The following is a 228,021-nucleotide window of genomic DNA, read 5'->3' as shown; positions in this document are numbered from 1 at the left end:
GCTGCAAGGTCGTCAAGAACAAGGTCAGCCCGCCGTTCAAGCAGGCCGAGTTCGACATCCTCTACGGCCAGGGCATCTCCCGCGAGGGCGGCCTCATCGACATGGGCGTCGACCACGGCTTCGTCCGCAAGGCCGGTGCCTGGTACACGTACGACGGCGACCAGCTCGGCCAGGGCAAGGAGAACGCCCGCGCGTTCCTCAAGGACAACCCGGAGCTCGCCGACGAGCTCGAGCGCAAGATCAAGGAGAAGCTCGGGGTCGGGGTCAAGCCCGAGCTCGAGGCCGTGCCGGACGTGCCGGTCGACTTCTGAGGTCGACGCCGATGGCGTTCAGTGACGGTTCGGCCCCGCCGCCCGAGTGGGCGGTGGGGCCGACCCCGTCCCTCGACGACCTCCGCGCGGTGCTCGCCGGCGAGACACCCGGGGGCACGTCGTGGTCGGGGTCCGAGACCGAACCGGGGCCCGCCGACGACGGCTCGGCCGGTGGTGACGGCGCAGGCGGCGCCACCCGCCGCCGTCCCGGTGGGCGTTCGCGCGCCGGACGGGGCGAGGGGCGCGGGGGTCGCTCGGCCCGGGGCGCCGCCTCACGCGGCCGGCCGGCCGACCCCGAGGCCGACCCGCGGACGCGGGGGAGCGAGCCGGACCCGCACGAGTGGGCCCGGCAGATCGTGCTGCGCCAGCTGACGGCGGCGCCGCGCAGCCGGCGTCACCTCGAGGACGTGCTCCGGCGCAAGGAGTGCCCCGACGAGGTGGCCGCGGCCGTCCTCGACCGGATGGAGGAGGTCGGCCTCGTCGACGACGGCGTCTACGCGGGGATGCTCGTCCGCTCCCAGCAGGTCGGGCGCGGCCTGGCCCGCCGCGCCCTGCGTCAGGAGCTGCGCCGCAAGGGCGTCGACGACGACACCGCCGCCGAGGCCCTCGCGGAGGTGGACCCGCACGACGAGGAGGAGCGGGCGCGGGCGCTCGTCGCGAAGAAGATGCGCACGATGCACGGGCTCGAGCCGCACGTCCAGACCCGCCGCCTCGCCGGAATGCTCGCCCGCAAGGGCTACGACGCCGAGGTGACGATGCGCCTGGTGCGCGAGGCCGTCCGTGAGGCGCCGGAGCACCGGCGCGACTGACCCCTCGGCCCGAGGCGCCGGGTCAGAGCGAGTGCAGCGGACGCCGGCCGGGTGGCAGCGCGTCCGTGCGCACGATCTCCTTGCCGTAGGGCACGAGCGAGACCGGCAGCATCTTGAGGTTGGCGATCGCCAACGGGATGCCGATGATCGTCACGGCCTGCGCGACCGCCGTCGCCAGGTGCCCGAGGGCGAGCCACCATCCGGCGAGCACGATCCAGACGATGTTGAGCAGCACGGATCCCGTTCCGGCGCCGGGCTTCTCGACGACCGCCCGACCGAACGGCCACAGCGCGTAGCTGGCCATCCGCAGCGACGCCACCCCCAGCGGGAAGGTCACGACGAGGACGCAGAGCACGACCCCGGCGAGGGCGTAGCCGAGGGCGAGCCAGAAGCCCCCGAAGACGAACCAGATGATGTTGAGCAGCGTGCGCACGCGGGTCCTCTCGTCGGTACCGGTGCAACGGGTCCGGCGCCCGCAGCGTTCCGGCGGTCGGGGTCAGCCCGCGGCGGGACGGCGGGCGACGACCTCGTCGTCGTCGACCTCGCCGGTCTCGACGAAGCCGAGCGACCGGTACAGCCCGGCCGCCCGCGTGTTGGCCGGGTCGTAGGTCAGGGCGAAACCCGCACCGGCCGCCTGTGCGGCCCACCGGTCGAGCGCCGCGGTGACCATCGCCCGCCCGACACCCCGCCCCTGGTGCCGGGCGTCGACGAGGATGCCGCCGAGCCAGACGCTCCCGTCCTCGTCGTCGACGCCCTGCATGAGGAACCCGACCACCTCGTCCTCGACGCTCGCCGCCAGCGCCGACCACACCCCGCCGTACGCGCAGAGCGCGAGGTAGTGCAACGGCGCGGCCACGAAGGCCTCCTGCTCCGGGGCGACCCGGAGCGCGGCGACGGCTCGCCACGTGGTGGCGTCGACGGGGGAGAGGACGACGGGCGGCGGGTGGGTGCTCGGCACCCGGGCAGGCTAGGGCGCGGGGGGCCTGCGGGCCAGCGAGTTCCGGGTGCCTGCAGCCCCCCGGCCGTGGGGCATGAGCGCAGCTGGGCGCGCACCGGTCGCCGGCGCGGCCGACGCGTGTCCCGCGGGGATGGACACTTGGGCCGACCCCTAGGTAGAGGTAGACCATGGAACAGCGAGGTCCAAAGATGACCGGACCCACGCGGGCCGTCCTCGAGGTCTTCGTGGAGGACCCGGACGTCGCCCGCTACGGGCTCGAGATCGGCTCGCACGCGGGCCTGGCGAGCGGGACGGTCCACCCGATCCTCGCGCGCCTCGAGGGAGCCGGGTGGCTCGAGAGCGGGTGGGAGGACGTCGACCCCGCCGGCGTCGGTCGTCCCCGCCGGCGCTTCTACCGCCTCACCGCGTCCGGCGTCCGCGAGGCGGCCGCTGCCCTGGCGTCAGCCCAGGCTCGACGGGCCAGGCTGCGGGGCCGGATGGCCGGCCGTCCGGCGCTCGGGGGGACGTCGTGACGACGCGGGCGGCCCGCCTGCTGCTGGGCTGCGCGGTGCGGCTCCTCCCCGTCGCCTCCCGGTGGCGCTACGCCGACGAGCTCGACGCCGAGCTGTTCGCGATGCCCGCCCGGCGTCGGCTGGGCTACGCGGTGTCGGTGCTCGCGGGCGCGCCGAGGCTGCGCTGGGAGCTGGTCGCGGTGCGCTGCGGCGGTCGAGCCTCGGCGCGGTGCTGGGCCGGTGTGCACCACGACCGGACCCTGCACCCCAACCGTGAGGAGCCGATGATCATCGCGCTCGAGTGCGTGCGGTGCGGCCGGGTCCGTGACCCGCGGCAGTACCTGCCGCGCACGCAGCGGCTGGACAACGTCGTGTGGGGCTCGTACTACCTCGACGGCAACCGCTGAGCGTCGGGCTCAGACCCGCTCGACGCGGTCGGCCTGGGGTCCTCGGTCGCTCTGTCGCACCTGGTAGCGGACCCGGTCGCCCGGGTAGAGGGGGTCGCTGCCCCGGATGACCGAGACGTGGACGAAGAGGTCCGCGCCGCCGGCGTCGGGGGAGATGAAGCCGAAGCCGCGCTCCTCGTCGTAGCGGGCGACGACACCCTCGCCACCGCGCGCCGGCGCGGACGAGGGCTTCTGGCCACCGGAGCGTCCGCGGGACGGAGCCGCCGCCGGAGCGCGGCGCGGTGCACCGCCGCCGCCACCGCCGACCAGCCGCACGCCACGCGCCTGGGGTCCCTTCTCGCCCTGGGCGACGTCGAAGGTCACCCGGTCGCCCTCCTCCAGCTCGTCGAGGCCGCCGGCCAGCTCGCGGGCGTGGACGAAGACGTCCGCGCCGCCCGCCTCGGGGGTGATGAAGCCGAAGCCCTTGTCCCAGTCGTACCAGGTGACGGTGCCGTCAGCCCCGTCGGACGCCGCGGCGCCACCGGCGGGCCCGGCGGCCTCCGGCCCGAGGGGGATGAGGACGTCGGCCTGCGGGCCCTTCTCGCCGTCGACGACGAGCAGCGCGACGCGCTGGCCCTCCGTCAGGACGCCGCCGACGACGATGGCCGAGGCGTGCACGAAGACCTCGGCACCACCGGCGTCGGCCGTCACGAAGCCGTAGCCCTTCGAGGGCTCGTACCAGGCGACGGTGCCGAGCTCGCCCACGGGCGCGTCGGCGCTCACGTCGGAGATGACCCGGACGTGGCGGGCCAGCGGGCCCCGGTCGCCCTCGGCGACCTCGAACTCGACGACCTGACCCTCGCGCAGCTGCTTGGTGCGCTCGTCGCCGACGACGTCGGACGCGTGGACGTAGAGGTCCTCCTCGCCCTCGCCGAGCGCGATGAAGCCGAAGCCTCGGTCGGCGTCGAACCAGCGGACGGTTCCCTCGGACATGGCGGCTCCTCGTCGTCGCTCGGTCGGTGCACCGCTCATTGTGGCCGACGCCGGGGCGCGCGGGTGACCCGGTGCCCGCTCACGCCGTCACCGGACGCGGGGGCCGAGCTCAGGCGCCCAGGGCCACCAGCGCGGAGCGCCCATCGAGGGCGGCAGCCGTGACGGTCACGCCAGGGGTGCCGCCGCGACGCGACGAGGACACCGTCGACCCAACCGTGCCGAGAATGGCGCGGGACCGCGCGGCCCGCCGCGAAGGCGTGCGGAGGGACCTAGGGTCACGCCATGGGTGGGTGCGCAACGGTGTGGGCTCCGGCTGGTGCGAGCAGGGACCGAGCCGTCGACGGAGGACGTCAGTGACCGGGCTCGTGCTCCGGCACGTGTCCGAGGTCGGGGTTCGGCATGTCGTGGACGGGGAGCTCACGGTCGTCGAGAGCTCCTTCGAAGACTGTCAGTTCGTCGGTCTGACCGGTGAGGCGAAGTTCGGGTCCGGCGTGCAGCAGACGGTCTTTCGAGGCTGCCTCTTCGCTGACAGCGACATCCGGTCCGTGACCCCGGGCAACGTGCTCTTCGAGGACTGTCGCTTCGATGCGGTGCGCATCTCCCGGTTCATCTCGGGTGCGGCAGAGTTCGTGCGCTGCTCCTTCTCGGGGACGATCGAGGAGGCCGTGCTCAGTGCGCAGCCCTCGGCCTGGGAGGCGCAGGCGTTCGGTCGCTCACGCAACAGGGTCACGGGAAACGACCTCCGGGAGTGCAGGCTCTCCGGAGTGGGCTTCCGGCGCGGCGTCGACCTCTCCGACCAGCGGTTTCCCCCTCCGTCCCACTGCTTCGTGCTGGAGGTCGCGCAGGATCTGCCGCGGCTCCGGACCGAGCTCCCACGGCTTCTGGACGCGAGCCAGCGGCGAGAAGCAGAGATTCGTGTGGAGATGTGGGAGGAGGACGCGGCCAGTGGGCAGTCACAGGTGCTCGTCCAGGCGCGGGACTGGACCGAGCGAGGGATGCCCGAGGTGTACGCGCTCCTGCGACAGGTCGCCCAGAGACCCGGTGCTTAGACCGCCCTCGCGGTCGACCTGACGGCATCCGCGAACACCCCGGTCGCGACGGGGCGGGCGCACCGGGCCGAGGTCCGGCGCCCTCGCGGCGATGACGGGGAAGTCGGCGGAGGGCGGGGACGCATCCGCGCCCCTCGCCGGTTTCCCCGCCCGGCTCGCGCCGCCGCGCCCCCGCGCCCTCCGTCCGGAAACACGGCCGAGACACGTCCGTGATGACACGGTCACCGTTTCGTCCTAGGTTCGGCCCGTGACCGAGCCGACCAGCACCGAGGCCACGGGCAGCCTGTTCGACGGCTACCGGCTCGGCGGCGGACCGTGGGACGAGATGCTCGCGGCCCCGCACGAGCCGAGGACGCCGTACAAGGCCGTCTTCCACACCCTGCGCTCGACGACGGGGACGACGCTGCGCGAGCGGGCGGACATCCTCGCGCGCTCCTACCTCGACCAGGGCGTCACCTTCGACTACGCCGGGGAGGAACGTCCCTTCCCCCTCGACGCGGTGCCCCGGGTCATCAGCGCCCACGAGTGGCAGGTCATCGAGTCCGGTGTGCAGCAACGGGTCACGGCGCTGGAGTCGTTCCTCGACGACATCTACTCGCGCGAGGGCGAGATCCCGCGCGCGGTCCACGAGGGCATCCTCCCGTGGCGCCTCATCGCCAGCTCGAGCCACTACCACCGGGCGGTCATGGGCATCCGGCCCACCAACGGCGTGCGCGTGCACGTCTCCGGGGTCGACCTCATCCGCGACGAGCAGGGCACCTTCCGCGTCCTCGAGGACAACGTCCGCGTGCCGTCCGGGGTCAGCTACGTCATCGCCAACCGCCGCGCGATGGCCAACGTCTTCCCCGAGGCGTTCGCGACGATGCGCATCCGGCCGGTGCACGACTACCCGCGGATGCTCCTCGACGCCCTGCGCGCCGCGGCCCCCGACGGTGCCAGCGACCCGACCGTCGTGGTCCTCACCCCCGGCGTCTTCAACAGCGCGTACTTCGAGCACGCCCTCCTCGCCCGGATGATGGGCGTCGAGCTGGTCGAGGGGCGCGACCTCGTCTGTGTCGGAGGGCAGGTGCGGATGCGCACGACGACGGGCGACCGGCCGGTCGACGTCATCTACCGCCGCGTCGACGACGAGTTCATCGACCCCGTGCACTTCCGCGGCGACTCGGTCCTCGGGGCCGCCGGCCTCGTCTCGGCGATGCGCGCCGGCCGCGTCACGGTGGCCAACGCGATCGGCAACGGCGTCGCCGACGACAAGCTCATCTACAGCTACCTGCCCGAGCTCATCCGCTTCTACCTCGACGAGGACCCGATCCTGCCCAACGTCGACACCTACCGCTGCGCCGACGACGCCGGCCTCGAGCACGTGCTGGCCCACCTCGACGAGATGGTCGTCAAGCCCGTCGACGGCTCCGGCGGCAAGGGGCTCGTCGTCGGCCCGCGCGCCGACGGGGCGACGCTCGACCGGGTGCGCGAGGCCATCCGCCGCGACCCCCGCGGGTGGATCGCCCAGCCCGTCGTCCAGCTCTCGACCGTGCCGACGCTCATCGACGGCCGGCTCGCGCCGCGCCACGTCGACCTGCGCCCCTTCGCGGTCAACGACGGCGACCGCGTGCGCGTCCTGCCCGGCGGGCTCACCCGCGTCGCGCTGCCCGAGGGCGAGCTCGTCGTCAACTCCAGCCAGGGTGGCGGGTCGAAGGACACGTGGGTCCTCTCCGACCGCCGCGGAGTCCCGCCGGCGTCCGCCGCGCACCCCGACAACCGGGAGGTCGTCGTCATGAGCGCCCCGACCGCCTCGCTCGAGGACAGCATGCGCGCCCAGCAGCAACAGCAGCAGCAGGGCCGTCCGGACGACGGGGGAGCGACCCGATGCTGAGCCGGATCGCGGAGTCGCTGTTCTGGATCGGGCGCTACACCGAGCGCGCCGACGGCACCGCCCGCATCGTCGACGTCCTGCGGCTGCAGCTGCTGGAGGACCCCGTCGCGGTCGAGGCCGAGGCCGCGCGCACCGTCCTGTCGGTGATCATGGGCCTGCCGCACGAGGGCCCGGTCTCGTTCGACGACGTCGGCGCCTCGCTCGTGTTCGACCGCACCAACCCGAGCTCGATCAGCGGCGCGTGGTTCGCCGCCCGCGAGAACGCCCGGCGCGCCCGCGAGACCCTCTCGACGGAGCTGTGGGAGGGCATCAACACGACGTGGCACCGCTGGAACGGCTTCGGCCGCGCGGGGGTCACGGAGCGGCACCTGTCGTGGGTGCGCGAGCGGGCTGCGTTCGTCGCCGGCATCGCGGACTCGACGATGTCGCACGACGAGGCGTGGGACTTCCTCGTGCTCGGGCGCAGCATCGAGCGGGCCGACATGACGGCGCGCCTCGTGGCCACCGGCGGCCTGCCCGGCGGGGGAGCGCCGTGGTCGGTCGTGCTGTCGAGCTGCGGTGCGCAGCAGGCGTTCATGCGCAGCCAGCGCGGTCTCCTCAGCGACGACCGCGCCGCCGCGTTCCTCGTCCTCGACCGCGAGTTCCCCCGGTCGGTCTTCTTCTCGCTGCTCGAGGCCGAGCGCCGGCTCGAGGCGCTCTCGCCGCCGCAGGCCGAGCGCATCGGCGTCTCGGACGAGGCCCGTCGCCAGCTCGGGCGCGTGCGCACCTCGCTCGAGTACCGCTCGACGGCCGAGGTCATCGCCGACCTGCCGGCGCAGATGCTCCGTGTGCAGGCGGCCGTCACCGCGGCGTCGACGGCGATCGCCGCCCGCTACTTCCAGGCCGGCCCGCTGCCGACCTGGACGAGGGACGTGGTCTGACGTGCGCCGCTACCGCATCGTCCACACGACCTCGCTCGTCTACGACGGGCCGGTCCGCGCCGCGCACAACGAGGTGCGGATGACCCCGCCGAACGAGGCCGGGCAGACGACGCTCGAGAACCGCATCCGCATCCGGCCGATGACGTGGAGCCACGTCTACCGCGACCACTGGGGCGCGCACGTCATGGCGATGGAGAGCCTCGCGCAGCACGACCGGCTCGACATCGAGGCGATCTCGACGGTCGAGCGCTCCAGCACCCCGCCGCCGTCGGCGACCTGCACGTGGGCGACGGTCCGCGACCCCGCCGTCCAGGACCGCCTCTACGAGTGGCTCATGGTCTCCGACCGCACGCGCGTCGGGGACGGCATCGCCGAGCTCGTCGAGTCGGTGCGCGGGCTCGGCTCGCCCCGGGAGGCCGCCGACGCCGTGTGCGCCCGGGTCCGCGAGGCGATGGAGTACCGCCCCGGCGCGACCGCCGTCCACAGCACCGGCGAGGAGGCGTGGCGGGAGCGCGCCGGCGTCTGCCAGGACTTCGCCCACGTGACCGTCGGGGCGCTGCGGGCGCTCGGCATCCCGGCGCGGTACGTGTCCGGCTACCTCGTGCCCCGCCGCGACCTGGAGGTCGGCGAGAGCGCGACCGGCGAGAGCCACGCGTGGGTCGAGCTCTGGGACGACGCCTGGGTGCCGGCCGACCCGACGAACGGCACGGCCGTCGCCGACGACCACGTCGTCGTCGCGCGCGGCCGCGACTACGACGACGTGCCGCCCTTCAAGGGCATCTACTCGGGGCGGGCCACCGCCGCGCTCGGGGTGAAGGTCACGTTCACGCGTCTCGCCTGAGCGGGAGGGCCTCCCGCGCACCGGCCGTCGCGTGCCACGCTGGGCGCGTGCTGACCGACGTCCTCGGCTCGCTGCCCGCGTGGCCCCTCGCGGTGCTGCTCGCCGCGTCGGTGCTCGCCGAGTCCGGCACGGTGCTCGGGATGCTCCTGCCGGGCACGACGGCCGTCATCGGCCTCGGGGTGCTCGCCGGCGTCGGGGCGGTGCCGGCGCCGGTCGTCTACGTCCTCGCGGTGGGTGCGGCGGTCGCCGGCACCTCGCTCGGCTGGCGCGCGGGGCGTGACGGCGGGGCGGCCGTGCGGACCTCACGGCTCGGGCTGCGCGTCGGCGAGAGCCGGTGGGCCCTCGCCGACGACCTGCTCGCGCGGCGCGGCACCCAGGCCGTCGTCGTCGCCCAGTTCGTCGTCGTCGCCCGCACCCTCGTGCCGCGCATCATCGGGATGACGGGGACGCCGTGGCGGCGCTTCGCCCGGGCGAGCGTCCCCGCGGCCGCCGCGTGGGCGGTCTCGCTCACCCTCCTCGGCCACCTCGCCGGGTCGAGCTGGGACGCCGTGAGCGCCCTGCTCGGCCGCGCGATGGTCTCGGTCGGGGTGCTCGCCGGGCTCGTCCTGGCCCTCGCCTGGCTGGGGCGGTCGGTCGCGATGCACCCCGAGTGGCGCAGCGCCCCCTCGGCCCGGGCGGCGGCGGCCCTCGGGAGCGTCGCGCGCTGCCGGGTCGAGGAGCGGACCGGCGGGCTGACCGGTGGCCGGCGCGGGCAGGTGCTCTCGGCGCTCGTGTGGTCCGCGGCCGCCGTCCTCGTCGGGGTGCTGACCACCGTGGTCGCCGCCTTCGCCGTCGGCCGGACCGGGCTGCGCTCGCTCGACGGCCCGGTCGGGGCCTGGTTCGCCGGGCACTCCTCGTCCGCGGTGGCGGGCTGGGCCGACACCGTGGTCCAGGTGCTGCGCACCCCGTTCGTCGTCTCGGCGGCCGTCGTCGTCGCCCTGACCGTCGTGCTGCGCGCCTCCCCGGGTGCCGAGGCCCGGGTGCGCGCCGCCGTCGGCGTCGGCGGGCTCGTCGCCCTCGCGCTCGCGACGAAGTGGGTGGCCGGGGCGGTGCGCGGCCCGGCCGAGCTGGGGGCGGAGCGCTACCTCTTCCTCAACCAGCTGCCCGTCGTCCTCACCGCCCTCGCGCTCGCCGTCGTCCTCGCCGGCCCGGCCCTGCCGTGGGCCGGCCGGGTCGCCGCGTGGACGGGCGCCGGGGCCGTCGTGGTCGTCCTCGCGGCCTCGCGCCTGGTCCTCGGCTACTCGACGGTGAGCGAGGTCGTGCTCGCCCTCGGGGTGGGCCTCGGGTGGGCGGCGCTGCTCGCCTCCGCCGTGCGCCCGCCCGTCGCCGGCGTGACCGAGCCGGTGGGCGCGACGCGTACCCTTGACGGGCCATGACTGCTGCCAAGACCTACGACGTGCGCACCCACGGGTGCCAGATGAACGTCCACGACTCCGAGCGCCTCGCCGGCCTGCTCGAGACCGCCGGCTACGTCGACCTCGCGAGCGTCCCGGACGCCGAGCGTCCCGACGTCGCCGACGTCGTCGTCTTCAACACCTGCGCGGTGCGCGAGAACGCCGACAACAAGCTCTACGGCAACCTCGGGCAGCTGCGCCCGGCGAAGACCGCGAACCCCGACCTGCAGATCGCCGTCGGCGGCTGCATGGCGCAGAAGGACCGCGAGACCATCGTCAAGCGCGCCCCGTGGGTCGACGTCGTCTTCGGGACGCACAACATCGGCAGCCTCCCGGCGCTGCTCGCGCGCGCGCGACACAACAAGCGCGCCGAGGTCGAGATCCTCGAGTCGCTCGAGACCTTCCCCTCCACGCTCCCGACCCGGCGCGACTCCGCGTTCGCCGGCTGGGTGTCGATCTCGGTGGGCTGCAACAACACCTGCACGTTCTGCATCGTCCCGAGCCTGCGCGGCAAGGAGCAGGACCGCCGCCCCGGCGACGTCCTCGCCGAGATCGAGGCCCTCGTCGCGCAGGGCGTCGTCGAGGTGACGCTGCTCGGCCAGAACGTCAACACCTACGGCGTCGAGTTCGGCGACCGGCTCGCGTTCGGCAAGCTGCTGCGCGCCTGCGGCGAGATCGACGGTCTCGAGCGCGTGCGCTTCACCAGCCCCCACCCCGCGGCCTTCACCGACGACGTCATCGAGGCGATGGCGCAGACGCCCAACGTCATGCCGAGCCTGCACATGCCGCTGCAGTCCGGGTCGGACCGGGTGCTCAAGGCGATGCGCCGCAGCTACCGCAGCGAGAAGTTCCTCGGGATCATCGACCGCGTCCGCGCGGCCATCCCGGACGCCGCCATCACGACCGACCTCATCGTCGGCTTCCCCGGCGAGACCGAGGAGGACTTCGCCGAGACCCTCCGCGTCGTCGAGGCCTCGCGGTTCTCCAGCGCCTTCACCTTCCAGTACTCGATCCGCCCCGGCACCCCGGCCGCGACGATGGCGGACCAGGTGCCGAAGGCCGTCGTCCAGGAGCGCTTCGACCGGCTCATCGAGCTCCAGGAGCGCGTCTCGTGGGCGGAGAACCGGCGGGTCGAGGGTCGTGAGGTCGAGGTGCTCGTCTCCCCGGGCGAGGGGCGCAAGGACGGCGAGACGGCCCGGATGAGCGGGCGCGCGCGCGACAACCGGCTCGTGCACTTCGCCGTGCCGGACGGCGCCGAGCGCCCGCGGCCCGGTGACGTCGTGACCGTGGCGGTCACCTACGGGGCGCCGCACCACCTCGTCGCCGACAGCGGGGTGCAGGGCGGGACCTACGCCCTGCGCCGCACCTCGGGCGGCGACGCCTGGGCCGCGCTGCAGGACGCGCCGGTCCCCGGCAAGCCCGCCGTGTCCCTCGGGATGCCCGCCGTGGGTCGACCGGCCCCGGTGGCCGCCCCGGTCTGCTCGGCCTGAGCGTCGGGGGGCGTCCTGCGCCCTCGGCGCCACGCGGGTCGAGGTGGAACCCGACCACGAGGGGGTCCCATTTCACCTCGACCGCGACGAGGGTCGGCCGGGGGCTCGCCCTCAGAGCAGGGCGCTGACCGCCCAGCCGGCCGCGAGGCAGACCCCGAAGACGATCGTGAGCCCACCGACGACGCGCAGGGCCGACCGGCGCCGACGTGTCACGACGGCCTGCTCGGCCTGCGTGGACCTCACGGCGTCGTAGAGCGGCGTCGGGTCGAAGGGCTCGATGTCGAGCTTCGGCAGACCGGAGTGCCAGTGCGACACAGGAGGTCCTCTCGTCGGTCGGGGGGCGGGGGCCTGTCGACCATAGGGCCCGGGACGCGCTCAGGGCGGCCGATCCGGGCCCCCGACACGCGTTCCTGACCGAACCCCGACGACACCGTGACCGAACGGACGAGACCCCCGACCGGTCGTTCGGTCGGGGGTCTCGCGGCCTCGGGTCGGCTCAGTGCCCGCCGATGGCTCCGTCGGCCCGGGTCTGGGCGCTGTCGACCTGGTCGGCGTACTTGCCGCCGGTCAGCGAGTCGACGGCGTCGCCGCCGCGCTCGATGGCCTGGTCGCTCAGCGACTCGACCTGGTCCGGGTGCTGCTCGGCCAGCTCGGTGAGCTTCTCCTTGGCGCTGTCGAGGAATCCCATCGGCGACCTCCTTCCGTCTCGGGGGCAGGACGCGCCCGCGACGGGGCGCACCACCAGTGGACACCCGCGGGGGCCCGCCGCGCCAGCCCTTTCGGCGCCGGGTGCGGTGCGAGCGGGTCGGTGTCCTCTGGAAGAATCGCGCGCATGGCCATCCGACCCGTCGTCATCAGCGGCGATCCCGTCCTCCACCGTCGCGCCGAGCCCGTCGAGGTCATCGACGACGGCATCCGCGAGCTCGTCGCGGACATGTACGAGACGATGGACGCCGCGCGCGGCGTGGGGCTCGCGGCGCCGCAGGTCGGGGTGGGCCTGCGGATCTTCACGTGGCAGCTCGGCAACGAGGACGGCATCCCGGCGCGTGGCGTCGTCATCAACCCCTACCTCGTCCCCGCCAAGCCCGTCCCGGGCGACCCGGACCCCCACGACGAGTCGGAGGGCTGCCTGTCGGTGCCCGGCGAGGCGTACCCGCTGCGTCGCGGCGAGAGCGCCGTCCTCACCGGCCAGGACCTCGAGGGGAACGAGCTGCGCTACGAGGCGACCGGGTGGTTCGCCCGGATGCTCCAGCACGAGTACGACCACCTCAACGGCTTCCTCTACGTCGACCGGCTCCAGGGCAAGTGGGCCCGCCGCGCGAAGAAGGCCGTCAAGGCCAACGGCTGGGGCGTGCCCGGTCTGTCGTGGATGCCGGGGGAGGACCGCGACCCGTTCGGCCACGACGACGTCGACGAGGACGGGCTCGACGCCGAGGGCGGCGGGCACGACCACGAGCACCACGATCACGAGCACCACGACCACGGGGACGAGGCGCGCTGAGCACGCCGCCGCTCGTCGTCGCCGTCGTCGGGGCGACGGCCACGGGCAAGTCCGGCCTCGGGGTCGCGCTCGCCCACCGGCTCGGGGGCGAGGTCGTCTCCGCCGACGCCTCGCAGCTCTACCGCGGGATGGACGTCGGCACCGCCAAGCTGACCCTCGCCGAGCGCGAGGGCGTCGCGCACCACCAGCTCGACGTCCTCGACGTGACGCAGGAGGCGAGCGTCGCCGCCTACCAGCGCGAGGCCCGGGTGGACCTCGAGGCCGCCCTGGGTCGCGGGCGCGTGCCGCTCCTCGTCGGGGGCTCGGGCCTGTACGTGCGGGCCGCGCTCGACCGGCTCGAGATCCCGCCCACCGACGCGACGGTGCGCGCCGACCTGGAGGCCCGGGCCGCCGCCGAGGGCACGCCCGCCCTCTACGCGGAGCTGGCGGCGCTCGACCCGGCCGCCGCCGCGGCGATCGAGCCGAACAACACCCGGCGGGTCGTGCGCGCCCTCGAGGTCGTCCGGCTGACCGGTCGCCCCTTCAGCGCGACGATGCCCACCCGCGAGCACCTGCGGCCGACGCTCGTCCTCGGCCTGCGGCTGCCGCGCGAGGAGCTCGACGAGCGCATCGGGCGCCGCACCCGCGCGATGTTCGACGGCGGGCTCGTCGAGGAGACCAGGGAGCTCGTGGAGCACGGCCTGCGCGAGGGGCGGACGGCGAGCCGCGCCGTGGGCTACGCGCAGGCGCTCGCGGTCCTCGACGGCACGGCCACGGTCGAGGAGGCCGTCGACGACACCGCGCTGCGCACCCGGCGCCTCGTCCGTCGCCAGGAGTCGTGGTTCGGCGCCGACCCCCGCATCCACTGGCTCGACGCCGCCGACCCCGGCCTGCTCGAGGAGGCGCTCGCTGTCGTCGAGCGGGCGCAGGGCCCGGGCGCCGGGCCGGGATGCGACGATGGGCCGCATGGCTGACCCCCTGGCGTTCACGAAGGGCCACGGGACCGAGAACGACTTCGTCCTCGTCCCCGACCTCGACGGTGCCCTCGGGCTGAGCGCCGGGCGGGCCGCGTGGCTCGCCGACCGGCGGGCCGGCCTCGGCGGTGACGGCGTCATCCGCGTCGTGCCCACCGATGCCGCGAGCGAGCCCTCGGTGCGCGAGCAGGCCTCCGACGCCCGGTGGTTCATGGACTACCGCAATGCCGACGGCTCGGCCGCCGAGATGTGCGGCAACGGCACCCGGGTCTTCGCCGAGTACCTGCGCCGCGAAGGCCTGGAGACCGCCGACGAGTTCGTCATCGCCACGCGGGCCGGCGCCAAGGTCGTGCGCCGCGACGGCGACCACTGGGCCGTCGGCCTCGGGCCGTGGCGCCTCGCCGACCCGGCCGCGGCCGCGCGCGACGGCTTCGACTCGCTCGTGCACGTGGGGGAGGGCGACCCCTACTCGGCGCTCTCGGTCGACCTCGGCAACCCGCACACGGTCGTCGCCCTTCCCGAGGACGTCGACCTCGACGCGCTCGACCTCACCCGGGCGCCGGTCGTGCGCCCCGAGCCGGTCAACGGCACCAACGTCGAGCTCGTCCGGCCCGTCGGGCCCGGGCACGTCGTCCTGCGCGTCCACGAGCGCGGGGTGGGCGAGACCCGCTCCTGCGGCACGGGCGCCTGCGCGGCGGCCATCGCCACGAGCTTCTGGGCCGGCTCCCTCGACACCGGCGCCGCGTGGGTCGTCGACGTCCCCGGGGGGCGCCTCTCCGTCCGCCTGTCCGACGGCGGGGGCGTCGAGCTCGCCGGCCCCGCGGTGCTCGTCGCCGACGGCACGGTGCCGGTCGGCCTGCTGCCGGGCTGACCCGCGGGCCTCGCGGCGCTCTCCGCAGCGCTCGCCGCGACAGGCCGCCGACCCCGGTCTACGGTGCGGTGATGGGGACCACAGCCGCTGCCGCACCCGCCCAGCCCCGCCGCCGTGTCGCGGTCGTGGGCCTCGCCCTCGGCCTCGTGGCGGCGCTCGCCGTCACCGCGCCGTCGGCGCAGGCGCAGGGAGGCCCGGGCCGCGCGGGGCCGCCCCCGGTCGGGCACGAGCTGCCCAAGGTGGCCGTGATGACCGGCTCCGGCGGGGCCGTCGCCAGCGTCGACCCGGTGGCCAGCCAGGTCGGCATCGACGTCCTGCGGGCCGGCGGCAACGCGACGGACGCCGCCGTCGCGACGGCCGCGGCCCTCGGGGTCACCGAGCCGTACTCGACGGGCATCGGCGGGGGCGGCTTCTTCGTCCACTACGACGCCCGTAGGGGTCGCGTCCAGACGATCGACGGGCGCGAGGCCGCACCGGCCACCTACGACGCGAACCAGTTCCGCGCCGCCGACGGCTCGGCCCTCGACTTCGCCACCGTCGTGGGGTCCGGCCAGTCCGTCGGGGTGCCCGGGACGCCGGCGACCTGGCAGCGGGCCGTCGACCGATGGGGCACACGCACGCTCGGCACCCTCCTGCGCCCGGCCGAGGAGATCGCCCGCCGCGGCTTCGTCGTCGACCAGACCTTCCACGACCAGACCGCCGACAACGCCGCGCGCTTCTCGGTCTTCCCCGAGACCGCCCGGGTGTTCCTCCCCGGTGGTGAGGCGCCGGCCGTCGGGTCGGTCTTCCGCAACCCCGACCTCGCGCGCGCGTTCCGCGAGCTGCGCACCCACGGCGTCGACAGCCTCTACCGCGGTCGGCTCGGGGACGCGGTGCTCGCCGCCTCGCGCCGCCCGGCGACCGTCTCCGGGACCACGGTCGCCCGCGGCGAGCTGACCCGCTCCGACCTGCGCCGCTACCGCGCGCTCGACAAGGAGCCGGTGCACTCCACCTACAAGGGGCGCGACGTCTACGGGATGCCCGTCCCGAGCAGCGGCGGCATCGCGCTGGCCGAGATCCTCAACCTCGTCGAGGCGTACGACGCCCGGACGGGGAGGCCGACCTCCCGCGTCGACGACGTCCAGTACCTCCACCGGTTCTCCGAGGCGTCGGCCACCGCCTTCGCCGACCGCAACCGCTACGTCGGCGACGTCCGCGGCGTCCCGACCCGCGAGCTCGTCTCGCAGGCGTTCGCCGACGAGCGGGCCTGCCTCTTCTCCGGCTCGGCGGCGATGGCCCGCCCCGTGCCCTTCGGCAGTCCCGACGGCGCCTACGCCGGCTGCGCCGACGGCACGGCCTCCGGCGTCCTGCCCCACGACGGGATGTCGACGACGCACCTCTCGGTCGTCGACCGCTGGGGCAACGCGGTGTCCTACACCTCGACGATCGAGCAGACCGGCGGCTCGGGCATCACCGTGCCGGGATGGGGCTTCCTGCTCAACAACGAGCTGACCGACTTCGACTTCGTGCCCGTGACCCCCGGCGTCCCGGACCCCAACCTCCCCGGCCCCTCCAAGCGTCCGCGCTCGTCGATGACGCCGACGATCGTCCTGCACGACGGCCGGCTCGAGCTCGTGGCGGGCAGCCCGGGCGGCGCGACGATCATCACGACCGTCGCCCAGGTCCTCCTCGGCCACTACGAGCGGGGGATGACGGTCGGCGACGCGCTCCAGGCGCCGCGGCTCTCCAGCCGCAACGGGACGAGCGAGCAGGCCGAGCCGGCGATCACCGGCGGGGCCACCGGTGCGGGCCTGACCGGTCTCGGGCACCGGCTCTCGGAGACCGCCGAGATCGGCGCCGCGACGGCCATCAGCGTCCTCGGCCACGGTCGGTACACCGCCGTCGCGGAGAAGGTGCGGCGCGGTGGCGGCTCGGCCATGGTCGTGCGGCCGGAGCGGCGTCAGCCCTGACGGACCTCGAGCACCCGGAACCCCTTGCTCGACGTGCGCCGGGTGCAGGGCATCCCCAGCTCGTCCTCGACCCAGCGCTGGAGGCTGTCGGAGCCGAGGTTCTTCTGGACGACGAGCGAGGCGACGCCGTCCGGCGCCAGGCGCGGCAGCCACGTGCGCATCAGGTCGTGGAGGACGGCCTTGCCGACCCGGATCGGGGGGTTGGACCAGATGACGTCGAAGCGCACGTCGGCGGGCACCGCGTCGGCCGTGGCCGCGCGCACCCCGTCGAGGCCGAGGGCGGCGGCGTTGCGCCGGGTGAGGTCCAGGGCGCGCTCGTTGACGTCGAGCGCCCAGACCGTCGCGGCCGGCGCGCGCAGCGCGAGGGTCAGGGCGATCGGCCCCCAGCCGCACCCGAGGTCGAGGAAGGTCCCCGAGGGCGGAGGCGGCGCGACCTCGTCGAGGAGGACCGCCGTGCCCTTGTCGAGCCCGCCCGGCGAGAAGATGCCCCCCGCGACCTCGACCTCGACGGCGCGACCGGCGAGGTGCACCCGCAGCGGGCGGCGCTCGGCGGCGCTCGCGGGCTGCGCGGTGAAGTAGTGCTCGTGCTCGCTCATCGGGTCGAGAGGCTAGCGTCGCGGGCGCCGGCGGCGTGAACCGGAAGAATGCGGTCGCCTCCGGGCGTTGGACGGTGAGACCCTAGGGAGAACATGACTGGACGACACACCATCACCGGGCGGGCCGCGGCGCTCGCCGACTCCACCCGCCACGACGACGCCGGCATCGTCCTGGACGACGAGGCCTTCGGCTACGACGGCGACCAGCTCGACCGTGAGGAGCGCGCGGCCCTGCGCCGCGTCAGCGGCCTCTCGACCGAGCTCGAGGACGTCACCGAGGTCGAGTACCGGCAGCTGCGGCTCGAGCGGGTCGTGCTCGCCGCCGTCTGGTGCGACGGCACGCTGCTCGACGCCGAGAACTCGCTGCGCGAGCTGTCGGCGCTCGCCGAGACCGCCGGCTCCGAGGTGCTCGCCGGCGTCATCCAGCGCCGGACCAACCCCGATCCCGCGACCTATCTCGGCAAGGGCAAGGCCGCCGAGCTGCGCGACGTCGTCATCGCCGAGGGCGCCGACACCGTCATCTGCGACACCGAGCTCGCGCCGAGCCAGCGCCGCGCCCTCGAGGACGTCGTCAAGGTCAAGGTCATCGACCGCACCGCGCTCATCCTCGACATCTTCGCGCAGCACGCGAAGAGCCGGGAGGGCAAGGCGCAGGTCGAGCTCGCGCAGCTGCAGTACCTCCTGCCCCGCCTGCGCGGCTGGGGCGAGTCGATGTCGCGGCAGGCCGGTGGCCAGGCCGCCGGCGGCCAGGGCATGGGCTCGCGCGGCCCGGGTGAGACGAAGATCGAGCTCGACCGCCGACGCATCAACACCCGGATGGCCAAGCTGCGCCGCGAGATCAAGGACATGAAGACCGTCCGCGACACCAAGCGCGGCGGGCGTCGGGCCAACCAGGTGCCCAGCGTGGCCATCGCCGGCTACACCAACGCCGGCAAGTCGAGCCTGCTCAACCGGCTGACCGGCGCCGGCGTGCTCGTCGAGGACGCGCTCTTCGCCACCCTCGACCCGACCGTGCGCCGCGCCGAGACCCCGGACGGCCGTCTCTACACGCTGACCGACACCGTCGGGTTCGTGCGCCAGCTGCCGCACCAGCTCGTCGAGGCGTTCCGCTCGACGCTCGAGGAGGTCGCCGAGGCCGACCTGCTGCTCCACGTCGTCGACGGCTCGCACCCCGACCCCGAGGGGCAGATCTCCGCGGTGCGCTCGGTCCTCTCCGACGTCGACGCCACGGACGTCAAGGAGGTCATCGTCGTCAACAAGGCCGACCTGGCCGACCCCGAGGTGCTCGACCGGCTGCGCCGCCACGAGAAGCACTCGATCATCGTCTCGGCCCGCACGGGCGAGGGCATGGAGGAGCTGCGGGCGCTGGTCGCCGACGAGCTCCCGCGGCCCGACGTCGACGTCGACGTCCTCGTGCCCTACGACCGCGGCGACCTCGTGAGCCGGGTGCACGAGACGGGGGAGGTGCTCGCGAGCGAGCACGTCGCCGACGGCACGCGCCTCACCGCCCGCGTCGACCCCGAGCTCGCGGAGGACCTGTCGGCCTACGCGGTCTGACCGGCGGTCGGCTCCTCCGGGGGCCGGTCCGCCCGGGACCCGACAGGCGCTGGCACCCGCGCCCGCGCCCGAGGTACCCCGTCATCACGGTGATGACGGGGAACCTTGCCCGGGACGCGGATGCCTCCCCGTCCCGGGTGACCTTCCGCGTCGTCCCGGTGACGACCCGGTTCTTCGGTGACGTCGCCGGCAGCGACCGCCCTCCACCCCACTGTTGCGAATGATGTGCAATAGGGTGCGCGGGTGACGACCCCCCGCACCCTGCTGACCGACCGCCTGCGGCTGCGTCCGCTCACCCCGGACGACCGCGACCTCTGGGTACGGCTGCACACCGACCCCGCGCAGTACCCGTTCGCGCCGTGGGCCGTCGCGCGCGACGCCGACGCCGCGGGCGAGAAGCTCGACCTGGCCCTCGCGCACTGGGCCGAGCACGGCTTCGGGTACGGCGTCGCCGAGGACCGCGGGTCGGGTGAGGCGCTCGGCGTGGCCGGGGTCATCCACGGCCGGGAAGGGCGCCACCTCAACCTCTACTACCGCTTCGACCGGCCCCACCACGGGCGCGGGCTCGGCCCTGAGGTCGCCCGTGCCGTCGTCGCGGACGCCGTCGAGCACGGCCCGGCGCTGCCGCTCGTCGCCACCGCGCGCCCCGACCACCTCGCCTCGACGCGCACCGCGGAGCGGGCCGGGCTGACCCACGTCGGCGCCGCGGACGAGGGTGCGCGCCTGCCGGGGGTGCCCCCGGAGGTCGTGGCCCGGGCCCGGGCGGCCGACCCCGCGGACGTGCCCGCGCCGGTGGTGCTCGTCGCCCCGTCGGTGCACACGCACCGCTCGCCCTTCGACGCCACGACGCGCGCGGAGGTGCTCGACCTCTGGTGCGCCGTCAACGACGCCGGGGGAGCGGTCGGCTTCCTGCCCGGGGCGGCGCGCGGCCGGGTGGCCGAGGCGCTGGCGGCGCACGAGGACTCGATGGCCGATGATCGGGCCGTCGCCGTCCTGCTGCGCGACCCGGCCGGTGCGCTCGTCGCCCTCGGCTGGTGGGTCGAGGGGCCGAACCCGCTGCTCGCTCACCGTCGCACGGCCTACCGCGTGATGTCGCACCCGGAGCGCCGCGGCCGCAACCTCGGCCGCCTGCTCATGGCGGCGCTGCACCGGGTCGCCCGCGCGGACGGGGTCGAGGTCGTCGAGCTCGGCGTCCGCGGCGGCACCGGGGTCGATGCCTTCTACGCCGGCCTCGGGTACGCGGAGGTCGGCCGGCTGCCCGGCGGCATCCGGGTGGCACCGGGCGACGACCGCGACGACGTGTGGATGGCCCGTCGGCTCGACGGGCGGGCGATCAGCTGAGGCCGACGATCCGCCCGTCGTCGTCGACGTCGATGTGCTCGCTCGCCGGGACCCGGGGCAGGCCGGGCATCGTCATGATCTCGCCGGTCACGAGGACGACGAACCCCGCGCCGGCGGCCAGGCGCACCTCGCGCACCGAGACCGTGTGGCCCTCCGGGGCGCCGCGCAACGTCGGGTCGGTCGAGAACGAGCTCTGCGTCTTGGCCATGCAGATCGGCAGGTGCCCGTAGCCCTCGGCCTCGATGGCCGCGAGCCGCTTGGCCGCCTTCGGCTCGAAGACGACGTCGGCCGCGCCGTAGACCTGCGTCGCGACGGCGCGGGCCTTCTCGGCGAGCGGCGCGTCGTCGGGGTAGACCAGCCGCATGTCGGCGGTGCCGGCCTCGACCACCTCGAGGACGCCCCGGGCCAGGGCCTGCGCGCCGGCCGAGCCGTCGGCGTAGTGGGTCGCCTCGTACGCCCGGAACCCCTCGGCCTCGACGAGCCGCAGCACCTCGGCGACCTCGGCGTCGGTGTCGGTGGGGAAGCGGTTGAGGGCGACGACGGCGGGCAGCCCGTAGACGTCGCGGACGTTGCGCAGGTGGCGGCGCAGGTTGGCCATCCCGGCGTTCACGGCCTCGACCGACTCCGGCCCGAGGTCGGCGACCGCGACGCCCCCGTGGTACTTGAGCGCACGGACGGTGGCGACGACGACGACCGCCGAGGGGCGCAGGCCGGAGGTCCGGCACTTGATGTCGACGAACTTCTCGGCGCCGAGGTCTGCCCCGAAGCCGGCCTCGGTCACGACGTAGTCGGCCAGCTTCAGCGCGGTGCGCGTGGCCATCACCGAGTTGCAGCCGTGGGCGATGTTGGCGAACGGGCCGCCGTGGATCATCGCCGGGGTGTGCTCGAGGGTCTGGACGAGGTTGGGCGCCAACGCATCCCGCAGGATGACGGTCATCGCACCATGCACCTTGAGGTCGCGCGCGTGGACTGGCTGCTTGTCGCGGGTGTAGCCGACGACGATGCGCCCGAGCCGCTCGCGCAGGTCGGCGACGGAGGTGGCCAGGCAGAGGATGGCCATCACCTCGGAGGCGACGACGATGTCGAACCCGTCCTCGCGCGGGATGCCGTTCGCCACCCCGCCGAGGCCGACGACGACGTCGCGCAGGGCGCGGTCGTTGAGGTCGACGACGCGCTTCCAGGTGACGGTGCGCGGGTCGATCCCGAGGGCGTTGCCGTGGTGGAGGTGGTTGTCGAGCACCGCCGAGAGCAGGTTGTTCGCCGCCGCGATGGCCGCGAAGTCACCGGTGAAGTTGAGGTTGATGTCGGTCATGGGGACGACCTGGGCGTAGCCGCCGCCGGCCGCGCCGCCCTTGATGCCGAAGACCGGGCCCATCGAGGGCTCGCGCAGCGCCACCATCGCGTTCTCGCCGAGCGAGGCGAGCGCGTCGGCGAGGCCGACCGACGTCGTCGTCTTGCCCTCGCCCGCGGGCGTCGGCGAGATGGCGGTGACGAGGACGAGCCGGCCCTCGGGGCGGTCGGCGAGCGAGTTGACGTACGCGAGCGAGATCTTCGCCTTCGTGTGGCCGTAGGGGACGAGGTGCTCGGCGTCGATGCCGAGCTTCTCGCGCGCGAGCTCCGCGATCAGGGTGAGCTCGGCCGCCTCGGCGATCTCGATGTCGGGCGGGACGGGGCGGGTCTGCGCACTCGTGGTCACGCTCGCCATCGTGGCACCCGTCGAGGCCGTGCGACAAGGGAAACGACGCGCTGTTCGCAACGCGACGCACGATACGCAACAGACGTCGTGGCGCCACGCTTGGCTCACGCTACCGGGAGACGACGGGTCGGGCCCGCCGGAGCGACCGCCTAGGCTGCTCGGGTGCCCGACCTCGACGACCTCCTCCACGCCGCCGTCGGAGGCGTCGGTGGCACCGAGCGCCCCGGCCAGGTCGAGATGGCGCACGCGGTCGCGCGGGCGGTCGAGACGGGCGAGCACCTCCTCGTCCAGGCCGGCACGGGCACCGGCAAGTCCCTCGCCTACCTCGTGCCGGCGGTCCAGCACGCGATGGCCACCGGGAAGACGGCCGTCGTCGCGACGGCGACTCTCGCCCTCCAGGCCCAGATCGTCGACCGCGACATGCCGCGCCTGGCCGAGTCGCTCACCCCGGTCCTCGGCCGGCGCCCCACCTACGCGCTCGTCAAGGGCCGGCGCAACTACGTCTGCCTGCACAAGCTCGAGGGCGGCTTCCCCGACGACGACGCCGACAGCCTGCTCGCGGTGGGGGACGTCGACCGCGCCGCCTCTCGCCTCGGCGCCGAGGTCGTCCGCCTGCGCGACTGGGCCGAGGTCACCGAGTCCGGCGACCGCGACGAGCTCGTGCCCGGCGTCTCCGAGCGGGCCTGGCGGCAGGTGTCGGTCAGCGCCGAGGAGTGCCTCGGGTCGCGCTGCCCGATGGTCGGCGAGTGCTTCGTCGAGCGCTCCCGCGAGGCCGCCCGCGACGTCGACGTCATCGTCACCAACCACTCGTTCATGGCCATCGACGCGTTCGAGGGCCGGCAGATGCTGCCCGAGCACGACGTGCTCGTCGTCGACGAGGGTCACGAGCTCGTCGACCGCGTCACCTCGACGATCACCGACGAGCTGACGCCCGGCTCGGTGCGCGCCGCCTCGAAGCGCGCCGGCCGCCAGGCCGACTCCGCCGAGGCCCTCGACGATGCCGCCACGCTCCTGGAGTCGGTCCTCGAGCCGATGCCCGAGGGGCGGCTCACGTCCGTCCCCGACTCCTTGGCGCTGGCGCTCGCGCGCATCCGCGACGTCGCCCGCCAGGCGCAGAGCGAGCTCAAGCCGCAGCAGGGCGAGGAGGTCGACGGCGCAAAGCAGGTCGCGCGCGCGGCCGTCGAGGACCTCTTCGAGACCGCGGCCCGGATGCTCGAGGAGCGCGAGCTCGACGTCGTCTGGCTCTCGAAGGACCCCCGCCGCGGCCCGGTGCTGCGCGTCGCGCCGATGAGCGTGGCGATGATGGTGCGCGACAAGGTGTTCGACGACCGCACGGTCGTCATCACCTCGGCCACGCTCGAGCTCGGCGGCACCTTCGACGCCGTCGCCGGGACCATCGGGCTGCGCGGCGAGGGCGCCCCCCGCTGGCGCGGCCTCGACGTCGGCAGCCCCTTCGACTACCCGAAGCAGGGCATCGCCTACGTCGCGAAGCACCTGCCGCCGCCGGGGCGTGACGGCACGGCGCCGCAGACCTTCGACGAGATCGAGGCGCTCGTGCGCGCCGCCAACGGCCGCACGCTCGGCCTCTTCTCGTCGATGCGGGCCGCCCGCGAGGCCACCGAGGAGATGCGGACCCGGCTGGAGGACACCGACATCGTCGTCCTCTGCCAGGGCGAGGACCAGATCTCCACGCTCGTGCGCGAGTTCGCGCGCGACGTGCGCACCTGCCTCTTCGGCACGCTGTCGCTGTGGCAGGGCGTCGACGTCCCGGGCTCCTCGTGCCAGCTCGTCATCATCGACCGCGTGCCGTTCCCGCGCCCCGACGACCCGCTGGCCTCGGCGCGCTCGCAGGCCATCGCGCGGATGGGCGGCAACGGCTTCATGGCGGTCTCGGCGACGCACGCCGCGCTGCGGCTCGCGCAGGGCGCCGGCCGGCTCATCCGCCGCGGCGACGACCGCGGCGTCGTCGCGTTCCTCGACTCCCGGATGATGACCGCGCGCTACGCCGGCTTCCTCCAGCGCTCCCTGCCGCCGTTCTGGCCGACCGCCGACCGCGAGATGGTCCTCGGGGCGCTCAAGCGCCTCGACGAGATCGCGCCCCCGCCGCTCCCCGTCCTCGAGCCGACCCGCCGAGGCCTGACCGGCGCCGTCGCCGGCACCTCGATGGCGGCGGCCGCGCCGGTGGCGGGGGTCACCGAGGCCGACGAGCGCCCGGTGGCCGACGCGCCGCCGCCCCCGCCGTCCTCGCGCACCGCCGTCACCGAAGGCCACGCGTGGACCGCGCAGGAGGACGAGGAGCTGCGCGACGGCGTCGAGCTCGGCCTCTCGCTCACCGAGCTCGCCGAGTCGATGGAGCTGCCGCCGTCGGCCGTCGAGGCGCGCCTGGCCGGGCTCGGCCTCGAGGCCGGGTCGGGCCCGACCCTCACCTTCGACTGACCGGCGGGGCGCGGCATCCACCCGCGGGCGCCCCCGCCGACGTGTCATGGTGCGGAGGTGGTCATGAGGCGTTCCGTGCCCGACGCGTCGTACGAGGAGTTCGTGCGCGCCAGCACCGTCCCGCTGCTGCGGGTCGCGTGGCTGCTGACCGGCGACCACCACGCCGCCCAGGACCTCGTGCAGGAGACCCACGTGCGGATGGCCGCCCGCTGGGCCTCCGTCACCCGCGACGACGCCGACCCGATGCCCTACGCCCGCACCGTCCTGCACCGCCTGCACGTCGACCGGTGGCGCTGGCGCTCACGGCGGCCCGAGCGGCTCGTCGACGTGGTCCCCGAGGGGGCCGGCCGCGCGGGTGACCCCGACCTGCGGATGACGCTGCAGGCGGCGCTGGCCACCCTGACGCCGCGTCAGCGCGCCGTGCTCGTCCTGCGCTTCCTCGAGGACCGCACCGAGGTGCAGTCCGCCGAGGTCCTCGGCTGCTCGCCGAACACGGTCAAGAGCCAGACCCGGCACGCGCTCGCCCGGCTGCGCGAGCTCAACCCGCACCTCGTCGCCGAGCTCGCGCCGGCGCGGACGGAGGCCTGATGGACGCCCTCACGGAGACGATGCGACGGGCGGCCGAGGACGCCCCGGTCGACCTCGGGGCGCGGGGCGCGGCCGACGTCACGTGGCGGCGCGGCCGTCGTCGCCGGCTCGGCTCGCGCGCGGCCGCCGCCGGCACCCTCCTCGCCCTCGTCCTGGTCGTCGCCGGCGTGGTGCTGGCGCCGACCGGGCTGCCCCGCGCGGCGCTCCCCGCGGCGGAGGGCCGGCCCGGCGGGGTCGGGTCCTACCCACAGCGCATCGGCCCGCAGTGGTGGGTACGCGACCTGCCCGCCGCCGGGACGCCGGTCGCCCTCCTCGTGCGCTCCGGCGACCCGGGGTCCGGCGGGTGGCAGGCGGTGGATGCCTCCGGCACCCGCTACCGCCTGCCGGGGGTCGGCGCGGAGATGTGGCCGAGCCTCTCGCCCGACGGCACCCGGGTGGGCTTCGTGGGGGCGGGGGACCGCGGCCTCTACCGGGTGCTCGACCTGCGGACCGGTGGGCACACGGACTATCCCGACGTCGGGTCCGGGGTGCAGGGGCGCGACGGCCTCCTCGTGAGCGGCCGTCGGTACGGGGTCGCGTTCCAGAGCCCGGGGACCTTCTCGCCCGACGGCTCGCGGGTGGCCGTGCCGGTGTCCACGGCGACCGGTGCGTCGCGCGTCCTCGTGCTCGGCAGCGGTGGCGACGTCAGCGTCGTCACGGGGATGGACCAGCCGGCCGGCTGGCTCGACGCCGACCGGCTGCTGGGGCGGCTGGTGGGGCAGACCGACACCGTGGCGAGCGGACCCACGGTCGACCTCGTGGTCTGGGACCGCCGGACCGGTCGCACCACTGCCTTCGGCACGGTGCGGCTGCACGAGGTCGCGGCCGGGTCTGAGCAGGTCCCCTTCGGGCAGTGGTGGGGGAGCATCCGGGGGGACGGGACGCTCTGGCTGCGGGGCTCCGACGACCGGGACGGCGGCGACGGCTCCCTCAGCAGCACCTGGTGGGTGGAGGGGTTCGCCCTGCCGGGGCTCGAGCCCGTCGACCTGGGCGGTCGGCCGGTGGAGCGGCCGACGCCCGTCGAGGTGCCGGACCAGATGGTGCAGGGCACGGGATGGGCCCGCGACCGGCTCTTCGGCGGCACGGACGTCACGGGCCTGACCGTGATGGCGGGCGAGGGGAGCGGCAGCCGCCCCGTCGTCGACGTGGGCGGGCTGGACTGGACCACCGCGGTGTGGGCGCAGGACGCGCTCGACGGTGGACCGACGTGGTCGCCCTTCGGGACCTCCACGTCGTGGGTCGCCTGGCGGTGGAAGGAGCTCGCCCTCGCCGTCCTGGCCCTCGCCCTGTGGCGGTTCGGGTGGCGACGCCGCCGGCGGGGGAGGCGCTGAGGCCTCGAGAGGAGGGAACACGCGCGGGATCGCGCCGGATCGCCTGCGTGTCGCCTGCCCTCGCGACCGGGCTCAGGTGACCGGCTGCTCCACGGCGCGCAGCCACGCCTCCGTCGCGCGAGGGTCGGTGAAGCGCAGCACGGGCGGACCGTCGGGGTCCGCGACCATCGCCGCGACCTGCTCCTGCCGACGCCGGAACGAGCGCTGGTGCCACAAGATGATGGAGTCGCGCGAGAACGTCTGGCGCCACGACTCGACGTTGCCGCCGCAGATCTCCTCGCGGTCGAGGAGCCGGCGCAGGGTCCGCACGAGCAGCCGGCGCAGCGACACCCGGCGCGGGTGGTCGAGGGCCACGAGGAGGTCGGTCCGGGCGAGGACGAGGTCGCGCGGGGCGCTCCACAGGGCGTCCATCACCCACGCCGGGCCCTCGGCGTGCGGGCGCACCGCCTCGACCTGCGCGGCAGGGCCGAGCTGCACCCATCCCGGCCGCCACATGAGGTCGTCCGTCGCCACGAGGGGCGTGCCGGTCGCGGCGGCGAGGCGGGCCGCGAACGTCGTCTTGCCGGCGCCGGTGACCCCGACGACGACCACGCGGCGGTGCCGGGCGGGGTCGTACGGGACGTCGAGCAGCACCGGGGGATCGTAGGCCGCCCGGGCCGCGCGCGGGGCGTCGGCGGTGGGTGGCAGAGTGACCACCATGACCGAGGACGTCGTCGCCGTCGCGCAGCGCGTGCCGCCGCTGGTCCTCGTCACGGGGCCGGAGGGCATCCTCGCCGAGCGCGCCCTGGCGCACACCCTCGAGGAGCTGCGCGTCGGGAGCCCCGACCTCGAGGTCATCCGGGTGTACGCGGCCTCCTACCAGCCGGGCGAGCTCGTGCTCCACACCAGCCCCTCGCTCTTCGGCGGCGACAAGTGCGTCGTCGTCCACGACCTCGACGAGGCCTCGGACGAGCTGCAGGGCGACCTCCTCGGCCTGCTCGCCGGCCCGCCCGAGCCGGACCTCACCCTCGTCGTGCTCCACAAGAGCGGCCAGCGCGGCAAGAAGGTCCTCGACGCCCTGCGCGGCGCGAGGGCGCGGGTCCTCGAGGCCCCGGCGGTCAAGACCGACCGCGACAAGACCGACTTCGCGACCCACGAGTTCCGGCGCGCCCGCCGCAAGGCGACGCCCGAGGCGGTGCACGCGCTCGTCGAGGCCGTCGGCAAGGACGTCCGCGAGCTCGCGGCCGCCTGCCAGCAGCTCGTCGACGACACGACCGGCGTCATCGACGAGCAGGTCGTGCTCACCTACCACGGCGGCAAGGTCGAGGCGACGGGCTTCCGGGTCGCCGACGCCACCCTCGCCGGCGACCCCGGTGAGGCGCTGCGCCTGCTCCGGCACGCCATCGCCGTCGGGGTCGACCCCGTGCCGATCGTCGCCGTCCTCGCCCAGCAGGTGCGCCAGCTCATCAAGGTCGGGTCCGCCGGCCGCGGGCGCCCCGCCGACGTCGCCCGGGACGTCGGGATGGCCCCGTGGCAGGTCGACCGGGCCCGGCGCACGCTCTCGGGCTGGAACGCCGAGGGCCTCGCGACCTCGCTCCAGGCGCTCGCCGCCGCGGACGCCGAGGTCAAGGGCGGCGGCCGCGACCCGGTCTACGCCGTCGAGCGGGCGGTGCTGACGATCACCGCCCAGCACGGTCGGCACCGCGACGAGTGACCCGCCCAGCGCCCCACGTCACCCGTTTTGGCGGGGGTGCGCGCCGCTGGTACCTTTGTCGACTGCGTGCGCGTGTGGTCGCGCGCGCACGAGCTTCATCCAGCGCGAGTCAACCACGGGTGCCCCACGCCCGGTCCCGACCCGCGACTGCCGCCCTCTAACGGCAACCGATTCCTCGACCGAAGGCACGAATACACAGTGGCGAACATCAAGTCCCAGCTCAAGCGCATCAAGACGAACCGTCTCGCGACCGAGCGCAACAAGGCCGTCAAGAGCGAGTTCAAGACGGCCATCCGTCGCTTCCGCGAGGCGGCCGACACCGGCAACGCCGAGCAGGCCGCCGAGGCGCTCAAGGTCGCGTCGACCAAGCTCGACAAGGCCGTGAGCAAGGGCGTCATCCACAAGAACCAGGCCGCGAACAAGAAGTCCGCGATGGCCAAGCGGGCCGCCTCGCTCTGAGCGGAGCAGCCCACGCACGAGGGCCCGTCACCGATCCGGTGACGGGCCCTCGTGCGTTCGCGGGACGACGGGTCAGCCGAGCGCGAGCCGCCGTAGCCCGGCGAGGTCGCCGTTGAAGCGGTCCTGGTCCAGCGGGCTGTCGGTCCACTGCCAGAACGTGTAGTAACCCCAGCCGGCCGGGAGCGTCCCGACGCTCGTGCTGTACCGGGCCACCCACAGCGGGTTGGTCGTGGAGAACGCGGTGCTGCCCCCGGTGCACTGCGTCCACCAGCTCGTCGCCGTGTAGATGACGGCGTCACGGCCGGTGCGGGCCTTGTAGCGGCTCGTGAAGTCGCGGATCCACGAGACCATCCCGCTCTGGCTCTTGCCGTAGCAGGTCGCACCGTAGGGGTTGAACTCGATGTCGAGGACCCCGGGCAGCGTGCGGCCGTCGGCGCTCCAGCCGCCCCCGTGGTCGACGAACCAGTCGGCCTGCGCGGCGCCGGAGGAGGAGTCGGGCAGGGCGAAGTGGTAGGAGCCCCGGATCATCCCGACGTCGTAGGAGCCGGTGTACTGCGCGCTGAACGTGGGGCTGCGGTAGGTCGTCCCCTCGGTCGCCTTGACGTAGGCGAACTTCGTGCCCTTGGCCCACCAGGAGGCCCAGTCGACGGTGCCCTGCCACTTCGAGACGTCGATGCCGGGGGTCTGCGTGACCGCCGCGAGCGACGAGGACGCGGTCGGACGGTCGGTCGGGGCCGCGGCGCCCGGGCCGGCGGACCAGCCCATGAACGCGTCCCCCGTCCGGTCGATGCCGACCGCGCGGGCCTGCGCCGTGGGGTGGGGCGCCGGCGTCGCCTGTGCGGGGAGGGCGGCGACGAGGCCCGCGAGGGCGGTGGCCCCGGCGGCGAGGGCCGCGAGGCCGCTGCGTCGGGTCGTGCGGAGTGGTCGCATGGGGTCGGTCTCCTGGGTCGGGGCGGGGGAGCGCCTCGACGGTAGGACCGCCGGGGTCCGGCCCGGGTCTCGCTCAGGTAAGAAGTTCCGCCCATTGGGTCAAGAACGTGGAAATCCTCCAGACGGCACGACGGCGACCGGAGCCGGTGTCCCGACGAGGTGGTCCGGGCGAGGTGGGTCAGCGGCCGGCGCGGACCGCCGCGGCGACCTCGAGGAAGCGGTCGCGGTCGAGGACGGCCCCCTCGCGGCGGACGGCGTCGGGGTCGACCCGCAGCACCCGGTTGACGCGCACCTCGCTCGGACGGCCCTGCCGGTCCCAGGCGCCGGTGCCGATGTCGACCCAGCGCCGCCCGGCCCGCCGCTCCTGCTCGGCGTCGCGGTCGTGGTCCTTGCTCGTCAGCTGCAGCCCGAGCAGCCAGGGGCCGTCGTGCCCGACGAGCAGCACCGGCCGGTCCTTGCCCTGCGCGTGGTCCTCCTCGTAGGGCACCCACGTCCAGACGATCTCGCCGGGGTCGGGGCGTCCGTCGGGCCGCGGGGCGTACACGGGGTCGAGCGCCCCGGTGTAGTCGCCCGGGTAGCCGCCGGCCGGACGCGGGGCGGGCGCCGGCGCGGAGGGCCGGGAGCGCGGCGCCGGGGTGGCCGGGCGCGACCCGCGGCGCGAGCCGCCGCGCAGCAGCTCGCGCAGGGCGCCGTCGAGGACCGGGCGGAGGATGCGCTGCCACTGCATGCGCCGACCCTAGCCGGGCCGTGACGTGGCGGCCGGGGTCTCCTAGGCTCGGGTGGGGCCGGCCACCGGGACGTCGGCCCGGGACACCGAGGAGGACCCGTGGCCGATCACCGCGTCTTCGCCACGCCGTTCGCGAGCATCTACCCGCACTACGTCGCCAAGGCCGAGCGCAAGGGCCACTCGCGTGCGGAGGTCGACGAGGTCATCCACTGGCTGACCGGTTACGACGAGGCCGGGCTGCGCGAGGCCCTCGACGACGAGCGCGACCTCGAGACGTTCTTCGAGCGCGCCCCTGCCTTCACGCCGCACGCCGGGCTCATCACCGGCACGATCTGCGGCCACCGCGTCCAGGAGATCGAGGACCCGCTCATGCAGCGCATCCGCTACCTCGACCTCCTCGTCGACGAGGTCGCGCGCGGCAAGAAGATGACCTCGATCAAGCGCGGGAGCGCCTGAGCCGTCCTGCGTCGCTGTCCGTTCAGCGCGTCAGGGACCAGCCGCGGCGGTGCGCGAGCAGCCGGGTCGTGGTGTCGGAGAAGAAGAGCGCGTGCGCCCGCAGCGCCTCCGTGCACCCCGGCGGCGGGGGTGCGTCGAGGTCCTCGAGCATGAAGCCGACGAGGAAGGCCAGCACCGCGTCGACGTCGTCGTCGGTGGCGCCGTCGAGCAGCGGGGAGCGCTCGAGGGCGGTCAGGTCGATGCCGTGGTGGTGCATCAGCGGCCAGAGCGTGACGAGGTCGAACCACGCGGGCCCGACGGCGGCCTGGTTCCAGTCGACGACGCGCATCCGGCCGTCCGGCTCGCGCAGGAGATTGTCCGGCCGCAGGTCGAGGTGCGCCAGCGCGTCGCCGTGGACGGCGTCGAGGACGCGCGAGGCCAGGTGGACGAGCTCGGCGGCGGCGGCCCGCTCGGGGACGACGTGACCGGCCGGCCAGGGCTGCGAGCCCTCCGCGAGCCGGCGCAGCGCGGGCACCGACGCGGTGGCGCCGGCCAGCTCGTCGCGGACCGTCGCGAGCCCGAGGCCCTGCACGACGGGCGCGGGCGTGGCCGCGATCTCGCGGCAGGCGTCGTGGACCGCGTCGACGTCCCGCGGTGTCCACGGGGCGCCCGGTCGGGTGCCGTCGACGTGGTCGAGGACGAGGACGCGCCATCCGCCGCCCGCCTCGACGTCGCGCAGGCCCAGCATCCGAGGGGTGCAGGCGAGCCCGGCGAGCCCCGGCAGCAGCTGCGACTCGCGGCGCAGGGCGCGCAGCACGTGCGGGGTCGAGGCGCCCGCCGCCTTGACGAACACCGTCCGGCCGTCGGCGAGGGCGACGGAGCCGGCGAAGGCGCCGCCGAAGCCCGAGCCCACCGGGGCGTGCGCCCCGACGACGGGGCTGCCGGCCACCGCGGCCACCGCGTCGGAGACTGCGGCCGGCAGGGTGTCGAAGGCGGGCCGGCGGCTCGTGCGGCCGTAGTCGACCTCGGGCACCGGGGGAGTCATCCGCCCACCGTGCCATGCGCCGCGTCCGGGTACGACCGGGTTCCCCGCGCGCCGGGGTGATCTCGTCGTGCCGGGGTGCCGTGGCGGGTCGGCCGGGCGAGGTCGGGGCGGCGGGGCGGTGTCGGGGTGTACTCGCTGTGACGGGGTGATCTCGTCGTGCCGGGGTGACGTCGCCGTGCCGGGGTGCCGTGGCGGGTCGGCCGGGCGAGGTCGGGGCGGCGGGGCGGTGACGGGGTGTACTTACTGTGACGGGGTGTACTCGCTGTGACGGGGTGATCTCGTCGTGCCGGGGTGACGTCGCCGTGTCGGGGTGCCGTGGCGGGTCGGCCGGGCGAGGTCGGGGCGGCGGGGCGGTGTCGGGGTGGACGGACGCGGCGGTGACACCCGGGGCCGTGAGCCGTGGGAGACTGGTCCTTCACCGCCCGCCAGCCCCCGACCGCAAGGAACCGCGCACCCGTGTCACCCCGCGCCCGCACCGTGCTGCAGCCGCACGCGACACCGCCGGAGGCGATCCGCAACTTCTGCATCATCGCCCACATCGACCACGGCAAGTCGACCCTCGCCGACCGGATGCTCCAGATCACCGGGGTCGTCGACGACCGCGCGATGCGCGCGCAGTACCTCGACCGGATGGACATCGAGCGCGAGCGCGGCATCACGATCAAGAGCCAGGCCGTCCGGATGCCGTGGGAGGTCGACGGCACGAGCCACGTCCTCAACATGATCGACACCCCGGGCCACGTCGACTTCACCTACGAGGTCTCCCGCAGCCTCGCCGCGTGCGAGGGCGCCGTGCTGCTCGTCGACGCCGCGCAGGGCATCGAGGCGCAGACCCTCGCGAACCTCTACCTCGCGATGGAGAACGACCTCACGATCATCCCGGTGCTCAACAAGATCGACCTGCCGGCGGCCCAGCCCGAGAAGTACGCCGAGGAGCTCGCCGGCCTCATCGGCTGCGAGCCCGAGGACTGCTTCCAGGTCTCCGGCAAGACCGGTGTCGGCGTGGAGCCGCTGCTCGACTCGATCGTCGCCCAGATCCCCTCGCCGCAGGGCGACGCCGACGCCCCGGCGCGCGCGATGATCTTCGACTCGGTCTACGACACCTACCGCGGCGTCGTCACGTACGTCCGCGTCATCGACGGCAACCTCAACCCGCGCGAGCGCATCGTCATGATGTCGACCAAGGCGCACCACGAGCTGCTCGAGATCGGCGTCATCAGCCCGGAGCCGGTGCCCGGCAAGGGACTCGGCGTCGGCGAGGTCGGCTACCTCATCACCGGCGTCAAGGACGTGCGCCAGTCGAAGGTCGGCGACACCGTGACCAACGCGGCCAAGCCGGCCACCGACGCGCTCGGCGGCTACCGCGACCCCAAGCCGATGGTCTTCTCCGGCCTCTTCCCGCTCGACGGCTCCGACTACCCGGACCTGCGCGAGGCGCTCGACAAGCTCAAGCTCAACGACGCCGCCCTGGTCTACGAGCCCGAGACCTCCGTCGCGCTGGGCTTCGGGTTCCGCTGCGGCTTCCTCGGCCTGCTCCACCTCGAGATCGTCCGCGAGCGGCTCGAGCGCGAGTTCGACCTCGAGCTCATCTCGACCCAGCCGAACGTCGTCTACGACGTGACGATGGACGACGGCACCGAGGTCGTCGTGACCAACCCCAGCGAGTTCCCCGGCGGCAAGATCGCCGAGGTCCGCGAGCCCAAGGTCCGCACGACCGTCCTCGCGCCGAGCGAGTTCATCGGCGCGATCATGGAGCTGTGCCAGGGCAAGCGCGGCACCCTGCTCGGGATGGACTACCTCTCCGAGGACCGCGTCGAGATGCGGTACACGCTGCCGCTCGCCGAGGTCGTCTTCGACTTCTTCGACCAGCTGAAGTCGCGCACGCGCGGCTACGCGAGCCTCGACTACGAGCCCGACGGCGACCAGGCCGCCGACCTCGTCAAGGTCGACATCCTCCTCCAGGGCGAGACCGTCGACGCCTTCTCGGCGATCGTGCACAAGGACAAGGCCTACGGCTACGGCCTGATGATGGCCGGCAAGCTCAAGGAGCTCATCCCGCGTCAGCAGTTCGAGGTGCCGATCCAGGCCGCCATCGGCGCCCGGGTCATCGCCCGCGAGAACATCCGCGCGATCCGCAAGGACGTCCTCGCCAAGTGCTACGGCGGTGACATCAGCCGCAAGCGCAAGCTGCTCGAGAAGCAGAAGGCCGGCAAGAAGCGGATGAAGAACATCGGGTCGGTCGAGGTGCCGCCGGAGGCCTTCATCGCCGCGCTGACCTCCGACGGCGCCGGGGCGCAGGCCACCAAGAAGTGACCCCGGTCGCGAGGTCCGGCTTCCTCGCCGGGCACCGTCGTTCGTTGCTCGTCCCCTCCGCGGCCCTGCTGTGGGGGACGCAGTTCGCCTTCCTCAACCCGGCGATCGGCATCATCCTCGTGTCGCTCTACGGGGCGTCCGCGGGCGAGGTCGGCCTGGCCCTGGCGGCGTACAACGTGAGCGGCTTCGTCTCGACGCTCGTCGTGCCGACGCGGGCCGACCGGCGGGGCGACTACCTGCGGCCGCTGCTCTGGTGCGGCGGCTTCACGATCGCGCTGACCACCGCCCTGGCCCTCGCGACGACCCTGCCGCTGGCGGTGCTCGCCCTCGTGGCGCTCGGCGGCCCCGCCGGCATCGCCATCGGGCTGCTCTTCGCGTACCAGCGGCACACGGGCGCGAGCGTCCAGCAGATCATGCGCACGCGGGCGGTCTTCTCCTTCGCGTGGGTCGGTGGGCCGCCGTTCGCGGCGTTCCTCATGGGGGTGCTCGGGCAGCGCTCGGTGCTCTGGGTCGTCGCGGCGCTCGGCGTCCTCGGCCTGGCCCTCACCCGCGTGATGATGCACGCACACGCCACCTCGCCCCACGCGAAGGCGCCTCCGCCGCAAGGGGAGCCGATGAGCGTCGCGCTGCGCCGGCCCGAGGTGCTGGTCCTGCTCGCGACCTTCGTCGCGCTCGGCGCCGCGCTCAACGCCGCCGTCTCGTCGCTGCCGCTGCTCGTCACCGACGAGCTGGGGCTCGACCTCGAGTGGAGCGGCATCGCCCTCGGCGCGTGCGCGGCCCTCGAGATCCCCATCCTCGTCCTGCTCGGACGGATCACCGCCCGGTTCGGCCCCCGTCGGGTCGTGGCGGTCGGATGCCTCGCCGGGCTCGGCTACTACGCCGCGATGACCCTCGCCGCCTCCCCGCTCGTGCTCCTCCTCGGGCAGCTGCCCAACGCGGTCTTCATCGCGACGATGTCGGGGGTCGGGCTGACGCTCTTCCAGGACGTCGTCGGGCGGCCGGGGCTCGCGTCGTCGCTCTTCATGAACACGACGCGCGTCGGCGCCATCGTCGCCGGCCCGGTCATCGCCCTCGGCGGCACGAGCGCGCTCGGCTACTCGGGCGTCTTCCTCGGCTGCGGGGTGCTCGTCCTCGTCGGTCTGCTCGTCCTCGTGACGCCGCGCCTGACGCGGGCGGCCGCCGTCCGCCGCGCGGCCTGACGCGTCCGGGGTCAGGCGGCGCGCTCGCCGACGCCGGTGCCGCGCACCGGGTCCGCCCAGTCCAGCGGCAGGTCGCCGAACCACTCGGGGGCGAAGGCGTCGGGCCGGGTGACGAGGACGAGGAGCAGGACGACGCCGAGGACGACGAGCACCCCGGCGGCCCAGCGTCGCTCGCCCCGCTCGCGCAGGAGGGCGGCGGGCATCCCGGCGAGCACCGCGCCGGCGACGAGGGCCGTGCCGACCGAATCCCGCGCGAGCGAGACCGTGAGCAGCGGGCTGCCGAGGACCACGCCGACGAGGAGCGCGACGGGCAGCACGGCGTCGACGGGGCTGCGGGAGCCGCGGGGGAGGGCGCCGGGCACGAGGTGGTGCGCCGCGAGGACGAGCAGAGGCGGCACGAGCAGGGCCGCCGCGACGAGCCGCAGGCCGTGGACCGCGAGGAGCGCGCTGCCGTAGGCCCCCGGCCCGCCGAGCAGCAGCCAGCCGAGGACCGCCGCGGCCCCGAGACCGGCGGCGAGCCCCCGCACCACCGCGCGGGGCGCCAGGCCCGGGCGGCCGGCCGCGAGGCCGACGACGAGGACGAGGAGGGCGAGGGCGACCACGCCGGTGGCGGACCCGCGCGGCTCGAGGAGGAGGCGCCACGGGGTGGGCGCCGGCAGCGCGCGGTCCACGGTCGTCACGCCACCGTGGGGGAGGGCGACGACGTCGGGACGGGTGGGGGTCGGGGTGCGCCCGAGGGCGACGGCCGCACCGAGCGCCGCCCCCATGAGGGCGGTCTCGACCCCGGCGAGCCGCCACCACACCCGGCTGGACCCCCGGCGCAGCGCCGGGAGGCTCGCCCGGCGGTGGGCCGCCCCGAGCGCGAGCAGGAGGACGAGCAGCACGACCTTGGCCAGCACGAGGGCGCCGTACGTCGTCCGCCACGCGACCCCGACGGCGCCCAGCCGCCACCAGGCCGAGAGCAGGCCGCTGACCGTCACGAGCGAGACGGCGACCAGCGCGAGGCCCGAGAAGCGGCCGACGGCGTCGGCGAGCGAGGGGGATCGCCCGAGCAGCGCCAGCCCGACCAGCCCGCCGACCCACAGGACGGCGGCGACGACGTGGACCGCCGTGCCGACGCTGACCGGCACGTGCAGCTCGGAGGTCGCGACGTGGCCGGTGAGCGACGTCGGCAGCACGGCGAGCAGGGCGAGGCCGAGCAGGGCTAGGCTCTCGGCGGCGGACCGCACGAGGAGGGTGCCCCCGGCGACGAACGCGGCGAGCACGGCGGTGACCATGAGGGCGCGCCCGCCCTCGAGGCTCGGCACGAACGCCCACACCCGCCCGCTGGTCAGCGCCCCGGGGAGCGGGACCGCGAGGGCCTCGGCGGCGCCGCCGAGCATCGCGAGCAGGCAGGAGAGGACCCAGGTCCAGGCCGCGACCCGGACGGTCCGCAGGACCCGCGGCGGGGCGTCGTCCCCGGCGAGCAGCCAGGCCGGGACGAGGAGACCCCCGGCGACGACGACCGCGCACACGCGGGCCGCGAGCCGCGCACCGCTGGTGAGGAGGGCGACCCCCACCCCGGCGTCGGGGAGCGCGCCCGTGGGGTCCGCCGTGGGCGCGGCGAGGGTGAGCAGGACGAGGGCGACGGCGGCGCCGAGGACAGCGGTGGCCACGACGAGCCGCCCGGGCGAGACCACCCGCAGCGGCAGGCCCGGCGCGCTCACGACGACACCTCCGTCGCGGGGGCGCGTCGTCGGCCGCGCAGGACGGCGGGCCCGGCGGCGCCGAGGGCGACGAGGCCGGCCAAGAGGCCCCAGGCCAGCAGCGGGCCGCCGGCCGTGGGTGTCGTGGCCGGGTCGCCGGACCCTGCGCCCTCGACGACCGCCAGCGCGTCGGTGGCGGGCTCGGCCGGTGCCCCGGTCGCTCCGGACCGGTCCGGTGCAGCCGGCGCCGCGGAGGCCTCCACGGACGGCGAGGCGGCCGCCGCGGGGGCCGGGGAGACCCGGAAGGTGAGCGTCCCGGAGACGGGGTGCCCGTCGGCCGCGACGACGCGCCACGCGAGCGTGTACCGCCCGGGCGTCGCCGGCCCGTCCAGGCGCAGGCGCACCGTCGCGCCCCGGACCGTGGGCGCCCGCAGGGAGTGGCGGCCCCCCGGGCCGTCGAGGGCGCCCACGGCGGTACCGGGGACCACGGGGTCGGCGAAGCGGAGGACGAGGGTGGTGGGGGCGCGCCGCAGCGTGCTGCCGTCGGCCGGGCTGCTGCCCTCGAGGCCGGTGTGCGCGGCGGCCGGGGTGGCCGCGGCGAGCGCGAGGCCGACGACGGCGGCGAGGACCGCGACGAGCCGCGCCGACCACCCCCGTCGGGTGCGGGCCGCGCTCACGGGGTGCCCCCGGCGTCGCCGAGCGGCCAGACCGTCGCGACGACGCGCCCGTGGAGGGCGTCGAGGGCCACCGGGCCGAACGAGCGCGAGTCGCGCGCGTCCGGGCGATGGTCGGCGAGGACGACGACGTGCCCGGCGGGCACCCGCCCGAGCTCGGCGTAGACCGAGTCGACGTCACCGGGGTCGACCCACGGCTCGTCGACCGGGATGCCGTCGACGCTGAGGACGCCGTCGAGGATCGCGACGTCCTCGCCACCGACGGCGGCGACCCGCTTGACGAGCAGGCCGCTGCCGTCCGGCGCGTCGAGGAGCACGACGTCGCCGCGCCCGTAGCCGCGCACCAGGGGCCCGACGTGGTCGACGAGGACGTGCGAGCCCGCGTGCAGCGTCGGCTCCATGCTCGAGGTGGGCACGAGGACCGGCTCCAGCGCGAACCGGCCGACGAGGAGGACCAGCGCGAGCAGGAGGGCGGCGTCGACCAGGCGCCTCCCGCGGCGCACCGGCCGGCGGGGGCCGGCCGGTCGCACGGGGGCCGTGGTGGCGGCCACGGCGGTCACCACGCCGGGTCGGCGGTGATCGGGTCGCACTCGGGGTCGTGGTCCGGGTCGCCGACGCTGAACTGCATCATCATGTCGTGGTCCTCGTGGACCAGGTTGTGGCAGTGCATCATGTAGCGCCCCCGGGGGGTCTCCCACCCCTCGCCGGCCGACGGCCCGGCGAACCGCATGGCCACCCGCACCGTCTCGTTCTCGCCGACGTAGACGACGTCCTTGCCGCCCTTCTCGTGAGGCCGCACCAGGCTCGCCTTGCCGTTGCGCGAGAGCACCTGGAAGTCGACGAGGTGGATGTGCACCGGGTGGAACCAGCCGCCGGAGGTGTTCGCGAGCTCCCAGATCTCGACCGCACCCTGCTCCGGCTCGGCCATGCAGTGCGTGTAGTCGCTGTCGACGACGTCCTGCCAGGTCTCGCCGTTGATCGTCCAGTGCCCGTTGGCGCGCACGAACGCGAAGCGGCGCTGCGTCACGCCCTGGGCGAGCAGGCCCGCCTCGGTCCAGGTCATGCACTCCTGGGGCGCGACGGCGGAGTTCCACAGCGTCGGCACGGCGTTGTTCTCGGTGCTCTGCACGGAGGACTCCGGGCCGACGACGAACTGCATCGCGTACAGCGCGGTGGCCTCGGCGACGTTGTTCTTCGGGCCGAGGTTCTTGAGCGTCAGCTTCGCCGGCGCCTGACCGGGCTTCTGCGCGTACGGCGCGAAGTCGATGACCACCTCGTAGCGCTCGGCCATGCCGTGCCGCAGCGACGAGACGACCTGCGGCTGGGGCACCAGGCCGGCGTCGGTGCCGATGACGGTCATCGGCACGGCGCTCTTGCCGTCGTGCAGCTGCCACTCGTAGGAGCGCGAGACGGACGCGTTGAGCATCCGGAAGCGGTACTTGCGCGGCTCGACCTGCATGGCCGGCCACGGCACGCCGTTGACGAGGACGATGTCGCCGTAGGCGCCCGACTCGCTGTTGTCCTCGTAGATCAGCCCGCCCTTGGTGTCGAGCATGACGTCCTTGACGATGAGCGGGACGTCGTAGCGGCCCTGCGGGATGCCGAGGGAGGTCTCGACGTCGTCGTGGAGGACGTACATCCCGGCCAGGCCGTTGTACGCGTTCTGCGAGGTGTGGTGGACGCCGTGGTCGTGGTACCAGAGGGTGCGGGCCTCCTGGCAGTTCGGGTAGACGTAGCGCTTGGTGCGCCCGGGCAGCGTCACGTCGGAGGCGTAGCCGTCGTACTGGGGGAGCGACGCCGAGCCGTGGAGGTGGGTCGAGGTCCAGCGGTCGAGCGGGTCGGTGGAGTAGCGCGAGGGCACGGCGGCGTTCGGCGCGCTCGCGGGCGGCTGGTGCAGCAGGTTGGTCTGGTGCACGACGATCGGCCGGCCGCGCCGGTTGACGATCGTCGGCCCGGGCGTGACCCCGTTGTAGCCGAAGAACGGCGTCCGGAAGCCCGGCATGATCGTCGTCACGGAGAAGGTCTGGGTGATGTCGTACCGGTCGTAGGAGCGCATCTGCCCGTCCGTGCAGGCGACCTCCTGCGACCCGGTCGGCGAGAGGACCGGGGGCACCACGAACGGGAGGGTGAACGGCTTCACCATCTTGCTCGCGGGCATCCGGTTGACGATGGTGGCGGCGAACGCCATCCGTTCCAGCGGGAGGGCCGCGAGGGCACCTCCGACGACACCCAGCTTCAGTGCGTCACGACGAGTGATTCCCATGGGTCGTTCCCTGCCTTGCCCACGATTCCCGGTGGGGCCGGTCGGCCCCACGACGAGGATGGGCGAGGGTCCTTGGGGTCACCTTGGGGTCGGCGCGCCCTCCCGGACGGCGCGCAGCAGCGCGTCGACCTCCTCGTCCTTGCCGACGCAGCGGTCGGCCCCGGCGGCGACGGCGGCGCGCAGGGTCGCGGCGCGCCCGTCGCTCGTGAGGACGACCAGGCGGGTGGCCGGGCGGGTGCGACGGATCTCCGTCAGGGCCCACAGGCCACCGCGGCCGGGCATCGAGAGGTCCATGAGGACGACGTCGGGGTCGTGGCTGCCGGCCAGCTGCACGGCGTCCTCACCGGTGGTCGCCATGCCGACGAGCTCGAGGTCCGGCTCGGCGTCGACGAGTGCCCTGACGCCCAGCCGGATCCCCTCGTGGTCGTCGGCGAGGAGCATCCGGATCATCGGTCCTCCCTGACAGGGGTGGGGGACGGCTGAACGGGACGAGTCTCGGGCATCGCGCTTGGGGAAACCCTGTGGCTCAGGTGCCGGCCGGCAGGTCGGCGGGGACGAGCGCCCTCAGCAGCGTACCGCCGCCCGGGCGGGGTGCCACCTCGAGCGAGCCCCCGAGGTCCTCGAGGTGGGTGGCGAGCAGCCGCAGCCCCACGTGACCGTCCTGCGTGCCGCCGGGCGGCATCCCCCGACCGTCGTCGGCGACGACCACGCGCACCTGCCGCTCGACGGTCTCGACGTCGACCCAGGCGTTGGCGGCCCCGGCGTGCGTCGCGACGTTGCGCAGCGCCTCCTGGACCACCCGGTAGCAGACGCGCGCGACGTCGATCGACCACTCCGAGCGCTCGGGCATCTCGAGCCAGACCTCCGGCCCGGCGCGCCGGGTCCGCTCCGCGAGGTCCTCGACGGCGTCCCGGAAGGCGGTGCCCTCGAGGCCCGGCGGGTGGATGTCGACGAGGAGCGAGCGCAGCGCCTCGACGTCGCGGCCGAGGATCTCACGGGCCTGCTCCAGGGTGTCGCGAGCGGCGGCCGCCTCCGGCGCGTCGGAGACGTGGGCGGCGACGACGGGGAGGGCGTACCGCAGCCCGGCGAGGTCCTGGACGACACCGTCGTGGAGGTCGCGGGCGATGCGCAGGCGCTCGCGGTGCGTCGTGAGGACGGTCTGGCGCAGCAGGCGGATGCGTTGCAGCTCACCGCGTTCGACGCGGCGCGCGAGCGAGATGGCGAGGGGCATCACGGCGACCTGGAACAGCAGCAGCCCTCCGAGGGCGACGGGCAGGATGGCGCCGAGGATCTCCTGCTCGCGCTCGCGCATCTCGGCCGTCGAGTAGTACGCCTCGAAGACGAGGTCCTTGCCGTCGGCGTCCCGGGCGCCCGCGTACACCTCGAGGAGCTCGACCTCGGAGCGCTCGGAGACGTTCTCAGCCTTGTCGAGGAGCGAGAGCTCGGCCACCGTCCGCGTCGTCCCGACGAGGCCGTCGACGACGGGCTCGAGGTCGTAGGTGCGGCCGATGAGCTCGCTCTCGTCCGACCAGAGGACGCGGCCCTCGGGGGTCCACAGCTTGACGTGCCGGATGGACCCCACGGCCATGCTGCGCCGCAGCACCGTGCCGAGGCTGGCCATCGCCTCCGGGTCGCGCTCGCGGACCCGCTCGTCGACCAGCGGCGCGGCAACGGTGCCGGCGAGGGTCGCGCCCCGCAGCTGGGCCTCGGCGAGCGCCGAGTCCTGGGCGATGCGGTGGCAGACGAAGACCGCGCCGGCGCCGAGGACGAGGAGCGTGACGATGCTCAGGACGACGAAGCGCCGCACCGCGGTGCGCACGACGACCCGGCTGCGGGGAGGCGCACCGCCCCCGGGCTCAGCCGCCGTCACGGACCAGGCCCCTGCGGCGGGCGACGGCGACCGCCTCGAGCTGGGAGTGGGCACCGAGCTTGGTGAGCAGCGCGGCGACGTACCCGCGGGAGGTGTGCCGCGAGATGCCGAGCCGCCGCGCGATCGACCCCGGGTCGAGCCCGTCGGCGAGGAGGTGGAGCACCTCGTCCTCGCGGGCGGTCAGCCGCACCGTCTCCGTGGCGGCGGGAGCGGCGCGCTGCAGCTCGAGCAGCCGCCGCAGGAGCGCCGGATGGACGCGGAAGCCGCCGCCACCGGTGTCGCGCAGCGCCTCGAGCAGGTCCTCGAGCGTCCCGTCCTTGGGCAGCAGGGCGCTCGCCCCCGCCGTCATGGCGCGCTCGAGGAGGGAGTGCGTGGCGAAGGCCGTGAGCACGACGACCCGGAGGTCGGGGAAGTGCGCGAGCAGCGTGGACGTGGCCTCGAGCCCGTCGCCGTCCCCGATCTGGACGTCCATGACGACCGCGTCGGGCACGAGCGCGCGGGTCCGCGCCACGGCGTCCTCGACGGTGTGCGCGGCGCCGAGGCACTCGAGGTCCGGCTCGGCGTCGATCGCCCGACCCAGGAGGTCGGTGAAGGTCCGGTGGTCGTCGACGACGAGGACGCGTCGCACCGTCGGCACGGCCGCCCGTGACGGCCCGTCCGTGGGCCCCCTGTCGCTCACGCGAACAGTGTGACCGGTCGGCGCTCGGCTGTCTGTAGCGATCCGGCCCACGATGGCCGGACGGACGACCTCACAGGAGGGCCAACGCATGGGTGGCGACCCGCCCGAGGGCGCGGTCGACGGGCGCCGGGTCGAGGCCCGGGACCCGGCCCAGGGTCTCGCGGAGGAGCTCGAGCAGCGCGGCGATCTCCGTCCGGGACGGCGTCTCGAGCACCTCCTGCCCGGGCCCCGTGAGCAGCCGGAGGTAGTGCGCGCGGGCCTGCGCCCCCGGCTCGACCCCGAGCTCGTCGACGAGGCGCCGACGCAGGTCGAGGTAGCAGCGCAGCGCCTCCGCCCGGCGACCGGCCGCCTCGAGCGCGGACATCCGCACCGTGGCGGCCCGCTCGTCGAACGGCGCGAGCTCGACGGCCCGACGGGCGAGCTCGGTCGCGGCCGGGACGTCCTGGTCCGCGAGGGCGCGGGCCGCCACGGCGCAGCACGCCTCGGCGAGCCGGGCCGTCACGAGGTCGCGCTCCCGGTCGGCCCAGGCCGAGCGGTTCTCGGACGCCAGGAGCGGCGCCTGGGCGAGCGCCAGCGCCTCCTGCACCATCCCGACGGCGTCGGCCGCCGGCGCGCCCGCCGAGCCCGCGAGGAGCGCGAGGCACTCCGAGCGGTCGACGAGGACACGCGAGGTGTCGAGGCGGTAGCCCGCCGACGTGGTCTGGACGACGGAGTCGCGCCCGCCGGCCGGGCCGCCGATGGCCCGCCGGACGACGCAGACGTAGCTCTCGAGCGTCGGGACGGCCGACGCGGGGGCGTCGTCCCCCCAGACCATCTCGACGAGGCGGTCCTTGGTCACCGGTGCGCCGTCCGCGAGGGCGAGCAGCTCGAGCACCTGGCGGGGCTTGGCCCCGCCGAGCGCCGGTCCGCTGACCTCGCGGCCGTCGACGGTCACCGTCGTCGTGCCGAACAACATGATCTTGTGCATGGTGAAGCCCCCTGCGGCTCCGGTCGTCGTCCCCTGCAGACGGCGTCCTACCACCGAGTATCGGATTCCGCCACTCGAGCGGACAGACGCAGACTACGGGGCCCGGTACCCCACATCTGTGGGGGTACCGGGCCCCGTCGCTCGGCTCAGCGCACGGTCGCGGTGAACGCCACCGTCGGCCGGTTGGCCGCGTCACTGACGAAGCCGATGGTCGCGGGGTAGGACCCCGCCACCGCCTGGGCGATGAGCGTCACCGTGATGGCGCAGTTCCGCCCGGGGGCCACCGCGACGGCGCACGTGCCGAGGGCCACGGTGTAGGCCCGGCTCGTCGACGTCGTCCCGGTGATCGTCAGCGGCGCCGTCCCCGTGTTGGTGATCGTCACGCTCGCCGACGCCGAGCGTCCGAGCTTGACCGTCCCGAGCGCGACGGTCGTCGACTTCGGCGTGAGCACCGAGCTCGTCCCGGTCCCGGTCAGCGCCACGGCCGGGGCGGCGCCCGGGTCGTTGCTCCGGATGGACAGGGTCGCCGCCCGCGTGCCGGTCACGCTGGGGGAGAACGTGACCCGCACCGAGCACGAGGCGCCGGCCACGACCGAGGCGCAGCCCGGGTCCATCGTGGCGGTGTAGTCGGCCGCGGCGGCGCCGGAGAGGCCGAGCGAGGTGACGGTCAACGGTGCCCCACCCGTGTTGCGGATGCCGACGACCTGCGCGGTCGAGGTCGTCGTGACCCGCTGGCCGGCGAAGGTGAGCGTCGTCGGCGAGACGGTGGCGCGGGCCGGCGTCGGCGGCTCGATGCCGTGGCCGGACAGGCCCGTCCGGGCCAGGACGGTCCCGTCGGCGCCGAGCACCTCGAGCGTCGCGGTGGCGTCCCCGGCCGTGGTCGGGGTCCAGCGGACGGTCTGGGTGCACGTCCCGTCACCGGGGAGGGAGCTCCCGGCGCAGGTGCCCGCCCCGAGGATGAAGGCGGCGGCCTGCGGACCGGTCACCCGGACGACACCGAGGGCGAGCGCGCCGGTCCCGACGTTCTCCAGGGTGGCGGTGCGCTCGGTGGTCGTGCCGAGGTCGTGGTCCCCGAAGGCCAGCGCCGCGTCACCCGTCAGCCCGGTGGCGTAGCGGCCGGCGACCGTGAAGAGGTCGGTGCGGGCGACCTCGCCCTCCGGCCCGCTGACCGCGACGTGCTCGACCGGCACCCCGTCGGGTGCGTAGGTCCCGCCGACGACCCGGTGGAGGGTGACGGCGTCGCCGAGGTGCCCGGCGGGCGCGGCCCGACCGACCCCGGGGGCCCAGCGGAGGAAGCTGCCGGCGACGGGCGAGGCCAGGGCCTGCGCCATGTCGCACGGAGCCGCCCCGCAGCCGACGTTCTGCGTCGCGGCATTGCGGGCCACCGACCCGGAGGCGTCCGTGTGGACCGTCAGCGGCCCGTACGGGGTCGTCACCGTGTAGTCGGTGTCGGGGCAGAGCCCGGTCGCGTGGAAGCGGGTGCGCCCGAAGACCAGCTGCTGGCCGGCCTCGGCCGTCGGCCCGGTGAACGCGGCCTCCAGCGCGACCCGCAGGCTCGCCGTGCCGGGGGCGACGGTGTCGCAGCCGGGGGTGGGCATGACGTCGCTGTCCGCCACCGCGTAGAACAGCTCCGGCGGGTAGTTGCCCGGGAACGCGACGGGCTGCGTCGGGTCGTAGCCGTCGCCCGCGAGGACGATGCAGCCGGGGTCGGCCGGGTCGTCGCACAGGTCGAGGCGCACCCCGTCGCCGTCCTGGTACCAGAGCGGGAACCCGTCGGGACGCAGGGCGGCCGAGACCGCCGGGTCGGCGGTGCTGCCGCGGCCCGAGAGCCCCACGTCGAGCTGCGCGGGGCGCGCACCGGGGGCGGTGAGCCGCAGCGCGGTCGTGCGGGTGCCGGTGGCGGAGGGCGTGAACCCGACGGTCACCGTGCACGTCGCGTCGACGGCGACCTCGGTGTCGCAGGTCGTGCCGACGACCGCGAAGTCCGCGGCGTCGCCACCGACGAGCGTCGGGGCGTCGAGGACGAGCGGCGCCGTGCCGCCACGGTTGGAGACCGTGACGACCTGCCGGGCCGCGGGACGGCCGACGTGTCGCTGCTCGAAGGCCAGGGCCCCGGAGGACGAGAGGGCCGCGACCCCGGCCGCCACCGTGCCGACCCCGCGCAGGCGCACCTCGAACGGGTCGTTGAGCCCGGTGTGGCGGACCCGCAGGACCGCGGCCCGGTCGCCGACGCCACCGGGGGCGAAGGCCAGGTCGACCTGGCACGCGCCGCCCGGCGCGAGGTCGCGGCCGGAGCACGCGTCGCCGGTCACCGTGAAGTCGGCGGCGTCGGTGCCCGCGACGGCGAGCGAGGTGACACCGACGGTCTCGATGCCCTCGTTGCGCAGCGTGACGCGGGTCGGGCCCGAGGCGCCCTCCTCGACGCCGCCGGCGTCGGCGACCTCGGGGTCGGCGACGAGCGGGCCGGCGAGCTTGCCCATGACGGTGAACAGGTCGGTCTGCGCGAGGGTGGCGCCGCCCCGCACGAGCCGGACGTAGTTGGCCGGGGCCGACTCACCGACGGGCACGAAGGAGGAGCCGACGACGCGGTGCAGCGTCGTCGCGTCCCCGAGGTAGCCGGCGGGGGCCGCGGCGCCGCGCGCCGGGTCCCACCGCAGGAAGCCGCCGAGGACGGGGCTGGCGATGGCCTGGTCCCAGGCGCACGGGGCGTCGACGGTGGCGGCGAGGCAGCCGACGTCGCTCGTCCCGGTCGTGCGCTTGAGCCCGCCCGCGGCGTCCGCCGTGAAGGTGTACGTGCCGTACGGGTGGACGACCGAGTACTCCTGGCCGGCGCACAGGCCGCTCGTCGCGTTGACGCGCAGGCGCCCGAAGGTCATCTGCTCGCCGCTGACCGGCTCGCCGTTCACGAAGGCGGCCTCGAGGGCCATCCGCACCATCATCTTGCCGGGCGGGCTGTCGCCGCAGCCGGGCGTGGTGATGAGGTCGCTGTCGACGACGCTGTAGAAGAACTCGTCCGGGAACGTGCTCGGGAACGAGACCGGGCCGCTGCCGGGGTAGGTGCCACCGGCGAGGACGATGCAGTTCGGGTCGGTGGCGTCGATGCACTGCGCGAGCCGCACGCCACGCTCGTCCTGGTACCACCGGGGGAAGCCGGTGGCCGGGTCGAGGGTCGACGCGGCCCGGGCGACCCCGCCGAAGCCGGTGCCCTGGAGGGCGACCTCGAGCGTGCCCGCCGGGTCGTCCGACGGGATGCGCAGCGCGGCGGACTGGTCGCCCACGGCCTGCGGGAGGAAGGAGAGGTCGACCCGGCACGTGCCGCCGACGGGGACGACGGCGCCGGTGCAGGTGTCGAAGCCCTTCTCGAAGTGCGTGCGACCCGAGCCGGCCAGCTCGAGGGTGCCGAGGGTCAGCGGGGCGGTCCCGGTGTTGCCCACCGTGACCGTCCGCGCGGCGGAGGGGACGCGCAGGCGCTCCTGCCCGAACCCGAGGGAGGTCGGGTCCGCGACGGCGTGCGGGACCTGGTGCGGCGCCGTGCCCTCGCCCGCGAGGGGGACCGTCGTCGGGGAGCGCAGGCCGTCGTGGGTGATGGTCAACGCGGCCGTGCGGGCACCGATCGCGGTGGGGGAGAACTCGACCCGCACGAGGCAGGTGGCGTCACGCACGAGCGCGGTGCTGACGCACGTCGTGTCGACGACGCGGAAGTCGCCCGCGGCGGCTCCGGCGACGGTCACGGCGCCGGGGGTCGTCGTGCCGGCTGCGAGGTTGCGCACGGTCACCTCCCGCGTGCTCGAGGACCGGCCGACCTCCGTCGCGCCCACGGTGACCGACTGCGGCGACACCTCGAGAGCGCCGGCGACCTTGCCGGCGACGGTGAACAGGTCGGTGCGCAGCGGCGTCGTGAGCTTGGTGCCCACGATGCTCAGGTAGTTCGCCGGGGACGCCTCTCCCGGAGCGGTGTAGGTGGCACCGACGATGCGGTGCGCGGTCGTGGCGTCGCCGAGGTAGCCGGCCGGGGCCGCGGGGGCGACGGCGGGGTCCCACCGCAGGAAGCTGCGGGCGACGGGGCTCGAGAGCGCCAGGCGCCAGTCGCACGTCGCCGGCGCGACCGGGACGCAGCCGACGTCGGTCGTCCCCTGGTTGCGGGCGAGGGCGCCCGCGGCGTCGGTCCGGAAGGAGATCGCGCCGAACGGCGTCGTGGCGGTGTAGGTGCCGTTGGCGCACAGGCCGCTGCTCACCGAGAGGCGGACGCGACCGAAGACCATCTGCTCGCCGGGGACGGGGGCGCCGTTGGCGAAGGCTCCCTCGAGGGCCAGGCGGACCGAGGCCGTGCCGCGCTTGGTGCCCGAGCAGCCCGCGGTCGTCAGCCGCTGCGAGTCCGCGACGAGGTAGAAGAACTCCGAGGGGAAGTTGGTCGGGAAGACCTGCGGCCGGGCCGGGTCGTAGCCCGCGTCCGCGAGGACCACGCACCGGGTGTCGGTCGGGTCGAGACACGGCGCGAGGCGGGTCCCGCCGGAGTCCTCGAACCACGTCGGGAACCCGTGCCCGCTGTCGAGCACGGGCGACACGGCCGGCTGCCCGGCCGCCGCGAGCGCGTCCCGGGCCGGCAGGGCCACGAGGCCGAGCGCGACGGCGAGCAGCGTGACGAGCGCGGTCGTCAGCCCCCGGTGGGGCGTTGTGGCAGGTCGGGTGTGGTGGATGGTGGTCGCGGTCATGGCCGTGCTCCTCGGGTCCGCAGGTCGCCATGGACACGGTCATTGACCCAGCGCCACCTTGGGGAAAGCCTGTGGCGGACAGCCGCGGACGGCGTGCGGGGTCGCTCGGCGCCGCCGTGCCCGGGGGCGGGTCGGGGCGGCGCACGGCGGGGCGGCACGCGCCGGCGACGCGAGCCCGCTGGGTGGGTGGAGCGCGCGCTCAGCCGGCGCGGCGGTGGGCCGGCGCCGGGGTGAGGGCGCGGGCCAGGAGGTCGTCGGCGAGCTCCTCGTCGTGGAGGACGCGGGCGGCGGCGGCCGCCCGGACGAGGGCGTCGCGCAGCAGCCGGTCGTGGCGGGTCCGGGCCTCGAGCACCCACGGCGCGGCGTCGTCCTCGGAGGCGAGCAGGGTCGCGGTGCAGCAGCTGCGCAGGGCGCGCAGGACGAGCGCGAGGGTCGTCGTCGGGGGCGCCGTCACGGCCCGCGCGAAGAGGGCGTGGGCGACCTGGACGTCGACGCGGGCCCACCCGGGGCGCAGCATCCACCCGTCGTCCTGCTCGACGACGAGGCCGGGCGCACCGAGCGCGTGCGCGAGGGTCGCGGCGTCGCGCCGCAGGAGGGTGGGACGGCCGAGGTCGCGCTCGAGGCGGGCGAGGGGCACCGGCCCGGGTGCCGCCAGGGCCAGGCGCGCGAGGAGGCGCCGGCTGCGGTCGTCGCCGAGGGCGTCGCCCGTGAGCAGCGTCGTGTCGGTGACGACCACGGCGGTCGTGCCGAACAGCCGGACCAGGCGCATCGAGCGTCCTCGGGGGGTCAGGGCGCGACGGGGTGTCGCGGTCCCTCGAGTGTGCGCCGCCGGGACCCGCGGCGGGACCCGAGGGTGCGGGGGCGCCCGCCCCCTCAGATGAGGGGGCCGAGCGGCACGGTCGACTCCTCGACCCGGCCACCGTCGACCGGCGCGTCACGCCACTCCTGCGGCCGGTCGGCGAGGGCCACGAGCGCGGGCAGGTCCACCGGCCAGACGAGGTCGCCCGTCGCCGCGAGGGCGTCGAGGTCCCACCAGGTGATGGCGACGACGGTCATCCGCTCCTCCTCGGTGTGCCCCGAGGTGTCGACGTCGAACGCGGGGACGCGCACCACCCAGAAGGTCTCGGCCTGGTCGACGACCTTGTCGCTCCAGCCGTGGACGACGGTGCGGGCCATCACCGGGCCGGCCAGGTCGGTCTCGGCGACCCGCAGCCCGGTCTCCTCCCACAGCTCGCGCACGACGGCCTGCGCGTCGCTCTCGCCGGGGTCGACCCCGCCGCCGGGGGTGCTCCACCAGTGCGGCGCGGGGTCGAGGCCGAGGTCGGAGTCCTCGAGGAGCAGCACCCGGCCGTTCTCGTCGAGGAGCAGGACGCGCACGGCCCGACGCTCGAAGCGGGGGCGGTCCTCGGGGGCGGGCACGACGAAGCCGGGCTGTCCGGGGAGGGGGGAGGTCACCGGCGCCACGCTACCCACGCCCGCGGCGCTACCCGTGGGTAACATCGGCGCGTGACCGACACCCACGCCCTCTACCGTCGCCTCGCCGCCCGTCCGCTCGGGCGCGAGGCCTTCTCGGTGCTCTTCGCGCTCAAGGCGCCCTACTTCCGCACCGTCCGCCCGCGGGTGCGCGAGGTCGGCCCGCACCGCGCCGAGCTCGTCGTCGCCAAGCGATGGGGCGTGCAGAACCACCTCGGCGGCGTGCACGCGATCGCGGTCTGCAACGGGCTGGAGGCCGCGATGGGGCTGCTCGCCGAGGCGACGACGCCGGCGACCCACCGCTGGATCCCGCGCGGGATGGAGGTGCGCTACCTCGCGAGGTCGACGACGGACCTGCTCTGCGTGGCCGAGACCTCGCCGGGGGACTGGGCCGTCGGTGCCTCCGGCGACGTGCCGGTGCGGGTGCGGGCGCTGCGCACCGACGGGACGGTCGTCGTCGAGGGCGTCATCACCATCTACGTCAGCGAGCGCCCCTCGCGCTGAACGCTGTCCGCGCTACTCGACGGTGAGGCGGTCACGCAGGCGCTCGACGTCGGCGTCCGACCAGCCCTGGGCGCGCAGCCAGCCGGCGGCGCCGCCCCAGCCCTCCTCGACCGCGTCGAGGATGGCCTCCATCGACTCGGCGCGAGGCCGCTGGTCATCGAGGCTCTGCCGCTTGAGTGCCTCGCCGTACGCCGGCCGCGGCATCAGCCGACCGACGATCTGCTCGAGCCGCTCGGCGGTCAGCACGTAGTCGGCGACGACCTCCTCGCGGGGGACGCCGGCCACCGACAGGGCCATCGCGACGACCGTGCCGGTGCGGTCCTTGCCGGCGGCGCAGTGCACGACCGCGGCGCCCTCCGCGCGGGCGACGACGTCGAGGGCGGCGGCCACGGCCTCGGGTCGCCTCGCGAGGTACCCGAGGTAGTGCTTCGCCCAGAAGGCGGCGTCGCGCTCGGGCTCGTCCTCGCTCCACGGCAGGGCGCGCTCCGCGGTCTCGCGCAGGCTCTCGCCCGGCGGGCGCTCCTGGATGAGCGAGTGGTGGTGGTGGGTCAGCGAGCCGACGGCGCGCAGCGGCCCGGGTCCCTCGACGTGCACCTCGGCCCCGGTGCGCAGGTCGACGACGTCGGTGACCCCGAGCTCGCGGACGAGCCGGTCGACGTCGGCCTCGCTGAGGTCCTGGAGGTTGTCGGAGCGGATCAGCCGCCCCGGCACGGTCGTGCGCCCGTCACGGGTGGGCAGCCCGCCGAGGTCGCGCATGTTGACGAGCCCGTCGAGGTGGATCCAGCGGTCTGTCACCTCGTCATCCTAGGCAGCGCCGGTGGACGGCCGGGGGCGGGGGAGCGGCCGGCGCGTGGACCTTGCGAGACTGGGCGCGTGCCCCGACTGCCCGACGGCGACCCCGCGCCCGCCACCGGCGAGCTGCCCCCCGACGCCCTCGCCCGCCTCGGGGACGGGCAGTTCGGCCTCTACCTCCACGTGCCCTTCTGCGCGGTGCGCTGCGGCTACTGCGACTTCAACACCTACACGCTGACCGAGCTCGGACCCGGGGCCTCCACCGCGGACTTCGCGGGCACGGCGCTCGCCGAGCTCGACCTCGCGGCGCGCGTCCTCGGTGACGCCGCCCCGGTCGTCGACACGGTGTTCGTGGGGGGCGGCACTCCCACCCTCCTGCCGGCCGACGACCTCGTGCGCCTCCTCGACGGCGTGCGCGAGCGCTTCGGGCTCGCCCAGGGCGCCGAGGTCACGACCGAGGCCAACCCCGACTCGGTCACCCCGCAGGGCCTGGCCACGCTGGCGGCCGGCGGCTTCACCCGGGTGAGCATCGGGATGCAGAGCGCCGTGCCCGACGTCCTCGCGACGCTCGACCGCACCCACGACCCGGCCCGGGTCGGCGACGCCGTCGCGGCCGCGCGCGCCGCCGGCCTCGCGACGAGCCTGGACCTCATCTACGGCACGCCGGGGGAGACGCTGGAGGACTGGCGCACGAGCCTCGAGGCTGCCATCGCGCTCGGGCCGGACCACGTCTCGGCGTACGCGCTCGTCGTCGAGGAGGGCACCCGGATGGCCCGCCAGGTGGCGCGCGGCGAGCTGCCGGAGCCCGAGGGCGACGACGAGGCCGACAAGTACGAGCTCGCGGACTCCGTTCTCGCGCAGGCCGGCTACGGCTGGTACGAGGTGAGCAACTGGGCGCGGACCCCGGCCGACCGGTGCCGCCACAACGAGGGCTACTGGCGCGGGGACGCGTGGTGGGGCGTCGGCCCCGGGGCGCACGGCCACGTCGGTGGCGTGCGCTGGTGGAACGTCAAGCACCCGCGCGCGTACGCCGCGCGGCTGGCGGCAGGGGAGTCGCCGGCGGCGGCCCGCGAGGTCCTGACCGACGAGCAGCGCCACGACGAGGAGGTCCTCCTCGGGGTGCGGCTGCGCGAGGGGCTCGACCTGCGTCGGCTCGACGACGCGGGCCGCACCGCGGTGGCCGGGCTCGTCGCCGACGGGCTCCTCGAGGGAGTCGCCGCCGTCCGTGACCGCCGGGCCGTCCTCACGCTGCGCGGCCGCCTGCTCGCCGACACGGTCGTGCGCCGGCTGCTCGGTCCCTGATCGGGGGAGCGGCCGGCGCACGTCCGGGGTCAGCGTCGGGTCACTTGACGAAGCGCGGCGTGAAGGGCGGGTCCCACCACTCGCCGTTGTTCGCCTTGATCGCCCCCATGATGTGCACGATCACGGCGTAGAGGAAGGCCGCGATGAGCAGCGGGATGCCGATGATCGCGCCGATGAGGGTGAGGATGAGGAGCCACCCGACGACGGCCGCGATGGCCGCCGTGATCTGGACGTTGAGCGAGTTCGACGCGTGGGCGCGCACGAACGGGCCGCGGTCCTTGTAGACGAGGTAGATGACGAGGCTGCCGACGAAGCCGAGGAAGCCGGCCGACAGGACCATCGCCGCGAGGCCGATGACGTGGCTGAGCATCGACCACGTCTTCTCCTCCTGCGGGGAGAGCGGCGCCGAGCCTCCGTACTGCTGGCCGTGGGCGGGCTGTCCCTGGGCGTACTGCTGCTGGGCGTAGGCCGGCTGGGGCGGCGGCGGGGGCACCTCGCCGGCGGCCGGGGTCTGCCAGCCGGGGGTCGGCGCCGGCGCCGCGGGCGGGGCCGGGGGCCCGGCGGGCGGCGGCGGCACGATCTGCGTGGGCTCGTCGCCCGGGACGTCGTCGCGAGGGGTGTTCTCGCTCATCTCTTCCTCCTGGAGTGGGTCTGGTCCCATCGAACACCCGACGCCGCCCCGGCCCAAGCGGTTCCGGGGGCATGTCGGGGTCGGCGTCGGGGTGCGCTCAGGGCCGACCCCTACCGCCGGGGTCGCGCCCGGGGCCACACTGGCGCGATGGGGCTGCTCGAGCGGGTCCGCGCGGCGCTGCCGCCCGCGGAGGAGAAGCGGATGTTCGGGGGCGTCGCCTTCATGGTCGACGGCGCGCTCGCCTGCTCGGTCGGGCCGCGGGGGCTCCTCGTGCGGACCGGGCCGGAGCGCTTCGCCGAGCTGGTGGCCCGGGCCGGCGTCGAGTCGATGGTCATGAAGGGGCGGACCAGCCGCGGCTGGGTCGACGTCCACGCCTCGGTGCTCGAGGACGACGCGGAGCTGCGGGCCTGGCTCGACGTCGGCGTGGCCGCCGCGCGCGCCGCCCGCTGACCCCTACTCGGGCGCGGTCACGAAGTCGATGAGCTCCTCGACGCGCCCGAGCAGCTCGGGCTCGAGGTCGGTCCAGGACCCGACCGAGGCGAGGATGCGGCGCCAGGCGTGCGCCATGTCGGCCTGGGTCGCGTGCGGCCAGCCGAGGTGCGCGGCGATGCCGTGCTTCCACGAGGTGCCGCGGGGGATGACCGGCCAGGCGTCCATCCCGAGGCGGCCGGGCTTCACCGACTGCCAGACGTCGACGTAGGGGTGGCCGACGACCAGCACGTGCTGCGCCCAGGGCCGCAGCGCCCGTGCCTCGTCGACGACGCGCGACTCCTTGGTGCCGGGGACGAGGTGGTCGACGAGGACCCCCATCCGGCGGCCGGGGACGGGGGCGAAGTCGCGGATGGCGCCGGCGAGGTCGTCGACCCCGTCGAGCATCTCGACGACGACGCCCTCGACCCGCAGGTCGTGGCCCCAGACCTTCTCGACGAGCTCGGCGTCGTGCTTGCCCTCGACGAAGATGCGCGAGCCGCTCGCGACGCGGGCCCGCTGCCCGTGGACCGCGACCGAGCCGCTGGCCGTCCGGGTGCTCGCGGCCCGCGCGGCGGCGAGGCGCTGCGCCTCGGCCGCCCGGGGGGCGACGAGCGTCACCGGGGCGCCGTCGACGAGGAAGCCCGGCCCGAGCCGGAACCCCTTCGTCCGGCCGCGGCGGTCCTCGAGGTGCACGACGTGGATGCCGCCGGCCTTCTCGACCCGCACCACCGCACCGACCCAGCCGGTCTCGACGTCCTCGACGACCGTGCCCGGCTCGGCCGGCAGGTCGACCGAGCGTCCCCGCTTCGGGGCGCGCCAGTCGCCGGAGAGCACGTCGGATCCGTACCTGTCCACCACGGCGGCGAGGCTAGTCGCGCGGACGGGCGGGTCGCGGGACCGGCACGCGCGAGGCCCCCTCGGCTTTCGCGCCCGACGGTGCGACGACGTAGCATTGGCACTCGGACGACGAGAGTGCCAGTACCCGCCGCGTCGTCCGCCCGAACCGCCGAGCAGCCCCTGGAGGTGCACCGATGAGCGAGGACCGCCGACTGCGCGTGCTCCGGGCGATCGTCCAGGACTACGTCCACACCTCCGAGCCCGTCGGCTCCAAGGCACTCCTCGAGCGCCACCACCTCGGGGTCTCCGCGGCGACGGTGCGCAACGACATGGCCGCGCTCGAGGAGGACGGCCTCATCGCCGCGCCGCACACGAGCGCCGGCCGCGTCCCCACCGACGCCGGCTACCGGCTGTTCGTCGACCGCCTCTCGCAGATCAAGCCGATGTCGACCGCCGAGCAGCGCGCCATCGCGCACTTCCTCGAGGGCGCGGTCGACCTCGATGACGTCGTCGACCGCACCGTCCGGCTGCTCGCGTCGCTGACCCGCCAGGTCGCCGTCGTGCAGTACCCGTCGCTCTCGCGCTCCTCGGTGCGGCACGTCGAGCTCGTGCCGATCGGCGGCGAGCGGCTGCTCGTCGTCCTCATCACGACGACCGGCCGGGTCGAGCAGCGCGTCATCGAGGTCCCCGGCGACCTCACGACGGAGGACGGCGAGCGCGTGCTGTCGGCGCTGCGCACCGAGCTCAACGCCGCCACGACCGGGCGCACGCTCGCCGACGCCTCGACCGAGCTGGCGGGGGTCACCGAGCGCTTCGAGGCCGACGCGCGACCGGTCGTCCGGGCCGTCGTCGGCGCCCTCGAGGACTCCCTCGTCGAGGAGCGCGAGGAGAGGCTCGTCCTCGCCGGCACCGCCAACCTCGCCCGCGCGGGCGGCGACTTCACGGCGAGCATCGGCCCGGTGCTCGAGGCGCTCGAGGAGCACGTCGTCCTCCTGCGCCTGCTCGGCACCGTCGCGGAGCAGGGCGGCAGCCTCGCGGTCCGCATCGGGCACGAGAACCCCTACGCCGGGCTGCAGTCGACTTCGATGGTGAGCACCGGCTACGGCTCCGGCGCCGACCTCGTCGCCGGTCTCGGCGTCGTCGGCCCGACCCGCATGGACTACCCCTCGACGATGGCAGCCGTCCGCGCCGTCGCCACGTACGTCTCCCGCATCCTCGCCGACTGAGGCGAGCCACCCACCGACCCACGGAGGACCCCCCACCCGTGAACGACTACTACGCCGACCTCGGCGTCGCCCGCGACGCGAGCCCCGAGGACATCAAGCGCGCCTACCGCAAGGCCGCGCGCCGGCTGCACCCGGACGTCAACCCCGGCGCCGAGGCCGAGGAGCAGTTCAAGAAGGTCTCGCAGGCCTACGACGTGCTCTCCGACGCCGACAAGCGCCGCCAGTACGACATGGGCGCCGACCCGTACTCGGGCGGGGCGGCCGGCTTCGGCCAGGGCTTCTCGTTCAGCGACATCATGGACGCGTTCTTCGGCGGCCAGGGCGCCGGGCCGACCGCCGGCCCGCGCTCGCGCACCGCGCGTGGCCAGGACGCCCTCGTCCGCCTCGACATCGACCTCGGCGACGCCGTGTTCGGTGGCGAGAAGGAGCTGACCATCGACACCGCCGTCGGCTGCGGCACCTGCCACGGCGACGGCCGCCAGCCCGGCACCGGCACCCGCACCTGCGACGTCTGCGAGGGCCGCGGCGAGATCCGGCAGGTCCAGCGCAGCTTTCTCGGCCAGGTGATGACGACCCGTCCATGCATGACCTGCCAGGGCTTCGGCCAGATCATCACCGACCCCTGCTACGAGTGCAGCGGCGACGGCCGGGTCCGCACCCGCCGCACGCTGACCCTGCGCGTCCCGGCCGGGGTCGACACCGGCACCCGCATCCAGCTGGCCGGCGAGGGCGAGGTCGGCCCGGGCAACGGCCCGGCCGGCGACCTCTACGTCGAGGTCGCGGTGCGCAAGCACGCGGTCTTCCAGCGGCGGGGCGACGACCTCCACGCGAGCGTCGAGCTGCCGATGACCGCCGCCGCGCTCGGGGCCTCGCTCTCGATGGACACCTTCGACGGCCAGCAGGAGCTCGACATCCGGCGGGGCACGCAGTCCGGCGACACGCTGACGCTGCGCGGCCTCGGGGTCACCCACCTGCGCGGTGGCGGCCGCGGTGACGTCATCGTCCACACGAGCGTGCAGACGCCGACGAAGCTCGACGCCGAGCAGGAGGAGCTGCTGCGGCGGCTCGCGACCCTGCGCGGCGAGGAGCGCCCGCAGGGGAAGATGGCCAACCCCGCCGACGGCGGCCTCTTCGGCAAGCTGCGCGACGCCTTCAAGGCCCGCTGAGGCCGGCCCCGCCGATGACCCTGCCCGTCCACCTCGTGCCCGCCGGGACGCTCGACGCCGTCGCCCCCGGCGGGCTCGTGCGGCTCGACGGCCCCGAGGGTCGGCACGCGGTCGCGGTGCGGCGCACCCGGATCGGTGAGCACCTGGTGCTCGCCGACGGGTCCGGGCGTGCGGTGCGCGGCGAGGTCGTCGAGGTCGGGCGCGACGTGCTCGACCTGCGCGTCGACGAGGTGCTCGACGAGCCCGAGCCCTCGCCGCGGTTCGTCCTCGTGCAGGCCCTGGCCAAGGGCGAGCGCGACGACCAGGCGGTCGAGGCGGCCACGGAGTGCGGCGTCGACGAGGTCGTGCCCTGGCAGGCCGCCCGCAGCATCGTCCAGTGGCGGGGGGAACGCGGCGAGAAGGCCCGGCGCAAGTGGGACGCCGTGCTCGTCGCGGCCACGAAGCAGTCGCGGCGCACCCGTCGCCCGGTGCTCGGCCCGACGGTCACCATCGCGGGCCTCGTCCAGCGCGCCCGCGGCGCCGCGCTCGTCCTCGTCCTGCACGAGGACGCCGGGCTGCCGCTGGCCGGGGTGGCGCTGCCGGACGCCGGCGACGTGCTCGTCGTCGTCGGTCCCGAGGGCGGCATCGCGCCGGAGGAGGTCGCGGCCCTCGAGGCCGTCGGGGCGCGGACGGTGCGGCTGGGCTCGACCGTGCTGCGCGCCTCGAGCGCCGGCCCCGCCGCGCTCGCGGTCCTCAGCGCCGCCGCCCGCTGGCGCTGACCCGTCCGGAGCCGCCTCCGACCCGCTGACGGTCGGGCCCGGGATGCGGCCGGTGTGCATCTTTCGACGCTTTCGACGATTCGTGCACGGGCGGCGGGTCGGCGGTGTGCAACTTTCGACGCTTTCGACGATTGGTGCACGTGCAGCGGGTCGGCGGTGTGCATCGTTCGACACCTTCGACGATTCGTGCACGCTCCCGGCGTCGGGCCTCTTGACGTCGGTTACCATATGCGGCAACCATTGCCGTCATGACGACGGACACGCTGCACCTGACGGGCCTCTTGCGCGCCCTCGCGGACCCGGTCCGCGCGCGGGTCGTCGAGGAGCTGGCCCGCGGGCCGCAGCCCGCCGGCGAGCTGGCCCGGATCGTCGGGGTCAGCGCCCCGACGATGAGCAAGCACCTGCGCACCCTGCTGGCGGCCGGCCTCGTGGCCGACGCCCGGGGGGAGGGCGACGCCCGGCTGCGCGTCTTCCGGCTCGACGGGGGCCCGGTGGACGAGGTGCGCGCGTGGCTGGACCGGGTGCAGACCGGATGGGACGAGCAGCTCGAGGCGTACCGCCGCCACGTGGAGCTGCGCACGACGACGGGAGCGGACGGATGAGCGAGCAGGAGCAGGAGCAGGGCACGACGACCTCGCGGGTGGAGGTGCCGGCGGCGCCGGAGGTGGCGTTCGCCGTCTTCACCGACGAGCTCGACCTCTGGTGGGTGCGGGGGCCGATCAACCACGTCGACGGCGGGCGCCTGCGCACGATGCGGTGCGAGCCGGGGACCGGCGGGCGGCTCCTGGAGGTGTACGACGAGGCGGGCGAGGACGTGCTCGAGCTGGCCCGCATCACGGCGTGGGACCCGGGTCGCCGGCTGGCCTTCGACAGCTCGCTCGACGACGTCTCGACCGAGGTCGTCTTCGAGGCGACCGGCACCGGGACGCTCGTGAGCGTCACCGCCACGCTGCGGCCGGGTGGGCGGGACGCCGGCGGCACGGCCTGGGTCCGCACCGTGCCGAAGTGGTTCGGGCCGTGGGTGGAACGCCGCGGGTCGACCGCCCATGCCGTCCGCGACATCGCCCGCTTCGGGCTGACCGTGCGCTACGCCCGCCCGGCCGCCGCGGCCCGCTGGCTCGCGGACGTGCTGGGCCTCGGGACCCCCGACCCCCTGCCGCAGGAGCCGGACCCGTTGCCGCACACCGCCTACGGTCACCCGTGGCTCGAGCTGCGGTCCGCCGGGACCAGCATCGTCGTCGAGCCGCTGCCCGACGGTGCCACCCTCGACCCCGCGGCCGACCAGCCCTGGATCTACGTCGACGACGTCGTCGTCGAGCAGGCCCGGGTCGCGGCGCGCGGCGGCGACGCGGTGGGCCCGGTGGTCAGCCCGTGGGGCCTGCCGTTCTTCGAGGTCGTGGACCCCGAGGGGCGCAGCTGGCGGGTCGTGCAGGCGCGCCCGACCATGTGAGGCCGGCCGGCGGTGGCTCAGACGACGCAGAGCTCGTTGCCCTCCGGGTCCGCGAGGACGACGTGGTCCAGCGCCCCGTCATGGTGGTGCTCGTCGAGGACCGTGGCGCCGGCCGCGACCAGCCGCCGCACCGCCGACCCGATCGCCTGCTGCCGCTCGTCCGGTGGGCGGTGGCGCCCCCGCTCACCTGCAGGTCCAGGTGCAGGCGGTTCTTCGTCGCCTTGCCTTCGGGCACCCGGAGGAACGACAGCCGGGGGAGGGCGCCCTCCGGGTCGACGAGGAAGGCGCCGTCGTCCCACTCCTCCTCCGGCACGTCGAAGAAGCGGTTCCACTCCTCCCACGAGGCGAACCCCTCGGGTGGGGGCGCGTCCACGTAGCCGAGCGCCTCACGCCAGAACGCGGCCACCCGTGGTGGGTCCGCGCTGTCGACCGCCACCGTCCACCGCACCGTCATGCCGTTCCTCCCGCTCTGTGTGGACCCCCAGTGCAGCAGGCCGCACCGACACCCGCCCCGGCGTCTAGGGTCGCCCCATGAGCGAGACCTCCGAGTGCCTGTTCTGCCGCATCCTCGCGGGGGAGGTCCCGGCCGACGTCGTCGCCGAGACCGACCACTCGCTGGCCTTCCGCGACATCAGCCCGCAGGCGCCGACGCACGCCCTCGTCATCCCTCGTCGGCACGTCCCCGACGTCGGGACCCTCGCCGCCGAGGCCCCCGAGGAGCTCGCCGACGCCGTCTCCCTCGCGCGGCAGGTCGCCGAGGCCGACGGGCTCGAGGGCTTCCGGCTCGTCGCCAACACCGGGGCCGCGGCGCAGCAGACGGTCTTCCACTGCCACCTGCACGTCCTCGGCGGCCGCGAGCTGACCTGGCCCCCCGGCTGACCGGCGCGCATTCCCGCGTGATCCCCGTCGGTCCCGGCCCGTAGACTGGCCCGACGATGTCAGACGCGCAGACCGACGGCCCGGCCACCGACGCCGGCTCCAGCCCCAGCCAACCGCACGTGCCGCTGCACACGGTCACGATCCCCGCCGACGTCCAGATGGTGACGCTCCTCGGGCCCCGTGACGAGATGCTGCGGACGATGGAGCGCCAGTTCCCGCAGGTGCAGGTACACGTGCGCGGCAACGAGTTCCACCTCGCCGGCCCGAGCGCCGACGTCGCGCTCATCGAGCGCTTGCTCGACGAGCTCCTCGACGTCATCGACGGCGGCCAGCCGCTCAACCGCGACGCCGTCGAGCGCTCCATCCAGATGCTCCGCGCGCAGACCAAGGAGCGCCCCGCCGACGTCCTGACGATGAACATCGTCAGCAGCCGCGGGCGCACCATCCGGCCCAAGACGCTCAACCAGAAGCGCTACGTCGAGGCGATCGACGAGAACACGGTCGTCTTCGGCATCGGCCCCGCCGGCACCGGCAAGACCTACCTCGCGATGGCCAAGGCCGTCGCGGCGCTGCAGGCCAAGCAGGTCAACCGCATCATCCTCACCCGACCGGCCGTCGAGGCGGGGGAGCGGCTGGGCTTCCTGCCCGGCACCCTCAACGACAAGATCGACCCCTACCTGCGCCCGCTCTACGACGCGCTGCACGACATGGTCGACCCCGAGTCGATCCCCAAGCTCATGGCCTCGGGCACCGTCGAGGTCGCACCCCTGGCCTACATGCGCGGCCGCGCCCAGCCCCTCGACAGCCGGGTCCACACCCCGGACGGGTTCCGACGGTTCGGGGACCTGCAGGTCGGCGACCTCGTCACCGGCTCCGACGGCCGTCCCACCCCCGTCATCGGCGTCTACCCGCAGGGCCGCAAGGAGGTCTTCCGCGTCACCACGCAGGACGGCGCCTCCACCCTCGCGTGCGGCGAGCACCTCTGGACCGTCCGGACGCCGGACGACAGGCGACACGGCCGCTGGCGCACCGTGCAGACGTCCGAGATGGTCGGTCGGCTGCGCCGGGGCCACGCCCACCGCTTCGAGCTGCCCCTCGTCGACGCCGTCGAGGTCGTGCCCCAAGACGTCCCGATGGACCCGTACGCGCTCGGGCTGCTGCTGGGCGACGGCTGCCTGACGACGTCGACCACCCCGTCGTTCACCACGGCGGACCCCGAGCTCGTTGAGCGCCTGCAGGAGGCCCTCGGCGAGCCGCTGCTCGCCGTCGACGTCACCCGCAAGACCGGCTACGACCACGTCCTGCGCCACCGCGGCCACTCCCGAGGCGGCCTCCGGGTCGCGAACCCGGTCACCGAGGTCGTGCGAGACCTCGGTCTGGCGGGCACGACGTCCCACACGAAGTTCGTCCCGCAGGTCTACCTCGACAACGCGCCGTGGGTGCGGCTCGCGGTGCTCGAGGGGCTGCTCGACTCCGACGGTGGGCCGGTCACCCAGACCGACCGCACCTGCCGGGTGCAGTACTCGACGACCTCGCCCCGCCTGCGCGACGACGTGGTCGCGATCGTGCGCTCCCTCGGTGGGGTGGCGACCTGGCGCGTGCGCCCGGCCGCCGGCCGCACGCCCGGTCTCGCGCAGGGCCGTCCGGTCGAGCACCGGCACGACTCCTACACCGTCGAGCTGCGGCTCCCGGAGGGCTACGTCCCCTTCCGCCTCGGGCGCAAGCGCGACACCTTCCTGCGCCACGGCGGGGGCCGACCGATGCGCTACGTCGAGTCGATCGAGCCGGCCGGCACGGCGGAGACGATGTGCATCCAGGTCGCGGCGGCGGACTCGCTCTACGTGACCGACGACTACCTCGTCACGCACAACACGCTCAACGACGCGTTCATCATCCTCGACGAGGCGCAGAACACCTCCGGCGAGCAGATGAAGATGTTCCTCACCCGCCTCGGCTTCGGCTCGAAGATGGTCGTCACCGGCGACGTGACGCAGGTCGACCTGCCGGGCGGCACGACGAGCGGCCTGCGGATCGTCCGCGACATCCTCGGCGACATCGAGGACGTCCACTTCAGCGAGCTCACGGCCGCCGACGTCGTGCGCCACCGCCTCGTCGGGCACATCGTCGACGCCTACGAGCGCTGGGACGCGGGCCAGCAGAAGGGCCCGCGCCGCGCGCCGGCCCGCCGCCCCGCCCCGCAGGACGGGCCGGGCGCATGAGCATCGACGTCCTCAACGAGACCGAGGTCGCGCTCGACGAGCTCGAGCTCGTCGCCTGCGCCCGCTACGTCCTCGCCGAGATGCGCGTGCACCCGCAGGCCGACCTCTGCCTGCGCCTCGTCGACGAGGCCGCGATGGAGACCCTCCACGTGCAGTGGATGGACCTGCCCGGCCCGACCGACGTCATGAGCTTCCCGATGGACGAGCTGCGGCCCGGCCGTGACGGGGTGCCCCCGCAGGAGGGCGTCCTCGGCGACATCGTGCTCTGCCCGACGGTCGCCGCGAAGCAGGCCCGCGAGGCCGGCCACGCGACGGAGGAGGAGCTGCTGCTCCTCACGACGCACGGCATCCTCCACCTGCTGGGCTTCGACCACGCGGAGCCCGACGAGGAGAAGGAGATGTTCGAGCTGCAGCGCCAGCTCCTCCTCACCTTCCTCGCCACCCGCGGCCGACCGACCGCCTGAGCCGGAGGACCCCATGACCCGGCTCGTCGTCGCGGCCGTCCTCGCGACCGTCGTCGCGTTCCTCATCTCGATGGCCGAGTCCGCCTTCCAGCGGATGTCGCGCGTGCGCGCCGAGGAGCTCGAGGACGAGGGGCGCCCCGGGGCCACCGCCCTCGTCCGCGTCGTCGGCGACACCGCGGCCTACCTCTCGGTCCTCTCCTTCCTGCGCGTCATCGCCGAGTCGACCGCGGCCGTCATGGTCACGCTCGCCGCGGTCGCGCTCGTCGAGGGCACCTGGCAGCCGTTCCTCGTCGCCATCGGCGTCATGGCGCTCATCAGCTTCGCCATCGTCGGGGTCTCGCCCGGCACGCTGGGGCGCCAGCACAGCACCCGCGTGGCACTGCTCGCGGCGCCCGTCGCCATCTGGCTGCGGCGCGTCCTCGGCCCGTTCTCGCGCCTGCTCATCGCCCTGACCAACGCCGTGACGCCCGGCAAGGGCTTCCGGGACGGGCCGTTCGAGAGCGAGTCCGAGCTGCGCGACCTCGTCGACGTGGCCCGCGAGAACCGGCTCATCGACTCCGACGAGCGCGAGATGCTCCACTCCGTCTTCGAGCTCGGCGACACTCTGACCCGCGAGGTGATGGTCCCGCGCACCGACATGGTCGCCGTCGACGACGACCGGGTCTGCCGCCAGGCGATGAAGCTCTTCCTGCGCTCGGGCTTCTCGCGCATCCCCGTCGTCGGCGAGAGCGTCGACGACGTCGTCGGCATCCTCTACCTCAAGGACGTCGTGCGCCGGATGAACGCCGACCCCTCCGCGGTGACGCTGCCGGTGACCGAGCTGATGCGCCCGGCGCGCTTCGTCCCCGAGAGCAAGCCGGTCGACGCCCTCATGCGCGAGCTCCAGCTCGAGCAGACCCACCTGGCCGTCGTCGTCGACGAGTACGGCGGCACCGCGGGCATCGTGACGATCGAGGACATCCTCGAGGAGATCGTCGGCGAGATCACCGACGAGTACGACCGCGAGGCCTTCGAGGTCGAGGAGCTGCCCGACGGCCGCACCCGCGTCGCCGCGACGATGCACGTCGACGACCTCGCCGAGCTGTTCGACGTCGACCTCGACGAGGACGAGGTCGACACGGTCGGCGGGCTCATCGGCAAGACGACCGGGCTCGTGCCCATCCTCGGTTCCTCGTGCGAGGTCGCGGGCCTGCGGCTCACGGCCGAGCGCATGTCCGGGCGGCGCCACCGCGTCGCCACCGTCCTCGTCGAGCGGGTCGCCCCCGAGCAGCCCGCCGACGTCGAGCTCGAGGAGAGCCTCGGATGACCGACTCCACCCCCTTCGCCGCGCGGGAGGGCTACGTCGCCGGGTTCGCCTGCTTCGTCGGCCGCCCGAACGCGGGCAAGTCGACCCTGACCAACGCGCTCGTGGGCCAGAAGGTCGCGATCACCTCGAGCAAGCCGCAGACGACCCGGCACACCATCCGCGGCATCGTGACGACCGACGCCGCCCAGCTCGTCCTCGTCGACACCCCCGGCCTGCACCGGCCCCGGACGCTGCTCGGGGAGCGGCTCAACCACCTCGTCCGCGAGACCCTCCTCGAGGTCGACGTCATCGGCTTCTGCCTGCCGTCCGACCAGCGGGTCGGCCCGGGCGACCAGTTCATCGCCAACGAGCTCTCCGAGCTGCGCCGCGGCCGGCGGGTGCCGGTCGTCGCCATCGCGACGAAGTCGGACGCGGTCGACCGTCAGCGCCTCGCCGAGCACCTCATCGCCGTCGACCGGCTGGGCGACTGGGACGCGATCGTCCCCTGCTCCGCGACCCGCGGCGACCAGGTCGACGACGTGGCCCAGGTGCTCGCCGGCTACCTGCCGCCCTCGCCCGGCCCGCTCTACCCCGACGGCCAGCTGACCGACGAGCCCGAGGCCGTCATGGTCGCCGAGCTCGTCCGCGAGGCCGCCCTCGAGGGCGTGCGCGACGAGCTGCCGCACAGCCTCGCGGTCGTCGTCGAGGAGATGGTGCAGCGCGAGGACCGGCCCGCCGACGACCCGCTCCTCGACGTCCGCGTCCACGTCTTCGTCGAGCGCGACAGCCAGAAGGCCATCGTCATCGGCCGCGGGGGCTCCCGCCTGCGCGAGGTCGGCACCAACGCGCGGCGCGGCATCGAGGCGCTGCTCGGGCAGCGCGTTCACCTCGACCTGCACGTCAAGGTGGCCAAGGACTGGCAGCGAGACCCCAAGCAGATGCAGCGCCTCGGGTTCTGACGCCCGACCCGGCGTCAGCGCGTGCCGGCGCCGACGAGCATCGCGACGGCCTGCGAGCGGTTGCGGGCGCCGAGCCACGCGACGACCGCGCGGACCTCGTGCGACACGGTGCGCGCACCGACCTGCAGGGCGTCGGCGACCTCCTGGTCGGAGTGCCCCTCGAGGAGCAGCAGCGCGACGTGGAAACGTCTCTCCGGCAACGGGTCCCGCGACCCTCGCCGAGGCGGCGCAGGACGGGGTCGCCCCGGTCGAGGAGCGCCCGGACCCGGGTGGTGAGCTCCTGCGCGGCCGGGTGGGCCGTGGTCACGCGGCCCCCACGAGCATCGCGATGCCGTGCCCGCGGTTGCGGGCGCCGAGCCAGTCCAGGACGGCCCGCACCTCGACGGCCACGGTCCTCGGGCTCACCCCGAGGGCGGCGGCGATCTCGCGGTCCGCGAGGCCGTCGGCCATCCCGAGCGCGACCTCGAGCCGGCGCGGCGGGAGGGGCTCGCGCAGCCCGGCCTCCCGCCAGGGTCGGGCCGTCTCCCAGGTCTCGAGAAAGGCCGCCGCGGCGAGATGGGCAACCTCCGCGTCACGGCTGCCCCAGGCGAATGCCGGGTCGTCGTAGGTCGCCAGACCCATCACCACGTCACGCTCGTCCGCCACGAGCAGCGGCAGGACGACGGGTGCCACGCGCAGGGTGGGCTCGAACGACGTGATGAGCGGACAGGCTCGGGCCCGGTCCACCGGGTAGACGACGCGCTCCGCGATGTGGCGGCTGCGTGCCCGGGCGTCCATGTCCGTGGAGAGCCGGATGACCGGGAGGCGGATGTCGCGCTGCATGTTCCACACGCTGCGCGTCGTGCGCGCCTCGACGCCCTCGAGCTCGGCGATGACGTCCGTGAGCGCCGGAAGGGGACGCAGCACGGGCGAGCCCTCCTCGGCGAGACGTGCGACGTGCGCGAGGAGGCGCTGCATCGCGGGGCGGCTCACGAGGCACCGACCAGCACGGCGATGGCGTGCGAGCGGTTGCGGGCGCCGAGCCACCGGACGACCTCGCGGACCTCGGCCGCGACGGTGCGCGGGCTCACCGCGACCGCGTCGGCGATCTCCCGGTCGGTCAGGCCGTCGGCCATCCCCAGCGCGATCTCGTAGCGGCGACGGGTCAGGGGAGGGCGCAGGCCGGCGTCCTCCCAGCGACGGGCGGTGTCCCACGCCTCGGTGAACGCCGCGACGGCAAGGGCGGCCACCCCGGGGTCCGCGCTCGACCAGGCCCATGGGGCGCCGGCGTCGCCGGCGCGCTCCGACCCGAGCACCACGTCGCGCCCGTCGGCGACGAGCACCGGTCGGGCCACGGGGCCGACCCGCAGGTCCGGCGCGACCGTCGTGAGCAGCGGCTGGGACCGGGCCCGGGCCGAGGAGACGATCGTGCGCTCGGCGAGCCCCTTGGCACCGGAACGCTCGTCGAGGTCGCGCGCGAGCCGGATGGCGCTGAGGGGCAGGTCCCGCTGCATGCTCCAGACGCTGTGGCGGGTGCGCGTCTCGATGCGCTCCATCTCGGCCATCACCGCCGGCAGGTCGGGCAGGACGCGCACGGCGGGGTCATCGGCAAGGGCGAGCGCCTCCACCGCCTCGACGAGCCGCTGCAGCGCGGGCGGCTCCGTCACGGCGAGGGCTCCTTCGGGGAGGGTCGGGTCCGCCAGCCTAGACGGGGCCCGACGGCGCCGCAGCGGCTCAGGGGCCGGCGTCCCCGATCATCGCGATGGCGTGGGAGCGGTTGCGGGCGCCGAGCCGCCGGATGAGCTCGGACACCTCGGCCGACACGGTCCGCTCCGAGACGCCGACGGCGCGTGCGATCTCGCGGTCGCTGGCGCCGTCGGTCAGGTGGAACGCGATCTCGACCATCCGGCGCGTGAAGGGCGCGGTGCCCCCCGGGTGCGGGTCGAGCGCGGCGCGCCAGACGGTGTCGAAGGCCCGCACGGCGCCGTCGACCACCTGGGGCGCCCTGCTCGTCCACACCGACCCGGCGAGCTCGTGCCCGGGAGGCGCCCCGACGAACACGCGCCGCGCGTCGACGACGAGGAGCGGCGCGTGCACGGGGTGGTGCCGGAAGTAGGGGTGGTGGTGGCTCGCGAGCACCGGCAGCCGGGCGGAGGTCACCCGGTCGGTGACGTACCGGCCGTCGACGCCGGCGCGCCGCGACACGTCGGCGAGGGGGCGCGCCATCCGGACCTCGGACCACGTCGGGCGGAAGGTCATGTGCCAGATGCTGCGCCTCACCGACCCGGCGAGGGCGGCGATGCCCGACTCGAAGGCCGGCGCGAGGTCGCCCAGCGGCTCCATCCGGGGGTCGCCGCTCACCGCGAGGGCCTGCGCCCACCGGAAGAACTCGCCCACGTCGTATGCCCGCCCCCCGGCGTCGTCCCGCGTCCCCACCGACCTGCTCCCTCCCCGACTGCGAGATCTCGCAATCACGCTTCCCCCCGCGGGGGTGTACGGGTCACAGTAGTGCCGCGACGGCCACCGCCGACGGAGGTCGTCGCGCCACGCGGTCCTCCGGGGCGGAGAGCAGGCGTGGCCGGGCGCACCGTTCCAGGGGTGGGGGTGCCCCGGCCACGCCACCCGGACCGTCCCTGGCCCGACCCGGCGCCAGTGGTCGAGTCGTGACCGGATGCCGGTCCGCGCCGAGCGCGCGCCGCGCCCCTCCCTAGACTGGCGGCATGCGAGTCGGAGTCTTCGGAGCGACCGGTCAGGTCGGCAACGTCATGCGGACCCTCCTGCACGAGCGGGGGTTCCCGGTCGAGGAGATCCGCTACTTCGCGTCGGCGCGGTCCGCCGGCACGACGCTGCCGTGGGACGGCGGGGAGGTGACGGTCGAGGACACCGCGACCGCCGACTTCTCCGGCCTCGACCTCGCGCTCTTCTCCGCCGGCGGGGCCACCTCGCGCGAGTGGGCGCCGCGGGTCGCCGCGGCCGGCGCCGTCGTCGTCGACAACTCCAGCGCCTGGCGCAAGGACCCCGAGGTGCCGCTCGTCGTCTCCGAGGTCAACCCGGACGACCTCGACGACATCCCCAAGGGCATCGTCGCCAACCCCAACTGCACGACGATGGCCGCGATGCCGGTGCTCAAGCCGCTGCACGACCTCGCCGGCCTGGTCCGCCTCCACGTGTCGAGCTACCAGGCCGTCTCGGGCTCGGGCGGCGTCGGCCTCACCGAGCTCGACGGCCAGCTGCGGGGCGGCTACGCCGCCGGAGACCCCAAGGACCTCGCCCTCGACGGCTCGGCGCTCGCGCTGCCCGCCCCGCAGGTCTACGCGGTGCCCGTCGGGTTCAACGTCGTGCCGCTCGCGGGCTCGCTCGTCGACGACGGCAGCCTCGAGACCGACGAGGAGCAGAAGCTGCGCAACGAGTCGCGCAAGATCCTCCACGTCCCGGACCTGCGGGTCTCGGGCACCTGCGTGCGCGTCCCGGTGTTCACCGGCCACAGCCTCGCGATCCATGCCGAGTTCGAGCGCGACATCAGCCCCGAGCAGGCGCTCGAGGTGCTGGGCCGGGCGGCCGGCGTCGTCGTCACCGACGTCCCCAACCCGCTGCAGGCGGCCGGTCGCGACGAGGTGTTCGTCGGCCGGGTCCGTGCCGACCAGGCCGCCCCCGAGGGCAAGGGCCTGGCCCTGTTCGTCGTCGGCGACAACCTGCGCAAGGGCGCGGCCCTCAACGCCGTCCAGGTCGCCGAGGAGCTGGCGAAGCGGCGCTGACGCCCCACCCGCCTCCACATCTCGGGGTGACCCCGAGAAGTCCACGAGACCCCGGCTCGCAGCCGGGGTCTCGTGGACGTTCCGGGGTCTCGGGGCCGCCGGGCGCGACCGGCCGTCACCCGCCGCCACCGGCGAGCGCTGGCCCCGGGATGGTCCGCGGCCTAGAGTCGCCCGCATGGCCACCGAGGACGAGTTCCGCACCGCCGTCGAGGCGGTGTCCGGGCTGACGAAGGACCCGGGCAACGACACCAAGCTGCGCCTCTACGCGCTCTACAAGCAGGCCACCGCGGGCGACGTCGCCGGCAAGCGCCCCGGGATGATGGACTTCGTCGGCCGCGCCAAGCACGACGCGTGGGCCGCCGCCCGCGGCACCGATCCCAAGGCCGCCCGCACCGAGTACGTCGAGATCGTCCGCGGCCTCAGCGGCTGAGCGGAGGGTGGTCGCGCACGAGGTGCACCCACGTGGCCGCGACCCGCATCCCGACCCGCCGGTAGAGCCCGAGGGCGCCCGTGCGGCTGTCGGTCGACAGCTCGCTGCGGACCGCGCCGTGCTCCGCGGCGTTCGCGAAGCCGTCGGCGAGCAGGGCCTGCGCGAGGCCGCGGCCGCGGTGCGCGCGCGCCACGGCCACCTGGTCGACGAACCCGCACGCCCGCTCGTCGACGACGGTGAAGCAGGCCCCGACGACCTCGTCCCCGTGGGCCACGACCCGCAGGTTCCACGGCTCGAAACCGGAGCGGCGCACGGTGCCGGCCGCCCACTCGTCGTAGGTCTCACCGGTGCGGTCCGACCACTCGCCGAACGCGGTCTCGACGACCTCGTGCGCGGCGTGCCGGTCGGCGTCGGTCTCCGCGCTGCGCAGGGCGTACCCCGGAGGCAGCGGGCGGTCGGCGACGCGCGCCCCGGCCGGCAGCTCGAGGACCCACGAGGTCCAGCCGTCGCGGTAGCCGCGGCCCTCGAGCAGCCGGTGGCCCTCCGACCCGCGTGGCACGGTCTGGCCCACCGACGCCGCCCCCACGGCCCGCGAGCGTGCCTCGGCCCACGCGGCGAGCCACGACCCGACCCCGTGCCCGCGGGCGTGCGGGTGCACCGCGCCCTCGGCCCGGGTGCCGCGACGGGCGACCTCGACCGCCCCCACGAGCCGCCCGTCGCGCAGGACGCCGCGGGTGTCGGACGCGAGGTCCATGCTCGGGCGCGACCAGTCCGCCTCGATGTCGGCCCGTTCGAGGGCGATGACGCCGCTGTCCTCGAGCTGGGCGCTGGAGTACAGGAAGTACGCCGCGTCGAGGTCGCCCGCGGTCAGGGCACGCTCGGTGCACCCTGACGGCAGCGGCGGCAGCGGCGGCAGCGGCGGCAGCGGCGAAGCGGGCAGGTCGGGGGAGTGCGTCACGCCGCACAGGATGGCGGACGGGGCGCGCGCGTCGCACCCGTCTTTCGCCGCGGGGGCCCCCGGGCGAGGATGGGCGGGTGCGCGGAGCGAGAGCGGTGGCGGTCGGGGCGGCGGTGCCCGTGATCCTCCTCGCGGGGTGCTCCGCGGCCGGGGCGCCAACCCGCCCGTCACCACCGGCGGCGAGCGGGACGCCGTCGCGCACACTGGGGTCCGTGACCTCCGCCGACACCGACCTCCTCTCCGCCGCCTCGACGGGGGACGCCGACGCCGTGCGCGCCGCCCTCGACGCCGGCGCCCGCACCGAGGCCCGCGACGACCACGACCGCACGCCGCTGCTCCTCGCGGCCGCCGCCGACCACGTCGAGGCGGCCCGTGTCCTCGTCGCGGCCGGCGCCGACCCGGACGCCCTCGACGACCGCCACGACACCCCGTGGCTCGTCACCGGCGTCACCGGCAGCGTGGCGATGCTCGAGGTCCTCCTGCCCGCCGACCCCGACCTGACCCAGGTCAACCGCTTCGGCGGCGTCTCGGTCATCCCGGCCAGCGAGCGCGGGCACGTCGACTACGTGCGGCGCGTCGTGACGACGGGCGTCGACGTCGACCACGTCAACCGGCTCGGCTGGACCGCCCTGCTCGAGGCCGTCATCCTCGGCGACGGAGGAACGCGCCACCAGCAGATCGTGCGCATCCTCCTCGACGCCGGCGCCGACCCGTCCCTCGCGGACGGCGAGGGCGTCACCGCGCTCGAGCACGCCGAGCGGCTCGGGCGCACCGAGATCGCGCAGCTGCTCCGCGAACGGGGCTGACGCGCGACCCCGTCCCGGTGGTAGACCTGCGGCATGCGCCTGCACGAGATCCCGCGGTACCCGCTGACCTTCGGCCCGAGCCCGGTGCACCACCTGCGCCGGCTGAGCGAGCACCTCGGGGGCGCGCAGGTGTGGGCCAAGCGCGAGGACGTCAGCAGCGGGCTCGCCTACGGCGGCAACAAGGTCCGCAAGCTCGAGTACATCGTCCCGGACGTGCTGGCCAGCGGGGCCGACACCCTCGTCTCCATCGGTGGCTACCAGAGCAACCACACCCGGCAGGTCGCCGCGGTCGCCGCGCACCTCGGCCTGAAGTGCCGTCTCGTGCAGGAGAAGTGGGTGCCCTGGGACGACCCGGTCAACGACCGCGTCGGCAACATCCTGCTCTCGCGGATGATGGGCGCCGACGCGCGCCTCGACCCGGCCGGCTTCGACATCGGCATCCGTGACTCGTGGAAGGACGCCCTGCGCGAGGTCGAGGAGTCCGGCGGCACGCCGTACGCCATTCCCGCCGGGGCGAGCGAGCACCCCCTCGGGGGAGTCGGTTTCGCGAACTGGGCCTTCGAGGTCGCCGAGCAGGAGAAGGCCCTCGGGGTCACCTTCGACACGATCGTCGTCTGCACGGTCACGTGCTCGACCCACGCGGGGATGGTCGCCGGCTTCGCCGCGCTCGAGGACCTCACCGGCGTGCGCCGCCGGGTCATCGGCATCGACGCCAGCGCCACCCTCGAGAAGACGCGGGCGCAGCTGGAGCGCATCGCCCGGCACACGGCCGAGGTCATCGAGCTGGGTCGCGAGCTGCGCGACGACGAGGTCACCCTCCTGCCCGACTGGGCCGGGGACCTCTACGGCATCCCGGTCGACTCGACGATGGAGGCGATCCGCCTCGGGGCGCAGTACGAGGCGATGATCACCGACCCCGTCTACGAGGGGAAGTCGCTCGCCGGCCTCGTCGACCTCGTCCGCAGCGGCGACATCCCGAAGGACTCGACCGTGCTCTACGCGCACCTCGGCGGCCAGCAGGCGGTCAACGCCTACCACTCGCTCTGGACGTGAGCACGGTCCACCCGCTCGACGACGTCGCCCGGTCGGCGCTGACCGGGCCGCAGGCCGGGCTGGCGCGGGCCGCCGCCGGGGGACGGGCCCTGGGCTACCGCGACGGCATCGCGCCCTTCTGCGGGGTCGGCACCCTCGACGCCGACGGCTGGGACGCCCTCGCGGCGCTCGTCGGGCCGGGCGGCGTCGCGGTGCTCCTGCGCGGCGAGGTCCCGCCGACCCCGCCGGGATGGACCGAGCTCGTCCGCGAGCCGGGCACCCAGCTCGTCGCCGAGCGGCCCGTCGGACGGGTGGGGGAGAAGGGGGTCGTCGAGCTCGGCGACGCGGACTCGCCCGCGATGGTGCGCCTGGCCGCCGAGACCGAGCCCGGCCCCTTCGGCCCGACGAGCCACCTCGCCGGGCGCTGGTTCGGCGTGCGCCGCGAGGGTCGTCTCGTCGCGATGGCCGGCGAACGGATCCGGCCGCCCGGCTGGGGCGAGGTCTCGGGCGTCTGCGTCGCGGCGGACGCGCGCGGCGCGGGCCTGGGCGCGCTCGTGACCCGCGCCGCCGCGGGCGCCATCGAGGAGCGGGGTGACCGGGCGGTGCTGCACACGCGCCAGGGCAACGACGGCGCCGACCGTCTCTACGCGCGCCTCGGGTTCACCGTCCGGCGCCGCGTCGCCGTCGTCGTCCTGCGCCGCGAGGCGTGAGGCGGGTGGCCGAGTGGTGGACACAGCCCTCGCCACCTCGTGACCCCTGTGGCATGCTCGACGTGTGCGTTCCTCGCGCCTCCTCCTTCGCTGCCGCGGCGGGGCCTGACATCGGCCGCCCCTCGTCGCGGAGTTCCTGCTGCACCCGGCCGGTCCACCGCAGACGAGACGAAGGCGTAGCACAGAGATGAAGCACCCCCAGAAGACCTCCGGGATGCCGACGGCGAAGTACCTGCCGTTCCAGGACCAGATCGAGGTCCACCTCCCCGACCGCACCTGGCCCGACCGGGTGATGACGAAGGCGCCGCGCTGGTGCGCCGTCGACCTGCGCGACGGCAACCAGGCGCTCATCGACCCGATGGACTCCGAGCGCAAGATGCGGATGTTCAAGCTCCTCGTGCGGATGGGCTACAAGGAGATCGAGGTCGGCTTCCCGAGCGCCAGCCAGACCGACTTCGACTTCTGCCGCGAGCTCATCGAGGGCGGGCACATCCCCGACGACGTGACGATCCAGGTCCTCACCCAGAGCCGCGACCACCTCATCGAGCGGACCTTCGACGCGATCCGCGGCAGCAAGCAGGCGATCGTCCACTTCTACAACTCGACCTCGGTCCTCCAGCGCCGCGTCGTCTTCGGGATGAGCGAGGACGGCATCGTCGACATCGCGCTCCAGGCGGCGCGCCTGTGCCGCAAGCTCGAGGAGACCGTGCCCGAGACCGACGTGTACTACGAGTACTCGCCCGAGTCCTACACGGGCACCGAGCTCGAGTTCGCCGTGCGCATCTGCAACGAGGTCATCGACGTCATCGACCCGACGCCGGACCACAAGATGATCATCAACCTGCCGGCGACCGTCGAGATGGCGACGCCCAACGTCTACGCCGACAGCATCGAGTGGATGGTGCGCCACCTCGACCGGCGCGAGTCCGTCGTCGTCAGCCTCCACCCGCACAACGACCGCGGCGAGGGCGTCGCGGCGGCCGAGCTGGGCTACCTCGCGGGGGCGGACCGCATCGAGGGCTGCCTCTTCGGCAACGGCGAGCGCACCGGCAACGTCTGCCTCGTGACCCTCGGGATGAACCTCTTCAGCCAGGGCATCGACCCCGAGATCGACTTCTCCGACATGGCCGACGTGCGCCGCACCGTCGAGTACTGCACCCAGCTGCCCGTCCACGAGCGCCACCCGTGGGGCGGCGACCTCGTCTACACGGCCTTCTCCGGCTCCCACCAGGACGCCATCAAGAAAGGCCTGGAGGACATGGAACGCCGGGCGAAGAGCAAGGGCACGAGCATCGACGACCTCGACTGGGGCGTGCCGTACCTGCCGATCGACCCGCACGACATCGGCCGCTCCTACGAGGCCGTGGTCCGGGTCAACAGCCAGTCGGGCAAGGGCGGCGTCTCGTACCTGCTCAAGGCCGAGCACGGTCTCGACCTGCCGCGCCGCCTCCAGGTCGAGTTCAGCCACGTCGTCCAGCGGCGCACCGACACCGAGGGCGGCGAGCTCTCCGGCGCCGAGATCTGGGCGATGTTCGCCGACGAGTACCTCCACGCCGAGACGCCCGACCACCGCTGGGGCCGCCTCAGCCCGGTCCGCTCGACGATCGCCGGCTCCGACGACGGCACGGACGTCATCGACGCCGTGATCCGGGTCGACGGGGTCGACACCCCGGTGCACGGCCGCGGCAACGGGCCGATCGACGCCTTCACCGCCGCGCTGGCGACCCTCGACGTCGACGTGCGCGTCCTCGACTACCACGAGCACGCGCTGTCGGCCGGTGGGGACGCCCGGGCGGCGGCGTACGTCGAGTGCGCGGTCGGCGACCGGGTCCTCTGGGGCGTCGGGCTGCACGAGTCGATCGTCAAGGCGTCGCTGCGGGCCATCCTCTCGGCGGTCAACCGCGCCGAGCGCGCTCCCGCCGAGGGCTGAGCGCCGGTGTCCGGCACGGTCCTCGCGTGCGGGCTGGCGACGGTCGACGTCGTCCAGGTCGTCGAGGCCGTGCCGGGCGCGGACGAGAAGGTCGTGGCCCTCGCCGCGGAGGTGACCGCGGGCGGGCCGGCGTGCAACGCGGCCCTGACCGCCGCCGCCCTCGGCGTGCCGACGCGGTTCGTCGGGGCCGTGGGCAGCGGCCCGCTGTCGGCGGTGGTCCTGCGCGACCTCGCCGTCGGGGGCGTGGCGCTCACCGACCTCGCACCGGCCGCGTTCGAGCCGCCGCTGTCGACCGTGCTCGTCACCCGGGCGACGGGCGAGCGGGCAGTGGTGTCGCGCAACGCGGTCGGGGTGGACGGCCTCGCGGTGCCGTCGGGGTCCGCGCTCGACGCGCTGCTGGAGGGGGTGGCGGCCGTGCTCGTCGACGGGCACCACCTGCCGGTCGCGGTGGGTGTCGCGCGGGCGGCCCGGCGGCGCGGCATCCCCGTGCTCCTCGACGGCGGGTCCTGGAAGCCGGGGCTCGAGGAGCTGCTCGCCGAGACCGATCTCGCCGTCCTGTCGTCGGCCTTCGCGACGCCCGACGGGGGTGGCCTCGAGGCGGTGCTCGCGGCCGGTCCGTCGTGGGGCGCGGTGTCCGACGGCGCCGGCCCGGTCCGCTGGCGCTGGGCCGGAGGGGTCCACGGCGAGGTGCCCGTGCCGGTGGTCGACGTCGTCGACACCCTCGGCGCCGGCGACGTCCTGCACGGCGCCCTCCTCGCCGAGCTCGGGCGCGGCGCCGCCGACGACCTGCCCGCCGCCCTCGCCCGCGCGGTCGACGTCGCGTCCCGGTCGGTCTCCCACCCCGGGGCGATGGGCTGGGCCCGCCACCGATGAGTTCTCGTCGTGCGCGAGGTCTGCCCTGACATGGACCCGATCCTCGTGATGCCCAACCTCCGCGTCTCCGACCTCGCCGCCGCCGAGGGCTGGTGGTCGACTCTCGTCGGCCGAGGGCCCGACGAGCGCCCGATGGACGGGCTGCTCGAGTGGCGACTCGGTGCGGGTGCGGGGCTCCAGGTGTGGCGCGAGCCCGAGGCGGCCGGGCGCTCCGGCTGCACCATCTCGGTCACCGACCTCGACGCCGTCGCCGCGCGGTTGACGACGGCCGGTGTCGCGCACGAGGGTGTGGAGCAGGCGAGCAGCGTGCGCATCCTGCGGCTCGCCGACCCGGACGGCAACCGCGTCGTCCTCACCGACTGACGTGCGCCCGAGCGAGCAGGAGGACCCGGTGGCCGACACCGTCGACGAGTACCTGACCGGCTTCGAGGGCGAGGTCCGCGAGCGGCTCGACGCGATGCGCCGCACCGTGCGCGAGGCGGCGCCGGACGCGGTCGAGTCCATGGCCTACGGGATGCCCGCCTACAAGCTCGACAAGAAGCCGCTCGTCTACTTCGCCGGCTACGACCGGCACGTCGGCTTCTACGCGACCCCCAACGGGCACGAGGCCTTCGCCGACGAGTTCGCCCGCTACAAGCAGGGCAAGGGCTCCGTGCAGCTGCCGCTCGACGAGCCGCTGCCGCTCGACCTGGTCCGCCGGGTCGTGGAGTTCCGCGTCGCGAGCATCCGCGGCTGACGCCGTCCGCTCAGCGCACCCCGCGGACGCGGAACTGGATGCTGATCCGCGGGCCGACGGGGCGCGAGGTCTTGGGCACCGCGTGGTCCCAGGTGCGCTGGCAGGCCCCGCCCATCACGAGGAGGTCGCCGTGCCCGGCGGCGAAGCGGCGGGAGTGCCCGCCCTCGCGGGGGCGCAGCAGCAGGTCGCGCGGCGCGCCGACGGAGAGGATGGCGACCATCGTGTCCTGGTCGCGGCTGCGCCCGATGCGGTCGCCGTGCCAGGCGACGGAGTCGTGGCCGTCGCGGTAGAGGCAGAGGCCGGCGGTGACGAACGGCTCGCCGAGCTCGGCGGCGTAGTGGGCCGAGAGGGCGTCCCGGGCCTCCTCGAGCGCGAGGTGGGGGAGCGGGTCGCCCTCGCCGTAGAAGGACAGCAGGCGCGGGGTGTCGACGACGCTGTCGTACATCTGGCGACGCTCGGCGAACCACGGGACGTCGCGGCGCAGCGCCTCGTAGAGCTCGTCGGCACCCCCGACCCAGCCCGTGCGCTCGTCGACCCACGCGTCGTGGTCGAGCACCGTGCGCCGCACCGACCCGCCGAGCGGCCGGACCTCGATGCCGTCGGCGAGGTCGAGGAGGGAGCCCTGGAGCACTGCCATGGCGAGAGCGTAGCCGGGAATCGAACACCTGTCCACGACGCGCCCACGTTCGACGCCGCAGGTCGGGGCGGGTCCGCGGGCCCGGCACGGTGGTCGCCCGCTGCGAGAGTGACGGCATGAGCGAGGAGAACGCACAGGTCGTGGCCGTCGTCGGGGCCTCCGGGGTGCTCGGCGGGCTCGTCGCCCGCGGGCTGCAGGAGCGCGGCGCCACCGTCGTGGCCGTCGGTCGCGACGCCGGGCGGCTCGGCGAGGCCGTCCCCGGGGCGGCGCAGGTCGTCGGCGAGATCGGGGACGCCACGCTCGGCGACCGGCTCGTCGCGCACTGCCGGGACGAGCACGGTCGGCTCGACGGGGTCGTCAACGCCGCGGGGGTCGTCGCGTTCGGGTCGCTCGTCGACACCGACGACGCCGTCATCGAGGAGCTCTTCCTCACCGACGTCATCGGCCCGCTCTTCCTCGCGCGCCGGGTGCTGCCGGCGCTCGCGGAGACCAAGGGGTACCTCGCGAACCTCAGCGCCGTCGTCGCCGAGGCGCCGCTGCCCGGGATGGTCGCCTACGCCGCGGCGAAGGCCGCCCTGACCGCCGCGGACCGCGCGCTGGCCCGCGAGGCGCGCCGCACCGGGGTGCAGGTCATCGACCTGCGGCCGCCGCACACCGAGACCGGGCTCGCGACCCGGCCGCTCGCGGGCGCCACGCCGTCGCTGCCGCAGGGGCTGGCGCCGGAGCGCGTCGCCCAGGTCGTGCTCGACGCGATCGAGCGGCGCACGGCCGAGGTCGCGTCGGGCGACTTCGCCTGAGCGGCAGACCTACTCCTCCTCGTCGGTGGCCTTGCTGTCGTCCGCGGCGTCCTCGTCCTCGTCGTCGTCCCACGTGATCGCCAGCGACGAGCCGTACGCGCTGCCGGACATCGGCCCGTAGGCGAACCAGCCGCCCCCGTCGGCACCCGGGGGCGGAGGCGGGTCCCAGAGGACCTGCTCGCGGGTGGCGGCCTCGCGCAGCGGGCCCAGGGGCAGGGTGGCCACGCTCTCGGGGACGCCGAGGTGGTCCCAGCGCACGACGAGCTCGACCGACTCGCCCTCGGGGAACGGGTGGATCCACCACGAGCGGGACGAGCGCAGGGTGTCGCCCTGGCCGCTCGTCTGCGCGAGCGTCGACGGGCCGGCCTCCTCGTCCGGCGCAGCGTGCGGGGGGCGGTGGCCCAGCCGCGTCCCGTCGGCGAGCCGGAGGCCGAAGCGGGGCTCCTGCTGCTCCCAGATGCGGGCCACGTCGTCCACCGGGCGGGTGCTGCCCGGACGCACCCAGGTCTCGACCTCGACCTCGAGCCCGCGGGTGAAGGCGCGGGCTCGCGTGGCGCGGACGACGACGTCGGGGCCGGTGAAGATCTCGACGTCGAGGGGGACGGTCACGCCGACGACGTGGCGCGGCGGCATCCACGGGATGTCGTACTCCGGCTGCTCGTCGTGCTCCGCCTCGGGCTCCGGCCACGGGTCGAAGAAGGGCTGCTGCGTCATCCCGGCAGCGTAGGGCCGAGCGGTGTCACCGGGGTGGGGTTGGATGGCCGGGTGCCCACCGCCCCCGTGACCGAGGAGGTCGTGACCTCGCCGGTCGACGTGCCGGCGCTGCGGGCGTGGGTCGTGGCGCACGCCGTCGACGGGGTGGAGACCTCGACCTCCGGCGCGGACGGCAGCGTGCTTCGGCGGCCGGTGGGGGAGTCGTGGCTCGAGGTGGTGCTGCCGGCGTCGGGCCCGCCGGTGCTGCGGTCCGCCGGGCCGGGTGCGGCCGGGGCGCTGGAGGTCGGACGGCGGTGGCTGGGGCTCGACCTCGACCCGGCGCCGGGCGTCGCCGCGCTCGCCGACGACCCCGTGCTGGGCGGGCTGGTGCGGGCGCGGCCCCACGTCCGTGTCCCGGGGGCGCCCGACCCGTTCGCCGCCGCCGTGAACGTCGTGCTCTGGCAGCACGTGTCGCTCGCGGCCGGGCGGGTGTTCGCCGGCCGGCTGGCCGCGCTCCTGCCCGTCTCGCCCGCGGCCCTGGCGGCGGCCGACCCGGACGTGCTGCAGCGCGAGGTGGGGGTGACCGGTGCCCGGGCGCGCACGCTCGTGGCGCTCGGGGCCGCGGTGGCGGGTGGGCTGTCGCTCGAGCCGGAGGCCGACGCCGGTCTGCGGGCGGTCCGGCGGGCGGAGCTGCTCGCGCTGCCGGGGGTCGGTCCGTGGACCGCCGACCTCGTGATGATGCGCTGCCTGCGCGACCCCGACGTCTTCCTGCCCGGCGACCTCGTCCTGCGCAAGGCGCTCGGCGGGCTGCCGGCGCGGGAGGCGGCGCGCCTGGCCGAGGCCTGGGCCCCGCACCGCAGCCTCGCCGTCGTCCACCTCTGGACCCACCACGCCCTCGACCCGCGCTGACGCCGGCGCTGACCGGGTCGCCGTCGCCGGTGGGCGCGAAGGTCGGGCGGGGGTGGTGGCGTCCCTCGTGGCGCCAGACGTGGGGTGATCACCCCACCTCCGGCGCCACCGACCGCGCCTCGGCGCGCTCCGGATCTCGATCAGCCGGCACGTGCGGGGTTCTCTTGGCTCGGGGCGCTGCCGGACAGCGATGACTCGGCACGTGCGGCGTTTTCGTGGCTCGGGAGGCCGGCGGACGGCGACAACCCGGCACGTGCGGGGTTTTCGTGGCTCGGGGCGCTGCCGGACAGCGATATCCCGGCACGTGCGGGGATGCCGGGGTGGGTCGTCGGCGGGGCGAGGCCGTGGATGTCGGTGCGGGGGCGGATGATGGTCCGGTGCCCCTCTACCGCGACGAGGCGATCGTCCTGCGCACCCACAAGCTGGGTGAGGCCGACCGCATCGTCACCGTCCTGTCCCGGCGCCTGGGCAAGCTCCGGGTCGTCGGCAAGGGCGTGCGCCGGACCCGCTCGCGGTTCGGGGCGCGGCTCGAGCCGGGCATGCACATCGACGTCCAGTGCTACGAGGGCCGCACGCTCGACACCGTGACCCAGGTCGAGACGCTCGACCCCTGGGGCGAGGCCATCGCCCGCGACTACCCGGCGTGGACGGCCGCCACCGCGGTCCTCGAGACCTGCGACCGGCTGACCGAGGAGCGCGAGCCCGCCCTCCAGCAGTACCTGCTCCTCGCCGGCGCCCTGCGCAGCCTCGCCCACCGCGAGCACGACGCCGGGCTCGTCCTCGACGCCTACCTCCTGCGGGCGATGGCGATCGGCGGGTACGCCCCGAGCTTCCACGACTGCGCCAAGTGCGGCGCCCCCGGCCCGCACCGTGCCTTCCACGTCGCGGCCGGCGGCGCGGTGTGCCCGGTCTGCCGAGCCCCCGGCTCGACGGCGCCGCACCCCGACACCCTGCGCCTGCTCGCCGCGCTCCTCGCCGGGGACTGGGCGCTCGCCGACGGCGCCGACCCCCGCCAGCGCCGCGAGGGCAGCGGCCTCACCGCGGCCTTCCTCCAGTGGCACCTCGAACGCGGCATCCGCAGCCTCCGTATGGTGGAGCGGTGAGCGGCCCCACCCCCTACGAGCGCCCCTTCCCGCACCCGAGCGGTGCGCAGGCCCCGGTCATCGAGGCCTCCCGGATGCCGCGCCACGTCGCCGTCGTCATGGACGGCAACGGCCGCTGGGCCAACCAGCGCGGGCTCGCGCGCACCAAGGGTCACGAGGCCGGCGAGGCCGCGCTCCTCGACGTCGTGGCGGGCGCCATCGAGGTCGGGGTCACGCACCTGTCGGCGTACGCCTTCAGCACCGAGAACTGGAAGCGCAGCCCCGACGAGGTCCGCTTCCTCATGGGCTTCAACCGCGACGTCATCCGACGTCGGCGCGACCAGCTGCACGCCTGGGGCGTGCGGATGCGCTGGGTCGGCCGCCGCCCCCGCCTGTGGGGCTCGGTCATCAAGGAGCTCGAGACCGCGCAGGAGATGACGCAGCACAACACCGGTCTCACGCTGTACTTCTGCGTCAACTACGGCGGCCGCGCCGAGATCGGCGACGCCGTGCAGCGCATCGCCGAGGACGTCGCCCGCGGCCGGCTCACGGCGCGCAGCGTCGACGAGCGCACGGTCGCGCGCTACCTCCCCGAGCCCGACATGCCCGACGTCGACCTCTTCGTGCGCAGCTCCGGGGAGCAGCGCACGAGCAACTTCCTCCTGTGGCAGAGCGCCTACGCCGAGATGGTCTTCCAGGACCGGCTGTGGCCCGACTACGACCGGCGCGACCTCTGGGCCGCGGTCGAGTCCTACGTCGACCGCGAGCGCCGGTACGGCGGCGCCGTCGACGCCCCGGGCGCGCCCGGCACCCCGGCCGGCTGAGCGACCCCGCTCCCGATCCCGCTCAGCGGCGGGCGGCGCACTGCGCGCAGAGGCCGTCGATCTCGACGGTGTGGCGCACCTGCGTGAAGCCGTGCTCGGCGGCGACGGCCTCGGCCCACCGCTCGACGGCGTCGCCGGTGACCTCGACGGCCAGGCCGCACGAGCGGCACACGACGTGGTGGTGGTGGTCGTCGGTCGCGCACGAGCGGTAGACCGCCTCGCCGTCGGCGGTGCGGATGACGTCGACCTCGCCGTCGGCGGCCATCGCCTGGAGGTTGCGGTAGACGGTCGCCAGCCCGACCCGGGTGCCGTCGCCGGCCATCGAGGAGTGGATCTCCTGCGCCGAGCGGAACTCGACGGTGCCGGTGAGGGCCTCGGCGATGGCCGCGCGCTGCCGGGTGGGCCGGCGGGCGGCCTGCGTCTGCTCGGTCATCGGGTCCCTGCCTCCTGCGGCCGGTCGTGCTCGGGTGCGTGGTGGTGGCCGTGCTCGTCGTAGTGGCCCCCGTGGACGGCGTGCCGGTGCCCGTCGTGGAGGTAGTCGACGTGGTCGTCGTGCTCGACGGCGTCGTGCCCGCAGCGGGGCCCGTGCTCGTGGTCGTGTCGCTCGGCGCGCCGGTGCGCGGCCCGGCGGGCGCGCTCGAGCAGCGCCGTGGCGACGGTGACGGCGAGGAAGAGGCCGATGGCGACGAGGACGATGGTGCCGCCGGACGGGGTGCCCGCCTCGTACGACACCGCGACGCCGCCGACGCTCGACACGACGCCGACGAGCACCGCCCAGCGCACGCTCGCCCCGAAGCTGCGGGCCAGCAGCTGGGCCGTCGCGTTGGGGACGATCATCAGCGCGCTGATGAGCAGGAGGCCGACGATGCGCATCGAGACGACGACCGTCAGCGCCGTGAGCACCGCGAGCACCAGGTTGTAGGCGAGCACCGGCAGGCCGGCCGAGCGCGCGTACTCCTCGTCGTTGGCGACCGCGAAGAAGCGCTGCCGCAGCACGGTCGTCACGACGAGCACGGCGACCGTGAGGGCGGCGAGCAGGACGAGGTCGCCGCCGCTCGTCGTGAGGATGGCCCCGAAGAGGTAGGCGGTGAGGTTCGAGGGGTTGCTCGCGGACGATCGGGCGATGAGCACGACGCCGAGCGCGATGCCGCCGTAGAACATCACCGCGAGGGCGACGTCGCCGCTCGTGCGGCCGCTGGCGCGGATCAGCTCGATGGCGATGCCGGCGAGCACGGCCGCGACGAGGGCGGTGAGCACCGGCTGCGAGCCGGTGAGGATGCCGACGGCGACACCGGCGAGCGCGACGTGGCCCATCCCGTCGCCGATGAGCGACATCCGGCGCTGGACGAGGAAGGTGCCGACGAGCGGCGCCGCGATCCCGGCGAGCAGGGCGGCGACGAACGCCTGGCGCATGAAGTCGAGGGCGAGCATCTCGCTCACGGGTGCACCTCCCGGGGCGCGTCGAACGGGCCGCCGACCGGGGCGGGTCGCACCGGCGCGTGGTCGTGGTGGTGGTGGTCGCCTCCGGGCGCGTGCGCCGCGAGGTGGGCGGCGTACTCCGGTGGCGTGCCGTCGAAGTCGAGGTGGCCGTCGTCCATGCAGACGATGCGGGTGACGACGTCGCGCAGGGCGTCGAGCTCGTGGGTGACGATGAGCATCGAGGTGCCGTCGGCGGCGAGGGTGCGCAGGGTGTCGGCGAGGGCGTCCTGGCTCGCGCGGTCGACCCCGGCGGTCGGCTCGTCCATCACGAGGAGGTCCGGCCGGCCGGCGAGCGCCCGGGCGATGAGCACCCGGCGCTGCTGCCCGCCGGAGAGCGAGGCGACCTCCTCGTCGGCGCGGTCGGCGAGGCCGACGGCGGCGATCGAGGCGGCGACGACCTCGCGGTCGGTGCGCCCGGCCGGCTTCCACCACGGGCGGTGCGGCAGCCGCCCGACGGCGACGATCTCGGCGACGGTGGCGCGCACGGTGGCCGACAGCGAGTGGCGCTGCGGCACGTAGCCGATGCGCGTGTGGTCGTGCAGCTGCTCGCGCGGCACCCCGAGCAGGCGGACCTCGCCGCCCTGGTGCTCGGTCAGCCCGAGCAGACCGCGGACGAGGGTCGACTTGCCCGAGCCGTTGGGCCCGAGCAGCGCGACGACCTCGCCCGGGTGGACGGCGAGGTCGACGCCGGAGACGACCGTGCGGTCGGCGTACCCGAAGGCCGCCGACCGCAGGTCGATGAGGGGGGCGTCGCTCACCGGCACTGCTGGCCCTTCTCGAGGGTCGCGAGGTTGCTGCGCATCACCTCAAGGTAGTCCGTGCCCTTCGAGGCGTCCGTGATCCCCTCGAGGGGGTCGAGGACCTGCACCGTGGCGCCGGTCTCGCGGGCGAGGGTGTCGGCGAGGGCGGGGGAGACGAGGGTCTCGCTGTAGACGGTCTTCACGCCGTGCTCCTCGATGTGCGCGGCGAGGTCGCGCAGGGTCGCGGCGTCCGGCTCGGCGTCGGGCGAGATGCCCGCGATGCCCTCCTGCGAGAGGCCGTAGCGCTGGGCGAGGTAGGCGAAGGCGGCGTGCCCGGTGACGAGCTCCTTGCTCGCGCACTGCGCGAGGCCGGTGCGGAACTCGCCGTCGAGGGTCTTCAGCTGCTCGACGACCTTGACGGCGTTGGCGCGGTAGGTGGCGGCGTGCTCGGGGTCGGCCGTGGCGAAGCGTTCGCCGACGGCCGTGGCGACCTTCTCGAAGCGCACCGGGTCGAGCCAGAAGTGCGGGTCCTGGCTGCCCTCGTGCGCGTGGTCGGCGTGCTCGTCGGCGCTCTCGCCCGCGTGGTCGTGGCCCTCCTCGCTCGCGGTGAGGCTGAGGTCGGCGTCCACCGAGACCTCGAAGCCGGCGTCCTTCGCCTGGCTCGCGACGGCGTCGTCGACGGCCGGCTGGAAGCCCTTCAGGTAGAGGACGACGTCGGACTGTGCGAGCTCCCCGACGTCCTTCGGGGTCAGCTCGAGGTCGTGCGGCTCGGCGCCCGGCTTGGTGAGCGAGCGGACGTCGACGAGGTCGCCCCCGACCTGCTGCGAGACCCACTGCAGGGGGTAGAAGGCCGCCGACACCTCGAGCGCGGCGTCACCGCCGCCCGTGCCGGAGTCACTGCTCCCGCATCCGGCGAGCACGAGGAGTGGGGCGGCGGCGAGGGTGGCGAGAGCGCGCTTCATGACAACGATTCTCATTCGGGATGAGAACGGTTGTCAAATCGCCGCCGGCGGCGGTGGCGTCAGGAGCGGGGGAAGGCCTGGGTCAGGAGGATCGCGACCATGATCGCGACGACGGACAGGCGCATGAGCCGCTCGGCGGTCGACAGCCGCGGCCAGGCGAGGGCGAGGATCCAGGCCAGCAGCAGGACGACGACGCCGATGAGCAGCCAGCCCGGCGACGGCAGGAGGACGCCGGCGACGACGAGCACGAGCACGAGGAGGAACGGGAGCGCCCGGGGCAGGGCGTCCAGCCGGCGCAGCGCGGGCAGGCTCGCCCGCTCGAAGGACTCGCGGAGGGTCGACACGGTGGGTCAGCCTACGGGCCGGGGGCAAACCGGTTCGGAGCGCCCCGCCGCCCCTGTATAGCCTTGCGCCATGGCTGCCCCCACCTCCGTCGTCGACACCGTCGTCTCCCTCTGCAAGCGCAGGGGCTTCGTCTTCCCGTGCGGCGAGATCTACGGAGGCACGCGCTCGGCGTGGGACTACGGGCCCCTCGGCGTCGAGCTCAAGGAGAACATCAAGCGGCAGTGGTGGCGCAGCACCGTCACGAGCCGTGACGACGTCGTCGGCCTCGACTCCTCGGTCATCCTCCCGCGCCAGACGTGGGAGGCCTCCGGCCACGTCGCGACCTTCTCCGACCCGCTCGTCGAGTGCCTCTCGTGCCACAAGCGCTTCCGCGCCGATCACCTCCAGGAGGCCGTCGCGGAGAAGAAGGGCCTGGAGAACCCGGACGACGTCCAGCTCGCCGACGTCGCATGCAGCAACTGCGGCACCCGTGGCCAGTGGACCGAGCCGCGCCAGTTCTCCGGCCTGCTCAAGACCTACCTCGGCGTCGTCGAGGACGAGTCGGGCCTGCACTACCTGCGCCCCGAGACCGCGCAGGGCATCTTCCTCAACTTCCTCAACGTCATGCAGTCCTCGCGCAGGAAGCCGCCGTTCGGCATCGCCCAGACCGGCAAGAGCTTCCGCAACGAGATCACGCCGGGCAACTTCATCTTCCGCACCCGCGAGTTCGAGCAGATGGAGATGGAGTTCTTCGTCAAGCCCGGCGAGGACGAGGAGTGGCACCAGTACTGGATCGACGAGCGCACCCGCTGGTACACCGACCTCGGCATCGACCCGGACAACCTGCGCCACTTCGAGCACGCCCAGGAGAAGCTGAGCCACTACTCCAAGCGCACCGTCGACATCGAGTACCGCTTCCGGTTCGCCGGCAGCGAGTGGGGTGAGCTCGAGGGCATCGCCAACCGCACCGACTTCGACCTGACGACGCACAGCAAGCACTCGGGCACCGACCTCGTGTACTTCGACCAGGCCAGCGGCGAGCGCTACACGCCGTACGTCATCGAGCCGGCGGCGGGCCTCTCGCGCTCGCTCATGACCTTCCTCGTCGACGCCTACACCGAGGACGAGGCGCCCAACACCAAGGGCGGGGTCGACAAGCGGGTCGTGCTCAAGCTCGACAAGCGCCTCGCCCCGGTCAAGGCCGCGGTGCTGCCGCTCTCGCGCAACGCCGACCTCTCGCCGAAGGCCCGCGACCTGGCTGCGACGCTGCGCCGCAGCTGGAACATCGACTTCGACGACGCCGGCGCCATCGGCCGCCGCTACCGCCGCCAGGACGAGATCGGCACGCCGTTCTGCATCACGGTCGACTTCGACACCCTCGACGACCACGCCGTGACCATCCGCGAGCGCGACACGATGACGCAGGAGCGGGTGGCCCTGGACCAGGTCGAGGGCTGGCTCGCGCAGCGCCTCGTCGGCTGCTGACGCCGGCCCCTGCGGACTGACCGACCGTGCCTCCCGTCCTGGGCGACATCGCGCTCGTCGTCGTGTTCGTCCTGGTCGGAGGCGTGTTCTCCGGCACCGAGCTGGCGCTCGTCTCGTTGCGCGAGAGCCAGCTCGTCCAGCTGGAGCGGCAGGGCCGTCGCGGCGCGAAGGTCGCCAGCGTCGCCCGCAACCCCAACCGCTTCCTCGCCGCCGTGCAGATCGGCGTCACCTTCGCCGGCTTCCTGTCGGCGGCGTTCGGCGCCTCCACGATCTCGCCGTACCTGACACCGGTGCTCGTGGGATGGGGGCTGCCCGAGGGCGCTGCCGCGACGGTCTCGCTCATCGCGCTGACCGTCGCCATCGCCTACGTCTCGCTCGTGCTCGGCGAGCTCGTGCCCAAGCGGATCGCCCTGCAGCGCTCGACCGCCGTGGCCCTGCTCGTCGCCCCCGGGGTCGACCGGTTCGCCGCGGTGATGCGGCCGGTCATCCGCCTGCTGTCGGTCTCGACGGACGCGGTCGTGCGGCTGCTCGGGCTGGACCCCAAGGCCTCGGGCGAGGAGATCTCGGAGGAGGAGCTGCAGCACCTCGTCACCTCGACCGACGCCATCCCGGCCGACCGCCGCGCCGTGCTCGGCGAGGTGTTCAGTGCCGCGCAGCACTCGATGACCGAGGTGATGACGCCGCGGCACGAGGTCGCCTTCCTCGACGCCGACCTCGAGCTGCCGGCGGCGGTCGCCGCGGTCGCCGGCCGGCCGCACTCGCGCTACCCGGTCATCGGCACCGACTTCGACGACGTCCTCGGGTTCGTCCACGTCCGCGACCTGCACGAGGCGGCCGGCGGCGACGCCCGCACGGTGCGGGACGTGACGCGGCCGATCGTCGCGCTGCCCGGCACCAACCGGCTGCTGCCGTCGCTGACGACGCTGCGCCACGAGCGGGCGCACATCGCCGTCGTCGTCGACGAGTACGGCGGCACCGACGGCATCGTCACGCTGGAGGACCTCGTCGAGGAGCTCGTCGGCGAGATCTGGGACGAGCGCGACGTCGTGCCGCGCGAGGCCGTCGACCCGGACGGCGAGGTGCTCGACGCCCGCTCGACGCTCGAGGACTTCGCGGAGCGGACCGGGCTCGAGCTGCCGGACACCGGGGCCTACGAGACGGTCGGCGGGTTCGTGCTGGCGCAGCTCGGGCGGGTCGCCGTGGCCGGTGACCGGGTCCCGGTGCAGGACAGGGTCATCGAGGTGCTCGAGGTCGACGGCCACCGCATCGGCCGGGTCCGCCTCCTCCGCCCCGTCTGACCCCTCGTCCTCCCGCGAACGTGTGTGAAGAACGTCGACATGCCGAGCTTCTGCACACACGTTCGGGGTGAGGGCGGGGACGGACGGGCGCCGTCAGTCGTCGTCGCCCCAGGTGGCCCAGACGGCCTCGGCCTCGTCGACCCGCCCGGCGCGGTCGAGGGCGCGGGCGAGCGCCGCGGCGACCTCGACCTGCTCCTCCCGCAGCCCGGCCCCGCCGAGGACGTCGAGCGCCTCGCGCAGGACGACCTCGGCCTCGTCGAGCCGCCCCGCCTCGGCGAGCAGGACCCCTCGCTCGGCGCGCAGGACGAGCGCGAAGTCGCCGCCGACGAGCGCCTCGGCGCGCCCGAGCCGGGCCAGCGCCTCGTCGAAGCGGCCCGCGCCGGCGAGGACGTGCGCGCCCTCGCGCAGGACGTCCGGCTCGAGGACCTCGGCGTCGAAGGGCTCCTCGCCGTGCCGCTCCTCGGGCAGCCGGGCGGCCAGGGTCGCGACGTCGCCGAGCACGGCGTCGAGCGCGGCCAGCCCGCCGTCGACGTCACCGGACTCGGCCCGCACGGAGGCCCGTGAGCGCAGCGCCTCGAGGAGCACCGGGAGGGTCTGGCTGCGGCGGGCCAGGGCGACGGCGGCGTCGAGGTCGGTGGCGGCGACGTCGAGGTGCCCGCCGTCCCAGGCGGCGGTGCCGGCGCGGTAGCGGGCGTGGCTGGACTCCTCCAGGCGGCCGGCCTCCTCGAAGGCGTCGCCCGCGACGACGAAGGCGCCCCGGGCGGGCTCCCACGCCCCGAGGGCGAGCGAGGCGTTGCCGAGCGCCCACGCGGTGGGGCCGACGAGCTCGGGGGCGTCGCGGCGGACGACGGGCAGCGCCGCGGCGAGCAGCTCGGCGGCCTCGGCGGGGCGCCCCTGCTCGACCCACGCGAGACCGAGGTGGCGCTGGGCGACGGCCAGCGAGAGCGGGTCGCGCAGGCGGACGGCGAGCGCGAGGGCGTCCGCGGCGCGGGTCTCGAGCCCCTCCCAGTCGGCGCGGTCGACGAGCAGGTCGCACCAGGCGAAGAGCACCGCGGTGCGGGCGCCGTCCGGCACCCCCGGGGCGGCGGCCGCCCGGGCGTAGAGGCGGTCGGCGGCGGCGAGGTCGCCGGCGGCCCGGGCGACGCGGGCCCGCAGGTCGAGGACCTGGGCGACGAGCACCGGGTGGCCCGCCGCCAGGCGCTCCGCGGTGTCGAGGAGACGGTGCCCGGCGAGGGTGTCCCGGGCGAAGGTCGGCGGGGCGGCGTCGAGCAGGCAGAGGGCCTGCCGGGCGGGCTGCCCGAGGCGCTCGTAGGCCTCGGCGGACCGCAGCAGCTGGTCGGCGGCGTCGTCCGGGCGGACCGAGAGCGCGTACCAGCGCCGGCTCGCCGCGGCCGCCTCGGCCCGGCCGTGGGCCTCGAGCTCCTCGACGGCCTCGAGGGCGCGACGACGGGCGCGCGCCGCCTCCGGGGACCCGGCGCCGGCGGACGCGGCCTCGCGGGCGTCGAGCACGGCCAGCTCGCCGCGGGCGTGGGCGGCGCCCTCGTCGTCGCCGCCGCGCTCGGCGGTGGCCACGGCCTCGTCGAGCCGCAGGCGCTCGCGCACCGGGTCGCGCAGGAGGTGCACCGAGCTGCGGTCGAGCAGGGAGGCGGCCGCCCAGTGCTCCGGCCGGGTCAGCAGCGGCAGCGCCTGCTCGCGGGTCTCGAGCCATCCGTGCAGGAGCCGCTCGAGGGCGGGGTCGAGGGTGCGTCGCCAGGCGCGGGCGCGCGCGGCGATGGCGACGACCTCGTCGCCGCTGCCCGGGGCGCGCAGCCCGCCCTCGCCGCCCGGAGGTCGCGGCAGCCGGGTGGGCGGCAGGGTCGGGCCGCCGACGACCGCCCGGTCGTCGTGCGCGGCCGCGAGGGCCCGGCGGTCCGCGTCGTCGACGCACAGCGCCTGCGCGAGGTCCTCGAGCCGGGCGCGGGCCGCGTCGACCTCGTCGTGCGCGACGCGGGCGGGGACCATCCCGAGGCGGATGCCGTGGGCGAGCGTCCAGGCCGCGGACGCGGCGAGCCAGCGCCGCTCGGCGGGGTCGCCGAGGGCCTCGACGCGGTCGACGCGCGGCAGGAGCAGGTCGAGGGCGCGGTCGGTGTTGCCCAGCAGCACGACGGTGCGCAGGCAGGCGGCGAGACCGACGCCGTCGTCCGGCGCGGCGGCGAGCACCGGCCACGCCTCGCGCCACGCCGCGACGGCCGTCTCGGGGTCACCCGAGCGGGCCGCCGCCTCGGCCCCGAGGGCCAGCGACCTCGCCCGGTCGACCTCCTCGCGGTCGGTGCCGGGCCGGACCTGCGATGCCTGCGCCATGGGCTCGATGCAACCAGATCGGTGCGACGATGTCGCCAGGAGGTGGCGGATGTCGGGCGAGGAGGCCGGGCGGGCGGCGCGGGCCGGGTTCGCGGAGTTCGCCTCCGCCCACGAGGGGCTCGCGGTGCGCTCCGCCGTGATCGTCTGCGGGGATGCCCGCACGGGCGAGCGCGTGGCTCTCGAGGCCCTGACCGCCGTCGCGCTCGGCTGGGCCGCCGCGCGCGAGGAGGGTCCCGAGTCGGCCCTGCGCCACGAGCTGCACCGCCGGGCCCTGGCCGCCGTGGAGCGCCGACCGCAGCACGGTCCGGCCACCGGGCCGACCCCTGACGACGACACCGACGTCGCGGCCGATGCCGACGCCGACGCCGACGTCGTCGAGGTGCGGCGGGCCGCCGTGCGTCGGGCCCTGGTCGGTCTCACACCGCGGCAGCGGTCGGTCGCCGTGCTCACCTGGCTCGAGGACCGCCACCCCGGCGACGTCGCGCTCGTCCTCGACCGACCCCTCACCGAGGTGCACGCCGACCTCGCCGTCGCGCAGGACGCGCTGGAGGGCGCGGCCCTGGGCGCCGGCGGCGACGACGCCCACCCGTGGGCCCTGCTCGCGCTCGTCGCCGACGAGGTCGACGAGCCGCCGGTCGCCGTGGCCGCCGGGGAGGCCGCCGACCGGCGCCGCCGCGTCCGGCGCCGGGGCGCGCTGCTCGGGGGAGCGGCCCTCGTCGCGGGGGTCGCCGGCGCCTTCGCGCTCGGCGGCGACCCCGAGGCCCCGGCTCCGAGGCCCCGTCCGACGACGAGCGAGGGCGACGGCCGGCTCACCCGGGTCGACGTCGCGGGCATCGGGGTGTTCCTCGCCCCCGTCGACGAGAGCCGGCTCCCGCTCTACCCGGACGCCCCGGAGCTCGCCCTGCCGCAGCGGCTCGGCCCGGGCACCGACCGGCCGCTCGAGCTGCTGTCGGCCGCCGGGTCCTCGGCGTCGGTCCGCGCCGCCTTCCTCGTCCAGGTCGAGGACGGCCGCTACCAGCCGGCCCTCTTCCTGCCCCGGCAGACCCCGTCGAGCCTGCTCGTCCCGATGGCCCCGCTGCGCCCGACGGCCGACACCGCGGGCGCCGCGGGGGTCCCGCTCGGCCCGCGCACGATCGACACCGACCGCCACCGCCTCGTCTTCCCGCAACCGGGGGCGGTCGTCGTCCTCGAGGTCCGCAGCGCCCGGACCTTCCGCTTCCCGGTGCGCGACGAGAACCTCGTGACCGCCGGCTGGGCCCCGGACGGGCACACCGTCGTCGCGACGAGCAGCACCGGCCGGTGGCTCGTCGACACCCGCCGGAGCACGGTCGTGCGCGCCGGGGGCGAGGTCGTGCCCGGCTGGGCCGACATCGGGGTCTCGGGCGGCCGGCCGATGATCCGCACGTTCTCGGGGGCCGGGCGGCTGCTCTCGCTGCGCTCGCTCGACGGCCCGGAGGTCGACACCTACGGCGAGGCCATCTCCAACATCGAGGGATGGGCCTGCCGCGCAACGTTCTTCGGCGCCTCCAACGCCACCCTCGGCCGGATGCAGGGGCTCATCGCGGCCCAGTCCGACACCCGCCCGCAGCCGCGCATCCTCGCCGCCCCCAACGACGCACCCCTGTTCGCCTACCGGCCGCTCGGGTGGGGCCCGCGCGACACCGTCCTCCTGGAGTCGCGCTCGACCGGGCCGGAGGGCCGGGTCCGCCGGGTGCTGGCGTGGGACGTCATCGAGGGGCGGATGTACCGGGTGGCGGAGGTCGACCCGCCCCGGCGGGATCCCGCTGCCGTGCAGGCGTTCACCGGCGCCTGGGCGCTCTGACGCGCGCCGGCCGTCAGGGAGTCGGGCCGGTGGCCCGCGGGCGGGACGGGTCGGCGATCCAGCCGCTCCACGAGCCGACGTAGGGCACGGCGTCGATGCGGACCTCGTGCAGCGCGAGGGCCATCTGGGCGGCCGTCACGCCGGATCCGCACGACGTCCCGACCGGGGTGTCGCGGTGGACGCCCGCCGCGGCGGCGACCTCGCGCAGGCGCGCGGGCGGCAGGAACGTGCCGTCGGCGGCGAGCATCTCGGTCATCGGCAGGTTGACCGCGCCCGGCACGTGCCCGGCCTCGGGGTCGATCGGCTCGACCTCGCCGCGGTAGCGCTCGGGGGCGCGCACGTCGAGCAGGACACCGTGGCGGGCCATCGCGGCGGCGCCGTCGGCGTCCAGCACGGGCACCGACCCGGCGCGCACGACGAGGTCGCCGGGCTCGGGGGAGGGGACGTCGGTCGTCACCGGCTCGCCGGCGCGCACCCACGCCGCGAGGCCGCCGTCGAGGACCCGCACCTGCGGGTGCCCGGCCCAGCGCAGCACCCACCAGGCGCGCGCGGCCGAGAGCGAGGTGCGCTGGTCGTAGACCACGACCTCGTCGTCGTCGCCGACCCCGCACGCCCGCAGCGCCGCCTGGAGGACCTCCGGGTCGGGCAGCGGGTGGCGGCCACCGGCGCCGGGCGGGCCGGCGAGCGCGGTGTCGAGGTCGAGGAACGGCGCCCCCGGCAGGTGCCCGGCCGCGTAGAGCTCGCGACCCGGCGTGCCGGTCAGGGCGTACTGCACGTCGAGGACGCGGACCTCGCCCCGCGAGCGCGCGGTCGCGAGGTCGTCGGCGGTGATGAGGGCGCTCACCCGGCCATCCAACCACCGGCCGCCGGCCGCGGGCGGGGGTGCGGGAGGATGGCGCCGTGCCCCGCCCCGTCCGGCTCGTCCTCGTCCACGGCTCGCAGCTGAGCCACGCGATGTGGGCCCGCTACGAGGCGCTGCTCGGCCCGGACGTCGAGCTCGTCCTGCCAGACCTGCCGGCGCACGGCAGCCGTCGCGGCGAGACGTTCTCGTGGGAGTCCGCGCTCGCCGTCGTCGGGGAGGCCGTCGAGGGCGGCGACCCGGACGTGCCGGTCGTCCTCGCCGGTCACAGCCTGGGCGGCTACCTCGTGATGGCCTGGGCGGCACGGCATCCCGACCGGCTCGCCGGGCTGGCGCTGCTCGGGGCGTCCGCCGTCCCGGCCGGTCCGGGCGCCGCGCTGTACCGGGCCATCGCCGGCGTCGAGCAGCGGCTCGGGGCCGACCGGATGTCCCGCGCGCTCGACCGCCAGTTCGACACGATGCTGCCCCCGGCGTTCGCGGCGCTGCTCAAGGAGGCCGGCTACGGGTTCGACGGCATCCCCGCCGCGTGGGCCGGCGTCATGGGGGAGTGCCGCCCCTCGATGCTCGCCGAGGTCACCGCGCCGGTGCTCCTCGTCAACGGGCAGCTCGACCAGCTGCGCGTCGACGCGCGCCGCTTCCGCCGGGCCGCGCGCTCCGCGCCGTGGGTGCACGTCGTCACGGTGCGGCGCGGGCTGCACGTCTTCCCACTGACGCACCCGGCCGAGACGGTCGCCGCCCTCTGGGAGCTCGTCGCGTGGGCGCGGCGCTGACCGGGTCGGCCGCCGGGGTCAGCGGGCGTCGAGCGCCCTGACCCGGCGCACACCGGCGGTCTGCCGGTACGAGGACTCGACGAGCTCGGCGACCTCGTCCCAGTCGGTCGTGGCGTCGAGGTCGAGCCCCAGCCATCCGGACGGGCCGAGGTAGGCCGGCAGCCAGACGCGGGGGTCGTGCAGGAGGGCCTCGCGCTCGACGGGGTCGGGGAGGACGAGGACGGCCTGCTCGTGCTGCTCCCAGTCGCCGTCGACCCGGCGCGAGCCGCCGAAGTACGCGAACACCTTCGTCGTGAAGAACGCCGGGTGGCCGTGGCTGACCTTCTCGGCCGCGTCCGGCAGCGCGAGCGCGACCCCGCGCAGGCGGTGCAGCAGCGGGTCGTCCTCGTCGAACATCGGCGGGTGCGCCATCGCGTCACGGTAGCGGCCGATTCACGGATCCGGCCCTCCCTCGGCGACAATGGACGGCGCCATGACCGCCACCACCGCCCCCACCACGTCCGCGCCCGTGCTGCCGCCGCTGCGCATCGGCAAGCACGTCGTCGAGTCGCCCGTCGTCCTCGCGCCGATGGCCGGCATCACCAACCGCGCCTTCCGCCGGCTGTGCCGCGAGTACGGCGCGGCCGGGCTCGAGGCCGGTGGGGCGTCGGGGGCGACGAGCCTCTACGTCGCCGAGATGGTCACCTCGCGGGCGCTCGTCGAGCGCACCCCCGAGACGATGCGCCTCATCTCGCACGACCCGCAGGAGCACCCGCGCTCGGTGCAGCTGTACTCGGTCGACCCCGCGACGGCCGGTCTCGCCGCGCGGATGCTCGTCACCGAGGACCGCGCCGACCACATCGACCTCAACTTCGGCTGCCCCGTGCCCAAGGTGACGCGCAAGGGCGGCGGCTCGGCCCTGCCGTGGAAGACCGACCTGCTCCGCGGCATCGTCCGCGCGGTCGTGCGCGAGGCGGCGCCGTACGACGTGCCGGTCACGGTCAAGATGCGCGTCGGCATCGACGCCGACCACGTCACCTACCTCGACGCGGGCCGCATCGCCGAGGCCGAGGGCGTGGCCGCCGTGGCGCTGCACGGGCGCACCGCCGCGCAGTCCTACTCCGGCCAGGCCGACTGGGAGGCGATCGCCCGACTCAAGGAGGCCGTGACGACGGTGCCGGTGCTCGGCAACGGCGACATCTGGTCCGCCGAGGACGCCCTCGAGATGGTCCGGCGCACCGGCTGCGACGGCGTCGTCGTCGGGCGCGGCTGTCTCGGGCGGCCGTGGCTGTTCACGGACCTGGCTGCCGCCTTCGCCGGGTCCGGCTACCGGGTCGAGCCGGGCCTGCGCGAGGTGACGTCGGTGCTGCGCCGGCACGCGGAGTACCTCGTCGAGTTCTACGACGGCGACGAGCTGCGCGGCTGCCGCGACATCCGCAAGCACATCGCCTGGTACCTCAAGGGCTTCCCGGCGGGCTCGACGGTGCGCAGCCAGCTGGCGCTCGTCGACTCCCTCGCGGCGCTCGACGACCTCATCGCGACGATGGACCTCGACGCGCCGTGGCCCGGCGAGCCGGCCGAGGGGCCGCGCGGCCGGGCGGGCTCGCCGCGCGTGGTCGCGCTGCCGGAGAACTGGCTGCTCTCGCGCGAGCTCGACGACGCCCAGCGGGCGCAGGTGGCCCAGGCCGAGCTGTCGGTCTCCGGGGGCTGACCCCGGGTCCGGCTGCGCGTCAGGCGTGGTCGGTGTCGCGGCCGAAGACGCCGACGGCGATCCACGCCAGGGCCACGACGACCCCGCCGATCGCCGCGTAGCCCTTCGGCGCGCCGCCGTCGAAGAGCGCGAAGCTCGCCCCGTAGAGCAGGGTGATGGCGAGGGCGGCGAACGACAGGTAGCGGCGGTTCATGTCCTCGACCCTACGGGCGTGCCGACCGCGTCCGGGTCCACCGGGAGGTGGACCAGCGTGTCCACCGCCCGGGCGAGCCGCGCCCGGATGCTCCCGGGCCGCGCAGGACCTCCCGGGTGCCGCGGGACCTTCCGCGTGGCCGCGCCCCGGCCGTCGGGGCTGCGCGGTGTCGGTGGGCGCGAGTACGCCTTGGTTCGTGTCCCGTCCATTCTCGCCGCTGTCGATGCTGCCTCGCCTCAGCCCTGAAGACATCGACAGGATGGAACACGTCGCACTCCGGCGGCTGACGGCGGAAGTGGGCATGATCCGAGTGCGTTGGACAGAGTCGCGCGAGGCCTACCTCGTCATGGCAGCGTGGCCGTGGGGGCGTCGGCTGACTGTCGTTGCCTTCCCGATGGCGGCTTCTCGACTTCCGGCTGTGAGCGAGGGAGACTGCGTCGTCATGGCTGGACGCCTCATGAAGCGGAGCGGTGAGCCCGTGTTCGTCCTAGCGAGCGGCATGCTCGCTCCCGGGGGTCGGCGGGCGCTCGAGGCTCAAAGAATGGGGGAGCGTAGTGGGAGAGATGGACAACCGACTGGAGGTCGGCGGGGTGACGCTCGACAGGCCTGAGGCGCTGGCGTCTGCCCAGACCTATCTGCGCGGTGTCGGGGGATACGGATATCCGGCTTATGACGGTTACTGCGCAGGTGGCGACTCGGATCGGCTCTCCGACGGTGACCTGCTCGCTCCCGGCCTTCTCAACGTCCCGGTCAAACTCGACGCCTTCTACGAGCTGCAGGGCGTTCGAACCGAGATCGAAAGGCGGCTCAGACCGTTGCCTCTTGACCTCGGCTTGCAGGACGCTGGCGAGGGAACGATCGAGGCTCTTGGGAATCTGTTCGCTTTGGTGGACGACGGTATCCCTGGCGTGCGCGGCACCATCTTCGCGAAGATCGTGCATCGGAAGCGGCCCGCTCTCGTTCCCCTATACGACAAGTTCGTGTGGCGGACCTACGTCGAGGCTCCGGGCAGCACCATCAAGCGATCACGGTCCAGGTCATGGCGTGAGTTCGTGCCACTGCTCGCCGCTGAGATGAGGAGGGATCTCAGGCGGGATCCTGACTTTTTCGACGCGGTTGTTCAGTCCTCTGGCACGGCAGTGAGCATCACCCGGTTGCGTGCTCTCGACATCGTGGCGTGGCAGGCGGGCAAGCAGGTGCACTCGCTCAAACATCCCACTGTTGCGGTCGACTGACCGGCTCCGTTCGCGGATGCTCCCGGGCCGCGCAGGACCTCCCGGGTGCCGCGGGACCTTCCGCGTGGCCGCGCCCCGGCCGTCGGGGCTGCGCGGTGTCGGTGGGGCGCGGCAGGATGGCCCGCGTGAGCGAGTCGACGGGGACCCCGGGCGGCACGGCGGGGCAGCCGGCGCTGTTCTTCGCCGACGGCGCGGAGTTCGGCCGCTGGCTCGCGGCGCACCACGACACCGCGCCGGAGCTCTGGATGGGTCTGTGGAAGAAGGACTCCGGCCGCGGCGGCATCACCTGGGCGGAGGCCGTGCGCGAGGCCCTGTGCTGGGGATGGATCGACAGCCGCGCCGAGCGCATCGACGAGCACGCCCGCCGTCAGCGCTGGACCCCGCGCCGCAAGGGCAGCACGTGGAGCGCCGTCAACGTCCGCGCCGTCGAGGAGCTGACGGCGCAGGGGCGGATGCAGCCGAGCGGCCTCGCCGCGTTCGCCCTGCGCCGCGAGGACCGCACCGGCACCTACTCCTTCGAGCAGCCGGAGCGGTCGCTCACCGCCGAGCAGGAGGCCGCCCTCGCCGCCGACCCCGCCGCCGCGGCGTTCTGGGCGGTCGCGACCCCCAGCTACCGCAAGATCGTCACGCACTGGCTCGGTGACGCCAAGCTGCAGGCCACCCGCGACAAGCGCCTCGCCGAGCTCGTCGAGGACTGCGCGGCAGGGCGGCTCGTCAAGTTCCAGCGGTACGGCACGCCCCCGGCCTGGGTGGCGCGGGCCGCTGCCGCCGCGGAGGCCGCGCGCGGGTCGTAGGCTCCGGCGGGTGACCTACTCCGCGCACGACCGCGAGCGCTGGGTCGCGGAGGACCCCGCGCAGAAGCGCTCGGACCGCGACGACTTCGCCCGCGACCGGGCCCGCCTCCTGCACTCCTCCGCGCTGCGCCGGCTCTCCGCGAAGACCCAGGTCGTCGCGCCCTCGTCCGACGACTTCGTCCGCAACCGGCTGACCCACTCGCTCGAGGTCGCCCAGATCGGCCGCGAGATCGGCGCCGCGCTCGGCTGCAACCCCGACGTCGTCGACACCGCCTGCCTCGCCCACGACCTCGGGCACCCGCCGTTCGGGCACAACGGCGAGTCGGCGCTGGACGCGGTCGCCGCCGGTGTCGGGGGCTTCGAGGGCAACGCCCAGACCCTGCGCCTGCTCACCCGGCTCGAGGCCAAGCGCGCCCACGCCGACGGCCGCCCGGCCGGTCTCAACCTCACGCGCGCCAGCCTCGACGCGACGACCAAGTACCCGTGGCGCCGCGGCGAAGGACCCACCCCGACGACGAAGTTCGGGGTCTACGACGACGACCTCGACGTCTTCACGTGGTTCCGCGCCGACGCCCCCGTCGGGCGCCGGGCGTTCGAGGCCGAGGTGATGGACTGGGCCGACGACGTCGCCTACTCCGTGCACGACGTCGAGGACGCCATCGCCTCCGGGTGGCTCGACCCCCGCCGGCTGCGCGACGGGGCCGACGTCGACGCCGTCCTCGAGGTCGCCGGCCGGGTCTACGAGCCGGGCCTGGGCGCCGACGTCCTCGGCGCCGCCCTCGAGCGCGTGCTGGCCTCCGGCGTCGTCCCGGCGGCCCACGACGGCTCCCGCGCCGCGCTCGCCGCGCTCAAGGACATGACCTCGCGCCTCATCGGCCGCTTCGCCGTCGCCGTCGAGGTCGAGACGCGGGCGGCGTACGGCGACGACGCCCTCGCCCGGCACGGGGCGACCCTCGTCGTGCCGGCGCAGGCGCGCGCCGAGTGCGCGGTGCTCAAGGCGGTCGCGGCGCACTACGTGATGCTCGCCGCCGAGCGGGTCGCGGTCTACGAGATGCAGCGGGAGGTCGTCGCCGAGCTCGTCGACGCCTACCGCTCCGACCCCGCCCGGCTCGATGCCGACCTGCGCGCCGACCTCGACGCCGCGGGCGACGACGCGGCCGCCCTGCGGGTCGTCGTCGACCAGGTCGCCTCGCTCACCGACGTCCGGGCGCTCGCGCTGCACCGGGCGTGGTGCCGCCGCCCGTCGGCCTGACGCCGGCACGACCTAGACTCGGCAGCGGACGAAGGGAGGTCGGGTGCCGGGTCTCATCAGGGCGGAGGACATCGCCGCGGTCAAGGAGCGGTCCTCCATCGAGGACGTCGTGCGCGACCACGTCACCCTGCGCGGTGCCGGCGTCGGCTCGCTCAAGGGGCTGTGCCCCTTCCACGACGAGAAGACGCCGAGCTTCACCGTGCGCCCGGCCGTCGGCAGCTACCACTGCTTCGGCTGCGGCGAGGGCGGCGACGTCATCAGCTTCGTCCAGAAGGTCGAGCACCTCACCTTTTCCGAGGCCGTCGAGCGCCTCGCGGCCAAGGTCGGGATGGAGCTGCGCTACGAGGAGGGCGGCGGCCCCCGCGAGGGCGGCGTCTCGCTCGGCAAGCGCTCGCGGCTCGTCGAGGCCCACCGCGTCGCCGAGGAGTACTACACGGGGATGCTGCTCGACCGCGCGCGCGCCGATGCCCGCGTCGGGCGCGACTTCCTGCGCGAGCGGGGCTTCGACTCCGGCGCCGTCGCGACCTTCGGGGTGGGGTTCGCCCCGGCCGACGGCGACGCCCTGACGCGTCACCTGCTGCAGCGCGGGTTCACCGACGACGAGGTGACGACGGCGGGCCTCAGCGGGCGCGGCAGCCGGGGTCTCTACGACCGCTTCCGCGGCCGGCTCGTGTGGCCGATCCGCGACACCACCGGTGACACCGTGGGGTTCGGTGCGCGGCGCCTCTTCGACGAGGACCGCATCGCGGCCAAGTACCTCAACACCTCCGAGACCCCCATCTACAAGAAGGCGACCGTGCTCTACGGGCTGGACCTCGCGAAGAAGGCCATCGCCACCGACCGGCGCGCCGTCGTCGTCGAGGGCTACACCGACGTGATGGCGGCCCACCTGGCCGGCGTCGGGGGAGCGGTCGCCACGTGCGGCACCGCCTTCGGCGTCGACCACGTCAAGCTGCTGCGCCGCATCATGCGCGACGAGGCCGACCACGCCCCGGCCCGTGTCGTCTTCACCTTCGACGGCGACGCCGCCGGGCAGAAGGCCGCGATGAAGGCGTTCGGCGAGGACCAGCGCTGGGCGGCGCAGTCGTTCGTCGCCGTCGCCCCCGAGGGGATGGACCCCTGCGAGCTGCGGCTCGCCCGTGGCGACGCCGAGGTGCGGGCGCTCGTCGACGACGCCGTCCCGATGTTCGAGTTCGCGGTCCGCACGACCATCCGCCGCTTCGACCTCGAGACCGCCGAGGGGCGCGTGCAGGCGATGAAGGCCGTCGCGCCGATCATCGGCTCGATCCGCGACACCAGCCTGCGACCCGAGTACGTCCGCACCGTGTCGGGCTGGCTCGGTGTCGAGGTCGAGCAGGTCGCCGACGCGGTGCGGCGCGCCGGCAAGCTGACCGTCCCCGACGACGGTCCCGACCGCCGCCACAGCGGCACCGACGAGGTCACCGAACCCGCGCCGGGAGAGGGCGGTCCGGCGATGCCGATGCCCGACCTGCGCGACCCGGTCGTGGCCGCGGAGCGCCAGCTGCTCCAGACGATGCTCCAGTACCCCTCGCAGTACCCCGAGTCAGTCCTCGACGGCCTGCCCACGGAGGCGCTGACCGCCCCCGCGCACCGGGCCGTCCTCGACGGCGTGCGCCTCGCCGCGTCCACCGGGCACCGCACGGGCTCGACCTCCGCCTGGGTCGCCGCCGTGGGTGAGGCGGTCGCGGCCCCGGTGCGGCCGCTCGTCGCCGAGCTGTCGGTCGCGCCGCTCCCGGTGCGCTACGACAGCTCCACCGGGATGCCGCCCCAGCGCTACCTCGACAGCCTGGCCAACGGCGTCCGCGACGCCCACCTCACCCGCCGCATCGCCGACGCGATGGCCTCGCTGCGGCGGGTCCAGAACGACCCCGACGTCGACGCCGAGGCGCTGCGTGAGCGGACGACCGTCCTGCACGCGCTCGAGCTCGAACGCGTCCGCCTGCGGCAGGGAGTGACCTCGTGAAGCTGCGCTGGACCGGGTTCCGCTCGCCGGGCGTCCCCGCCGACGTCGCGGCGGCCATCGACCCCACCGACGGCGAGAAGCTGCTCGCGTGGGCCGGCGACGGGCTCGGCACCACGCTCGTGGCGGGCCGTCATCGCCTCTACGTCGTCGGGCCCGGCGACGGGGAGGGCGCGGCGCCCGTCGTGCGGCGGGCGCGCCCGTGGCACCTCGTCGACGCCGGGCTGTGGAGCGAGGACGGCGTCCTGCGCATCACGTGGGTCGACGACGAGTCGCCGCTGCGCCAGGCCCTCACCGAGCCCGGGATGTTCCCCGAGACGCTGCGCGAGCGCGTCCAGGCCTCCGTGGTCCTCGCCGAGACGATCGACGTCGGCCGCAAGGGCACCGCGAAGGTCGTCGTGCGCCGCGACCTGGCGACCGACGCCCTCCTCAGCCAGGCGGTGCTGGGCCGAGGCGTGAGCATCTCCGACCCCGGTGTCGCCGACGACGTACAGGCCGGGATCGACCGGGTGCGCGAGCAGGTCGGGCTCGACTGACCCCCGATTTCTGCCCGCGGGTCAGGTGTTGCTATCGTTGCGGCGCTGCTGCGGCGACCCTGCGGCAGCACTTTCCCCTGTAGCTCAATTGGCAGAGCAGCCGACTGTTAATCGGCAGGTTGTTGGTTCGAGTCCAACCGGGGGAGCGCACTCAAAGGGCCTCTGACCAGCGGAAACGCTGGACAGAGGCCCTTTCGCATACCGGTTGCATCGGATATGCATCGTTTGCACACCCGTGCAAAGTCAGCGAGCTGCCGGAACGTGGCCTTTCCCGGCCATTGGGCGCCCGCGCTACGTCGGGCCAGCGATCCGGAGGGCAGGGCTTGGGGTAGTGGCTGCGCACCCGCCGACGGGTGGATGGGCGCCGGCCGATGCCAGGCAATACGAACGTCCTGGCGGCGTTGCGGACAGACCTGAGGCGCCTGTGCAGCGGTCTGTATGCGTGACGTTCAGGCTGACGCGATACCGTCGCCCTCTAGCTCTTGGAGCTGCTTGACCAGGTGGGGCCACGGCATGTCCTCGCGGCTTCGTGCGCGCTCGTCGCCCGGACGGGGGTCGATCGTCGTTATGCGCGTGAACCCGGATTTCTCCCAGCCGGGCTCGCCGTAGTGGAAGGGGTAGGCGGTCCAGCGCCTCGGGCTGCCGTTGTTGCTGGGGCCGCCGCCGAACCGGCTGATCGAGGCTGCCGGCAGGGCGTTGATGAACTCGTGCGACGGCACCTCGTCCCAGAGGCCGGCGAGTAGCTCGAGGATCGGCCAGGTCCCGTTCCGGGCTTTCTCGATCGTCACGACCCGTAGGAGACGGGCCCGCCCGTCCTTGCTGCGCCACGCCAGGACGTCGCCGGCGGCGAGGGTGGTGTCGGGGCGCCACTCGCGGCGCACCTTCTTCGGCTCCGGCTGGGGTCCGACGAGGCGGCCGCGCAAGCGCGCCAGGGCGGCTTTGCGAGCCCGGAGCTCCGATGCAGGTCCATCGCGCCACGGCCCGAGCGCGGTCCCGCCGTCGATCAACTCCACGGCCCTGGCCTTGACCTCGTCCTCCAGTCGGCCCAACGCCGTCTGCGTGGCGGCGAGCGCCAGCCAGACCACCGGCCCATCCTCGGGCTCCTCGAGGAACTCCTGAAGGACGCGTCGAGTCGCCTCGGCGCTAGGGACGCCATCACCCACGAGCTGCCGGTACTCCTCGCGGACGTCCTCGGCGAGGTCGTCCGAGAAGATGCCTGCGCCCCAGATGCCCATGACGACATGATTACCTGCACCGCCCCGCGGCTCGGTGCCGTTCGGCGCTCTGTCGTCTGACCAGCTCTCTGCCAAGTCCGTCAGGGCGGGCAAAGCAACTGGTTCAAACCCAGTATCGCCCACCACGAGAAACGGCCCCTGACCTGCAGTAATGCAGGACAGGGGCCGTCTTCGTTTCGGCGCGTGCGATCCGCGTGCGATCCGATCCTTGGCCATCGCACGCACGCTGTTGGTTCACCGGGCGCTCTTCGTCGTTCACCGCCCTAGGTCCTGGTGCTGACCTGGCACTCCGAGGAATCGGCGGCTATCGGCCCACCGATGCGCTGGCCACGAGCTCGGAGTTGCTTTGTACCGGCGACAATGGCCATGGATCTTCTGAGCGAGGTCTCTGTCGGCCTAGAGCCATCGCAAGGGCCCGATAGTCCCGTCTGCGGGATCGAGGACTTCCCCCGTGACGCTGGGCACGATCGCTGACTCAGGCGTCAACCGTGTCGGAGCGTTGGGGCGCGCTGCTGCCGTCTGGCATCCCTATGGGGCGCGGCCGGTCTCCGACGCCCTGAATGGCCTCCGGGGTCCACCCGGTCCTCGTTCGGTCCCCTTGGGGAGCGAGGAGGTGGTCGTATGCCGCTCACTGCAGATCGACACCTGGAGTCCCTGGCCACGGCAGCCCGACGGACGGGGGTGAGCGTCAAGACGCTACGGCGACGGATCGCGGCGGGGGAGCTGTGCGCGTACCGGAGCGGACGGCTGATCCGGGTCGTGGCGAGTGACGTAGATGCCTTGTTCGTCCGGATCCCGACGTTTCGCACGATGGGGGAGGCTGCGCCTGTCCGCTGGGGCGGAGCGCGACACCCATCCGCCTAGCGACCAACGCGCCGCTGCTCCGTGCTCTCCTCGTCAGCCGTGAGCGGGTTCAGTCGGGCCGGTTGACGGTGATCTGCAGCGCGCGTTGGGGGGCTCCGGAGACCAAGTGAGGGTTCTGCGGCCGATAGGTTCGCGATGCCGTACATCGCGGCGTGGCACCACGCCCCGGCCCGGGAGGGCCGCGAAGACTCCCGCCTCTTCCTGCGGCTAATGACAGTCCTGCGTGCTCCCGGCAAGCTCAAGTACCTCGCCGGCTCCGAGAGCGGCGTTGGAGGCTGGGTCAACGACGCCTTCCCGGAGACCATCGCCCAGCGGCTGCGCGTCCTCGCCTCCCCGTCACCAGATGACGTCGGACGGCACACACTCGAGGCTGGAGGTCTCAGGCGCTCCTGAGATGGTCAGGAGCATCTACCCACCGCATCGGGTGGTCGATTCCTGAGCAGTCGCCTCGGACATCTGCGGGCCCGGGCTCCCCGGGGCGAGACGTGGCCGTGAGGTGGCGCAGTCTCCTGCTCGCGGCGGTGGCTGTGGCGGATGGTGACGTCGAGGACGCGACTTCACGCCGGTTCTCTCGAGCCTGCCTCTGGCGGAGCGCAGCCCGGGGAGCCAGACAGCGGGCCTTGGCTGCATGCACCGAACCGACACCTCGGCGCCTCGTCCGACCGTCACGTCGGGCGAGGCGCCGTCAGGTGCCCTGAGCATCGGTCCGAACACGTGTCGAGCCGGTGGCCGCTCGGGGTGAGGTCAGACGGTGACTGTCGTGGAGGCGCTCGTGGTGGCCGCGTTGGCGTCGGAGGGGTCGGAACTCGTCGTGCCGTTGTCCGACGAGTCGTCCGGGCCGTGGCCGCCGGGTCCGTGGGTGTTGGCGGTGACGGTCTTGAGGTCGGCGCTGACGTCGTAGAAGACGGGGGTGCCGTCCTTGGTGCCGAGGGCGTCGTAGGAGCCGTCGGGGTCCTTGCGGACGGTGTCGATGATGGCGGTGGAGTCCTTGGCCTTGACGGCGGCGATGACCTTGTCGGCCTCGGTGCCGGTGACGGCGGTGTCCTGCGACCCGCCGCCGGGTCCGCCGCGGCCACCCCGGCCGCCGCCGGGTCCGTGGGTGTTGGCGGTGATGGTCTGGAGGTCGGCGCTGACGTCGTAGAAGACGGGGCTGCCGTCCTTAGTGCCGAGGGCGTCGTAGGAGCCGTCGGGGTCCTTGCGGACGGTGTCGATGGTGGCGGCGGCGTCCTTGGCCTTGACGGCGGCGATGACCTTGTCGGCCTCGCTGCCGGTGACGGCGGTGTCCTGCGACCCACGCCCGTGGTCGCCGGCCGACGCCGAGGCGGAGGTGGACGGGCTGGGGGAGGCGGTGGAGTCGTCGGCGGCCGAGGCGATGCTCGCGCCGCCGAGGGCGATGGCGCCGACGGCCGCGAGAGAGGCGGCGGCCAGGCCGATGGTCTTGCGTCGCATGGAGTGCTCCTGGGGTCGGTCGGCGGCCGGGTGGCCGCTCGTCATCACAGGTTCCGACGGGCGCCTGTCGCGGTCCTGTGGCGGACGTAGCCTCAGCCTGAGGAAGGTGCCGGCTCGTGGCCACGAGCGGCGACCGCGCCATTGCATGCTTCGGTCACCTGGGTCAGAGGGGACATCACGCGGGGGCAGGCGCGCTCTGGTGGCGGCGGACCATGACCAGGACCGCTCCGAGCCAGAGTGTGGTGAGCATCGGGAGAGCCGCGACGTGGCTCTGGTCGGCGAGCGTGGCGATGAGGTTGGGCAGGCCGAGCCGGTCGGCGAGCCAGCCCAGGGCCGCGACGGCGACCACGAGCGCGGCTGCGGTGCGCAGGCGCGAGTGGGCGCGGGTGCGGGCGAGGACGACCAGCGGCGGCACGACGAGTGCGACCACGAGCAGCTGCATGAGCTCGATGCCGAGGTTGAAGCCGAGCAGGGAGAGGACCAGCTGGGTGCCCGACAGGTCCAGCTCCTGCAGCGTGGCGGAGAAGGCCAGGCCGTGCACGAGGCCGAACCCGGCGGCGACGGCGGCCTCTCGTCCGGGGAAGAGCGGGCGGATCGCGTGGATCGCAGCCACGAGGATGCTGACCGCGATGAGCGGCTCGACGATGGCGGCGGGAGCGGTGACGCCCAGGGCCCCGAGAGCCAGGGTGAGGGAGTGGCCCAGGGTGAAGGCGCTGGTGGTGGCGACGATGCTGCGCAGGGTCGCACCCACCCCCTTGGCCGTGGACCAGCGACGCCGCGTGGCGAGCACCGGCGCCGGTAGCAGCAGGCAGAGGAGGAAGAGTTGGTGGTCGGTTCCCTCGCTGATGTGCTGGATGCCCAGACCCACCATGCTGCGCAGGCCTCGCCATGTGCTGCCGGCACCGAGGTCCACCGTCAACGGCGTGACGGTGTTGGTCACGGTGTCCCGCCGCACCACCCCGACCTCCCGGCTCTCGCCGACCGTGCCGTTGGCCCAGTCCGAGGTCACGGTCACGACGACGACGTGGTTGGCGACGGCGTGCACGACGCCGTCGTACCCGAGGTCGAAGTGGTGGAGGTCGCCACCGGTGGGTGGCGTCATGAGCACGTCGGCGACGACCTCCTGGTAGATCCCCGTGGTCGACCGGTCACCGGCCGTGCGGACGGTGAGACCCTGCACGACCACTGTCCAGGGGATGCCGTCCGTGGTCTGCGGAGCGAGGTGCGCGAGCAGGTAGGTCCTGAGCGCATCGGCGGATGCGTCGACCGCGGACGTGGAGGCGTTTCCCAGCGCGACCCCGCTGGCGGCCTCGAGGTCCGAGGCCGGGATCGCGAGGGTCGCCTCGATATTGCTCTCGCCGACGTTCAGCCGCACGCTGGAGGTGGGCACGACGTGGGCCGAGGCGCTCGGAGCGAACGAGACCAGGGACGCGACCAGGAGTAGGCAGGCCGTCAGGACGGCTCGGGCCCGGTGTCCGAGAGCGAGCCGTCCAGACCAAGCTGTGGGCGTGTGGGCCATCAGCTCTTCGTGCCGCCGTAGTCGGTCGTCCGGTCGCGCCAGAGCGAGTGGGGGTGGTTGCCCGACAGCACGATTCCGCGCTGCATCGAGAACTCGATCCAGACCGAGGGGCCGTCGATCCGCACGTAGTCGTTCTGCTCGGTCAGCTGGGTGGTGCCGGAGTAGGCGATGTAGGTCTGGTCCAGCTCGGAGGTGTACCGGGTCAGGATCGTGGCCGCGTCGGCGTCGGTGACGTCCTCGACGTAGGTGGCGACGGCGGCCAGGACAAGGTCCTTCTGCTCGCTCGAGAGGGTCGACACCTGCACGCCCAGCTTGTCGGTGGGGAAGGACCAGTCCTGCCCCGGGCCAAGGACCAGGTCGGAGAAGGTGTCCGAGAGGCGAGCCGAGGAGAGCTGGTCGTCGGACAGGCCGGCCAGCATCGCCTGGAAGGCCGCTTCCTTGACCTTCATCGGTTGGTTCGTCGTGCCGTTCAGGTCGAACGCCGCGTTCGGTTCGATCCCGCGGAAGGAGGGTGTGGCGCCGGCGAGGGCGCCGTCGGTGTAGGTGTTGGCCACGGCCAGGTGGTGACCGCCGAACTGGAACTCCCAGGTGCCGGAGTCCTGCGGGCTGCCGAGGATCGCGACGTAGTAGTTGGCGCGGCCGTAGTCGTTCCCACCGCCGTTGGCCTCGAGGTAGTCGTCGGCGTTGAGGTGCTGGGTGATCTCGTCGTAGCCCAGACCGGTCTTGCTTCCCGTGGCGGCCTTGAGCAAGGTCTCGAACGCGCTCAGCTGCTCATCGGACAGCTCGCCGATGCTCAGCCCCACGCGCGGGGCGCTGTTGCCCATCCCGCCTCCGGGGCCGCCTCCACTGGCACCGAGGAGGGCCTGCGGCAGGTTGGACCACGCCTGGGCGTTGGTCAGGGTGTAGTCCAGCAAGGTGGTGGCCTGCTGGTCGTCGGTCAACGTGGCGAGGAAGGCCTGGGCGAGGGCCGCCACGCTGCCGGAGGCGGCCTCGCCGGTCGCGGTCGCGCTGGAGGCGGCCGTTGCGGTCGTGCCGGCGGACGTGGATCCGGAGGAGCCGGCCGCGCACCCGGCGAGGGCCGCCGTCGCGACGGCGGCCCCTCCCAGGAACCAGCGGCGGGACACGAAGGCGTGGGGGAGGGATGCGGTCGGTGTCGTCATGCCGGTAAACCTAGGAACGGGTTTCAGCGATCCTCTAGGTGGTGGCTGTGTGAGTGCTGTGCGCAGCGTCCAATCTGCGAGTCAGTCGCGCCATCGAGGACGGCCGCTCTTGGACGAGGTTGCTTGTCCTTCTGGTGGTGTGTCCGAAGTGCCCGGTCATTCGGCTGCCTTCGCCCTCGCCCTGCGCATCCGCGCTAGTACCTGTCACTGGGCTTCAGCACCTCCGGCACCCCTCGTGCCCGGGCGGCGTGTCGCAGCTCGCTGCGCCGGACCTTCTAGCGATCGAAGAAATCGACCACCCGGCCGGCCCAGACCAAGAATGCGCCCACGATGTGCATCCACACGGGGCCATCCGGATCCTCGCGCGGGAGCAGTCGGAGGGAGCCACCCGACTCGTCACCTTCTTCCGGTGGGTCGAGCCATCGGTCTGCGAGCAGGACGCTGGCGTGGTCTTCCATGCTCATCGAGCGGAAGACCGCGTAGGCGTCGACCCCCGCCGGGCTGAGGTCATCGCAGAGAGCCTCGAAGTTGTTCTCAGGTGCATTGCTCGCGTTCTCCCACTCGCTGACCAAGATCGTGCGAGCAAAGCCGTCGACGGGTGCGGCCGCGTCCCTGAAAGCCTGCATCGCCGACTTCTGAAGCGTCTCGATGAGCCGTCGTCGTGAGTGGAACTCCTTGACTCTTACGGCTGTGTAGCCTTCGTCGACCTGCGCCACACTGTGGGGCTCATGGCCAGCCCAAAGCACGTCCGGGCGAGCGAGGTGGCTGCCATGGAAGGACCGGCTTCGACGGCCGCGATGACCGACGGGGAGTGACCCGGCAGGCGGAGAATTGACGCTCATCAAAACTCCCGCAGGTGCCGATCAGCGTGCGCATCGCGAGCTTCGTTGTCGTGTGCTGGGTTTGAGGTGGTCGTCGTTGGCGCAGGAGTCAGCGTGAGGAGTCGAGCTGGACTTCACGAGCGACGGTCGTCAGGGTGTCGGTCAGGGTTGCCAGACTGGCCGAGCCGAGTGCCAGGCGCAGTGCCTGTGGGGTGGGGGAGGTGACGGTGAAGGGCTCGGCGGTGGAGACGGAGATGTGTTGCTCGGCCAAGGTTGCGGCGATGCGATCTGCGCGGGCGTCCTCGGGGAGGGGCAGCCACATGAAGTACGACTGCGGGTGGCAGATGTACGGATGCCCGGCGAACACCCCTCGGGCAAGGGCCTGTCGGTGGGTGGCGTCGTCCCGCTTGTGCTGCTCGAGCCGACCAACGGTGCCGTCGTGGATCCAGCGGCACGCGATGGCGACGGTCAGGGCGGGAGTGTTCCAGGTCGTGGCGCGGACGGCCCGTTCCAGAGCTGGGATCAAACCATCGGGGGCTGCGATGAACCCGACGCGCAGGCCGGTGGCCAAGCTCTTGGACAGCCCGGAGACGTAGACCGTGACGTCGGGCGCGATGGTCGCCAGCGGCTGCGGGGCGTCGTCGACGAGGTAGGCATAGGACGCATCTTCGATGAGGAGAGCACCGTGCGTGCGGGCGATGTCGGCCAGGCGTTGCCGGTCGGCGGTGGTCATGACGTGGCCCAGGGGGTTATGCAGCGTCGGCATCGTGTAGATCGCCCGGACGGGTCGGGTGCGGCACAGCCGCTGCAGTGCATCGAGGTCGGGTCCGTGCTCGGTGATCGGAACGCTGACCATCTCCAGGTGCAGGGCCGACGCGATGACTTTGAAGCCGGGGTAGGTCAGCGCGTCGACCGCGATCACGTCCCCGGGCTTGGTGGTGGCCATCAGGGTCACGGCCAGTCCGTGCTGGGCGCCGTCGACGATGAGCACCTGCTCGGGAGGTACGAAGACGTCGCGCAGGGTGAGGTGCTGGGCGACGGTGGCGCGATCCACCATGCGACCGGCGTGTGGCTGGTAGCGCAGGAGCGCGTCGATGTCAGCGCCGGCCAGGTCACGCAGCGCCTGACGCAGGAGGTCGCCCTGTTCGGGGAGCGCGGGATAGTTGAAGTTCAGGTCGATGACGTCACCGGCGACCGCGTGTTGGTCAATGCCGTGCCCGGCGGGAAGGGCCAGGTCGCGGACAAAGGTGCCCCTCCCTTGCTCCCTGCTCACCAGACCCGCCGCCTCGAGCTCGGCATAGACGCGGGTGGCGGTCACGACGGCGATGTTCTCGCGGGCGGCCAGCTGGCGATGGGTGGGCAGCCGAGCCCCGGCGGCCAACCGACCAGCCCGGATGTCGGCGGTCAGTGCATCAACGAGAGGTTTGTAGCGAGCGACGGCCACCACGAGATTGTATGCAGGACAATCCTTGAACAGTTCTGCCACAGGCGCCCTACGGTGAGGACCCCGAACCGAAAGTGACCCTGCTGATGCCCGTCGCGATCCTGACCTTCGAGGGCTACAACGAGCTGGACTCGCTCATCGCCCTGGGCATCCTCAACCGCATCGACGACAAGGACTGGCGCGTCGCCATCGCCACCCCGGCCGCAGCAGTGACCTCGATGAACGGCGTCGTCATCGAGCAGATGTCCACGCTGGAGGAGGCCGTCGAGGCGGACGCCGTCATCATCGGCAGCGGTATCGCCACTCGCGAGGTGGTCGAGAATCCCTCCATCATGGACGTCCTGCGTCGCCTGGATCCCGCGCGCCAGCTCATTGCCGCACAGTGCTCCGGAGCGCTTGTCCTCGCCCGCCTGGGGCTGCTCGACGACATCCCGGCGTGTACCGATCTGACCACCAAGCCATGGGTCATCGCCGCCGGAGTCGAGGTCCTCAACCAGCCGTTCTTCGCGCTCGACAACATCGCCACCGCCGGCGGCTGCCTCGCCTCGCAGTACCTCGCGGCGTGGGTCATCACCCGCCTGCGTGGCCGCGAGGACGCCGAAGGGGCCCTGCACTACGTGGCTCCGGTCGGAGAGAAGGAGCAGTACATCGAGCGAGCCTGGCGCAACATCACGCCCTACCTTCCTCCCGCAAAAGACCACCAGATCGACCTCCCGCACTGAAAAGTCGGCAGGTCAGCTCGCGGCGGTATGACTCACCATCTGCGCATGACCAGCTGGCTTTTTTAGGCTTGTCGGAGGCTTCCGCCACGCTCGAGGCATGGCTCTCTACGTTGACGGAAGCTGGCAAGGGTGGTCGGGGGAGACGATCGTCCAACTAACAGATGGATCAATTTGGAAGCAAGACGAGTACTACTACGAGTACCGGTACGCCTACCGTCCCAAGGCGTACATCAAAGTTGGCAAAATGAGCGTCGAAGGAATGCGTCGAGCCATACGCGTTCGGCGGCTGAACTAGTTCAACGCCGGTATGGCGCTGATGGACCATTCCGAGCCGTGTGAGCCGCCGCGCTACGTCTGCGTGTCCTGAGGATCACGTGGCGGCTGATCGCATCGAGCAGTCCCGTAGGGCGGTTACCGGCCCACCCGCCTAGATACTGGACACCGGGAGGATCGTCGCGCGCCGGCGGTCGCCGAGGGAGCACACCGTGTCCGGGCGGTCTTGGTCGTTCGCCCCGTCGAGGCTGAGTGGCTGCCAGATCGGCATACCCGTGTCACGAAGTGATCCGAGGTGCCGTGGCGACGCCCCGATCACGACCTCGTCAGATAGGTGGAAGGTCGTGAGGACCTACTACCTCGCATAGGGTTCGTCATCCTCATGACTCGTTGGAGGAAACGTTGGAGTCGCGCTGCGGGCGGCTGTCAACCGATCTGTGGTTAGCTTTCGCAGCCGTTCCAAAGCAGAGACGCCTCCTCCCGCTAGGAGCCGATCGCGGTTGCTGCCGGCAGAGTCGGAGAGCTCAACCTGATACGGGAGCCCGGTCAAGTGCGGCGTCCCTTGCACCAGGTATGGCACTGCGACTGTCGCCACCCACCCGTGAAGGAGTGCTACCTCCGTGGCTGGGGCTACTAGAGCGCTGTAGGGAGAGGGCCGCTCAACGAGAGCAGCTGCGCTCGACTCGTAGACGAGTGGTTCGCCCCATCGTGTTGTTGAGACGACGTCGCCCACCTTCAGTTCGCGAAACCACCCCTGATCGGATGGGGACTGGTCTGTCGGGCCGCCCCGCTCTCGCTCCACTGCGATCCGTATAGCTCGATGCTTATCGTCGTTGGAGTACCCCTGCAGTAAGAGGAGCGGGTGCGCGTCCTCCACCTCGCAGCCCAACATCGCGGCGAGTGTCGGGTTGTTTGAAGGGATTCGAGCCGGCGTTGTCGCGAAGGGCTGTAGCTCGCGCAGCCGCTTCGCCACTGGGCCGTCCTCACGGAAGACGTGAAGACCGTCCTCGACGCGCGCCTTGAGCCACCTCGAGAGGCTATGCGCGTCCCTATGAATCGGCATAGCGACTCGACGGGCGACAGAATCCGATATCTCTTCGTGCTCGAGCGACACGATGTACCAGAGGACGTTGTCGAGAGATGCACGGAGGTGACTGATGGCCTCACTAAAGAGCAGCCACAGCAGGGGCGGCACCTGATGAATCTCGGAGACGACGAGCTCTGCCTCTCCATTACGCCGCCGGAGTTGCCGCAGCTCCACGGGGGGATGCATAGACCACCGCATCGCGAGATCTCCTATTTCGAAGGCGCTTTGGTCCACCCGTGCGAGCCGGAGCGCGACGCCTTCCAGGTCCTCCGGTAGCCAGTCGAGTTTGATCGCCGTGCTGGGGTTCCCCTCCATTTGGATCACCCTACGCACGAAGCCCCTGCCAAGGTCGGCCACCGTCCGCCGTGGAGTCTGATCCGGGCCGCGAGTCCTAACTGCGGCTTCCAAGACTCAACTGTACGGGCTACACGATTGATGCGATCCGGACCTGCACCGCCAGGCGGCGAAGTGACGCAGACCGAAGGTCGCCTGCTGCTTGACGCGCAGAGCCGGTGTGGCTGATGTGCCGAACGTGCAAGTGTGGCGGGATGGAGGTGGTGTCTACGGTCCGGGCGTGGCTGGAGGTGGCGAAGCACCACGATGCCGCGGACCGCACACGGGCTTGGCTCGGCTCGTAGGAAGCCGAGTTCCCGTCGGTCTTCGATGTCTATTACCGCGCTTGGGGCGATCGAGGGGCACGGTCGCGGGCGGCACGTCAGGCTCCAGCACTCCGAGAGCAGATCCTGTTGGCCGAGGAGCGGGCACGTCAGCTCCTGGCCCAGGCCGAGCAGGAGTTCAGGGACTACGACCTCCTGGACGACGAGCTGCATGCAGTGCTGATGGTGGGCACACACACTTCCAACGGCTGGGTGGCCGAGCTCAACGGCCGGCGCACCCTGTTCCTCGCCCTTGAGTACTTGGGCGAGCCGCCCTGCGACGACCTCCTCGTGGTCCACGAGCTCAGTCACGTCGTGCAAGGACAGCGCTCGCCGGCCGCCCGTGCCAGCACCTACGCCTCGTCTCGTGCGGTCATGCTGGAGGGGGCCGCGACTGCGACTTCGCGTGTCCTGCGGACGGGGCGTTCGGACAGCGCTTATCTCTGGATGGACGAGCATCATCAGGCGTGGGTGCACGACTGCCATGGCAGCAGCCGCATGCTTGCGCGGCACCTGATGCAGCATCACGACGTGCCAGACGACCATGACGTGGTTGCGCCCCACTTTCGCAACCAGACCCGAGAGGGGATTCCGCCCCGCTCGGGCTACTGGGTCGGTGACCAGATCGCCCAAGGCATCCTCGAGCAGGGCACGGACATTGGCAGCCTGCTCAGCATCACGCCCGAGCAAGCCCGCTCAGATGTCCTCGACTGGGCCCGCGCCCACGCTGGCTGAGGCCATCGCGACCTAGCAATCTGTCCCGCGACGGCCTCACCAACTCGCGGCGAAGAGACGCACCGCGAGCATGGACGGATGGTTCGCCTACGTGCGGCGCGAGCGGGCGAATTCGGGCAAACCGATGCGCTTACCGGCGGCTGCGTGATGGTCTATCAGGACCCATGACCGAACGCGAGGCGACCCGATGGCTACACCGCAAGGCTGGTACCCCGACCCCAACGACTCCACGATCCTGCGCTGGTGGGACGGCCAGCAGTGGACCATCCACACCCATCCCCGCACCGCTCCGGGACTGTCGCCCACGGCCCATACCGCGCCAGTCGCCCCATCTGGCGAGGCGAAGCGGTCGAAGCCGAAACTGTTTGGCAAGGGACAGGCCCTCGATGAGGCTCACGCCGAGATCGACCAGCTCCGCGCCGAGTTGACCCGGCTCAGGGTCATGGACCTCGTCGAGCTGCAGGAAGAGCGAGATCGCCTCAACGCCGAACTAGGGTCCCTGCGCCAAGCGATGACAACAGCCCAGACTGACGCTGAGCGCCAAGAACAGGCGATCCGATCGCAACTAACGACGCTGCGGCAAACCGTCGTGGATACGGAGGAGACAGCGATCCTCCAAGAGGTCGGCGTCTACCGGTACCGCCACCCGCTCGACGATTCCATTGCCTACCGCGCCGAGCTTGCGCGCATCCAAGATCAGATCCGGTCCATGGTGAAGCGCGACGGGGGAGCGATCGCCGCCACCACCACCTGGCAGGTCAACGGCTCCGCGGCCCAAGGCCGGAAGATGGTCAACGACATCTCCAAGTTGATGCTTCGGGCATACAACGCCGAGGCGGACAACCTGGTCCGCGCGATGAAGCCCTACAAGCTCGATAGCGCCAAGGAGCGACTGGACAAGGTCGCGACCACGATCGCCAAGCTGGGGGTATCAATGAGCATCGCGGTGTCTGTCCCGTACCACCGGGTCCGGCTCCGTGAGCTCGAGCTGACCGCCGACTACCTCGAGAAGGTCGCTGAGGAGAAGGAACGAGAGCGCGAGGAGCGCGAACGTCTACGCGAAGAACGCAAGGTCGAGCAGGAGATCGAAAGGGAGCGGCAGCGGCTGCGCAAGGAAGAACAGCACTTCCGTCAGGCCATCGCTCAACTCCACGCCAAGGGGGACATGGAGGGGGTCGCACGCCTCCAGCTCCAGCTCGAAGGCGTCATCGGAGAGATCGAGGCAGTTGACTTCCGCGCTCGGACCCTCACAGCCGGGCATGTCTACGTCATCTCGAACATCGGATCATTCGGTGAGGGCGTCCTCAAGATTGGCATGACCCGGCGCCTCGAACCGATGGACCGCGTTCGCGAACTCGGCGACGCCTCCGTCCCCTTCATCTTCGACGTGCACGCGCTCTACTTCTCCGAGAACGCCGTCAAGATCGAACGCGAGATGCATCAGCGGTTCGCCGACCGGCGGGTCAACCGCGTCAACAACCGCAAGGAGTTCTTCAGGGTCACCCCCGCGGAAGCCAGAGACTCACTCACCGAACTCTCCGGCGAACTCATGACGTTCGTTGAAGAACCCGAAGCCCTCGAGTACCGACAAGGCTTGGTTGGCGCCACCGACACCACTTCAATCGCTTAGACGTTGCACTTCGCAAGCGAGGCTGGGCGAACCTTCAGTAACGGACGACAGGCGGCGAAGTGACGCATGTCGAAACACCCTGCTCATGCCGATGAGCGGACCGTGATAGGTCCGCTCATCGGCATGGCTCGGGAGACCTAGCGCTAGGGGGCGGTGAGGATGGACTTGATGGCACGGCGTTCGTCCATGGCGGTGTAGGCGTCGGCGACGTGGTCGAGGTCGGTGGTGTAGTTGATAACACGTCCGGGGTTGATGCGTCCGGCGAGGACGTCCGCGAGAAGGTCCGGGATGTACTGGCGGGCGGGTGCCACACCACCCTTGATACCGATGTTCTTCCAGAACAGGGTCTTGTACTCAAACTCCTCGTACAGCGGCACACCGACGGCGCCGACCATGCCGCCAGAGCGGACGATGCCCGCGCAGGTGGCGATGGACTGGTCGGTGCCAACGCACTCCAAGGCCGCGTCCACGCCGGCGCCATCGGTCAGGCTCATCACGTGGTCGACTGCGTTGTCGCCGCGCTCCTCGACGATGTCGGTGGCGCCGAACTCCCTCGCCACGACCTGCCGGGCAGGGTTGCGGGACAGCGCGATGATGCGGCCGGCGCCGAGCTTCTTCGCCGCTAGGACCGCGCAGAGCCCGACAGCGCCGTCGCCGACGACGGCGACGGTGTCGCCCTTCTTGACGCCGGCGCTGACGGCAGCGTGGTAGCCGGTGCACATGACGTCAGAGAGGGCGGTGAAGGATGCGAGCTGCTCGTTCGTGTAGTCCTCTGGTGCGCCAGGGATCTTGACGAGGGAGGCGTCGGCGAACGGGGCGCGGACCTTCTCGCCCTGGCCTCCGTCGATGTCGCCGTTGCCAAATGCGCCGCCGTGCTCGCAGTTGGACTGGTAGCCGTGCTGGCAGGCGGGGCAGGTGCCGTCGTTGTAGGTGAACGGGGCGATGACGAAGTCGCCGACGGTCAGCTCGGTGACGGCGTCGCCGATCGCTTCGATGACGCCGATGTACTCGTGGCCAATGCTGCCGACCTTGTGCTGGTTGATGCCTCGGTAATACCAGAGGTCGGACCCACAGACGCAGCCGCGGACGACGCGGACGATCGCGTCGGTCGGGATCTCGATGGTGGGGTCGGGTCGGTGGCCGACCTCGATGTTGCCGGGGCCTTGGAAGATGGCTGCCTTCACGGCGGATGCTCCTTGCTGACTTGGAGTTGGGGGGTTGGTCAGGCGGGGTGGACCTCGAGGGTGGCGGCGCGCGGGCCAGACTCCTCGAGGTGGTCGACGATGCTGACGTAGCGGCCGTATTTGGCCCGGTAGCCAGCGTCCGCGAGGTCAAGGGCGGCCCCGTCGTCGACGTGGGTGAACGTGACGTCGTGGGCAGCGCGCCCGGCGACGAGCTGCCCGGAGCCCGTCAGGGTGGCGGCTCGGTACCAGTCGGCGGTCACGCCGTTGGTGGAGCGAATGAACACCCGGTCGCCGTTGATAACGGCCCAGATGATGCGGGGCCGACGCAGGCTGCCGTCCTCACGGCGGGTGGCCAGCTGCACTTCCTCAGCTCGGCCAATGTCATGCAGGGCCCGGGTGGTCCAGTCAGGCATGGTTCTTCCTTTCGGCGGGAACGATGACGGCGACAGTCACGACGAGTGCCGCAGCCAGAAATCCGATGCCCCAGGTGAAGGCGCTCGAGACGCGCACGGCCAGGTCGGTGGCTGAGGCTGAGGCGGCGACCAGGACTGCCAAGCCGGCGGCGGTGCCGAGCTGGTGGGCGGTGTTGACCAGTCCGCTGGCGGCGCCGGCATCCTCGGTGCGCGCACCGGCGATGCCGAAGCTGGTCAGCGGGGCGAATGCCAGGCCCTGCCCGACGCCGATGAGGACCATGGGAAGGGCGACCGCGCTCAAGTAGGCGCTCGTCTGGTCGACCTGAGCGAGCCAGGCCATGCCGACGAGAGTGACTGCGACCCCGGCCACCAGCAGCGGCGCGTCGCCGAAACGGGCAGTCAGCCTGGGGACGGCGGTCGCGACGGCGAAGTTCACCGCCGTCATGGGCAGGAACCCCAGACCTGCCTGGAAAGCGGTGAAGCCCATGACTCCCTGCATGAGCTGGGTGGTGAAGAAGAAGAAGCCCATCATCGCGCCGAGGTACAGGGCGCGGGCGGCATACGCGCCCCAACGGCGCCGATCCGCGAACAGGTGCAGCGGCATGATGGGCTGCGCCGCACGGCGCTCGTGCAGCACGAGGGCGACGAACAGCACGGCGGAGGCGACCAAGGACCCGAGCACGACCGGTGAGGACCAACCCCGGTCCACAGACTCCAGCACCCCGAACACCAGGGTGCCGACCGCGAGGGTGGCGCCAAGGGCGCCGAGGATGTCGAAGCGGCCGCGCTGTCGGTCGACTGCGGGCAGGTACCGGGGCGCCAAGACCGCCACGGCGATGCCGAGGGGGACGTTGATGAAGAACCCGGCGCGCCAGGACACCCACTGCGCGGCTGCGCCACCGACGAGCAGGCCTGCGCTGGCGCCGATGCCGGCGGTCGCGGCGTACCAGGCGACGGCCCGGTTGCGTTCCGGCCCGGCGGGGAAGCTCGCGGTGATCAGGGACAGGGCGGCGGGGGCGACGATGGCCGCACCGATGCCCTGGATGCCGCGGGCGGTGATCAGCCACCACCCGGTCGGGGCAATCCCGACGAGGAACGAGGCGGTGATGAACACGCCCAGCCCGGCGATGAACACGCGTCGGCGACCCAGGAGGTCACCGAGGCGGGCGCCGAGCAGGAGCAGTCCACCGAACACCAGCGTGTATGCGTCCTGGACCCAGGACAGTCCGGTGGCGTCGAGGTGCAGAGCGGCGGCGATGGACGGCAGCCCGGTGAAGATGACGGAGTTGTCGAGGAGGATGAGGAAGTAGCTGACGAGGATGATGGTCAGGATGGCGCGCGGATGCGCAGGCCCGGTCGGGTCCGCGCCGCGGGCGGTCTCAGCCGAAGCGTTCGTGGAGTCGGTGGTCGTGGTCACGCTCCAAGACAACGGCACCCGCCAATGGCGCGACAGGCCCTGCAAAGAGGGGTACTGACAGGGACTGCCTGATCGCCGACGGGTCCGTACCGTGAAGAACGTGACCACCAGGAACGACCTTCGCGACTTCCTCACCACTCGCCGCGCCAAGCTCACCCCCGACAAGGCCGGGCTGCCCGTCTACGGCGCCAACCGCCGCGTCACCGGGCTGCGCCGCGAGGAGGTCGCCTTGCTTGCCGGCATCAGCGTCGAGTACTACACGCGACTCGAGCGCGGCAGCGTCGGCACCGTCTCCGACAGCGTCCTTGACGGCATCGCCCACGCCCTGCAGCTCGACGAAGCCGAACGCGACCACCTCCACCGGCTCGTGCGCACGCTGGCCACCCCCCGAGCCAAGCAGGCACTGCGCCGCACGCCGGCCAAGAGCCGCGTCCGCCCGGCCGTCCAGCGCATCCTCGACCAGATGCCCATGCCGGCCTACCTGCGCAACGGCAGGTTCGACGTCCTCGCCGCGAACGACCTCGGGCGGGCCTTGTACAGCCCGCTGTACGAGCAAGCCGGCCCGGGCAGAACCCCGAACAGCGCCCGGTTCGTCTTCCTGGACCCCACGGCCGGCGACTTCTTCCTCGACTACAACAAGGCAGCCAACGACTGCGTTGCGTTCCTGCGCGCCGAAGCCGGCCGAGACCCCTACGACAAAGACCTCACCGACCTCATCGGCGAACTGTCCACCCGCAGCGAGGACTTTCGCCAGCGCTGGGCCGCCCACGACGTCAGGTACCACCGCACCGGCCGCAAGCGCTTCCACCATCCCCTGGTCGGCGACCTCGAACTGGACTATGAGGCGTTCGAGCTCGCTGGCGACCCGGGACAACGCATCAACGTGTACACCGCACCACCCGACAGTTCTGCCGACCAGGCGCTTCGCCTGCTGGCCAGCTGGACCCTCGAACAAGGCCCATCCGCAACGGCACCAACGCCCACGCCCAAAACGCAGACCAACGAGGCACCGTGAAGCACCTGTCCCCCGCAACAACCACCAAGGGCCCGACCGAGATGTTCACCGGAGACGTCCACTTCGACGTCATCGCCCGCGGCGACGCACCCTCGCGCCTGCGCGTCAACACCGTCCGGTTCGCCCCCGGCGCCCGCACCGCTTGGCACAGCCACAGCCTCGGACAGACCCTCCACGTCACTGACGGAATCGGCGTCGTCGCCACCCACGACCACGTGATCATCATGCGGCCCGGCGACACCGTCCACACCCCACCCGGGGAGCGGCACTGGCACGGCGCCCTGCCCGAGAACTTCACGACTCATCTGGCCATGTGGGAAGACGACGACGCCACCTGGGGCGACCATGTCACCGACGAGGAGTACGCGACCGCGACCACCAGATGAGCAGTTGGTGCACTTCAGCGCTCACTGAGCTGGGTTCGCTTCCCAAGCGGCCGCTCATGCCGTGAGCAGAGAGATCGGCCCGCAGCCAAGTGACACAGGTGGAACTGATCGCTCATGCCGATGAGCGCAAACTTCCGCGCCGTCCCAGTGATGGCGAAGAAACTCACGGCGAACGCGGATACATCCGAGTCCCGCGCCAGCTTCCGCGTCATCCCAGTGACGACAGCGCAGTTGCCACGACATCGCGCAGGCTCCCCGGCGCGCCAGTCCTATCGGTCATGCCGCGAGGAGTCCTCTCAGGTGGTGGGCGGGATCGGCAGGCGACATCCGGGCGCCGTTGACTCTCGCTGGCCGTGGTCAAACTCGTAGGCGCACTCGCCGCACATCCCGTCAGAGTCATTGCCGGATCCGGGATGCTCGGACCAGGGATGTCCGCATCCACCGCAGACACCCAGCCGCCGTAGCTGTTGAGCCCGTTGTCGATGCTCCTTGCGCCGCGCGAAGTAAGCACTCACGCGATCAGCATCGCTCACCCTGCGTCCGGTCATGCCGCAGATCGCTGAGGCGTCCCCTCACCCAGCAGTCAACTCGCCCGAGTCTCGCCTAACATCCGGTGATGCTGGACGAAGAAGCTGCGCGCCGAAAAGTTGAGGGCGTCATGGCCGGCTGGCCAAAGACACCAGACAAGGACGACGAGGTTGTCGTTTGGGATGTCGAAGAGCACTCGCGAGCTTGGATCCTGCACTACGCCACGCGGAGGTGGCTTCGGACCCGGTCGTTCTCGGACCAACTGGTGGGGTCATGCCCAATCGTTGTCGACAAGCGAAGTGGCAACGTCCATCTCTACGGCTCGGCACCGGCCGAGTACGACAAGTTTTGTGCCTGGCTAGACCCAGTTCCTGAGTAGACGAGGAGCCCGGTCGAACCGGTCGCTCATGCCGCGAGGTGGTGATGAGGTCAACCCCCGTTCGACTCCGTGTCCGGACAGTCAGCGCCCACCGGCGTCGTCGTCGCGCAGACGCTGCTGGAGGCCGACCCCTTGCACCCAGCTATCCCGACGGTCAGCGTCGCGGCAATCAGGAGCACGACAATGCGCATCACGCGAGAGTAGTTTGTTGCGTTCTCGAATCCGCCGCTCATGCCGCTAGTAGTTGTTCGAGGGGAGTGACGCCGCGTGCGGCTGCGGCAGAATCCGCTGCCATGACCACGAGCCGCACCGTACGACTTCGACGGATCGGCGAACGTCGCACGTTTCCGTGGCTTCGACTGCGTCCGGAGTACGAACTGGAGGTCGACGAGGCCAGCATTGCGATCTATCGGGGGAAAACGGTGGTGCCATCAGCCGTGCTTGTCACCGAGGGCGGGGTGCACAGCACGGACTCGTACGACTGGGTCCGCGCCGCCGACGACGCCTACGAGCGGCACGAGTGGAACTGGGTCTCGGACCCATTTGGTCCGTCGCAGGTGTCAGAGCGATACCGGGTCGCGATGTCTCAGATCGCGGCTCTGATACGTGAGCGTGGCAAGGTGCCAGCCCAACTTGTAAACCAGGTCGACGCGCTGATAGCCCTGTGGGAGGCGCCGGCGCCTGACCTGGACATGATCGTGTCCGCGAATCGCGCGCTCTGGCGCTTCCTTGAGGCAAAGCACGGGAACAGCACGACGATCGCGGATCACGAAGACCGGACAGTCAGCGCCGCCATCTGTCTGGGGATGCTGCCGGGTCAGGAAGACGCCGCCGACCTGCTCGAATGGGCACAGGAGATGCTCTGACCTCCCTCCCCTCAACGTCCGCTCATGCCGCGCATATTCAGTACCTGAACTCCATGAGGCGCTCGAGCTCCTCAGCGCTGTCGACGCGCTCCGCCGCAGGCCACGGCGGGCTTTCAGCGCGCCCTGTCCACGTGAGGTGAACGAGGAAGGCTGCCTCCCCAGCCGCGACCAGCACTTCATCCTGCGGGATGGCTTCAGCAACGACCCTCCATAGCTGCCCATCCAGCACGTGACCTCGGCCGATCTCACGCAGGAGCTCCGCAGCAAGGGCATCGGCACGGTCCGGCTCTGATCGCAGGTCCACTAGTGGATCCACGAAGACATGGGTCTCTGTCCAGGCCATGGCAGAACCGTAGTGAGTGCTCACCGTCGAAACGGGCCGGATCGAACGTGCGCCCGTGCCGCAGACCGTCAGGACCGAACGGGCGCACATCCGCTTAGCGAGCCGACCGAACCACCGCTACGACCCGCTGTGCGAAGGCAGCGGCCCGCCCTCCAGCGCCCAAGCCCTTGATTACGTTAGTTAGCTCGTCGACGGAAGCGGTCGACATGCGACCCTCGCTGCTGACGACGCCGGCGATCCAGGCATCAAGTGCGGCGGCGAGCACCTCGTCGTCGCTCTCCGGTGGTGAGGCCATGGGGAAGGCCAAACCGAGCTCGGACCAGAGGCGTTCGAGGTCGACCAGTTGGGCAGCCGACAACTGGAGCATGTCGCCAGTCTGTCAGCGTGGTTCGCTTCCGCTCATGCCGCGTGGCGCGCAATCGACGCGGCTGGCGAAACGGGCGGAGCGCTGTCTGCCGGGTCGTTAGCATCCGCTCATGGTCGGTTGGCGTGATCGGTGGCGGGCGGTCATTGGCAGTGACGTGTCCCGCCGGGACGGCATCGGATGGGAGTTCACTCCGCAGGGTGGCGGTGAGGTGGCCTGGACTGTCTTTCGGGAGGACGGTGGCCCCTTTCCCGTGTTCATTTCCTCTCGTGGCCTTGGTGCGCCGCCCTCGGCGGAGGACGCGCAGGCGATGACTGAGGAGGCGGTCGCTGATCTCCTGGACGCCGGAGGCCACGCCGACGTTGTGGGTTGGACAACCCGGAACATCAGCACGATCTTGTGCCTAGGGCGTATCCGAGTCCTTTCCTGGGAAGGCGAGGAGTGGGCGCTGAACGACCCGGACGCCGGCGAGCTTGCAGAGTGGGCGGCATCCTCGGATCAGCGTGTGCCGTTTAACTGGCTCGTGGCGCGCACCGATGAGGGCGATCGGCAGGTAGCGACGTACCAAGACGACGGGCTGTTTGGGCTCAGCTTCACGTCTGGCTCCACTCGAAGCCTCCCGACCGCGGCCGTGGGAAGCCTTCGTCCCCGCAACGACGCGCCGCTTCTGCGTGGACCTGTGCGCAACGTGGAGGTGGCCTACGACACTCTCGCGGAGGGTTGCCGTACCCCCGGGGTGGTGACCGAGGTTCTCCTGCACGGTGAGCACGGTTCAACCCTTCTCATCGCTGCGGAGGCCTACTCCCGTGACGATTGGCGCCTCTACGACGAATCCGTGGTCGTCCTACCTAGCATCGAGGCGGCAGATGCGCTGACATGGACACCGGACCGCCGTCGCTGGCGACCCAGCGCCTAAGTCGGACTCCCGGGCCTTGGGTTTGACGTGGCCTAGGCGCCACGGGAAGAGGGGCAATCACCCCGCGGCCCAACGACCCGACAGTCAGCCCCACAGACGACGCCATCGCGCAACCGCCGGTGGAGTCCGGCTGGCTACGAGCAGCTATTCCGCTGCACATAGTGGCGGCGTCGAAGAGCGCAGCGATGCACCGACCCTACAGCGCGACTCGCTCCTCGCGATTCTTCCGCTCATGCCGCGAGGAGCTAGGTCGGCTGGCGGCGGTGTGACGCGGCTTGAAGCGGGCGGAAACGCCACCGAATACCCGACCCCACGGCGAAGTGCGACAGGTCACCCACGACGGATGCGATGCGTCGTCAGGCCCGTGTGCTCGTCGGTGAGGCGGTCGCCACGGATGCGATGCTTAGTCAGGCCCGTGTGCTCATCTGCCAGTCGTCCGTCCATGGACTCATCTCTCGGTGACGACTGACAATCCCAAAGAGGGGTGGCCACTTGCCGGCGGAGGTGTAACTGTCATCTCCCGAACGCGGCCACCGGGCCGCGATCTCATTGCCGCATCGCCCTTCGAGGCCCATTTTCGCATCCCCGACGATGGAGGCGTCACAACGCGAGTCCGGCGTGGGGCACCCGCACGGCGTGTTGGGGCCACCATCTCGGTGCTCGGGCCGTCCACCCCTCCATGATCGCAGTGTGTCTCGGAACTAGTTGGCGATGGCGTGATCCGGCTCCCAGACGTGGCGGGTGACGCCCTGATCTTCGTCGGCCGCACGTTCGCCGAGCTCGATGGTGATGAGCTCATCGCCCGCGTAGGCCGGGCTGAGCTCGAGTGCCAAGTAATCGAACAGTTCGCGATCGTGGACGGCAATGATGACTTGGCGGCTATTCCGTTTGGCCAGAAGTCGAATGAGGCCGGCAAACTGTGCGACATGTACCTCGTCCATGGCTTGGACAGGGTCGTCGAAGACTAGGCACGGAACGATCGGTTCGACGGCGAGGTGGAGCGCGAGAAACAGAGAAAGGGCTGCGGTGTTCAGGTTGCCCGCAGATAGCATCATTTGAGGAGGGCCGCTGGCATCCCCATTGCGGTGGGTGGTCTCCAACATGATGTTGAACGTTTTCTTGGTGGCGCTGGGGACGCCGAACCTGGGAATGAATCCCTCGTTCGGGGCGAGCCTCGTGAACACGCTCTTCCAAACATCGTTGAGGGACTCCGTAAAGACCTGGTGAACGATGCGGGCGCGTGCCTGCGTTGCGGCCTTGTGGACTTCTCTCGCTACCCCTTGGCGGCGCTTCGCTTCCGCGAGGTGGTCATCCCAATACTTTTTGTTTTCCGCGATGTCGGCGACGCGTTGGACAATCTCCGATTCGCGTTTCAATGCGGCCTCTAGGCGACCCGCTTCCTCATTGGCGTTCCGGCGTTGGTCAGCAGCGTGGGACAGGCGCGCAACTTCGCTTCCGGCTCGGTCGAGCAGCTCTCTCCACGCGGTCTGGAAGGAATCGACCGTTGAGGGCACGTGGACCTGCAGGAGGGCTGCATATCTGGCCAGCTCATGGCTGATGTGGCGCTCCTCTGACGCTGCTGTTTCTAGAGTGTCGAGTTCTTGCTGAACCTCGCGCAGGCGTCGATTGAGGCTTGCGCCGTGGGCCTTGGCGGAGTCGATGCCGCCGCTCTGCTCGGAGAGCTCGGAAAGGTGTACGTAGCGCATTTCGACGGCCTTCAGTTGGTCGCTGGGCAGGCGCCGGGCAGTGAGTTGGGCATGCTCAGCCTCCGCTCGCGCGACCGCCGCCGCTGCTTGGTCGCGCGCGCTTCGAAGCTCAACGAGACGTTCCCTGTGATCGGTGAGCTCGGCCAGTTTCGAGTCGATATGTGCGACGAGGCTACGGGGGCCGACCTCACTGAAGTCCCTGTCGCAAACCGGACAAACATTGGTGCCGTCGACGACCGTGCGAAGAGTGGCCATGGTCTCGACGAGTGCACTTGAGTGTTCATGAGCGGTTGCGAGCTGGGCCTGAAGCCTGTCCAGCTCCACTCGGTCCGCGTCAAGCTGGGCGCTTACCGCTTTCGCCCGCTCTCCGACGTCGGAGTCGTCCTTCAGGATTTGGAGGGCTTGATTGGTGGCTTGTTCGACAGCGAAGCGCGGCTCGCCGCGTAGGTCGAGGCCTGCCGCCTCGGCTGCGGCTTCCCACGCCCGCACCTTTGCACCGTCCGTGGCTTCCCAAGCCTTCCGTTCGGTTATTGCAGCCGCCATCGCGGTGCGGGCCTCCTGCATTCTTTGCATGCTCGGGCGTGCTGCCAGGGCCGAGATGCGACCACCCAGCGCGATGAGTTCTTGGTGGAACTTCATGGCGGCCGCAGAGTCGGCCTGGTTCCCCTCGGGGTTGAGCGCCGACCGGACCAACGCAAGGAGGGCGCCGTCGGCCATGCGGTCGGTGGTATCCGCGTGAAGTCCTGTGATGGCGGCGCGGGTCGCCGTCCGCGCGCGGGCGACCTCCTTTCGGATCTCGACCCGCAGCGCGCTCTGCTCCTCAAGTTGGATCGCCGCTGCTTTCGCCTCTCGGTCGGCTTCGTCGACGCCTACTGCGAGCCTTTTGAAAAGCCTGAGGTCGTTAGCGTCGCTGAGCCCGTCGCGAAGGGCGTCCAGTTTCTCGAGACCGAGAATCTCGTTCACGAACTGCTCGAGCGCCGTCTGCTCGTTGCCCTCCCGGGTCTGGTATAAGTCGAGCAGACGGCCTAGCGACGACTGATCCAGATAGCACCGTTCGGCGTAGAACTTTGCGGCAACTTCGCTCAACGATGGGGTGCCTTCTAAACGAGCGCCGTTCACGGTGAGTGGCACTCCAGGGGTGCCCACCTGAAGGTAGTCGGCGACGTCGGCTCGAACGGTCGCGTATGCCTGCCCGAAGAACGGCAGGTGTGCCCGATAGCGGTCAGACTGTCGCTCCATGCTGCGAATGGCGCCGGTCAAACCCAGCTCGAGCGCGGACAGGACGCTGGTCTTGCCTGTGCCATTCGGACCGTGGATAAGGACGATCGGCGCATCGAAAGGAAGTTCGCGCGTGCCTTCGATGCGACGGAAGTCAGAAACGACTAGGCGCTGGATCGGGACCTCACTCATTCTCGTTCCCCGTCTCGTCGGTCCATCCCGCCCCTTCATTCGCGTATCGTCGCAGCGCTTCTCGCACCGCCTCGGCTCCGTCAGCCGCAGCCCGGATGAGAGCGATGTGGTCCGATGTCGCCTTGACAGGGCCCAGCGCGGCCATGACTTCGTTGACGGGGTCGCTGCCATGAACTAGGACTGCCCTAGGCAGTTTGAGTGGCAGCAGGACCGCAACTGCTTCCTCAATCTCGGCCACGTCAGGTGCGGTGGACGCGATCGGGAGGACGCGGGCATAGCGCTCTAGCTCGATCCGGCTGGCGGCGGCGATTTCGCCGACGAGTACGAGACTCAAGGGTCTGCGGGACGCTGCCAAGTCAAGAGAACGAGCCAATCCCACTACCAGACGTTGTAGGCGTACAGGCGGCACTTGGTCGGTCGCAACGAGAACCAAATCGTGGGACGTGTTGGTGCCACGAGCCGCGGCCTCAAAGTCGAACTCCGTACCCGCCACCGTCAAGGGTTTCGAAAGAGGTTCGAAACCGGCTCCCTCTAACACAGCGACGACGTCCTGGACACTTGTCATCAGAAGCCTCCTGCCATTTTGAATGCCTCATAGAGGTCGTCCACTGATGCCGTGGCAGCAAGATTAGTGGCGACACTAAACCGCCCAGCGCTCGTCCTGCCATCGCGACCGAAGCGAGACCTCGGTGACCGAGTCGACGCGGGGGGCTCCTCATCGGCAACGACGATCAGCACATCTCCATCGCTATCGTCGAACGAGCCGTTCAACTCGAGTTTCATCAATGTCGTGGCATCCTTCACAAAGAACACGCGCGCATCCCGCTCGTTCGTGATCAGGCGGACCACACCGTCGCGAGGTGCGGCGCTGTCTCCCGGCACAGCCGACCAATCACCAGACGAAAGTCCGCGACCGATCAAAGCCAACGCGACGCCGAGCCGCCCGAACTGTTTTGCGGGGAAGTCCGCGCCGTGGACCGCCTGCGCGACGGGACGGTCCGACAGCGGTCCGTAGCGACGTTCACCAGCAGGAGGCATGCGACCCGTACGAAAGACAGTCAGACCTAGGTTCGTCACGTCGACAAAACGCGAGAGGAATTCCCTCTGGTACTTCACGATCGCCGAGTGCTCAAGCGCCTCGAGGTTGGCTGGATCGGCCTCAAGAGCTGCCGCGTCACGCAAGCTAAGCAGGCCTAATTGCAGCTGTTTCACCGCAGCCGAACCCCATGCGGCCCCCGCGCCATGCTCAATTAAGAAGCTCAACTTGTCGGTGAGCGACCACATGACCAGCGCCATTAAGGTTGACTTGCCGTATGAGCCCAAGAGCGCGGACTGCGCAATAGCACTGGCGTTACCCTGGTGATCCGAGCCATACGTGAGTCGAAGGAGATTTCGGTGATATGACTCCAAGTGCTCTTCGCTGAGAACAACAACCGGCGGGGATGCTGGCCAGGCCCGAGCCAAGTCCTGGATGGCGGCCGCGAAAACCGTATGGAGATTTGCGTCCTGCGCCGAAAGACCAACCATCAGCGTTAACCGGTCCGAATATAAAACCTCAAGGTGCTTACGCATCGTCTTGTTTTCTGGCTGCTCAGTCCATCCCGAAATCTGGGATTCACGCGCAATCAAGAGACTCCGGTATTCGGGCTCGTCATCGCGAGCGCGCACAGCACAGCCGTGGAACTTGACTACTTCGATGCGGGGTCCGGCGATGCGGAAGTCGTCTGGCTTTACGGCGACCCGAACAAGGGAACTGAACGCCGGCGTCAGTTCATTCAAGGCCTTCTCAAGAAGTCCGTCCCAGTTCGCGGTTACCGCCGAGCTAACGAGCCCTTCGAGCATGAGGACCGCTATGCAGTAGTGCTCAACGTCGGGCTCGAGGTCCGGTGACCCGTACGTATTCGGGACGTCGAGACCCGCCCACACCAGATAGTCGTCGGGCCGGTCATCGCCCACGGGCACATCTAGGACACGCGAGTAATTGGTGACCAGCGCAGAGATAATGCGGTCCCCCAGTGGCCAACTGTCGACGGCAGTCGAGAAGTCGATGCTTTCCAGTTCTTCGCGGTTGAGGCCAGCTAGCCGTAGCACCTCGTTGAGCGCCGTGCGGTAGCTGCAATCCGCGTCCTGCTGGACGACGTGCGTGCGGAGATGCTCAACGACGCGACCAAGAAGTTCAGAGACATTCGGCACTCTCTCACGCGAGATGCCCGACCCCAGCCACAGCACGTACTGGCCTTCATTGAAGGCATTGACGAAGTCCAAAAACGTCGAGTCGAATCGTTCAAGGACAGCCTGCACCGTCCTTAATGGCTCAACCGTCATCTTTCGCCTTACCCCACGTTGCAATCAGTCTCTGCGCGCCCGCGGACAGTCAACACGCCTGCGTTCCCCGGTCATGCTGCCATGCGCTGACCACGCACGTGCCATCTTCACGGTTCATCCGCTCGTCCCGAGACATAGTGGGCGGTATGCCGCTTTCGCGCGACCTGCAGTGGCCGTCACGGCGACGGGTGACAACTCTCTCGGCCGAGCCGCTCGGCGCCGTGATCTGCGTCTAGGAGGGCGGTGTCAGTCCGCAGCCGCGGCCGACCGCCGTGGGCGGTGGAGCCGGGGGTAGGGGAGTTATCCACAGGCTTCGCTGGCCAGTGACGAGGCGACGAAATCGTGCCATCGTGTTGGGACCACCTCGAAAGAGGCGGTAGCTCATCGGAGGGGCCGATGCGACCACCTGTAGGCATCTTGCGGAACGCGATGGCGCTCTGTGCAGCAGCTGTCGGCCTCGTGATGATCGCCGGGTGTGAGTCGACGGCTGGCACCTCGCTGCCAACCTCGCCGCGCCCTTCCACCGTCGACGAGCCGAGCTCTCCGTCACCGTCTTCGAGCCGATCCTCCGGTGGCTCTGTTCCACCAAACGCTCGCCTCGCTCAAGAGGCGGTGGTGGCGTACTGGACGCTGCTCGATGAACTCGCGACAGATCCGCAAAGGTCAATTAACGAATTGAAGGTGGTGGCCGACGGCCAAGCGTTCGCTCAGCGACGCATAGCTCTGCTCACCTACCGAGAGAGTGGTTGGCGTCAAACAGGCGGGGCCCTCGTGAGCGACGTCCAGGCAACCCCCGAAGATTCCGGATCCTTCAAGGTGTCTGCATGCGTCAACGTGAAGGGCATTGACTTCATCGACGCCGACGGTCGGTCGCAGGTGAACCCCAAGCGCCCCGATGCTCAGCGCTTTTCGTATGACGTGTCGTCTCGTTCGGGCAAGTTCGTCGTCACACAAGACACCCTCAAGGGCTCCTCATGCTGACCTTGCTGGGGGCTGCCGCCCTTGGTGCGGGGACCTTGGGGGTCGGAGGAGTAGGGGCGCTGGCTGCCCCGATCTCTTGCCCTCCGGGGACTTGGCCCGATCCAGGCAGCGGGAAGTGTCTAATCGTGATCACGGAGCCGGGCGGGCCCGAGGGGCCAGGCAGACCCGGAGGTCCCAGCGGGGCTGAGGGGCCCTCGGTTCCGCAGGAAGCGCGTCGTTGCACCTACGTGCTCGGCAGCGGCACGCGCACAGTGCCATGTGCGAGCAAGAATGGTTGGTGGTCGCAATCGCAGCAGGCCTACTGCCGAGCGGCGATGCCTCAGCCTGCGAAGGATGATCCCGTTTGGCAAGGGCATCGGGATGGGCAGATCTACCAGTGCACTCGATCCCTTGATCCTCGCCTTGTTGGCGTGATCTATCTCGTGTGGCTGGCCGAGCCACCGAACGGCGCGCCTCCCAATCCTGCAAGCCTTGCGGCGAGAGCTGTAGAGACGATGAACTTGCGCGCCGTGTCCATCGGGATCGTTCCGGAGAGCCGCCCTGACGCCATCGGCCTGGTGGGCATGCCGGTGTGGATGTGGAACGCCAGTGACGCGGCGGAGACGTGGGGGCCGGTGACGAAGTCCGCATCTGCCGGTGGCTACACGGTCACGGCCACAGCCAAGGTCGAGAAGGTGGTCTGGGCGATGGGCGATGGCCACGTGGTCGTATGCCGCACGTCAGGCACGGCCTACCGGGACTCCTATGGAAAGAGCGAGAGCCCCACGTGCGGTTACCGCTACGACCAGCAGGGTCGCTACACAGTTCGCGCCACGTCGTACTGGCGCGTCGACTGGAGCGGGATCGGCCAGAGCGGCTCGATCCCGCTGCAGTTCTCGGACAGCGTCGTCATCACCGTCGGCGAGGTCCAGGTCCTCACTCAGTAGCACCGAGCTTGAAGGCGAAGGGGTCGCTATGACCACGACAGCCGACCCGAAGCGGGCCGACACGATGCAACCGGCCTCGCGCCCGGTGCCGTCTCCGGTGCCGCTGACAGCGGCAGTCAAACCGCGACGACGGCCACTGCTGATGGCTGCGTCGCTGGCCCTGGTGTGTCTTGGCGGCTTGCTTGCCGCGTGGGCGTGGTCGGCGACGAGTTCCACGGTCAGTGTCTTGGCCGCGCGATCCGAGGTGGAGCGGGGTGAGGTGATCACTGAGGGGGACCTCATGACGGTGAGCCTCAACGCCGACCCGGCCCTGCGGCCGATCCCCGCCACTCGCCTGGCGGAGATCGTGGGTCAGCGTGCGGCTCTCGACATCGCGGCGGGGACCCTGATCTCGGGAAGCCAGGTGACGCAGGACGTCACGCCTGCACAGGGCATGTCGCTGGTGGGGATCGGCGTGAGCGTGGCGGCGTTGCCGGGCGAACCGTTGCGGGCAGGCGACCCCGTTCGAGTAGTGGCGACACCGGGGGAGCAGGGGGAGCTGACGGACGCAGGCCCCGCAGTGACGGTGGCGACGGTCGTGTCGGTGGTCGTGGACGACGTGACGGGCACGCGCATCGTGACGGTGGCGGTGCCGCAGGCCGATGCGGCGGTGCTGGCCGCCAGGGCGTCGACGGGCAACGTGGCACTGGTGCTCGACTCGAGGGCGCGCTGATGTCGACCATCGCGCTCTGTTCGGCCTCGGGCTCGCCGGGGGTGACCACGACGGCCCTGGGTCTGGCGATGACCTGGCCACGGCCGCTGCTTCTGGTCGAGGCAGATCCGACCGGCGGATCCGCCGTGCTGGCCGGTCACTTCCGCGGCCAGGTTCAGCCCTCGGGTTCCCTGGTGGACCTGGCGATGCGCGACCACCCTGCTCGGCTCGAGGAGGTCATCCCCGCACTCGGTATGAGCATGCCCGGAACGAACGTCAACCTGCTGACCGGGACGCGATCCCACGCTCAGGCTCGTGCTCTGGCCGGGCTGTGGCAGCCCTTGGCCGAGGCGTTCGCCCGGTTGGACACCTTCGGCCAGGACGTCATCATCGACGCTGGACGCTTGGGCCTGGCCGGCTCTCCGGAGCCGCTTCTGTACGGGGCAGATGTCTGTCTGCTGGTGGTCCGGACGGATCTGGTCGCCTTGGCCGGGGCCAGGTCCTGGGCCGAGACCTTGAGATCGGAGTTCGAGTCGCGGGGAGGCGTCTCGGCCGTGGGTCTGATGACGGTGGGGGAGGGCAGGCCCTACGGGGCGCGTGAGATCGCCAAGGTGCTCGGGCTTCCCGTGGTCGCCGGTGTGGCGTGGGACGAGAGCGCGGCGGCGGTGTTCTCCCGTGGCGAGCCGCGGTCTCGACGATTCGAGGGCTCCGCGTACATGCGATCACTGCGCCGCACGGGTGAGGAGTTGCGCACCCGCATGAGCCGGGAGCGCAGCGACCTCGCCGGTGATGACGCGCTCGTGGCGGCAGTGGTGAGCTCAACGGCGTCGGCGGGGGGCACCGCATGAGTGCCGAGCCTCGCGAGCCGGTCGGCCCAGACCCGACTGACCTTCCCCTGTTCGGCCCGGCGGGGGCGGAATCGCCAAGCCGCGGTCGCGTCCGGGGCTCCTTCTCGCTCGCCGCAGCGTCGCCGAAACCAGCTGTCGCACCTCCGGTGTCGCTGGTGACGTCTCGTCCGGCTCCGCGGCCGTTCGCGGGAGATCTCGACTGGCGCGTGGTGGCCGCGCTGCGTCAGCAGGCGTCGGACCGACTGGCGGCTGCCCTCGGGAGTGACGCAGGCCGTGTCGATCTTCCGGCGCAGCGCTCCACGGGTCGGGAGATCATCAGGGATCTGATCGAGGCGGAGATCGCCGACCGGGTCACCGCCGGCGTCCCGGCGTGGTCACCCGTCGAGCAGGCCGCGATGGCGGCGGCGGTGGAGAACGCGCTGTTCGGACTGGGCCGACTGCAGCCGCTGGTCGACGACGAGGCCGTCGAAAACATCCTCATCACCGGCCACGACCGGGTCACGCTCGAGCTGACCGATGGCCGGCTGGTGCCCGGACCTCCGGTCGCCGACTCCGACGCCGAGCTGGTCGACTTCCTGGTTTTCCTGGCCTCCCGCAGCGAGGCCAACGCCCGACCGTTCTCGGAGGCGCAGCCACGGCTGCACCTGCGCCTGGACGGTGGGGCACGGCTGGCCGCGGCGGCCTGGGTGACGCCCCGCCCGTCGGTGGTGATCCGGCGCCACCGCCTGCAGCGGGTGAGGCTGTCCGACCTGGTCGAGCTCGGCGCGATGTCGGAGGTGATGGCCTCGTTCCTTGCGGCCGCGGTCAAGGCGCGCCGCTCGATCGTCGTCGCGGGCGCGCAGGGTGCGGGCAAGACGACGCTGGTGCGTGCCCTGTGCGCCGAGATCCCGCCGCACGAGGCGATCGGGACCTTCGAGACCGAGTATGAGCTGCACCTGCACGAGCTGCCGGAGCTGCACCCGATCGTCGTCGCGTGGGAGGCCAGGCCCGGCTCGGGGGAGCGGGGCGCCGACGGGCGGGCCGCGGGCGAGTTCACCCTCGCTGAGGCCCTGTTCGACTCGTTCCGGTTCAACCTCTCCCGCCAGATCGTCGGGGAGGTTCGCGGTCACGAGATCCTCGCGATGCTCAAGGCGATGGAGTCCGGCGCGGGCTCGATCTCGACAACCCACGCCCGCTCGGCCGAGGGCGCGATCGCCAAGCTCGTCACCTGCGCGATGGAGGCCGGCCCCCACGTCACCCACGATTACGCGGTGCGTGCGATCGCTGCGGCCATCGACATCGTCGTGCACGTCCAGATGGAGACCACACCGAACCCGGACGGCACGTGGTGCCGCAGCCGCTGGGTCTCCGAGGTCGCCACGCTGACCCCGGGGGAGCAGGGAACCGGCTACGCGATCCAGCACGCCTTCCGCACCCCGCCCGGCCAGCGCGAGGCCACCCCGTACGTCCTCGACGACGACTACCGAGAACTCGCCATGTACGGCTTCGACCTCGAGGGCTACTACCGCCACGCGCAGGCACCGTCATGACGCCGGCCGTCCCTGCCGTCGCCGGCGCGCTGATCGTCGCGGGGCTCCTCGGCGTCATCGCCGGGCTGCGACCGGTGCCGCCACGCCCGCCCGCCCCCTCACGGCGCCTGCGCGGCCGGCGGGCGCCGCAGATTGACCGCCGCACCATGCTTCTCGCCGGAGCGGGCCTGATCCTCGGGGCGTTCGTCGCCGCGGTCACGGGGTGGTGGCTGGCGGTCCTCATCGCGCCGGCGGCGAGCGCGGGGCTCCCGTACCTGCTCTCGGCTCCCACGGCCGGGACGAGCATTGCCCGGCTGGAGGCGATGGAGGAGTGGACCCGCTCACTGGCCGGGGTCCTCACCGCGGGCGCCGGCCTCGAGCAGGCCCTGGTGGCCACGCTCCGCTCAGCGCCTGAGCCGATCCGCCCCGAGATCACCCGCCTCGCCTCCCGCCTGCGCGCCCGCTGGTCGACTGAGGACGCGATCCGAGCCCTGGCCGACGACCTCGACGACGCCACCGGCGACGTCATCGCCGCCAACCTGCTGCTGGCCACCCGCCGCCGTGGCGCCGGCCTCGCCAGCGTCCTCGATGCTCTGGCCGAGTCCGTCGCCGCCGACGTGCGCGCCCGACGCGAGGTCGAGGCCGACCGAGCCAAGCCGCGCGCAACCGCCCGATGGGTCACCCTGATCACCGTCGGCGTCCTGACCGTCCTGGCGATCACGGGGGAGTACGTCGCGCCCTACCGCAGCGGCGTCGGCCAGCTCCTGCTGACCGCTCTACTGGCCCTGTACGTCGCCACTCTGCTCTGGATGCGCCGGATGGCCACCGGAACCCCACCCGCCCGCTTCATCGGCTGGCGCCCCAACGTGGAGCACCCATGACCGCGCCCACGACGCTGCAACTCGTGATCGCCGCAGGCGCCCTCGTCGGGCTTGGCGTGGCCGGGCTGCTGTGGGCGCTGACCCCGACCCACCCCGACCTGCGCGACGCCTTGGACCGGCTTTCACCGCACCAGTACCTGCGCACCCCACCCACCGAGGCGCTGACGCCGCCCGGTGACCTGACCGACCGCCTCGGACGGTGGGGGATGGCCGCGGTCCCGAGCGCCGTGTGGGGGCCGGTCCCGACCCGTGACCTGGCGCTGCTGCGGCGACCGCTGTCCCGGTTCTACGGGGAGAAGGTGACCTTCGCGCTCCTCGCCCTGGCCATCCCACCCCTGTTCACGGTGCTCTTCAACAGCCTCGGCGCGGGCCTGCCGTTCTACCTGCCGGCGGCCGCCAGTCTCGCGCTCGCCGCGGTGATGTTCTGGCTGCCGAACTACAACGTGCACGACGACGCTCGCCGCGCCCGTACCGAGTTCACCCGTGCCCTCGCGGCGTACATCGACCTCGTCGCGCTCGAGCGGCTCGCTGGGGCCGGACCCCGACAGGCGATGGAGTCTGCTGCCGCAGTGGGCGACTCGTGGGTGTTTGCCCGGCTCGGGGAGGAGCTGGCCCGCACTCGCTGGTCCGGTCTGACTCCCTGGGACGCGCTGCACGCCCTCGCGCGGGAGCTCGGCCTGCCCGAGCTCGACGACCTCGCCGACATCATGCGACTGTCGGGGGAGGAGGGCTCGCAGGTCTACAGCAACCTGCGCGCCCGCGCAGCCGGCCTGCGCACCGCACTGCTGACTAAGGACAAGGCCTCGGCCAACGAGGTGGCCGAGCGGATGACGATCCCGATGAGCCTGCTCGGAGTCATCTTCCTGGCCATCCTCGTCGCCCCCGCCCTCCTGCGCGTGATGGGAGGACCCTCCTGACCGGGCACACCTGTCGTGCCGTTCACACCCGAAAGACCCTGTCTCTGAGAGGAACTCCCATGCGTTACGTCGCCGCCACCCTCCACGTCCTCGGCCTGCGTGCCCTCGACACCCTTCAGGCCCGCCCGCGCCGCTCCGAACGCGGCTCGGTCACCATCGAGCAGGTCCTGTGGGCCGTCGCCCTCATCGCCATCGTCGGCATCGTCGTCGTTGCGATCAAGGGCTACGTCACGACCGAGGCCGCCAAGATCAAGTAGCCGACCGTGCCCGTGCCAACGCATCAGCCCCAGCGGCCGGGACCACGTCGCACCGCCGAGCGCGGGTCGACGTCGGTCCAGATGGTCGTGCTCATGCCCGCCCTGTTCGCGGTCATGTTCCTGGGCCTGCAGGCGGCGCTGGTCTACCACGCACGCACCCTGGCCCTCGCCGCGGCGCAGGAGGGAGCCCGCGCCGCCGGCGCCGAACGCAGCAGCGTCGCCGCCGGTGCCTCGAGCGCGCGCAGCTTCCTAGACGACACTGCCGGGGACGCACTCAGTGCGACCACGGTCAGCGCTCGACGCACGGCGACGACCTCGACCGTGACCATCACCGGCCGCGCCCTGAGCGTCATCCCCGGATGGCAGCCGCACGTGACCCAGTCCGCTTCCGTGCCCGTCGAACGCATCACCTCATGACCGCCCACCCAAGCAGGACATCCGAGCGTGGATCGGCCACTCTCGAGGCCGCGATCGGGGTCCCGGCCTTCATGCTCTTCGTCGGGTTGATCATCGTCGGGGGCCGGATGGCCATCGCCCACCAGGCGCTCGAGTCAGCCGCTGCGGATGCCGCCCGAGCTGCGTCCATCTCGCGCAGCCAGGCCAGCGCCGAGCACGCCGCGAGCGAGGCGGCACGCTCCTCGGTCACCAACCAGCACCTGGCCTGCGCGACTCCTCGCGTCAGTGTCGACACCTCCGGGTTCCGCTCCCGCCCGGGCACCCCCGCGACCGCGACGGTGACAATCTCCTGCCGGGTGCCCCTGGCCGACCTGGCCGTCCCAGGCGTCCCGGGCTCACGCATCGTGACGGCGACCTCGAGCTCCCCCATCGACACCTACCGGGAGCGGCGATGACCACCCCAGGGCGCCACCCGCGGCCCGAGCGAGGCTCGGTGAGCATCTGGCTGGCCACGATGAGCATCGCGATGCTCGTCCTGGTCGGGCTGGCCGTCGACCTCGGCGGCCAGGTCCGCGCCCAGCAGCAGGCCCGAGCCCTTGCCGCTCAAGCCGCCCGCGCCGGCGGCGAGCAGCTCGACACGGCGGCCGCCGTCCGGGGAGACGCCGCCCGGCCCGACGCCGCCCGGGCGGCGCGCGCCGCCCGCACGGTCCTCACGTCGGCCGGGGTGAGCGGGACGGTCCGGGTCAGCGGTGGGACCCGCGTCAGCGTCGACGTGCGCGACACCTACCGCACCCTCTTCCTCGGCGTCATCGGCCTAGATGACCTGAGCGTCTCAGGGCACGGCACGGCTCGCATCACCCGCTCCATCGAAGGAGTCGAACGATGACCCTGCATCACAGCTCCCAGCTGCGCCCGCGACTGGTCGGGCTCGCCGCGACCGGCGGCATCCTCGCCATCGTCGCCGGCCTGCCTGTCGTCCTGGTGGCTCTCGGCGCCGGACCCGCAGCGCTCGCCCTTCCCGACATCGACCGGGTGCGGGCCTTCCTCACCGGACCCGACAGCGGCGCCGCGCTGATGGTGGTGCTCGCCCTTCTCGCGTGGGTGGCTTGGGGCACGCTGACGCTCTCCCTCGCCCTGGAGATCACTGCCCGCGCCCGCCGCACCCGGGCACCACGGCTGCAGGGCCTGGCCGTGCCGCAGTCCGTCGCGCACAGCCTCGTCGGAGCCGCCGTGCTGCTGCTGGCCAGCGCACCCGTAGCCACGGCCCTCGCCTCACCCGCAGCGGCGTCCCACCTGTCCGTCCCGGCGGCCGCCTCCGTTCTGCAATCGCTGCAGACCGCCCCGGCAGCAGCATCGTCGGGCCGGGCGACCCAAGCGGCACGTCACGAGGATCCTTCCCGGGCAGTGCATGCACACATCGTCACGCGCGGTGAGTCCTTGTGGTCCATCGCCGAGGCGGAGTTGTCCGATGGCCGTCGGTGGAGCGATCTCGCCGCCCTCAACCCGGGGCGTTCCCACGGCCCGGACCACACCCTGTGGACCGGCACGGTTCTCCACCTGCCCGCAGCACCCACGCGCCAGGACGAGGCCTCGACCTACCGGGTCCGAAATGGTGACAGCCTCTCCAGCATCGCCGCCCACCACCTCGGCGACCCCGACCGCTGGCCGGAGATCTACCAAGCCTCCACGCATTTGGTCCAGCCCGACGGAGCGCGGCTGGACGACCCTGCTGTCATTCACCCCGGCTGGACCCTGACCCTCCCCACCCGAGATGAACACGTTCCGCAACAGGCCGATCCGCCACGGAGCCTGCACGGGGTTGAGCCCCGCCGGTCGCCCGAACGTCATCCCCAGGCATCGACCGGCGAAGGGCCGACCACGAACCTGGCGTCGCCTCCGTCGGGAGTCGCCGCCGGAACGAGGGCGCCCCTGCCGGAGGGAGGCCTCGGCACGGAGGCATCCAGCCCCATGGCACCCGGGGCGAGCGCCGCGGAGGCGTCCCCGCCATGGCTGCTGGCTGGCCTGAGCGGCGGCGGACTGCTCACCGGCTCCCTCTGGCTCCTGCTGCGCCGCCGCCGTGCCACCCAGGCGCGACACCGTCGTCCCGGACGCACTCTCGCGCGGCCGCCGGCGGCGCTGGCGCCCGTCGAGAAGACCCTGTCGGCACTCGGCCCGAGCGTGCTCCCCGACGTCGAGCGCCTCGACCTCACCCTGCGTCACCTGGCCTCGACCCTAGGCACGCTCCAGGCACCGATGCCCATCCTTGCCGCCGCCGAGCTGAGCGCCACCGGAACGACCCTCCACCTCGAGCAGCCCGCAGATCTGCCGGCACCGTGGCAGAACGAGGGTGAAGGGCTGCACTGGCTGCTTCCCGAGGGCACACCGCTGGCCGACATGGGGGAGCTGAAGGATGACCAGCCCGCGCCGTACCCGCTCCTGGTCACCGTCGGCACGAGTGATTCCGGGGCGGCGTGGCTCTACAACCTCGAGGACCTGAGCGTCGCGCTCACGGGTGACGTCCTCTACGCCACGGACTACGCCCGCTACCTCGCCGCCGAGATCGCCTGCGACCCCTGGTCGGAGTCCGTCCGGCTCGACTGCCTCGGCGTGGCCACCGAGGTCGTCCCGATGAACCCCGAGCGACTGCGTGCTCGCCCTCTCGACGACCCGCACGCCCTGGGGGAGAGCATCGCCCACGCGGTGAGCACCACCGACCGCTCGAGCGCAGCGGGGCTCGACACGGTGACGGCCCGGGCCCACGACGCCGGCGCAGATGCCTGGCCCGCCCGCATGATCCTCATCGCCGACACGACGTCGCAGGCGCACGACACCACGGTTCTGCAGGAGCTGCTGGAGCAGCAGGCCGGAACCACCGGCACAGCTCTCGTGCTTCTCGGGTCACATGCGGACGCTACGAGCTGTGCGGTAACCATCGAGCTGACCGCGTCCGGACGGGCCCGCCTCCCGCGCGCCGGACTCGACCTCGTCGCCGTGGGCCTGACCCTCGACGAGGCCCAGGGATGCGCGGCCCTCCTCGCGGCCGGGGCCGCCCTGGCCGACGAACCGCTTCCCATCGACCGGGACGTGACCGACGGCTGGAAGTCAGTGACCGACGCCGCCGGAGCTCTGCGACCAGACCTCGTCTCCTCCCGGTCGCAACCACCTGCAGAAGAAGACGAGACCCCGATGCTGGCCGAGGACGACGACGCCTACCTGATGTCCGGCGCCACCAGCATCGACGATCTCGCGACGCTCTCACCACCGGTGCCGTCCTCGACCAGCCAGCGCGCCCTGAACAGCGACCCCACCCTGGACGACGACCTCGAGACGTGGTTCGCCGACGACTGCTCCCTCCCACGCCTGACCCTGCTGGGGCCGGTCAAGGCACGCACCCGCGGACGCGCACTGACCGAGCGCAAGGCCTACATGACCTCCGTCCTCACCTACCTCGCCACCCGCGCCCACGGCGCCACACCCGAGGAGCTCGCCGACACCTTCTCGGTCTCAGCGACCAAGGCCCGGGTCTACGCCGGGATCGTGCGTGACTGGCTCGGGACCAACCCCCGGACCCGGAAGCCGCACCTGCCCGACGCCCGGCTCGCCCCGTCGGCACTCACCCGAGGCGTACCCGTCTATGAGGTGCAGGACCTCCTCGTCGACGCCGACCTGTTCCGACGGCTGCGAGCCCGGGGACAAGCCAGCGGCCCAGAAGGCATCACCGACCTCGCGCGCGCCCTCGACCTGGTCTCGGGTGAACCCTTCAGCCAACTCCGTCCGGGAGCCTGGTCGTGGCTTTACGACGGCGACCGCCTCGATGAGCACCTGCGCTGCGCGGTGGTCGACGTCGCGCACGTGGTGGCCACGCACTCACTTCAGATCGGCGACCTCGAGCTCGCCTCACGCGCCGCGCGCATTGCCCACGGCGCGGCACCCGATGAGCACGTCCCACTGCTCGATCTGGCTGCCGTCGCCGATGCTCGCGGCGATGTCCGCGCGCGGCAGGCGTTCCTCTCGCTCGTCCTCAACGCCGGCGACGACGACGCGCCGTCCGACCTGCCCCCACGAAGCGAGGAAGTCCTTCGGCGGCGTGGGTGGACCGAACCCGGCAGCGCGGCCAGCTGACGGCCGCGACCCCGCCGTCAGCGCGCGGCCAGGGCGGCAGCAGCCTCCACCGACAGGCGTCCGCGATCTTTGATATCCGGGAAACCGTTGCCGCGCAGCCACGCCCGGTCCTCAGCCGACACTCCCGTGGGGCGCGTGGTGGAGCGTCGGGCAGCTGTGCGTCGCGTGGTCGTCTTGCGGGCTGCCTCGAGATAGGGGGCCATCGCCTTCTGGAACGCGGCCCGGTTCTTCTTCGACAGGTCGATCTCGTAGGTGGTCCCGTCGTAGGAGAAGCACACGGTCTGCACGTCGCCGCTCTCCTTCCCGTCGAGGTCGTCGGAAAGGATCGTCACAGTGCGACGTGCCATGGGTGTCTCCTTGCGTTGCGGACCGGGAACCGGGGGAGGGCAACCTCAAGTCTTGCAGCACTGTGACGGCCGCCGAACCCCGTTATCCGGAGCAGAGATGAGTGAGCGCATCCAAGCCGATACGTCGCGGCGGGTTGCGAGCAGCGATGCGGTCATGGACTGCCATGAAGTGTCGCGCGACGCGGTTCGCGACTTGTGGATGACCTCCACGGGCGGCCCTCAGCGACACTCCGTTGGAACCTCGACCCTCACCATCGTTGTTAAGGCTGAGTAGGGCGTTTGGACGTCCCCGCTCGCCGTGAGCCGTTGTCGGTTCCTAGGGCCGGGTCCCCCTTCGGCCTGTGCGGGTTGCGCGCCCCTGGCTGCGATGAGCGGTCAGGCGTCGGCCTGGGTCAGTGGAGCCGATGGTGATGCTTGGCGGCCGATCTTCACCCCGTAGCCGACCAGCCCGACCAGCAGCAGGCACGCACCCACTGATGCGAGGACGGCGAAGAGCGTCGCCCACAGGGCGCTTTCGCTCGACCCGCCGTACCTGCCGCCGCTGTCGCTCGGCCACGTCACCACGGTCAGGACCATGCCGATGAGGTAGAGCCCCGCCCCCACCGCGGTGAGGTCCCCCAACTGCACCCTCGCGTCACCCATGCGGGTCATCGTGCCCCGCTCGCACGCGCGGTGCGCGGCATGGCGGGAGAGAGGTCAGCGGGGCGGTGCGGCGAGCGGACGCTCGAACCACCTCCGGAGGCTGACACCGAAGACGGGCCGACCATCGATCTTGCACGCGGCGCCACATCCGGCCGTCCACGTCTGCCAGCCGTCGTCGGCGAGCCCCTGCGCCCACACCTCGATGTCGCCGTCTGCCGGCCTCCACTGGAAGGTCCGGTAGACCCAGCCGCCTGGTCGCTCGTTCATCTGCTGGAGCGTAGGCATCGGCGCTGACGCTCCAAGAGCCGTGTTGTCCTCGCCGTGTGGAATCGCCACATCGCAGGGACGCGCGCCGCAGGTCTCACCGCCGCGCAGTGCAGTCGGTCTCAGGGGCAGGGGTCGATCGCCGTCGACGGCCACCCCCTTGGGCTATGGGGAGGTGCCCGCGTCCGGGGTGGGTAGGGCGTCCAGTGGCGCACCGCGAGTCGCTGACGCCGGCACGTCGAGCGATGAACTCGAGACTCGATGCCGTCCGGGAGGTGGGGCTTCGCGCACATGGTCGAACACATGCGCCGCGGCCATCGCGGCTACCAGCCTCCTGCGCTGGAGAGGCCGAGCACCTGGCTAGCGCGCGCCGGCTCAGGGGGTTCTGAGGACCGGTCGGACGACCTCCGTCGGGCAACCCGGCTGCACGAACGGGCGGAGGAGTTGGGGTGGTCGAGGAGACTGTCGAGGTCCTCCCGCACATCTGCATCCGGGCGAGAGGACGAACGTCATGGCGATGAGAGGGGGGCCACGGGGGATGGCACTGAAGGTCGGCTGGTATCCGGAGGACGACGGGCGCGAGCGGTACTGGGACGGTGAGAGGTGGACCGACGCCTACCGCCCGGGAGCGCAGGAGAGCGAGCCTGGTCCCCAGGCGTCCCCGGACGTCGAGGTGGGAATCGAACCTGAGAAGAAGGCGGCCACGGCTGGGTGCCTCCCGTGGGTCCTGGGGGGTGTCATCCTCACCTGCATCGCGGGCGGCGTGAAGGGGTGCGGCAACGATGGTTCCTCGAGCTCCGACGGCTACCAGGTGCAGGCCACGTGCGAGGAGCTGGTGAAGAAGAACCTGCGTAACCCGACCACGGCGGAGTTCAGCGAGCAGCAGCGCTCGCCTGCGTCGGCCTCGGGTCTGGTGACGGGTGAGAACGCACTCGGGGGGAAGGTGACCTACCGCTACGCCTGCTCGGTCTCCGGCGACACCGTTCGGCTGGACTCGCTCAACGAGCGGTAGCCGTCACGGGTGCGGCCGGACGTCGACCAGCCGCGGGTTGAACGCGCCGGGAGCGCCGGGCGGCGGTTTGGGTCTCCACCGCGCGCGCGCCGAGTTCAGCGTTGCGCAGGTCTGGTGCTGACCTACCCGAACGCCGAAGGCATGGGGCGCCCCTTTCATGGTCCACGTTGAGCGCTGACCGCAGGTGCTGCCGGTGACTTCAGGTACGTCCGTTCGCGCAGGTCAACGGCTTGTACCTCCTCCGGTGCGCACAGGTACGAGGCCGCATGGCGCCTCTCGGGTACGAAGTCGGAGACGCGCTCTCGCCACGGTTCTGCCGTCGATCACGGCGGAAGGAGCGGGCGATGAGTGTCGCTGCACAGCTGGGCCTGCAGGGCCCCGACGTCGAGCCCCTGCGGGCTGCGCAAGAACGGTGGGGGCAGTGGGCCGGCGCCTACCCCGTCCTGGCCGCAGCGCCCCCGGTGGGCGAGCTGCGCGCCTGGATGCGGGGCCTCGAGGTCGGGCCTCGCAACGACGTCGTCTGCGCCCTGGGCCGGCTCGGCAGCCGTGACGGGGATGACGAGGTCCTCGCGGCAGCGGTCCTTGCCTGGGCGCTGCTGCCGGGTGCTGTCAACGTCGCCCGGCGGCTGCAGTACGCCTCGCCGGTCATCGACGAGCTGGTGGCCTCGCAGCTTTGGCTCGAGGTGCGCACGTGGCCGTCGACGGCCACGCACAAGGTCGCGGCGAACATCCTCGGACGCGTGCACGCTGGTGTGCGGCGCGACTTGGGTCTCGCCGCGCCGACGGACCGGGCGTGGGCCCGCACCAGCCTCCTCGACCCGTTCGACGTCGCCTGGACGTCGGTGCCCACGCCGGCGCAGGAGACGCCGTCCGACCTCGAGCTGCAGGAGGTGCTGGACCGCGCGGTGGCGCGCGCTGTCATCACCGAGAGCGATCGGCGACTGTTGCAGGACCTCGCCGCTCAGACGCGGCCGGGGGACAGCACCCGGGGCCGCGCGGGGCTGGTGACCCGGCGAGCGGGAGTGGCGGTCGCCGACCAGCTGCACCTCTCGGACCGGCAGGTCCGCCGCCGCGCTGGGCGCGCCCTCGACGCGCTCGCCGCGCTGTACGTGCACGGGGTGCCGGCATGAGCGTGGACACGAGGAGCCGCCCGGTCAGCGTGGCCGAGCTGCAGCTCGCCTACCGGAAGATGCTCTTGGGTGACTTCCGCACCAGCGGTCCGGCACGCCCGGCACAGGGGTGGCGACCTGCGGGCGCGGTGCTTCCCGTCGTCGGGGCTTGCGCCGGCGCGGGTGCGTCGACGCTCGCCCTTGCGCTCGCCACGGCCGCCGGTCACGCCTCGTTCGTGGAGTGCGCGAACCCCGCGACCTCCCGGCTGACCGGAGCGGCCACCGAGGAGCTCGGGCGGCACGAGAGCTGGATCCGGGGGAGCAGAGGCAGCGTCATCTTGTGGCGCCCCGCTCACCCCTTCCACACCGTGGCCGATGTCCCGCTCCCGCCCGAGACGCTCGGCGACACCCTGTGCGTCCTGGACGTGGCCTGGGACGCGGGCGGGCTTACCTCGGGCGCGTCATGGCTCGGGACGACCCTGGCGACATCCCGACGGGTCGTCGCCGTCGCACCTGCCACGGTCCCGGGTGTTCGACGGCTTGACGCGCTGCTGCGCACCCTGGGGCACAGCGCGCCCATCCTCGCCCTGGTCGGGCCGCCGCGACGAGCGCCGGAGGTCCGCTCGGGTCTCGCGCGCCTCCTGCGCGAGCACGCCCTCGACCCGAGCCTCGTCGTCACCGTCCCGTGGGAGCGACGGCTTGCCGTGCGCGGCGTGGACTCCCACCCGCTCCCGCGCGGCCTGCACCGCGCCGCCGCCGCTGTCCTGCGGACCGCCTCAGTCGAAGGAGTCTCGTCATGAGCCAGGACCGTCTTCTCGCGCTCGCCGCGCAGGCTCCGGCACGGATCTGCCCCCAGGCGCCACCGGGCGCGCAGCAGTACGCCGACCAGCTGATGGGCTACGTCCTCTGGGCCGTCGGGATGCTCTTCGTCCTCGGCGTCGTCGTCGGCATCGGCGGTGCCGTCGCGGGACGCGTCTTCGGGATGCCCCACGCCTCGAAGGCGAGTGTCGTCGGCATCGTCGTCGTCTTCGTGGCGGTCATCGGCTACCTCGTCCTGCCCGGGATCGTGCGGGCCATGACCGGCTCGGGGTGCGTCTGATGACCCACGGGGAGGACCGGTGGAGCCGGCGCCGGGTCGTGGCGGTCCTCGCCGGCGGCGCCGCGGCAGCCCTGGTGCTGTGCGCCGGGCTCGCGTACGCGCTCTGGGACGCCTTCAACCAGGAAGCCCCTGGCACGACCGCGAGCCCGGCATCGAGGCAGCAGGATGTCGCCGCGCCGGCGAGTCGTGACGAGATCGCCGCGGCCCCCTTCGCGCTCGCGGTGTCTCGACACGGAGCCGGTGGCCCGGACGCGTTCTGGGCGCCAGTGCAGGTCCCTGCGGCCACCGCGCTCGGGCCCGCCGACGTCCCGACCGGCTACCCGCGCACTCCGGCCGGGGCGCTCGGGCAGCTGGCCGCGATCGACGCCACCGTCCTGACCGGCATGAGCCTCGGTGCGGTCCACCGGGTGCACGCCGAGTGGGCCCTGCCGGGGGCGCCGCGCGCCACGGACTGGGTGATGGCGCGCAACGTGGAGGACTTCCTCACCGCCGCCGCAGCCAGCCGGGCCTCCGGACCGCCGACGGTGACCGTGACGCCGGTGGCCGCTGCGGTCAAGGGCACCGACGGCCCGGGCTGGGCCGTGGTGTGCGCCCTGCTGCGGGTGCAGGCCACCCTGGTCAGCACCGCCTCGATCACCTACGGCCACTGCGAACGGATGGCCTGGTCCGACGGCCGCTGGCAGATCGCCCCCGGCACCCCGCCACCGCCGCTCCGGGTGGCCGAGCCGGCAGAGGGCGCCGCGCTCGAGGCCGGGTGGCGCCCCTGGGCCAGCACGCATGAGGGAGTCAGCCGTGGCACCGACTGACGGGTGGGGCGACCTGACGGGTCCGTTCACCGCGCTGGGCAACGTCGCCGGCAAGGTCGTCGCGGACGCGTGGACGGTGGCGATGCTCGGGATCTGGAACGCCGGCCTGTGGCTGCTGCGGCTGGTCCTCGGCCTGCTCGACAAGTTCCTCACCCCGGACCTCTCCGAGAGCGGGCCCCTGGCCTCGACCTACCGCCTGACCGCGTGGGTGGCGCTCTCTCTGGTCGTGGTCCTCATCGCCGTCCAGACCGGGGCCGCGGCGGTCCGCCGCGACGGTCGCTCGATCGCCCGGCTGCTCATGGGCACCGGCCAGTTCGTCATGGTTTGGGCGTGCTGGGTCACCTACGTGCTCGCCCTGCTCGTGGCCTGCTCCGGCCTGACCGAGGCGGTGATGCGCGCCAGCATGGGCGTGGACTCCTGGAGCGCGTGGCAGCCGTGGGGAGCGGTTACGGCCGAGGACCTGGGTGACGCCACCCTCGCGACGGTGCTGGGCGTGCTGGGCGTGCTGGTGCTACTCGCCGCGATCGGTCACCTCGTCGTGCTGCTCTCCCGGGGGGCGGCGCTGGTCGTCCTCACGGTCACGGCGCCGATCGCTGCGGCCGGGCTGGTCTCCGAGGTGGGGCAGGCGTGGTTCTGGAAGACGGTGCGCTGGACGCACGCCGCCGCGCTCACCCCGCCGCTGATGGCGCTGGTCCTCGGCGCCGGGACCCAGATCTCGACCCGTGTCGTCACCGGTGAGGTCCGCTCACTGCCGCAGGCGGTCGGTGCCGCCGTCCCCGGGGTGCTGTTGCTGGTGGTCTCGACGTTCGCCCCGCTGGCGCTGTTCAAGCTGCTCGCCTTCGTCGACCCCGGCACCAGCTCGGGCGCGGCTCTACGGGCCGGTGTCGCGAGCGCCGGCGGGATCGGCGGCCTGCTGCCCGGCGGGTCGCGCCCGGGGGAGGAGGGCGCCGGCTTCGGCGCGACGGCGGCGCTGGGCAGCGACGACGGCGGGCGCTCAGCGGGGGAGAGCGCCGGAGAGGCCGCGACGAGCACCCGGTTCACCCAGTTCGCGAGCGGCTTCCTCGGCACGGTCGGCGGCGCCCTCGGAGCGGCGGCCGGCAGTGCTCTGGGGGCTACGGCCGGGCTGGGCGCCTCGGTTGCCGCGATCGGCGCGGACGCGACTAACCAGATGGGGGTCGGCCACAACACCTACGTCCCCGATGCCGGGCCGCGCCCCAGCGGTGGCGGCAGGAAGCCGGCCCATCTCACCCCCGAGGCGCGCGGAGAGATGCCCGGAACGACTCCGCCCGGGGCCGGCCCTCTTGCGGGCGGCAGCGGGGCAGCCGGCTCCGCCGGGGGCGCCGGCGCGGCCGCCGGCGCAGTCCCGATCATCCCCGCCTGACGGCTGCACCGAAGGAGAGCGACCATGAACGCCACCACCTACCGCGACTACTCCAGGGCCCGCATCGGGTTCTTCTTCGGCCTGACCGGCTGGCAGCTCGCCGCCGTGACCACCGGGGTCCTTCCTGCCCTGTGGGAGGTCTCGCTCGGAGAGTGGGCGTCCGCTGCTGCCTGGCTGGCCGCCTGGGTCGTGATGACGCTCCTGGTCATCACCCCGGTCCGGGGCCGCTCGAGCACGGGCTGGATGCTCGCGGCCACGACCCACGCGCTCGGGGCCGTCGCCGGGTGGAGCCGGTTCACCTCCCACGCCGCCACCGGCGCCGGAGTGGCCGCCGGGACACCCGACCTGCCGGGCGTCCTCGCCACGTGCACCGTGCACGACGCGCCCCCGACGGGACCCCTCGCGCGGCGGGTGGCGCTCGTGCAGCACCACGCGAGCCGCACGTGGGCGGTTACCGCCGCCGTGGTCCATCCCGGCATCGGGCTGAGCGAACCCGGGCAGCGTGACCTGCAGGGCGCCGGCCTGAGCGGGCTGCTGGACGCGGCGCGCGCCACCGAGCTGGTCGACGAGATCCAGCTGATGGTGCGCACCGTGCCCGAGGACGGCGCCGAGCGCGACGCCTGGGTCTCCCGCCACCGACCCCCCGGGGCGCCGACGGTCGCGCGCCGGGTCAACGAGGAGCTGCAGGCTGCACTGAGCTTTGCCGCCGTGCGCACGGAGAGCTTCGTCAGCGTCCTGGTCCCCGAGGCCCGCCTGGGCAAGGCGGCCCGGGAGGCGGGCGGCGGGATCGAGGGCCGCGCCCAGGTCCTGCTGGGGGTGCTCGCCGAGATCGAGGCGCACCTTCGCTCGGGGCTCGGGATGAGCGAGGTGACCTGGCTAACCTCACCGGAGCTGGCGGTGGCCTGCCGGACCGGGTTCGCCCCGGGCGACCGCGCCGGGATCATCGACGCCCTGACACGGCACGGCGCCGCCGACGTCCCGTGGGCACTGGCCGGCCCCTCCGGGGCCGACGCGGCTGCCCGGCACTACAGCCACGACGCGTGGAACTCGATCACCGCCACGGTCCTCCTGCCGGTCCGCGGCGCCCTGATGGGCTCCCTCGCACCGGTCCTGGTCCCGGGCGCGGGGGAGCGCCGCTCGGTCCTGGTCGCCTACCCGATCACCGCCGCTCGGGCCGCGAGCCGACAGACCGCCTCCAGCGAGTGGAGCGCGGACATGGCCGACGGCCTGCGCTCCCGGGCCCGGATGCGCCAGTCCGCCCGCTCGGCGCACGAGAGCGCGCGCGTGCGGGACCTGGACCACAAGCTGGCCCGCGGTCACGCCCTGGTCCGGGCCTACGCCCTGGTCTCGGTGACCGCCCCGAAGACTGCGCGGATCGCCGAGCACGGCCGGCGCCTGGACGCTTCCATCCGGGCGGCCGGGTTCGCACCGCTGCGCATGGACCTCTCCCAGGACGCCGCCTTCGCCGCCGCGACGATCCCGCTCGGGGTCTCCCTCACCAGAGGCCGGGCCTGACATGGCCGGGTACCCGCACCGCTACGGCGAGGGAGCCCCAGCCCTGGAGCATTGGGCCACCGCGTGCCGGGCCAGCGCCGCGGTCCTGCGGCGCGAGGGACATGAGGCGCAGGCCCGCGACCTCGAGGACGCAGCCCGCGCAGCGCGCAGCCACCCGCTCGCCCGCGCGATCGAGGACCGTGAGCCGGGCGACGACGCGAGGTGGGCGACATGAGGCGCCACCGCCCGGCCCCGGGACGCGACGTGCCGCGGCTGCTGACCGACTTCGGGCACGACCTGCCCCGCAGGCCAACGCCCCCACCGGAGGTCCGACCGGTCCGGCTGTTCGACGCGGCCTCCCCGCGGGGGCTGCGCCGAGAAGGCGCCGGCTGGTGCGGGTCACCCCGACCGCCGGTCTCGGCGTGGCGGATGACCTCGGACCAGGCGCCTGCCCTGTGGCCGTTCATCGCCACCCCCGGCCTGCCACCGACCGGCGCCCAGATCGGGATCGACGTCCTGGCCGGGGGGGCGTTCTACGCGGACCCGCTGGGCTGGGTGCTGCGCGACGACGTCGGGGTCACCAACCCCAACGTCATCTGCTTCGGCAAGCCCGGACGCGGCAAGTCGGCCACGACCAAGGCGTTCCTGCTGCGCATGCTCGACTTTGGCTATAAGGCGCTCATCCTGGGCGACCCGAAGGACGAGTACGAACCGCTGGCCCGCCTCCTCGGCGTCACACCCATCGCTGTCGGACCCGGCCTGCCCGCCCGGGTCAACCCCCTCGACTTCGGCCCGCTGGCCACGGGGTGGCAGGAGCTGACGCGCGAGGAGGCCGTCGTGCGCTCCGGGATCGTCTTCGGGCGGTGGCTGACCCTCCTGCGGGGACTGGTCGGCTCGCAGCGGATCGGTGCCCACCCCGTCCCGTTCGGCCCGGTCGAGGAACAGGTGACCAAGGCCGCCCTGCGTGAGCTGACGGGCTACGCCGACGGCGCGACCCACCTGTCCGAGACGACGATCCCGGCGCTGTGGCACCTGCTCGCCAACCCCAGCGAGAGCCTCGTCGCCGAGTGCCGGTACGCGAGCGCCCGGCAGCTGCTGGACGAGACACGGCTGCTGCGCGACGCCCTCGGCCAGCTGGTCGACGGCGCCCTGGCCGGGCTCTTCGACGCGCCGACGACGGTGCGGCTGGACTGGGAGGCGCCGTTGGCCTCGCTCTCGCTCTCCCGGCTGCTGCCGTTGGGTGACGAGGCGGTCGGGATCGCCCTGACCTGCCTTTCCTCGTGGGGGCGAGGGCTGCGCGAGCAGGCCCGGCCCGGCGAGCTGCAGATCACGGTCCGCGACGAGGTCTGGAAGCAGATGCGGCTCGGCCCGGACGCGGTGAAGTCCTTCGACGCCGACCTGCGCCTCTCCCGCAGCAGTGGCGACATTCAGTGGGCCAACGCCCACAAGCCGGCCGACCTGCTCTCGGTCGGGGCGGCCGGCTCGCAGGCGGTGACGATCGCGAAGGACCTGCTGCACCTGGCCGACACGACGATCCTGCACGGACAGGACGCCGGGGTCGCCGACGAGCTGGAGGCCCTGCTCGGGCTGCCGCCGATGGCCAGGGACGTCGTGACCCGCTGGGCGATGCAGGGCAAGGGCCGCGCGCTGTGGCGGGTGGGGGAGCGGCACTACAAGGTGCAGACGGTGCTGCACCCGCTGGAGGCGCAGCTGACCTTCACCAACGACGCCATCACCGGCGCGGCGTGAGGGTGGGCTGAAATGAGCACCCCACGCCCCGCAGCGCTGATGGTGGTTCTTGCCCTGCTCGTCGTCCCGGTCGCCGTGGTCCCCGTCAGCGTGGCCCTGCTGATCAGCGCCATTGCGCTCCCCGCCGCCGCGGCGGCGACCGGCTGCGCACCTGCCGGCACGGTGGCGGGGCCGTGGCGAGCACCGTTCACCCAGCGCTACGTGCGCACGAGCAGCTTCGGGATGCGCCTGCACCCGATCGAGCACGTGTGGAAGCTGCACTCCGGCGTGGACCTGGCCAGTGTGCCGAGCGCCGGCACCGTCGTGGCCGCCCACGCGGGCACCGTCGCGGCCGCCGCGTGGCGGCCAGGGATCGGCCTGAGCGTCGACATCGCCCACGGAGACGGGGTAACGAGCCGCTACGCGCACCTCGCGAGCCTCACGCCCGGTCTGCGTCCGGGCGCCCAGGTGGAGGCCGGTCAGCCGTTGGGAGTGGAGGGCTCGACGGGGACCTCGACCGGCAACCACCTCCACTTCGAGATCCGCGAACGCGACGTCCCCATCGACCCGGTGCCCTTCATGGCCGCCCACGGGGCACCCCTGGACGGTGTCGTACCCACGACACCATCGCCCCGGCCGAATGCGCGCACGACCACCGGTGTCAGTGGCCTTCCCCCGGTGTCCAGCGCCCGGCTGCAGTCCGTCACGACCCCACCGGCGCCCATCCCCGCAGACACCAAGGCGCTGTACGTCGACGCCGGGACGCGGTACGGACTGCCGTGGACGCTGCTCGCGGGGATCGGCATGGAGGAGACCCGCCACGGCGCCACCACGGCGACCTCGAGCGCCGGAGCGCGTGGGCTCATGCAGTTCATGCCCGCCACCTGGGCGGTCTACGGCGTCGACGGAGACGGCGATGGCCGAGCACGCATCGACGACGACGCGGACAGCGTCCACTCCGCGGCCCACTACCTCTCCCGCTCCGGCGCACGCGAGGGCCAACCCGGCATCCGCCGCGCACTGTTCGCCTACAACCACGCCGACTGGTATGTCGCCGACGTCCTCTCCTACGCCCACGCCTACGAAGACGCCGCCCCTGACGCGACAGCCCACTGCGCCAGCCCGGTTCGCCGCACCGAAGGAGGACACCCATGAACGCCACCACCAGCGCGGAACCCAGCGTGATCGCCCTGGTCAACCGCGACCTCGGCGCCGCGGTCCGCCACGCGGCCGGCCACACCCTCTCGCCATTCGTTGCCGCCCACCGCCTCGAGTACGAGCTCGGACCGCTGCGGCACCGCATCGAGCTTCTCGCGCTGCGCCGCCCGGACCTGCTGGCCCGGCTCGCCGCGCACTGGGAGTGCCCACCGGATCCCCGCCACCTCGACGAGGAGCTGACCGAGCACGCGCACCACCTCCTCGTGCGGCGTCACGCCCACGCCGGTGGACACCTCGACGCGCTGACCGAGCCGCTGCGTCGGCCCGGCCCGGACGGCGCAGCTCGTCTGGCCGCCGGCCAGGACCGCACCCGCAGCCAGGTCGCTTCCTCGACGGCCCACGTCACCGACCACCGCCGCAGCCCACGCTGAAGGAGGAGCGATGCAGACCAGCCGCCGCAGCACGCCCTACCTGTGGACGTGGGAGTTGCCCGTCGCCGCGCTGACGCTCGTCGTCGTGCTGCTCGTCCTCGCCGCTCACGCCGGCCGAACCCTGGCCAACGGCATCATGGTCGGTTCGTGGGCGATCACCCCGCGCGAGGAGCTGTTCACCATCCTGCCGAGGCTGCTCGCCGGTGACGCCCGCGCGGGCCTGTCGCCGGGGCCGGCCGCCTCGGCGGGCGCCCTATACGCCTGGGTCGCCCTCTGCGAGAGCCTGACCGTCGCCGGGCTCGTCGCGGTGGCAGTCGTGACGCTGCGGCGGTGGGGGCCTGGCCGGGTCCGCGGGATGGCCACCCGCTCGGAGTGCGAGCAGCTGCTCGGTCTGCGGCGTCTGCGCTCCTGCGCCGCCGTCGTCCGACCGGACCTGCACGGCGGGAGCGGGCGGTGAGGGGCTTCGACCCGACGCAGGTCGGGTGGCGCCTGGGGCGGGCCCACCAGCCCCACGGGGGAGACCTGTGGGTGCCGTGGGACCGGACGGCCGGCGTCATCGGACCGCAGGGGTCGGGCAAGACGCTCGACTTGCTCACGCCCGCTCTGCTCGGCGCGCCGGGCGCGGCGCTGGTCACGCTGACCAAGCCCGACGACCTGCTCTTGACGATCACGTCCCGCTCCAGCCGAGGCCGCCCGTGCGTCGTGCTCGACCCCTTCGGTCTCGTCCCCGGTCTGCCGGAGCTGGTGTGGGACCCGATGGCCGGGTGCGTCGACCCCGTCGTCGCCGAACGCCGTGCGAAGGCGTTCACGGCCGGGACCGTCGGCGCCGCCGGGCAGCGCGGACACGGGGATGACGCCGCCCGGTTCTACGCCGCGGAGGCGGCCAAGGTCATCCAGGCCTACCTGCACGCTGCGGCCCTGACCGGACGCACCCTCGACGACGTCCTGCGCTGGGTGGCTCACTCGGCGGCCGCGACCGAACCGCTGGAGATCCTCGGCGGCCACCCTGACGCGGCCCCGTTCTGGCGAGGCCTGCTCCACGGCGCCCTACGCGGCGACGAGCGCACCGCCGGGAACACCACGACCACCGTGCAGCAGGCGCTGGCACTGTTCTTCCAGGAAGGCACCCGTCGACGCTGCACCCCTGCGGCGGGGCGGCCGGCCACGGACGTCGCCGACGTCATCGCGCGCGGCGGGACGATCTACCTCCTCGGGCGGGACAGCCCCTACGACTCGGCCTCACCCCTGATGACCGCCGTCGCCGAGCACGTCCTCGACACCGCCCTCGAGCTCGCGCACGGGTCACCGTGGGGTCGACTCTGCCCTCCGATGCTCGCCTGCCTCGACGAGCTTCCCTCCACCACACCGCTGCCGACCCTGCAGACCCGCATGGCCAACGAGCGCGCCCTCGGCGTCTCGTTCATCTGGGCAGCGCAGACACGCGCGCAGCTCACCCAGGTCTTCGGCGAGCACGCCGCGCGCTCTGTGCTCGGCCTCACGAACGTCCTGGTCATGTTCGGCGGATCCAAGGACGCGACCTTCAACCAGGAGACCTCCGACCTGCTCGGCCGCGTCCGTGTCCCCCGGACGACGTGGGGTTCTGGAGCAAGCCAGCGCTCGGTCAGCGGTGAGGACATCCCCATCCTCACCGGTCCCGAGATCCGGCAGCTGCCGCCCCGGCATGCCCTCGTCGTCGCCGAGCACGGCCGACCCCTCATCGCCCGCCTCACCCGCTGCACCGACGGACGGGACGGTCGGTCCCTGATCGCGGCCAGGGATCGGACCCGCGACGGCCTGCTCCAGCGACGGGCCACCGACGTGCCCATCGGCGCGCGCACCGCCGCCTCGGTCGCACGCGCACACACGATGGGACTGGACGGCAGCCCTGGTGGAGGTGGGTGGGGTGATGGATGACCTCGTCGGCCCCACCCGCGAGGATTCGATCGTCCTCGCCTTCCCGCGCCCCGGGCGCCTGGTCGAACACGCCTACTGGGAGCTCCAGATCGCGGCCAGCGGCAGCCCGGAGCAGGTGCGCGCCCTGGGAGACCTTCGTCGCCTCCCACGCCCGTGGGACCCACCCACCTGCACGCACCCCGACCTGCGCCTCGATATCTGGCTCTGGCTCGACGCCGTCGTCTCGTGGATCAACCACGAGTACACCTGGGACCCAGCGTCTTTCATCCCTGGCTGTTGGGCCGAGCACCCGCATTTGGTCCACGATCTCGCTGTGCTCGCCGACCAGCGCCGCCGGGCAGGGATGGCGAACACGTCCGACGCCCTCGAGGACTGGCACCGGTACGCGCTCCCCGCCTTTCACGACCGGCTGAAGGAGCGGCTGCGGAACCACTGCGACAACGGGCACCAGCCGTGGCCATCGATCAGCAGGCACGTACGGCACAGCAGCGATCCTCATCGCAGACGACGAGTCCAACTCTTCTCGATCGACGCCGGCCCCGAGCAGCCGACAGGACCCCCCATTCCCAATGAGTCAAGTCTGCGCCTCGTGGATGGAGAGATCATCAGTCTCGAGTCGGGGGATGTTTACACGCCAGGCGAAGATGGAGTAACCGGACACCCCCTCCGGTGTAGCTCTGCCGGGCAGCCCAAACGTGAGCGCGGCGGGCCCGACGCCACCGATTGCTCGGTGGCCGTGTCTCGGAGCGAGAGTGGCCGCGCCGACGGACAGAGTTGACGCTTCGCCGCCGGCGCGGCCACCAGGCCTACCTCAGTCCCAGTTGTCGAACGAGTCGTACACAGCGCCGCTGGGGTCGAGTCGGATCAGCTGGGTGCCACTGGGGTAGACCCACAGCTGCCAGCCGAGCATGGTGTTCCCCCCAGCAGTCTTGAGGGTGACCACGAAGTCGTAGCGAACGGCCGTCACGTTTCCGCTGCCGTCGCGATCGATCTTCGCGGTCACGACCGGACCCACCGACAGGTCGGAACCAACCGTGTTGCCCGTGGTCAGCACGTCGGGAGTCTTGGTCCACGGCATGTAGTAGACGTAGTAGCTGCCCTGGAAGTAGCGCTTCCAGCAAGCCTTGGGATAGGTGGTAACCGTGTAGCTACCCGTTCGTGACTGCATCGCATTGACGCCTGAGACAACAGTTCCACAGTTGTCCCGGACGCCGGTGCCCGCAAGTGCGGGGGCGGCGGAGATGACGCTGAAAAACATTGCGACAGAGGCGGCGAGGACCGCGGTTCTCTTCATGTGCACTCCCTCAACCAAGTTGGCTACCGGTGGAAGACCCGTCGGCGAGCGAAAAGTACACCCGGTGTTTGCGGGATGACGAGGCTTGGGCGGTCTCACGTCACGAGTACAGGAATGGGAGCGGGTAACAGCCGCCAGATTGGTTGCTCTTGAGCGTGGCCGCCCAAGCGGAGCGCTCCGTCGGGGGCGGGCTGTGCGGATCGCTCAAGAGGCTGGTTAAGAGAGTTTGGTTCCTATGCGGATCCGGAACTGCCCAGCTAGAGAGGGATTTAGGGAACGCTTCCCATGACGCAGAGCTCGGGGGAAGCATGACGCTCGCCGGTTCGGCTAACAGATGTGTCGTCTCTCAACCGCTCGGCAACTAGCAGTGCGGTGTCCTGCGCGTAAAGAGCCTTGCAACTTGATGCAAGTGCAGGCTGCTGCAGCACACTGCCTAGCGGTTCTCCGCTCCTTCGGCGCCTCAACCGAGCATAAGCGTCGTGCGCGAGCCCTCCGAAAGCCCTGCCCACCCGCTCAGGGGTTGTGGCTGACGTGGTGCGTACGACTGGAAGGATCGCCGCACGCACCACGCGATAGTCACAGGGTGACGTCAGCCTTCGCGAGCAAGAGCTTGTGGTCGGAGTCTGTGCTGGTCACGGTGATGCCAGCCGCCTGAACTGCACTCGTACGGTTCTGTGAAAAGAACACGTAGTCGATCTTGCGACCGTCGGCAGAGGTCACATCGCCTCCGCGCCCGGCAGCCTGGTCGGCCTCAGTAAACCGGCCGTTGCCGTTGAGGGCGTACATGGAGTCCATCTCGTCCGTATACGGCGTGGCGTTGAAGTCACCACCCACGACGACGGATCCCTGATTGTTGATCCACTGATTGGTGATCTGCTTGATGGCAGCCGTCTGCAGCTTGCGGGCAGTGGGATCTCCCTTCGCCAGGTGGACCGAGCAGATGAACCTCTTGACCGTTGCTCCGTACCGAACACAGACGAGTTCGACGGTCCGGCCAGTGTCGGCCGGCAAGGCGGGCCACAGCCCATCAGCGCCCGCTTGGCCACGCAGAATCGCTGCCACTCCGACAGCCTTGCCGTCACTGCAAGCGCCGGCGCGACTCTCGCGCCAGTTCACTGTCCAACCGGGGTGCTCCGAGATCAGGCGGTCAGCGTCGGTCTTGCACACCTCCTGCAGGGTCAAACCGTCCGCGGATGTGTCTGCGGCCAGTTGCACGGCGGCGGCGATGGCCGACCACTTCTTCTCGACGTTGTGCTGCACGATCTTGACCCTCTCGGGTGCGGCGCTGGCGGGGGCGGCAGCGGCCACGCAGCCGAGTGTGGCCAAGAGCGCCGATGCGGTCATCGTTGTTGCGCGTAGGACGGGTGAGCGCTTCACGGTTCTCCTTGAGTCGATCCAGGTACCGGGACGGCCCTGGGCAGGGGTTTTCGTCGTCGAGTTGCCGCCTTCGGGGTGGACATGATCGGCGGTGCCACGTAAGCGGCATCGCACGAGCCCTCGGTGGACGGTTGCCGGTGAACTGGATCAGGGCATCGACCAACGCGACAGCCGACAGGGTGCCGCCCCAAACGTGTTCTAGCCACGCGGTTGCAGCAAGCTGCATCGTGCTGCGAGCCAGAGCGGCGCGAGAGGGACGAGATGAGTACTCGACCTGCCAGCCCGCCATCCTCTCGTCTGGCCGTCCGACGCCACAGCGAAGACCACCGCGATGCCGGAGCCCGCGCGGGCCGAGGATCCAGCCTCGGGCCGGCTCGGTCACCACTTGATTGAAGGTGCGTGGTTTCACCGTGGCCTCCCACACAACCCTTCGGCCATCTAATGGGAGCACCCAAGACTGGGTGAAAGCTCACACGTTCAGCAGGCAGGCCGGGTCAGGTTGAGTCGTGGAGTTTGGGAGAGAACGAGCACTCACACTGGGCCAGCTTCAAGTCTCCGCAGCGCCCAGCTGCCCGTCGGGCGTCAGCTACCGCGGACGCGCCGCCCAATGCAGTGATTCCTCGGACACGCCTATGCGGCGCAGGGGGTCGATGGACTGTTGGCGGCACACGGGTCGTCTGCACCGGCCAAAGAATCGTCTACCTCGCCCGGGCTGAGCGAGTGCCACGCGCAGTCCTCGGCGCTAGAACCTTTCGACTGTTCTCGATCCACGGTGGTTGGCCTGCTCGATGCGTTGGCCATGCGGGTGCCCCCGCGCGCTCGTTCCACTCCTCTGCGGCTGTGACCAACTGCTCGAACATCGAAGGCGTAGTGGCAAAGCCCTGGGAAGCCAAGTGCGCGATTCGCTCGGTCCATCGTTCCGGGTCATCGACGGCAGTAATGCGTATGGCGGCCTCTGCGGAGTCTGGTGCAACGAGGTGCGAGAGCTCGTGGATGAGTCGGTCGGCGACCGACCTACTCGTCGTGAGCGCGCGGAGGACGCCTTCACGACCTTGGCTCTCGATGACCGAGGAGGGGTCCTCTCCGGTCGGAAGTCTTGCCTCTCGAGGCCACACCCCGTGGGGGGCGAGCATCCAGAACGCCCGCTCCGCAGCAGAGCGTCCGGCCGGGTCATGGTCGAATGCAAGGACGGGGCGAGTGTGCCGCTCGGCGATGAGGCGTGCTTGTGCAGCCGTGAGTGCGGTGCCGAGGGGTGCCACACCGACGAAGGCTTCGTCGCCGGCTGTCGTGACTGCCAGCGCGTCGATTGGGCCTTCGACGACGACCGGGACGGCGCCGTTCAGACGGCCGCCTGTGGGCATCCCGTAGAGCACGTCGCCCTTGTGGAAGAGGACGGTGGTGGGGGTGTTGAGGTACTTGGGGCCGTGGTCGTCACCTCCGTCGGGGTGGCGGCGGCCGACGAAGCCAAGGGTAATGCCGTCCTTTTCGATAGGCAGCAGGAGGCGGTCGCGGAACCTGTCGATGAGGCGCCCAGTCTTGGCGCGGCTGCTCAGTCCCAAGGCGATGAGTTCGTCGTCGCTCGCGCCGAGTGAGCGCATGTGGTGGGTGAGGTGTGTCCAGCCTGGTGGGGCATAGCCGGCTCCCGGAGGGACGATTTCGAGCCGGAGCCGACGTCGGAGGTAGTCCCCGGCCCATGCGGTGTCGAGCAGGCGGGAGTAGTACTCGCGGGCGAGTGCGTTGAGCTCGGCGGCTCGTTGCGGGGTGAACGGGGCGTCGTCCCAAGCGGCGGCACGGGCCACCATGTGTTCGATCTCGCTCTCGCTCAGCGGTTGAACACCCATGGTGCTGCGGACGAGGGCGGCGGCAGTCAGGCGGGTCTCGATGTCCGGCGCTGGGACTGACACCGGCGCCTCGATACCGGTCCCCGACTCCAGCGATTGGGGTGGGGCCCAGTCGTCCGGGGCATCGGCGAAGTCTTCTGGGCGGGGGGTGCCTTCATCTGGGGGTGGGTCGGCGAGAACGCTGAGTCGCCAGGTGAGGGCTTGGCAGGCGTCGAGGTCTGGATCGACGACGCCAGCGCTGGAGACGAGGTGGCGTTCGAGGTCAGCCGGGTGGTTTCCGCGGGCGAGGGAGTGTTCGAGGGTGGCGACCAGCGCGGGCCACCACGGGCTCGCCTGCAGGCCGGAGCGTTGCTCTGCGGAGAGGGCGCGGGTGAGCTGGTCCAGCCATTCGGTGTGGTGAGCGGGGGCGGCTTCCACCTGGAGTGCGACCGCGGGTGAGAGGTGGCGGCTGATCCGCCACCACAGTGCGGCGGCGGCGTGGTCGTCCGGCAACGGGGCACGAACTGCGGTCGCCAGGAGGGCGCGTGCATCCACTCCGGCGCGGCTAACTGCGGCGAGTCGTAGGGCGAGGACGAGGGTGAAGTCGTCGCCGCGCACGCTGGGGGCGAGCGAGTGCAGCAGGGTGCCCCATTCGGCCAGGGCGGGAGAGTCGGTGCCGAGACGGGCGTCGAGGGTGCGCTGCCACAGCGCAGCCGTCTTCGTGAGGCACCTCGGCCCGGTGGCCCTGTGGTCGTCAGCATTGACGCCGGCCGCGGCGCGCCAGAGCGTGACGTCGACGAGCAGCTCTGGCTCCACCCGACGCCCCTCCGGCCACCAGGCCGGGAGGGTGCTGGCCGGGAGGGTGCTGGCAGGGGTCTCGCGCCGGACCTGCTCGGCGAGGTCGACGACGAGATCGCGTCGCGCGCGGAGGTAGGTGTCCCACTCGGGGTCGGTTCCGAGTGCGGCCGGGATGGGGGGCAGCCACGGGAGGGGGCCGCGCCCGGCGCGGTGCAGGTCGCGGTCGTCGAGCCGCCAGTCCAGGACGGCGGCGCGGTCTCGACTGCCGGTGAGGTCTCGTTCCGCAGCGGACTCGAGCGCGCGACGTGGGTCGGTGCCGGCGGCTGCGAGGAGGGCGAGGTGGGAGCGCAGGGCCGGCCACGCGGGCTCGTCGGTGAGGCCGGGGATGGTGCGGTTCGCGTCGCAGCCGAGCTGCGCGAGGCCGTGGGCTCCGAGCCGCAGGCCGGCGGCGACGTGGAGGGCGTCGGTGTACCGGGCGACGGCGGCCTGCAGACGAGCATGGGGCGCGGCTGCGTCGCATTGGAGGGTGGTGGCGGAGCGGGGGGCGTCGTCGCGGGCGAGGATCGCCTCGAGGATGTCCGTCGCGGTCGGGGGGTGGACGGCGTCGGGGCGGATAACGCGGTGGGGGTCGCCGTCGGTGGAGAACTGGAGGTAGAGGTGGTTGGCGTCGGCTCCTCGGGTGAGCAAGGTGTAGAGCTGTTGGCGGCTCTCGGTGCCGGTCGCGAGACCGTGCACGGTGTCGACGGAGACCCCCTGCGCGGCGTGGGTCGTAGTGGCATAACCGAGCTCGACACTTTCTCGGACGTAGTCGGAAGGAACCACGGCGTGCTGGCTGGTTCGGCTGTGGGAGAGCGTGAGTGAGCCGTCGGGTGCGATGTGCGTGATGCTCCACCGGTCACCGTTCTTGACCCAGTCGGTGCTCGAGAGGCGCAGCCGTCGGTCGTTGCGACGGGTGATGACGATGTCCCCGATGTGCCCGACGGCGCCGTCGGCGAGCGGGACGCCGGTGGGGTCGAGGGTCGCGCCGAGGCGGTGGGCCTGGGCGCGCCGGTTCAGGGCGGTGACGAGGTCTCGGGTGGGGGCGAGCATGAGGCTGTCGCGGCCGGCCGTGCAGTCCTCGACCCAGGCGCTGAAGACCTGTTCGGTGGTGGCGGCGGGGTCGCCGACGTGGACGCGGCCGTGGTCGAGGTAGAAGCCGAGGGCCTCGGGTCGTCCCTCGCGCAGGGCGAGCGAGGCCATCCCTTCGGCCGGGTCGGTGAAGCGCATCAGCTGGGTGAGGTGCAACGCGCCGTGGGTGTCGGCGATGTCGCGCAGCACGCCGCCGGCTCCGATCGCGGCGAGCTGGTGGGTGTCCCCGATGAGGCGCACCTGGCCGCCACGACCCAGGACGTAGGTGACGGGGGCGTCGAGGGAGAGGGTGTCGGCCATCGCGGCCTCGTCGACGATGACCAGCGTCCGTGGTCCGACGCTGGTCACCCAGGCTGGCCTGTCGTCCTCGTGCTGCGTGAGGGACCAGTTGAGCTTGGCGAGGGTGTCTGTGGCGGCTCCAGTGCTCTCGCGCAGGACGGTGGCGGCCGCCGCGGACGGGGCGAGACCGACGACATCGCCCCCGTCCTCGAGCCATGCCGCGGTCAGTGCCCGCATGGCGGTGGTCTTGCCGGCGCCGGCGGGCGCGAGGGCGAGCTGCACCCGGGCTGCGGAGGTGGCCATTCCGCGCACGAGAGCTGCCTGGCCGGCGTTCAGGACGGTGCCGTTGGCGGCGTGCTCGAGCAGCGTGAGGTCGACCGCCGCTGCCGAGCACGCGGGCCGGTCCGCGATCCCGGCCGCGGCGATGATGCGCTGCTCGGCGGCCAGGACGGCGGCGCTGGTGTGCAGCGTGCCCCCGGCGATCTCGTACACGCTGCTCCCGTCGGATCGCCGCAGGGCCGGTGGCTCGGCGATGCCGTCGCCGCCGGGGGAGAGGCGGACGGAAGCGACCAGGGCAGCCGCGGTGACGGTGTCGACGACGTGCTCGATCAGGTGTGGTGGGAGGGTCGCGGCGCGGACCTGCCGCAGCGCCTCCGCTCGCACGTGCCACACCTGCCACGTCGCGCGCCGCGACTGCACCTGCTCGAGCACGCGCTGGGCCAGCTGCTGCAGTGCCGCGGTGTCCGGCAGGACGGTGTCGGGTCGGCAACGTGCGGGGAGGCAGGCCTGGACCATGGCCTCGCGGCCGCCGGGTCCGAGGACCTCATCAGCCTCCAGGCGCCAGGCGGCCCGCTGCTGGGCGAGGGTGCGGGGTGGGTGCTTGTCCTCGCGGGTCTCGAGGGTGGCCTGCTGCGCGAGGTGGATCGCCTCGATGCTGGTCGGCGGGCGGCCGTGGGCGCGCTGGAAGTCCTGCGCGAGCTCGCCGCGTCGGGTGTCGATGGCGTGGCGCCGACTGGACCAGCGGGTGAGGAGGGCCGGGTCGACGCCGTCGATCTCCCGCACCGGTCGGGTGTCGCGCCCGGTGTGTTCGCGTGCGGTGAAGCGCACCCCGAGCCGGCTGCGCAGGTGCCCTTCGAGGGCGGTGTTGTAGGTCTCCGACGCGCTGACGTGCGCCTTGTAGAGGATGCGTCCGTCGATGGCGAGCCACGACCCGGATCCGCAGGCCTGGACCTTGTTGGCGACGGCGACGTGGGTGTGCAGGTCGGGATCTCCGGCGCGGGAGTCGCGGTGGGTGAACGCGGCCGCGACCAATCCGGTGGTCTCGACCTGGCGGACCCCGTCGGTGCCTTCGCGGGTGAAGAGGGCGTGCTGCTCGAGGAAGGTGAGGGCGTCTCGGACGGCGTCGTGGTGGGCGAGCTCGATCTGCGCGGCGACCTCTGGCGGCGCGAGGGCCCAGAGGGCGGAGACGGACTTGACGGGGGAGAAGGTGAGGTCGAAGCCGGCCACGGCGCGGGTGCGGGGGCGTGAGTAGCGGGCGAGCGCGGAGGCGAGCTCCCGTGCGCCGGAGGGCGGCCGGCCGTGCTCGGCGGTGAAGATCTCGGTCGCGACCGCGGTCCGGATGCTCGCCTTGGTGTCGGGGTCGACGGGGTAGTCGCGGGGGTGTCCGAGGGCGGCGGCGTGGTCCTCGATCCGGCGGGCGACCTCGAGCAGGAAGGCCGGGGTGTCGTTGGCGTAGACCTTGTAGGTCGCCCCGAGCCGGGTGGCGGCGCGCAGGTCACGCTCGGTGAGGTCCGGCCCCTCGAGGCGGGCGGAGCGTTGTGTCGCGAGGGGGTGCAACCCGGTCCCGAACAGGGCCCGCATCTGCTCCTCGGTGACCTCGTCTCCGACCTGCAGCCCGTCGATCCCGGCCAGGCCGGAGCCGACCCACCGGCCGGGGGTCTCGCCCTGCTCGGTGTAGTACGACGCGAGCGAGGCCCGCGCTGCCGGGCCGTGGTCGTGCGCGGCGACCTGCCGGGTCAGGTACGTGTACCCGGTGCCCGCGGTGAGCTTGTGCAGGCTCATCGTCACACCGCCCAAGGGCACCGCGCCGCCACCGGTGGACGCCGCCGCGAGAGCGGGTACGACCCGCAATGCATGAGGTGTGCAGTGGATGGCGTTTTCTGGGTTGGGCTCGTCGGGTGGGGCGGGCATCCGTTGGGGGGACAGGGCTGGTGTGTGTGTCCACGGGGAGGGGTGGTGGCGCCTTTGGGGTGTGGAGGTGCGGTGATGGGTCGTCGAGATGATGAGCAGCGGGCCCGTCGGGCGGTGCTGGAGGGTCAGAGCGCGTGGCGCGCCGAGCGCGCGGCGAAGGACGCGCGGTGCAGCCGGCTGGGGGTGGAGGTGGCCGTCGCCCTCCGCGAGCGAGACACCTGGGTGGCGCAGTGCGAGCAGCGAGCCGCTGCGGCGTTGGCAGCGCTGACCGACGGTGAAGGCTTGTCGGTGGCGGAGGCCTTGCGGTGGTGTGGTGGTCTGCTCAGCGGGCCGGAGGTGGCACGGCTGCGTCGTCTGTCGCGGCTGGCGGCGGTCGAGGTCGTGGGCGAGGCAGACAGCGGGCAGGCCAGTTCTTCGCCGACGTCGTCAGGCAGTGACTGACGGTCGGGGGCCGTGCGGGGCCCCCGCTGGCGTGAGCATTCGTTGGGCGGCCATGAGCTGCTCGTAGGGCCTTGTGAGCCCGAGCGCTGTCAGCGCGTCGTCGCCCGGAGTGGGCTGTGGCCGCGGAGGCGTGGCGCTCACCCACGTCCAGCCGTATGAGAGCCCGACGACGAGCGCGGTCATCACGGCCATGGGCAGATGATGGGAGAGAGCGAAGTTGGCGATGGCGATGCCGCCTGGGACGGCCCGCAGCCGCCACGCGTGCACAATGAGCGGAGAGGGGGCAAGGCCGCGCACGGCGGCGGCCGTCGCGCTGGCGAGCAGGAGCCACGGTGCCCGCAGGAGCGCGAGTAGCGGGTGCAGCCGTGTCCGACCAGTTCGGACGCTGGCGGCACTGTGGATGAGGGTGGCGGCTGCCTGGTGGGGGGTGACAGCCCGGCGAGCAAGAGCGTCGATGAGGCCCAACGGCACCATGACAGTCCGGTGGCCGGCCCCCGTCGCGATGAGGCTCCGGTCACCGCGTCGCACGAGAAGCGTGACGAGAGGTGGTCCGTGCTGCGCTCGGCACATGATGCTCACGGCTGGTGCGAGCAGGAGGCGCTCGTGGGCGGTCGGTGCCCGGCCGCCGGCCAGGCGCGCACGGAGGAAGTCGCCACGTGCCGCGGCGATCCAGGCGGCGACGGCGACCGGAATGAGGGGCGCGAAGCCGCCGGCCCTGTCGAGAACCAGGGGCAGGACGCAGAGCCAGAGTGCGGCGCCAGCGGCGAGCGGCACCCCCTCGCGAAGCACGCAGTGGGTGGTTGACCTCATGACCGCCTCCGACGTCCTGTGGCCCTTCGTGAGTTCGAGGGCCTCGATGTGTCTCACGGTCCTCTCGACCACCGTCACCGAGGGCTGGGGTTGTCCACAGGGCAGGTGAGCTGCGCCGCTTTGTTGCGCGTCCACCGGGACCGGCGTGCGGCCCTTGGGGGGCATGGCTAGACGATCCATCTCGGGCGCGCAGTCGCGGCTGCTGGCCAGCGAGCCGCCGGCTGGCGGTTCTGAGAGCCTCCAGCTGATCAGGCTCCTGGAGAGGCTCGGCGACCAGGCCTCGCGCTTCGTGTGTCTGGAGGACGCGCGGTGGCACATCGTCAGCTGTCAGGCGCACCACGTAGCGGCGACGATCGCTGCGACTGTCGGGTGGCCCACTTCTGGCGTTGACTGGCCGACGGCTGGCACAGGTATTGGCGAGCTTGTTCGAGACATCCGCGGTGTCGTCGTGAGGATGCCGGAGGGCGTGCTGGACGCGTGGTGTGCCTCGGAGGGCGAGAGGCTGCTCCTTCTGGCTCTCGCGGTGAACCAGTGAGGAGCCAGGATTCGCGCAGCGTCGGTGAGCTGCTCACCGCGTGTGATCTCGGCGCGCGGGAGCTCCTCACCGAGCCCGACCTGTGGTCGGCGGTCGAGCTGCTGCGCGCGTGGCCGGAACTGGTCCAGGCAGGTCATGAGCTGCTGGCCGCGACACGCACCCCGGTCGCGGTGGGACAGACAGACCCGGCGTCCGTGGACGAGGTCGCGGAGCGGCTCCGGCTGGTCGCTGACGGGATGCACGCTCAGCTCTCTCGCCGTGGCTGGCCCGGGCCCGGTCCCGGTGATGCGCGAATGGTGGCGATCAGCGACGTCCTCGTGCGGGTGCACGATCGGGTCGAGTGGCGTTGGCGCCGGCCGGTGCTCGAGCGCACCGACGTGGCGGCGGATGCTGCGGCGGTGCGGGCGCGCGTCCTGCACACGCTATACATCTCCACGCACGCGGTGCTGCTCGCGGTACGACGGGAGGCGTTGGACGCACGGCAGCGGCCGGGTGGGCTGACACGTGTCCAGTCGCGACGGTTCGGGGCGCTGCGTTATGCCGCGGGCCGGCTCGAGTCTGCGGAGAGGATGCTGAGCGTCCCTGTCTACCGGGCCTTCCCGTCGGCCCTGTCGGGGCAGCACGTCGACACTCCCCGTCCTGACCGGCTGGCGGCCGGGCTGGCACGTTGGGAGCTCGAGGCTCATCGCACCATGGCTCGGTCACCAGGTCTCGGCGCGCTGTTGGAGGTGAGCCAGGTGCAGGCCGCATCGACGGCGATGACCCGTACCGTCCTGGCCGCTGTCCCTGTTGGCGCGCGAACAGAGACGACCATCCATGACACCGAGGTCGACTGCGCCTTGGCCGCGGTGGCCTCGGCATGGCAGAGCCTGCACTCAGAGGTGCGCGCCCTGACCGACCTCGCCGACCGGAGCGCTCCTGCAGCGCTGACCGCCGCTGGGGCCGAGCTCACCGCAGCCTTCTCGGAGGTACTCACCACGGGGACCGAGGTCTCGAACCCGGCGACCATCGGTGGCGCCATCAGCGTAGGTGCAGTTGCCGCCTTGACCGAGAGTCTGGCGACGCAGGTCGATATCGCGACAGTGGTCGTGGACGCCGTGACGAGTGAGCCATTCACGCTGAGAGCCCGCACGGCCCAAGAGTCCGTTCGACGCCTCGAAGCCGCTGCCGCGCATGGGTCTCTGCATGCGGTGGTCGCCCCCGAGGATCTCGCCGCTGGCCGGGCGGTTGCGGTCCCGATTGAGCTCAGAGACGTCTTGATTCACCGTGCCGCCCACGTGCGGCGAGTCACCGGCTTCCTCAGTTCGCTACCCCTTGCCCCCCACCTTGCAGATCGCGCCCCGGAGCGGCGTCGACCGGCCGCCACGCCAGCTCAGACTCGGCAGCTGGCTCGGTTGGCCGTCGCGGGCCATTCGCACTGAACGATGGGCGAACCGGAGAGCCGCCAGCCGTAGCCTTCACGTTGTGACCAGAGGCCACCCAGAGCTCGACTGGCTCGCGAGGCGCCGCGCCGGTGAGTCGGTGCGGCTCATCGCGCAGCGTGCGGGGGTCTCGGCCTCGAGGGTGGAGAGGGCGACAACGCGGTTCGGGCCGTTCCCCCAGGCTGACCGGCAGTTGGGCCGGTCCTACCTCGCCACTTCCCTGCTTGAGGAGCGTCGGCAACGGTGGGTGATGGATCGCCGCCAGGGCATGCGGGTGAAGGAGATCGCCGAGCGCGACCAGGTCTCGCACCAGACCGTTACCCGTGCAACCCGCGGGTGGGGGCCGTTTCCGTCGCGCGAGACCGTGGAGGCGTGGGTGGAGGGGCGCCAGCGGCGCCGTTCGCTCGGGGCGATCGCGTTGGAGTTCGACGTCCTGCCGGCGACGGTGCAGCGCTTCACGACGCCGCACGGTCCGTTCCCCCGCCCGGCCCAACTGCCCGAAGGAATCGAGACGCGCGAGTCGATCGCGCGGCGAGCCGGGGTGAGCGACTCAGCCGTGCGCAACTGGCGGCACCTGCCCGAGCCGGACTGGACCACCGCGACGGGCCGGCCGGTGTGGCTGTCGACGACGATCGACCGGTGGCTCGAGACCGACGCCCTCGCCCGCTGCGACATCTGCGGCGCCCGGCCCCTGTCCCTCAAGGTCCACATGGGTTATCTCCACGGCCAGTCGGCCCGTCAGACCAAGCGCCTACGCTCAAGCAGGTAAGTGAGCGTCCGGGCGGCTGGGTCTACCGCCACTTTCGGTGGAGACCCGACGACGGCGACATCGAGTCGTGGGCGCAAGCCCTTGCCAACGATGAGTGGCAGACCTGGGCGGCCGGCGCCGGCGCGTCCTACAAGGCCGACGGCCGGTCCGTCTTCGGTGTCAGCCTCCGGAAGTGGGTCGGGCGCCCCTTAGGCGCCCCACCGCGCTAACTCAACCCTTGCCGATGTCGCTGTGGGAGAGCGCCCGTGAAGCTGCCAGTCAGGGCGGTCGATACAGGCCGCGGTACTCACTGCACTGGGAGCAGCCGGCGCGCCAGTCGACTCCCGCGGGCTACTGCATCGACGGCTCCGGGATGACGGCGATCGCTTCCGCTTCCACCAGCTGGTCGGGCCAGCCCAAGACGCTGACGCCGAGAAGTGTGCTGGGGGCTTGGTGATCGCCGAACGCGTCCTGGACGACGTCCCAGACGGCGACCAGGTCGATGCGCTGGCTGGAAGCGGCGTAGACGGTGCTCTTGACGACGTCGCTCAGGTCTGCGCCAGCTGCGCGCATCGCGGTGACTAGATTCGCCATGACCTGATGGGCTTGACCGATGTAGTCGTTGACGGCAACCTTGTGGCCCTCAGCGTCCAGGGGGCAAGCGCCTGCAGTGAAGATCGTCTGCTGCGCGCCGGTCACGGCGGCATACGCGTAGGGCGCTTGATCGGTCAGTCAGCGGGGCGGACGAGGGTGATGGACTCGTTGGTCATGACGGTGATCATCAATCAACGCCGGAGGCTCCGCACCTCTGAATCCGGGTGTCAAAGCCGAACCCAACGCGCTCTAGCTGGATGCAGCCGGCTGCTCAGCCATCTAGCAGGTGAACCGAGCTATGCGCGGCATGAGCGCATGTTTGCTTGCGCCAGGGAGCGCGGCGTGGACGTCAGGCTCGGCTCTGGGGATGTCGGGGCAACCATGTGAGGAGCTCGGCTCCAAGAGAGTGTGTGAGGCCGGATCCCCAGAGCGTTATGGATCGCTGCCAGGGGTGACCGAAGGTTCCCCACGCAGCGTCGGGCCCAAGGTGAATGTAGTAGTCGCCGTTGGGGAAGACGGGAACAGGCCACTCCTCGATGTGTGCGAGCGCATGCTTGGCGGGGGAGTACCGGTAGGGGGTGTGCTGCCAGTCCAGGGCGGTCATCTCGAGGTCGCCAGCGAGCGACACGAAAGCGCGGAGTGCCGAAGCGTTGATCGCAGCTTCTCCGGCAGCGAAGACCTGACCCTCGTTGGTGAAGAGGGGGCTCAGGTCTATGACCAGGGCGCCGTCGGGGAGTGTGATCGCCGGCTGGCTGGTCTCGTGATAGTTCGCCTCGAACTGGAATCGCTTGAACGGAGCCCACGCGATGTCGTAATCCAAGGGGGTCCAAATGCCCCCCGCGGCAAACGGGCTGCTCATGTCTCGGAAGGTACCGATCGCGGGAGCGCCTCGCATCGAGATTGCTCCCGCAACGCGGCATGACAGAACGCTTCTCCGCTGGAACGATCTGCTCATGGCAGCGCGGTCATCTCGCCCTTCGTTAGAGGGTGGACGGATCGGTCATGCCACGACGTGGCTGGCCGTCGTCGCCCTGCTGTCGCTCGCCTCAGGTTGTGCCGGGCAGGAGCGGTCGTTCTTCGCGGCCTACGGGGACGCAGGGTCGACCGAGCTCGAGCTGAATGTGGATTCCTGCAACGAGAGCCTCACTCCCGAGGTCACGGAGTCCGCCACTCAGGTCCGTGTGAGGATGACGAGTGACCGTCGGTTCGGCCGTAGCGGAGGCGACTGCGCTGACAGCGTGACGGTTTCCCTCGCGGAGCCATTGGGAACGCGCCGAGTTGTTGACGGATCGACGGGGGACGTCGTCGAGGTCCAGGCTCCTGACTAGTCCTCCGCGGCGGGCACGCTCGGGCGCTCAAGCGAGTCGTGGACGTCCGTCAACGTGCCGACATCGAAACCCCGCAACGCGACATGAGCGGACCCGAGAACGCCCAGCTGTGGCACCCCTCGTCACTGGAGTCCTCACCTCGTTGGGCCGCAGCCCGGGCGCAGGCGAATGAGGCCCTCCGCGCGATCCGTTAGGAGCGGGGGCTAACACTCGGCGGCATGAGCGGACGTGCTGTGCCGTCATGGCAACATCAATGGCGTGGACAGCAAAGACCTGAGGTTCGAGTTCAGTGACCTCAGTTTCGATGAGGTCAACGGGCCAACCGAGGCTGAGATCGCCATCGGCATTGAGGCCGACATCGTGATCCTCGATGGCTCGACGGAGATTCTGAGGGAGCCTCGGTTCGAGGTCCTTCTCCTCGCGAAGGAGTTGAACCGTTGGCTGGTCACGCGAACGGGGTCCGAGTTCACCGCCGACCTAGGCATGGTCCGAGAGAACCTCGGCATGGTCCGCATCACTGAGACCGCTGCAGGTTGGGTCGTTTCGTCGGACCTGTCCGGGCTACGCAGCGAGGCCCGTGACTTTAAACAGGTCGAAGCCGCCGTGCGGGACTTCGTCGCGAGCGTCGCGCAGCAGGTGGCTGCAGTCGGCTACGACCCCCAACTGTCGACTACGCCTTAATACTTCGCGGGGCGTCCTGCCAGGAGCAAGAGCTATGCGTCCGCCCGCACGATGCGCGGCATGAGCGGGCGTTCGTGGGCCGGCGCCCCGGCCGAAATGGTGCGATCCGGGTCGACGCCGCAGCATCATGTGTGAGTGGCAGGACCGGATCCGCTCAAGGATCGAATCATCGAGCAACGCGTGCGAAATCGTCTGATCGAGTACTTCCAACTCGCGTCTTCCTATGCCGCTCAGGCGGAGTACGAGCATGCCGCACCGCCGTTTGTGTACGTCCCCCACGAGGTCATCGAGCAATGGGGGGATTGGGTCCATCACCTCGACGTTGTGCTGGATACGTCGCAGGTCTACACAGATGAGGAGCGTGGCGTGCTCCGCGAGTTTCAGCGCGTGTGGGAGTCGGCTGCTGACGCGGTCGGGGGCGACTACCCCTCGTTGGCCGCTGTGCAAGAGATACCCGCGTGGGAGACCATGCGGCGAGAAGCCGAGTCCGCCCTGAGCGTGTTCTCTCGTCGCGGTCGCCTCCCAGAGGAGTAGGCCATCGCGCCCCAAGTGCTCGCCGCTCTGCGGCATGAGCGGACATTACGGCAGCACGGACTGGCGTCCGGATACTGAGCCAGTGAGCGAGCCACCGTCGCGCGATTGGACCGACAAGCACGGTGGTGCGCCTTCCCTGGACTCTGCGACGACTCTTGTGGCATCCAGTCGGTGGCTGCTGGTGCGCGCCGCCCTCCCTGCGGGTCTGCTCGCACTGCTTGTTGTCTGGGCCAGTTTTGGAGTCGGTGACATCGCCGTGGGGTCTGTGATCGCGGCCCTACTCCTTGCGGCGTCCGTTGCCCGCACCGTCTGGTGGGCTCGCGGGTTCGGAGCCCGCACCCTCCTTGCGACGCCGACTCACCTCGTGCTGTGCAGGAGAGGGGTGCCTGAGCAGTGGGTGGCATGGGCCGAGATCGAGCGGGTGACGGTTGTCCAGAGCGATCCGCTGCCCGAGTGGTCGCGCACGCGCACTCAGTGGTCCCACGTTGACCCTCGTCCTGAGCTGGCAGTCATGCCCCCGCGCGCTTTCGTCGGTGGCTTCGGCGACATGCTGGTGTCGTCACCGGGTTCCCGTACCGCTGCTGAACGAGTGCGACGTGCCTTGCATGCTCGGGGCATTCCCTGCGAGATGGCCTGACCGGTGAGGGCGCAGGCGGCTCCGGGTGGCGTCCGCACATCGGCAGGAGCGATCGTTCTACGCGCGGCATGAGCGAGCCGTTGGCCTGCCGCGGACGTTGCACGATTCCGAAGCAGTTGCCACGTCATCGTGCAGCTTCTCCGGCCTCACGGTCATGACGCGGAAGTCGGCTGGTGACGGGGATGCAACCCTGTCACCTGCCGGTTTCCCCGTCATCACAGGGATGACCCGGAACCGCCCGCTCATCGGCATGAGCGATAGTTCGGTTCTGAGACCCACCTTGAGGGCACGGTTAGGGCACGCACCGCTGCACGATTCGGTGTCTTTGTAGGTCAGGCATCGCTTTGGGTTGCGCCCCGGTAGGACTCGAAGTTGTCGCCGAAGGTGGTCGGATGGGCTTTGCAATCCCGGCACCGTCCGTCGGGCCCCTGGGGTCTCTCTTCGATGTCGGTCACTCAGTGGGAGCGATCAGGACGGTCACGTTTGCCCGGGTGTGAGCGGCATCTGGATCGCAGCGGGCGGCCATCGGGCACAGGTCGCTTTCGCTGACCGAACCTTTCGTGCAGCTGTCTGCGAAATGGAGACAGGCCTCACCGGCGGTCCAGTGCGCCGATCGTGTCTGCGGCCTGCAGCAGGCGGTCGAGGTGGGTGTCGATGACCGCGTCAGTTTTTGGACCTTGTATCGACCGACGATCTGGGGGCCCACCATCAACCGCGGCGTCTCAGCCGTCGCTGCTCGTTGCGCACGAGGCACTCAGCGGCCGGCTTGTCGTCGACGGTGACGGTGACGGATCAGCAGTCCCGGGGTCAATGCTTGGTGGCTCCGGCGATGGTGTGGACGATGGCGAGCTGGACCGCGGGGTCCAGCGGATGGTGCGCCACCGGTGCGCCGCTCTGCCTCATGCTGTCGATCAGTTCGTCCGCAACGTCTCCGAGCACCCACACGAGACCGGGCGGCCGGCGTGTTCGGTGCATGCGCTGGTGGTACTCGCGAGCCGGCTGTGCCTCGGCGTCGATCTCGAGGTCGTCGCGCAGGACGGCGGTGAGGGCGTGTGCGAGACCGAGTGCCCAACCGCGAGCGAGCACGGTGACGCGGCGAGCGTGAGCGATCCTGTCCGCGATGTCGACGGCGCTCTTCCAGAGGGGCTCGGCATCAGGGAGGTACCGCCGCGGCTCGTCGCCGAGCGAGGCGCGCAGCGCGGCGAGCGCGGTCAGGCCGAAGCGGACGTCGTCCGCGGCCATGCGAGGCAACACCACGGAGGCGGCTGCGTCTCGCGCGATGCGCGAGCGGCTCGAGCTGGTCAGGGTGAGGTGCCTGACGCCGCTCCACCGGATCTCGTCGAGCGTCGGGAGGAGGTCCGGTGACCCCGTGGGCGGGTCCAGCACGACGACGTGGTCGTAACCGCGGTCGAGGCGGTGCTCCGAGGGGTGGTAGGTGTCGGTCGGCCCCCAGCCAAGATCCTCGCGGAGTGCGCTGTAGGCCTGTGCGATGTGGAAGCAGGCTCCGGGGGCGACGACGGCGGCACGTCGACCGCGCTGCGGCAGCAGGGCGTCATTGCCGCAGAGGCGGCGAGAGGCCTCGAACCACGAGGTGAAGGAGAACTGACCGTCCGCGGGGTACGGCCAAGCAGCTCCGTCGTCGGGGGCCGATGGTCCAGGGCCTCCCGATGGGGGCGCGCTCCCGACCAGCCTGAGCCGGGGCGGCTCGTGTCGTGTCATAGCGGGAGTGGAAGGACGGGCTGGCACCGGAGGGAGGGCGGGTCCTGAGGGTCGAGGGCCCGTCGGATGAGGAGGTTCACGTTGGGGTCCGCGGCCATCGCGAGGTGTCCGCTGAGGTCGGCGGGGCACACCGACTGGAGGACGATGTTGGTCACGCCGGGTTCGTCGATCCGTCCGCTGCTGTAGGGCGTGACGACCGAGTCGTAGCGGGACACCACGTTGGTGTATCGGACTCCTGGCACGGCGTAGCCTCCGCGCGCCAGGTCGTCGAGGAAGCGGTTCGGGGGGAGGAACTCGAGGCAGGCGGCGCACTGGTCCTTCACGAAGGCCGTGGTGTTCGGGAGTGCGGGGATGGCGGCCTTGACGAGGCGGGTCACGCCGAGCAGGGTGGTGCCGCGGTAGTTCGGCCCGAAGCCCACGTAGTCCTGGACCTCGTCGCGGCCCCCGGCGTACTTGAGGTAGTAGGCGGCGACCGTCGTCCCCTCCGAGTGCCCGACGAGGTCGACCTTGGCGGAGCCGGTGGCCGACCTGACGCGGTCGACGAAGGCGTCCACCTGCCGGGCGCTGGTTCGCATGGATCCGAGGCCGCCGACGAGGTCACCGAGCGCGCCTTGTCCGTAGGTGGAGGAGAAGACGCAGTACCCGCGAGCCGCGAGCAGCGGCGCATGGAAGAGCCAGTTGTCCGTGGCCTGCCCACCGAGCCCGTGCAGCAGCACGACGGGCTGCGGGTGCACCGGGGAGGGGCGGCAGGACCAGTCGTTCCACCCGCCCCCCGCCGATGTCGCCACGGCCTCGGCCCGGGAGTCGGCCGCGAGGGGAAGGAGGGCCAGCAGGCCGGTGAGGAAGGACGCGACGAAGCGACCCAGCACCGGGAACAGCGGGGTCGGGGGCGCGGTCATCTCGGGTTCCCTCCTGTGGTGGGCTGCACGGCGGAACGAGTCTCGCGCCGCGTCGTCGCGGGCCACGACTGTTCCTCGTCTGGAAATGTGACGCGTGTTCTGTGATCCTGCCCAAATGACGACCAGCGGGGACGAGCGCGGCTCCTTGCGCATCGCGGGGCAGCCCATCGCTGCGCTGCTGCCGCCGCTGCGAGCGCGGATCGTCGAGCGGGTCGTCCGGCACATCGCCGAGGGGGTCCCGGGGTACGCGGGCATGCCGACGGACCTGCTGGAGGTCGACGTCCGCGCCGTGGCTCGTGAGAACCTGCTGGCCTTCGAGGCCTCCGTCGAGGGGCGACGGTTCCCGGAGGACGTGGCCGAACGGATCTACGCGTCGGCCTACGGTCGCGCGGAGGAGGGGCTGTCCCTCGAGCTGGTCCAGGAGGCCTACTTCGTGGGTACCGGGGTCACCTGGGACGCGGTCGTCGGCCTGGCCACGGTGGAGGACCTGGACGTCGTGAGGACGCTCGGCCACGAGATGCTGCGCTTCCTCGCGCAGGTGCTGCCCATCGTGACCTCGGCCTACGTCGAGGAGATGCGCGCGCGAGAGACGGACGCACTCGGTCATCGGAAGTCCATCCTGTCGGCACTGGCCGGTGGGCTGACGGGCCCTCGGGTGGCGTCGACGTACGGGGTGACCCTGGCCGACTCCTACCTCGTCCTGGCCGTCGACCTCCGGGCCGCGGTCCCTGCAGTGGACCAGCAGGCTGGCCGCGTCGTCACTCGACGCACCATCAGAGCGATCGAGGGGGAGATCGGGGGCGACCGGCTCTCCGGGGTCCTTTTCGAGCTCGACGCGTTCGGAGGGTTGATCCTGCTCCCGCACGTCCGGGACGGGCTCGAGGACTGGACGCCGGCCCGTGCGAAGGACCTGGTCGAGCGCATCGGCCGTCATGCTGTCGAGGTCCGTGCTGCCTACGTGGTCGCCGCGGTCGACGAGATCCCGGCGGCGGTCGCGCTGGGGCATGACGTTCTCGAGGTCGTGACCCGGGGCGGGCGTCCCCCGGGGCTGTATGGGCTGGACGACGTCCTGGTCGACTTCCAGCTGGCCCGACCCGGGCCCGTGGCGGATCTGATGCAGGAGAAGATGGCCGCTCTCGCCGACCACCCGGACCTGTTGGAGACCGTGCACGCCTACCTGGACGCGGGTCGCAACCGCGCGGCGACGGCCGTGGCCGTCAACGTCCACCCGAACACCGTCGACTATCGACTGCGCAGAGTCGAAGCCCTGCTGGGGATCAACCCGGCCACCACCGACGGCAGTGCCTTGCTGCGCATCGGCCTCTTGGCCTTCCGTGAAGAGCGTTTCGCGCAGGCCGGGCCGGTGGACTGATCACCACCGGCGGGTCCTCGCACGGGGCGCATCTCGAGCCCGTCGTCCCGGGATGCCTCTCCGACCGGACGGTCGACCGGCTGGCCGCCCGACATCAGCTCGTTCGACGTCGTGCCCAGCTCTGGTGGGTACCCCATGCACGTGGTGGCGGGCGGACGGGTCGATCCGGCGGGTGCCGGACCGGACGCCCGGGTCAGGGAGGTCGTTCGGCGTGGTGCCTCAGCGCTGCGAGCACGGGTGTGGTGATTCGGTCATTGGGTCTGCCTGCTTGGTTCCTGGCCTCTGCTCGTCACGTCGTTCGTCGGGTGCGGTCCCGATGGCGCGCGGGTGCCGGACGACCGGGACCTTGGCGCCCAGGTCGACGTTCGAGGGCCGCAGCGCGATGGTCTCCCGAAGCAGAGGCCGCGGACGAGCGCGACCGCTCACCGGGCGGTCGTCCCGCTGCGGCCGTAGTCGTCGTCGAGGCGCACGACGTCGTCGGCCCACCCCGGGGCGCAGGTCGAGGCCTCGACGAGGAGCACGTCGGTCACGGCCCGGACGCGGTGGCGGACTCCTGCCGGGAGGTGGACGGTGTCGCCGGGGGACAGGCTCCGCGTGGCGCTGCGGGTGTCCTCGGCGTAGTGCTCGAGGGTGGCTCGGCCGGACACGACGTGGATCGTCTCGTCCTTGAAGCGGTGGAACTGCAGGCTGAGCGCGTGCTCGGCGCGGACGGTGAGGAGCTTGCCGACGTACCCGTGGGTGCCCCCGGCGAAGACCACCTCGTGGCCCCAGGGCTTGTCCTGGCGGGCGGCGGCATCGAACGTCGCGTGCGGGCGGGGGGCGGTCGGTGTCGCCATGGGTGTCCTTCGGGGTGGGCGTGGGGTGGTCAGGTCATCGCGGCGAGCAGGAGAGCGAGGTCGACGGTGGCCAGGCGGACCGTCTGGTCGCTGCAGCCGTAGGGGATGAGGAGGGTCTCGCCGTGGAGTGCTGCGCCACAGGAGTAGACGACGTTGGGGACGTAGCCGTTGCGCTCGGCCGCGGTGGGGGAGAGCAGGGGGTCCCGCAGTCGCCCGATGATGCGGGTGGGGTCCTGGAGGTCGAGGAGGAGCGCGCCGATGGAGTACTCGCGCATCGCACCGACGCCGTGGGTGAGGGTCAGCCAGCCGGACGGGGTCTCGATGGGCGAGCCGCAGTTGCCCAGCTGGACGACCTCCCAGGGTTCGTGGGGGGTCTGGAGGGGGCGCGGTCGGTCCCAGGAGACCAGGTCCGCGGACGTGGTGATGCCGTTGCTCTCGCGGTCCGCTCGTGACAGCGCGACGTAGCGGCCGTCGATGCGGCGGGGAAAGACCGCCAGACCCTTGTCGTGGGCCCCCGGACCACTGAGGGGGTGCACCTCGAAGGTGCGGAAGTCCGTCGTCCGCAGGAGGTGGCTGGCCACGCGGTGGCCGTCCCAGGCGGTGTAGGTGCCGACGTGGCTCACGGCTCCGTCCTGCACCATCCGCACCAGCCGCAGGTCCTCCATGCCCTGGTGCTCGCGAGGTCCGCGTGGCATGAGCACCCGCTCGCCGAGCCGCGACCCCCTCGGGAACTCCACGGCGTAGCAGGAGGCGGCCACGGCGTCGAACCGTTCTGCCGTGTGCGCAGCCGGGCCGCGGGTGAGCCGCTGGTCGTGCAGTCGGGAGAGCGCGAGGTCGAGGTCGGCGCGAGTGAAGGCTGCCGGAAGCTGTGAGAGCACGAACGCGCAGTCGCTCCCGTCCTCGGAGGGGTCCTCGAGCTGGTGTCGGAAGACCTCCCGCGAGTACGGCATCGGTGCGACGTCGGCGAGCACACCGCGGGCATCGACCGATGTCACCGTCACCTCGCCGGTGGCCTCGACGAGCACCTCGCGCCACTCGATGCTCGACAGGTGCCCCTCACCGATCGCCCGCACCGACATGACGTAGCGCGTCGTCCCCGCTTGGAGGCCCGTCTGGTCGGGGTCGAGCACCAGGGAGGGGTTGCACAGGGCCGCCCCCTCGATCGCGAACTCCTGCGTGAAGTAGGCGCCGATGAGCGTGTCATGGGCCGCAGAGGGCTCGTGCGGTTGGGGGAGCCGGTGGCGCACCAGGCCGAAGTGGTCGTTCCACGTCTTCTCCAGGTCGTGGTGCCGGGGGGTGAACTGCGTGACGGTGCGGGCCAAGGTCTCTGCAGCGACGTCGTCGGGCAGCGCCAGGATGCGCGAGACGACGCCGGCCGACCGCGACTCGCCGTTGCCTCCCAGCTCCTGCCCGGGGAGGAAGAGGCGGCTCACCACGCGCGCCGGGTCCGGGCGCAGCACGAGTCCGGCCACGCGATGCGCGGTGAGGGGCTCCCGCCGGGTCACCGCGCGGCCGGCGTCCTGGCCAGGAGCGAGAGCTGGAGCGTCGACAGCCACGCGAGGGTCGACTCGGCGCCTTGGTTGAGGTTCACGCCGTGACGTTCGAGGCCGTCGTACCCGGCGCCGGTCTCCTCGTCCCGCATCGGCAGGGACAGGTCGTTGCGGCCCTCGAACCACCCGCGGCATTCCCGGACGATCTCGATCCATCCCTTGTCGCGCGTGACGAGGAAGGCCCGCCAGGCCGCCTCGGTGAGCGCGGCGACCTCGATCGGTTGCTGGGCGAACCCCGGGCCGACGGCGTCGAGCGAGCGGCCGCCCGAGGGCACGACGGAGAGATGGCCGTCGACGAGCTGCTGGCGCACGAGCCACGCCAGCAGGTCGAGGGCGGCCCCTGCCCCGACTGCGTTCGAGGAGTTGGCGGCGATCACGAGCATGGCTTCGGGGATCACGGCGTTGGCGTAGGTGAGGCGTTCCTCGGGCCAGTCCCATGCGGTCGTGCAGCAGGAGCCGACGAGCACGGTGCGGGCGTCGCGCAGTAGTCGTTCGGCGCTGTCCCGCACGTCGTCATCGACGCAGGGTCGTTCTGCGTGGAGCAGGGCAGCCGCCCCCAGGGCGGCGTAGGCCATGGATCGCGGCCACCGCGAGCGGGCCCGCATGGCGATGCGGGCGCCGGCGAGGGCTCGTCGGCCTGCCGTGGAGCCGTGCCCCCGTGCCGCGGCGACCCCGAGGGCCCACACCGCGCGCCCCCAGTGGTCCCCTGTCCCGGCCGTGTCCGACCACTCACCGTGGCTGGTGCGTCGGTTGTGCATCCGGCCGTCCGGCGTCACGGCGTGGAGCAGCATGGTGAGGTAGACGCCGCCGAGCGCAGCCGCCGCGTCGCCGCCATCCGGGTCCCGGCTCGTGACGACGAGAGCGCGTGCTGCGTCGTCGACGCAGTAGCCGTGCTCAGGTCGGGGCTGCGCCCCCAGGGCGTGCTCGTAGAGACCCAGGCGCGTGGTCATCCTCGTCAGGTGGAGGTAGGGCAGGGGGTCGGCCATCACGCGACCGACGCCGACGCCGACCGCACGGTCTGGCGTGCCAGTGACAGGTGTGCACGGGCGACCGCCGACCACAGCAGGGAGGGGGCGAGGGTGCGGGCCGCGTCGGCCATGTCGGCGGCGAGCCCGGGCTCGGTGAGGACCCGCCGCAGCGCCGCACCGATGGCGGCCGCGTCCTGCTGGGGGACGAGGAGCCCGGCCCCGCCGGACAGGAGCTCGACCGCGTGGGGGAAAGCCGTCGCCACCACCGGCTTGCCCGCGGCCACTGCCTCGACGAGGACCCCGGAGGTGACCTGCTCACGCGAGTCGTACGGGAGGAGGACCACGTCGGCGTCGCGGACGAGGGCCTGGAGAGCCGTCCGCGGGAGGTAGCTCGCGTCGAAGGCCACGTCGGCGTGGAGCTCCAGCTCACCCACGATGGAGTGCAACCGCTCGCGGTAGGCCTCTCCCTCGCGTTCGAGGACGCGGGGGTGGGTCTGCCCGACGACGCGGTAGAGCGGCGGTGGGACGAGGTCGCCGAGGCCGGCCAGGGCCCGCAGGCCCCACTCGATGCCCTTGCCCTCGCCGAGCAGCCCCCAGGTGAGGACGACAGGTCGGTGGCCGACCTCGTGGGGCCGTGCCCCCTCTGCCTGCGGCCCGGCGTCCGCACCGTGACCGATGACGGCGATGCGCTCCGGTGCGATCCCCCACCCGTCGACGAGACGGTCACGGGCCGTGCGGGTCATCGTGACGACGGCTGCCGACTCGGCGCACACGCCCGCGAGGACCCGGTACTGGTTGGGGGTGGGACGGGCGAGCACGGTGTGCAGCACGCTGATGACGGGCACGGTGACCGACGACAGCACCTCCAGCAGGTCCTCGCCGTCCGCGCCCCCGTAGATGCCGTACTCGTGCTGGACGAGGCAGACGTCACTCTCGCTCAGGGCGCGGGCGACGCGCCGGGCCCCTCCGGGCTCGTCGGTCCGCCACTCTGTGGCACCGGGTGAGGAGGTGAGGCCGCGAGGCCCGACCGGCCGGACGACCTCGACGTGCGCCCCTTGGGCCTCGAGGTGCTGGGCGAGCGACCGGGAGAACGTGGCGATGCCGCACTCGGTCGGAGGGTAGGTGCTGAGGAGTCCGAACCGGATGCCCATGGGATCTGCTTTCCCGACGCCGAGCCGCAGCAACGTGCTGCCGTACACGAAGGGGGAGCGGCCCCGAGGCTCCGGCCGTGGGGAGGGAGTCGATGACCCGGCATCGTTGCCGAACCGATCTCGCTCTTCGACCGTAGCAGCGACGTCAAGGCTGCTTCGGCCCTACGGTGGGGCCCGACCCCGGGAGGCACCATGCGAGTCGCCGTCCTCGCCTCGATCGCGCACCGCACGCCACCGCGGGCGTACGGCCCCTGGGAGCAGGTGGCGTCCACGCTGACCGAGGGCCTCGTGGCACGGGGGCACGATGTCACGTTGTTCGCGACCGCGGACTCGGTGACCTCGGCGACGTTGCGCGCGGTCGCACCGAGGGGGTACGAGGAGGACCCGGCCGTCGACGCCAAGGTGTACGAGGCTCTCCACATCGCCTCGCTCTACGAGGAGGCCGATCGGTTCGACGTGATCAGCAACCAGTTCGACTTCCTCCCTCTCGTCTTCAGCCGGCTCGTGGGGACCCCTGTGGTCACGACGATCCACGGCTTCTCCTCCGAGCGGATCCTCCCGGTCTACCGGGCGTACGACGACGTGTGCCACTACGTGGCGATCAGCGATGCCGACCGCCGTCCCGACCTGACGTACGCCGCGACGATCCACCACGGGCTCGACCTCGGGTGCTTTGCTCCGGGGTCCGGGCACCCGGGGTACCTGGTCTTCCTCGGGCGCGTCCACCCGCACAAGGGCACCAGGGAGGCGATCGACGTCGCGCTGCGGGCGGGTGTGCCGCTCGTCATCGCGGGCACCGTGCAGGACGAGGCCTACTTCCGCGAGATGGTCGAGCCCTTCGTCGACGGGGTCCGGGTGTCCTACGTCGGTCCGGTGGGGCCGGTGGAGCGTGAGCGCCTCCTGGGTGGAGCGCGGGCGCTCCTGCACCTGATCGACTTCGACGAACCGTTCGGCCTGGCCGTCGTCGAGGCCCTCGCGGTGGGTACCCCCGTCATCGCGCACCGCCGGGGCTCGATGCCCGAGATCGTGCGGCACGGCGTGACGGGGTTCCTCGTCTCGGGGCCGCGGGAGGCGCTGGCCGCCGTGCGCGCCGTCGGGGGGCTGGAGCGGGGCGCGTGCCGCGCCGACGTGGTGGCCCGGTTCTCCGCGTCCCGCATGGTCGACGAGTACGAGGACCTCTTCGCTCGGCTCGTCCGCCGGCCCACCTGACGCGGCCTCGGACCGCGGTCGGGCCGGTCGGCGCGTCCCCGCTCGCCCGGCCCGACGAGGGTGGCCTCCCGGCGCCGGTCCTCGCGTGCTGTCGTTTCGTTGCCCCGGGGGGACGGCAGGTCTAGCGTGGCAGGTACGACGTCGCCCCGGACCCCGGTGACCCGACCAGGTGGACAGGTGCCGGATGGACGAGGACGAGGGTGCACAGGCGCCCGTCGAGGTGGCGGCGTCGCACGCCGGGACGGTCAGCGCTGCGCGACCCCCCGGATGTCGACGCTCGCGCATCCTGGACCGCCTGCCTCTCCCCGTGCGGTCCACGCTCGCGAGGCGTCACGGCCTCACCGAGTCGGTGCCTGCGGTCCCGCTCCCTGCCAGGGGGGGAGCGGGGCCGTGGACCGGCTCGAGCGAGCCGGGGGGACGGGGGGAGCGGGATGGCGCCCCCTGAGGCCACGGAGGCGCTGGGCCGGAAGATGGTGCAGGCCGTCCCGGGGCGCCCGGCGGCCGAGGCCCTGTGCGCGGGGTGCGTGGAGCTGCTCCCGGTCGACGGTGCGGCCATCTCGGTCGTCCTCGAGGGCGAGTCACGGGGCACGGTCGGCGCGGACAGCGTCAGGAGCCGGCGGCTGGACGAGCTCCAGTTCACGTTCGGCGAGGGTCCGTGCCTCGACGCGGTCACCAGCGGGCGCATCCTGCTCGTGGACGACCTCACCACCGTAAAGGGCAGGTGGCCCGCGTACACCCGCGCGGCCCTGGGTGACGGCGTGCGTGCCGCTTTCGCCTTCCCCGTGCGGATCTCGGGGCAGGCTGTGGGCGCGCTCGTGCTGTACCGCCTGATCCCGGGCTCCCTGGGTCCCGAGGACCTCGCCTGTGCCGTGGTCGCCGCCGACCTGGCGGCTGTGCCCATCATCGAGTTGGTGGGTGTCCTCGACCCGGGGACTCGGCAGGACGGCGGTCCCTGGCTGTCGGGTGACGTTCCCGCGCGCTCTCGGATCCATCAGGCGACCGGCCTCGTGATGTCTCAGCTGGGGATTGACCGCGATGCGGCGCTGCGGCGGTTGCGTGACCGGGCCGTTGCGACCGGGCGCACCGCGGACGAGGTGGCCGAGGACGTCGTCGGGCGTCGGATCCTGCTCGAGGTCGACACCGACGAGGAGCGATCGTGAACCGGGCGCGCGAGTCGGAGGTCGTCCGGGCCTTCGTCGCCCTGGCGGGCGAGAAGGAGTCGGAGCGACTGATGACGAGCCTGGCCACCAGCTGCGTCAGCCTGCTGCCGATCACCGCGGCAGGGGTTCTCGTCGCCGTGGACGGCCGCCTCACGGTGATGGCCGCCACCCCGGGGCTCGCGAACGCACAGGAGGTGCTGCTGGGGAACCGCGAGGAGGGACCTTGCGTGGAGGCGTTCCGGACCCGTGCCCCCGTGACCTCGGTCGACCTCGCCGAGGCGGCCGATCGGTGGCCCAGCGTGAGCAGGATGGCGGTCTCGTCGGGGCTTCGCGCCGTCCATGCGCTGCCCCTGCAGCTCCAGCAGGAGGCCATCGGGTCGTTGGGTCTCTTCGGTGAGGCGGAGACTTCCATGTCAGCGCCTGATCTCGCGCTGGCGCGAGCCCTCGCCCACGTCGCGACCATCGCCATCGTCAACGCGCGTGTCGTGTCGGGACAGACGACGGTGACCGCTCAGCTCCAACGAGCGCTGGACAGCCGTGTGGTCATCGAGCAGGCGAAGGGGATGATCGCCGGTGAAGGGGCTGTGGACATGGAGGAGGCGTTCGGCGCCCTCCGGGGATACGCACGCGATCGCGGTGAACAGCTGGCGGTGGTGGCGGCCTCCGTCGTGGGGCGCTCGACCAGTGCCACGTCGATTCTTCGTCACACAACCACCCGGTCGTGACAGGGGCGCCTCGTGATGTGGTGAACGTGAGGGTCACGCCCGGCCTCACGGTGCGATGACGGCCCGGGCGATCCGGGATCGACGTCGGGTTGCCGAGGGATCCATGGGACGTGAGACGTCGCTCGTGCGATGCCGAGGTCTCGGTCGGACTCACGGCCCGTTCGGTGCTTGGCGCGCATCGGACCCGGCCGGGAGAGAAGGCGATCACCTTCCCACGGGCGCACCGCGGACGGGCATGAGTCGCCTCGCCGGCGCAGGGGTCCGGCGAGGCGCCACCGTCAGGGTGGCACCGACGCTGGAGGTCGTCAATCCGGGACCGGGGAGAGGGGGCACGACGCCGGTCTCGACCTGGCATCTTGGTGTCCGTCTGGCTACGCGTCCGTGGGCATCGTGTAGCTGGTGGTGGGAGGTTGCACCGCCGGCGCGAGGGTACAGATGAGATGGTGCGTTCACGTCCAACAGCGAGGCGCGGACGACCGACCTGGCACCTCGAGGGATGTCACGGGGACGTCCCTGGTTGCCTATCGCCCCGGGGGCGTCCTCGCCGACCCGTGAGGTGATGGCTTCGGTCTCCAGGCTGCCGCGGACGGCCTCCTCGGTGCTCCCGTGATCGTGTTCAGCGCCACCTCAGTCGGTGGACACTGCATGACCCTCGGCGGGATGAGTCGGCTCCGGGGAGTGCAGCGCGACCGTGCGGGCCTCGGTCGCGGCGACGGCCAGATCGACCTCGAGAGCCGTGGCGGCGAGGGTGCGGGGTCCGGCCTCAGGAAGTCGGCGGATGCTGCCGATGGCCCGGCGGAACGACTCCTTGACGGCCGCGATGTCGGCCGCGATGTCAGCCGGCAGCTCGCTCGAGCGGTACGTGGCATCGAAGCCGCCGGCTGCGCCGGCCGCCGCGAAGCGGGACATCACGACGTGCGCCTCGTCCTCGCTCGCCTCGGGCGGGATGACCACCAGAACCGCCCGGCGATAGTCGTCGAGGCTGAGATCGACGCTGTCGGGGAAGTCGCCGGTGCTGAACCACCCGATCTTGATCATGTGGGTGGCCGTGCGCACCTTGCGTGGCTGGTCGGTCCAGGTGCCCACGGTGTAGGCGAACCGCGCGACCCCGGCGCCGGTGGCGTCCTTCATGGCGAGGTCGAGGGGCGGCAGCTCCTCGTCGAGGCGGTGCGAGCGTGGCCACCACGCTCCGTGGAGGACGAGCTGCCCGGGGGCGAGGCTCAAGGCCAGTCGCGCTGTGGAGTTCTCGGTGCCCATGGCGTTCCGTTCGGCGGATGTGTCCGCGGCTACATCGTCCACAGAGCAGGCGGGTCCAGTCGTGACCCACGCGAATCGGTCCCTGCCCGGGTGATCCTATCGGGTGGGCGAGCGTCCCCGGAACCCGAAGTTGGAGGAGCGAGCGGATCGGGCGTGAGGCGACGGTGCCGCCGGTGAGAGCGACATCGCCGGGCTCGTTGCCAAGAGAGCGTAAGCGGTGCCGCTGGAGGACCGGCTCGGATGCCAAACGCGTGCAGCGAATATGGGACCGAAGCGCGCCTTTCACACAGTCATGGCGTTGTCGAAGCTGATGTCCGAGAACGCGGCGGTAGTGAGTTCGTCCATGCGGCTCTGAGTTGCTCGCACGTAGCGTTCGGCCGCTTGGGTTGAGCTGTCCCCAAGAAAGAGCTTGACCTCGGCGACGTGAGCTCCCCGCTGGGCCATTCGTGTTGCCCCGGTCGCGCGGAGGTCGTGGAAGTTGATCGACCTTCCGACTGCGTCGCGGACGGCAGCCCATCCGCCTCTGCCCTTGCGAAAGCTGGTCTCGGAGAGCCATCCACCGTCGTGAGCGGGGAAGAGCAGTCCGTTGCGCCCGGCCACGTAGGTATCAATGTGATGCGTCAGCGCCGCGAGAACGGGTACCGGGATCCGTTGGTCGCGCCTGCCCGCTTGGCTCTTGGGCCCTTTCTCGTATCGTCGCCCGTTCGCTCCGGTGCCGATGGCGCGCGTCACCCGGACGACTGGGACCTTGGCGCTCAGGTCGATGTCGGAGCGGCGCAACGCGATGATCTCCCCGAAGCGGAGGCCGCAGCCGAGAGCGAGGGCAACCATGGCTCGCCACTCGGGGCGGATGGTGGCCGTGATGAGTCGCAGGTCGGCGTCGTCGATCACTTCGGTTCGTGCCTCGGACCGGCTGCCGATGGTGCCGGCACCGTCGACCTTGAAAGGGTTGATGGCCCCCGGAAGCACACCGTCGGCCGATGTTGCGCTTCGCATGATGGCGGAGCCCAACGCGTAGCACTCACGGGTGGTCTTGGGCTTGTCCTGGGGGAGGGACTGCTCGTACCAGCGGAGGACAACCGTAGGCGTGATTTCGTCAAGAGGCAGTGGGCCCAGGGAAGGCAGAAGGTACTTCCTGAGCCACAGACCGTACGAGCGACGCGTGGACTCCTGGAGTGGACCATTGCGGGTTCGGCGCGTCCGTAACCATGCCGCCGAGTACTCCGCGAAGGTGATGACGGCCTCGCGTTCGGCTTGTCTTCTCTCCGTCTCCGCTCGTTCTGCCAGGGTGGTCCACTGCGCTCCCTCGGCGATCAAGCGGCGTTCTTCGTCGCGTAACCAGTCCCTCGCCGCCTCACGTCCGTACGTCGTCGGCTCGAACGTGTGGGGGGCGGAGATGAGCTGCCCGCCGCGACCCGAGGGGTGGTTGGTAGGGACGCTGTAGCGCGCCTGCCAACGCCCCGAGCGCATCCGCGACACCTGCCCGAAGCGGTGGCGCGCCCGTTTTGCATCGTTCATGCATCGGATCGTAGGGGCATTTCTGTCCCTTTTCGACCCTCGGATGGACAGTTGGAGCAGTCTGTGAGCGAGGCATTTGTGCAGGTCAGGGGACATCTGTGACCGTAAGTGTCCACTCCGGTCCAACAGAACCAATCGTTCGTTCGAGTCCAACCGGGGGAGCGGTACCAAAGGGCCTCTGACCAGCGGAAACGCCGGTCGGAGGCCCTTTCGCTTGCCGCTTGCACCGGATCGGCGCTCGTCGCCGGGCTCGATCGCTCTGCCCGCGGCATGGGCGGGAGTGTCCGTCCTCCACCACCAGGAGAGACGCTCCGGGCGAGACTGGTGAGGTGCCCGACGACCTGAGCTACGACGCGCCAGGGGCGACGCACGTCGACGAGCTGACCTGGGCGTCGGCACCACCTGGGTACCGCCGCCACGAAGGCTCGAGCCTGCTGGGGCACGGCGAGGACCTGTGGGACCAGGCGTCGTCAGCGGTCCTGCAGTGGGGTGTCAAGACGCGGAGCGGGTTCGAGGTGTCCCTCGGGTCCCCCGACGGGCTCCGCGTGGCGCCCGGACAGGATCGCGTCCTGGTCGCGCGTCTCGGGCCGTGGACTCTGCGGGAGCCCGTGCGAGTCGTGGAGGTCATCGACGAGCCGGATCGCTGCGGTTTCTCCTACGGCACCCGGAGGGGGCACCCGGTCTCGGGAGAGGAGGCGTTCATCGTCCGTCGCGCTCCCGACGGCGGTGTGTGGCTCACACTGCGCTCCCTGACCCGACCCGGCGAGGGCTGGTGGCGCATCGTGTTCCCACTGGCTCTCGTTGCCCAGTACGGGTATCGCGCTCGCTACCGACGGGCACTCAGGGCCGCGTGACAGGACCACCCGACCAGCGGCGTGAGCGGCCGGGGAGAACGTTCGCGAGGAATCCACGGAACGACGGACGGCAGCAGCCTGACGTCGTACGCTGAGCCGCCCGGCCAGGGCCGACCGGCCCAGCCGACACCCGCCTCGGCCACGTCAGGTGAGGGGGGAATCGTGCTGTCTCGACGAGCAAGTGGCGCGGCCATCGGGTGGGTGCTCGTGGGTGCCGTTGCCGTGGGCGCCCCGTCCGCGTCCGCGACGTCGCGAAGCGGAGTGGCGGCGGCACTCGCGCCGTCCACCCCCGTCATCTCCACCGTCCGGCCCTTCGTCGACGGCATCCGCGTGGACTGGTTCCGAGGGCCGGTGACGGCCACGGCCTCCGCGCCCACGGCCTACCGGATCACGCGTTCCTCGGCGTCGGGCGACGACACCGTGCAGATCCCGGCCTCGATGTACGACGGCTACGGGCAGTACAACGACGACTCGGCTCAGACGGCCGGGCCGGTCAGCTACACGGTCACCGCCGTCAACTCAGGTGGGGAGAGCGCACCCACGGCGCCGACCGGTGACGTGTCGAGGGTGCCGTGGCCGGGCCCCTACGAGGGGGCGCGAAGCGTCCTGGTCGCCGTCTGGGACCAGGCATCGGCGGTCACCGACGATCTCGACAGCGTCGAGGTGGACGGCCCCGCGCTCCAGTACCCCGTCAACGGTTCGCGGGCCTTCGGCTCGGACTGGCGGCACTCCATGGACGAGGTCCGCGTGCCGGACGGCACGTACGACGTGGGGTCCGGTGAGGGGCAGCTGCCGCTCGGTGTGCGCGCCGGGACGTCGTGCGACAACCCCACCGGATCGGCGACGGTGACCCGAACCGCGTACGCCTTGGCCGGACCGGCCTCCCAGAGCGTCGACGCAGAGCTGGACTGCGGGAACGGACACCACCTGAGCCTTCGGTTCCGTTGGCGGACAGCCGATCCGTACGGCCTGCCCCGGCTGACGGGTCCGGCGGTCGCCCAAGCCGCCCCGGGCGCGTCGAGCACCACGACCGCCACCGTCCGCAACGACGGGACCGCACCCGTCGACGTGACGTCGGTGCAGCTGGTGGCACTGCCGGATGGCGCCCCGTCCGGGCTGGCGGCGACGGGCGGTACGTGCATCGGTGCACCTCTTCAGCCCGGCGCCACCTGCGACGTCGCCGTCGCCTTCACACCGGCCGCCGGAGCCGTCAAGGAGTCACGCGCCCTCGTGGCCCTCGGCACCGCGCAGGGTGTCGTCGAGGCAGGGGTCGCCGTCGGGCAGCTCGACGGGCTGGGTCAGCCGGCTCCCACCGGGGTGAGCTCACCACGAGGGCTGAGGCTCACCTGGTCTCCCCCTTCCTCGCTGGCCACCAGCGTGAAGTCCTACCGCGTCGAACAACTGGTCGGCGACGACGTCACGCTGGTGGCGACCGTCTCCGCGGCGCAGGTCGCCGGGTCGTCCTGGCTGCGGGATCTCGGCGGCGTCGCGACCGGCGACCACCGGTACCGGGTCGTGCTGGAGACGAGCGACGGACGAGACATGCCGAGCCCGTGGGCCACCGTCGCGGTCCCTGAGTCCTGGCTCATCCTCGGCACGTCCAAGGGCGCCCTTCCCGTGAACCCCGACCAGGGCTGGAGCGTCGGCGGGACCTTCGGCTACGCGTCGCCATCGAGCTCACGGTTCCCCATGTCCATGGGCTTCGACCCCCGCCGTGGCTCGCTGCTCGCCGTCGTGGGTGACGGGTACGGGGGCTACATCACCCGGATGACACCCACGACGAACACCGGCTCCACCGCGAGCTCGACCTACGCCCCACACATGGCGGACGTCTCACCGGACGGGACCCGAGCGCTCGTGGTCCGCCCGCGGGTCACCCGGGGAAGCGAGGTCGTCGAGCCGGGAGGGATCTTCTTCCTCGACGCCGCCAGCTCCTCCATGACCGAGGTCGCCACCACGGCCGGCCTGAGCTCTCCCCGGTGGCTCCCGGACGGGTCGGCCTTCCTGGCGGTCGCCGACGACGGCAAGAGCATCGTCCGCGTCGACCTGGGCACCGGTGCCCGCTCCACCGTCCTCGAGGACACCGGCATCTCAGGTCTGGCCATCTCCCGCACCGGCCGGATCAGCTTCGTACGGGCCGACGGCTGGTACGACCAGGACATCGTGGAGACCACCGCGACAGGCAGCGGGCGTCGAGCCATCGCCTCGTACACCTACCCCGGCGTCCTGCGCTACGACCCCACCGGGCGGTACCTCTTCGTCGGCGCCCACCAGTACACCCAGGGAGAGGCCAGCCACGTCTACGACCTCTCCTCGACGACCGTCCGGCTCGTCGCCACCCTGCCGCTCGCCTCCGACGCCGCTTGGTGGGATCCCGTCTCCTCCGCGCCGCAGGTCACCACGAACCTGCCGGCCTGGACCACCACCACCCCGTCGGTGGCGCTCACGGCCACCGACCCCGACGACGCGGTGGGTGGCCTGCCCCTGCGGTGCCGCCTGGACGGCGGCCAGTGGTCGCCGTGCTCCAGCACGTGGCGACCAGGCACTCTCGCACCGGGGGCTCACACCGCCGACGTGGAAGCCACCGACCCTGCCGGCATCACGAGCACGACGCCTCTCGCATGGCAGGTCGACGGCGCCGCGCCATCGGCGACCCTGGCCGCTCTGCCCACGGCAACCCTGACCAGCCCGCTGAAACTGAGCTGGACGGCGACCGACACCGGCGGCTCCGGTCTGAACGGCTACGACCTGCGATACCGCCGCGCGTCGCCCACCTCGAGCTTCGGCTCGTGGAGTACCGCCGGGACCGGACTCAGCACCAAGAGCGCCACGCTCAGCGTCAGCCGCGGGTACCACTACTGCGTTGCCGTCCGGGCCCGCGACACCGCCGGCAACGTCGGCGCCTGGACGCCGGAACGCTGCACCTCCGTGGCGGGCGACGACCGCTCCCTCACCGCCTCGAGATCGTGGGTCAGGGGCACCTCCACCCCCGCGCTCGACAAGACCGTCACCCGCTCTGTCACGAGCGGAGCGAAGCTCACCAGAACGGGCGTCACCGGTCGACGGATAGGGATCGTCGCCACCACGTGCTCGACGTGCGGCAGTGTCGACGTCTACCTCGGCAGCACCAGGCTCGGACGCGTCTCACTGGCCAGCAGCACCACCAGGTACCAGCAGACTCGGTGGCTCACCCAGCTGACGGCGACCCGCACCGGCACCTTGTCCATCAGGACCACCTCGAACCGTGCGGTGAGCATCGACGGCTACCTCGTCGCACACTGAGCGGGGAGGCAGTCGAGGCGCTGGACGGTCCGATCCCTTGGCGCCGCCAGGTCCGACTGGTAGAGATTCCGCATGGCCTCCTCCACCCAGGGCAAGGATCTGTCCGGCACGGTTCACGTCGACGCCGACCTGCGCGGCGCCCGGTTCGTCGAGTGCGACCTGACGCGCGCCGTGATCCGCGGCTGCGAGATCAGCGGCCTGGAGATCGACGCTCCGTGGCTACGGTTCGGCGAGCCTGTCACCGTCAACGGCATCGACATCACGCCGTACGTCGAAGCCGAGCTCGACAAGCGCTTCCCCGGGCGCGAGCACCAGGCGGCGGAGTCACCAGACGGCCTTCGCACCGCATGGACCTCGCTCGAGGCCGCCTGGACCTCCGCCGTCGAGCGTGCAGGCACCATGCCCCCCGGCATCGTCGACGAGTCGGTGGCCGGCGAGTGGTCCTTCGCCCAGACACTTCGCCACCTGGTGTTCGCGACCGACAAGTGGCTGCCCGGGGGCGCGCTGCAGTCCGGTCGGAAGGCCCATGCTCTCGGACTGAGTCACGCCGCCATCGACGCCGGCCCGCCCCCGCCGTACGACGCCGTCCTGGCTGCGCGGGCCGACCGCCAGGCCCAGGTCCGCGCGCTTCTGGCGACAGCCACGAGCGAGCTGCTCGACACCGAGTGTCCCAACCCCAACGACCCGGCTCGGACCGAGACGGTGCGCCAGTGCGTGCACGTCATTCTCGAAGAGGAGTGGGAGCATCTGCGTTTCGCCACCCGCGACCTCGATGTGCTCGCTGCCGCCAGGGCCTGAAGGCCATGAGGCCTCAGGCGCGCTGACCAACCCAGCACGGGTGTCGTTCAGCGTCATGCGGGGCGTGCCGCATCTCTCGGTCTCACGCGGGACCGGTCTTGGGTCCCGCGGCGTGAACCGCCGTCGGACGGGTCCTTGTCGTGGGGGAGGGTGTCGCGCAGGATGCTGGGATGAGCTCCACGAGCACGATGACCGGCCGGCTGCGGGCGCGCCTGGCGTCCAGCGACTTCCACCCGGACCTCCGCACGGCGGCGCGGCTCCTGCCGTCGGCCGCGGTGCTCGGCCCGAGGTCCCTGGCGCTCTCCCGCCGGTTCGCGTCGCACCGACCGGTCGCCGGCGCCTACACCGCGTCGGTCGGGGAGGTCGAGGCGCTGGTCTTCCGTCCCCGGGGCACCGCGTGCGGCGGCGTGCTGTGGGTGCACGGTGGCGGGATGGTGCTCGGCTCGCCGCAGCAGGACGCGCGCACTTGCCGACGCATCGCGGACGAGCTGGAGGCCGTGGTCGTGGCGCCGCGGTACCGGCTCGCGCCCGAGCACCCGTTCCCGACGCCGCTCGAGGACTGCTACGCCGCCCTGCGATGGCTGGCCGCGCTGCCGGAGCTGGCGGACCTGCCCCTCGTCGTCGCGGGGGCCAGCGCCGGGGGAGGCCTCGCGGTCGGCGTCACCCTCGCCGCCCGTGACCGGGGGGAGGTGAGCGTCGCGAAGCAGGTGCTCGTCCACCCGATGCTCGACGACCGCACGGCAGCCACCGCCGACCCCGGGGCCGCCGTGCGCCGGGTGTGGGACAACCGGGCCAACGCCTTCGGCTGGGGCTCCTACCTCGGCGTCGCGCCGGGGTCGCCGGACGTCCCGGCGTACGCCGCGCCCGCCCGGGCGCAGGACCTGGCGGGGCTGCCGCCGACGTGGATCGGGGTGGGCACGGCGGACCTCTTCCACGACGAGGACATGGCCTTCGCCGGCCGGCTGCGGGAGGCCGGGGTCCCGACCGAGCTCGAGGTCGTCCCCGGCGCGTTCCACGCCTTCGACGCGCTGCCGACCACCGTCAGCCGCGCCTTCGTGGACACCTGGGTCGGGGCGATCGGCAGCGGCCTGCGCACCACCTGAGCGTGGGGCCACCGACAGGGGGTGGCCCCACGCCCGGGCGGCTCGCGCCGCGACCACGTGTCCCGCGCGTCAGCCGCGGTCGGCCCCCGTGACCCAGTCGTAGCGCACGTCCTCGTCGACGACGACGCCGCTCCAGCGCCCGCCGATGCCCGCACCGCCGTCGACGTGACAGAGCGACCCCGTCACGTAGGCCGCGCCCTCGGAGCAGAGCCACAGGACGAGGTGGCCGACCTCCGCCGGCTCGCCCGCCCGGGCGAGCGGCAGCGCGGGGATGCGCGAGGCCAGGGAGGAGGCCATCGACGGCGGCAGCGGCTTGGGCTGGGTGTCGATGAGGCCGGGGCTCACGCAGTTGACGAGGATGTCGTGCGGGGCCAGCTCGATGGCCGCCACCCGCGTGAAGCTCTCGGTGGCGGCGCGGCTGCTCGCGTAGGCCGCCGCACCGGCCGACCCGCGGTTGGAGACACCCGACGAGAAGTTGATGATCCGCCCGCCCTCGCCCTGGGCGATCATGACCCGGGCAGCGGCCTGGGTCATGAGGAACGTGCCGCGGCAGTTCACCGCGAAGACGGTGTCCCACACCTCGACCCGTTCGTCGAGCACGCTCGCGTGAGGAGCGACGGCGGCGTTGTTGACGCAGAAGTCGAGGCGTCCGAAGCCGTCTCGGGCCGCGGCGACGACGCGCTCCGCGTCCTGGGCCGACCGGATGTCCGCGACGACCGGTCGGGCGCGGTCGCCGTGCGGCGCGCAGGTCTCGGCGAGGCCCTCCTCGTCGCGGTCGGCGGCGACGACGTGCGCGCCCGCCGCGACGAGCTGCGCGACGAGGTCGCGGCCCACGCCGCGGGCGGCGCCCGTGACGACGGCCACGCGGCCGGTGAAGTCGTAGGACACGTTCATGAGCGGCTCCTGATGGCCTCGGGGGAGTGCGTCGTGGGGGAGGTCAGGCTCGTGGCGGGGGTCGCCGGCGCTGACGCCGCGAACGCTAGGTCGACTGTCGACAGTTCGTCAAGGGGTCGGAGAGGACGCCGAGCGGCACTGTCACGAACCGGTAGAACCCCTTCCGGGTGAGCACCAGAATCTGTTGCTTGTCGACAGTCGACGGGCTGGACATACTTGGCCCCCATCACCTACGAACGTTGTGCCACAGCCGGTTTGGTGATCCAGTCGCTTCTCGATCGGAGGCCGTTGATGGCTCACCTTCCTGACGGGCCGGAGTCGCACCGACTCCGCCGCACCCACCTCCCGGAGCGCCGGCCGCTCCTCGGGACGTCGGTGCGCGAGGCCGACCTCTCCCTCGGGCTCAACGGTGCAGGGGACGGGCTCCTCGACACGACCCACTTCGACACCGTGCGCTTCCCGCCGCCCGAGTGGGCGCTGGACAGCTTCTCGTCGGCCTACGCGGACGGCGAGACCGCCTACACCGCCTACCGGGGCAGCGACGAGGTGCGCGGGGCGTGCGCGCCCTCCCTCTCGCGGCTCCTGGGGGTCGACCTCGACCCTTCTCGGCACCTCGCCATCACCGCCGGCACCCAGAGCGGCCTGTTCGCCGTCCTCGCGGCGCTCGTCGACGAGGGCGACCTGGTCGTGCTCGCCGACCCCGAGTACCTCTTCGTCGAGCGGATGCTCCGCTTCCTCGGCGCCGAGGTCCTGCGGCTGCCCTTCGTCGAGACCGAGGACGGGCTCCAGCCGGACCTCGACCGGCTGGAGGAGTGGAGCGCCCGGGGCATCGCCCTCTACGTCACCTCCAACCCCAACAACCCGACGGGGACGGTCTTCAGCAGCGAGACGGTCGCCCGCATCGGCCGCATCGCGTGCGCCGGGGACTTCCGGGTGCTCATCGACGAGCTGTACTGCCGGCTGGTCTACGACGGCGGGTACTCCCACCTCGCGGCGGAGCCCGGCATGTTCGAGCGCACGGTCACCCTCCTCGGGGGGTCGAAGACCGAGTCGCTCAGCGGGTTCCGTGTCGGCATGGTCGTCGCGGACGCACCGGTGGTCGACGCCATCGAGCAGGCCCTCGCGATGATGTGCCTGCGGGCGCCGGCCTACGCGCAGCACGTGCTCTCGCGGTGGCTCGTCGACGACGTCGAGTTCGTCGCGCGCCGGGTGGACGAGCTGCGGGCCCTGCGCGACGAGACCGTCGCGCGGCTGCGCGCGGTGCCGGGGCTGCGGGTCAGCCCGGGGCGGGGGACCGCCTACCTGTGGGCCGACGTCTCCGAGCTCGGGCTGTCCGACGTCGAGGTCGCGCGCCTCCTGCAGCAGGAGGCCGGCGTCGTCGTCAGCCCCGGGTACCAGTTCGGGCCGTCGGGCATCGGGCGCTTCCGCATCTGCTACGCCCGGGAGGAGCAGGGATGGTGGGAGGCGCTGGACCGCATGACGGCCGCCCTCACGAGCGCGTCGGGCACCACGCACGACGAGCACGTCCCGGCGTCCCAGGGGTCGTCGACATGACCGGCTCCGACCACGGGCCGGGCGGGCTCGCACCCACCACGGTCGTGCGGACCGACCGGGCCCCGAGGCCGGCCGGGCCCTACTCCCAGGCCGTCCGCGCCGGGGACCTCCTCTTCGTCTCGGGCCAGGTGCCCCGCGAGCCCGACGGGTCGTACGTCCCCCGGGACGTGCACGCGGAGACGGTGCGCACGCTGGAGAACCTCGCCGCGGTGGCGGCGGCCGCGGGCGCGAGCCTCGACCGGTGCGTCAAGGTCACCGCCTACCTGGCCGACGGTGCGGACTTCGCGGAGTTCAACCGCGCCTACGCGGAGTTCTTCCCCGAGGCTCCGCCGGCGCGGACCACCGTCGTGGCCGGCCTGCGCGAGGTCAAGGTGGAGATGGACGCCATCCTCCACCTGGGGACGCGATGACGGCCCGGGGGGCGAGCGAGGCTCGCCGCACCGGGCGAGGCAGCCACCTGACCGTCGCGAAAACGACTGTGCGGATGACGGACTCGCGATACAGCACCGTTTCGACCGGCCCCGCAGAGCGTCCGTGCTCGCCCGCCGAGAGGGCATTGACAGGGGGAGCCACGCCCGTCATGGTGAATTGTCGACAAACGACAATCGTGGTCGACGGCCCCGGAGGTTCCATGTCTGCTGCACAGGTGACCGAAGCCCGCGCCTCGGTGAGGCCCCGGACCGCAGCGGCGTCGCCGCGCGTCGGCGGGGGTGCGTCGTGAGCGCACCGCTGCTCGAGGCCCGCGGGCTGTCGCGGCACTACGCGCTGCCGCGCTCGGCCCGCCAGTGGCTCCGGCGCCAGGCCCCGCGCACCCTGCGTGCGGTCGACGAGGTCGACCTGTCGGTGGAGCGCGGTCGCACCCTCGGCATCGTCGGGGAGACCGGCTCGGGCAAGAGCACGCTGGGGCGGCTCCTGCTCCAGCTCGAGCGGGCCGACGCCGGGCAGGTCCTCGTGGACGGCGTGCCCGCCACGGGCCCCGGGGCGGACGCCGGCCGGCGCCGGCGTCGTGACATCCAGGTCGTGCTCCAGGACCCGTACACCTCGCTCAACCCGTACCTGACGATCGGGAGCGCGATCGACGAGGTCCTCACGGTCGGCGGCATGACGTCGCGCGACGCCCGGCGCGAGCGGGTCGGTGAGCTGCTGGAGCAGGTCGGGTTCCCCGCCGAGTGGGCCGAGCGCAAGCCCGGGCAGCTGTCGGGCGGTGGGCGTCAGCGGGTCAGCATCGCGCGGGCCCTGGCCGCCGAGCCGCGGCTCATCGTGGCCGACGAGCCCGTCTCCGCCCTCGACGTGTCCGTCCAGGCGCAGGTGCTCAACCTCTTCCAGCGCCTCCAGCGGGAGCTCGGCCTGGCGTACGTCTTCATCACCCACGACCTCGCCGTCCTGGAACGCATCGCGGACGAGGTCGTGGTCCTCTACCTCGGCCGCGTCGTCGAGAGGGGGCCCGCCGACGCCCTGTTCGCCGCGCCGAAGCACCCCTACACGCAGGCCCTGCTCGCCGCCGCCCCGTCGCTCGGCCGCAGCCGGTCGACCTCGAGCGTCGTCGCCGGCGAGCTGCCAGACCCCGCCTCGCCGCCTCCGGGCTGCACCTTCCACACCCGGTGCCCGTTCGTCATGGAGGTCTGCCGCACCACCCGCCCGCGTCTGACGACCACGGGCGAGGGCCAGCAGACCGCGTGCCACCTGCACGACGGCCCGGCCCCCGCCCCCCTCCCGCCGACGGACGGCCGGCACCGGCCGGCGCCGCCCGAGGCGAACCCCACGGCAGCTCCGTGAACACCCGCAGGTCAACCCCACCTCCCCAGGAGAAGCACATGAAGTCCTCGACCAGCTCGTCCATGCGCCGTACCCGCCGGGTACGCAGCACCGCGACCCTCGGCGGGCTCCTCACGCTCGCGGTGACGCTCAGCGCCTGTGGCGGAGGTGCGGAGCAGACCTCGGACGACGCGCCCGCCGCCTCCAGCGCCGTCGACACGCTCAAGCTGGCCAACGCCGTGGCGGTCGACACGCTCGACCCCATCCAGGCCTCGGCCAACGAGTCGATCTGGATGGACCAGAACCTCTACGCCCGCCTCGTCCAGACCGACCCCTCGGGCAAGGAGATCGTCCCCGACCTCGCCGACAAGTGGGACATCAGCGAGGACAAGCTGACCTACACGTTCCACCTGCGCGACGGCGTCAAGTTCGCGGACGGCACCCCGGTCACCGCCCAGGACGCCAAGTGGTCCATCGAGCGGGCCCGCGACGGCGAGGACAGCGCCTGGGGCTTCCTCATCACGCCCGTCACCGACATCACGGCGACGGACGACCGCACGCTCACCATCACCCTGTCCAAGCCGCACGCGCCGCTGCTGGCCGACCTCGCGATGTACGCCTACGCGGTGCTGCCGCAGAAGGCGGTCGAGGCCGACAAGGACTTCTTCAACAAGACGCCGTACGGGGCGGGTCCCTTCAAGGTGACGAGCCTGTCGCCGCAGAGCAGCGTGGTCCTCACCCGCAACGACAACTACTGGGGTCCCAAGCCCAAGCTGAAGACGGTCGAGATCAGCATCGTCACCGACGACAACACCCGTCTCCTGCAGCTCCAGGGCGGCGAGGTCGACGTCATCGAGAACCCCGCGGGCAACGTCCTCAAGCAGATCGAGGCGAACCCGAGGCTGCGCGTCGACCTCTTCGACTCGACGCGGGTCGACTTCGTGTCCCTGCCGCTCAAGACCAAGCCGCTCGACAACGTCAAGGTGCGCCAGGCCATCAAGGCCGCCCTCGACCTCGGCCGGATGAACACGCTCGCCTACCAAGGCAACGCGAAGGTCGCCACGACGTTCTTCCCGTACCAGATGCTCTTCTGGGACCAGTCCGCCGTCGAGCCGAAGCAGGACCTGGCGGGGGCCAAGCAGCTCCTCGCCGAGGCCGGCTACCCCGACGGCTTCACGATCCCGCTCATCGCGGTGAGCGCCGACGCCGCCGGCCAGGCGCAGGCCGTCGTCATCAAGGACGACCTCGCGAAGATCGGGATCACCGTCGACATCCAGTCCTTCGAGCTCTCGACGGCCTACGACAAGCAGCGCCCGGGCACCAACGGCATGGGCATGCGCTACTGGACCAACGACATCATCGACCCCGACGAGGTCGCGACCTTCGGCGCCGACGGCGACGGCGGGGCCAACGCCTTCAACAGCTACTGGAAGGACGAGGCGGTCAGCGCGCTGGTCAACGAGGCGCGCTCGGAGACCGACGAGACCAAGCGGGCCGCGCTCTACGCCCAGATCCAGACGGCGATCGCCGACCAGGTGCCCTTCGTCCCGCTCGCCTACGCCCCGTTCCGGTACGCCAGCGGCACGTGGGTCAAGGGGTTCAAGGTGTCGCCGCTCGGCAACTACAACGACTCGCTGCTGACCCTCACGGTCGAGGAGCACTGAGCCATGGGGTCGTCGGTGAACCTGCGCTGGTCGAGGGTGGCGAACCTGGTGCCGGTCCTGTTCGGGATCACGCTCGTGAGCTTCCTGCTCCTGCGTCTGGTTCCCGGCGACCCTGCCCAGCAGATCCTCGGCAACCGCTACACCCCCGAGGCCGCCGCGGGCATCCGCCGCAGCCTCGGGCTGGACCAGCCGCTGCTCTCGCAGTACTGGCTCTTCCTCAAGGGGGCGGCGTCCGGCTCCTTCGGCGAGTCCTACCAGTACCACCGCCCGGTCGGCGAGCTCCTCCTCGACCGGACCGGGGCCTCGCTCCTGCTCGTGGGCCTCACGGCGGCGTTCTGCGCCGCGCTGAGCATCCCGCTGGGCATCTGGGCCGCGGTCCGTCGGGGAGGGGTCGTCGACCAGGCCACCCGCATCTTCTTCACCCTCGGGTTCGCGCTGCCGGCCTTCCTCGTCGGCATCCTGCTCATCCTCGTCTTCGGCCTCAAGCTCGGGTGGGCGCCGATCGGCGGCTACGGGACGGGCTTCCTCAGCCACCTGGGGCACCTCGTGCTCCCGGCCCTGACGCTCGCGATCCCGCTGTCCACCGTGCTCGTCCGCTCGCTGCGGGCCAGCACCATCACCATCCTGGAGTCGGACTTCGTGACCATCGCGCGGCTCAAGGGCATCTCCGAGGGCCAGATCCTCCTGCGCCACGTCCTGCGCAACGCGATCGGCCCCGTCGCCGTCGTCTTCGGCATCAACCTGGCGTTCCTCGTCGGCGGGACGGTGGTCGTGGAGAACGTCTTCTCCGTGCCGGGCCTGGGCAGCCTCCTCGTGGGGGCCGTCTCGACCCGTGACTACCCGGTCGTCCAGGCCGTGGCGCTCGTCCTCGCGGTCTTCGTCGTCGTGGTCAACCTGTTCACGGACGTGGTCCACGGCCTCCTCGACCCCCGGCTCACCGTGGGGGTGCAGCGATGACCGTCATCGACCCCACCGCCATCGGCACCGACCCCGTGGCCCGCCGCGGACGCCGGTTCGCGCTCCCGCTGCCCCGCGGGCTCCGCGGCCGTCCGGCCCTCTACCTGGGCCTGGGGATGCTCGCCGTCATCTCCGTCCTGTGCCTCGGCGCACCGCTCTTCACCTCGTACTCGCCGACCGACATCGACGCGCTCGCCGTGCTCGTGACGCCCGGCACCGGTGGGCACCTGCTCGGCACCGACGAGTTCGGCCGGGACCTCTGGGCCCGCCTGCTCTACGGCGGCCGCTACGACCTCGCCATCGCCTTCGGGGCCACCTCGGTGACGCTGGTCGTCGGCACGGCCATCGGGATGGCCAGCGCCTACGCCGGGGGATGGGTCGACTCCGTCGTCATGCGCATCGTCGACCTCTTCTTCGCCTTCCCCTTCATCGTCCTCGTCATCGCGATCGTCGCCGCGCTCGGGCCGAGCCTGCGCAACATGTTCATCGCCCTGTGGATCGCCAGCTGGGTCGGCTACGCCCGGATCGCCCACGGGCAGACCCTGTCCGCGAGCCGGTACGGCTACGTCGTCGCGGCCGGGTGCCTCGGCTACTCGCGGCGCCGGGTGCTCGTGCGGCACGTGCTCCCGAGCGTCCTGCCCTTCGTCACCGTCTTCGCGATGGTCGACGCCGTCGGCAACGTGCTCCTCGGCGCCTCGCTGGGCTTCCTCGGCATCGGCATCCCCCAGCCGACGCCCGAGTGGGGCTCGATGATCTCGGGCGGCCAGGCGTACGTGCTGTCGAACTGGCAGCTCTCGCTCATCCCGGGGCTGGCCCTCGTGCTCCTCGGGGTGGCCTTCAGCCTCCTCGGGGACGGCCTCGCCGACCTGTTCCGGGCCAAGCAGTGAGCACGACCGGCCGCCACCCGTCACCGACCCGGGAGACCCCGATGACCTCGCACGAGCCCCCGCCCGGCGCCCTGCTGCTCGACGTGCGCGACCTGCGGGTCGCGATCCCCACCGAGTCCGGCGACGTCATGGCCGCCGACGGCGTCGACCTTCGGCTGCGCCAGGGCGAGGTCCTCGGCGTGGTCGGGGAGACCGGCTCGGGCAAGAGCGTCACCTGCCGGGCGCTGCTCGGCCTGCGCCCGACCCCGCAGGCACGCATCAGCGGCACGGTCGCCTACCCGGCGCACGACGTCGACGACATCCTCTCGCTGCCCCCGCGCCGGCTGCGGGCCATGTGGGGCCGTCGCGTGGCGATGATCCCGCAGAACCCGATGACCTCGCTCAACCCGGTGCGCCGGATCGGCGACCAGGTGGCCGAGGCGGTGGCGGCCTCCGGCGGGCCGACCGGCGCGGCGGGGGAGGCCCGCGTGCTCGAGCTGCTGCACCAGGTGGGCCTGCCCGCGCCCGAGACCCGCCTGCGCGACTACCCCCACCAGTTCAGCGGGGGGATGCTCCAGCGCACGGTCATCGCGATCGCCCTCGCCCAGCGGCCCGACCTCATCGTGGCCGACGAGCCGACCACCGCCCTCGACGTCCTCATCCAGGACCAGATCCTCGCGCTGCTGCTCTCCCTCCAGCGCGACCTCGGGACGAGCCTGGTCCTCGTGAGCCACGACCTGTCGGTCGTCTCCCAGGTCTGCGACCGGGTCGCGGTGATGTACGCCGGGCAGGTCGTCGAGCTCGCCGACACCGCGACGCTGCTCGCGTCGCCCCGCCACCCCTACACCCGGGCCCTGCTCGGGGCCCTGCCCGGAGCCGTCCCCCGCGACCAGGAGCTGCGGGTCATCCCCGGCAGCCCCCCGCAGCTCGTCGGCCTCGGACCCACCTGCCGCTTCGCCCCCCGCTGCGAGCTGCGTGAGCCGGCCTGCGACGAGTGGCGCACCGCGCTGCTCGACGTCGGCCCGGCGCACACCAGCCGCTGCCGTCGGGCGAGCGCCGAGAACCTTCCCACCCCCTCAACCCACCAGGAGACCCCGTCATGACCGCTCAGCCCCTTCGCATCGGTGTCGTCGGCACGGGCCGATGGGCCGTCCGCTCGCACATCCCGGGCTGGCAGCGCGACCCGCGCTGCGAGGTGGTCGGGCTGTCGGACGTCGACGCCGACTCGCTGGCCCGCGCCGGCGCCGAGTTCCACGTCGCCCGGACGACCACCGACTACCGGGAGCTCGTCGAGGACCCGGACATCGACGTCATCGACGTCGTCACCGGCGACGCCGCCCACTTCGAGGTGACGATGGCCGCGCTCGAGGCCGGCAAGCACGTGCTGTGCGAGAAGCCGGTCAACCACGACTACCGAGAGGTGGTCCGGGCGGCCGACCTCGCGAAGAGCAAGGGCCTGAAGACCAAGCTGGGCTTCACCTTCCGGTACGCACCGGCCGTGATGTACGCCGCCGAGCTGATCCGGGACGGCTGGGTCGGCACCCCGTACATGCTCAACGCCTACGAGCAGAACAGCCAGTGGCTGGACCCGCAGACGCCGCTGCGCCAGCAGAGCGACGCGACCGACCCCGACTTCCTGCAGGTCGCCTCGATCGAGGGCTACGGCGCACCGGTCATCGACATCATGCACTGGTGGATGGGCACCGCCCTGGAGTCCGTCGTCGGGACGATGCGCAACTTCGTCCCGGAGCGCGTCGTCCGCGACACCGGTGCCATGACCCGGATGAACATCGACGACGGCGACATGTTCATCGCCGAGTTCGCCGGTGGCGGTCTCGCGTCGGTGCAGTCCTCGTTCGTCACGGTCGGGAACTTCCCGGGCATCGAGGTGCGCATCTACGGCTCGGAGGGTGCGCTCGTCGTGCGGCTCGTCGAGGAGGAGGGCATCTGCCAGACCCTCAGGGGTGCGACCAAGGGCTCGGTGGAGTTCAAGGAGATGGAGATCCCCGAGCGCTTCTTCCCCGAGGGCGGGTCCTCGCTCGAGCCGTGGCCCTTCCTCTTCTACTCCAACCTCGTCCGCAACTTCGCGACGGAGATCCTCGAGGGCGGCCCGGAGAACCAGGGCGACTTCCGCCAGGGCGCGCTGGTCCAGGAGACCATCAACGCGTTCGAGGCGTCCTTCCGGCGGCGCGCCTGGGTCGACTTCCCGCTGACCGACGCATGAGCCGCCCCGGAGGCACGGCGCCGACGGCGCACGCCTGGGGCGACCTGGCCGACGACGCTCGCGCGTGCGGGCTGCTCGACGAGGCGCTCGCCGCGACCGAGGCCCGCGGCGTGACCTTCGCCGACGCGCGGCTCGTGGAGGCCGAGGAGCTGCGTCTCTACACCTCCCGCGCGGGCGGGCTCGACGAGCGCCGTGAGCACACGGCGGGCATCGGGGTGCGCGTCCTCGTCGACGGCGCCTGGGGCTTCGCCGCGGTCGCGCTCGCCGGACCCGGCTCGTCCGACCGGGCGCCCCGCGAGGCCGCCGAGCAGGCCGTGCGCTCGGCCCTCGCCGGCGCCGGGCTGGCCCGGACCGAGCTCCCCGCGCGGGAGTCGTCGAGCGGTCGGTGGGAGGTCCCGGTCGAGGTCGACCCCTTCGCCGTGCCCGACGAGGAGCGTCACGCCCTGCTCCAGGAGGTCGTGCGCGCCGCGTCCGCCCCGCAGGCCGTCCGCGCCGTGACCGCCGGGCTCAACGCCAAGCGCCAGCACCGGCACTACGCCGACAGCGAGGGCTCGCGCCAGCACCAGCACCTCGTGGAGTCGGGGGCCGTCCTCCAGGCGGTCGCGGCGGACGAGTCCGGCGTGCAGCGGCGCAGCTACCCCAACTCCTTCCACGGCAACACCGCGGCCGGAGGCTGGGAGTACGTGCTGGGCCTCTCCCTCCCGACGGAGGCCGCCCGGGTCGGCGAGGAGGCGACCCGGCTGCTCACGGCGCCGCAGGCACCGTCCGGCACGGCGGACCTCGTCATCGGCCCCGCCCAGATGGCCCTGCAGATCCACGAGTCCGTCGGGCACGCCATCGAGCTCGACCGGATCCTCGGCGACGAGACGAACTTCGCGGGCGCCTCCTGGGTCCAGCCGTCCGACGTGGGCTCGCTGCGCTACGGGTCGCCCGCGGTGACGATCGTCTCCGACCCGACGGCCCCCGGCACGCGCGGCACCTTCGCGTGGGACGACGAGGGCACACCCGCGGTGCGCCGCACCCTCATCGAGGAGGGCGTCCTGCGGGAGGCCCTCTCCAGCCGGGAGTCGGCCGCGCGGGCCGCACGCACGACCTCCGGCGCGGCCCGCTCGGACGGCTGGGCCTACCTGCCCGTCCCCTTCGCGACCAACGTCTACCTCGAGCCCGGCCGCGGGAGCCTGCCGGAGCTGCTCGAGCGGATGGGAGACGGCTACTACGTGGACGACAACAGCAGCTGGTCCATCGACGACCGGCGGATGGCCTTCCAGTTCGGCACCGAGGTGGCCTGGGAGGTCCGGGGCGGCCGCCGCGGCCGCCTCCTGCGGGGCTTCTCCTACGGGGGGACGACGCCGCAGTTCTGGGGCTCCGTCGAGGCCGTGGCCGGCCCCGAGGAGTTCCGGGCGTTCGGGATGCCCTGTGGCAAGGGCGAACCCAAGCAGTGGGGCTTCCTCGGCCACGGGTCGTCGCCGACGCTCGTGCGCGGAGTGCGGATCGGGGTGATGGGGTGAGCACCGTCGACCGGATCGCCCCCGGGCAGCCCCTCGAGGTGGCCGTCGGCCGCGACCGGGCGCTGGAGGCGTGCCACGCCGCCGTGGCCGCGGCGCTGGCCGCGGGCGCCGACCGCGCGAGCGCCTTCCTCACCGGCCGGCGCTCCGGGTACACCCGCTTCGCCGTCGACCGCGTCCACCAGCCGCAGGACATCCGCGAGTGGACCCTCATGGTCCGGGCGGAGTCCGACGGGCGGGCCTCGCGCGTCGCGACGACCGACCTCACCGCGGCCGCCGCCGTCGGGGGACGGGCCGCGGACCGCGCCCGGGCCCTCGCGGCGGCCTTCGGATCGCTGCCGGTCGGGCCGGCGGCCCCCGCCGTGGCCGGCGACGACGCCGATGCCTCGCTCTGGGTCGACGAGAGCGCCCACTGGGACACCGCAGCCCGGACCGCCGCCGCCCGTCGCACGATGGACGCGGCGGTGCGGGCCGGGGGCGCCGCCTACGGCATGGTCCACCACGCCGCGACGGAGCTCGCCGTGGTGACCGGGGAGGGCGTGGAGCGCTACGCCCGGGCGACCGAGGCCCACGGGAGCCTCACCGTGAAGGTCGCGGACGGAACCTCGCACTGGACCGACGTCGACCGCTCCCTCGCCGTCCTCGACCTGGAGGCGGCCACGGCGCGCACGGTGCGCGAGGCCGACGCGGCGAAGGGTCGCATCGACCTGCCCGACGGCACGTACGACGTCGTGCTCGGACCGCTGGCCACCGGCGGTCTGCTGGAGCGGATCGCCGCGTTCGGCTTCACCGGCGAGGCCGTCGCGGACGGGGTCGGCGCCGTGGCGCGACGGCGCGGACAGCAGGTGGTGGTGCCGGAGGTCGACGTGGCCGACGACCCCACCGCCCGACGGGGCCTGCCGTTCCCGTTCGACCTCGAGGGCACGGCCTCGGTGCGCGTCCCCCTGCTGGACCGGGGTCGCGTCGCGGGGGCCGTCACCGACCTCGCGAGCGCCGCCCGGTCCGGTCTCCCGCCCACCGGCCACGCGCACATCGCGCGGGAGGAGACGCCGCACGCCGTCCCGGCGAGCATCACGATGGCGGCGGGGAGCGACGAGGACCTCGTCGCGGGCGTCGAGCGCGGCCTGTACGTCCAGAGGCTCTGGTACCTCAACGTCATCGACCCCGAGACCACGACGTTGACCGGCGGCAGCCGCGACGCGTGCTTCCTCGTCGAGGACGGCCGGCTGACCCAGCCGGTCTCGCCGGCCCGGTTCTCGGAGTCGGTGTTCGGTGCCCTCGGGCGCGTCGACGGCATCGGCCCCGACGTGCTCGCCCAGCCGTTGATGAACGTCTGGAACGGGTGCGTCAGCGCCCCGGCCGTCCGGGTCCGGGGCTTCCGGTTCGGAGGAGCACGATGAAGGTCTCGAGCAACGCCGACCGCCTGGTGACCCAGGTGCTGTCGGGAGAGGTGTGGCCGGCGACGGCCGACCGGCACGCCTACCGGGTCGACGCGGACGGCTCGCCGTTCGTGCTGCCGGGGATGGGGGCGGTCACCCTCGGGACACACCTCGGCGACCCCGCCACGGGCCTGCGCGCGGACCACCTCGAGCCGGGGCTGTCGGTGCGCCACCGCGACCCCTCCGCCAACTACGCCCTCCAGTACCTCACCTGCGTGGGCAACACGGTGACGATCGTCTCCGGCGAGTCCGCCGGCCGGACCGGGACGGTCATCGGGCAGCACGCGTACGTGCTCGTCGACGCCCCCGACGAGGTCCTCGAGGGCACGACCGTGGGCGACCACGTGCGGGTCCGCGCCCGCGGCCAGGGGCTGGCGCTCGGCGACCACCCGCAGGTCGCCGTCAAGAACCTGTCGCCCGAGGTCCTCGCCCGGATGCCCGGCGGGACCCGCCCCGACGGGCGGCTCGAGGTGCACGTGGCCGCCCGGGTGCCGGCCGAGGCCGCAGGAGCGGGCGGAGGGATGTTCTCGGAGTTCGCGAACACCGACCTCATGGGGGCCTACGCCGGGCTGTCCGAGGACTTCTCCCTGGGCCTGGAGGGCCTGCGCATCGGCGACCTCGTCGTGCTGGAGGACCAGGACCACACCTGGGGTCGGGGCTACCGGCCCGGGTGGCTGACCGTCGGGACGATCTCGACCGGGCAGTGCGCGCTCTTCGGCCACGGGCCCGGTCCCAGCACGCTCTTCAGCGGCCCCGCGGAGGCCTTCGTCGTCGTCGACGACCCGTCCGCCAACCTGCAGTCCTACGTCCCGGAGGAAGCATGATCCCCGTCGCGATGAACCTCGCGGGCACCGTCGAGAGCCCGACCGTCGGCCCCACGCCCTACCGCGTCGACCGTGACGGGCGACCGTACGTGCCCGTCGGCGACGGCGGGGTGGTCCTCGGCGTCCACCTCGGCGACGCCCTCGACGGTGTGGACGGCGACCACGTCGCCCCCGGCGCGACGCTGGCCCACCCCGACCCCGCCGCGTCGCTCGGCCTCACCACGTACGCCTGCATCGGCAACCCCGTGACGGTGCGTGACGGGGCAGCCGCCGGCGCGCGGGGGTGGGTGCTCGGCAAGCGCGGCGAGCACGGTCGCGTCCTCGTCACCTTGCCCGACGAAGCCCTCGCGGTGCTCCGGCCCGGCGACGGGGTGAGCGTGCGCGCGCACGGCCAGGGAGCCGTCCTGACGGGGGCGCCGGACGGGGTCCAGCTGCTCAACCTCGACCCCGGGATGACGGACGCCCTCGGGATCGCGGTGGGCCCCAGCACGATCGGGCTCACCGTCCGGGTCGTCGTCCCGGGACGCCTGGCCGGCAACGGCGTCGGGCGGCCCGCGCACCAGTGGGACGTCGACCTCGCCTTCCCGGCGGGCGACCCGGACCTCGCCGTCCTGCGCTTCGGCGACCTCGTGGCCGTCACCGACCTCGACGTCCGCCACAACATCGGCTTCCGCCGCGGCTGGACGACGGTGGGGGTGCTCGTCCACGGCGACAGCCCGCAGCCGGGCCACGGGCCCGGCATCACCCCGGTCCTCACCGGGCCCTCGACCGCCTTCGAGCTGACCGAGGACCGCACCGGTCCGACACCCCTGACCTGGGACTCCCTGGCCGCCCGGCCGGTGGCGACCGGCGCGGGGCGCAGGGCACGATGAGCGACATGCTGGAGCACTCGTCCCTGCCGGAGTCCGTGCACCGTGTCCTGCGACGCCGGATCCTCAACAACGAGATCCCCAGCGGCGCACGGCTCATCGAGGCGTCCCTGGCGAGCGACCTCGGCGTCAGCCGGGCGACCATCCGCGAGGCGATGCGCCGCCTCGCGGGCGAGGGCCTGGTCAAGATCACCCCGCGGCGGCACAGCGAGGTGACGCGGATGAGCGCCGAGGACGCGGACGACGTCTGCTTCGCGCGCTACGTCCTCGAGGCCGGTGTCGCCCGGACCATCCCGGTCCGGGTGCGCCGCACCCTCGCCGAGCCGATGGCCGCCGCCCTCGACGAGATGGACGCGGCGGCCCGCGCCCACGACGTGGAGGCGATCGTCGCCGCGGACGGCCACTTCCACCGCCTCATCGTGCAGGCCTCCGGACGGCGGCGCGCCTGCGAACTGTGGGCGGGTCTGGACGGCCAGATGGGCGCGCTCATGCGCTCCTCCATCGACCGTCAGCACATCAACCTCGCCGAGGTCCGCGGGCGGCACGAGGTGGTGCGGGACGCCCTCGTCGGAGGCACCGCCCGCGAGGTCGACCGGGCCCTGTTCGACCACTACGTCAACACCGACCACGGCCGCCCGGCCGCTCCGGACGCCGGGTGAGCGCCCTCCGGTGGGGGGTGCTCGGCACCGCCAACATCGCTCGCGCGCAGTTCCTCCCAGCGGTCCGCGAGACCGGCCAGCGCGCCGTGCTCGTCGCGGGACGCGACGGGGACGCCGCGGCGGAGTTCGCCCGCGCACACGGCGTCGAGCGCTCCGCGCAGGGGTACGCGGCGGTGATCGAGGACCCCAAGGTCGACGCGGTCTACGTCCCGCTGCCCAACCCGCTGCACGCGGAGTGGGCCACGGCCGCGCTGCGCGCCGGCAAGGCGGTGCTCTGCGAGAAGCCGCTCTGCCTGGACCCCGGCGAGGTCGAGCAGGTGCTGGCCGTCGCCGCGACCGCCGAGCAGCCGTTGTGGGAGGCCTTCGTCTTCCCGTTCCAGGCGCAGCACCGCCGTGTCGTCGAGCTCCTCGCCGACGGCGCGATCGGCGAGCTGCGCGAGATCGTCGGCTCCTTCCACTTCGAGGTCGGCGCACCGGGCAACATCCGCCTCTCCCGGGCGATGGGGGGCGGCGCGCTCGCCGACGTCGGCTGCTACCCGATGCGCCTGGCGCACGAGCTCTTCGCGGCGCCCGCCGGGTCGGCCACGGTCGTCGCCGTGCAGGGCGACGAGGTCGAGGTCGACGCCTCGGCCGTGCTGACCTACCCCGACGACCGCCGGCTGCTGCTCACGTGCGGGTTCCGGCGCAGCCACGACACCACGACCGTCCTCCTCGGCACGGAGGGGTCGCTGCGGCTCGACAACCCGTACCACCCGACGCCCGGTGCGACGCTGGAGGTGCGGCGGGCGGGGTCCGAGCCCGTCGTCGAGAGCCCCACCCGGGACGCCCGCTCGTTCAGCGCGGCGCTGCGGCACGTCGCCGCCGCGCTGGCCGGCGAGGAGGAGCCGGCCCACACCGCCGCGACCTCCGCGCTGCCGGTGGCGCGCGCCCTCCGGCTCGCGCAGTCCGCCGTCCCGGCGCCCTGACACCACACCCCGGAGCCGTCGACCCGGCTCCTCCGCCCGACCACAGGAGACCCCTCATGCCGCGTCCGACCGCGCTCCCCGACGAGCCCACGGTGCTCGTCTCGACCTACCTCGAGCCCGGGCTGGTCGAGAGGATCGCCACGGAGCTGTCCGTCGAGGTGCTCTACGACCCGGCGCTGCTCCCGACACCGAGGTACGGCAACGACCACGGGGGAGTGCGCCCCGAGCTCTCGGCCGACGAGGAGCAGCGCTGGCTCGACCTCCTGGCCCGTGCGGACGTCGCCTTCGACTTCGACTGGCGCGCACCGGAGCAGATGTGGGCCAACGCGCCCCGGCTCGTCTGGGTGCAGGCGACGAGCGCGGGCATCGGCGGCTTCGTCAAGCGGTACGGGCTGGACGGGGGAGAGGTCGTGCTGACGACGGCGGCCGGCACCCACGCCCGGATGCTGGCCGAGTTCGCGCTGGCCGGCGTGCTGCACTTCGTCAAGGACGTCCCGCGCCTCAAGGCACACCAGGGCGAGCGGCGCTGGGAGCGGCACGTCAGCGGGCAGCTGGCCGGCCGGCGGGCCACCGTCGTGGGCCTGGGCTCGATCGGGCGCCAGGTCGTCGAGACGTTCACCGCGCTCGGGATGCGGGTCACCGGTGTCGGGCGCGAGGGGAGCACCTACGAGGTGCCGCCGGGGACGCAGGTGGTGACGACGGCGCGGCTCGACGAGGTCCTGCCCACGTCCGACGTGCTCGTCCTTGCGATCCCGCTCACCGACGAGACCGACGGCATGATCGACGCCGGCCGGGTCGCCGCGCTGCCCGCCGGCGCGATCGTCGTCAACGTCGCCCGCGGCCAGGTCGTCGACGAGGCCGCGCTCACCGAGGGGCTGCGCTCGGGTCGGCTCGGCGGCGCCGCGCTCGACGTCTTCGAGGTCGAGCCCCTCCCGGCCGAGTCACCGCTCTGGGACATGGACACCGTCCTCGTCTCTCCCCACTCCGCCTCCACCGCGGCCACGGAGAACGAGGTCCTCGTCGACCTCTTCGTCGAGAACTTCCGACGGCTGCGCGACGGCCGACCGCTCGTCAACCGCTACCACGCGGACCGGGGGTACTGATGCGCCCGTCACCGCCCCGCCCCGACGCCCTCGGTGCGCGCTCGTGAGCCTGCGCCGGGGTCTGGCGGCCCCCAACTTCGCCCGCACCCCCGAGGAGCTCGTCCGGCTCGGGGTCCTCGCCGAGGAGGCGGGCTTCGACGGCTTCTTCCTCTGGGACCACGTCGTGTTCGCGAACGACGGTCGCGGGCCGGACGTCCAGGACCCGTGGCTGGTCCTCGCGCTCGTCGCGGAGCGCACCGAGCGGATCACGATCGGCACGATGATCACGCCCGTGTCCCGGCGACGGCCCTCCGTCCTCGCGCGGCAGACGACGACGCTCGACCTCATCAGCGGCGGACGCCTCGTGCTCGGCGTCGGCATCGGGTCGCCGGCGCGCGGCGACTTCGAGCTCCTCGGCGACGAGGCCGACGCGGTCGTGCGGGCCGAGATGCTCGACGAGGGGCTCGAGGTCCTCCAGGGACTGTGGAGCGGCGAGCCCTTCTCCCACGAGGGCCCGCACTACACGGTCACGGACGTGCGCTTCACCCCCACCCCGGTCCAGCGACCGCGCATCCCGGTCTGGGTGGGGGGCACCCTGCCGCGACGCCGGCCGATGATGCGCGCGATGCGCTGGGACGGCGCCGTCCCGATCACGTGGGCCGACGGACGCCTCGCCCGACCGTCGGTGGAGCAGATCCGGTGGGTGCGCGACCTCGCCCGGACGCACCGCGACGGCGGGGACCGCGACTTCGAGCTGGCCGTGTGGGCGGAGGTCGCCGAGGACCCGCGCTCCCTGGCGGGCGAGCTGCCGGACTACGTCGAGGCGGGCGCCACCTGGTGGATCGAGACCGCCAAGCCGGAACCCGGGTGGCACGACGAGCTCGTCGCCCGGATCGAGAAGGGGGTCTAGCGGCGTCCGTCCGGACCGGCCACGGCTCCCCGGCCGCGCGGCACTACGCTCGGACGGCCGGGGTGCGCACACGCTCGTGGACGGAGGGGTCATGTCGCAGCTGACCGTGAGCATCGTGGGGCTCCGGGCCGTCGAGGCGCTCGCCGAGCACGGGTCCATCGCGGCCGCGGCGGCCGCCCTCGGCTACACCCCGTCGGCGGTGTCGCAGCAGATCGCCCGCCTCGAGCGGGACCTCGGGCAGTCCGTCATCGAGCGTCAGGGCCGCCGGGCCGTGCTCACGACGTCCGGCGCGATCCTCGCGGACTCCGCCCGGCGGATCATCGTCGAGCTCGAGAGCATGAACGCGACCATCCAGGCGCAGGCCCGGACCGTGACCGGGCCGGTGGGCGTCGCCGCGTTCCCCAGCGCCGCCCGGGGCATCCTGCCGAGCGCGATGGCGCGGCTCCTGCGGACCTGGCCCGACCTGGCGCTGCGGGCCGTCGAGGTGCCGTCGCACCGGGCCGCCCAGCTGGTGGGCTCCGGCGCGGTCGACATCGCGGTGGTCCACGACTGGCAGGGCCTGCCGATGGAGGTCGCGGACGGGCTGCGGGCCGAGCACCTCGGCGACGACGTCTCGGACGTGCTCGTGCACCAGGACCACCGCAGCGCCGCGGGCGAGGAGGTCGACCTGCGGGACTTCGAGGGGGACCGGTGGCTCTACGAGCCGGGCTCGGTCGCGCACGAGCTGCTGGAGCAGGTCTTCGGGGCGGCCGCCGGGGACCTCGTCCTCGGGCACCAGGTCAGCGAGTACCCGACGCAGGTCGAGATGGTCGCCGAGGGGCTCGGTGTCGCACTCGTCCCGCGGATGGGACGGGGCGCCCTGCCGGCGTCGGTGCGGGTGGTGCGGCTGTCCTCGCCGCCGATGCGTCGGATCCACGCGCTGTGGCGGGCCTCGGGCGACGGCCGTCCGGCCATCACCGCCACCGTCGAGGAGCTGGCCCGTACGTGCCGGAGCGGGACGCTCTCCGCCTGAGGCGCACCGCGACCCAGCGTGCGGGGCGTGCCGTCGGCCGGGGCCGTCAGTCCTCGGGCGTCGGCAGGGTGAGGATGCCGCGCTCCTCGCGGGCGCGGGCGGCGGCCATCACGACCGCGGGGTCGGCCGCGAGCACGTCGGCGCCGGCGGCGTGGGCGAGCAGCAGCCGGTCGAGGTCCGCCACGGGCGCCCCGACCTTGAGCTCGACGGACCGGGGGAGGGCGGCGGCGAGCAGCGTGACCGTCGACAGGGGCGGGCGCGCCCCGCCGAGCTCGAGGGAGTCGAGGCCGACGTGGTCGGCGAGGACCACGAGGTCGTCGACGTGCTCCTCGGTGTCGGGACCGGTGACGTGCAGGCGCAGCCCCGCGGTGGCGGCGCGCGTGACGTCGCGCAGGGCCTCCAGGCGCGAGACGACGGTCCGCACGTCGTGCCCCACGAGGTCCTCGGTCGAGAGCGTGACGCGCAGCTGGTCGGCGCCGTCGGCGAGGGCGTCCTCGGCCTGGGCGAGCACCAGCTGGAAGGCTCCCCACTCCCGCAGCGGCTCCGTCGACCCCAGGTGGGCGGTCACGCGCTGCTCCGGCGTGAGGAAGGTCCGCAGGGCCGCGACGCGCTCGGGGGCGCAGGTGACCCCGCGCAGCCCGTAGGCGGCGGCGCGGCGGGAGGTGCGCTCGACGTCGAGGAGGGACCACCAGTCGGGGGAGGTGTCCTCCTCGAGCATCGTGGCCACCATGCTCGCCGTCAGGGCGCGGCCGGGCCGCTCGCGGCGCGGGGCCGTGCTGGTCGGTGCGGTCACGAGGGGCTCCTCAGGCCGGGGTGACGGCTCGACGGGCGAGGGAGTCACGGGCGGTGTCGATGATGCGGGCGACGGCGTCGGCGGTCTCGGTGACGTCGGCGCCGAGGACGGCGGGTGCGGAGTCGTCCGCGCACGGCAGGACGACGAGCACGGGCAGCGTCGCGAGGCGCGGGACGGACAGGCACGACCGCAGCAGCCCGCCGCGGTCGAGCGCGGCCACGGGGGAGTCGACGACGACGAGGTCGAAGTCGTGGTGGTCGAGCACGACGCCGGCCTTCGCCGCCTGGGTCAGGCTGCGGCACAGCAGGCCTCGGTCGGTGTAGCGCTGCCGCAGCTCCTCGGCCCGGTCCGCGGTCTCCGCGAGGACCAGCGCCCGTCCGGAGGCGGAGAGCACCTCGCGGACCGACGAGTGCACCGGCTCGGCGGTGCGTCCCGTGCCGTCCGGGCCGGCGACGAGGACCAGCGGGACGTCGGCGAGGTTCGGGTCGGTGCGCAGGCGCTCGACGAGGTCCCAGCGCGGCTCGCCGGGGACGCGGTCGCCGGTGACCACGGCGGTGGGCCGCCGGCTCGCGGCGGCGGCGCTCACGGTGGCCGGGCCCGAGCGGGAGACGACGTCGCCGGGAGCGGTGCCGAGCAGCCCGGCGACCCGGTCGGCCGCGACCCCGTCGGTGTCCGCCACGACCGTCCCGGCGGGGACGCCCGAGGCGGCCGCGTCCGGGCGCGGCGGCAGGGGGATGACGCAGGTGAGGGTCGTCCCGGTGTCGGGTCGGGAGGTGGCGGTCAGCCGCCCGGCGTGGGCCTCGACGACGGCGCGGCTGATGCTCAGGCCGAGGCTGGCCCCGTCCGCGCCACGGCCTCCCGTCGGGGTGGACGCCGAGTGGTCGAAGAGGGTGGCGAGCGAGGCGGTGGACACGAGCGGCCCGTGGTCGGTGACGCCGATGCTCGCGGCGCCGTCCCGGACCTCGGCGACGACGCGCACGGAGCCGTCGACCGGGCTGTGCCGGACGGCGCTGCCGAGGATGTTGGCGACGGCCTGGACGAGCCGGTCGGGGTCGGCCATGAGGTTCGTCGGCCCGGCCGAGGTGACGCGGATGCGGACGTTGCGGCTGTCGGCCTGCGGCTCGACCTCCTCGACCGCGCAGCGGATCACCTCGTCGAGGTCGACCGGGACGAGGTCGAGGGTCAGGCCGTCGGCGCCGGTGCGGGAGCGCTCGAGGTCGAGGACCCCGTTGACGGTGCGCACGAGCCGCTCGGTGCCGCTGAGCGCGATGGCGGCCATCCGGTGCACGGCGGGGCTCGCCGGGCCGGCGGCGCCACCGGTGATGAGGCCGAGCGCGCCCCGGATCGAGGTGAGGGGGGTGCGCATCTCGTGGCTGACGACGGAGAGGAACTGGGCCCTCAGCAGGTCGGCGTGCCGCTCGTCGGTGACGTCCTGCAGCGTGCCACGGACCACCGCGGTCGGGCCCTGCTCCTCGGCGCGCGCGAGCACCCGCACCTCGAGGAGGTCGCCGCGGGGCGAGGAGACGCGGCACGTGAAGTCGACCGGCGCCCCGGTCTCCGCGGCCCGGCGGATCTCCGGGACGACGACGCGGGCCGCGTCGTCCGGGTGGACGGCCTCCATGACGCGGGTCGCGTCGAGGGGCTTCGGCCCGGCGGCGAGCCCGAGGATGCGACGGAACTCCGGGCTGACGCACACCCGCCCGGTCGTCGGGTCCCACGACCAGGAGCCGACCCGGGCGAGGGCCTGCGCGGCCTCGCGCTCGGCGAGCACCTCGGCGTCGGCGGCGGCGCTCGCGGCGGCGGTCGCGTCCAGGTGCTCCGTGTGCCGGCGGACGTCGCGTAGGAGCTGCCGGGTGGCGGCCAGCACGCCGAGCAGCGCGAGGCCCGAGGCGACGCCGGCCACCAGGGCGAGGGCGGCCCGGGTCTCCAGGGGGCCGCCGACGGACCGGGCGAGGGCGATGACGGCCCAGGCGGCGAGGACGGAGGTGACGAGGGCGGCGCCGAGCGCAACGGTCAGCCGCTGCCGGCCGCGGGCCAGCGCGACCTCCGTGGGGGTGCGATACGTGACGTCGCTCATGCGCGCAGGAGGACGTCGCGGAGGCGGTCGGGGAGGGTCATCGGGTCGAAGGGCTTCTCGAGGACGGCGAGGACCGGGGCGTCGCCGACGCCGTCGCGGACGGCCTCGCCCTTCGCGGTGAGCACGACGATGGGCAGCCCTGCGGCGCCGGGCAGCTGCGCGATGGCCCGCGCGGTCTCGGCGCCGTCCATCCCCGGCATCATCATGTCGAGCAGGACGACGTCGGGGAGCCGGACCCGGCAGGCCTCGACGGCGTGGGCGCCGTCGACCGCCGTCTCGACGCTGAAGCCACCGACCGACCGGAGGCTGAGGGATGCGACCTCGAGGACCAGCTCGTCGTCGTCGACGACGAGCACGTGCCAGGGCGAGGTGGCTCCCTCGATCGTGTTCATGCGGGCAGTGTGGGCCAGCGACGCGGGCGCCATCCGGCGAAAGGCGGCAGGGACGGCCGTTCGGCCATCGTTGGGTCGCGCGATCGGCGCGCGAGGGGGTGCTCCCCCTACGCTGCGGCGGAACCGGACGAGGTGGTCGACCGGCGGCAGGAGGGTCGCGATGCGCACGGACACGGTGGTCCCCGCCGCGATGGTCCCCACCGCGACGGCCTCGGCGGTGGAGAACCTCCCCGCACGCCGCGTGATGACCTACCGGTCGGTGCCCGGCGCCCGGGGGCGCTTCGTCGCCGTGGGCGGCGGGGTCCGCGAGATGTTCGGCCTCGGCCGCGAGGAGCTGCTCGCCGACGACGCCTTCTGGGAGTCCAGGCTCCACCCCGCCGACCGCCGGGCGGCGCTCGCGCGCGAGGAGAGCGGGCTCGAGCGCGGGATCCTCATCTCGGAGTACCGCTTCGTGCGCAACGACGGCCGCCTCGTGTGGGTCCTCGACGAGGCGACGGTCGTCGAGGACGAGGTGCACGGGCCCGTGTTCGACGGGGTCTTCGTCGACGTCACCTCGCTGCGGCGCTCGGAGCTCAAGGTCGCCGCGCACGGTCGCCTCGTCGACCGCACGAGCGCCGGAGCCTCGCTCGCCGAGGCCCTCGACCCGCTGCTCCGGACGGCGCTGGAGCTCTGCGGCGCCGAGCGCTGCGAGGTCTCGTTCCGCTCCGGGCTGCAGGTCTCGGCGGCGGCCGCGGCCATCGACGCGGCGGGCATGTCGCCGCAGGACGTGACGCGGACCGGCCTGCAGGGGGAGGAGATCCGGCTGCGGGCGGTGCCGTCGCCCGAGACCGACGACACGCTGGAGTGGCTCGAGGTCATGAGCCTGCGAGCGCAGAAGATGCTCGAGGACCGCGCCCGCTCGCTCGAGTCCGCGGCCCTGCTCAGTGCGACGCTCGAGTCGACCGTCGACGGCATCCTCGTCGTCGACCGCCACGGGCGGCTCGCCGGCTGGAACGAGAAGTGGGTGCAGATGTGGGGGGTGCCGGCGGCCCTCCTGGAGGCCGGCGACGACGCCGCCGTCATCGCGGCCGTCGTCGCCCAGGTCGCCGACCCGGCGGCGTTCCTCGCCCGGGTCGAGTACCTCTACACGGCGACCGAGGAGACGAGCTACGACGAGATCCTCTTCGCGGACGGCCGTGTCTTCCAGCGGTACTCGCGGCCTCAGAGCGTCGACGGCGAGATCGTCGGCCGGGTCTGGAGCTTCCGGGACATCACCGACGGACGCAAGCTGCAGGAGGCGCTCTCCTCGCAGCAGCAGCGGTTCCAGATGCTCGTCGAGCAGGTCAAGGACCACGCCATCATCCACCTCGACCGCGACGGCGTCGTCACCACCTGGAACGCGGGCGCCACCCAGGTCTTCGGCTACAGCTCCGTCGAGGCGGTCGGCCTGCCGGTCGCCGTGCTGCACCCGGAGGACGGCGCCGAGTCGCCCGAGGCCATCCTGCGGCGGGCCCGGACGCACGGCGTGGCCCGGGGTGAGGGCTGGCGGGTCCGCAAGGGCGGGGCCCTCGTCTGGATGAGCTCCACGGTCACCGCCCTGCGCGACGCCCGGGGGGAGCTGCAGGGGTACGCCAAGGTGACGCAGGACCTGACCGACCGCCGGGCCGCGGCGGAGGCGCTGCGGGCGCAGCGTCAGGTCCTCGAGCTGCTCGGCACCGTCGCGTCGGCGGCCAACTCCGCGCCGAGCGTGGAGTCGGCGGTCCACCAGACGCTGCGGGCCCTGCGGAGCTTCGGTGGGTGGGACCTCGCGCACGCGTGGCTGGCGCCGCGCGCCGACACCCCGTCCGAGGGTGACGGCGCGACGCGGGGCGGCGCGCCCGGGGCCGACCCGACGCACCTGTGGGTGGCCGTCGACGGGCTCTCGAGCACCCGCCTGCGCCGCGACGTCGAGGGTTCCGGCATCCTGTCGCTGCCGGTCGTCGCCGAGGCGATGCGTCGGGGCGGCCCGGCCTGGGGAGAGGTCGCCACCTGGGAGAACACGTCCTACACGCGAGCGGCGCGGGCCCTCGGCCTCCGGACCGCGATGGCCCTGCCGATCACCGTGCGCGACCGGACCGTCGGTGTCGTGCAGGTGTTCTCGCGCGCCGACACCCGCGTCGACCCGGGGCTCGTCGACGTCATGGCCCAGGTCGGCGTGCAGCTCGGCCGGAGCGTCGAGCGGCACCACGCCGAGGACGACCTCGCCGCCCAGGCGAGCGACCTGCGCGACCTCAGCGACCGCCTGAGCACGGTCCTCGACTCCGTCGACGAGGGCATCTTCGGCGTCGACGACCGCGGCGTCGTGACCTTCGTCAACCGCGCCGGCGCCGATCTGCTGCGGATGCCCCGGTCGGCGGTGCTCGGCAGCCTCGACACCGAGGTGCTCCACCTCGACGCGTCGCCGCAGGGCCTCCCGTCCGGGTCACGGCTGCCCACGAGCGGACGCCACGAGCGACCCGACGGGACCTCCTTCGACGCGGAGTGGGTGGTCTCGCCGATGCAGACCGGCCGCGGCGCCGTCGTCATCCTCCGTGACGTCGAGGCGGCCAGGGCCGTCGAGCGGATGAAGGACCAGTTCATGGCCATGGCCAGCCACGAGCTGCGCACGCCCCTCACCTCGTTGCGCGGGGCGCTGGGGCTGCTCGGCGGCGGCGCCGTCGGCGAGCTGCCGGGGCCGGCGTCACGGCTGGTCGACGTCGCGACCGCCAGCGCGGACCGCCTCGTGCGCCTCGTCGGGGACATCCTCGACACCGAGCGGCTGCGCACCGGCCGGATCGTGCTGCGCCACACCGAGGGCGTCGTCGAGGACCTCATCGCGTCCGCGGTCGCCGACACCTCCGCCGCGCGAGGGACGGTCGGCGTCCGGGTGGTCGCCCCCGACGGCCCGACCTGGGTGCGGGTCGACCCGGACCGCGTCGTGCAGGTCATCGCCAACCTCCTCGTCAACGCGGCGAAGTTCTCCCCGAGCGGGGCCGAGGTGTCGGTCACCGTCTCGCGCGACGACTCCTGGGCGACCGTCGAGGTCCGCGACGACGGGCCCGGCGTGCCGGACGGCATGCAGGAGAGGATCTTCGACGCCTTCGTCCAGGCCGACGCGAGCGACACGCGCGCCCACAGCGGGTCCGGCCTCGGCCTGGCGATCGCCCGCGACATCGTCCGCCTCCACGGCGGTGAGCTCGCCACCCGCAACCGCGCGCAGGGCGGCGCCTGCTTCACCTTCACCCTCCCGCTGCGGGGGACCGAGGGCGCCGTCCGGGGCCGTACGGCCTGACGTCCGACCCGGACCGGCCATCACGATCCCTCACCGGATCTTGAGCGCACCTTGCTGGTGCCCCGTGCGGCCCGGTCGATGAGGAGGGTGACGTCCACCGGCACCCGTCGGTGGCAGCCGTCCGAGGGATGGATCCCGGTGGCGGCGCTCCCGCGAGGTCCGTGGGTGCGCCGTCGTGCTCGTCGGTGACGAGGTCGTGGTCCCCCCACGTCCGGTCACCCGACCGCCCGACACCGACCGCCGGTGTCACCGACACCCCGCACCGACGGAAGGCCCTCCATGTCCCTCAGCGTTCCCGAGCCCCCGACGCGACACCGGCGACGGCGTGCGCCCCACCCGCTGGCCCTGCCCCTCGCCGCGAGCGTCGTCGCGGCGAGCGTGCTCACGCTCTCGACGACCGACGCGCTCTCGGCCTTCACCGCCCAGATCACCGACAGCGTCTCGACGGTCGGGGCCGGCACTCTCCAGATGACCGAGACCCAGTCGGTCGGGGGGGCGACGACCACCTGCACGAGCACCGACGGCGGCTCGGTCGCGACCAACTCCGCGACCTGCACGACGATCAACTCCTACGGCGGCGCGACGACGCTCGTCCCGGGCGAGAGCTCGACGAGCTCGGTGACGCTGTCCAACACCGGCACCCACGCCGCGTCGGGCTTCACCCTCGAGCCCGGTGCCTGCAGCCAGTCCGGTGACGTCTCCGGCAGCGCCAACGACCTCTGCGACACGCTCCTGCTCTCCATCGACCAGACCGTCAACGGGACGACCACCAACGTCCTGCGACCGACCAGCCTCGACGACTTCCGGGCGGCGAACCGTTCCGGCGGCTCCAGCGGGCCGCTGGCCCTCGGCGCGGTCGCGGCGGGCGCGTCCCGGACCTTCACGTTCACGGTGACCCTGCCCGCAGGAACCGGCAACGCCTACCAGGGCCTGACCGCCACCCAGGGCCTCACGTGGCTCTTCACCGCCGGGAGCTGACGGGCGCCGGCCGGCCCGCCGCAGGGGTGGTGGGGGCCGGCGTGGCGCTCGCCGTCCTCCTCCTGACCGCCCTGCCCCTGTGGGGCGGTATGCGCCTGTTCGTCGTGTCCTCCCCGTCGATGGGGGCGGCCGCCCCGGTGGGCACGCTGGTCGTCACGCGACCGGCGGGCACGGCGTCGGTGCAGCGCGGGGACGTCGTGGCGTTCTCGCCCAAGGACGGGTCCGGCCTGACCGTCGTGCACCGCGTGGTCGCGGTCGAGCCGTCCGGGAGCGGCCGGACCCTCGTGACCCGGGGCGACCTCAACGGCAGCGACGACCCTCACCCCGTGACCGACGAGCGGCTGGTGGGGCGCGCGGTCGCGCTCCTGCCGGGATGGGGCTACGCCGTCCGCGCCGTCCCCCTGCTCGGTGTCGGCGGGCTGCTCGTCCTCCTGCTGACCCGGCTCTGGCTGCGCCCGGAGGTCCGGGGTCCGGTCCGGCTCGTCGCCTGGTCGCTGCTCTACGCAGTGACGGTGCTGCGGCTGCGGCCCTTCGTCGGCGTCACGGAGCTCGCCGTCAGCTCGCCCACCGGCACCGGCGCGGGCGGCTCGCGGGTCTCGTTCGTCTCGACGGGGATGCTGCCGGTCACGGTGACCGAGCACCTCGGGCGGGCCGTCTCCGGGCCGAGCCACCTCTCGTACGGCGAACGCGGAGAGCTCGTCGTCCGGGCCGCCGGTGCGGGAGGACACGTCCGCCTGCACGCCCGGCCCGACCTCGGCTGGACCGCGTGGCTGCTCCTCTGGGCGCTGTGCCTCCTCCCCGTGCTCTGGACGCTCCTCGCCGGGCACCGGCGCGCGGCGGGGGAGCGGCCGGCGCGGGCCGCCGTGCTGCGGGCGGCGCACCCGGTGACGGGATGACCGGCCTTCCGCTGCGGGCGGTCGGCAGCCTCCTGGCCACCGCCCTCGCCGGGGTCGTCGGCGTGCTCGCCTGGTGCGGTGTCCCGACCGCCTCCGGTGCGTACACCGCCGGCACGGTCCACCGACCGAGCGTCACCGCGAACCCGAGCTTCACCTGCCAGGCAGCAGCGACGTCGGGTCGGGCCGGCGCGGCGGCCCTCGTCACCTATCCGTTCGCCGACTCCTCGGGCACGACTGCCTCCGACACCTCTGGCGCGAGCGGCTCACCGCGCAACGGCACGTACTCGAGCAAGGGCGTGACCTACCAGGCCACCGGGCCGTGCGCGCGCGACAAGGCGCGCGCGGTCACCCTCGACGGCTCGACGGGGATGGTGGCGGGGCCCTCCGCGACGCTGGCCGCGGCCACCCGCTGGAGCGAGGAGGTGTGGTTCCGCGGGACGAGCGGTGCCGGCGACCTGCTGGCCTTCGCCTCCTCGGCCACGGGCGACAGCGGGACGGGTGTCGACCGGCGGCTGTACCTCAGCTCGTCCGGGACCCTCGTCGCCGGGGTGCTCGCCGGGGGCACGACGGTCAAGACCGTGACGGGCCCCCGGACCTACACCGACGACGTCTGGCACCACGTGGCCGTGACCCAGGCGACCGCCACCGACCCCCAGCCCGGGCTGCGCCTCTACGTCGACGGGGTCCTCGTCGCCTCCGACAGCGCCGTGACGACGAGCTCCGGGCTCGCGCAGTACTGGCGGATCGGCAACAGCGGCCACGGGAGCAGCGCCACGCGCTGGCCGGGGGAGACCTCGACGACCGCCCTCGCGGGCAGCCTCGCCTTCGCCTCCTACCACACCTCCGCGCTCGCGCCGAGCGACGTGCTGCTGCACTACGCCGCCGGCCGCGCCGGCTACCCGAAGACGGGCCGCTGGTCCTTCGCCCGGGCCACGGCCGGCGACAGCACCATGTACCTGCGTCACTGGGCCTTCGCCCTGTACGTCAGCAGCATCTCGATGAGTGACTCCGTCGGGACGTACGACTCGACCTGGAAGGTCGAGTCCGGGCTCGCGGACTCGCGGTGCTTCTCGTTCCGGTCGACCAACTACCCGGACCGGCTCATCCGGCACACCAGCGCGATGCGGATGGTCATCGAGGTGCCGGACGGGACGGCGGCGTGGGACCAGTCGGCGACGTTCTGCCCGCACGTCGGCAACAACGGCGAGGGCACCTCGTGGTCGGCCTACGACGCCCCGACCCGGTACTGGCGCTCCTACGGCAACGAGGTGTGGCTGGCGTCGGACGGTGGGCCGAACTGGTTCGACACGGACACCAACTGGGCCGACGAGACGAGCTGGAACACCCGCCCGCCCGTCGTGCCCTGACGGAACGGCCGCCGTCCCGGGGGACGACGGCCGTTCCGTCGAGGGCGGTCAGCGGGCGCCGCTGCTCGTCGCGTCGGCGGTGGGCACGGTCTCGACGGGCACCGCGGCCGTGCGCGGCCCGCCGGCCGAGCGGCCGCGACGGGCGAGCCAGCGCTCGACCCTCCCGGCGAGGACGGTCAGCGCGTAGTTGACGAGGACGAACACCGCCGCCGCGACGATGTACGCCTGCAGCGTGTTGGCGTACGCCGAGCCGAGGGTCTTGGCCGCCGTCAGCAGCTCCGGGTAGAGGACGACGGTGCCGAGCGCGGTGTCCTTGAGCACCACGACGAGCTGGCCGACGAGCGCCGGGAGCATCGCCCGCAGCGCCTGCGGCAGCTGGATGCTGCGCAGGGTCTGGCCGGGGGAGAGGCCGATGGAGAGCCCGGCCTCGGCCTGCCCGGCCGGCAGGGAGTGCACGCCCGAACGCACGAGCTCGGCGATGACCGAGCCGTTGTAGAGGGTCAGGCCGACGACGACGGCGGCCATCGGGGCGTACTGGTTCGGCAGCCACGTCGCGGTGGCGAAGTAGCCGAAGAAGAGGAAGACCATCATGAGGAGCACCGGCACGGACCGGAAGAACTCGACGACGACACCGCTGACCCAGCGGACGGCGCGCACGTGCGACAGGCGCCCCATCCCGAAGACCAGGCCGTAGACGCCGGCGAGGACGACGGACGCGGCGGCGGCCTTGATCGTCTCCCAGAAGCCGGGCAGCAGGTACTCGCTCCACACGGCGGGGTCGGTGACGAACGGGGTCCAGAGGGCCGGGTCGAGCTGCCCCGCCTCGGACATCTTGCGGTAGACCACCCAGGCGCCGGCGACGACGAGGAGCACCCCGATGCCGGTGAGGACGCCGTGCCGCAGGCGGGCCCGCGGGCCGGGGGCGTCGAAGAGGACGCTGTCGCTGCTCATCGCTTGACCGCCAGACGTCGGGAGAGGGAGGTGACCGCGAGGCCGATCGGCAGGGTGAGGACGACGAAGCCGAGGGCGAAGACGAAGAACGTCGGCAGGCTCGCGCCCTCGTTCTCCGTGATCTGCGCGAGGAGGCCGGCGGCCTCGGCGGTGCCGAGGATGACCGCGGCGACCGTCGTGTTCTTGATGAGCGCGATGAGCGTCGAGCCGAGCGGCGCGATCGCCCCGCGGAACGCCTGCGGCAGCAGCACCTCGCGCATCGACTGGCCGAAGGTCAGGCCGATCGAGCGGGCGGCCTCGGCCTGCCCGGCGGGGATGGTGTTGACGCCGCTGCGGATCGCCTCGCAGACGAAGGCCGCGTGGTAGACCGACAGCATGATGACCGCCCACCAGTAGGAGTCGCGGGCCTGGTCCTCGCTCAGCTGCAGCCCGAGGATGATGCTCATCCCGAGGATGCTGAAGACCATGAGCAGCGTGAGCGGCGTGTTGCGCAGGACGTTGACGTAGAAGGCCCCGAGGGCGCGCAGGACGCGCACGGGGGAGACGCGGAAGACCGCGAGGACGGTGCCGACGACGAGGGCCCCGAGCGCGGAGAGCACCGAGAGCTGGATCGTCACCCAGAAGGCACCGAGGATGTCGTAGTTGCCGATGATGTCGCCCATCACCTCACCTTTCGGCCGGGGCGGTGGCCCCCGGTCCCGGCACCGCCCGCCCTCGGGGGGCGGGCGGTGCGCGGGAGCCGGTGGGCTGCGGTCAGGAGCAGGCGTCCGGGGTGGGCGGGTTGCCCGCCGGCGGCTTGTAGCCCGCCGGGCCCAGGTTCGCGTCGACGATCGTCTGCCAGTCGCCGTCGGTCACCATCTTCGTGATGGCGTCGGTGACCTTCTGGCAGGTGGCGGTGTCGCCCTTCTTGAGGCCGATGCCGTAGTTCTCCTGCGAGAACGGCTGGCCGACGACCTTGAGCTTGCCCTTGTACTGGTCCTGCGCGGCGTAGCCGGCGAGGATCGTGTCGTCGGTCGTCAGCGCGTCGACGCCGCCGGAGACCAGGGCGGTGACGCACTCGGAGTAGGTGCCGAACTCGCGCAGGTTGACCCCGGCGACCTCGTCCTTGACCTTCTGCGCCGACGTCGAGCCGGTGACCGAGCACAGCTTCTTGCCGTCGAGGCTGTCCGGGCCGGTGATCGAGGAGTCGTCGGCGCGCACGAGGAGGTCCTGGCCGGCGACGAAGTACGGCCCGGCGAAGGAGACCTTCGTCTTGCGCTCGTCGGTGATCGAGTACGTCGCGACGATCATGTCGACCTGGCCGGTGCTCAGCAGGTTCTCGCGCTGGGCGCTCGGGGCCTGGACCCACTGGATGTCGCCCTCGTCGTGGCCGAGCTGCTTGGCCACGTACTTCGCGACGTCGACGTCCATCCCCGCGTAGTCGCTGCCCTTCTTCAGGCCGAGACCGGGCTGGTCGAACTTGATGCCGATCTTGATGCCGTCGCCGCCGGAGCCCTCCCCGCCGTCGTCCGAGCCACAGGCGCTCGCCGTGAGCGCGAGGACCGCCGCTGCCGCGGCGAGTCCGATCCGGGTGCTCTTCATGTCGGTGTTCCTCCTGGTGTTGGTCGACTCGTGGTCGTCGGGTGGCCCGGTCGGCCGCCCCGGTCAGTGGGTCAGGATCTTCCCGAGGAAGTCCTTGGCGCGCTCGCTCCGGGGGTTGGTGAAGAACTCCTCCGGCGTGTTCTCCTCGACGATCTGCCCGTCGGAGAGGAACACGACGCGGTTGGCCGCCTTGCGGGCGAAGCCCATCTCGTGGGTGACGACGATCATCGTCATGCCGCTCTTCGCGAGCTCGACCATGACGTCGAGGACCTCGGTGATCATCTCGGGGTCGAGGGCCGAGGTCGGCTCGTCGAAGAGCATGACCTTGGGGTCCATCGCGAGCGATCGGGCGATGGCCACGCGCTGCTGCTGGCCGCCGGAGAGCTGGGCGGGGTACTTCTGCGCCTGGTGGGCGACGCCGACGCGCTCGAGGAGCTCGGTGGCGCGCTGCTCGGCCTCGGCCTTCTTCATCCCGCGGACCTTGATCGGTCCGAGCGTGACGTTCTCGAGGATCGTCTTGTGGGCGAAGAGGTTGAAGGACTGGAAGACCATCCCGACGTCGGCCCGCAGCGCGGCGAGCTCCTTGCCCTCCTCGGGCAGCGCCTTGCCGTCGATGGTGATCGAGCCGGACTCGAAGGTCTCGAGGCGGTTGATCGTGCGGCAGAGGGTGGACTTCCCGGAGCCCGAGGGGCCGATGAGGATGACGACCTCGCCACGACCCACCTCGAGGGTGATGTCCTTGAGCACGTGGAGGTCACCGAAGTGCTTGTTGACGTCCTTGAGGACGACCAGGGCTTCGCTCATGCACAGGAAACCTAGCGATGCCCCGGCGGCGGGTGGTCGTCAGGGTCGTCCCGTGGGGCGGATGGGGCGCATTGTGACCGTTCCGAGACCTCGCCGCACCTGCTGCCGTCGCCGGCTCCCTCAGGCGATCCACACCTTGCGCAGGGGCTCCTCGACCGTCCACCGCGTGCGCTCGCCGACGCTCAGCCGCACGACCGTCCCGGGCGCCAGCAGGATGCGCTCGCCGTCCTCGAACTCGACTGTGCCCGAACCGGACAGGACGACGAAGACCTCGTCCACCTCGGTGTCGCGGGCGGTGCCGGCGCTCATCTCCCAGACGCCGACCTCGACGTCGCCGACCGTGCCGAGGGTGCGCACGGCGGTGGTCGGCGCCCCGTCGAGCACCTCGTCGGCCGGCAGCGGCTCGTGCTCGAGGGGGAGGCGGGTCGCGTCGTCGGCGAGGAGGCGCTGGGGCATCCCCGGATCGTGCCACGCGACGGATCGAGAAGCCAGGAGGGCCCGCGACCGGGGAAATCCGGCGTGGTGGGAGGTGCGGGGCGGCGGATCCCGTGGACGGGTGCTCGCCCCGAGGTGGGCCGCTCGGGCATGATGCTCGGCATGTCCGTCTCCTCGGGTGCCGCGCGCGCCTCCCTCGCCGACGCCGTCCCGGACGTGTTCTGGACCGACCGCCCGTCGCTGCGCCCGGCGGCACGCCCGCCGCTCACGGGCCACGGGCACCGCGCGGACCTCGTCGTCGTCGGTGGGGGGTTCACCGGGCTGTGGGCCGCCGTCCAGGCCAAGGAGGACGACCCGTCGGCCGAGGTCGTGCTCGTCGAGCGCGGCCGGCTCGGCATCGCGGCGTCCGGACGCAACGGCGGGTTCGTCTCGCCGTCGCTCACGCACGGGCTCGGGCAGGGCGTCGCCTGCTGGCCGGACGAGGTGCCGACGCTGGAGCGGCTGGGGGCCGAGAACTTCGCCGGGCTGGCCGAGGCGGTGCAGCGGTACGGCATCGACTGCGACCTCCACGTGCCCGGCGAGCTGACCCTCGCCCTCGACGAGCGGCAGGTCGAGACCGTCCGCGAGGCGCACGCGCTGCACCGCGCGCACGGCGTCCCGACCGAGCTCCTCAGCGGCGCCGAGGCCCGCGCGCGCGTCGACTCGCCGCGCTACCTCGCGGGGATGCACGACCCGACCGTCGGCCTCGTCGACCCGGCCCGGCTCGTGTGGGGGCTCGCCGCGGCGGCGGAGCGGCTCGGGGTGCGGCTGCACGAGGACACGGCGGTCACCGGCCTCGAGCAGGACGGCGACGGCGTGCGCGTCGGCACCGAGTGGGGGAGCGTCCACGGCCGTCGGGTGGTGCTCGGCACGGGCGCGTTCCGCGGGGTCCTCAAGCGGCTCGCGCTCTACACGCTGCCCGTCTACGACCACGTGCTCATGACCGAGCCGCTCTCGGCGGCGCAGCTCGCGGCGGTCGGCTGGGAGGGTCGCGAGGGCCTGACCGACGCCGGCAACCAGTTCCACTACTACCGGCGCACCCTCGACGACCGCGTCCTCTTCGGCGGCTACGACGCCAACTACCACTTCCCGGGGCGCATCGACCCGCGGCTGGAGCAGTCGGCGTCGCACGACCTCCTGGCCCGCCACTTCCTCGGGATCTTCCCGCAGCTCGAGGGCGTCCGCTTCACCCACCGCTGGGCCGGCGTCATCGACACGACCTCGCGCTTCACCCCGGTCTTCGGCACGGCGATGGGCGGCCGGCTCGCCTACGCCGTCGGCTACACCGGCCTCGGGGTGGCCTCGACGCGGTTCGGCGCACGCGTGGCCCTCGACCTCGTCCACGGTCGCGACACCGAGGTGACCCGGCTCGGGATGGTGCGCCGCAAGCCGCTGCCGTTCCCGCCGGAGCCGATCCGCGGCCTCGGGGTGCGGCTGACCCGCGCGAGCCTGGCCGCCGAGGACCGCACCGGGCGCCGCAACGTGTGGCTCAGGGCGATGGACGCCGTCGGCATCGGCTTCGACAGCTGACCTTCCGGCGACCGCGGCACGGCGACGTCACCCCGGCAGGCGGCGCGCCTCAGGCGGTGCCGGCCTGCGCGGCGATGACGACCACCCAGACGACGACGCCGAGCAGGACCACCCCGGCGAGGACGCGCGGCATCCGGGACGACGGTCCACCACGCCGGCCGCGCGAGGCGAGGACGGCGGCGACGACGAGCAGCACGGCGATGACGAGCAGGATCACGAGGGCATCATGCCTCGTCGACGCGTGAGGGGCCCGGAGCGGTCAGGGCGCCGGCAGTTCCGTGCCGTCCGGAGGGGCCGAGTCGCCGGCTACGAGGTCGGCGAGACGGCCCGCGAACGCGACGAGCTGGTCCGGTCCGATGTCGGCGTGCGTCGGACCGAGAGCTGCCGTCACCCGCGGTGAGTCGAGGCTCGGGTAGAACTCGAGGAACGGCTCGATCTCGTAGCTCAGGGCAGCCGCACCGCGCGACCTCCTCGGTCCCGAGAAGCCGAAGACGGCCAGGTAGCGCGAGCGGTTGCTCGGGGGCGCGACCATGACCGACCGCGTGTAGGGACGCAGATAGACCGGGGAGTCCTGCAGGATCCGGCGCACCTCCGCGAGAGCACGTCCGAAGCCTGTCGCGTCCGCGTACGACTGGACCCGGGCCCACCGCTCCTCCTCGCTCGTGGCGCCGCCCGGCTGATCGGCCCGAGCATCCGCGGTGGGATCGGTACCGGTCTCCTCGCGGAGGATGAGGTGGTCACCCGACGGGGTCTCGAACCCTTGCAGCTCGACCACGGAGAGTGGGACGCCGTACTGCTCGCTGAGGTGGCGGGTGATCCGCAACAGAGCCTCGTCGGCCGACGTGCCCACCACCACCGCCGAGACCTCACGGGGGCTGTCCGGGTCCTCGGAGTCCAGCAGCCCTCGCACGAGCTCGCGGACGTCCTCGCTCGCACCCGCCAGATGAGGAGCGAGCCGTCCGTCCAGGTCCTCCGTGGACATCTCCGTGAGAAGGCTGACGTAGTCGAGGGCTTGAGCGGCGACCTCGCGGGCCATCCGGTCGCGCTTGAGCTCGACGATCAGCCAGCGGGAGCGGTTCTCGATGCACAGGAGGTCGAGGCGTTCCTTCGTGGGGAAGATCAGCTGCTGCGCGACGACGACCAGTCCGTCCCGCACGAGGTGGGGATCCGCTCTCACCCACGCCTCGAGCGCAGCCTCGCTGCGCGGAGGTGCCGCCACCAACCGTCGAGGCACCCCGTCCTGAGGTGCCGACCAAGCCGCGACTGAAACCACGAAGCCTCCTTCTGGGATGTCCTCCGTGCGGGAGGCGAGCTCACGGCTCCAGCTGCCGGCGAACCGTTTTGGCCCGCATCGCGCGTGCGCCCATGATTGAGGAGCTGGCGCCCACTGGCAAGGTCCGACGGCGGGAGGTCGGCAGGGTGACGCAGCGCGTCGGGCGTCAGCCGAGCACGACGGCGCTGCGAGCGCCGGTGTAGAGGGCGACGGCCGTCAGGAGGAGGGCGAAGGCGCGGGTGAGGTGGCGGGGGGTGACGAGCGTGCTGATCCGTCCGCCGACGAGGCTGCCGACGACGGCGACGGCCGTGAAGGTGGCGATGAGGGGCCAGTCCTGCTCGGCGGTCGTCGTCGTCACGCGGGCGGCGAGCGCGGTGGCGCTGTTGACGGCGATGACCAGGAGGCTGGTGCCGACGGCCACGGGCATCGGGAGCTGCAGCACGAGGATGAGCGCGGGGACGAGGGCGAACCCACCGCCTACCCCGAAGAACCCGGTGAGCAGGCCCACGAGGGTCGCGGTGACGACGAGCCTGACCACCCGGGGGCAGGCGCACCGCAGGGGGCGCAGGGTGAGCATCGGGTCGTGGGGGCCGCCGGCGGGGTCGCCACCGGTGGGGTCGGGCCGGAGGGAGCGGCGCAGCATGAGGCCGGCGACGAGGAGCATGAGCACGGCGAACGCCGCAAGCAGCACGGCCGCGGGGATGTGGGCGCCCGCGGCGGTCCCGGCGACCGACCCGGCCGTCCCCAGCGCGCCGAAGGCCAGGCCCTGCCCGAAGCGGACGTTCCCCCGGCGGGCGTGCGGGACGAGCGCGATGAGCGAGGTGGCCCCGACGATGAGCAGGGAGCTGGTCGTGGCGTGGTGCGGGTCCTGGCCGAGGAGGTAGACCAGCGCCGGCACGGTGAGGATCGATCCGCCGCCGCCGAGGGCGCCGAGGGACAGACCGATGAGCAGTCCGACGGGGAGGACGAGGGCGGACACGGTAGGGCTCCTTGGGTCGAGGTGCCGGGGGCAGGGCCTCGGGGTGGGATGAGGTTCACCTGCCCCCGGCGGTCGTGGCGACCGTGCCGCAGAGCGGCGTGGTCGCCACGGAGGGCGCCGTCGGGAGGGGGTTCCGGGCGCCCGGTCCGGTGGGCCGGGGCGGTCAGCGGCTCGTGGTCGGAGGGGTCGGGTCGGTCGAGCCGTGGCAGGTGCAGCGGGCGCCGGCGGGGACGCCGGCCATCACCTGCTCGGCGTGCTGGCCGCATCCGGCCCAGGTGGTGAGGCCGCAGGTGGGGCAGGTGGCGGGACGGCACATGGAGGTCTCCTTCGGTCGGGCGTGGGTGGGGGTCAGGCGGCGGTGATGAGGGGCAGGCCGGAGCGGGCGGCCTGCTCGCCGAAGCTGTCGTCGACGGCGACGACCCGGTGGCCGTGCGCGGCGAGGATCGAGGCGGCGATCGAGGCACGGTAACCGCCCGCGCAGTGGACCCACACCTCGCCGGCAGGCACCTCGCCCAGACGGGCGAGGAGCTCGTGCAGGGGGATGTTGGTCGCGCCGGCGATGTGCTGCTCGGCGAACTCCGAGGCGCGGCGGACGTCCAGCACGCCGACCCGGCGGTGGTGGCGGACCTGGGCGAGGTCGGCGAAGACGGCGCGGGGGAAGGCGGCGAGCGGCCCGTCGGTCCAGTCGGCGGGGGAGCCGGTGGCGGCCCCGGCGAGGTGGTCGATCCCGATGCGCACGAGCTCGCGCTGGGCGTCGGCGACCTGCGCGGCGTCCTCCCCGAGGAGGGTGAGGGGGGTACCCCACGGGATGAGCCAGCCGAGGTACGTCGCGAACTGGCCGTCCAGGCCGATGTTGAGGGTGCGGGGGACGTGACCGGCGGCGAAGGCCGTGCGGGTGCGCAGGTCGACGACCCACTCGCCGGCGGCGAGGCGCGCGGCCAGCGTGGCCTTGTCGGCCTCCTGAGGGGCGGTGAGGTCCGGGGCGTCGGGTCCGGCGCTGTTCGCCGGGGCCATGTGGACGTAGTAGGCCGGGTACGCGTCCAGCCCGGCCAGGGTGGCGGCCACCCAGGTCGCCTCGTCGTCGGTCAGCGCCGGGTTCTGCCGCTTCTCGACGCCGATCGTCGACTCCGTGCTCCCGCCGGTGGAACCGGCCGAGCAGAACGACCCGAAGCCGTGCGTGGGCAGGACGTGCGTGTGCTCCGGCAGCTCGTCGGCGAGCCGGTGCGCGGAGGCGAACTGGTGGTGGACCAGCGCGTCGGTGTGCTCGTCGCCGAGCAGATCGGGCCGGCCGGTCGCCCCGAAGAGCAGCGAGCCGCCGGTGAAGACGCCGACGGTGTCACCGTCCTCGCCGGAGGTCTCCAGCGCGTAGGCGAGGTGGGTCAGGGTGTGCCCCGGGGTCGCGATGACGCGCACCCGCATCGTCGGGGAGACCTCGACGACGTCGCCGTCCGTGACGGGGACGTGCTCGAAGGCCACCTGGTCCGCGGCGTTGACGTGGTAGGCCGCGCCGGTCTGGCGGGCCAGCGCGAGGCCGCCGGTGACGTAGTCGTTGTGGACGTGGGTCTCGAAGACGTGCGTGATCCGCACCCCGGCGGCGGTGGCGAGGTCGAGGACGCGGTCGATGTCGCGCTGCGGGTCGACCACGACCGCCACCCGGCCGTCGTGGGCCAGGTATGAGCGGTCGCCCAGGCTGGGGGTGTCGATCGGGACGATGACGGGCACTCGGGACCGGGTGTGGCTCACGGGAGCTCCTTCGACGGTGGGACGGGCGCGAGGGGTGGAACGACGGCGTCGGGAACGGTGTGCGATCGGGCGCCGCCGGAGACGTGGTGACCCCCCCGGTCGGGGAGGCCGGTGGGCCGCGGTCGTGCCCTTGTCGCCCGTCGCGCAGGCGGGGATGCCCCTCGCGGAACACTGCACTCAGTTAATACCCCCAGGGGTATCTCTGTCAAGCCGGTCCGGCGGCCTCGGGGAGGTCGAACGGGTGACGATCGGTGTGCGCGGTGCCCCGGTGCGTGCCGACCGCCCCTGGTGCACGCGGCGGGTCCTGGCCGAGCCGCCGACCGGTCTCTCGGCCCCGTCCGACGTCGTCGTGCGCACGCTGCTCGACGCGGCGACGGTGGTGGAGGCCATGGGTCCGGCAGCACGCTCGGCCTGGTGCGCGACGACGTCGTGGCCTCGGCGCGCCGCGAGAGGACGCCCCGGGCGGCGGGGTGGTGGGGCGTGTCGGGCTTGAACCGACGACCGACGGATTATGAGTCCGCTGCTCTGACCGACTGAGCTAACGCCCCGC

Annotated in this window: 218 protein-coding genes, 2 tRNA genes and 4 pseudogenes (1 of these 224 only partly in view); 134 read left to right on the top strand and 90 right to left on the bottom strand. The window is 72.8% G+C overall.

Annotated features, from left to right (window positions below; genetic code table 11):
* Together recA and HL663_RS15755 are read left to right on the top strand one after the other, a co-directional pair.
* On the top strand, positions 1-311 hold the final stretch of the coding sequence (gene recA, locus HL663_RS15760) for a recombinase RecA (RefSeq protein WP_502709049.1). It extends 688 nt beyond the left edge of the window; the window shows 311 of its 999 coding nt (coding positions 689-999); its start codon lies beyond the left edge, outside the window; its stop codon occupies positions 309-311.
* A gap of 11 nt (positions 312-322) precedes the next feature.
* Positions 323-1,120, top strand: a complete 798-nt coding sequence (locus tag HL663_RS15755; protein ID WP_173029252.1) for a regulatory protein RecX — start codon at positions 323-325, stop codon at positions 1,118-1,120.
* Positions 1,121-1,142: 22 nt separating this feature from the next.
* On the opposite strand, the gene HL663_RS15750 is transcribed toward HL663_RS15755, so the two are convergent.
* Together HL663_RS15750 and HL663_RS15745 are read right to left on the bottom strand one after the other, a co-directional pair.
* Positions 1,143-1,553 (bottom strand): YccF domain-containing protein, encoded by a 411-nt coding sequence (locus tag HL663_RS15750; RefSeq protein WP_173029251.1) that lies wholly within the window; start codon positions 1,551-1,553, stop codon positions 1,143-1,145.
* 63 nt (positions 1,554-1,616) lie between these two features.
* Entirely contained in the window at positions 1,617-2,078 is a 462-nt protein-coding gene (locus HL663_RS15745) for a GNAT family N-acetyltransferase (RefSeq protein ID WP_173029250.1), read from the bottom strand.
* A 188-nt stretch (positions 2,079-2,266) separates the two neighbouring features.
* Between HL663_RS15745 and HL663_RS15740 the strand changes: the two genes are divergently transcribed.
* Positions 2,267-2,590, top strand: a complete 324-nt coding sequence (locus tag HL663_RS15740; protein ID WP_173029249.1) for a PadR family transcriptional regulator — start codon at positions 2,267-2,269, stop codon at positions 2,588-2,590.
* Positions 2,587-2,976 (top strand): hypothetical protein, encoded by a 390-nt coding sequence (locus HL663_RS15735; protein WP_173029248.1) that lies wholly within the window; start codon positions 2,587-2,589, stop codon positions 2,974-2,976. The genes HL663_RS15740 and HL663_RS15735 overlap by 4 nt, the downstream gene beginning before the upstream one ends.
* Positions 2,977-2,985: 9 nt before the next feature.
* On the opposite strand, the gene HL663_RS15730 is transcribed toward HL663_RS15735, so the two are convergent.
* Positions 2,986-3,948, bottom strand: a complete 963-nt coding sequence (locus HL663_RS15730; RefSeq protein ID WP_173029247.1) for a cold-shock protein — start codon at positions 3,946-3,948, stop codon at positions 2,986-2,988.
* A 353-nt stretch (positions 3,949-4,301) separates the two neighbouring features.
* On the opposite strand from HL663_RS15730, the gene HL663_RS15725 reads away from it, so the two are divergent.
* From HL663_RS15725 to miaB, 6 genes are all read left to right on the top strand, one after another.
* Complete coding sequence (locus tag HL663_RS15725) at positions 4,302-4,997, top strand: hypothetical protein (protein WP_173029246.1); 696 nt, start codon at positions 4,302-4,304, stop codon at positions 4,995-4,997.
* 325 nt (positions 4,998-5,322) lie between these two features.
* A complete protein-coding gene (locus tag HL663_RS15720; protein ID WP_173030217.1) occupies positions 5,323-6,870 on the top strand; it encodes a circularly permuted type 2 ATP-grasp protein in 1,548 nt (515 codons plus the stop codon).
* Positions 6,864-7,790, top strand: coding sequence for an alpha-E domain-containing protein (locus HL663_RS15715; protein WP_173029245.1), 927 nt, complete (start codon positions 6,864-6,866; stop codon positions 7,788-7,790). Before HL663_RS15720 ends, HL663_RS15715 begins: the two co-directional genes overlap by 7 nt.
* Before the next feature lies 1 nt (position 7,791).
* Positions 7,792-8,631, top strand: a complete 840-nt coding sequence (locus HL663_RS15710) for a transglutaminase family protein (protein ID WP_173029244.1) — start codon at positions 7,792-7,794, stop codon at positions 8,629-8,631.
* 47 nt (positions 8,632-8,678) lie between these two features.
* Positions 8,679-10,046: a DedA family protein gene (locus HL663_RS15705; protein WP_173029243.1), complete on the top strand. Its 1,368-nt coding sequence runs from the start codon at positions 8,679-8,681 to the stop codon at positions 10,044-10,046.
* On the top strand, positions 10,043-11,554 hold the full coding sequence (gene miaB, locus HL663_RS15700) for a tRNA (N6-isopentenyl adenosine(37)-C2)-methylthiotransferase MiaB (protein WP_173029242.1): 1,512 nt from the start codon (positions 10,043-10,045) through the stop codon (positions 11,552-11,554). Before HL663_RS15705 ends, miaB begins: the two co-directional genes overlap by 4 nt.
* A 111-nt stretch (positions 11,555-11,665) precedes the next feature.
* Here miaB and HL663_RS15695 read toward each other — a convergent pair whose 3' ends face one another.
* A complete protein-coding gene (locus HL663_RS15695; protein WP_173029241.1) occupies positions 11,666-11,869 on the bottom strand; it encodes a hypothetical protein in 204 nt (67 codons plus the stop codon).
* A gap of 181 nt (positions 11,870-12,050) precedes the next feature.
* The gene (locus HL663_RS15690; protein WP_173029240.1) at positions 12,051-12,242 is read right to left on the bottom strand and encodes an antitoxin; all 192 of its coding nucleotides are present in this window, start codon (positions 12,240-12,242) and stop codon (positions 12,051-12,053) included.
* Positions 12,243-12,386: 144 nt separating this feature from the next.
* On the opposite strand from HL663_RS15690, the gene def reads away from it, so the two are divergent.
* The 4 genes from def (at position 12,387) to ggt (ending at position 16,828) form a co-directional block, all read left to right on the top strand.
* On the top strand, positions 12,387-13,055 hold the full coding sequence (gene def, locus HL663_RS15685) for a peptide deformylase (protein ID WP_173029239.1): 669 nt from the start codon (positions 12,387-12,389) through the stop codon (positions 13,053-13,055).
* Positions 13,052-14,008 carry a tRNA (adenosine(37)-N6)-dimethylallyltransferase MiaA gene (gene miaA / locus HL663_RS15680; protein ID WP_173030216.1) on the top strand — a complete coding sequence of 319 codons (957 nt, stop codon included), beginning with the start codon at positions 13,052-13,054 and terminating at the stop codon, positions 14,006-14,008. Before def ends, miaA begins: the two co-directional genes overlap by 4 nt.
* A complete protein-coding gene (dapF, locus tag HL663_RS15675) occupies positions 14,001-14,879 on the top strand; it encodes a diaminopimelate epimerase (protein WP_173029238.1) in 879 nt (292 codons plus the stop codon). Before miaA ends, dapF begins: the two co-directional genes overlap by 8 nt.
* Before the next feature lie 71 nt (positions 14,880-14,950).
* The gene (gene ggt / locus HL663_RS15670; protein WP_173029237.1) at positions 14,951-16,828 is read left to right on the top strand and encodes a gamma-glutamyltransferase; all 1,878 of its coding nucleotides are present in this window, start codon (positions 14,951-14,953) and stop codon (positions 16,826-16,828) included.
* Here the strand turns inward: ggt and HL663_RS15665 are convergent.
* A complete protein-coding gene (locus tag HL663_RS15665; RefSeq protein WP_173029236.1) occupies positions 16,819-17,424 on the bottom strand; it encodes a class I SAM-dependent methyltransferase in 606 nt (201 codons plus the stop codon). The genes ggt and HL663_RS15665 overlap by 10 nt on opposite strands.
* A gap of 93 nt (positions 17,425-17,517) precedes the next feature.
* Here HL663_RS15665 and hflX point away from each other — a divergent pair, with 93 nt between their 5' ends.
* Together hflX and HL663_RS15655 are read left to right on the top strand one after the other, a co-directional pair.
* Positions 17,518-18,981, top strand: coding sequence for a GTPase HflX (gene hflX / locus HL663_RS15660; protein ID WP_173029235.1), 1,464 nt, complete (start codon positions 17,518-17,520; stop codon positions 18,979-18,981).
* A 243-nt stretch (positions 18,982-19,224) separates the two neighbouring features.
* On the top strand, positions 19,225-20,322 hold the full coding sequence (locus HL663_RS15655) for a GNAT family N-acetyltransferase (protein WP_173029234.1): 1,098 nt from the start codon (positions 19,225-19,227) through the stop codon (positions 20,320-20,322).
* On the opposite strand, the gene HL663_RS15650 is transcribed toward HL663_RS15655, so the two are convergent.
* Positions 20,315-22,018 carry a formate--tetrahydrofolate ligase gene (locus HL663_RS15650; RefSeq protein ID WP_286175706.1) on the bottom strand — a complete coding sequence of 568 codons (1,704 nt, stop codon included), beginning with the start codon at positions 22,016-22,018 and terminating at the stop codon, positions 20,315-20,317. The two genes, HL663_RS15655 and HL663_RS15650, sit on opposite strands and share 8 nt — an antisense overlap.
* 162 nt (positions 22,019-22,180) lie before the next feature.
* On the opposite strand from HL663_RS15650, the gene HL663_RS15645 reads away from it, so the two are divergent.
* The 3 genes from HL663_RS15645 to HL663_RS15635 all read left to right on the top strand — a co-directional run bounded on the left by HL663_RS15645 (position 22,181) and on the right by HL663_RS15635 (position 26,412).
* Positions 22,181-24,454 (top strand): ATP-dependent DNA helicase, encoded by a 2,274-nt coding sequence (locus HL663_RS15645; RefSeq protein ID WP_173029232.1) that lies wholly within the window; start codon positions 22,181-22,183, stop codon positions 24,452-24,454.
* A 63-nt stretch (positions 24,455-24,517) separates the two neighbouring features.
* Complete coding sequence (locus HL663_RS15640; protein WP_173029231.1) at positions 24,518-25,042, top strand: SigE family RNA polymerase sigma factor; 525 nt, start codon at positions 24,518-24,520, stop codon at positions 25,040-25,042.
* The gene (locus HL663_RS15635; protein ID WP_173029230.1) at positions 25,042-26,412 is read left to right on the top strand and encodes a PD40 domain-containing protein; all 1,371 of its coding nucleotides are present in this window, start codon (positions 25,042-25,044) and stop codon (positions 26,410-26,412) included. The genes HL663_RS15640 and HL663_RS15635 overlap by 1 nt, the downstream gene beginning before the upstream one ends.
* Positions 26,413-26,484: 72 nt before the next feature.
* On the opposite strand, the gene HL663_RS15630 is transcribed toward HL663_RS15635, so the two are convergent.
* Entirely contained in the window at positions 26,485-27,045 is a 561-nt protein-coding gene (locus HL663_RS15630) for a P-loop NTPase family protein (protein ID WP_216842596.1), read from the bottom strand.
* Positions 27,046-27,109: 64 nt separating this feature from the next.
* Here HL663_RS15630 and holA point away from each other — a divergent pair, with 64 nt between their 5' ends.
* Together holA and rpsT are read left to right on the top strand one after the other, a co-directional pair.
* On the top strand, positions 27,110-28,105 hold the full coding sequence (gene holA, locus HL663_RS15625) for a DNA polymerase III subunit delta (RefSeq protein ID WP_173029228.1): 996 nt from the start codon (positions 27,110-27,112) through the stop codon (positions 28,103-28,105).
* A gap of 198 nt (positions 28,106-28,303) precedes the next feature.
* A complete protein-coding gene (rpsT, locus tag HL663_RS15620) occupies positions 28,304-28,564 on the top strand; it encodes a 30S ribosomal protein S20 (RefSeq protein ID WP_173029227.1) in 261 nt (86 codons plus the stop codon).
* Positions 28,565-28,636: 72 nt separating this feature from the next.
* Here the strand turns inward: rpsT and HL663_RS15615 are convergent, their stop codons facing one another.
* The gene (locus tag HL663_RS15615; RefSeq protein WP_173029226.1) at positions 28,637-29,494 is read right to left on the bottom strand and encodes a lysozyme; all 858 of its coding nucleotides are present in this window, start codon (positions 29,492-29,494) and stop codon (positions 28,637-28,639) included.
* A 178-nt stretch (positions 29,495-29,672) separates the two neighbouring features.
* Positions 29,673-30,221: a type II toxin-antitoxin system PemK/MazF family toxin gene (locus tag HL663_RS15610; protein ID WP_173029225.1), complete on the bottom strand. Its 549-nt coding sequence runs from the start codon at positions 30,219-30,221 to the stop codon at positions 29,673-29,675.
* A 99-nt stretch (positions 30,222-30,320) separates the two neighbouring features.
* On the opposite strand from HL663_RS15610, the gene HL663_RS15605 reads away from it, so the two are divergent.
* Positions 30,321-30,677 (top strand): DUF2200 domain-containing protein, encoded by a 357-nt coding sequence (locus HL663_RS15605; RefSeq protein ID WP_173029224.1) that lies wholly within the window; start codon positions 30,321-30,323, stop codon positions 30,675-30,677.
* Between the two features lie 22 nt (positions 30,678-30,699).
* Here the strand turns inward: HL663_RS15605 and HL663_RS15600 are convergent, their stop codons facing one another.
* Positions 30,700-31,701, bottom strand: coding sequence for a phosphotransferase family protein (locus HL663_RS15600; protein WP_173029223.1), 1,002 nt, complete (start codon positions 31,699-31,701; stop codon positions 30,700-30,702).
* A gap of 456 nt (positions 31,702-32,157) precedes the next feature.
* Here HL663_RS15600 and lepA point away from each other — a divergent pair, with 456 nt between their 5' ends.
* On the top strand, positions 32,158-34,014 hold the full coding sequence (gene lepA / locus HL663_RS15595) for a translation elongation factor 4 (RefSeq protein ID WP_286175705.1): 1,857 nt from the start codon (positions 32,158-32,160) through the stop codon (positions 34,012-34,014).
* A gap of 44 nt (positions 34,015-34,058) precedes the next feature.
* The gene (locus tag HL663_RS15590; RefSeq protein ID WP_173029222.1) at positions 34,059-35,213 is read left to right on the top strand and encodes an MFS transporter; all 1,155 of its coding nucleotides are present in this window, start codon (positions 34,059-34,061) and stop codon (positions 35,211-35,213) included.
* Positions 35,214-35,224: 11 nt separating this feature from the next.
* Here the strand turns inward: HL663_RS15590 and HL663_RS15585 are convergent, their stop codons facing one another.
* From HL663_RS15585 to HL663_RS15535, 11 genes are all read right to left on the bottom strand, one after another.
* A complete protein-coding gene (locus tag HL663_RS15585) occupies positions 35,225-36,919 on the bottom strand; it encodes a CopD family protein (protein ID WP_173029221.1) in 1,695 nt (564 codons plus the stop codon).
* Positions 36,916-37,575: a copper resistance CopC family protein gene (locus HL663_RS15580; protein WP_173029220.1), complete on the bottom strand. Its 660-nt coding sequence runs from the start codon at positions 37,573-37,575 to the stop codon at positions 36,916-36,918. The genes HL663_RS15585 and HL663_RS15580 overlap by 4 nt, the downstream gene beginning before the upstream one ends.
* Positions 37,572-38,123 carry a signal peptidase I gene (lepB, locus tag HL663_RS15575; protein WP_173029219.1) on the bottom strand — a complete coding sequence of 184 codons (552 nt, stop codon included), beginning with the start codon at positions 38,121-38,123 and terminating at the stop codon, positions 37,572-37,574. The genes HL663_RS15580 and lepB overlap by 4 nt, the downstream gene beginning before the upstream one ends.
* A 5-nt stretch (positions 38,124-38,128) precedes the next feature.
* Complete coding sequence (locus HL663_RS15570; RefSeq protein WP_173029218.1) at positions 38,129-39,835, bottom strand: multicopper oxidase family protein; 1,707 nt, start codon at positions 39,833-39,835, stop codon at positions 38,129-38,131.
* A gap of 78 nt (positions 39,836-39,913) precedes the next feature.
* On the bottom strand, positions 39,914-40,285 hold the full coding sequence (locus HL663_RS15565) for a response regulator (protein WP_173029217.1): 372 nt from the start codon (positions 40,283-40,285) through the stop codon (positions 39,914-39,916).
* Between the two features lie 76 nt (positions 40,286-40,361).
* Positions 40,362-41,705 carry a sensor histidine kinase gene (locus tag HL663_RS15560; RefSeq protein WP_173029216.1) on the bottom strand — a complete coding sequence of 448 codons (1,344 nt, stop codon included), beginning with the start codon at positions 41,703-41,705 and terminating at the stop codon, positions 40,362-40,364.
* Entirely contained in the window at positions 41,692-42,384 is a 693-nt protein-coding gene (locus tag HL663_RS15555; protein ID WP_216842595.1) for a response regulator transcription factor, read from the bottom strand. The genes HL663_RS15560 and HL663_RS15555 overlap by 14 nt, the downstream gene beginning before the upstream one ends.
* Positions 42,385-42,454: 70 nt before the next feature.
* Complete coding sequence (locus tag HL663_RS15550; protein WP_173029214.1) at positions 42,455-43,351, bottom strand: AfsR/SARP family transcriptional regulator; 897 nt, start codon at positions 43,349-43,351, stop codon at positions 42,455-42,457.
* Between the two features lie 146 nt (positions 43,352-43,497).
* Positions 43,498-48,063 (bottom strand): choice-of-anchor D domain-containing protein, encoded by a 4,566-nt coding sequence (locus HL663_RS15545; protein ID WP_173029213.1) that lies wholly within the window; start codon positions 48,061-48,063, stop codon positions 43,498-43,500.
* Positions 48,064-48,262: 199 nt separating this feature from the next.
* Entirely contained in the window at positions 48,263-48,832 is a 570-nt protein-coding gene (locus HL663_RS15540; protein WP_173029212.1) for a hypothetical protein, read from the bottom strand.
* Between the two features lie 104 nt (positions 48,833-48,936).
* A complete protein-coding gene (locus HL663_RS15535) occupies positions 48,937-49,518 on the bottom strand; it encodes an NUDIX hydrolase (RefSeq protein ID WP_216842594.1) in 582 nt (193 codons plus the stop codon).
* Positions 49,519-49,569: 51 nt separating this feature from the next.
* Here HL663_RS15535 and HL663_RS15530 point away from each other — a divergent pair, with 51 nt between their 5' ends.
* Positions 49,570-50,040, top strand: a complete 471-nt coding sequence (locus tag HL663_RS15530; protein ID WP_173029210.1) for a hotdog fold domain-containing protein — start codon at positions 49,570-49,572, stop codon at positions 50,038-50,040.
* Positions 50,041-50,052: 12 nt separating this feature from the next.
* On the opposite strand, the gene HL663_RS15525 is transcribed toward HL663_RS15530, so the two are convergent.
* Complete coding sequence (locus HL663_RS15525; protein WP_173029209.1) at positions 50,053-50,835, bottom strand: tyrosine-protein phosphatase; 783 nt, start codon at positions 50,833-50,835, stop codon at positions 50,053-50,055.
* Between the two features lie 78 nt (positions 50,836-50,913).
* On the opposite strand from HL663_RS15525, the gene hemW reads away from it, so the two are divergent.
* On the top strand, positions 50,914-52,134 hold the full coding sequence (hemW, locus tag HL663_RS15520) for a radical SAM family heme chaperone HemW (RefSeq protein ID WP_173029208.1): 1,221 nt from the start codon (positions 50,914-50,916) through the stop codon (positions 52,132-52,134).
* A gap of 40 nt (positions 52,135-52,174) precedes the next feature.
* Here the strand turns inward: hemW and HL663_RS19415 are convergent, their stop codons facing one another.
* Positions 52,175-52,765, bottom strand: coding sequence for a DUF4870 domain-containing protein (locus tag HL663_RS19415; RefSeq protein ID WP_173029207.1), 591 nt, complete (start codon positions 52,763-52,765; stop codon positions 52,175-52,177).
* A gap of 147 nt (positions 52,766-52,912) precedes the next feature.
* Between HL663_RS19415 and HL663_RS15510 the strand changes: the two genes are divergently transcribed.
* On the top strand, positions 52,913-53,215 hold the full coding sequence (locus tag HL663_RS15510) for a TfoX/Sxy family protein (RefSeq protein ID WP_173029206.1): 303 nt from the start codon (positions 52,913-52,915) through the stop codon (positions 53,213-53,215).
* Between the two features lie 3 nt (positions 53,216-53,218).
* Here the strand turns inward: HL663_RS15510 and HL663_RS15505 are convergent, their stop codons facing one another.
* A complete protein-coding gene (locus HL663_RS15505; protein WP_173029205.1) occupies positions 53,219-54,094 on the bottom strand; it encodes a DUF3097 domain-containing protein in 876 nt (291 codons plus the stop codon).
* Between the two features lie 173 nt (positions 54,095-54,267).
* On the opposite strand from HL663_RS15505, the gene hrcA reads away from it, so the two are divergent.
* The 5 genes from hrcA (at position 54,268) to HL663_RS15480 (ending at position 58,673) form a co-directional block, all read left to right on the top strand.
* Positions 54,268-55,299: a heat-inducible transcriptional repressor HrcA gene (gene hrcA / locus HL663_RS15500; RefSeq protein WP_173029204.1), complete on the top strand. Its 1,032-nt coding sequence runs from the start codon at positions 54,268-54,270 to the stop codon at positions 55,297-55,299.
* A 38-nt stretch (positions 55,300-55,337) separates the two neighbouring features.
* Positions 55,338-56,465, top strand: a complete 1,128-nt coding sequence (dnaJ, locus tag HL663_RS15495) for a molecular chaperone DnaJ (RefSeq protein ID WP_173029203.1) — start codon at positions 55,338-55,340, stop codon at positions 56,463-56,465.
* A gap of 14 nt (positions 56,466-56,479) precedes the next feature.
* Positions 56,480-57,223 (top strand): 16S rRNA (uracil(1498)-N(3))-methyltransferase, encoded by a 744-nt coding sequence (locus HL663_RS15490; RefSeq protein ID WP_173029202.1) that lies wholly within the window; start codon positions 56,480-56,482, stop codon positions 57,221-57,223.
* 248 nt (positions 57,224-57,471) lie between these two features.
* Positions 57,472-57,825: an ArsR/SmtB family transcription factor gene (locus HL663_RS15485; RefSeq protein WP_173029201.1), complete on the top strand. Its 354-nt coding sequence runs from the start codon at positions 57,472-57,474 to the stop codon at positions 57,823-57,825.
* Complete coding sequence (locus HL663_RS15480) at positions 57,822-58,673, top strand: bleomycin resistance protein (RefSeq protein WP_173029200.1); 852 nt, start codon at positions 57,822-57,824, stop codon at positions 58,671-58,673. The genes HL663_RS15485 and HL663_RS15480 overlap by 4 nt, the downstream gene beginning before the upstream one ends.
* Positions 58,674-58,690: 17 nt before the next feature.
* On the opposite strand, the gene HL663_RS19410 is transcribed toward HL663_RS15480, so the two are convergent.
* Together HL663_RS19410 and HL663_RS19405 are read right to left on the bottom strand one after the other, a co-directional pair.
* Complete coding sequence (locus tag HL663_RS19410) at positions 58,691-58,804, bottom strand: VOC family protein (RefSeq protein ID WP_286175703.1); 114 nt, start codon at positions 58,802-58,804, stop codon at positions 58,691-58,693.
* 110 nt (positions 58,805-58,914) lie between these two features.
* Positions 58,915-59,127, bottom strand: a pseudogene (locus HL663_RS19405) (VOC family protein); the annotation flags it as partial.
* A gap of 77 nt (positions 59,128-59,204) precedes the next feature.
* On the opposite strand from HL663_RS19405, the gene HL663_RS15470 reads away from it, so the two are divergent.
* From HL663_RS15470 to era, 7 genes and pseudogenes are all read left to right on the top strand, one after another.
* On the top strand, positions 59,205-59,552 hold the full coding sequence (locus HL663_RS15470) for a histidine triad nucleotide-binding protein (protein WP_173029199.1): 348 nt from the start codon (positions 59,205-59,207) through the stop codon (positions 59,550-59,552).
* 56 nt (positions 59,553-59,608) lie between these two features.
* Positions 59,609-60,340: pseudogene (locus tag HL663_RS19225) on the top strand (PhoH family protein); the annotation flags it as partial.
* Positions 60,329-61,105 (top strand): annotated as a pseudogene (locus HL663_RS19475) (hypothetical protein); the annotation flags it as partial. The pseudogenes HL663_RS19225 and HL663_RS19475, both read left to right, overlap by 12 nt.
* Positions 61,106-61,420: 315 nt before the next feature.
* A pseudogene (locus HL663_RS19215) lies at positions 61,421-61,771 on the top strand (PhoH family protein); the annotation flags it as partial.
* Positions 61,768-62,235 carry an rRNA maturation RNase YbeY gene (gene ybeY, locus HL663_RS15460; protein WP_173029198.1) on the top strand — a complete coding sequence of 156 codons (468 nt, stop codon included), beginning with the start codon at positions 61,768-61,770 and terminating at the stop codon, positions 62,233-62,235. The pseudogene HL663_RS19215 and the gene ybeY, both read left to right, overlap by 4 nt.
* 13 nt (positions 62,236-62,248) lie before the next feature.
* Entirely contained in the window at positions 62,249-63,541 is a 1,293-nt protein-coding gene (locus HL663_RS15455; protein WP_173029197.1) for a hemolysin family protein, read from the top strand.
* A complete protein-coding gene (gene era, locus HL663_RS15450) occupies positions 63,538-64,479 on the top strand; it encodes a GTPase Era (protein WP_173029196.1) in 942 nt (313 codons plus the stop codon). The genes HL663_RS15455 and era overlap by 4 nt, the downstream gene beginning before the upstream one ends.
* A gap of 14 nt (positions 64,480-64,493) precedes the next feature.
* On the opposite strand, the gene HL663_RS15445 is transcribed toward era, so the two are convergent.
* From HL663_RS15445 to HL663_RS15430, 4 genes are all read right to left on the bottom strand, one after another.
* On the bottom strand, positions 64,494-64,679 hold the full coding sequence (locus HL663_RS15445; protein ID WP_173029195.1) for a helix-turn-helix domain-containing protein: 186 nt from the start codon (positions 64,677-64,679) through the stop codon (positions 64,494-64,496).
* A 103-nt stretch (positions 64,680-64,782) separates the two neighbouring features.
* Entirely contained in the window at positions 64,783-65,451 is a 669-nt protein-coding gene (locus HL663_RS15440; protein ID WP_173029194.1) for a helix-turn-helix transcriptional regulator, read from the bottom strand.
* A complete protein-coding gene (locus HL663_RS15435) occupies positions 65,448-66,125 on the bottom strand; it encodes a helix-turn-helix transcriptional regulator (protein ID WP_173029193.1) in 678 nt (225 codons plus the stop codon). The genes HL663_RS15440 and HL663_RS15435 overlap by 4 nt, the downstream gene beginning before the upstream one ends.
* A 67-nt stretch (positions 66,126-66,192) precedes the next feature.
* Entirely contained in the window at positions 66,193-66,855 is a 663-nt protein-coding gene (locus HL663_RS15430; RefSeq protein ID WP_173029192.1) for a helix-turn-helix transcriptional regulator, read from the bottom strand.
* Between the two features lie 323 nt (positions 66,856-67,178).
* On the opposite strand from HL663_RS15430, the gene HL663_RS15425 reads away from it, so the two are divergent.
* Positions 67,179-68,213, top strand: a complete 1,035-nt coding sequence (locus tag HL663_RS15425; protein WP_173029191.1) for an aspartate-semialdehyde dehydrogenase — start codon at positions 67,179-67,181, stop codon at positions 68,211-68,213.
* A 175-nt stretch (positions 68,214-68,388) separates the two neighbouring features.
* On the top strand, positions 68,389-68,643 hold the full coding sequence (locus HL663_RS15420) for an acyl-CoA-binding protein (RefSeq protein ID WP_173029190.1): 255 nt from the start codon (positions 68,389-68,391) through the stop codon (positions 68,641-68,643).
* Here HL663_RS15420 and HL663_RS15415 read toward each other — a convergent pair.
* Positions 68,633-69,601: a GNAT family N-acetyltransferase gene (locus HL663_RS15415; protein WP_173029189.1), complete on the bottom strand. Its 969-nt coding sequence runs from the start codon at positions 69,599-69,601 to the stop codon at positions 68,633-68,635. The two genes, HL663_RS15420 and HL663_RS15415, sit on opposite strands and share 11 nt — an antisense overlap.
* Before the next feature lie 212 nt (positions 69,602-69,813).
* Between HL663_RS15415 and HL663_RS15410 the strand changes: the two genes are divergently transcribed.
* From HL663_RS15410 to HL663_RS15380, 7 genes are all read left to right on the top strand, one after another.
* Positions 69,814-70,407 (top strand): ankyrin repeat domain-containing protein, encoded by a 594-nt coding sequence (locus HL663_RS15410; protein ID WP_173029188.1) that lies wholly within the window; start codon positions 69,814-69,816, stop codon positions 70,405-70,407.
* A gap of 33 nt (positions 70,408-70,440) precedes the next feature.
* On the top strand, positions 70,441-71,460 hold the full coding sequence (locus HL663_RS15405; protein ID WP_173029187.1) for a 1-aminocyclopropane-1-carboxylate deaminase: 1,020 nt from the start codon (positions 70,441-70,443) through the stop codon (positions 71,458-71,460).
* A complete protein-coding gene (locus HL663_RS15400) occupies positions 71,457-72,149 on the top strand; it encodes a GNAT family N-acetyltransferase (protein WP_173029186.1) in 693 nt (230 codons plus the stop codon). The genes HL663_RS15405 and HL663_RS15400 overlap by 4 nt, the downstream gene beginning before the upstream one ends.
* Before the next feature lie 187 nt (positions 72,150-72,336).
* Complete coding sequence (leuA, locus tag HL663_RS15395) at positions 72,337-74,079, top strand: 2-isopropylmalate synthase (protein WP_173029185.1); 1,743 nt, start codon at positions 72,337-72,339, stop codon at positions 74,077-74,079.
* Between the two features lie 6 nt (positions 74,080-74,085).
* Entirely contained in the window at positions 74,086-74,952 is an 867-nt protein-coding gene (locus tag HL663_RS15390; protein WP_173029184.1) for a PfkB family carbohydrate kinase, read from the top strand.
* A gap of 30 nt (positions 74,953-74,982) precedes the next feature.
* The gene (locus tag HL663_RS15385) at positions 74,983-75,315 is read left to right on the top strand and encodes a VOC family protein (RefSeq protein WP_173029183.1); all 333 of its coding nucleotides are present in this window, start codon (positions 74,983-74,985) and stop codon (positions 75,313-75,315) included.
* Between the two features lie 28 nt (positions 75,316-75,343).
* Positions 75,344-75,688, top strand: coding sequence for an iron chaperone (locus tag HL663_RS15380; protein WP_216842593.1), 345 nt, complete (start codon positions 75,344-75,346; stop codon positions 75,686-75,688).
* 10 nt (positions 75,689-75,698) lie between these two features.
* Here HL663_RS15380 and HL663_RS15375 read toward each other — a convergent pair whose 3' ends face one another.
* Positions 75,699-76,325, bottom strand: coding sequence for an alpha-ketoglutarate-dependent dioxygenase AlkB (locus HL663_RS15375; RefSeq protein ID WP_173029182.1), 627 nt, complete (start codon positions 76,323-76,325; stop codon positions 75,699-75,701).
* Between the two features lie 116 nt (positions 76,326-76,441).
* Between HL663_RS15375 and HL663_RS15370 the strand changes: the two genes are divergently transcribed.
* Positions 76,442-77,122, top strand: coding sequence for an SDR family NAD(P)-dependent oxidoreductase (locus tag HL663_RS15370; protein WP_216842592.1), 681 nt, complete (start codon positions 76,442-76,444; stop codon positions 77,120-77,122).
* 9 nt (positions 77,123-77,131) lie between these two features.
* Here the strand turns inward: HL663_RS15370 and HL663_RS15365 are convergent, their stop codons facing one another.
* Complete coding sequence (locus tag HL663_RS15365; protein ID WP_173029181.1) at positions 77,132-77,836, bottom strand: hypothetical protein; 705 nt, start codon at positions 77,834-77,836, stop codon at positions 77,132-77,134.
* 51 nt (positions 77,837-77,887) lie between these two features.
* Here HL663_RS15365 and HL663_RS15360 point away from each other — a divergent pair, with 51 nt between their 5' ends.
* The 3 genes from HL663_RS15360 (at position 77,888) to HL663_RS15355 (ending at position 80,630) form a co-directional block, all read left to right on the top strand.
* The gene (locus HL663_RS15360) at positions 77,888-78,724 is read left to right on the top strand and encodes a DNA-3-methyladenine glycosylase family protein (protein ID WP_173029180.1); all 837 of its coding nucleotides are present in this window, start codon (positions 77,888-77,890) and stop codon (positions 78,722-78,724) included.
* Between the two features lie 377 nt (positions 78,725-79,101).
* A complete protein-coding gene (gene recO, locus HL663_RS19210; RefSeq protein WP_216842591.1) occupies positions 79,102-79,827 on the top strand; it encodes a DNA repair protein RecO in 726 nt (241 codons plus the stop codon).
* Positions 79,828-79,901: 74 nt separating this feature from the next.
* The gene (locus HL663_RS15355) at positions 79,902-80,630 is read left to right on the top strand and encodes an isoprenyl transferase (RefSeq protein ID WP_286176065.1); all 729 of its coding nucleotides are present in this window, start codon (positions 79,902-79,904) and stop codon (positions 80,628-80,630) included.
* A 22-nt stretch (positions 80,631-80,652) separates the two neighbouring features.
* On the opposite strand, the gene HL663_RS15350 is transcribed toward HL663_RS15355, so the two are convergent.
* From HL663_RS15350 to HL663_RS15330, 5 genes are read right to left on the bottom strand one after another with little or no spacing between them, the layout of a single operon-like run.
* On the bottom strand, positions 80,653-81,063 hold the full coding sequence (locus HL663_RS15350; protein WP_173029179.1) for a Fur family transcriptional regulator: 411 nt from the start codon (positions 81,061-81,063) through the stop codon (positions 80,653-80,655).
* Positions 81,060-82,070: a metal ABC transporter permease gene (locus tag HL663_RS15345; protein WP_173029178.1), complete on the bottom strand. Its 1,011-nt coding sequence runs from the start codon at positions 82,068-82,070 to the stop codon at positions 81,060-81,062. The genes HL663_RS15350 and HL663_RS15345 overlap by 4 nt, the downstream gene beginning before the upstream one ends.
* Positions 82,067-82,867: a metal ABC transporter ATP-binding protein gene (locus tag HL663_RS15340; RefSeq protein ID WP_173029177.1), complete on the bottom strand. Its 801-nt coding sequence runs from the start codon at positions 82,865-82,867 to the stop codon at positions 82,067-82,069. The genes HL663_RS15345 and HL663_RS15340 overlap by 4 nt, the downstream gene beginning before the upstream one ends.
* Positions 82,864-83,811 (bottom strand): metal ABC transporter substrate-binding protein, encoded by a 948-nt coding sequence (locus tag HL663_RS15335; protein WP_216842589.1) that lies wholly within the window; start codon positions 83,809-83,811, stop codon positions 82,864-82,866. The genes HL663_RS15340 and HL663_RS15335 overlap by 4 nt, the downstream gene beginning before the upstream one ends.
* A gap of 59 nt (positions 83,812-83,870) precedes the next feature.
* Positions 83,871-84,155 carry a DUF6703 family protein gene (locus HL663_RS15330; protein WP_173029175.1) on the bottom strand — a complete coding sequence of 95 codons (285 nt, stop codon included), beginning with the start codon at positions 84,153-84,155 and terminating at the stop codon, positions 83,871-83,873.
* Positions 84,156-84,225: 70 nt separating this feature from the next.
* Between HL663_RS15330 and HL663_RS15325 the strand changes: the two genes are divergently transcribed.
* Complete coding sequence (locus tag HL663_RS15325) at positions 84,226-85,620, top strand: glycine--tRNA ligase (protein WP_173029174.1); 1,395 nt, start codon at positions 84,226-84,228, stop codon at positions 85,618-85,620.
* 26 nt (positions 85,621-85,646) lie between these two features.
* Complete coding sequence (locus HL663_RS15320; protein WP_173029173.1) at positions 85,647-86,918, top strand: hemolysin family protein; 1,272 nt, start codon at positions 85,647-85,649, stop codon at positions 86,916-86,918.
* A 93-nt stretch (positions 86,919-87,011) separates the two neighbouring features.
* Here the strand turns inward: HL663_RS15320 and HL663_RS15315 are convergent, their stop codons facing one another.
* Positions 87,012-89,258 (bottom strand): hypothetical protein, encoded by a 2,247-nt coding sequence (locus tag HL663_RS15315; protein ID WP_173029172.1) that lies wholly within the window; start codon positions 89,256-89,258, stop codon positions 87,012-87,014.
* 49 nt (positions 89,259-89,307) lie between these two features.
* Between HL663_RS15315 and HL663_RS15310 the strand changes: the two genes are divergently transcribed.
* A complete protein-coding gene (locus HL663_RS15310; protein ID WP_173029171.1) occupies positions 89,308-91,080 on the top strand; it encodes a hypothetical protein in 1,773 nt (590 codons plus the stop codon).
* 13 nt (positions 91,081-91,093) lie between these two features.
* Here the strand turns inward: HL663_RS15310 and HL663_RS15305 are convergent, their stop codons facing one another.
* Entirely contained in the window at positions 91,094-91,924 is an 831-nt protein-coding gene (locus HL663_RS15305) for a sulfurtransferase (RefSeq protein WP_173029170.1), read from the bottom strand.
* Positions 91,925-91,980: 56 nt separating this feature from the next.
* On the opposite strand from HL663_RS15305, the gene HL663_RS15300 reads away from it, so the two are divergent.
* Entirely contained in the window at positions 91,981-92,709 is a 729-nt protein-coding gene (locus tag HL663_RS15300; RefSeq protein WP_173029169.1) for an alpha/beta fold hydrolase, read from the top strand.
* A gap of 18 nt (positions 92,710-92,727) precedes the next feature.
* Here the strand turns inward: HL663_RS15300 and HL663_RS15295 are convergent, their stop codons facing one another.
* Entirely contained in the window at positions 92,728-93,120 is a 393-nt protein-coding gene (locus HL663_RS15295) for an MmcQ/YjbR family DNA-binding protein (protein ID WP_173029168.1), read from the bottom strand.
* Positions 93,121-93,181: 61 nt separating this feature from the next.
* Between HL663_RS15295 and dusB the strand changes: the two genes are divergently transcribed.
* Positions 93,182-94,399: a tRNA dihydrouridine synthase DusB gene (gene dusB, locus HL663_RS15290; RefSeq protein ID WP_173029167.1), complete on the top strand. Its 1,218-nt coding sequence runs from the start codon at positions 93,182-93,184 to the stop codon at positions 94,397-94,399.
* A 19-nt stretch (positions 94,400-94,418) separates the two neighbouring features.
* Here dusB and HL663_RS15285 read toward each other — a convergent pair whose 3' ends face one another.
* On the bottom strand, positions 94,419-94,592 hold the full coding sequence (locus HL663_RS15285) for a hypothetical protein (RefSeq protein WP_169742091.1): 174 nt from the start codon (positions 94,590-94,592) through the stop codon (positions 94,419-94,421).
* A 563-nt stretch (positions 94,593-95,155) separates the two neighbouring features.
* Between HL663_RS15285 and HL663_RS15280 the strand changes: the two genes are divergently transcribed.
* From HL663_RS15280 to HL663_RS15255, 6 genes are all read left to right on the top strand, one after another.
* A complete protein-coding gene (locus tag HL663_RS15280; protein WP_173029166.1) occupies positions 95,156-95,827 on the top strand; it encodes a DUF6308 family protein in 672 nt (223 codons plus the stop codon).
* Between the two features lie 125 nt (positions 95,828-95,952).
* On the top strand, positions 95,953-96,621 hold the full coding sequence (locus tag HL663_RS15275; RefSeq protein ID WP_502709032.1) for a YdeI/OmpD-associated family protein: 669 nt from the start codon (positions 95,953-95,955) through the stop codon (positions 96,619-96,621).
* A gap of 10 nt (positions 96,622-96,631) precedes the next feature.
* Entirely contained in the window at positions 96,632-97,873 is a 1,242-nt protein-coding gene (locus HL663_RS15270; RefSeq protein WP_173029164.1) for a deoxyguanosinetriphosphate triphosphohydrolase, read from the top strand.
* 43 nt (positions 97,874-97,916) lie between these two features.
* Positions 97,917-99,857: a DNA primase gene (gene dnaG / locus HL663_RS15265; protein WP_173029163.1), complete on the top strand. Its 1,941-nt coding sequence runs from the start codon at positions 97,917-97,919 to the stop codon at positions 99,855-99,857.
* On the top strand, positions 99,854-100,390 hold the full coding sequence (locus HL663_RS15260) for a hypothetical protein (protein ID WP_173029162.1): 537 nt from the start codon (positions 99,854-99,856) through the stop codon (positions 100,388-100,390). Before dnaG ends, HL663_RS15260 begins: the two co-directional genes overlap by 4 nt.
* Before the next feature lie 73 nt (positions 100,391-100,463).
* Positions 100,464-100,536: transfer RNA gene (locus HL663_RS15255), tRNA-Asn, on the top strand.
* Between the two features lie 303 nt (positions 100,537-100,839).
* Here HL663_RS15255 and HL663_RS15250 read toward each other — a convergent pair.
* Positions 100,840-101,625 (bottom strand): hypothetical protein, encoded by a 786-nt coding sequence (locus tag HL663_RS15250; protein WP_173029161.1) that lies wholly within the window; start codon positions 101,623-101,625, stop codon positions 100,840-100,842.
* Between the two features lie 621 nt (positions 101,626-102,246).
* On the opposite strand from HL663_RS15250, the gene HL663_RS19470 reads away from it, so the two are divergent.
* Both HL663_RS19470 and HL663_RS19205 read left to right on the top strand, forming a co-directional pair.
* On the top strand, positions 102,247-102,489 hold the full coding sequence (locus tag HL663_RS19470) for a helix-turn-helix domain-containing protein (RefSeq protein WP_173029160.1): 243 nt from the start codon (positions 102,247-102,249) through the stop codon (positions 102,487-102,489).
* Between the two features lie 210 nt (positions 102,490-102,699).
* The gene (locus HL663_RS19205) at positions 102,700-102,882 is read left to right on the top strand and encodes a hypothetical protein (RefSeq protein ID WP_216842588.1); all 183 of its coding nucleotides are present in this window, start codon (positions 102,700-102,702) and stop codon (positions 102,880-102,882) included.
* Between the two features lie 351 nt (positions 102,883-103,233).
* On the opposite strand, the gene HL663_RS15235 is transcribed toward HL663_RS19205, so the two are convergent.
* From HL663_RS15235 to HL663_RS15215, 5 genes are all read right to left on the bottom strand, one after another.
* A complete protein-coding gene (locus HL663_RS15235; protein ID WP_173029159.1) occupies positions 103,234-103,938 on the bottom strand; it encodes a hypothetical protein in 705 nt (234 codons plus the stop codon).
* A gap of 175 nt (positions 103,939-104,113) precedes the next feature.
* The gene (locus tag HL663_RS15230) at positions 104,114-105,328 is read right to left on the bottom strand and encodes a HupE/UreJ family protein (RefSeq protein ID WP_173029158.1); all 1,215 of its coding nucleotides are present in this window, start codon (positions 105,326-105,328) and stop codon (positions 104,114-104,116) included.
* A 128-nt stretch (positions 105,329-105,456) separates the two neighbouring features.
* Positions 105,457-106,617 carry a DUF3500 domain-containing protein gene (locus HL663_RS15225; RefSeq protein ID WP_173029157.1) on the bottom strand — a complete coding sequence of 387 codons (1,161 nt, stop codon included), beginning with the start codon at positions 106,615-106,617 and terminating at the stop codon, positions 105,457-105,459.
* A gap of 275 nt (positions 106,618-106,892) precedes the next feature.
* Positions 106,893-107,333 carry a hypothetical protein gene (locus HL663_RS15220; RefSeq protein WP_173029156.1) on the bottom strand — a complete coding sequence of 147 codons (441 nt, stop codon included), beginning with the start codon at positions 107,331-107,333 and terminating at the stop codon, positions 106,893-106,895.
* A 214-nt stretch (positions 107,334-107,547) separates the two neighbouring features.
* Positions 107,548-108,882, bottom strand: a complete 1,335-nt coding sequence (locus HL663_RS15215) for an aminotransferase-like domain-containing protein (RefSeq protein WP_173029155.1) — start codon at positions 108,880-108,882, stop codon at positions 107,548-107,550.
* A 74-nt stretch (positions 108,883-108,956) separates the two neighbouring features.
* Here HL663_RS15215 and HL663_RS15210 point away from each other — a divergent pair, with 74 nt between their 5' ends.
* Positions 108,957-109,604 (top strand): DJ-1/PfpI family protein, encoded by a 648-nt coding sequence (locus tag HL663_RS15210; protein WP_216842587.1) that lies wholly within the window; start codon positions 108,957-108,959, stop codon positions 109,602-109,604.
* Positions 109,605-110,232: 628 nt separating this feature from the next.
* Here the strand turns inward: HL663_RS15210 and HL663_RS15205 are convergent.
* On the bottom strand, positions 110,233-111,279 hold the full coding sequence (locus HL663_RS15205; RefSeq protein WP_173029154.1) for a lyase family protein: 1,047 nt from the start codon (positions 111,277-111,279) through the stop codon (positions 110,233-110,235).
* A 431-nt stretch (positions 111,280-111,710) separates the two neighbouring features.
* Between HL663_RS15205 and HL663_RS15200 the strand changes: the two genes are divergently transcribed.
* Together HL663_RS15200 and HL663_RS15195 are read left to right on the top strand one after the other, a co-directional pair.
* On the top strand, positions 111,711-112,355 hold the full coding sequence (locus HL663_RS15200) for a DUF2268 domain-containing putative Zn-dependent protease (protein ID WP_173029153.1): 645 nt from the start codon (positions 111,711-111,713) through the stop codon (positions 112,353-112,355).
* 187 nt (positions 112,356-112,542) lie between these two features.
* Positions 112,543-113,985, top strand: a complete 1,443-nt coding sequence (locus HL663_RS15195) for an SNIPE associated domain-containing protein (RefSeq protein WP_173029152.1) — start codon at positions 112,543-112,545, stop codon at positions 113,983-113,985.
* A 143-nt stretch (positions 113,986-114,128) separates the two neighbouring features.
* Here HL663_RS15195 and HL663_RS15190 read toward each other — a convergent pair whose 3' ends face one another.
* The 3 genes from HL663_RS15190 to HL663_RS15180 are packed head-to-tail and all read right to left on the bottom strand — an operon-like array spanning position 114,129 to position 116,999.
* On the bottom strand, positions 114,129-115,169 hold the full coding sequence (locus HL663_RS15190) for a zinc-dependent alcohol dehydrogenase family protein (RefSeq protein ID WP_173029151.1): 1,041 nt from the start codon (positions 115,167-115,169) through the stop codon (positions 114,129-114,131).
* Between the two features lie 38 nt (positions 115,170-115,207).
* Entirely contained in the window at positions 115,208-115,582 is a 375-nt protein-coding gene (locus HL663_RS15185) for a DUF2255 family protein (RefSeq protein ID WP_173029150.1), read from the bottom strand.
* Entirely contained in the window at positions 115,575-116,999 is a 1,425-nt protein-coding gene (locus HL663_RS15180; RefSeq protein ID WP_173029149.1) for an MFS transporter, read from the bottom strand. Before HL663_RS15180 ends, HL663_RS15185 begins: the two co-directional genes overlap by 8 nt.
* Before the next feature lie 100 nt (positions 117,000-117,099).
* Here HL663_RS15180 and HL663_RS15175 point away from each other — a divergent pair, with 100 nt between their 5' ends.
* The 4 genes from HL663_RS15175 to HL663_RS15160 all read left to right on the top strand — a co-directional run bounded on the left by HL663_RS15175 (position 117,100) and on the right by HL663_RS15160 (position 120,173).
* A complete protein-coding gene (locus HL663_RS15175; RefSeq protein ID WP_216842586.1) occupies positions 117,100-118,014 on the top strand; it encodes a helix-turn-helix transcriptional regulator in 915 nt (304 codons plus the stop codon).
* Positions 118,011-118,400 (top strand): (R)-mandelonitrile lyase, encoded by a 390-nt coding sequence (locus HL663_RS15170; protein ID WP_286175696.1) that lies wholly within the window; start codon positions 118,011-118,013, stop codon positions 118,398-118,400. Before HL663_RS15175 ends, HL663_RS15170 begins: the two co-directional genes overlap by 4 nt.
* A 616-nt stretch (positions 118,401-119,016) precedes the next feature.
* Positions 119,017-119,307 carry a YrhB domain-containing protein gene (locus HL663_RS19465; protein ID WP_173029147.1) on the top strand — a complete coding sequence of 97 codons (291 nt, stop codon included), beginning with the start codon at positions 119,017-119,019 and terminating at the stop codon, positions 119,305-119,307.
* A gap of 293 nt (positions 119,308-119,600) precedes the next feature.
* The gene (locus HL663_RS15160) at positions 119,601-120,173 is read left to right on the top strand and encodes a hypothetical protein (protein ID WP_173029146.1); all 573 of its coding nucleotides are present in this window, start codon (positions 119,601-119,603) and stop codon (positions 120,171-120,173) included.
* A 37-nt stretch (positions 120,174-120,210) separates the two neighbouring features.
* Here the strand turns inward: HL663_RS15160 and HL663_RS15155 are convergent, their stop codons facing one another.
* Both HL663_RS15155 and HL663_RS15150 read right to left on the bottom strand, forming a co-directional pair.
* Entirely contained in the window at positions 120,211-120,516 is a 306-nt protein-coding gene (locus HL663_RS15155; RefSeq protein ID WP_173029145.1) for a hypothetical protein, read from the bottom strand.
* Positions 120,517-120,610: 94 nt separating this feature from the next.
* Entirely contained in the window at positions 120,611-120,883 is a 273-nt protein-coding gene (locus HL663_RS15150; protein WP_173029144.1) for a hypothetical protein, read from the bottom strand.
* Positions 120,884-120,992: 109 nt separating this feature from the next.
* Between HL663_RS15150 and HL663_RS15145 the strand changes: the two genes are divergently transcribed.
* Positions 120,993-121,796, top strand: a complete 804-nt coding sequence (locus HL663_RS15145; protein ID WP_173029143.1) for a hypothetical protein — start codon at positions 120,993-120,995, stop codon at positions 121,794-121,796.
* Between the two features lie 701 nt (positions 121,797-122,497).
* On the opposite strand, the gene HL663_RS15140 is transcribed toward HL663_RS15145, so the two are convergent.
* The 3 genes from HL663_RS15140 to HL663_RS15130 are packed head-to-tail and all read right to left on the bottom strand — an operon-like array spanning position 122,498 to position 127,237.
* Positions 122,498-124,912 (bottom strand): AAA family ATPase, encoded by a 2,415-nt coding sequence (locus HL663_RS15140; RefSeq protein WP_173029142.1) that lies wholly within the window; start codon positions 124,910-124,912, stop codon positions 122,498-122,500.
* Positions 124,905-125,477, bottom strand: coding sequence for a hypothetical protein (locus tag HL663_RS15135; protein WP_173029141.1), 573 nt, complete (start codon positions 125,475-125,477; stop codon positions 124,905-124,907). The genes HL663_RS15140 and HL663_RS15135 overlap by 8 nt, the downstream gene beginning before the upstream one ends.
* Positions 125,477-127,237 carry an SIR2 family protein gene (locus HL663_RS15130; protein ID WP_173029140.1) on the bottom strand — a complete coding sequence of 587 codons (1,761 nt, stop codon included), beginning with the start codon at positions 127,235-127,237 and terminating at the stop codon, positions 125,477-125,479. The genes HL663_RS15135 and HL663_RS15130 overlap by 1 nt, the downstream gene beginning before the upstream one ends.
* A gap of 615 nt (positions 127,238-127,852) precedes the next feature.
* On the opposite strand from HL663_RS15130, the gene HL663_RS15125 reads away from it, so the two are divergent.
* From HL663_RS15125 to HL663_RS15070, 12 genes are all read left to right on the top strand, one after another.
* Positions 127,853-128,218: a hypothetical protein gene (locus tag HL663_RS15125; protein WP_173029139.1), complete on the top strand. Its 366-nt coding sequence runs from the start codon at positions 127,853-127,855 to the stop codon at positions 128,216-128,218.
* Between the two features lie 410 nt (positions 128,219-128,628).
* Positions 128,629-129,144 carry an ATP/GTP-binding protein gene (locus tag HL663_RS15120; protein ID WP_173029138.1) on the top strand — a complete coding sequence of 172 codons (516 nt, stop codon included), beginning with the start codon at positions 128,629-128,631 and terminating at the stop codon, positions 129,142-129,144.
* Between the two features lie 28 nt (positions 129,145-129,172).
* A complete protein-coding gene (locus HL663_RS15115; RefSeq protein WP_286175694.1) occupies positions 129,173-129,856 on the top strand; it encodes an SAF domain-containing protein in 684 nt (227 codons plus the stop codon).
* Positions 129,856-130,683: a MinD/ParA family ATP-binding protein gene (locus HL663_RS15110; RefSeq protein WP_173029137.1), complete on the top strand. Its 828-nt coding sequence runs from the start codon at positions 129,856-129,858 to the stop codon at positions 130,681-130,683. The genes HL663_RS15115 and HL663_RS15110 overlap by 1 nt, the downstream gene beginning before the upstream one ends.
* A gap of 155 nt (positions 130,684-130,838) precedes the next feature.
* The gene (locus tag HL663_RS15105) at positions 130,839-132,212 is read left to right on the top strand and encodes a TadA family conjugal transfer-associated ATPase (RefSeq protein WP_286175693.1); all 1,374 of its coding nucleotides are present in this window, start codon (positions 130,839-130,841) and stop codon (positions 132,210-132,212) included.
* On the top strand, positions 132,209-133,072 hold the full coding sequence (locus HL663_RS15100; RefSeq protein WP_173029135.1) for a type II secretion system F family protein: 864 nt from the start codon (positions 132,209-132,211) through the stop codon (positions 133,070-133,072). Before HL663_RS15105 ends, HL663_RS15100 begins: the two co-directional genes overlap by 4 nt.
* 23 nt (positions 133,073-133,095) lie before the next feature.
* Positions 133,096-133,989: a type II secretion system F family protein gene (locus HL663_RS15095; RefSeq protein WP_286175692.1), complete on the top strand. Its 894-nt coding sequence runs from the start codon at positions 133,096-133,098 to the stop codon at positions 133,987-133,989.
* 59 nt (positions 133,990-134,048) lie between these two features.
* Complete coding sequence (locus HL663_RS15090) at positions 134,049-134,246, top strand: hypothetical protein (protein ID WP_173029133.1); 198 nt, start codon at positions 134,049-134,051, stop codon at positions 134,244-134,246.
* 93 nt (positions 134,247-134,339) lie between these two features.
* A complete protein-coding gene (locus HL663_RS15085) occupies positions 134,340-134,663 on the top strand; it encodes a TadE/TadG family type IV pilus assembly protein (protein WP_286175691.1) in 324 nt (107 codons plus the stop codon).
* Between the two features lie 86 nt (positions 134,664-134,749).
* On the top strand, positions 134,750-135,097 hold the full coding sequence (locus HL663_RS15080; RefSeq protein ID WP_286175690.1) for a pilus assembly protein: 348 nt from the start codon (positions 134,750-134,752) through the stop codon (positions 135,095-135,097).
* Between the two features lie 38 nt (positions 135,098-135,135).
* Positions 135,136-135,528 (top strand): pilus assembly protein TadG-related protein, encoded by a 393-nt coding sequence (locus HL663_RS15075; protein ID WP_216842585.1) that lies wholly within the window; start codon positions 135,136-135,138, stop codon positions 135,526-135,528.
* Complete coding sequence (locus HL663_RS15070) at positions 135,525-138,764, top strand: LysM peptidoglycan-binding domain-containing protein (protein ID WP_173029129.1); 3,240 nt, start codon at positions 135,525-135,527, stop codon at positions 138,762-138,764. The genes HL663_RS15075 and HL663_RS15070 overlap by 4 nt, the downstream gene beginning before the upstream one ends.
* 17 nt (positions 138,765-138,781) lie before the next feature.
* Here the strand turns inward: HL663_RS15070 and HL663_RS15065 are convergent, their stop codons facing one another.
* The 3 genes from HL663_RS15065 to HL663_RS15055 all read right to left on the bottom strand — a co-directional run bounded on the left by HL663_RS15065 (position 138,782) and on the right by HL663_RS15055 (position 140,020).
* On the bottom strand, positions 138,782-139,111 hold the full coding sequence (locus HL663_RS15065; protein ID WP_173029128.1) for a histone-like nucleoid-structuring protein Lsr2: 330 nt from the start codon (positions 139,109-139,111) through the stop codon (positions 138,782-138,784).
* A gap of 375 nt (positions 139,112-139,486) precedes the next feature.
* Positions 139,487-139,753, bottom strand: a complete 267-nt coding sequence (locus tag HL663_RS15060; protein WP_173029127.1) for a hypothetical protein — start codon at positions 139,751-139,753, stop codon at positions 139,487-139,489.
* A 54-nt stretch (positions 139,754-139,807) separates the two neighbouring features.
* Entirely contained in the window at positions 139,808-140,020 is a 213-nt protein-coding gene (locus HL663_RS15055) for a hypothetical protein (RefSeq protein WP_173029126.1), read from the bottom strand.
* A gap of 535 nt (positions 140,021-140,555) precedes the next feature.
* Between HL663_RS15055 and HL663_RS15050 the strand changes: the two genes are divergently transcribed.
* The 13 genes from HL663_RS15050 (at position 140,556) to HL663_RS14990 (ending at position 152,927) form a co-directional block, all read left to right on the top strand.
* The gene (locus HL663_RS15050) at positions 140,556-141,029 is read left to right on the top strand and encodes a DUF2510 domain-containing protein (RefSeq protein WP_173029125.1); all 474 of its coding nucleotides are present in this window, start codon (positions 140,556-140,558) and stop codon (positions 141,027-141,029) included.
* Positions 141,030-141,373: 344 nt separating this feature from the next.
* Positions 141,374-142,159 (top strand): hypothetical protein, encoded by a 786-nt coding sequence (locus HL663_RS15045; RefSeq protein ID WP_173029124.1) that lies wholly within the window; start codon positions 141,374-141,376, stop codon positions 142,157-142,159.
* On the top strand, positions 142,156-142,938 hold the full coding sequence (locus HL663_RS15040; protein WP_173029123.1) for a hypothetical protein: 783 nt from the start codon (positions 142,156-142,158) through the stop codon (positions 142,936-142,938). The genes HL663_RS15045 and HL663_RS15040 overlap by 4 nt, the downstream gene beginning before the upstream one ends.
* On the top strand, positions 142,935-143,237 hold the full coding sequence (locus HL663_RS15035) for a hypothetical protein (protein ID WP_173029122.1): 303 nt from the start codon (positions 142,935-142,937) through the stop codon (positions 143,235-143,237). Before HL663_RS15040 ends, HL663_RS15035 begins: the two co-directional genes overlap by 4 nt.
* Entirely contained in the window at positions 143,237-144,043 is an 807-nt protein-coding gene (locus HL663_RS15030) for a hypothetical protein (RefSeq protein ID WP_173029121.1), read from the top strand. The genes HL663_RS15035 and HL663_RS15030 overlap by 1 nt, the downstream gene beginning before the upstream one ends.
* Complete coding sequence (locus HL663_RS15025) at positions 144,030-145,424, top strand: hypothetical protein (protein WP_286175688.1); 1,395 nt, start codon at positions 144,030-144,032, stop codon at positions 145,422-145,424. The genes HL663_RS15030 and HL663_RS15025 overlap by 14 nt, the downstream gene beginning before the upstream one ends.
* 24 nt (positions 145,425-145,448) lie before the next feature.
* Complete coding sequence (locus tag HL663_RS15020; protein WP_173029119.1) at positions 145,449-146,939, top strand: SCO6880 family protein; 1,491 nt, start codon at positions 145,449-145,451, stop codon at positions 146,937-146,939.
* 408 nt (positions 146,940-147,347) lie between these two features.
* Positions 147,348-148,667, top strand: coding sequence for a putative type IV secretion/conjugal transfer ATPase (locus tag HL663_RS15015; protein ID WP_286175687.1), 1,320 nt, complete (start codon positions 147,348-147,350; stop codon positions 148,665-148,667).
* Positions 148,668-148,757: 90 nt separating this feature from the next.
* A complete protein-coding gene (locus tag HL663_RS15010; protein WP_173029117.1) occupies positions 148,758-149,801 on the top strand; it encodes a peptidoglycan DD-metalloendopeptidase family protein in 1,044 nt (347 codons plus the stop codon).
* A complete protein-coding gene (locus HL663_RS15005) occupies positions 149,798-150,235 on the top strand; it encodes a hypothetical protein (protein WP_173029116.1) in 438 nt (145 codons plus the stop codon). The genes HL663_RS15010 and HL663_RS15005 overlap by 4 nt, the downstream gene beginning before the upstream one ends.
* A gap of 10 nt (positions 150,236-150,245) precedes the next feature.
* Positions 150,246-150,692 carry a conjugal transfer protein gene (locus tag HL663_RS15000; protein WP_173029115.1) on the top strand — a complete coding sequence of 149 codons (447 nt, stop codon included), beginning with the start codon at positions 150,246-150,248 and terminating at the stop codon, positions 150,690-150,692.
* Positions 150,689-152,149, top strand: coding sequence for a type IV secretory system conjugative DNA transfer family protein (locus tag HL663_RS14995; RefSeq protein ID WP_173029114.1), 1,461 nt, complete (start codon positions 150,689-150,691; stop codon positions 152,147-152,149). Before HL663_RS15000 ends, HL663_RS14995 begins: the two co-directional genes overlap by 4 nt.
* A complete protein-coding gene (locus tag HL663_RS14990) occupies positions 152,142-152,927 on the top strand; it encodes a hypothetical protein (protein ID WP_216842584.1) in 786 nt (261 codons plus the stop codon). The genes HL663_RS14995 and HL663_RS14990 overlap by 8 nt, the downstream gene beginning before the upstream one ends.
* A 33-nt stretch (positions 152,928-152,960) precedes the next feature.
* On the opposite strand, the gene HL663_RS14985 is transcribed toward HL663_RS14990, so the two are convergent.
* The 3 genes from HL663_RS14985 to mobF form a co-directional block, all read right to left on the bottom strand.
* Entirely contained in the window at positions 152,961-153,443 is a 483-nt protein-coding gene (locus HL663_RS14985; protein ID WP_173029113.1) for a hypothetical protein, read from the bottom strand.
* A 576-nt stretch (positions 153,444-154,019) separates the two neighbouring features.
* Positions 154,020-154,751: an endonuclease/exonuclease/phosphatase family protein gene (locus tag HL663_RS14980; protein ID WP_173029112.1), complete on the bottom strand. Its 732-nt coding sequence runs from the start codon at positions 154,749-154,751 to the stop codon at positions 154,020-154,022.
* Between the two features lie 767 nt (positions 154,752-155,518).
* The gene (gene mobF / locus HL663_RS14975; RefSeq protein WP_173029111.1) at positions 155,519-160,906 is read right to left on the bottom strand and encodes a MobF family relaxase; all 5,388 of its coding nucleotides are present in this window, start codon (positions 160,904-160,906) and stop codon (positions 155,519-155,521) included.
* 243 nt (positions 160,907-161,149) lie between these two features.
* Here mobF and HL663_RS14970 point away from each other — a divergent pair, with 243 nt between their 5' ends.
* Positions 161,150-161,476, top strand: a complete 327-nt coding sequence (locus HL663_RS14970) for a hypothetical protein (RefSeq protein ID WP_173029110.1) — start codon at positions 161,150-161,152, stop codon at positions 161,474-161,476.
* Here HL663_RS14970 and HL663_RS14965 read toward each other — a convergent pair.
* The gene (locus HL663_RS14965; RefSeq protein ID WP_173029109.1) at positions 161,462-162,343 is read right to left on the bottom strand and encodes a hypothetical protein; all 882 of its coding nucleotides are present in this window, start codon (positions 162,341-162,343) and stop codon (positions 161,462-161,464) included. The two genes, HL663_RS14970 and HL663_RS14965, sit on opposite strands and share 15 nt — an antisense overlap.
* A gap of 106 nt (positions 162,344-162,449) precedes the next feature.
* On the opposite strand from HL663_RS14965, the gene HL663_RS14960 reads away from it, so the two are divergent.
* From HL663_RS14960 to HL663_RS14950, 3 genes are all read left to right on the top strand, one after another.
* Positions 162,450-162,821 carry a hypothetical protein gene (locus HL663_RS14960; protein WP_173029108.1) on the top strand — a complete coding sequence of 124 codons (372 nt, stop codon included), beginning with the start codon at positions 162,450-162,452 and terminating at the stop codon, positions 162,819-162,821.
* Positions 162,818-164,242: a hypothetical protein gene (locus HL663_RS14955; protein ID WP_173029107.1), complete on the top strand. Its 1,425-nt coding sequence runs from the start codon at positions 162,818-162,820 to the stop codon at positions 164,240-164,242. Before HL663_RS14960 ends, HL663_RS14955 begins: the two co-directional genes overlap by 4 nt.
* Positions 164,243-164,516: 274 nt before the next feature.
* The gene (locus HL663_RS14950; protein WP_173029106.1) at positions 164,517-165,011 is read left to right on the top strand and encodes a hypothetical protein; all 495 of its coding nucleotides are present in this window, start codon (positions 164,517-164,519) and stop codon (positions 165,009-165,011) included.
* 330 nt (positions 165,012-165,341) lie between these two features.
* Here the strand turns inward: HL663_RS14950 and HL663_RS14945 are convergent, their stop codons facing one another.
* Complete coding sequence (locus HL663_RS14945) at positions 165,342-165,689, bottom strand: RidA family protein (protein WP_286175686.1); 348 nt, start codon at positions 165,687-165,689, stop codon at positions 165,342-165,344.
* Positions 165,690-165,933: 244 nt separating this feature from the next.
* Positions 165,934-166,443, bottom strand: coding sequence for a DUF2716 domain-containing protein (locus tag HL663_RS14940; RefSeq protein ID WP_173029105.1), 510 nt, complete (start codon positions 166,441-166,443; stop codon positions 165,934-165,936).
* 727 nt (positions 166,444-167,170) lie between these two features.
* Between HL663_RS14940 and HL663_RS14935 the strand changes: the two genes are divergently transcribed.
* Positions 167,171-167,593, top strand: coding sequence for a hypothetical protein (locus HL663_RS14935; protein ID WP_173029104.1), 423 nt, complete (start codon positions 167,171-167,173; stop codon positions 167,591-167,593).
* Between the two features lie 135 nt (positions 167,594-167,728).
* Positions 167,729-168,127: a hypothetical protein gene (locus HL663_RS14930; RefSeq protein ID WP_173029103.1), complete on the top strand. Its 399-nt coding sequence runs from the start codon at positions 167,729-167,731 to the stop codon at positions 168,125-168,127.
* Between the two features lie 1,444 nt (positions 168,128-169,571).
* Here the strand turns inward: HL663_RS14930 and HL663_RS14925 are convergent.
* Together HL663_RS14925 and HL663_RS14920 are read right to left on the bottom strand one after the other, a co-directional pair.
* Positions 169,572-170,483, bottom strand: a complete 912-nt coding sequence (locus HL663_RS14925) for a hypothetical protein (RefSeq protein ID WP_173029102.1) — start codon at positions 170,481-170,483, stop codon at positions 169,572-169,574.
* Positions 170,480-171,382 (bottom strand): alpha/beta fold hydrolase, encoded by a 903-nt coding sequence (locus HL663_RS14920; RefSeq protein WP_173029101.1) that lies wholly within the window; start codon positions 171,380-171,382, stop codon positions 170,480-170,482. The genes HL663_RS14925 and HL663_RS14920 overlap by 4 nt, the downstream gene beginning before the upstream one ends.
* A 115-nt stretch (positions 171,383-171,497) precedes the next feature.
* Between HL663_RS14920 and HL663_RS14915 the strand changes: the two genes are divergently transcribed.
* Complete coding sequence (locus tag HL663_RS14915) at positions 171,498-172,754, top strand: PucR family transcriptional regulator (protein WP_173029100.1); 1,257 nt, start codon at positions 171,498-171,500, stop codon at positions 172,752-172,754.
* 422 nt (positions 172,755-173,176) lie between these two features.
* On the opposite strand, the gene HL663_RS14910 is transcribed toward HL663_RS14915, so the two are convergent.
* The 4 genes from HL663_RS14910 to HL663_RS14900 are packed head-to-tail and all read right to left on the bottom strand — an operon-like array spanning position 173,177 to position 177,259.
* On the bottom strand, positions 173,177-173,590 hold the full coding sequence (locus tag HL663_RS14910) for a cupin domain-containing protein (protein WP_173029099.1): 414 nt from the start codon (positions 173,588-173,590) through the stop codon (positions 173,177-173,179).
* A gap of 29 nt (positions 173,591-173,619) precedes the next feature.
* A complete protein-coding gene (locus HL663_RS14905) occupies positions 173,620-175,062 on the bottom strand; it encodes a glycoside hydrolase family 130 protein (RefSeq protein ID WP_216842583.1) in 1,443 nt (480 codons plus the stop codon).
* Positions 175,063-175,091: 29 nt separating this feature from the next.
* The gene (locus HL663_RS19200; protein ID WP_216842582.1) at positions 175,092-176,126 is read right to left on the bottom strand and encodes a glycosyltransferase; all 1,035 of its coding nucleotides are present in this window, start codon (positions 176,124-176,126) and stop codon (positions 175,092-175,094) included.
* Positions 176,126-177,259, bottom strand: a complete 1,134-nt coding sequence (locus HL663_RS14900; RefSeq protein ID WP_173029097.1) for a glycosyltransferase — start codon at positions 177,257-177,259, stop codon at positions 176,126-176,128. The genes HL663_RS19200 and HL663_RS14900 overlap by 1 nt, the downstream gene beginning before the upstream one ends.
* A gap of 192 nt (positions 177,260-177,451) precedes the next feature.
* Here HL663_RS14900 and HL663_RS14895 point away from each other — a divergent pair, with 192 nt between their 5' ends.
* The 3 genes from HL663_RS14895 to HL663_RS14885 all read left to right on the top strand — a co-directional run bounded on the left by HL663_RS14895 (position 177,452) and on the right by HL663_RS14885 (position 180,353).
* Positions 177,452-178,468 carry a glycosyltransferase family 4 protein gene (locus HL663_RS14895; RefSeq protein WP_173029096.1) on the top strand — a complete coding sequence of 339 codons (1,017 nt, stop codon included), beginning with the start codon at positions 177,452-177,454 and terminating at the stop codon, positions 178,466-178,468.
* A 524-nt stretch (positions 178,469-178,992) separates the two neighbouring features.
* On the top strand, positions 178,993-179,628 hold the full coding sequence (locus tag HL663_RS14890) for a GAF and ANTAR domain-containing protein (RefSeq protein WP_173029095.1): 636 nt from the start codon (positions 178,993-178,995) through the stop codon (positions 179,626-179,628).
* A complete protein-coding gene (locus HL663_RS14885) occupies positions 179,625-180,353 on the top strand; it encodes a GAF and ANTAR domain-containing protein (RefSeq protein ID WP_173029094.1) in 729 nt (242 codons plus the stop codon). The genes HL663_RS14890 and HL663_RS14885 overlap by 4 nt, the downstream gene beginning before the upstream one ends.
* Positions 180,354-180,980: 627 nt before the next feature.
* Here HL663_RS14885 and HL663_RS14880 read toward each other — a convergent pair.
* Together HL663_RS14880 and HL663_RS14875 are read right to left on the bottom strand one after the other, a co-directional pair.
* On the bottom strand, positions 180,981-181,610 hold the full coding sequence (locus HL663_RS14880; protein ID WP_173029093.1) for a DUF5994 family protein: 630 nt from the start codon (positions 181,608-181,610) through the stop codon (positions 180,981-180,983).
* 282 nt (positions 181,611-181,892) lie between these two features.
* Positions 181,893-183,128, bottom strand: coding sequence for a tyrosine-type recombinase/integrase (locus tag HL663_RS14875; protein ID WP_173029092.1), 1,236 nt, complete (start codon positions 183,126-183,128; stop codon positions 181,893-181,895).
* A 329-nt stretch (positions 183,129-183,457) separates the two neighbouring features.
* Between HL663_RS14875 and HL663_RS14870 the strand changes: the two genes are divergently transcribed.
* The 4 genes from HL663_RS14870 (at position 183,458) to HL663_RS14855 (ending at position 189,165) form a co-directional block, all read left to right on the top strand.
* The gene (locus HL663_RS14870; protein WP_286175685.1) at positions 183,458-183,982 is read left to right on the top strand and encodes a DUF1990 domain-containing protein; all 525 of its coding nucleotides are present in this window, start codon (positions 183,458-183,460) and stop codon (positions 183,980-183,982) included.
* Positions 183,983-184,243: 261 nt separating this feature from the next.
* Positions 184,244-187,264 (top strand): SMP-30/gluconolactonase/LRE family protein, encoded by a 3,021-nt coding sequence (locus HL663_RS14865; protein ID WP_173029091.1) that lies wholly within the window; start codon positions 184,244-184,246, stop codon positions 187,262-187,264.
* A gap of 72 nt (positions 187,265-187,336) precedes the next feature.
* A complete protein-coding gene (locus HL663_RS14860) occupies positions 187,337-188,062 on the top strand; it encodes a DinB family protein (protein WP_173029090.1) in 726 nt (241 codons plus the stop codon).
* Between the two features lie 170 nt (positions 188,063-188,232).
* Positions 188,233-189,165 carry an alpha/beta hydrolase gene (locus HL663_RS14855; RefSeq protein ID WP_216842581.1) on the top strand — a complete coding sequence of 311 codons (933 nt, stop codon included), beginning with the start codon at positions 188,233-188,235 and terminating at the stop codon, positions 189,163-189,165.
* Positions 189,166-189,234: 69 nt separating this feature from the next.
* On the opposite strand, the gene HL663_RS14850 is transcribed toward HL663_RS14855, so the two are convergent.
* Positions 189,235-190,059: an SDR family NAD(P)-dependent oxidoreductase gene (locus HL663_RS14850; RefSeq protein ID WP_173029089.1), complete on the bottom strand. Its 825-nt coding sequence runs from the start codon at positions 190,057-190,059 to the stop codon at positions 189,235-189,237.
* A 291-nt stretch (positions 190,060-190,350) separates the two neighbouring features.
* Here HL663_RS14850 and HL663_RS14845 point away from each other — a divergent pair, with 291 nt between their 5' ends.
* From HL663_RS14845 to HL663_RS14765, 17 genes are all read left to right on the top strand, one after another.
* Positions 190,351-191,613: a pyridoxal phosphate-dependent aminotransferase gene (locus HL663_RS14845; RefSeq protein ID WP_173029088.1), complete on the top strand. Its 1,263-nt coding sequence runs from the start codon at positions 190,351-190,353 to the stop codon at positions 191,611-191,613.
* Entirely contained in the window at positions 191,610-192,023 is a 414-nt protein-coding gene (locus HL663_RS14840; RefSeq protein ID WP_173029087.1) for a Rid family detoxifying hydrolase, read from the top strand. Before HL663_RS14845 ends, HL663_RS14840 begins: the two co-directional genes overlap by 4 nt.
* 307 nt (positions 192,024-192,330) lie before the next feature.
* Positions 192,331-193,389, top strand: coding sequence for an ABC transporter ATP-binding protein (locus HL663_RS14835; RefSeq protein WP_173029086.1), 1,059 nt, complete (start codon positions 192,331-192,333; stop codon positions 193,387-193,389).
* 38 nt (positions 193,390-193,427) lie between these two features.
* Positions 193,428-195,032: an ABC transporter substrate-binding protein gene (locus HL663_RS14830; RefSeq protein WP_173029085.1), complete on the top strand. Its 1,605-nt coding sequence runs from the start codon at positions 193,428-193,430 to the stop codon at positions 195,030-195,032.
* Between the two features lie 48 nt (positions 195,033-195,080).
* On the top strand, positions 195,081-195,989 hold the full coding sequence (locus HL663_RS14825; protein WP_173029084.1) for an ABC transporter permease: 909 nt from the start codon (positions 195,081-195,083) through the stop codon (positions 195,987-195,989).
* Positions 195,986-196,876: an ABC transporter permease gene (locus HL663_RS14820; RefSeq protein ID WP_173029083.1), complete on the top strand. Its 891-nt coding sequence runs from the start codon at positions 195,986-195,988 to the stop codon at positions 196,874-196,876. Before HL663_RS14825 ends, HL663_RS14820 begins: the two co-directional genes overlap by 4 nt.
* Before the next feature lie 41 nt (positions 196,877-196,917).
* A complete protein-coding gene (locus HL663_RS14815; protein WP_173029082.1) occupies positions 196,918-197,958 on the top strand; it encodes an ABC transporter ATP-binding protein in 1,041 nt (346 codons plus the stop codon).
* On the top strand, positions 197,955-199,079 hold the full coding sequence (locus tag HL663_RS14810; RefSeq protein ID WP_173029081.1) for a Gfo/Idh/MocA family oxidoreductase: 1,125 nt from the start codon (positions 197,955-197,957) through the stop codon (positions 199,077-199,079). Before HL663_RS14815 ends, HL663_RS14810 begins: the two co-directional genes overlap by 4 nt.
* Positions 199,076-200,587 (top strand): TldD/PmbA family protein, encoded by a 1,512-nt coding sequence (locus HL663_RS14805; protein ID WP_173029080.1) that lies wholly within the window; start codon positions 199,076-199,078, stop codon positions 200,585-200,587. Before HL663_RS14810 ends, HL663_RS14805 begins: the two co-directional genes overlap by 4 nt.
* Positions 200,584-201,984, top strand: a complete 1,401-nt coding sequence (locus HL663_RS14800; protein ID WP_173029079.1) for a TldD/PmbA family protein — start codon at positions 200,584-200,586, stop codon at positions 201,982-201,984. The genes HL663_RS14805 and HL663_RS14800 overlap by 4 nt, the downstream gene beginning before the upstream one ends.
* On the top strand, positions 201,981-202,847 hold the full coding sequence (locus HL663_RS14795; protein WP_173029078.1) for a DUF4438 family protein: 867 nt from the start codon (positions 201,981-201,983) through the stop codon (positions 202,845-202,847). Before HL663_RS14800 ends, HL663_RS14795 begins: the two co-directional genes overlap by 4 nt.
* Positions 202,844-203,719: a DUF4438 family protein gene (locus tag HL663_RS14790; RefSeq protein WP_173029077.1), complete on the top strand. Its 876-nt coding sequence runs from the start codon at positions 202,844-202,846 to the stop codon at positions 203,717-203,719. The genes HL663_RS14795 and HL663_RS14790 overlap by 4 nt, the downstream gene beginning before the upstream one ends.
* The gene (locus HL663_RS14785; RefSeq protein WP_173029076.1) at positions 203,716-204,375 is read left to right on the top strand and encodes a GntR family transcriptional regulator; all 660 of its coding nucleotides are present in this window, start codon (positions 203,716-203,718) and stop codon (positions 204,373-204,375) included. Before HL663_RS14790 ends, HL663_RS14785 begins: the two co-directional genes overlap by 4 nt.
* Entirely contained in the window at positions 204,372-205,340 is a 969-nt protein-coding gene (locus HL663_RS14780; protein ID WP_173029075.1) for a Gfo/Idh/MocA family protein, read from the top strand. The genes HL663_RS14785 and HL663_RS14780 overlap by 4 nt, the downstream gene beginning before the upstream one ends.
* 56 nt (positions 205,341-205,396) lie before the next feature.
* Positions 205,397-206,443 (top strand): D-2-hydroxyacid dehydrogenase, encoded by a 1,047-nt coding sequence (locus HL663_RS14775; RefSeq protein ID WP_173029074.1) that lies wholly within the window; start codon positions 205,397-205,399, stop codon positions 206,441-206,443.
* Positions 206,444-206,486: 43 nt separating this feature from the next.
* On the top strand, positions 206,487-207,332 hold the full coding sequence (locus HL663_RS14770; protein ID WP_173029073.1) for an LLM class flavin-dependent oxidoreductase: 846 nt from the start codon (positions 206,487-206,489) through the stop codon (positions 207,330-207,332).
* 91 nt (positions 207,333-207,423) lie between these two features.
* Positions 207,424-208,344, top strand: coding sequence for a LysR family transcriptional regulator (locus tag HL663_RS14765; protein ID WP_173029072.1), 921 nt, complete (start codon positions 207,424-207,426; stop codon positions 208,342-208,344).
* Between the two features lie 46 nt (positions 208,345-208,390).
* Here the strand turns inward: HL663_RS14765 and HL663_RS14760 are convergent, their stop codons facing one another.
* From HL663_RS14760 to HL663_RS14750, 3 genes are read right to left on the bottom strand one after another with little or no spacing between them, the layout of a single operon-like run.
* Positions 208,391-209,137, bottom strand: a complete 747-nt coding sequence (locus tag HL663_RS14760; RefSeq protein WP_173029071.1) for a beta/alpha barrel domain-containing protein — start codon at positions 209,135-209,137, stop codon at positions 208,391-208,393.
* 10 nt (positions 209,138-209,147) lie between these two features.
* On the bottom strand, positions 209,148-211,214 hold the full coding sequence (locus tag HL663_RS14755) for a sensor histidine kinase (RefSeq protein ID WP_173029070.1): 2,067 nt from the start codon (positions 211,212-211,214) through the stop codon (positions 209,148-209,150).
* Complete coding sequence (locus tag HL663_RS14750; RefSeq protein ID WP_216842580.1) at positions 211,211-211,606, bottom strand: response regulator; 396 nt, start codon at positions 211,604-211,606, stop codon at positions 211,211-211,213. Before HL663_RS14750 ends, HL663_RS14755 begins: the two co-directional genes overlap by 4 nt.
* A 160-nt stretch (positions 211,607-211,766) precedes the next feature.
* Here HL663_RS14750 and HL663_RS14745 point away from each other — a divergent pair, with 160 nt between their 5' ends.
* The 4 genes from HL663_RS14745 (at position 211,767) to HL663_RS14730 (ending at position 218,136) form a co-directional block, all read left to right on the top strand.
* The gene (locus tag HL663_RS14745) at positions 211,767-214,895 is read left to right on the top strand and encodes a PAS domain S-box protein (protein WP_173029068.1); all 3,129 of its coding nucleotides are present in this window, start codon (positions 211,767-211,769) and stop codon (positions 214,893-214,895) included.
* Between the two features lie 279 nt (positions 214,896-215,174).
* Complete coding sequence (locus tag HL663_RS14740; RefSeq protein WP_286175679.1) at positions 215,175-215,873, top strand: hypothetical protein; 699 nt, start codon at positions 215,175-215,177, stop codon at positions 215,871-215,873.
* A gap of 41 nt (positions 215,874-215,914) precedes the next feature.
* Complete coding sequence (locus HL663_RS14735; RefSeq protein WP_173029067.1) at positions 215,915-216,769, top strand: signal peptidase I; 855 nt, start codon at positions 215,915-215,917, stop codon at positions 216,767-216,769.
* Complete coding sequence (locus tag HL663_RS14730; protein WP_173029066.1) at positions 216,766-218,136, top strand: AbfB domain-containing protein; 1,371 nt, start codon at positions 216,766-216,768, stop codon at positions 218,134-218,136. The genes HL663_RS14735 and HL663_RS14730 overlap by 4 nt, the downstream gene beginning before the upstream one ends.
* Positions 218,137-218,184: 48 nt before the next feature.
* Here HL663_RS14730 and HL663_RS14725 read toward each other — a convergent pair whose 3' ends face one another.
* The 5 genes from HL663_RS14725 to HL663_RS14705 form a co-directional block, all read right to left on the bottom strand.
* Positions 218,185-219,087, bottom strand: coding sequence for an amino acid ABC transporter permease (locus HL663_RS14725; protein WP_173029065.1), 903 nt, complete (start codon positions 219,085-219,087; stop codon positions 218,185-218,187).
* Positions 219,084-219,749, bottom strand: a complete 666-nt coding sequence (locus HL663_RS14720) for an amino acid ABC transporter permease (RefSeq protein WP_173029064.1) — start codon at positions 219,747-219,749, stop codon at positions 219,084-219,086. The genes HL663_RS14725 and HL663_RS14720 overlap by 4 nt, the downstream gene beginning before the upstream one ends.
* A gap of 91 nt (positions 219,750-219,840) precedes the next feature.
* Positions 219,841-220,668: a glutamate ABC transporter substrate-binding protein gene (locus HL663_RS14715; protein ID WP_173029063.1), complete on the bottom strand. Its 828-nt coding sequence runs from the start codon at positions 220,666-220,668 to the stop codon at positions 219,841-219,843.
* A 63-nt stretch (positions 220,669-220,731) separates the two neighbouring features.
* Entirely contained in the window at positions 220,732-221,472 is a 741-nt protein-coding gene (locus HL663_RS14710) for an amino acid ABC transporter ATP-binding protein (RefSeq protein ID WP_502709031.1), read from the bottom strand.
* Between the two features lie 120 nt (positions 221,473-221,592).
* Entirely contained in the window at positions 221,593-221,928 is a 336-nt protein-coding gene (locus HL663_RS14705) for a cupin domain-containing protein (protein ID WP_173029062.1), read from the bottom strand.
* Positions 221,929-222,069: 141 nt separating this feature from the next.
* On the opposite strand from HL663_RS14705, the gene HL663_RS14700 reads away from it, so the two are divergent.
* Positions 222,070-223,476 (top strand): NAD(P)/FAD-dependent oxidoreductase, encoded by a 1,407-nt coding sequence (locus HL663_RS14700; protein WP_216842579.1) that lies wholly within the window; start codon positions 222,070-222,072, stop codon positions 223,474-223,476.
* 49 nt (positions 223,477-223,525) lie between these two features.
* Here HL663_RS14700 and HL663_RS14695 read toward each other — a convergent pair whose 3' ends face one another.
* The 6 genes from HL663_RS14695 to HL663_RS14670 form a co-directional block, all read right to left on the bottom strand.
* Complete coding sequence (locus HL663_RS14695) at positions 223,526-223,693, bottom strand: hypothetical protein (protein WP_173029060.1); 168 nt, start codon at positions 223,691-223,693, stop codon at positions 223,526-223,528.
* Positions 223,694-223,735: 42 nt separating this feature from the next.
* Complete coding sequence (locus tag HL663_RS14690; protein WP_286175676.1) at positions 223,736-224,632, bottom strand: PDDEXK family nuclease; 897 nt, start codon at positions 224,630-224,632, stop codon at positions 223,736-223,738.
* Between the two features lie 283 nt (positions 224,633-224,915).
* A complete protein-coding gene (locus HL663_RS14685) occupies positions 224,916-225,728 on the bottom strand; it encodes a sulfite exporter TauE/SafE family protein (RefSeq protein WP_216842578.1) in 813 nt (270 codons plus the stop codon).
* A 163-nt stretch (positions 225,729-225,891) separates the two neighbouring features.
* Positions 225,892-226,044 carry a DUF8730 family Cys-rich protein gene (locus HL663_RS14680; protein ID WP_173029058.1) on the bottom strand — a complete coding sequence of 51 codons (153 nt, stop codon included), beginning with the start codon at positions 226,042-226,044 and terminating at the stop codon, positions 225,892-225,894.
* Between the two features lie 32 nt (positions 226,045-226,076).
* Positions 226,077-227,471 carry an MBL fold metallo-hydrolase gene (locus tag HL663_RS14675; protein ID WP_286175675.1) on the bottom strand — a complete coding sequence of 465 codons (1,395 nt, stop codon included), beginning with the start codon at positions 227,469-227,471 and terminating at the stop codon, positions 226,077-226,079.
* Between the two features lie 471 nt (positions 227,472-227,942).
* Positions 227,943-228,019, bottom strand: a tRNA-Ile gene (locus HL663_RS14670).
* Positions 228,020-228,021: the final 2 nt, after the last annotated feature.

This window comes from Arthrobacter sp. NEB 688 (assembly GCF_013201035.1).
Classification (GTDB): Bacteria; Actinomycetota; Actinomycetes; order Actinomycetales; family Dermatophilaceae; genus Phycicoccus.
This window is presented reverse-complemented; position numbering and strand designations above follow the sequence as displayed.

Bases quoted from the DNA above. Each gene is read 5' to 3' on its own strand.
- hflX (WP_173029235.1), top strand. From the start codon at position 17,518: ATGACTGGACGACACACCATCACCGGGCGGGCCGCGGCGCTCGCCGAC.
- HL663_RS15335 (WP_216842589.1), bottom strand. From the start codon at position 83,811: ATGAAGCGCGCTCTCGCCACCCTCGCCGCCGCCCCACTCCTCGTGCTC.
- HL663_RS15720 (WP_173030217.1), top strand. From the start codon at position 5,323: ATGCTCGCGGCCCCGCACGAGCCGAGGACGCCGTACAAGGCCGTCTTC.
- HL663_RS15420 (WP_173029190.1), top strand. From the start codon at position 68,389: ATGGCCACCGAGGACGAGTTCCGCACCGCCGTCGAGGCGGTGTCCGGG.
- hrcA (WP_173029204.1), top strand. From the start codon at position 54,268: ATGAGCGAGGACCGCCGACTGCGCGTGCTCCGGGCGATCGTCCAGGAC.
- HL663_RS19465 (WP_173029147.1), top strand. From the start codon at position 119,017: ATGCTGGACGAAGAAGCTGCGCGCCGAAAAGTTGAGGGCGTCATGGCC.
- HL663_RS15690 (WP_173029240.1), bottom strand. From the start codon at position 12,242: ATGGGATTCCTCGACAGCGCCAAGGAGAAGCTCACCGAGCTGGCCGAG.
- miaB (WP_173029242.1), top strand. From the start codon at position 10,043: ATGACTGCTGCCAAGACCTACGACGTGCGCACCCACGGGTGCCAGATG.
- HL663_RS14755 (WP_173029070.1), bottom strand. From the start codon at position 211,214: ATGAGCGACGTCACGTATCGCACCCCCACGGAGGTCGCGCTGGCCCGC.
- HL663_RS14855 (WP_216842581.1), top strand. From the start codon at position 188,233: ATGAGCTCCACGAGCACGATGACCGGCCGGCTGCGGGCGCGCCTGGCG.
- HL663_RS15185 (WP_173029150.1), bottom strand. From the start codon at position 115,582: ATGCCTGACTGGACCACCCGGGCCCTGCATGACATTGGCCGAGCTGAG.
- HL663_RS15160 (WP_173029146.1), top strand. From the start codon at position 119,601: ATGACCACGAGCCGCACCGTACGACTTCGACGGATCGGCGAACGTCGC.
- HL663_RS15055 (WP_173029126.1), bottom strand. From the start codon at position 140,020: ATGAACGAGCGACCAGGCGGCTGGGTCTACCGGACCTTCCAGTGGAGG.
- HL663_RS14705 (WP_173029062.1), bottom strand. From the start codon at position 221,928: ATGCCCCAGCGCCTCCTCGCCGACGACGCGACCCGCCTCCCCCTCGAG.
- HL663_RS19470 (WP_173029160.1), top strand. From the start codon at position 102,247: ATGCCGCTCACTGCAGATCGACACCTGGAGTCCCTGGCCACGGCAGCC.
- HL663_RS15365 (WP_173029181.1), bottom strand. From the start codon at position 77,836: ATGACGCAGCAGCCCTTCTTCGACCCGTGGCCGGAGCCCGAGGCGGAG.
- holA (WP_173029228.1), top strand. From the start codon at position 27,110: ATGACCGAGGACGTCGTCGCCGTCGCGCAGCGCGTGCCGCCGCTGGTC.
- HL663_RS14785 (WP_173029076.1), top strand. From the start codon at position 203,716: ATGAGCGACATGCTGGAGCACTCGTCCCTGCCGGAGTCCGTGCACCGT.
- mobF (WP_173029111.1), bottom strand. From the start codon at position 160,906: ATGAGCCTGCACAAGCTCACCGCGGGCACCGGGTACACGTACCTGACC.
- HL663_RS15150 (WP_173029144.1), bottom strand. From the start codon at position 120,883: ATGCTCCAGTTGTCGGCTGCCCAACTGGTCGACCTCGAACGCCTCTGG.
- HL663_RS14900 (WP_173029097.1), bottom strand. From the start codon at position 177,259: ATGGGCATCCGGTTCGGACTCCTCAGCACCTACCCTCCGACCGAGTGC.
- HL663_RS15285 (WP_169742091.1), bottom strand. From the start codon at position 94,592: ATGAACCGCCGCTACCTGTCGTTCGCCGCCCTCGCCATCACCCTGCTC.
- HL663_RS14880 (WP_173029093.1), bottom strand. From the start codon at position 181,610: ATGGGCACCGAGAACTCCACAGCGCGACTGGCCTTGAGCCTCGCCCCC.
- HL663_RS15470 (WP_173029199.1), top strand. From the start codon at position 59,205: ATGAGCGAGACCTCCGAGTGCCTGTTCTGCCGCATCCTCGCGGGGGAG.
- HL663_RS15090 (WP_173029133.1), top strand. From the start codon at position 134,049: ATGCGTTACGTCGCCGCCACCCTCCACGTCCTCGGCCTGCGTGCCCTC.
- HL663_RS15280 (WP_173029166.1), top strand. From the start codon at position 95,156: ATGGACAACCGACTGGAGGTCGGCGGGGTGACGCTCGACAGGCCTGAG.
- HL663_RS14745 (WP_173029068.1), top strand. From the start codon at position 211,767: ATGCGCACGGACACGGTGGTCCCCGCCGCGATGGTCCCCACCGCGACG.
- HL663_RS14775 (WP_173029074.1), top strand. From the start codon at position 205,397: ATGCCGCGTCCGACCGCGCTCCCCGACGAGCCCACGGTGCTCGTCTCG.
- HL663_RS15545 (WP_173029213.1), bottom strand. From the start codon at position 48,063: ATGACCGCGACCACCATCCACCACACCCGACCTGCCACAACGCCCCAC.
- HL663_RS14990 (WP_216842584.1), top strand. From the start codon at position 152,142: ATGGATGACCTCGTCGGCCCCACCCGCGAGGATTCGATCGTCCTCGCC.
- HL663_RS14710 (WP_502709031.1), bottom strand. From the start codon at position 221,472: ATGAGCGAAGCCCTGGTCGTCCTCAAGGACGTCAACAAGCACTTCGGT.
- HL663_RS15370 (WP_216842592.1), top strand. From the start codon at position 76,442: ATGAGCGAGGAGAACGCACAGGTCGTGGCCGTCGTCGGGGCCTCCGGG.
- HL663_RS15250 (WP_173029161.1), bottom strand. From the start codon at position 101,625: ATGGGCATCTGGGGCGCAGGCATCTTCTCGGACGACCTCGCCGAGGAC.
- HL663_RS15145 (WP_173029143.1), top strand. From the start codon at position 120,993: ATGGTCGGTTGGCGTGATCGGTGGCGGGCGGTCATTGGCAGTGACGTG.
- HL663_RS14730 (WP_173029066.1), top strand. From the start codon at position 216,766: ATGACCGGCCTTCCGCTGCGGGCGGTCGGCAGCCTCCTGGCCACCGCC.
- HL663_RS15510 (WP_173029206.1), top strand. From the start codon at position 52,913: ATGGGGCTGCTCGAGCGGGTCCGCGCGGCGCTGCCGCCCGCGGAGGAG.
- HL663_RS14725 (WP_173029065.1), bottom strand. From the start codon at position 219,087: ATGAGCAGCGACAGCGTCCTCTTCGACGCCCCCGGCCCGCGGGCCCGC.
- HL663_RS14790 (WP_173029077.1), top strand. From the start codon at position 202,844: ATGATCCCCGTCGCGATGAACCTCGCGGGCACCGTCGAGAGCCCGACC.
- HL663_RS15425 (WP_173029191.1), top strand. From the start codon at position 67,179: ATGCGAGTCGGAGTCTTCGGAGCGACCGGTCAGGTCGGCAACGTCATG.
- HL663_RS15155 (WP_173029145.1), bottom strand. From the start codon at position 120,516: ATGGCCTGGACAGAGACCCATGTCTTCGTGGATCCACTAGTGGACCTG.
- HL663_RS15045 (WP_173029124.1), top strand. From the start codon at position 141,374: ATGAGTGTCGCTGCACAGCTGGGCCTGCAGGGCCCCGACGTCGAGCCC.
- HL663_RS15110 (WP_173029137.1), top strand. From the start codon at position 129,856: ATGTCGACCATCGCGCTCTGTTCGGCCTCGGGCTCGCCGGGGGTGACC.
- HL663_RS15375 (WP_173029182.1), bottom strand. From the start codon at position 76,325: ATGGCAGTGCTCCAGGGCTCCCTCCTCGACCTCGCCGACGGCATCGAG.
- HL663_RS15235 (WP_173029159.1), bottom strand. From the start codon at position 103,938: ATGCGACGCAAGACCATCGGCCTGGCCGCCGCCTCTCTCGCGGCCGTC.
- HL663_RS14815 (WP_173029082.1), top strand. From the start codon at position 196,918: ATGACCTCGCACGAGCCCCCGCCCGGCGCCCTGCTGCTCGACGTGCGC.
- HL663_RS14875 (WP_173029092.1), bottom strand. From the start codon at position 183,128: ATGAACGATGCAAAACGGGCGCGCCACCGCTTCGGGCAGGTGTCGCGG.
- HL663_RS15135 (WP_173029141.1), bottom strand. From the start codon at position 125,477: ATGACAAGTGTCCAGGACGTCGTCGCTGTGTTAGAGGGAGCCGGTTTC.
- HL663_RS14740 (WP_286175679.1), top strand. From the start codon at position 215,175: ATGTCCCTCAGCGTTCCCGAGCCCCCGACGCGACACCGGCGACGGCGT.
- HL663_RS15455 (WP_173029197.1), top strand. From the start codon at position 62,249: ATGACCCGGCTCGTCGTCGCGGCCGTCCTCGCGACCGTCGTCGCGTTC.
- HL663_RS14700 (WP_216842579.1), top strand. From the start codon at position 222,070: ATGTCCGTCTCCTCGGGTGCCGCGCGCGCCTCCCTCGCCGACGCCGTC.
- HL663_RS19200 (WP_216842582.1), bottom strand. From the start codon at position 176,126: ATGGCCGACCCCCTGCCCTACCTCCACCTGACGAGGATGACCACGCGC.
- HL663_RS14820 (WP_173029083.1), top strand. From the start codon at position 195,986: ATGACCGTCATCGACCCCACCGCCATCGGCACCGACCCCGTGGCCCGC.
- ybeY (WP_173029198.1), top strand. From the start codon at position 61,768: ATGAGCATCGACGTCCTCAACGAGACCGAGGTCGCGCTCGACGAGCTC.
- HL663_RS15130 (WP_173029140.1), bottom strand. From the start codon at position 127,237: ATGACGGTTGAGCCATTAAGGACGGTGCAGGCTGTCCTTGAACGATTC.
- HL663_RS15730 (WP_173029247.1), bottom strand. From the start codon at position 3,948: ATGTCCGAGGGAACCGTCCGCTGGTTCGACGCCGACCGAGGCTTCGGC.
- HL663_RS14860 (WP_173029090.1), top strand. From the start codon at position 187,337: ATGGCCTCCTCCACCCAGGGCAAGGATCTGTCCGGCACGGTTCACGTC.
- HL663_RS14765 (WP_173029072.1), top strand. From the start codon at position 207,424: ATGTCGCAGCTGACCGTGAGCATCGTGGGGCTCCGGGCCGTCGAGGCG.
- HL663_RS14920 (WP_173029101.1), bottom strand. From the start codon at position 171,382: ATGACCGCGCCCCCGACCCCGCTGTTCCCGGTGCTGGGTCGCTTCGTC.
- def (WP_173029239.1), top strand. From the start codon at position 12,387: ATGGCCATCCGACCCGTCGTCATCAGCGGCGATCCCGTCCTCCACCGT.
- HL663_RS15640 (WP_173029231.1), top strand. From the start codon at position 24,518: ATGAGGCGTTCCGTGCCCGACGCGTCGTACGAGGAGTTCGTGCGCGCC.
- HL663_RS14915 (WP_173029100.1), top strand. From the start codon at position 171,498: ATGACGACCAGCGGGGACGAGCGCGGCTCCTTGCGCATCGCGGGGCAG.
- HL663_RS14845 (WP_173029088.1), top strand. From the start codon at position 190,351: ATGGCTCACCTTCCTGACGGGCCGGAGTCGCACCGACTCCGCCGCACC.
- HL663_RS15015 (WP_286175687.1), top strand. From the start codon at position 147,348: ATGACCTCGGACCAGGCGCCTGCCCTGTGGCCGTTCATCGCCACCCCC.
- dapF (WP_173029238.1), top strand. From the start codon at position 14,001: ATGGCTGACCCCCTGGCGTTCACGAAGGGCCACGGGACCGAGAACGAC.
- HL663_RS14715 (WP_173029063.1), bottom strand. From the start codon at position 220,668: ATGAAGAGCACCCGGATCGGACTCGCCGCGGCAGCGGCGGTCCTCGCG.
- HL663_RS15060 (WP_173029127.1), bottom strand. From the start codon at position 139,753: ATGGGTGACGCGAGGGTGCAGTTGGGGGACCTCACCGCGGTGGGGGCG.
- HL663_RS15715 (WP_173029245.1), top strand. From the start codon at position 6,864: ATGCTGAGCCGGATCGCGGAGTCGCTGTTCTGGATCGGGCGCTACACC.
- HL663_RS15665 (WP_173029236.1), bottom strand. From the start codon at position 17,424: ATGAGCGAGCACGAGCACTACTTCACCGCGCAGCCCGCGAGCGCCGCC.
- HL663_RS14830 (WP_173029085.1), top strand. From the start codon at position 193,428: ATGAAGTCCTCGACCAGCTCGTCCATGCGCCGTACCCGCCGGGTACGC.
- HL663_RS15225 (WP_173029157.1), bottom strand. From the start codon at position 106,617: ATGACGACACCGACCGCATCCCTCCCCCACGCCTTCGTGTCCCGCCGC.
- HL663_RS15205 (WP_173029154.1), bottom strand. From the start codon at position 111,279: ATGGAGGGGAACCCCAGCACGGCGATCAAACTCGACTGGCTACCGGAG.
- HL663_RS15115 (WP_286175694.1), top strand. From the start codon at position 129,173: ATGACCACGACAGCCGACCCGAAGCGGGCCGACACGATGCAACCGGCC.
- HL663_RS15570 (WP_173029218.1), bottom strand. From the start codon at position 39,835: ATGGGAATCACTCGTCGTGACGCACTGAAGCTGGGTGTCGTCGGAGGT.
- HL663_RS15565 (WP_173029217.1), bottom strand. From the start codon at position 40,285: ATGATCCGGATGCTCCTCGCCGACGACCACGAGGGGATCCGGCTGGGC.
- HL663_RS15325 (WP_173029174.1), top strand. From the start codon at position 84,226: ATGGCTGCCCCCACCTCCGTCGTCGACACCGTCGTCTCCCTCTGCAAG.
- HL663_RS14720 (WP_173029064.1), bottom strand. From the start codon at position 219,749: ATGGGCGACATCATCGGCAACTACGACATCCTCGGTGCCTTCTGGGTG.
- HL663_RS14940 (WP_173029105.1), bottom strand. From the start codon at position 166,443: ATGAGCAGCCCGTTTGCCGCGGGGGGCATTTGGACCCCCTTGGATTAC.
- HL663_RS15035 (WP_173029122.1), top strand. From the start codon at position 142,935: ATGAGCCAGGACCGTCTTCTCGCGCTCGCCGCGCAGGCTCCGGCACGG.
- HL663_RS14960 (WP_173029108.1), top strand. From the start codon at position 162,450: ATGGCTAGACGATCCATCTCGGGCGCGCAGTCGCGGCTGCTGGCCAGC.
- HL663_RS14750 (WP_216842580.1), bottom strand. From the start codon at position 211,606: ATGAACACGATCGAGGGAGCCACCTCGCCCTGGCACGTGCTCGTCGTC.
- HL663_RS14850 (WP_173029089.1), bottom strand. From the start codon at position 190,059: ATGAACGTGTCCTACGACTTCACCGGCCGCGTGGCCGTCGTCACGGGC.
- HL663_RS15140 (WP_173029142.1), bottom strand. From the start codon at position 124,912: ATGAGTGAGGTCCCGATCCAGCGCCTAGTCGTTTCTGACTTCCGTCGC.
- HL663_RS15385 (WP_173029183.1), top strand. From the start codon at position 74,983: ATGGACCCGATCCTCGTGATGCCCAACCTCCGCGTCTCCGACCTCGCC.
- HL663_RS15490 (WP_173029202.1), top strand. From the start codon at position 56,480: ATGACCCTGCCCGTCCACCTCGTGCCCGCCGGGACGCTCGACGCCGTC.
- HL663_RS15635 (WP_173029230.1), top strand. From the start codon at position 25,042: ATGGACGCCCTCACGGAGACGATGCGACGGGCGGCCGAGGACGCCCCG.
- HL663_RS15030 (WP_173029121.1), top strand. From the start codon at position 143,237: ATGACCCACGGGGAGGACCGGTGGAGCCGGCGCCGGGTCGTGGCGGTC.
- leuA (WP_173029185.1), top strand. From the start codon at position 72,337: ATGAAGCACCCCCAGAAGACCTCCGGGATGCCGACGGCGAAGTACCTG.
- HL663_RS15005 (WP_173029116.1), top strand. From the start codon at position 149,798: ATGAACGCCACCACCAGCGCGGAACCCAGCGTGATCGCCCTGGTCAAC.
- HL663_RS15600 (WP_173029223.1), bottom strand. From the start codon at position 31,701: ATGACTCCCCCGGTGCCCGAGGTCGACTACGGCCGCACGAGCCGCCGG.
- HL663_RS15355 (WP_286176065.1), top strand. From the start codon at position 79,902: ATGCCGCGCCACGTCGCCGTCGTCATGGACGGCAACGGCCGCTGGGCC.
- HL663_RS14840 (WP_173029087.1), top strand. From the start codon at position 191,610: ATGACCGGCTCCGACCACGGGCCGGGCGGGCTCGCACCCACCACGGTC.
- HL663_RS14985 (WP_173029113.1), bottom strand. From the start codon at position 153,443: ATGAAGAGAACCGCGGTCCTCGCCGCCTCTGTCGCAATGTTTTTCAGC.
- HL663_RS14910 (WP_173029099.1), bottom strand. From the start codon at position 173,590: ATGGCGACACCGACCGCCCCCCGCCCGCACGCGACGTTCGATGCCGCC.
- era (WP_173029196.1), top strand. From the start codon at position 63,538: ATGACCGACTCCACCCCCTTCGCCGCGCGGGAGGGCTACGTCGCCGGG.
- HL663_RS15755 (WP_173029252.1), top strand. From the start codon at position 323: ATGGCGTTCAGTGACGGTTCGGCCCCGCCGCCCGAGTGGGCGGTGGGG.
- HL663_RS15610 (WP_173029225.1), bottom strand. From the start codon at position 30,221: ATGCAGTGGCAGCGCATCCTCCGCCCGGTCCTCGACGGCGCCCTGCGC.
- HL663_RS15315 (WP_173029172.1), bottom strand. From the start codon at position 89,258: ATGGCGCAGGCATCGCAGGTCCGGCCCGGCACCGACCGCGAGGAGGTC.
- HL663_RS15040 (WP_173029123.1), top strand. From the start codon at position 142,156: ATGAGCGTGGACACGAGGAGCCGCCCGGTCAGCGTGGCCGAGCTGCAG.
- HL663_RS15350 (WP_173029179.1), bottom strand. From the start codon at position 81,063: ATGACCGAGCAGACGCAGGCCGCCCGCCGGCCCACCCGGCAGCGCGCG.
- ggt (WP_173029237.1), top strand. From the start codon at position 14,951: ATGGGGACCACAGCCGCTGCCGCACCCGCCCAGCCCCGCCGCCGTGTC.
- HL663_RS15065 (WP_173029128.1), bottom strand. From the start codon at position 139,111: ATGGCACGTCGCACTGTGACGATCCTTTCCGACGACCTCGACGGGAAG.
- HL663_RS15540 (WP_173029212.1), bottom strand. From the start codon at position 48,832: ATGCGCCTGGTCCGGCTGTTCGGCACGACCGCCGTGGTCGTCACCGAC.
- dusB (WP_173029167.1), top strand. From the start codon at position 93,182: ATGACCGCCACCACCGCCCCCACCACGTCCGCGCCCGTGCTGCCGCCG.
- HL663_RS15310 (WP_173029171.1), top strand. From the start codon at position 89,308: ATGTCGGGCGAGGAGGCCGGGCGGGCGGCGCGGGCCGGGTTCGCGGAG.
- HL663_RS19205 (WP_216842588.1), top strand. From the start codon at position 102,700: ATGACAGTCCTGCGTGCTCCCGGCAAGCTCAAGTACCTCGCCGGCTCC.
- HL663_RS15485 (WP_173029201.1), top strand. From the start codon at position 57,472: ATGACGACGGACACGCTGCACCTGACGGGCCTCTTGCGCGCCCTCGCG.
- HL663_RS14810 (WP_173029081.1), top strand. From the start codon at position 197,955: ATGACCGCTCAGCCCCTTCGCATCGGTGTCGTCGGCACGGGCCGATGG.
- HL663_RS15100 (WP_173029135.1), top strand. From the start codon at position 132,209: ATGACGCCGGCCGTCCCTGCCGTCGCCGGCGCGCTGATCGTCGCGGGG.
- HL663_RS14925 (WP_173029102.1), bottom strand. From the start codon at position 170,483: ATGACACGACACGAGCCGCCCCGGCTCAGGCTGGTCGGGAGCGCGCCC.
- HL663_RS15480 (WP_173029200.1), top strand. From the start codon at position 57,822: ATGAGCGAGCAGGAGCAGGAGCAGGGCACGACGACCTCGCGGGTGGAG.
- HL663_RS14795 (WP_173029078.1), top strand. From the start codon at position 201,981: ATGAAGGTCTCGAGCAACGCCGACCGCCTGGTGACCCAGGTGCTGTCG.
- HL663_RS15405 (WP_173029187.1), top strand. From the start codon at position 70,441: ATGCGCCTGCACGAGATCCCGCGGTACCCGCTGACCTTCGGCCCGAGC.
- HL663_RS15740 (WP_173029249.1), top strand. From the start codon at position 2,267: ATGACCGGACCCACGCGGGCCGTCCTCGAGGTCTTCGTGGAGGACCCG.
- HL663_RS14895 (WP_173029096.1), top strand. From the start codon at position 177,452: ATGCGAGTCGCCGTCCTCGCCTCGATCGCGCACCGCACGCCACCGCGG.
- HL663_RS15000 (WP_173029115.1), top strand. From the start codon at position 150,246: ATGCAGACCAGCCGCCGCAGCACGCCCTACCTGTGGACGTGGGAGTTG.
- HL663_RS15050 (WP_173029125.1), top strand. From the start codon at position 140,556: ATGGCACTGAAGGTCGGCTGGTATCCGGAGGACGACGGGCGCGAGCGG.
- HL663_RS15085 (WP_286175691.1), top strand. From the start codon at position 134,340: ATGCCCGCCCTGTTCGCGGTCATGTTCCTGGGCCTGCAGGCGGCGCTG.
- HL663_RS15615 (WP_173029226.1), bottom strand. From the start codon at position 29,494: ATGCGACCACTCCGCACGACCCGACGCAGCGGCCTCGCGGCCCTCGCC.
- HL663_RS15195 (WP_173029152.1), top strand. From the start codon at position 112,543: ATGGCTACACCGCAAGGCTGGTACCCCGACCCCAACGACTCCACGATC.
- HL663_RS14805 (WP_173029080.1), top strand. From the start codon at position 199,076: ATGAGCCGCCCCGGAGGCACGGCGCCGACGGCGCACGCCTGGGGCGAC.
- HL663_RS15020 (WP_173029119.1), top strand. From the start codon at position 145,449: ATGAACGCCACCACCTACCGCGACTACTCCAGGGCCCGCATCGGGTTC.
- HL663_RS19415 (WP_173029207.1), bottom strand. From the start codon at position 52,765: ATGAGCGAGAACACCCCTCGCGACGACGTCCCGGGCGACGAGCCCACG.
- HL663_RS14680 (WP_173029058.1), bottom strand. From the start codon at position 226,044: ATGTGCCGTCCCGCCACCTGCCCCACCTGCGGCCTCACCACCTGGGCC.
- HL663_RS15070 (WP_173029129.1), top strand. From the start codon at position 135,525: ATGACCCTGCATCACAGCTCCCAGCTGCGCCCGCGACTGGTCGGGCTC.
- HL663_RS15295 (WP_173029168.1), bottom strand. From the start codon at position 93,120: ATGGCGCACCCGCCGATGTTCGACGAGGACGACCCGCTGCTGCACCGC.
- HL663_RS15550 (WP_173029214.1), bottom strand. From the start codon at position 43,351: ATGCACAAGATCATGTTGTTCGGCACGACGACGGTGACCGTCGACGGC.